This is a genomic window from Promicromonospora thailandica (assembly GCF_024171955.1).
GTDB lineage: Bacteria > Actinomycetota > Actinomycetes > Actinomycetales > Cellulomonadaceae > Promicromonospora > Promicromonospora thailandica.
Genome location: NZ_JAMTCS010000011.1, coordinates 1 through 230686, shown reverse-complemented (window position 1 = coordinate 230686; position 230686 = coordinate 1). Strand labels below are relative to the sequence as shown.

Annotated in this window: 180 protein-coding genes and 1 pseudogene (1 of these 181 cut by a window edge); 57 read left to right on the top strand and 124 right to left on the bottom strand. The window is 73.2% G+C overall.

The window, feature by feature from the left end:
• From APR03_RS18255 to APR03_RS18235, 5 genes are all read right to left on the bottom strand, one after another.
• Window positions 1–203 carry the beginning of a cysteine desulfurase family protein gene (locus APR03_RS18255; RefSeq protein WP_372494943.1) on the bottom strand. 1042 nt of this gene lie to the left of the window's left edge, so the window shows 203 of its 1245 coding nt (coding positions 1–203); its start codon is at window positions 201–203; its stop codon lies beyond the left edge, outside the window.
• A gap of 165 nt (window positions 204–368) precedes the next feature.
• Entirely contained in the window at window positions 369–2540 is a 2172-nt protein-coding gene (locus tag APR03_RS18250) for a PhoX family protein (RefSeq protein ID WP_253837863.1), read from the bottom strand.
• 115 nt (window positions 2541–2655) lie between these two features.
• The gene (locus APR03_RS18245; protein WP_253837862.1) at window positions 2656–3750 is read right to left on the bottom strand and encodes a HesA/MoeB/ThiF family protein; all 1095 of its coding nucleotides are present in this window, start codon (window positions 3748–3750) and stop codon (window positions 2656–2658) included.
• A 35-nt stretch (window positions 3751–3785) separates the two neighbouring features.
• Window positions 3786–4763 carry an electron transfer flavoprotein subunit alpha/FixB family protein gene (locus APR03_RS18240; protein WP_253837861.1) on the bottom strand — a complete coding sequence of 326 codons (978 nt, stop codon included), beginning with the start codon at window positions 4761–4763 and terminating at the stop codon, window positions 3786–3788.
• A gap of 26 nt (window positions 4764–4789) precedes the next feature.
• Window positions 4790–5602 carry an electron transfer flavoprotein subunit beta/FixA family protein gene (locus APR03_RS18235; RefSeq protein WP_253837860.1) on the bottom strand — a complete coding sequence of 271 codons (813 nt, stop codon included), beginning with the start codon at window positions 5600–5602 and terminating at the stop codon, window positions 4790–4792.
• Between the two features lie 71 nt (window positions 5603–5673).
• On the opposite strand from APR03_RS18235, the gene glgX reads away from it, so the two are divergent.
• Entirely contained in the window at window positions 5674–7998 is a 2325-nt protein-coding gene (gene glgX / locus APR03_RS18230) for a glycogen debranching protein GlgX (RefSeq protein ID WP_253837859.1), read from the top strand.
• Window positions 7999–8060: 62 nt separating this feature from the next.
• On the top strand, window positions 8061–9764 hold the full coding sequence (locus tag APR03_RS18225; RefSeq protein WP_253837858.1) for an FAD-binding dehydrogenase: 1704 nt from the start codon (window positions 8061–8063) through the stop codon (window positions 9762–9764).
• Between the two features lie 21 nt (window positions 9765–9785).
• Here APR03_RS18225 and APR03_RS18220 read toward each other — a convergent pair whose 3' ends face one another.
• The 5 genes from APR03_RS18220 to APR03_RS18200 all read right to left on the bottom strand — a co-directional run bounded on the left by APR03_RS18220 (window position 9786) and on the right by APR03_RS18200 (window position 16801).
• Complete coding sequence (locus APR03_RS18220; protein ID WP_253837856.1) at window positions 9786–10793, bottom strand: prephenate dehydrogenase; 1008 nt, start codon at window positions 10791–10793, stop codon at window positions 9786–9788.
• Window positions 10790–11752 carry a prephenate dehydratase gene (locus APR03_RS18215; RefSeq protein ID WP_253837854.1) on the bottom strand — a complete coding sequence of 321 codons (963 nt, stop codon included), beginning with the start codon at window positions 11750–11752 and terminating at the stop codon, window positions 10790–10792. Before APR03_RS18215 ends, APR03_RS18220 begins: the two co-directional genes overlap by 4 nt.
• Window positions 11749–12588, bottom strand: a complete 840-nt coding sequence (locus APR03_RS18210) for a hypothetical protein (protein WP_253837852.1) — start codon at window positions 12586–12588, stop codon at window positions 11749–11751. Before APR03_RS18210 ends, APR03_RS18215 begins: the two co-directional genes overlap by 4 nt.
• Window positions 12589–12607: 19 nt before the next feature.
• Window positions 12608–15940 carry a VanW family protein gene (locus APR03_RS25325; protein WP_253837850.1) on the bottom strand — a complete coding sequence of 1111 codons (3333 nt, stop codon included), beginning with the start codon at window positions 15938–15940 and terminating at the stop codon, window positions 12608–12610.
• Between the two features lie 462 nt (window positions 15941–16402).
• Window positions 16403–16801 (bottom strand): hypothetical protein, encoded by a 399-nt coding sequence (locus APR03_RS18200; RefSeq protein WP_253837848.1) that lies wholly within the window; start codon window positions 16799–16801, stop codon window positions 16403–16405.
• A 58-nt stretch (window positions 16802–16859) separates the two neighbouring features.
• On the opposite strand from APR03_RS18200, the gene APR03_RS18195 reads away from it, so the two are divergent.
• Window positions 16860–17429 carry an LURP-one-related family protein gene (locus APR03_RS18195; RefSeq protein WP_253837847.1) on the top strand — a complete coding sequence of 190 codons (570 nt, stop codon included), beginning with the start codon at window positions 16860–16862 and terminating at the stop codon, window positions 17427–17429.
• 38 nt (window positions 17430–17467) lie between these two features.
• Here APR03_RS18195 and APR03_RS18190 read toward each other — a convergent pair whose 3' ends face one another.
• The 17 genes from APR03_RS18190 to fdxA form a co-directional block, all read right to left on the bottom strand.
• Complete coding sequence (locus APR03_RS18190; protein WP_253837845.1) at window positions 17468–18550, bottom strand: PIG-L family deacetylase; 1083 nt, start codon at window positions 18548–18550, stop codon at window positions 17468–17470.
• A gap of 94 nt (window positions 18551–18644) precedes the next feature.
• Complete coding sequence (gene typA / locus APR03_RS18185) at window positions 18645–20600, bottom strand: translational GTPase TypA (RefSeq protein WP_253837843.1); 1956 nt, start codon at window positions 20598–20600, stop codon at window positions 18645–18647.
• Window positions 20601–20838: 238 nt separating this feature from the next.
• Complete coding sequence (locus tag APR03_RS18180; RefSeq protein WP_253837841.1) at window positions 20839–22584, bottom strand: dipeptide ABC transporter ATP-binding protein; 1746 nt, start codon at window positions 22582–22584, stop codon at window positions 20839–20841.
• The gene (locus APR03_RS18175) at window positions 22581–23540 is read right to left on the bottom strand and encodes an ABC transporter permease (RefSeq protein ID WP_253837839.1); all 960 of its coding nucleotides are present in this window, start codon (window positions 23538–23540) and stop codon (window positions 22581–22583) included. Before APR03_RS18175 ends, APR03_RS18180 begins: the two co-directional genes overlap by 4 nt.
• Window positions 23533–24459: an ABC transporter permease gene (locus APR03_RS18170; RefSeq protein ID WP_253837837.1), complete on the bottom strand. Its 927-nt coding sequence runs from the start codon at window positions 24457–24459 to the stop codon at window positions 23533–23535. The genes APR03_RS18175 and APR03_RS18170 overlap by 8 nt, the downstream gene beginning before the upstream one ends.
• 152 nt (window positions 24460–24611) lie before the next feature.
• Window positions 24612–26300, bottom strand: a complete 1689-nt coding sequence (locus APR03_RS18165; protein ID WP_308216517.1) for a peptide ABC transporter substrate-binding protein — start codon at window positions 26298–26300, stop codon at window positions 24612–24614.
• A 382-nt stretch (window positions 26301–26682) separates the two neighbouring features.
• Entirely contained in the window at window positions 26683–27186 is a 504-nt protein-coding gene (locus APR03_RS18160; RefSeq protein WP_253837835.1) for a hypothetical protein, read from the bottom strand.
• A 120-nt stretch (window positions 27187–27306) separates the two neighbouring features.
• Window positions 27307–29772 (bottom strand): ATP-binding protein, encoded by a 2466-nt coding sequence (locus APR03_RS18155; RefSeq protein WP_308216516.1) that lies wholly within the window; start codon window positions 29770–29772, stop codon window positions 27307–27309.
• Window positions 29773–29926: 154 nt separating this feature from the next.
• The gene (locus APR03_RS18150; RefSeq protein WP_253837831.1) at window positions 29927–30103 is read right to left on the bottom strand and encodes a hypothetical protein; all 177 of its coding nucleotides are present in this window, start codon (window positions 30101–30103) and stop codon (window positions 29927–29929) included.
• 95 nt (window positions 30104–30198) lie between these two features.
• Window positions 30199–30498 (bottom strand): hypothetical protein, encoded by a 300-nt coding sequence (locus tag APR03_RS18145; RefSeq protein WP_253837829.1) that lies wholly within the window; start codon window positions 30496–30498, stop codon window positions 30199–30201.
• A 147-nt stretch (window positions 30499–30645) separates the two neighbouring features.
• Window positions 30646–31353, bottom strand: coding sequence for an ABC transporter ATP-binding protein (locus APR03_RS18140; protein WP_253837823.1), 708 nt, complete (start codon window positions 31351–31353; stop codon window positions 30646–30648).
• Window positions 31350–32303 (bottom strand): ABC transporter ATP-binding protein, encoded by a 954-nt coding sequence (locus APR03_RS18135; RefSeq protein ID WP_253837822.1) that lies wholly within the window; start codon window positions 32301–32303, stop codon window positions 31350–31352. Before APR03_RS18135 ends, APR03_RS18140 begins: the two co-directional genes overlap by 4 nt.
• Window positions 32304–32321: 18 nt before the next feature.
• Window positions 32322–35153 (bottom strand): FtsX-like permease family protein, encoded by a 2832-nt coding sequence (locus APR03_RS18130; protein WP_253837821.1) that lies wholly within the window; start codon window positions 35151–35153, stop codon window positions 32322–32324.
• Window positions 35153–38413 carry an FtsX-like permease family protein gene (locus APR03_RS18125; protein ID WP_253837820.1) on the bottom strand — a complete coding sequence of 1087 codons (3261 nt, stop codon included), beginning with the start codon at window positions 38411–38413 and terminating at the stop codon, window positions 35153–35155. The genes APR03_RS18130 and APR03_RS18125 overlap by 1 nt, the downstream gene beginning before the upstream one ends.
• 158 nt (window positions 38414–38571) lie before the next feature.
• Window positions 38572–39879 carry a citrate synthase gene (locus tag APR03_RS18120; protein ID WP_253837819.1) on the bottom strand — a complete coding sequence of 436 codons (1308 nt, stop codon included), beginning with the start codon at window positions 39877–39879 and terminating at the stop codon, window positions 38572–38574.
• 115 nt (window positions 39880–39994) lie between these two features.
• On the bottom strand, window positions 39995–41107 hold the full coding sequence (gene dapC / locus APR03_RS18115) for a succinyldiaminopimelate transaminase (protein WP_308216515.1): 1113 nt from the start codon (window positions 41105–41107) through the stop codon (window positions 39995–39997).
• Between the two features lies 1 nt (window position 41108).
• A complete protein-coding gene (gene fdxA / locus APR03_RS18110) occupies window positions 41109–41426 on the bottom strand; it encodes a ferredoxin (RefSeq protein WP_253837817.1) in 318 nt (105 codons plus the stop codon).
• Between the two features lie 137 nt (window positions 41427–41563).
• On the opposite strand from fdxA, the gene APR03_RS18105 reads away from it, so the two are divergent.
• On the top strand, window positions 41564–41863 hold the full coding sequence (locus tag APR03_RS18105; RefSeq protein ID WP_253837816.1) for a DUF6725 family protein: 300 nt from the start codon (window positions 41564–41566) through the stop codon (window positions 41861–41863).
• A gap of 134 nt (window positions 41864–41997) precedes the next feature.
• On the opposite strand, the gene APR03_RS18100 is transcribed toward APR03_RS18105, so the two are convergent.
• A complete protein-coding gene (locus APR03_RS18100) occupies window positions 41998–42195 on the bottom strand; it encodes a ferredoxin (RefSeq protein ID WP_253837814.1) in 198 nt (65 codons plus the stop codon).
• A gap of 54 nt (window positions 42196–42249) precedes the next feature.
• Window positions 42250–44832: an alpha-glucan family phosphorylase gene (gene glgP, locus APR03_RS18095; RefSeq protein ID WP_253837812.1), complete on the bottom strand. Its 2583-nt coding sequence runs from the start codon at window positions 44830–44832 to the stop codon at window positions 42250–42252.
• Window positions 44833–44965: 133 nt separating this feature from the next.
• Between glgP and APR03_RS18090 the strand changes: the two genes are divergently transcribed.
• From APR03_RS18090 to glgB, 4 genes are all read left to right on the top strand, one after another.
• Window positions 44966–47071, top strand: coding sequence for an alpha-1,4-glucan--maltose-1-phosphate maltosyltransferase (locus APR03_RS18090; protein ID WP_253837810.1), 2106 nt, complete (start codon window positions 44966–44968; stop codon window positions 47069–47071).
• A gap of 134 nt (window positions 47072–47205) precedes the next feature.
• Window positions 47206–48942, top strand: a complete 1737-nt coding sequence (gene treS, locus APR03_RS18085; protein ID WP_253837905.1) for a maltose alpha-D-glucosyltransferase — start codon at window positions 47206–47208, stop codon at window positions 48940–48942.
• Window positions 48939–50375: a maltokinase N-terminal cap-like domain-containing protein gene (locus APR03_RS18080; protein ID WP_253837808.1), complete on the top strand. Its 1437-nt coding sequence runs from the start codon at window positions 48939–48941 to the stop codon at window positions 50373–50375. The genes treS and APR03_RS18080 overlap by 4 nt, the downstream gene beginning before the upstream one ends.
• Before the next feature lie 56 nt (window positions 50376–50431).
• Complete coding sequence (gene glgB / locus APR03_RS18075; protein ID WP_253837807.1) at window positions 50432–52762, top strand: 1,4-alpha-glucan branching protein GlgB; 2331 nt, start codon at window positions 50432–50434, stop codon at window positions 52760–52762.
• 198 nt (window positions 52763–52960) lie between these two features.
• Here glgB and APR03_RS18070 read toward each other — a convergent pair whose 3' ends face one another.
• Genes APR03_RS18070 through APR03_RS18055 form a run of 4 tightly spaced genes read right to left on the bottom strand, consistent with a single transcriptional unit; the run spans window position 52961 to window position 57483 of the window.
• Window positions 52961–53923, bottom strand: coding sequence for a tetratricopeptide repeat protein (locus APR03_RS18070; RefSeq protein WP_253837806.1), 963 nt, complete (start codon window positions 53921–53923; stop codon window positions 52961–52963).
• Window positions 53924–53978: 55 nt separating this feature from the next.
• Window positions 53979–55019, bottom strand: a complete 1041-nt coding sequence (locus tag APR03_RS18065) for a DUF8094 domain-containing protein (protein WP_253837805.1) — start codon at window positions 55017–55019, stop codon at window positions 53979–53981.
• A 32-nt stretch (window positions 55020–55051) separates the two neighbouring features.
• Window positions 55052–56056: a DUF8094 domain-containing protein gene (locus tag APR03_RS18060; RefSeq protein ID WP_253837804.1), complete on the bottom strand. Its 1005-nt coding sequence runs from the start codon at window positions 56054–56056 to the stop codon at window positions 55052–55054.
• Between the two features lie 5 nt (window positions 56057–56061).
• Window positions 56062–57483 (bottom strand): hypothetical protein, encoded by a 1422-nt coding sequence (locus tag APR03_RS18055; protein ID WP_253837798.1) that lies wholly within the window; start codon window positions 57481–57483, stop codon window positions 56062–56064.
• A gap of 343 nt (window positions 57484–57826) precedes the next feature.
• On the opposite strand from APR03_RS18055, the gene APR03_RS18050 reads away from it, so the two are divergent.
• Entirely contained in the window at window positions 57827–59368 is a 1542-nt protein-coding gene (locus tag APR03_RS18050; protein WP_253837797.1) for a DivIVA domain-containing protein, read from the top strand.
• A gap of 158 nt (window positions 59369–59526) precedes the next feature.
• Here the strand turns inward: APR03_RS18050 and APR03_RS18045 are convergent, their stop codons facing one another.
• From APR03_RS18045 to APR03_RS18035, 3 genes are all read right to left on the bottom strand, one after another.
• Complete coding sequence (locus APR03_RS18045; protein WP_253837796.1) at window positions 59527–60357, bottom strand: alpha/beta fold hydrolase; 831 nt, start codon at window positions 60355–60357, stop codon at window positions 59527–59529.
• Between the two features lie 105 nt (window positions 60358–60462).
• A complete protein-coding gene (locus tag APR03_RS18040) occupies window positions 60463–61230 on the bottom strand; it encodes an alpha/beta hydrolase (RefSeq protein WP_372494936.1) in 768 nt (255 codons plus the stop codon).
• Between the two features lie 37 nt (window positions 61231–61267).
• Window positions 61268–61567: an Rv1322 family protein gene (locus APR03_RS18035; protein WP_253837794.1), complete on the bottom strand. Its 300-nt coding sequence runs from the start codon at window positions 61565–61567 to the stop codon at window positions 61268–61270.
• A gap of 138 nt (window positions 61568–61705) precedes the next feature.
• Between APR03_RS18035 and APR03_RS18030 the strand changes: the two genes are divergently transcribed.
• The gene (locus APR03_RS18030; RefSeq protein WP_253837793.1) at window positions 61706–62677 is read left to right on the top strand and encodes an FKBP-type peptidyl-prolyl cis-trans isomerase; all 972 of its coding nucleotides are present in this window, start codon (window positions 61706–61708) and stop codon (window positions 62675–62677) included.
• A 112-nt stretch (window positions 62678–62789) separates the two neighbouring features.
• Window positions 62790–63317 (top strand): phosphoribosyltransferase, encoded by a 528-nt coding sequence (locus APR03_RS18025; protein ID WP_253837792.1) that lies wholly within the window; start codon window positions 62790–62792, stop codon window positions 63315–63317.
• On the opposite strand, the gene APR03_RS18020 is transcribed toward APR03_RS18025, so the two are convergent.
• Window positions 63259–63972: a phosphatase PAP2 family protein gene (locus APR03_RS18020; RefSeq protein WP_253837791.1), complete on the bottom strand. Its 714-nt coding sequence runs from the start codon at window positions 63970–63972 to the stop codon at window positions 63259–63261. The two genes, APR03_RS18025 and APR03_RS18020, sit on opposite strands and share 59 nt — an antisense overlap.
• Before the next feature lie 142 nt (window positions 63973–64114).
• Here APR03_RS18020 and APR03_RS18015 point away from each other — a divergent pair, with 142 nt between their 5' ends.
• Both APR03_RS18015 and APR03_RS18010 read left to right on the top strand, forming a co-directional pair.
• Window positions 64115–65668: a sensor histidine kinase gene (locus APR03_RS18015; protein WP_253837790.1), complete on the top strand. Its 1554-nt coding sequence runs from the start codon at window positions 64115–64117 to the stop codon at window positions 65666–65668.
• Window positions 65665–66339, top strand: a complete 675-nt coding sequence (locus APR03_RS18010) for a response regulator (protein WP_253837788.1) — start codon at window positions 65665–65667, stop codon at window positions 66337–66339. The genes APR03_RS18015 and APR03_RS18010 overlap by 4 nt, the downstream gene beginning before the upstream one ends.
• 7 nt (window positions 66340–66346) lie before the next feature.
• Here the strand turns inward: APR03_RS18010 and APR03_RS18005 are convergent, their stop codons facing one another.
• The 16 genes from APR03_RS18005 to APR03_RS17930 all read right to left on the bottom strand — a co-directional run bounded on the left by APR03_RS18005 (window position 66347) and on the right by APR03_RS17930 (window position 87268).
• Entirely contained in the window at window positions 66347–67036 is a 690-nt protein-coding gene (locus APR03_RS18005) for a LuxR C-terminal-related transcriptional regulator (protein WP_253837786.1), read from the bottom strand.
• Window positions 67033–68394, bottom strand: a complete 1362-nt coding sequence (locus tag APR03_RS18000) for a sensor histidine kinase (RefSeq protein ID WP_253837784.1) — start codon at window positions 68392–68394, stop codon at window positions 67033–67035. The genes APR03_RS18005 and APR03_RS18000 overlap by 4 nt, the downstream gene beginning before the upstream one ends.
• Before the next feature lie 29 nt (window positions 68395–68423).
• Window positions 68424–69692, bottom strand: a complete 1269-nt coding sequence (locus tag APR03_RS17995) for an FAD-dependent monooxygenase (protein WP_253837782.1) — start codon at window positions 69690–69692, stop codon at window positions 68424–68426.
• Complete coding sequence (locus APR03_RS17990) at window positions 69689–71107, bottom strand: MFS transporter (RefSeq protein WP_253837781.1); 1419 nt, start codon at window positions 71105–71107, stop codon at window positions 69689–69691. Before APR03_RS17990 ends, APR03_RS17995 begins: the two co-directional genes overlap by 4 nt.
• A 173-nt stretch (window positions 71108–71280) precedes the next feature.
• On the bottom strand, window positions 71281–73533 hold the full coding sequence (locus APR03_RS17985; RefSeq protein ID WP_253837779.1) for an FtsX-like permease family protein: 2253 nt from the start codon (window positions 73531–73533) through the stop codon (window positions 71281–71283).
• On the bottom strand, window positions 73533–74321 hold the full coding sequence (locus APR03_RS17980) for an ABC transporter ATP-binding protein (RefSeq protein ID WP_253837777.1): 789 nt from the start codon (window positions 74319–74321) through the stop codon (window positions 73533–73535). The genes APR03_RS17985 and APR03_RS17980 overlap by 1 nt, the downstream gene beginning before the upstream one ends.
• Before the next feature lie 240 nt (window positions 74322–74561).
• A complete protein-coding gene (gene nrdF, locus APR03_RS17975; protein WP_253837775.1) occupies window positions 74562–75542 on the bottom strand; it encodes a class 1b ribonucleoside-diphosphate reductase subunit beta in 981 nt (326 codons plus the stop codon).
• Window positions 75543–75593: 51 nt separating this feature from the next.
• A complete protein-coding gene (nrdE, locus tag APR03_RS17970) occupies window positions 75594–77699 on the bottom strand; it encodes a class 1b ribonucleoside-diphosphate reductase subunit alpha (RefSeq protein WP_253837904.1) in 2106 nt (701 codons plus the stop codon).
• Between the two features lie 38 nt (window positions 77700–77737).
• Complete coding sequence (gene nrdI, locus APR03_RS17965) at window positions 77738–78172, bottom strand: class Ib ribonucleoside-diphosphate reductase assembly flavoprotein NrdI (protein WP_253837773.1); 435 nt, start codon at window positions 78170–78172, stop codon at window positions 77738–77740.
• Window positions 78173–78231: 59 nt separating this feature from the next.
• Window positions 78232–78474 (bottom strand): glutaredoxin-like protein NrdH, encoded by a 243-nt coding sequence (nrdH, locus tag APR03_RS17960; RefSeq protein WP_253837770.1) that lies wholly within the window; start codon window positions 78472–78474, stop codon window positions 78232–78234.
• A gap of 388 nt (window positions 78475–78862) precedes the next feature.
• Entirely contained in the window at window positions 78863–80224 is a 1362-nt protein-coding gene (locus APR03_RS17955) for a serine hydrolase domain-containing protein (protein ID WP_253837768.1), read from the bottom strand.
• 142 nt (window positions 80225–80366) lie between these two features.
• Window positions 80367–81803, bottom strand: a complete 1437-nt coding sequence (locus APR03_RS17950) for a GH1 family beta-glucosidase (protein ID WP_253837767.1) — start codon at window positions 81801–81803, stop codon at window positions 80367–80369.
• A complete protein-coding gene (yicI, locus tag APR03_RS17945; RefSeq protein ID WP_253837766.1) occupies window positions 81800–84076 on the bottom strand; it encodes an alpha-xylosidase in 2277 nt (758 codons plus the stop codon). The genes APR03_RS17950 and yicI overlap by 4 nt, the downstream gene beginning before the upstream one ends.
• A 34-nt stretch (window positions 84077–84110) precedes the next feature.
• Window positions 84111–84995, bottom strand: coding sequence for a carbohydrate ABC transporter permease (locus APR03_RS17940; RefSeq protein ID WP_253837765.1), 885 nt, complete (start codon window positions 84993–84995; stop codon window positions 84111–84113).
• A 1-nt stretch (window position 84996) separates the two neighbouring features.
• Window positions 84997–85971: a carbohydrate ABC transporter permease gene (locus tag APR03_RS17935; RefSeq protein ID WP_253837764.1), complete on the bottom strand. Its 975-nt coding sequence runs from the start codon at window positions 85969–85971 to the stop codon at window positions 84997–84999.
• Window positions 85964–87268, bottom strand: a complete 1305-nt coding sequence (locus tag APR03_RS17930; RefSeq protein ID WP_253837763.1) for an ABC transporter substrate-binding protein — start codon at window positions 87266–87268, stop codon at window positions 85964–85966. The genes APR03_RS17935 and APR03_RS17930 overlap by 8 nt, the downstream gene beginning before the upstream one ends.
• 229 nt (window positions 87269–87497) lie before the next feature.
• On the opposite strand from APR03_RS17930, the gene APR03_RS17925 reads away from it, so the two are divergent.
• Complete coding sequence (locus APR03_RS17925; protein WP_253837762.1) at window positions 87498–88508, top strand: LacI family DNA-binding transcriptional regulator; 1011 nt, start codon at window positions 87498–87500, stop codon at window positions 88506–88508.
• An 18-nt stretch (window positions 88509–88526) separates the two neighbouring features.
• Here the strand turns inward: APR03_RS17925 and APR03_RS17920 are convergent, their stop codons facing one another.
• From APR03_RS17920 to secA, 24 genes are all read right to left on the bottom strand, one after another.
• Window positions 88527–89132: a GNAT family N-acetyltransferase gene (locus APR03_RS17920; protein WP_253837761.1), complete on the bottom strand. Its 606-nt coding sequence runs from the start codon at window positions 89130–89132 to the stop codon at window positions 88527–88529.
• Between the two features lie 76 nt (window positions 89133–89208).
• The gene (locus tag APR03_RS17915; RefSeq protein WP_253837759.1) at window positions 89209–89826 is read right to left on the bottom strand and encodes a ribonuclease FAU-1 family protein; all 618 of its coding nucleotides are present in this window, start codon (window positions 89824–89826) and stop codon (window positions 89209–89211) included.
• A gap of 25 nt (window positions 89827–89851) precedes the next feature.
• Window positions 89852–91144, bottom strand: a complete 1293-nt coding sequence (locus APR03_RS17910; protein WP_253837757.1) for an N-acetylglucosamine-6-phosphate deacetylase — start codon at window positions 91142–91144, stop codon at window positions 89852–89854.
• Window positions 91145–91232: 88 nt separating this feature from the next.
• A complete protein-coding gene (gene nucS / locus APR03_RS17905) occupies window positions 91233–91928 on the bottom strand; it encodes an endonuclease NucS (RefSeq protein ID WP_253837755.1) in 696 nt (231 codons plus the stop codon).
• Window positions 91928–92353, bottom strand: coding sequence for a DUF2550 domain-containing protein (locus tag APR03_RS17900; protein WP_171103360.1), 426 nt, complete (start codon window positions 92351–92353; stop codon window positions 91928–91930). Before APR03_RS17900 ends, nucS begins: the two co-directional genes overlap by 1 nt.
• Before the next feature lie 13 nt (window positions 92354–92366).
• Window positions 92367–92627: a F0F1 ATP synthase subunit epsilon gene (locus APR03_RS17895; protein ID WP_253837753.1), complete on the bottom strand. Its 261-nt coding sequence runs from the start codon at window positions 92625–92627 to the stop codon at window positions 92367–92369.
• Window positions 92628–92730: 103 nt separating this feature from the next.
• Window positions 92731–94212, bottom strand: coding sequence for a F0F1 ATP synthase subunit beta (atpD, locus tag APR03_RS17890; RefSeq protein WP_253837751.1), 1482 nt, complete (start codon window positions 94210–94212; stop codon window positions 92731–92733).
• A gap of 57 nt (window positions 94213–94269) precedes the next feature.
• Window positions 94270–95163: a F0F1 ATP synthase subunit gamma gene (locus tag APR03_RS17885; RefSeq protein ID WP_253837750.1), complete on the bottom strand. Its 894-nt coding sequence runs from the start codon at window positions 95161–95163 to the stop codon at window positions 94270–94272.
• Between the two features lie 2 nt (window positions 95164–95165).
• Window positions 95166–96791, bottom strand: a complete 1626-nt coding sequence (gene atpA / locus APR03_RS17880) for a F0F1 ATP synthase subunit alpha (protein ID WP_253837749.1) — start codon at window positions 96789–96791, stop codon at window positions 95166–95168.
• Between the two features lie 56 nt (window positions 96792–96847).
• Window positions 96848–97660 carry a F0F1 ATP synthase subunit delta gene (locus APR03_RS17875; RefSeq protein WP_253837748.1) on the bottom strand — a complete coding sequence of 271 codons (813 nt, stop codon included), beginning with the start codon at window positions 97658–97660 and terminating at the stop codon, window positions 96848–96850.
• Entirely contained in the window at window positions 97660–98250 is a 591-nt protein-coding gene (locus APR03_RS17870; protein WP_253837747.1) for a F0F1 ATP synthase subunit B, read from the bottom strand. Before APR03_RS17870 ends, APR03_RS17875 begins: the two co-directional genes overlap by 1 nt.
• Window positions 98250–98486: an ATP synthase F0 subunit C gene (locus APR03_RS17865; RefSeq protein WP_119142629.1), complete on the bottom strand. Its 237-nt coding sequence runs from the start codon at window positions 98484–98486 to the stop codon at window positions 98250–98252. The genes APR03_RS17870 and APR03_RS17865 overlap by 1 nt, the downstream gene beginning before the upstream one ends.
• Window positions 98487–98615: 129 nt before the next feature.
• Window positions 98616–99509: a F0F1 ATP synthase subunit A gene (gene atpB, locus APR03_RS17860; protein WP_253837746.1), complete on the bottom strand. Its 894-nt coding sequence runs from the start codon at window positions 99507–99509 to the stop codon at window positions 98616–98618.
• A 136-nt stretch (window positions 99510–99645) separates the two neighbouring features.
• Complete coding sequence (locus tag APR03_RS17855) at window positions 99646–100095, bottom strand: Cg1360 family ATP-synthase-associated protein (protein WP_253837745.1); 450 nt, start codon at window positions 100093–100095, stop codon at window positions 99646–99648.
• Window positions 100092–101303, bottom strand: coding sequence for an MraY family glycosyltransferase (locus APR03_RS17850; protein WP_253837743.1), 1212 nt, complete (start codon window positions 101301–101303; stop codon window positions 100092–100094). The genes APR03_RS17855 and APR03_RS17850 overlap by 4 nt, the downstream gene beginning before the upstream one ends.
• Window positions 101300–102007, bottom strand: coding sequence for an L-threonylcarbamoyladenylate synthase (locus APR03_RS17845; RefSeq protein WP_372494942.1), 708 nt, complete (start codon window positions 102005–102007; stop codon window positions 101300–101302). Before APR03_RS17845 ends, APR03_RS17850 begins: the two co-directional genes overlap by 4 nt.
• Window positions 102008–102026: 19 nt before the next feature.
• Complete coding sequence (gene prmC / locus APR03_RS17840; protein ID WP_253837739.1) at window positions 102027–102986, bottom strand: peptide chain release factor N(5)-glutamine methyltransferase; 960 nt, start codon at window positions 102984–102986, stop codon at window positions 102027–102029.
• A gap of 66 nt (window positions 102987–103052) precedes the next feature.
• Window positions 103053–104141 carry a peptide chain release factor 1 gene (prfA, locus tag APR03_RS17835; RefSeq protein ID WP_253837737.1) on the bottom strand — a complete coding sequence of 363 codons (1089 nt, stop codon included), beginning with the start codon at window positions 104139–104141 and terminating at the stop codon, window positions 103053–103055.
• Between the two features lie 181 nt (window positions 104142–104322).
• Window positions 104323–104541, bottom strand: coding sequence for a 50S ribosomal protein L31 (gene rpmE, locus APR03_RS17830; protein WP_253837736.1), 219 nt, complete (start codon window positions 104539–104541; stop codon window positions 104323–104325).
• Between the two features lie 138 nt (window positions 104542–104679).
• Window positions 104680–106572, bottom strand: a complete 1893-nt coding sequence (gene rho, locus APR03_RS17825; protein ID WP_253837735.1) for a transcription termination factor Rho — start codon at window positions 106570–106572, stop codon at window positions 104680–104682.
• A gap of 342 nt (window positions 106573–106914) precedes the next feature.
• The gene (gene thrB / locus APR03_RS17820; RefSeq protein WP_253837734.1) at window positions 106915–107910 is read right to left on the bottom strand and encodes a homoserine kinase; all 996 of its coding nucleotides are present in this window, start codon (window positions 107908–107910) and stop codon (window positions 106915–106917) included.
• On the bottom strand, window positions 107910–109019 hold the full coding sequence (thrC, locus tag APR03_RS17815; protein WP_253837903.1) for a threonine synthase: 1110 nt from the start codon (window positions 109017–109019) through the stop codon (window positions 107910–107912). Before thrC ends, thrB begins: the two co-directional genes overlap by 1 nt.
• Window positions 109020–109028: 9 nt before the next feature.
• Window positions 109029–110321, bottom strand: coding sequence for a homoserine dehydrogenase (locus tag APR03_RS17810; protein WP_253837733.1), 1293 nt, complete (start codon window positions 110319–110321; stop codon window positions 109029–109031).
• Between the two features lie 249 nt (window positions 110322–110570).
• On the bottom strand, window positions 110571–113534 hold the full coding sequence (gene secA / locus APR03_RS17805) for a preprotein translocase subunit SecA (protein WP_253837732.1): 2964 nt from the start codon (window positions 113532–113534) through the stop codon (window positions 110571–110573).
• 308 nt (window positions 113535–113842) lie between these two features.
• Here secA and APR03_RS17800 point away from each other — a divergent pair, with 308 nt between their 5' ends.
• From APR03_RS17800 to mnhG, 6 genes are read left to right on the top strand one after another with little or no spacing between them, the layout of a single operon-like run.
• A complete protein-coding gene (locus tag APR03_RS17800; protein ID WP_308216514.1) occupies window positions 113843–116845 on the top strand; it encodes a Na+/H+ antiporter subunit A in 3003 nt (1000 codons plus the stop codon).
• On the top strand, window positions 116842–117360 hold the full coding sequence (locus APR03_RS17795; RefSeq protein WP_253837730.1) for a Na(+)/H(+) antiporter subunit C: 519 nt from the start codon (window positions 116842–116844) through the stop codon (window positions 117358–117360). The genes APR03_RS17800 and APR03_RS17795 overlap by 4 nt, the downstream gene beginning before the upstream one ends.
• On the top strand, window positions 117357–119036 hold the full coding sequence (locus APR03_RS17790) for a Na+/H+ antiporter subunit D (protein ID WP_253837728.1): 1680 nt from the start codon (window positions 117357–117359) through the stop codon (window positions 119034–119036). Before APR03_RS17795 ends, APR03_RS17790 begins: the two co-directional genes overlap by 4 nt.
• Window positions 119033–119635: a Na+/H+ antiporter subunit E gene (locus APR03_RS17785; protein WP_253837726.1), complete on the top strand. Its 603-nt coding sequence runs from the start codon at window positions 119033–119035 to the stop codon at window positions 119633–119635. Before APR03_RS17790 ends, APR03_RS17785 begins: the two co-directional genes overlap by 4 nt.
• Window positions 119632–120012 (top strand): MrpF/PhaF family protein, encoded by a 381-nt coding sequence (locus tag APR03_RS17780; RefSeq protein WP_253837724.1) that lies wholly within the window; start codon window positions 119632–119634, stop codon window positions 120010–120012. The genes APR03_RS17785 and APR03_RS17780 overlap by 4 nt, the downstream gene beginning before the upstream one ends.
• A complete protein-coding gene (gene mnhG / locus APR03_RS17775) occupies window positions 120009–120380 on the top strand; it encodes a monovalent cation/H(+) antiporter subunit G (protein ID WP_253837722.1) in 372 nt (123 codons plus the stop codon). Before APR03_RS17780 ends, mnhG begins: the two co-directional genes overlap by 4 nt.
• Before the next feature lie 9 nt (window positions 120381–120389).
• Here mnhG and APR03_RS17770 read toward each other — a convergent pair whose 3' ends face one another.
• Together APR03_RS17770 and APR03_RS17765 are read right to left on the bottom strand one after the other, a co-directional pair.
• Window positions 120390–122078: a cation:proton antiporter domain-containing protein gene (locus APR03_RS17770; RefSeq protein WP_253837721.1), complete on the bottom strand. Its 1689-nt coding sequence runs from the start codon at window positions 122076–122078 to the stop codon at window positions 120390–120392.
• Window positions 122079–122103: 25 nt separating this feature from the next.
• Window positions 122104–123366 (bottom strand): winged helix-turn-helix domain-containing protein, encoded by a 1263-nt coding sequence (locus APR03_RS17765; protein WP_253837720.1) that lies wholly within the window; start codon window positions 123364–123366, stop codon window positions 122104–122106.
• A 110-nt stretch (window positions 123367–123476) separates the two neighbouring features.
• Between APR03_RS17765 and APR03_RS17760 the strand changes: the two genes are divergently transcribed.
• Both APR03_RS17760 and hpf read left to right on the top strand, forming a co-directional pair.
• Window positions 123477–124238 (top strand): ComF family protein, encoded by a 762-nt coding sequence (locus APR03_RS17760; protein WP_253837719.1) that lies wholly within the window; start codon window positions 123477–123479, stop codon window positions 124236–124238.
• Window positions 124239–124479: 241 nt separating this feature from the next.
• Window positions 124480–125148, top strand: a complete 669-nt coding sequence (hpf, locus tag APR03_RS17755; RefSeq protein ID WP_253837718.1) for a ribosome hibernation-promoting factor, HPF/YfiA family — start codon at window positions 124480–124482, stop codon at window positions 125146–125148.
• A 49-nt stretch (window positions 125149–125197) separates the two neighbouring features.
• On the opposite strand, the gene APR03_RS17750 is transcribed toward hpf, so the two are convergent.
• From APR03_RS17750 to mtrA, 3 genes are read right to left on the bottom strand one after another with little or no spacing between them, the layout of a single operon-like run.
• Window positions 125198–126919, bottom strand: coding sequence for an LpqB family beta-propeller domain-containing protein (locus APR03_RS17750; protein WP_253837717.1), 1722 nt, complete (start codon window positions 126917–126919; stop codon window positions 125198–125200).
• Entirely contained in the window at window positions 126919–128649 is a 1731-nt protein-coding gene (mtrB, locus tag APR03_RS17745; protein ID WP_253837716.1) for an MtrAB system histidine kinase MtrB, read from the bottom strand. Before mtrB ends, APR03_RS17750 begins: the two co-directional genes overlap by 1 nt.
• A complete protein-coding gene (gene mtrA / locus APR03_RS17740; RefSeq protein WP_253837714.1) occupies window positions 128649–129329 on the bottom strand; it encodes an MtrAB system response regulator MtrA in 681 nt (226 codons plus the stop codon). The genes mtrB and mtrA overlap by 1 nt, the downstream gene beginning before the upstream one ends.
• A 170-nt stretch (window positions 129330–129499) precedes the next feature.
• Here mtrA and APR03_RS17735 point away from each other — a divergent pair, with 170 nt between their 5' ends.
• Both APR03_RS17735 and APR03_RS17730 read left to right on the top strand, forming a co-directional pair.
• Window positions 129500–130897, top strand: a complete 1398-nt coding sequence (locus APR03_RS17735; RefSeq protein WP_253837712.1) for a sensor histidine kinase — start codon at window positions 129500–129502, stop codon at window positions 130895–130897.
• Entirely contained in the window at window positions 130894–131577 is a 684-nt protein-coding gene (locus APR03_RS17730; RefSeq protein WP_253837710.1) for a response regulator, read from the top strand. The genes APR03_RS17735 and APR03_RS17730 overlap by 4 nt, the downstream gene beginning before the upstream one ends.
• 13 nt (window positions 131578–131590) lie before the next feature.
• Here the strand turns inward: APR03_RS17730 and APR03_RS17725 are convergent, their stop codons facing one another.
• From APR03_RS17725 to APR03_RS17700, 6 genes are all read right to left on the bottom strand, one after another.
• Window positions 131591–132943: a DUF58 domain-containing protein gene (locus APR03_RS17725; RefSeq protein ID WP_253837708.1), complete on the bottom strand. Its 1353-nt coding sequence runs from the start codon at window positions 132941–132943 to the stop codon at window positions 131591–131593.
• 10 nt (window positions 132944–132953) lie between these two features.
• Window positions 132954–133967, bottom strand: coding sequence for an AAA family ATPase (locus tag APR03_RS17720; protein WP_372494929.1), 1014 nt, complete (start codon window positions 133965–133967; stop codon window positions 132954–132956).
• Window positions 133964–135259, bottom strand: a complete 1296-nt coding sequence (locus tag APR03_RS17715) for a DUF4350 domain-containing protein (protein ID WP_253837706.1) — start codon at window positions 135257–135259, stop codon at window positions 133964–133966. The genes APR03_RS17720 and APR03_RS17715 overlap by 4 nt, the downstream gene beginning before the upstream one ends.
• The gene (locus tag APR03_RS17710) at window positions 135256–135879 is read right to left on the bottom strand and encodes a DUF4129 domain-containing protein (protein ID WP_253837704.1); all 624 of its coding nucleotides are present in this window, start codon (window positions 135877–135879) and stop codon (window positions 135256–135258) included. Before APR03_RS17710 ends, APR03_RS17715 begins: the two co-directional genes overlap by 4 nt.
• Before the next feature lies 1 nt (window position 135880).
• Window positions 135881–137095, bottom strand: coding sequence for a DUF7544 domain-containing protein (locus APR03_RS17705; protein ID WP_253837702.1), 1215 nt, complete (start codon window positions 137093–137095; stop codon window positions 135881–135883).
• 99 nt (window positions 137096–137194) lie between these two features.
• Complete coding sequence (locus APR03_RS17700; RefSeq protein WP_253837700.1) at window positions 137195–138184, bottom strand: stage II sporulation protein M; 990 nt, start codon at window positions 138182–138184, stop codon at window positions 137195–137197.
• A 66-nt stretch (window positions 138185–138250) separates the two neighbouring features.
• Here APR03_RS17700 and APR03_RS17695 point away from each other — a divergent pair, with 66 nt between their 5' ends.
• Window positions 138251–139078 carry an RDD family protein gene (locus APR03_RS17695; protein WP_253837697.1) on the top strand — a complete coding sequence of 276 codons (828 nt, stop codon included), beginning with the start codon at window positions 138251–138253 and terminating at the stop codon, window positions 139076–139078.
• Window positions 139079–139090: 12 nt separating this feature from the next.
• On the opposite strand, the gene APR03_RS17690 is transcribed toward APR03_RS17695, so the two are convergent.
• From APR03_RS17690 to APR03_RS17680, 3 genes are read right to left on the bottom strand one after another with little or no spacing between them, the layout of a single operon-like run.
• A complete protein-coding gene (locus tag APR03_RS17690; protein ID WP_253837695.1) occupies window positions 139091–140269 on the bottom strand; it encodes an acyltransferase family protein in 1179 nt (392 codons plus the stop codon).
• A 40-nt stretch (window positions 140270–140309) separates the two neighbouring features.
• Complete coding sequence (locus APR03_RS17685; RefSeq protein ID WP_253837900.1) at window positions 140310–141359, bottom strand: glycosyltransferase family 4 protein; 1050 nt, start codon at window positions 141357–141359, stop codon at window positions 140310–140312.
• 11 nt (window positions 141360–141370) lie between these two features.
• Window positions 141371–142339 (bottom strand): alpha/beta fold hydrolase, encoded by a 969-nt coding sequence (locus APR03_RS17680; RefSeq protein ID WP_253837693.1) that lies wholly within the window; start codon window positions 142337–142339, stop codon window positions 141371–141373.
• A 127-nt stretch (window positions 142340–142466) separates the two neighbouring features.
• Here APR03_RS17680 and APR03_RS17675 point away from each other — a divergent pair, with 127 nt between their 5' ends.
• The gene (locus tag APR03_RS17675) at window positions 142467–143369 is read left to right on the top strand and encodes a DMT family protein (RefSeq protein WP_253837691.1); all 903 of its coding nucleotides are present in this window, start codon (window positions 142467–142469) and stop codon (window positions 143367–143369) included.
• 40 nt (window positions 143370–143409) lie between these two features.
• A complete protein-coding gene (locus APR03_RS17670) occupies window positions 143410–144594 on the top strand; it encodes a glycosyltransferase (protein WP_253837689.1) in 1185 nt (394 codons plus the stop codon).
• 41 nt (window positions 144595–144635) lie between these two features.
• Here the strand turns inward: APR03_RS17670 and APR03_RS17665 are convergent, their stop codons facing one another.
• Entirely contained in the window at window positions 144636–145955 is a 1320-nt protein-coding gene (locus APR03_RS17665; RefSeq protein ID WP_253837688.1) for an Nramp family divalent metal transporter, read from the bottom strand.
• Between the two features lie 160 nt (window positions 145956–146115).
• On the opposite strand from APR03_RS17665, the gene APR03_RS17660 reads away from it, so the two are divergent.
• Both APR03_RS17660 and APR03_RS17655 read left to right on the top strand, forming a co-directional pair.
• Complete coding sequence (locus APR03_RS17660) at window positions 146116–147975, top strand: gamma-glutamyltransferase family protein (protein ID WP_253837687.1); 1860 nt, start codon at window positions 146116–146118, stop codon at window positions 147973–147975.
• Window positions 147959–148738, top strand: coding sequence for a GntR family transcriptional regulator (locus tag APR03_RS17655; RefSeq protein ID WP_253837686.1), 780 nt, complete (start codon window positions 147959–147961; stop codon window positions 148736–148738). Before APR03_RS17660 ends, APR03_RS17655 begins: the two co-directional genes overlap by 17 nt.
• Here the strand turns inward: APR03_RS17655 and APR03_RS17650 are convergent.
• From APR03_RS17650 to APR03_RS17630, 5 genes are all read right to left on the bottom strand, one after another.
• Window positions 148724–150499: a glycosyltransferase family 61 protein gene (locus APR03_RS17650; protein ID WP_253837685.1), complete on the bottom strand. Its 1776-nt coding sequence runs from the start codon at window positions 150497–150499 to the stop codon at window positions 148724–148726. The two genes, APR03_RS17655 and APR03_RS17650, sit on opposite strands and share 15 nt — an antisense overlap.
• 126 nt (window positions 150500–150625) lie before the next feature.
• Complete coding sequence (locus tag APR03_RS17645; protein ID WP_253837684.1) at window positions 150626–150793, bottom strand: hypothetical protein; 168 nt, start codon at window positions 150791–150793, stop codon at window positions 150626–150628.
• Entirely contained in the window at window positions 150790–151053 is a 264-nt protein-coding gene (locus tag APR03_RS17640; protein WP_253837683.1) for a ribbon-helix-helix domain-containing protein, read from the bottom strand. Before APR03_RS17640 ends, APR03_RS17645 begins: the two co-directional genes overlap by 4 nt.
• 37 nt (window positions 151054–151090) lie before the next feature.
• A complete protein-coding gene (locus tag APR03_RS17635) occupies window positions 151091–152569 on the bottom strand; it encodes an amidohydrolase (protein ID WP_253837681.1) in 1479 nt (492 codons plus the stop codon).
• A gap of 200 nt (window positions 152570–152769) precedes the next feature.
• The gene (locus tag APR03_RS17630; protein WP_253837679.1) at window positions 152770–153414 is read right to left on the bottom strand and encodes an FMN-binding negative transcriptional regulator; all 645 of its coding nucleotides are present in this window, start codon (window positions 153412–153414) and stop codon (window positions 152770–152772) included.
• A gap of 112 nt (window positions 153415–153526) precedes the next feature.
• Between APR03_RS17630 and APR03_RS17625 the strand changes: the two genes are divergently transcribed.
• The 4 genes from APR03_RS17625 (at window position 153527) to APR03_RS17610 (ending at window position 159196) form a co-directional block, all read left to right on the top strand.
• Complete coding sequence (locus APR03_RS17625) at window positions 153527–153949, top strand: hypothetical protein (RefSeq protein ID WP_253837678.1); 423 nt, start codon at window positions 153527–153529, stop codon at window positions 153947–153949.
• A 69-nt stretch (window positions 153950–154018) separates the two neighbouring features.
• Window positions 154019–156295 carry an acyltransferase family protein gene (locus APR03_RS25320; protein ID WP_253837677.1) on the top strand — a complete coding sequence of 759 codons (2277 nt, stop codon included), beginning with the start codon at window positions 154019–154021 and terminating at the stop codon, window positions 156293–156295.
• Window positions 156296–156339: 44 nt separating this feature from the next.
• Window positions 156340–157584 carry an acyltransferase family protein gene (locus APR03_RS17615; RefSeq protein ID WP_253837676.1) on the top strand — a complete coding sequence of 415 codons (1245 nt, stop codon included), beginning with the start codon at window positions 156340–156342 and terminating at the stop codon, window positions 157582–157584.
• A gap of 115 nt (window positions 157585–157699) precedes the next feature.
• A complete protein-coding gene (locus APR03_RS17610) occupies window positions 157700–159196 on the top strand; it encodes a S8 family peptidase (RefSeq protein ID WP_253837675.1) in 1497 nt (498 codons plus the stop codon).
• Between the two features lie 74 nt (window positions 159197–159270).
• On the opposite strand, the gene APR03_RS17605 is transcribed toward APR03_RS17610, so the two are convergent.
• The 4 genes and pseudogenes from APR03_RS17605 to APR03_RS17590 form a co-directional block, all read right to left on the bottom strand.
• On the bottom strand, window positions 159271–161481 hold the full coding sequence (locus APR03_RS17605; protein ID WP_253837674.1) for an acyltransferase family protein: 2211 nt from the start codon (window positions 161479–161481) through the stop codon (window positions 159271–159273).
• A gap of 89 nt (window positions 161482–161570) precedes the next feature.
• Complete coding sequence (gene cysN, locus APR03_RS17600; RefSeq protein WP_253837673.1) at window positions 161571–162884, bottom strand: sulfate adenylyltransferase subunit CysN; 1314 nt, start codon at window positions 162882–162884, stop codon at window positions 161571–161573.
• Window positions 162884–163730, bottom strand: a pseudogene (gene cysD / locus APR03_RS17595) (sulfate adenylyltransferase subunit CysD). Before cysD ends, cysN begins: the two are co-directional and overlap by 1 nt.
• 60 nt (window positions 163731–163790) lie before the next feature.
• On the bottom strand, window positions 163791–164666 hold the full coding sequence (locus tag APR03_RS17590; protein WP_253837672.1) for a 3'(2'),5'-bisphosphate nucleotidase CysQ: 876 nt from the start codon (window positions 164664–164666) through the stop codon (window positions 163791–163793).
• A 274-nt stretch (window positions 164667–164940) separates the two neighbouring features.
• On the opposite strand from APR03_RS17590, the gene APR03_RS17585 reads away from it, so the two are divergent.
• Genes APR03_RS17585 through APR03_RS17575 form a run of 3 tightly spaced genes read left to right on the top strand, consistent with a single transcriptional unit; the run spans window position 164941 to window position 168649 of the window.
• Window positions 164941–165942, top strand: a complete 1002-nt coding sequence (locus APR03_RS17585) for a sulfite exporter TauE/SafE family protein (RefSeq protein ID WP_253837670.1) — start codon at window positions 164941–164943, stop codon at window positions 165940–165942.
• Window positions 165939–167222 (top strand): adenylyl-sulfate kinase, encoded by a 1284-nt coding sequence (gene cysC, locus APR03_RS17580; protein WP_253837668.1) that lies wholly within the window; start codon window positions 165939–165941, stop codon window positions 167220–167222. Before APR03_RS17585 ends, cysC begins: the two co-directional genes overlap by 4 nt.
• 41 nt (window positions 167223–167263) lie before the next feature.
• The gene (locus APR03_RS17575; protein WP_253837666.1) at window positions 167264–168649 is read left to right on the top strand and encodes a hypothetical protein; all 1386 of its coding nucleotides are present in this window, start codon (window positions 167264–167266) and stop codon (window positions 168647–168649) included.
• Between the two features lie 86 nt (window positions 168650–168735).
• Here APR03_RS17575 and APR03_RS17570 read toward each other — a convergent pair whose 3' ends face one another.
• Both APR03_RS17570 and APR03_RS17565 read right to left on the bottom strand, forming a co-directional pair.
• Window positions 168736–169647, bottom strand: a complete 912-nt coding sequence (locus APR03_RS17570) for an ABC transporter ATP-binding protein (protein WP_253837664.1) — start codon at window positions 169645–169647, stop codon at window positions 168736–168738.
• Complete coding sequence (locus APR03_RS17565; protein WP_253837663.1) at window positions 169640–170638, bottom strand: ABC transporter permease; 999 nt, start codon at window positions 170636–170638, stop codon at window positions 169640–169642. Before APR03_RS17565 ends, APR03_RS17570 begins: the two co-directional genes overlap by 8 nt.
• Before the next feature lie 324 nt (window positions 170639–170962).
• On the opposite strand from APR03_RS17565, the gene APR03_RS17560 reads away from it, so the two are divergent.
• Complete coding sequence (locus APR03_RS17560) at window positions 170963–172063, top strand: hypothetical protein (RefSeq protein WP_253837661.1); 1101 nt, start codon at window positions 170963–170965, stop codon at window positions 172061–172063.
• Complete coding sequence (locus APR03_RS17555) at window positions 172060–173289, top strand: DUF6716 putative glycosyltransferase (protein ID WP_253837659.1); 1230 nt, start codon at window positions 172060–172062, stop codon at window positions 173287–173289. The genes APR03_RS17560 and APR03_RS17555 overlap by 4 nt, the downstream gene beginning before the upstream one ends.
• Window positions 173290–173340: 51 nt before the next feature.
• Here APR03_RS17555 and APR03_RS17550 read toward each other — a convergent pair whose 3' ends face one another.
• From APR03_RS17550 to APR03_RS17540, 3 genes are all read right to left on the bottom strand, one after another.
• Window positions 173341–174384, bottom strand: coding sequence for a glycosyltransferase family 2 protein (locus APR03_RS17550; protein ID WP_253837657.1), 1044 nt, complete (start codon window positions 174382–174384; stop codon window positions 173341–173343).
• Window positions 174385–174454: 70 nt separating this feature from the next.
• Complete coding sequence (locus APR03_RS17545; protein WP_253837655.1) at window positions 174455–175348, bottom strand: N-acetylneuraminate synthase family protein; 894 nt, start codon at window positions 175346–175348, stop codon at window positions 174455–174457.
• Between the two features lie 57 nt (window positions 175349–175405).
• Window positions 175406–176647 (bottom strand): acylneuraminate cytidylyltransferase, encoded by a 1242-nt coding sequence (locus APR03_RS17540; RefSeq protein ID WP_253837653.1) that lies wholly within the window; start codon window positions 176645–176647, stop codon window positions 175406–175408.
• A gap of 172 nt (window positions 176648–176819) precedes the next feature.
• Here APR03_RS17540 and APR03_RS17535 point away from each other — a divergent pair, with 172 nt between their 5' ends.
• The 3 genes from APR03_RS17535 to APR03_RS17525 all read left to right on the top strand — a co-directional run bounded on the left by APR03_RS17535 (window position 176820) and on the right by APR03_RS17525 (window position 181487).
• Window positions 176820–178955, top strand: a complete 2136-nt coding sequence (locus APR03_RS17535) for an acyltransferase family protein (protein ID WP_253837651.1) — start codon at window positions 176820–176822, stop codon at window positions 178953–178955.
• Window positions 178956–179109: 154 nt separating this feature from the next.
• Entirely contained in the window at window positions 179110–180132 is a 1023-nt protein-coding gene (locus APR03_RS17530) for a glycosyltransferase family 2 protein (RefSeq protein ID WP_253837650.1), read from the top strand.
• Window positions 180129–181487 (top strand): polysialyltransferase family glycosyltransferase, encoded by a 1359-nt coding sequence (locus tag APR03_RS17525; RefSeq protein WP_253837649.1) that lies wholly within the window; start codon window positions 180129–180131, stop codon window positions 181485–181487. The genes APR03_RS17530 and APR03_RS17525 overlap by 4 nt, the downstream gene beginning before the upstream one ends.
• Window positions 181488–181535: 48 nt before the next feature.
• Here APR03_RS17525 and APR03_RS17520 read toward each other — a convergent pair whose 3' ends face one another.
• Entirely contained in the window at window positions 181536–183503 is a 1968-nt protein-coding gene (locus tag APR03_RS17520) for an N-acetylmuramoyl-L-alanine amidase (protein WP_253837648.1), read from the bottom strand.
• Between the two features lie 126 nt (window positions 183504–183629).
• Between APR03_RS17520 and APR03_RS17515 the strand changes: the two genes are divergently transcribed.
• From APR03_RS17515 to APR03_RS17485, 7 genes are all read left to right on the top strand, one after another.
• Entirely contained in the window at window positions 183630–185120 is a 1491-nt protein-coding gene (locus tag APR03_RS17515; protein ID WP_253837647.1) for a phosphomannomutase/phosphoglucomutase, read from the top strand.
• Window positions 185117–185305, top strand: coding sequence for a Trm112 family protein (locus APR03_RS17510; RefSeq protein ID WP_253837646.1), 189 nt, complete (start codon window positions 185117–185119; stop codon window positions 185303–185305). The genes APR03_RS17515 and APR03_RS17510 overlap by 4 nt, the downstream gene beginning before the upstream one ends.
• Entirely contained in the window at window positions 185306–187063 is a 1758-nt protein-coding gene (locus APR03_RS25315) for a glycosyltransferase family 61 protein (RefSeq protein WP_253837645.1), read from the top strand.
• A gap of 16 nt (window positions 187064–187079) precedes the next feature.
• Complete coding sequence (locus APR03_RS17500; RefSeq protein WP_253837644.1) at window positions 187080–188330, top strand: glycosyltransferase family protein; 1251 nt, start codon at window positions 187080–187082, stop codon at window positions 188328–188330.
• A gap of 221 nt (window positions 188331–188551) precedes the next feature.
• Complete coding sequence (locus APR03_RS17495; protein WP_253837643.1) at window positions 188552–189676, top strand: polysaccharide pyruvyl transferase family protein; 1125 nt, start codon at window positions 188552–188554, stop codon at window positions 189674–189676.
• 82 nt (window positions 189677–189758) lie between these two features.
• A complete protein-coding gene (locus APR03_RS17490; protein WP_253837641.1) occupies window positions 189759–191081 on the top strand; it encodes a glycosyltransferase family 29 protein in 1323 nt (440 codons plus the stop codon).
• 14 nt (window positions 191082–191095) lie between these two features.
• Complete coding sequence (locus APR03_RS17485) at window positions 191096–193444, top strand: polysaccharide pyruvyl transferase family protein (RefSeq protein ID WP_253837639.1); 2349 nt, start codon at window positions 191096–191098, stop codon at window positions 193442–193444.
• Between the two features lie 6 nt (window positions 193445–193450).
• Here APR03_RS17485 and APR03_RS17480 read toward each other — a convergent pair whose 3' ends face one another.
• The 6 genes from APR03_RS17480 to APR03_RS17455 all read right to left on the bottom strand — a co-directional run bounded on the left by APR03_RS17480 (window position 193451) and on the right by APR03_RS17455 (window position 204398).
• The gene (locus APR03_RS17480; RefSeq protein WP_253837638.1) at window positions 193451–194632 is read right to left on the bottom strand and encodes a capsular polysaccharide synthesis protein; all 1182 of its coding nucleotides are present in this window, start codon (window positions 194630–194632) and stop codon (window positions 193451–193453) included.
• Window positions 194633–194723: 91 nt separating this feature from the next.
• Complete coding sequence (locus tag APR03_RS17475) at window positions 194724–196043, bottom strand: SpoIID/LytB domain-containing protein (RefSeq protein ID WP_253837637.1); 1320 nt, start codon at window positions 196041–196043, stop codon at window positions 194724–194726.
• Between the two features lie 361 nt (window positions 196044–196404).
• On the bottom strand, window positions 196405–197682 hold the full coding sequence (locus tag APR03_RS17470) for a S1 family peptidase (RefSeq protein WP_253837636.1): 1278 nt from the start codon (window positions 197680–197682) through the stop codon (window positions 196405–196407).
• Entirely contained in the window at window positions 197679–198194 is a 516-nt protein-coding gene (locus APR03_RS17465) for a hypothetical protein (RefSeq protein ID WP_253837635.1), read from the bottom strand. The genes APR03_RS17470 and APR03_RS17465 overlap by 4 nt, the downstream gene beginning before the upstream one ends.
• 565 nt (window positions 198195–198759) lie before the next feature.
• Window positions 198760–202173 (bottom strand): ALF repeat-containing protein, encoded by a 3414-nt coding sequence (locus tag APR03_RS17460; protein WP_253837634.1) that lies wholly within the window; start codon window positions 202171–202173, stop codon window positions 198760–198762.
• Window positions 202174–202211: 38 nt separating this feature from the next.
• A complete protein-coding gene (locus tag APR03_RS17455) occupies window positions 202212–204398 on the bottom strand; it encodes a S1 family peptidase (protein WP_253837633.1) in 2187 nt (728 codons plus the stop codon).
• Between the two features lie 210 nt (window positions 204399–204608).
• Between APR03_RS17455 and APR03_RS17450 the strand changes: the two genes are divergently transcribed.
• The 3 genes from APR03_RS17450 (at window position 204609) to manA (ending at window position 207594) form a co-directional block, all read left to right on the top strand.
• Window positions 204609–204950 (top strand): helix-turn-helix domain-containing protein, encoded by a 342-nt coding sequence (locus tag APR03_RS17450; protein ID WP_253837631.1) that lies wholly within the window; start codon window positions 204609–204611, stop codon window positions 204948–204950.
• Between the two features lie 91 nt (window positions 204951–205041).
• Window positions 205042–206289, top strand: a complete 1248-nt coding sequence (locus tag APR03_RS17445; protein ID WP_253837629.1) for a hypothetical protein — start codon at window positions 205042–205044, stop codon at window positions 206287–206289.
• A 66-nt stretch (window positions 206290–206355) separates the two neighbouring features.
• Window positions 206356–207594: a mannose-6-phosphate isomerase, class I gene (gene manA, locus APR03_RS17440; protein WP_253837627.1), complete on the top strand. Its 1239-nt coding sequence runs from the start codon at window positions 206356–206358 to the stop codon at window positions 207592–207594.
• 73 nt (window positions 207595–207667) lie between these two features.
• On the opposite strand, the gene APR03_RS17435 is transcribed toward manA, so the two are convergent.
• Window positions 207668–208030 (bottom strand): DUF3499 domain-containing protein, encoded by a 363-nt coding sequence (locus tag APR03_RS17435; protein ID WP_253837625.1) that lies wholly within the window; start codon window positions 208028–208030, stop codon window positions 207668–207670.
• 270 nt (window positions 208031–208300) lie between these two features.
• Here APR03_RS17435 and APR03_RS25310 point away from each other — a divergent pair, with 270 nt between their 5' ends.
• Entirely contained in the window at window positions 208301–208906 is a 606-nt protein-coding gene (locus APR03_RS25310) for a metallopeptidase family protein (protein ID WP_308216513.1), read from the top strand.
• A gap of 13 nt (window positions 208907–208919) precedes the next feature.
• Here the strand turns inward: APR03_RS25310 and APR03_RS17425 are convergent, their stop codons facing one another.
• The 3 genes from APR03_RS17425 to APR03_RS17415 form a co-directional block, all read right to left on the bottom strand.
• A complete protein-coding gene (locus APR03_RS17425; RefSeq protein ID WP_253837623.1) occupies window positions 208920–210557 on the bottom strand; it encodes a DUF5719 family protein in 1638 nt (545 codons plus the stop codon).
• Window positions 210554–213910, bottom strand: coding sequence for a glycosyltransferase family 2 protein (locus APR03_RS17420; protein WP_253837621.1), 3357 nt, complete (start codon window positions 213908–213910; stop codon window positions 210554–210556). Before APR03_RS17420 ends, APR03_RS17425 begins: the two co-directional genes overlap by 4 nt.
• A gap of 148 nt (window positions 213911–214058) precedes the next feature.
• Complete coding sequence (locus tag APR03_RS17415; protein WP_253837619.1) at window positions 214059–214400, bottom strand: WhiB family transcriptional regulator; 342 nt, start codon at window positions 214398–214400, stop codon at window positions 214059–214061.
• 266 nt (window positions 214401–214666) lie between these two features.
• Between APR03_RS17415 and APR03_RS17410 the strand changes: the two genes are divergently transcribed.
• The 3 genes from APR03_RS17410 (at window position 214667) to APR03_RS17400 (ending at window position 218364) form a co-directional block, all read left to right on the top strand.
• On the top strand, window positions 214667–215416 hold the full coding sequence (locus APR03_RS17410) for a TIGR03089 family protein (protein ID WP_253837617.1): 750 nt from the start codon (window positions 214667–214669) through the stop codon (window positions 215414–215416).
• Window positions 215417–215497: 81 nt separating this feature from the next.
• Window positions 215498–216799, top strand: a complete 1302-nt coding sequence (locus APR03_RS17405; RefSeq protein WP_253837615.1) for an LCP family protein — start codon at window positions 215498–215500, stop codon at window positions 216797–216799.
• Between the two features lie 2 nt (window positions 216800–216801).
• On the top strand, window positions 216802–218364 hold the full coding sequence (locus APR03_RS17400) for an LCP family protein (protein ID WP_253837613.1): 1563 nt from the start codon (window positions 216802–216804) through the stop codon (window positions 218362–218364).
• Window positions 218365–218467: 103 nt separating this feature from the next.
• Here APR03_RS17400 and purE read toward each other — a convergent pair whose 3' ends face one another.
• Genes purE through APR03_RS17380 form a run of 4 tightly spaced genes read right to left on the bottom strand, consistent with a single transcriptional unit; the run spans window position 218468 to window position 222282 of the window.
• Window positions 218468–218977: a 5-(carboxyamino)imidazole ribonucleotide mutase gene (gene purE / locus APR03_RS17395; protein WP_253837611.1), complete on the bottom strand. Its 510-nt coding sequence runs from the start codon at window positions 218975–218977 to the stop codon at window positions 218468–218470.
• Entirely contained in the window at window positions 218974–220227 is a 1254-nt protein-coding gene (locus APR03_RS17390) for a 5-(carboxyamino)imidazole ribonucleotide synthase (RefSeq protein WP_253837609.1), read from the bottom strand. Before APR03_RS17390 ends, purE begins: the two co-directional genes overlap by 4 nt.
• Window positions 220228–220238: 11 nt before the next feature.
• Window positions 220239–221594: a sensor histidine kinase gene (locus tag APR03_RS17385; protein ID WP_253837607.1), complete on the bottom strand. Its 1356-nt coding sequence runs from the start codon at window positions 221592–221594 to the stop codon at window positions 220239–220241.
• Between the two features lie 4 nt (window positions 221595–221598).
• A complete protein-coding gene (locus APR03_RS17380; RefSeq protein ID WP_026366105.1) occupies window positions 221599–222282 on the bottom strand; it encodes a response regulator transcription factor in 684 nt (227 codons plus the stop codon).
• Window positions 222283–222445: 163 nt separating this feature from the next.
• On the opposite strand from APR03_RS17380, the gene APR03_RS17375 reads away from it, so the two are divergent.
• Both APR03_RS17375 and APR03_RS17370 read left to right on the top strand, forming a co-directional pair.
• Window positions 222446–224158, top strand: coding sequence for a sensor histidine kinase (locus APR03_RS17375; protein ID WP_253837604.1), 1713 nt, complete (start codon window positions 222446–222448; stop codon window positions 224156–224158).
• On the top strand, window positions 224155–224862 hold the full coding sequence (locus APR03_RS17370; RefSeq protein ID WP_253837602.1) for a response regulator: 708 nt from the start codon (window positions 224155–224157) through the stop codon (window positions 224860–224862). Before APR03_RS17375 ends, APR03_RS17370 begins: the two co-directional genes overlap by 4 nt.
• A 13-nt stretch (window positions 224863–224875) precedes the next feature.
• Here the strand turns inward: APR03_RS17370 and APR03_RS17365 are convergent, their stop codons facing one another.
• The 3 genes from APR03_RS17365 to APR03_RS17355 all read right to left on the bottom strand — a co-directional run.
• Window positions 224876–227482: an FtsX-like permease family protein gene (locus APR03_RS17365; protein WP_253837601.1), complete on the bottom strand. Its 2607-nt coding sequence runs from the start codon at window positions 227480–227482 to the stop codon at window positions 224876–224878.
• Window positions 227483–227590: 108 nt separating this feature from the next.
• Window positions 227591–230257, bottom strand: a complete 2667-nt coding sequence (locus tag APR03_RS17360) for an FtsX-like permease family protein (RefSeq protein WP_253837599.1) — start codon at window positions 230255–230257, stop codon at window positions 227591–227593.
• A partial coding sequence (locus APR03_RS17355) for an ABC transporter ATP-binding protein (RefSeq protein ID WP_253837245.1) occupies window positions 230257–230686 on the bottom strand: 430 nt, incomplete at its 5' end. The genes APR03_RS17355 and APR03_RS17360, both read right to left, overlap by 1 nt.

Genomic DNA, 230686 nt, shown 5'->3' with positions numbered 1-230686 from the left:
TGGGCGAGCGTCTCTCGTGCCTCCTCGACGGCACGGCGCGACGTGCGGCCCGCCGAGTGCAGCGACGACGCGTTGCCCGTGCGTTGCGCCTCGGCCACGAACGCCGCGAGCGCCGCGGCGGACATGGGCGTGGTCGCGGCGTGGTCGAGGTAGGCCCCGTCCGGCTCGCGGGGCGCGTCGCCGTGCGCGCCGCTGACCGTCAGGGGCGTGCGCGCGGGCTCGGGAGGCGTGGTCACGGTCATCAAGTCTACGAACGTCGCGGGGTGCGGATCGCATCCCACCCCGCACGGCACGCTGAGTGCGGGATCTTCGCCCTTCTCCGGGTGCCGGAGGGGCGAAGATCCCGCACTCAGCGGGTGTCGGTCGGGTCAGCGGCGCGGGCGGTAGACCTGGACGACCGTCGGGCGGGGGCCGCGGAAGTCACCCGCCTCCGGGCGCACGCCGGGGGCGACGTAGTCCGGGAAGAACGAGTCCGGCGCGTCGTAGGTGCCGTCCTCGCCCGGGTGCTGCACGTTCACGTAGACCATGCCGTCGCGCGAGTCGACCAGCGGGCCGCAGGTCTCGGCACCGGCGGGCACCGAGAGGAACTGCTGCACGTGCCCGCGCTCCCGGCCCGCGACCGGCACCTTGAACAGGCCGTCGCAGCGGGCGATCGCGGACGAGCTCGGCGCCCCGTCGGTCGAGATCCAGAGGTTGCCCTCGGCGTCGAACGCCAGGTTGTCCGGGCACGAGATGGGCGAGACGCGGTCGCGCGGGTAGCCCGCGAAGTACGTGCCCTCGACGGTGGGGTCGCCCGCCACCAGCAGGAGGTTCCACGTGAACCGGGTGGAGGTCTGGTCGCCCACCGGGACGATCTCGACCACGTGGCCGTCCCGGTTGCCGTTGGTGGTCGCGCCGCCGACCACCTTGTGGGTGCGCGGGTTGGCCTCCGTGGCGCCCTCGGTCGCGTTGCCGGGGGTGCGGCCCGAGTTGTTGGTGCAGGCCACGTAGATGCGGCCCGTGACGGGGCTGATCTCGACGTCCTCCGGGCGGTCCATCTTGGTGGCGCCGACCTTGTCCGCGGCCAGGCGCGTCCAGACGAGCACCTCCTCGACCGACATGCCCGGCACCCGGCTGCGTCCGCCCTTGACCAGCGGGATCCACTCGCCGGTGCCGTCGAAGGCGCCGTCGGCCGGGAGCGCGCCCGACCCGTCGATCTGCGCGGCCGGCGAGTCGCCCGTGAACCGCGCGACGAACAGGTCGCCCTCGGACAGCAGCGTCTTGTTGTGGGCGCGTGCCCAGCGCGAGTCGCCCTTGGCCACGCGGTCCTTCGAGACGAACTTGTAGACGTAGTCGAACGCCTGGTCGTCGCCCATGTACGCGACGGCGTGGCCCGCGCGGGACAGCGTGACGTTGGCGCCCTCGTGCTTGAACCGGCCCATCGCCGTGTGCTTCACGGGGGTGGACTCCGGGTCGTACGGGTCCACCTCGACCACCCAGCCGAACCGGTGGGACTCGTTCTCGTACCCCTCCGACTGGGCGAAGCGCGGCTCGTCCTGCTCCCAGCCGTAGCTGGTCGAGGAGCCGAGGCCGTAGCGGGCGTCCGCCGTCGGGTTCGCGCCGGCGGCCACGAAGTAACCGTTGAAGTTCTCCTCGCCCGAGAGCACCGTGCCCCACGGCGTGGTGCCGCCCGCGCAGTTGTTCATGGTGCCCAGCACGCGCCGCCCGGTCGGGTCCGCGGCGGTCTTGAGCAGGTCGGAGCCGGCCGCGGGACCGTCGAGCACGAACTCCGTGCCCAGGTGGATCCGCCGGTTGTAGGGGCTGAGGCGCTGGTGGTCCCACGGCGTGCCCGCGGCCCGGCGCCGCACCTCGACCACGGCCATGCCGTGGGCGGCCCGCTCGATCGCGCGGGTGTAGGCGTTCTTCGTGCGGCTGCCGTCGGGCGCGATGTCCCAGTACTTCTCCGTGGGCGGGAACATGATCTCCGCGTTGGTGTACTCGAGGTTCGACACCAGCAGGCCGCGCGTGCCGCGGCTGGGCGCACCCGGCCGGATCGGGAGGATGTCGAGGTAGTCGCAGTTGTAGCCGAACTGCTTGGCCTGCTGCTCGGGCGACTGGTTGTCCGGGTCGAACGTACGGCCGCCCGGCAGGATCGGGTCGCCCCAGCGGATGATCGGGTCCCACGTGTACCCCTCGGGCACCACCAGCGCGTCGACGTCGACCGGCTGCGGGTCGATCGCGCCGAAGGCGAGGCCCTTGCCGTGCCCGTGCCCATGACCCGGGAACCGGCCCTCGGCCAGCGGCGCGGCGGCCGCCGACGGCGCCGTCGCACCCTGCGCACCGATCACCACGGCGCCCGCGGCCACGGCCAGCGTCCCGAGCATCGCCCGGCGGGACAGCACCGCGCCCACGACGTCCTTGAAGTACTCGTTGGCGCTCTCGTTGGGAGCGGGGTGGAGGCACGCGTCGTTGCACTTCAGACGACAGGTGACGGGGCTGCGCTTGCCGCGCGCGTGCGTGTGCACCGTGAGCAGCTGGCGGTGTTCGGGAGCGATCGTCATCGGAGGGTCTCCGGTCCGGCTGGGGGGCAGGTCGTCGTCAACCTAGGAGCGGGCGGTGTCCCCGCCGCGAAAGCCCCGGTACGCCCAGGTGAACGGGAGATGGCCGGCCGGGGCCTCAGCCCAGGATGGCGTGGCTGGTGACGTCGCGCCAGCCCTCCGCCCGCAGCAGCTGCTCGGCGCCCCGCGAGCGCAGCCCGCGCTCGCACACCACGAGCACCGGACCGTCGAGCGGGTGGTCCAGCAGCTCGTCCGGGAAGCTCCCGGCCGCCAGGTCCTCCAGCCGGGCGAACACCGCCCCCGGCACGGCGCCTGGCCGCAGCCCCACGTCGAGCAGCAGCACACCGGCGGTCGCCTCGACCGGCCCGGCCGACGACGGCGGTGGCGCGGCCGCGTCGTCCGCCACGGCGCTGCCCTGCGGCGCGCCGTCCTGCCCCGGGTCGCCGTCCACCCCCGGGGCCGGCGCCGCCAGCGGGACCGTGTCCCACGCCGAGGTGCGCGCGTCGTACGCGAGCAGCCGACCCAGCGCGGGATCCCCGGTGCCGGTCAGCACCTTGACCGCCTCGACCGCCATGGTCGAACCCACCACGCCGCACGCCGGGCTCAGCACGCCCACCGTCGCGCACGACTCGCCCTCGGGCGGCTGCGGCCCGAACACGTCCGGGTAGGTGATCGCCCGCCCGTCCGGCGCCGCCGACCAGAAGACACTCACCTGGCCGTCCCAGCCCAGCACCGAGCCCCACACCACGGGCAGACCCAGCCCGGCCGCGGCGTCGGACACCGCGTACCGCGTCTCGAACGTGTCCGACCCGTCGACCACCAGGTGGTAGCCGCCCAGGATCGAGGCGGCGTTCTCGCGGGTCAGGCGCTCGCGGTGCGCGATCACCTCGACGCCGGGGGCCAGGGCGCGCAGGGCGTCGGCGGCGGAGTCGGTCTTGCCGCGCCCGACGTCGGCCGCCGTGTGGAGCACCTGGCGCTGCAGGTTGGACAGCTCGACCGCGTCGTCGTCGATGACGCCCAGCGTGCCGACGCCCGCCGCGGCCAGGTACTGCAGCACCGGCGAGCCGAGGCCGCCCGCCCCGACCACGACGACCCGGGACGCGGCGAGCCGCTCCTGCGCGGACAGCCCGAACCCGTCGAGCAGCAGGTGCCGGGCAACCCGGCGCCGCTCGGTGGGCTCCAGCCCACCCTTCCCGGACACGAACGGCTCCATGCCACCCATTCCACCACGCGGCCGGGACCGGCCGGTCAGCCCTTGTGCTTGCGGATCTCCGCCGCAGCCTGCGGGAGCACGTCGGCGAGCTGCCCCACCACCGCGAAGTCGCAGATCTCGAAGATCGGCGCCTCGGGGTCGCTGTTCACCGCCACGATCACCTGGGACGCCTGCATGCCGCCCCGGTGGTGCGGTGCGCCCGAGATACCCGCGCCGATGTAGACGCGCGGCGCCACCGTGACGCCGGTCTGCCCCACGTAGGTGTCCCACCAGCCCTCGAAGGCGGCGTCGCGGGACGCGCCGACGGCGGCGCCCAGGGCGTCCGCGAGGTCCTCGACGGGGCCGAAGTCGCCGTCGGTGCCTCGCCCGCCGGCCACCACGATCGCAGCCTGGTCCAGCGGCGGCCGGCCGCTCGTGTCGGCCTTGACCTCGCGCGACACGAGCGTCACCGGCGACGCCGCCACCTCGACCGCGTAGCCCTCGGTGACCGGCTCCACGGCGACGTCGGCGGGCTGCGCCACCGCCGAGTTGGCGCGGACGGTCACGACGGCCACGTCGGTGGTCAGGGCGCACTCGGTGTCCCAGGCGCCGGCGAACACGCGCTTGCCCGCGACGACGCGGCCGTCCGCCTCGCGCACCGAGGCGGCGTCGATGACGAGGCCCGCCCCGAGCTCGCGGGCCGCGAGCGCCGCGGCCTCCTTCGCGGCGAACGAGGTGGGCAGCAGCACGACGTCGGCGTCGGTCAGGCGGACGGCGGCGGCCAGCGCGGCGCCGACGACGGCGGGCAGGTGCCGCTCGTCGCCGGTCACGCACGAGCCGTCGCGGGAGAGCTCGGCCTGGTGCACGGTCTCGACGCCGTAGGTGCCGAGCTGCGCGAGCACCTCGACGGTGGGCGCCTCGAGCGTGACGGCCTCGACCCGGCCGAGGCCGCGGGCGATGGTGAGCAGCTCGAGGGCGCTGTCGCGGACCTCGGTGGCCGGCTCGAGCAGGACCAGGACGGTGCGGTTGGTCATCGTGTGTCTCCTCGGGGTGCCCGGGCTCAGACCAGGTCGTTGCGGATCAGGAAGTCGGCCAGCGCGACGCCGCCCTCACCCTTGTCGGTGACGATCTCGGGTTCGGCACGCTCGGGGCGCGGGGCGGCGGTCAGCACCTCGGTGCGCGCCCCGGCGGACCCGGCGGTGGCGGGGTCCAGGCCGAGGTCGGCCGGGGTCCAGACCTCGATCTCCTTGGTGCGCGCGGCCATGATCAGCTTGAAGCCCGGAAAGCGCGGCTGGTTGGCGCCGTCCGTCACGGACAGGACGGCGGGCAGCGGCGCGGACAGCACCTCGGTGACGTCGTCCGCCTCACGGGTGATCGTCAGCACGCGGTCGGCCAGCTCGACCTTCTTCGCGAGGTTCAGGGTGGGCAGCCCGAGCTCCGCGCCGAGCAGGGTGGGCACCACCGAGCCGAGGCCGTCGAGCGCCGCCATGCCCGTGACCACGAGGTCCACCGGCGACTCCGCGCCGAGCCGGCGCACGGCGGCGGCGAGCACGGCGGCGGTGCCGAAGTAGTCGGACCCGGCCAGCTCGTCGCCGGACACCCGGATGCCGCGGTCGACGCCGAGCTGGAAGGCCTTGCGCAGCGCCACGTCGCCGTCCGGGCCCGCCATGGTGACCACGACGACCTCGCCCTCGTCGGGGCCGAGGGTGCCGGCCTCGCGCGCGGCCTCGACGAGCCGCAGGGCGGCCTCGATCGCGTTCTCGTCGAGCTCGTTGAGCGTGCCCTCGGCGGCGCTGCGTACGACCCGTCCGCCGGAGAAGCCTCGGTCGGTGTTGATGTCCGGGACGTACTTGGCGGTGACGACGATGCGCATGGGGTTACCGTACGACGCCGGGCGGTCCCGCAGGGACCGTGTCCACAGGTGCGTTTGCAACGATTGGTCACATGGTGCAGTCAGAACGAGCAGTACCGCAGCGGGCTCCGGGCGATCCGGCACCCCGCCCGGTCGTCCGCCCGCTGATCCGTCCGACGGCGCGGCGCAGCCACGTGCCGCCGCTGGGCGTGTACGTGACGCCCGACGGCGGGATCGACGCGGCGGTACTCGCGTCGCACGCGACCGCCGTGGACCTGTGCCTCATCGACGTCACCGACCCGGCGCTGGACGAGCACGACCCCCGGCGGTACACCGAGCGCCGCATCGAGATGGTGGGCCCGGTGTACGGGGTGTGGCACACGCACGTGCCCGACGTCGCGCCCGGGCAGCGCTACGGCTTCCGGGTGCACGGCCCGTGGGACCCTGCCGCGGGGATGCGCCACAACCCGGCCAAGCTGCTGATCGACCCGTACGCGCGCGGGTTCGCGGGCCGGCTGCGGTACGGGCCCGAGGTGATCGGCTCCGTCTCGGTACGGCAGGACGACCGGCCCGGGCCAGGGCTCTGGCTGGGCGACCGCCACGGTGCGGCGGACCCGGCGGACTCCCTGCCGTACGTGCCGCACTCCGTCGTCGTCGGCCCGCTGCCCCCGCCCCCGCCGCTGACGCGGCCCCGCGTGCCGTGGGCGGAGACCGTGATCTACGAGGCGCACGTGCGCGGCCTGACGATGCTCCGGGAGGACCTGCCCGAGGAGCTCCGGGGCACGTACGCGGGCCTGGCGCACCCGGCCGTCGTCGAGCACCTGCAGAGCCTGGGGGTGACGACGCTCGAGCTGCTGCCGATCCACAAGAGCGTGGCCGAGCCGCGGCTCGCGGCGAACGGGCTGACCAACTACTGGGGCTACAACACCCTGGGATTCTTTGCGCCCAACGCCGCCTACGCGACCCGGACGGCGCAGGAGCAGGGCGCGGAGGCGGTGCTCGACGAGGTGCGCGGGATGGTGCACCTGCTGCACGAGGCGGGCATCGAGGTGCTGCTCGACGTGGTCTACAACCACACGTGCGAGGGCGGCGACGACGGGCTGCACCTGGCCTGGCGCGGCCTGGACAACCCGGTCTACTACCTGCACGACGGCGCCTCCCCCGCGGCCCTGGCGGACGTCACCGGCACGGGCAACTCGCTCGACTTCCGGCGGCCGCGCGTCATCCAGATGGCCCTGGACTCGCTGCGCTACTGGGCCGAGACGGTGGGCGTGGACGGTTACCGGTTCGACCTCGCGGTGACGCTGGGCCGCGGCAACGTCGGCTTCGACCCGGACCACCCCTTCCTCGTGGCCCTCCAGACCGACCCGGTGCTGTCCGGCCTCAAGCTCGTGGCCGAACCCTGGGACGTGGGTCCGGGCGGCTGGCAGACGGGCTCGTTCCCGCCGCCCATGGCCGAGTGGAACGACCGGTTCCGCGACGCGGTGCGGGGCTTCTGGCTGGACGCGCCCAGGCAGGGCGCGCGCGGTCAGGAGATGCGCGGCCTGCGCGACCTGGCCACGCGCCTGGCCGGGAGCGCGGACCTGTTCGGACCGGGGGACCCGCCGCTGGTGCGCGGGCCGGTGGCATCCGTGAACTACGTGACGGCGCACGACGGCTTCACCCTCGCCGACCTCGTGGCCTACGACCACAAGCACAACGAGGCCAACGGCGAGGACAACCGCGACGGCACGGACAACAACCTCTCGTGGAACCACGGCATCGAGGGGCACACGTCCTCGGGCGACGACGCCACGACCGAGCCGTGGCAGGCGATCGTGCCGCCGCGGCGCAAGTCGCAGCGCAACCTGCTGGGCACGTTGCTGCTCGCGGCGGGTACGCCCATGCTCACCGCGGGCGACGAGCTGGGCCGCAGCCAGGGCGGCAACAACAACGCCTACGTGCAGGACAACGAGACGTCGTGGCTGCGCTGGGCCGTCGACGAGGCGGCGACCGACCTGCTGGAGACCACGCGGTACCTGCTGCGGCTGCGGCGCGAGCACCCGGCGCTGCGCGCCGACTCGTTCTTCCTGGGGTCCCCACGGCCCCACGAGTCCGACCCGGACCTGCTGTGGTTCGCCGGAGACGGCCGGCTCATGGAGCCCGCGACCTGGAACGATCCCGCCCTGCGCGTGCTGCAGATGCTGCGGCCGGGGCCGGGTTCGGGGGACGCGGACGTGCTGCTCGTGCTCAACGGCGGCTTCGGCGACGCCGAGGTGACGCTCCCGCCCCGGGTGGACGGCGACGCCCCGTGGGAGCTGGTCTGGGACTCCGGCTGGGACTTCCCGCACGTGCCCGAGGACGAGGCGGGCCCCCGCACCACCTCGGTGCTGGACGCCCTCAGCCTCCAGGTGCTGCTCTCCCCGGGCCGTACGTAGTTCACCCCAGACCTGTCCCGGCGACCGCACCGCGACGGCCGTCACGTGGCTACAGTGCGCACATGACTGACTCCGGCCCCAACAACGATGTCGCCGCCGACGTGATAGTCATCGGCGCGGGGCTGTCCGGCCTCGTGACGGCGACCGAGCTGACCGCCGCGGGCAAGCGCGTGCTCCTGCTCGACCAGGAGCCCGCGGCCTCGCTCGGCGGGCAGGCCTGGTGGTCGTTCGGCGGCCTGTTCCTGGTCGGTTCGCCCGAGCAGCGCCGGCTCAAGGTGCGCGACTCCGCCGAGCTCGCGTTCTCCGACTGGCTCGGGTCCGCGCAGTTCGACCCCGGGGCCGAGCGCGGCGAGGGCCCGGACCGCTTCGGCTACCGCTGGGCCGAGGGGTTCGTCGAGTTCGCCGCGGGCGGCATGCGGCCCTGGCTGCACGCGAAGGGCGTGCGCTGGTTCCCGCTCGTGCAGTGGGCGGAGCGCGGCGGCCACCCGGCCGACGGGCACGGCAACTCGGTGCCCCGCTTCCACGTCACGTGGGGCACGGGGCCCGCGATCGTCGAGCCGTTCGTGGTCGCGGCCCACGAGGCGAACCGGGCCGGCCTGCTCGACCTGCGCTTCCGGCACCGCGTCACCTCGCTCGTGGTCACCGACGGCCGCGTCACCGGCGTGCACGCGCAGGTCCTGGCGGACGACGACGCCGGCCGCGGCGAACCGTCCAGCCGCACCGTGACCGGCGAGGTGGAGCTGTCGGCCCAGGCCGTCGTGGTGGCGAGCGGCGGCATCGGGGCCAACCACGACCTCGCGCGGGCCCGCTGGTCCGCCGACGCCGGGCAGCTCCCCGCACGCATGCTCTCCGGGGTCCCCGACTCCACCGACGGCCTCATGCTCGGGGTCGCGGAGGCGTCGGGCGCCGCGCTGGTCCACGAGGACCGCATGTGGCACTATCCCGAGGGCATCGCGAACCACTCCCCGGTGTGGACCGACCACGGCATCCGCATCCTGCCCGGCCCGTCGTCGCTCTGGCTCGACGCGGACGGCAACCGCCTGCCCGGCCCGCTGTACCCCGGCTTCGACGCCCTGGGCGCGCTGCGGCACGTGACCACGCGCGGCGACGACCACTCCTGGTTCGTGCTGAACAAGACGATCATGGAGAAGGAGTTCGCCCTCTCCGGGTCCGAGCAGAACCCCGACCTGACCGGCAAGTCCGTGCCGCTGCTCCTGGAGCGCGTGCGCGGGCGGTCCGTTCCGGTGCGCACCTTCGCCGAGCAGTCGGAGGAGTTCCTCTGGGCCGACACCCCCGCCGAGCTCGCCGCGAGGATGAACGCCCTCACCGACGCGACGCCGGGGTCGCGGGGGCACGTCGACGGCGCCGCCCTGGCCGCGCTGATCACGGCCCGCGACGCGCAGGTGGCCTCCGGGCTGGGCAAGGACCCGCAGGTCGTGGCGACCGCGGCGGCCCGGCACTTCATCGTGGACAAGGCCATCCGGGTGGCACCGCCGCGGGCACTCACCGACCCCCAGGACGGGCCGCTGCTCGCCGTGCGGCTGTCGGTGCTGACCCGCAAGACCCTGGGCGGCCTCTGGTGCGACGAGACCGGCCGGGCGCTCACGCCGTCGGGCGAGGTGCTGGAGGGGCTGTGGGCCGTGGGCGAGGCCGCGGGCTTCGGCGGCGGCGGCGTGCACGGCCACCGCGCGCTGGAGGGCACGTTCCTGGGCGGCTGCCTCTTCACGGGCCGCACGACCGGGCGAGCGCTGGCGGCGTCCCTGTGACGGCGCGCTGAGCAGGCCCGCTCAGCGCAGGAGCACCGCTTCCCGCTCCACCGCGACCACCACCGCGCCCTGGGCGCAGCGCGTCACCAGGCCGGCGGGCCAGTCGCCCGTCAGGGGCACGGTCTCGACGTCGGGGCCGCCCTCGTCGCCGTCGCCGTCGCCCGGCCGCAGGCCCGTCACCCGGGGCGCCCCGGGCCGGATCAGCTCGCGGACCGGGTCCGGCCGGTCGAAGAACCAGTGCGTCGGCGCGTTGGAGTCGAGGTCGTCGGCGAGCCGCTCCAGGTCGCGGGCCGCGAGCCGCAGCACCGGGGCCACCCAGGCGCCGTTCTCGGTGACCATCGCCTCGGTGCGCCGCGGGTCGGTGAGGCCCACGCGGGTGCCGTCCCGGAACGAGCCCGCCGACAGGCCCAGCGCGAGGTCCCGCACCGGCGCCCCCGCCACGGCCCCGAGGAGCTGCGTGGCCAGCACGTGCGGCACGTGCGAGATCAGCGCGACCGCCTCGTCGTGCAGCTCGTCGGTCAGCACCGCCGCCGTCCCGCCGAGCGGCCCGGTGACCAGCGACAGCACCTGGCGGAGCCGTTCCCGACCGGTCTCGGGGGCCACCGTCACCGCCCAGGGCACGCCCTGCATGAGCTCCGCCGTCGACGCCGCGAAACCGCTCTGCTCGGTGCCCGACATCGGGTGCGCGCCCACGTAGCGCGCGCCCAGCCCGGCCTCGGTCACGGCCTCCCGCACCGGGCCCTTGACCGAGCCCACGTCGGTCACCGTCGGGTCCCAGCCCGGCCGGGCGGCGAGCGCGTCGGCCAGCTCGGCGGCCACGGACCGCATGGCGCGCAGGGGCGCGGCCAGCACCACGACGTCCGGCTGGTCGGCGGCCAGGTGCGCCACGTCGTCCGCCACCGCGAGGCCCGCGGCGCGCGCCTCGCCGCCGGAGACGGGGTCGGTCGCGACGACGGGCACCCCGGCGGCCTGCAGGGCGCGGGCGAGCGAGCCGCCGACGAGCCCCAGGCCGACGACGCCGACGCTCACCACAGCAGCCCCTGGTCCAGCACCGCGCCGGGGTCCGCCGCCGTGACCGAGCCGACCGGCACGTGGTCGGGGTCGAGGGCACCGTCCAGGTTCCGGAACCCGGCGCCGGCCGGGAAGAGGCCGAGCGTCTTGAGCGAGTCGCCGGCGGCGAGCAGGTCGCGCAGGAGCTCGCGGGCGCCCGCGCCCCAGGGCGCGTCGTCGAACGTCACGACGAACACGTACCGGCTCTCCTGGGCCTTGAGCGGCCGGGTGATGAGGCTGGACATGTTGACCTGGCGGTCGCCGAACGCCGCGGTGATGCGGGCGAGCACGCCCGGCCCGGTCACCGAGGGGGTGATGGCGAGCATCGTCTTCCAGTCGGTCTCGCCGGCGGCGCGCGACCGCTCCAGGTAGCGGGCGGCGGAACCGCGCGGGGTGAGCGCGAGGAACCGGGTGCGTCCGCCGCGGAAGTCCTCGACGGCCTTGGCGTACGTGTCCAGGCCGTAGAGCTCGCCGCAGATGGTGGGGCCCAGGGCGATGGTGCCGGGTCCGGCGTCGCGGCACGCGGCCGCGTTGGACGACGCCGGGACGCTCGCCAGGCCGGTGCCCGTCACGAACCCGGCGCACTGCGCGAGGCCGTGCGGGTGCGCGGACACCTCGGTGAGCTCGCCGTGGTCGGGCCGCACGAAGGCGTCGAACGAGACGTCGATGGCCACCTCGTCGACAGCCACGACGTCGGCGCTGGACAGCAGGGCGTCCAAGGTCGGCACCACGTAGCCCTCCACGGAGGACTCGACGGCGACGACGCCGACGTCGGCTGCCCCGGAGGCCACCGCGTCGTGCACGGCCCTGACGGTGCCGAGCGGCTCTGCGGTCACGGGGCCGCCGGCCCGGCGGGCCCACTCCAGGGCGGCCTGGTGCGTGAACGTGCCCTCCGGGCCCAGGTACGCGACGCGGGCGCCGGCGGGCGGCGGCGTCATGCCCACCGCGGGGTGAGGGTGTCGGGACCGGGCACGAACGAGTCGCCGGGCAGCACCGCGAGGGTGCGGTGCGCGACGCCCCGCTCGGTGAGCGCGGCGACGAGGTCGTTCAGCACGTCCGACGTGGGGCAGGAGAACGACGCGAAGAACGCGTGCGGACCGCTCGAGGAGGGCTGGCTGCGCAGGTGGACGAGGTCGAGCCCGGCCTCGGCCACGACCGCCAGGGTAGGCTGCAACGAGCCCAGGTGGTCGTCCGCCGGGCCGAACGCGAACCACACCTGTGCCGGCTCGGTGAACGGCGGCCAGTCGTCCCGGGACTCCAGGAGCCCGTACCAGACCGGTCCGCCGTCGGCGAGGGCCGCACTGTCGGGCAGCTCGGCGAAGCCCGCCGGCACGCGCGACCGCTCGATCACGAGCGACCCGCTCTCGCCGGCGAGCGCGATGCGCTCCTCGACCGTGGTGCGCGTGGGCACCAGCCGGAGGCTGGCGCCGAGGCCGCGCAGCACCGGCGCGCAGTCCCGCACCCCCGCCTCGTCGATCACCACCTGGCCGCCCGTGGCGCCGGCGCCCACCCAGACCCACTGGCCGGGCACGGCGACGGCCGCCGTCAGGATGAGCGACGAGTCCCCCTCCAGGAGGGCGCGCTCGAGACCCGGCGCCGGGTGCTCCGGGTGTCCCAGGTGCACCACGGCGGCCAGGGCCTCGATGCTCGCCACGGTCGCCAGCGTGTCCGCCGTCGTGCCGAGGTCGAGCAGCTCCACCGGGTCGGTCCAGCCCGCCATCCGCGCGGCCAGCACCGCGTGCGCGGGGGACTCCCGCTCGCTACGTCCAAGCATGTGCGCAACCTACCGCCGGTCAGCCGTCCGAGCCCTTGGACCCGTCGCAGACCACCGGGTTGTCCGGGTTGTACGAGTGGTTGAAGGAGTTCTCCTTCACCACCTTGCCGTCGTGCAGCACCTTCCGGGAGATCGTGACCGAGAAGCCGTCCTCACCGCCGGGATACGGCTGGCAGCCCGCCGACGAGTCGTGGATGGTCGTCTTCGGCACGATGTTCCGCTTCGGGCTCGTGCTCTCCTGCACCGTGTAGTGCTTGGTGCTCCAGATGCGGACCGTGAGCTGACCGTTCGACACGAACGCCTGCATGACCGCCCCGTACGGGGTGTCGTTGCGGAACTTCATGTCCTTGGCGCCCACGTAGATCGTGGCCTCGCGGCCCGCGGGGTAGCGCGGGAACCAGAACGAGTGCGCGTGGTGCTCGATGTCGTCGAACCCGGCGAAGAAGCCCGCGTTGAACGACGTCGTGGCCATCTGCGACAGACCACCGCCCACCGCCTCGACGTGCTTGCCGTCCTCCACGACGCCCGCGTCGAAGTACCCGTTCTCGAGCGTGATGGGCGCGAGAGCCTCCAGCAGGGAGAAGGTCTCGCCCGGCTTGATGAGGTTGCCGGTGACCATCTGCGCCCCGCGCACCAGGTTCTGGGTCCGGACCGGCTCGTTGGTCAGCGGCGTGCTGAACTCGGAGACGACCTCCTTGACGCCCAGCGCCTGCAGCGACTCGACGGTCTCCTCCGGGCTCTGCTCGACCAGCTCGACCGACGTCTCGCGGTCGTCGCTCGTCGCGGCGATCCGCACGGCCTTGCCCGTCTCCGCGGGGTCCAGCGTGGTACCGGTCTTGCCCTCGACGACCGTCGGCTTGCCGCCCACGAACTCGAAGTGCGCGTCGTCCGGCACCTCCAGCAGGTTGGTGGTGCCGTCCACGATCGCCGCCACGGCCGCCTTGCGGTCCACGATCGTGACCAGCGCGCCCTCCCGCTGCTCGAACCGGACCAGGCCGGCCAGCACGTCGGGCGTGAGCACCGGGTTCTGGCCGCCCACCGCCACGGTGACCGGGCCCGAGACCACCTTCTGCGCCACGGCGAAGCTCTCGTCCGTCTCCTGCTGCGTGACCGCCGGCTCGACGGTCTCGACCGGCAGGTCGAACGGGCCCTCGGAGCGCAGCCAGCGCTCCGTGATGATGCGCGACGTCTCGCTCGCGACGATCCGCGACCCGTCCTTGGCGTCCGTCTTGGCCGGCTGACCGTCGACGAACGAGACGGTCCCGTCCACCGGCTCGACGGCCAGCGACTCCTCGAGGCCCGCCACCGCGGCGTCGAACTTCTCGGTGTCGATGTCCAGCAGCAGCTCCTCGTCGGAACCGCCGAACATGTGCGCCCACATCCGCACCGGGCTCAGCGAGAACCCGGTGAGCTCGGCGGCCGTGCCTTCGGCGTCGACCGCGAGACCGCTCGGCTCCGGGGAGAGCTGTGCCTTGCCCTCGCCCGCGGTGAGCGCGATCGGCTCCGTGACGCGCGGACCGAGCTGCTCCGTCAGGGCGGAGGCCGCCTCGGCCCGGCTCATGCCGCCGACGTCGACGCCCGCCACCGTGGTCTCGCGCGGCACCCGGTCGCTCAGGCCCCACGCCGTCAGCGCGTAGGCGCCGAACAGCACGACGACGGCCAGCACGGCGAACAGCGCGATCTTGGGACCGCGGCTCGGCGCGCCGTCACCGGCGAGGCCGTAGAAACCGGCGTCCGGCGCACCGGGACCGTCCGGACCACCCGCGGGGCCACCGGGACCGGCGGGTCCCTGCGCCGACGCCGCCGGAGCGGCGCCCGGGTTCACCGGCGCCCAGCGCGAGACGCGCTGGATCGCGCCGGTCAGCGGCTTCAGGAACGAGCTGCCGCCCGCCTCGGCCGGGGCGTCCGGGCCGGACGGCGGGACGGCGCCCGGGGCCGTCGGCGGGATGAGCGACCGCGGCGGGACCGACGGCGGAGCCTGCCCGGCCGGGGTCGGTGGAACCTGTCCGGTGGGAGCCTGCGGTGCGGTCGGCGTCCGCCCCGCGACGGGCTCGGGCGGGGTCGGCCCGGCGGCAGGGTTCCCCGGCCCGGGCGGGGTCGAACCGGCGGCAGGGTTCCGCGGCCCGGGCGGGGTCGAACCCGCGGGCTGGGTCGCGGCACCCGGCGCGGGGGCGGACGGGGACGCAGCCGACGCGGCGGCGATACCCGCCGCGGCCGCACCGGCGGCCGACGCCGGCTGCTTCACGGGAGAGGGCGCGTCGGCGGGAGCATCACCGGCCGGCTCGGCGCCCGACGCCGGGGCGGCGCCCTTCTGCGCGGACTGCTGGTCGGCCGGCACCGCGGCAGCGGACGTCGACGCGCTCGCCGGCGCAGCGGGCTTCCGGTCGGCGGGAGCCGGTGCGGCGGGGGTCTGCGCAGCGGGAGCCTGCTCGGCGGGGGGCCGAGCGGCGGGGTTCTGGGCAGCAGGGGGCTGGGCAGCAGGGTTCTGGCCGGGCAGGTTCGCGGCCGGGTTTCCCGCGCCCGTGTTCTCGCCGCCGGTGTTCTCGGCAGTGGTCGACTCGGCGCCGACCTTCTCGGCATCCGTGCTCCCGGCGCCGGCCTTCTCGGCGGCCGGGCTCACGGGGGCGGGTGCCGCGGCAGCCGGCTTCTCCGCAGCCAAATCCTGGGCAGCCGGACTCTGGGCAGCCGGGCCCTGGGCAGCCGGCGTTCCGGCGGCCGGGCTCGGGGCGTTCGGCGTGGCCGAGGACGCGGCGGCGCCCGCCACGGCGGCACCGGCGGCGGCAGCACTCGCGCCCGCACCAGCGGACGCGGCGCCCTTCTCACCGGACGCCGCACCACCGGACACACCAGCGCCGGACGCACCGGCACCCGGCGCACCGGCACCGGTCGCGCCGGACCCAGGCCCACCCGACTCAGCAGCACCCGGCGTTCCGCCGTCCGCCATCTTGGGCGGGCGCTCGAACGCGAAGACGCGCGGCGTGTAGCCGTTCTTCGGCGGCGCGGCCTTCGCCGCGGGCGTCGCGAGCTCGTTCACCACGGTCTGCAGCACGGCCACCGGGTCGGGACCGGTCTGGCTCGGCGTGCTCGGCGGCTCGTCCGCGGACGCCGCCGACGCGGCGGACCGGCCGGGGACCGCCGTCGGCGCATCCCCACCGGGCCGCTTCGAGGCGACAGCGGGCCGTACGGGGGCGGCCGGCGTCGTCGGGGTCGCGGCGGGCTCGTTCGGCGAGGCGGCGGGCGAGGCGCCGTCCGGCCGCTCGGCCTGGGCGCGCGCGGGCTTGGCCGGCCGGATCGACGGCGGGGCGGGCTGGTGCGGGGCCCTCGGGGCCCCGGACTGCTCCGGAGGTGTCACGGGCTGAGCCTTCTCTGGGGGTCGGGAAGCCTGCTGAGCGTTCGGACGACCGGCCTGAGCTGCGGACTGCGCCGCATCCGGGCCGGCAGGACGTGCTGGGGGACGGACCACCTGCGGCGGCACGCCGCTGGGACGCGTCCGGGAGAGGCGGGGAGGGGTCGTCGGGGCGGGTCTCGTCCCGGCGTTCTCGTCTGACGTCGGCTCGAGCGGTTCGTCACGCTCGGTCGGCTCACCCATCGGCACGCTCCGTGCAACTACCCGAGACGCGGGCTCTCCGCGCCCCCACAGGGCGCACCGGACCTGCGGCGGAATCCGCTGGACGGGGCCGCCCTGCCGGGCATCTTATCGAGTGAGAATCCGTCTCAAGGTCGCGTACCGGACGTCCCGAGGTGGAGGTTGTGTATCAATCCTGGCCGGTGCGCCGCCTACCGTCCCGGACCAGGTCGGGCATACCCGCCGAGGTCAGGCGGCGGGCCGCTTCCGACGGGCCGGGACGTCGGCGAACCACCCCGCCGGGAGGAACGCGACGACGGCCAGCAGAGCCACCCCGGCGTACGACCAGACCATGCCCAGCACGCCCGCCGGCACCACGACGTCGCCCCCCGAGCCCGGCAGCGACAACGCCTGCACGATGCCGACCCAGCCGACACCGAAGCCCAGCAGGGTGCCGTACCCGGCCCAGGCACGTGCGAGCACGCCGGCGGCGACGGTCAGGGCCAGCGCCAGCACGAGGCCGGGGTACCAGGGGTCGCCGCCGTACCGGTGCACCACCGTGCCCAGAGCGCCCAGCACGACCCCGAGCAGGACGGCCAGCAGGGTGCGCAGGATCGTTCGTCCCAGGTGACGTCCGGATGAGTTCACCCGAGCATTCTCCCGCATCCCTCTGGGAGGTCGCTGCGCGTGTGGAACACTCCCGCGGGTGAACACCCTCCAGGCACAGACCCGCCTCATCGTCCGCCAGCGCGTCCGCATGCTCGTCAACCAGTACGAGGTGCACGGCGCCCGTCCGGACGGCTCCGAGGGCGACCTCTACGCGTTCGCGCAGCAGAAGCGCATGGCCTTCCGCGAGCAGGTCACGCTCTACACCGACGACAGCAGGACCGAGCCGGTGCTCGGTTTCAAGGCGCGCCAGGTGATCGACCTCGGCGCCACCTACGACATCGTCGACGCGGGCGGCAGCCCCATCGGCTCGTTCCGGAAGGACTTCGCCCGCTCGCTGCTGCGCAGCACCTGGCACCTGGAGCAGCCCGGGTACGCCACGCTGACCGGCGCCGAGCGCAGCACCGCCGTCGCCCTGATCCGCCGGTTCACCGAGATCGACTGGCTCCCGTACCACTTCGACTTCCTGCTCGACGGCCGCCCGGCGTTCTCCGTCGAGAAGAAGTGGGGCCTGCGCGACCGCTACGTCGTCGACATCCACGACCCGCAGCTCGACCGCCGGCTCGTGACGGCGATGGCGATCGCGCTGGACGCGCTGCAGGAGCGCTGACCCGCTCGGGCGCAGGTCGGGGCGCCGGGCCCGCTCCGTCAGCGGGCGCGGCGGCCGACCAGGTACGTCTCCGCGGCCAGGAGCGGGGCCAGCACGTCGTTCGACAGGGCGTACCAGCCCACGACCGGGCCCGCGGCACGCGCAGCCGTCGTCGCGTGCTGCACCTGCGTCGCGTGCGCCCGCAGCGCGGCGACCACGCGGTCCAGCACCGGCCGGACATCCACCCGGACTCCGCCCGCGACGGGCGTCAGCACCTCGCCGTCGGGCGGGCTCGCGTCCAGACCGTGCCGGGCGAGCGGCGGCATCGCCTCGTCCGGGTCCGGGAAGGTGAGGCCCTCGGCGGCGGCGAGGGCACGCGCCGCCGGCAGGGCGGCGAGCTCGGCACGCGCCGCACGTACCTCACCCTCGGGAGCCACGGCCTGCCACAGCTCGGCCCCCGCCCACGGCAGGTCCGGCTGCCCGACGACGGCCGGCTCGCCCCGGTGCACCGCCGCACCGGGGGTCGCGTGAGGCGGGTACCAGCGCGGGTCGGCCGCGAGCTCCAGTGCGCGCACCGTGACCTCGTGGGTGCGCACGTGGTCGGGGTGCCCGTAGCCGCCGCCCGGCTCGTACGTGGCGACGACGGCGGGCCGCCGCGCCCTGATCAGCGCCGCGAGCCGCCCGGCGGGTTCGTCGAGCGGCACGCGGGCGAACGCCGTCGGCGGGGAGTCGGGGGCGGGACCGGCCACGCCCGGCGACACCCACGCCATGCCGGAGTCCTCGTACCGCAGGGTGTCGTCGTCCTGCACGGTGTCGTCGTCCTGCACGGTGCCCGCCCCGTCCGCGGGGGTTCCGGCGGGCGGCAGCCGGTCGAGGAAGGCGTGCTCGATCGCGCCCGCGCCGTCCGGCCCGCCTGCCAGGGCGGCGAGCGCGGCGGCCAGCTCGGTCTCGCGGTAGGCGCCCAGCGCGGGGCCGTCGCCCTCCAGCCCGGCGCGATCCTCCGACGTCGTCCCGGGCAGTGCGAGCACCTCCCCGCGCTCCCCGCGTGTGCAGGTGACCACGCAGGTGGGCAGGCCGGCGGCGGCGAACGTGGCGATCAGGCCGCCGGTCGACAGGGTCTCGTCGTCGGGGTGCGCGTGCACGGCGACCACCCCACCCGACAACGCACTGAGTGCTGGACGTCCGCCCTCGGAACGGCCGTTCATGGGCGGATGTCCAGCACTCAGCGGGGAGCGGTCAGGCGCGCTTGGCGCGGGCCGTGGCCCGGGCGCGGTCCGTCGCGTTCAGGACGACCTTGCGGATGCGCACGACCTCGGGCGTCACCTCGACGCACTCGTCCTCCTGCGCGAACTCGAGCGACTCCTCGAGCGTGAGCTTGCGCGGCGGGATGAGGTTCTCGAAGTTGTCGGCCGTCGAGGACCGCATGTTCGTCAGCTTCTTCTCCTTGGTGATGTTGACGTCCATGTCCTCGTTGCGCGAGTTCTCGCCCACGATCATGCCCTCGTACACCTCCTGCGTGGGGTCCACGAAGAAGGAGCCGCGCTCCTGCAGGTTGATCATGGCGAACGGCGTCACCTTGCCCGCGCGGTCGGCGACCAGCGACCCGGTCATGCGCGACTCGATGGGGCCGTGCCACGGCTCGTAGCCCTCGGAGATCGAGGCCGCGATGCCGGTGCCACGCGTGTCGGTGAGGAACTGCGTGCGGAAGCCGATCAGGCCGCGCGCCGGGACCATGAACTCCATGCGGACCCAGCCGGTGCCGTGGTTGGTCATCGTCTCCATGCGGCCCTTGCGCTGCGCCAGGAGCTGCGTGACCGAGCCGAGGTACTCCTCGGGCACGTCGATCGTCATGCGCTCCATGGGCTCGTGCCGCTTGCCGTCGATCTCCTTGGTGACCACCTGCGGCTTGCCGACGGTGAGCTCGAAGCCCTCGCGGCGCATCTGCTCCACCAGGATGGCCAGGGCCAGCTCGCCTCGGCCCTGCACCTCCCAGGCGTCGGGACGCTCGGTCGGGAGCACCTTGAGCGAGACGTTGCCGATCAGCTCGGAGTCGAGGCGGTCCTTCACCTGGCGTGCCGTGACCTTGTGGCCCTTGCCGCCCTTGCCGGCCAGCGGCGAGGTGTTGATGCCGATGGTCATCGAGATCGCCGGGTCGTCCACCGTGATGAGCGGCAGGGGGCGCGGGTCGTCGAGGTCCGTGAGGGTCTCGCCGATCATGATGTCGGAGATGCCCGCGACGGCGACGATCTCGCCCGGGCCGGCCTGGTCGGTCGGCACGCGGTCGAGCGCCTTGGTCTCGAGCAGCTCGGTGATCTTCACGCTCTGCAGGCTGCCGTCGTGGCGCGCCCACGCGACGTTCTGGCCCTTGCGCAGGGTGCCGTTGTGGATGCGCAGCAGCGCGAGGCGGCCGAGGAACGGCGACGCGTCGAGGTTGGTGACGTGCGCCTGCAGCGGCACGCCCTCCTCGTACGTGGGGGCCGGGATCTTCTCGAGGATCGTGGCGAACAGCGGCTCGAGGTCCTCGTTGTCCGGCAGGCCGCCGTCGGCGGGCTGCTCCGTGGAGGCGCGGCCGGCCTTGGCCGACGCGTAGACCACGGGAACGTCCAGGATCGCGTCCAGGTCGAGGTCCTCGACCTCGTCCGAGAGGTCGCCGGCCAGGCCGAGCAGCAGGTCGGTGGTCTCGGCGACGACCTCGCTGATGCGCGCGTCGGGCCGGTCCACCTTGTTGACAACGACGATGACCGGCAGCTTCGCGGCCAGGGCCTTGCGCAGCACGAACCGCGTCTGGGGCAGCGGGCCCTCGGACGCGTCGACCAGCAGCACGACGCCGTCGACCATCGACAGGCCGCGCTCGACCTCGCCGCCGAAGTCGGCGTGGCCCGGGGTGTCGATCACGTTGATCGTGATGCCGCCCGGCTCGCCGCCGGCGGCGGCCGCGGGGCCGGCGTAGCGGATCGCGGTGTTCTTGGCGAGGATCGTGATGCCCTTCTCACGCTCCAGGTCGCCCGAGTCCATCACGCGGTCGTCCACGTGCTGGTGGGCCGAGAACGCGCCCGCCTGCTTGAGCATGGCGTCCACGAGCGTGGTCTTGCCGTGGTCGACGTGAGCCACGATCGCGACGTTGCGCAGGTCGGATCGGGTCGCGCGGGCCGAGGTCGGCGCGGTTGCAGGCACGGTCACGGAAGCACTCATTTCCAGAAGGGAGGTCAGGGGCGCGGACTCTGGCCCGAAGGGACCGGTCTCGCAGCACCTCCCATCCTACCCGCGAATCGAAATCCCCAGGTGTCGACCGTGTCACTGTCCGGTGAACACCCCCGCGCCGAAGTAGAACTGCAGCGAAGTAGAACGGCAGCACATCCCACGGATGTGCTGCCGTTCTACTTCGCTGCAGTTCTACTTCGCCCTGGTTCTACTTCGGCGGAGAGGGGTGTCAGCCGCCGATCTCCAGGCTCGCGCCCGGGATCGCCGCCAGGAGGTCCTGCGTGTACTCCTGCTGCGGGTTGTCGAACACCTCGTCGGTGGTCGCGTGCTCCACGATGCTGCCGTCCTTCATCACGGCCACCAGGTCGGCGATCTGCCGCACCACGGCCAGGTCGTGCGTGATGAACAGGAAGGACAGCCCCAGCTCGGCCTGCAGGTCGTTGAGCAGCGTCAGGATCTGCGCCTGGACCAGCACGTCGAGCGCCGAGACGGCCTCGTCCAGCACCAGCACCTCGGGCTTGAGCGCCAGCGCACGCGCGATGGCGATGCGCTGCCGCTGTCCGCCCGACAGCTCGTTCGGGAACCGCCGCATGGTCGCCTGGGGCAGCGAGACCATGTCGAGCAGCTCGCGCACCCGCGCCTCGCGCGACCTGCGGTCGCCCACCTTGTGCAGGACCAGCGGCTCCTCGATCGACCGGAAGATCGAGTAGGTCGGGTCCAGCGAACCGTACGGGTTCTGGAACACCGGCTGCACGCGACGGCGCAGCGCGAACTGCTCCTTCGCGGACATCTTGCCGACGTCCTTGCCGTCGAACTGCACGGTGCCGGACGTCGGCTCGAGCAGACCCAGCACCATGTTGGCCGCCGTCGACTTGCCGGACCCCGACTCCCCCACCAGCGCGAGGGTGCGGCCCTTGGGCAGCGTGAAGTCGATGCCGTCCACGGCCGTGAAGTCGGTGTGCGTACCCGGCCGCGAACCACGGATGTGGAACACCTTGGTCAGGTCCTTGGCCACGACGACGTCGGGCGCCTGGGTGGCCGTCTCGTCGGCGTGCTCGGCGAGCAGGTCCTCGGCCTCCTGGCCCCGCTCGTGCGCGGACTGGATGCGGCGGGAGGCCAGCGACGGCGCCGAGGAGACGAGCCGCTTGGTGTACTCGTGCTGCGGGTCCTTCAGGATCTGCAGCGCCGGCCCGGACTCGACGACCTTGCCCTTGTACATCACCACGAGGTGCTCGGCGCGCTCGGCGGCCAGGCCCAGGTCGTGGGTGATGAACAGGACGGCGGTGCCGAGATCGGCGGTGAGCCCCTCGAGGTGGTCCAGGATCTTCTTCTGGACCGTGACGTCGAGCGCCGAGGTGGGCTCGTCCGCGATGAGCAGCTTGGGCCGCGAGGCCAGGCCGATCGCGATGAGCGCGCGCTGACGCATGCCACCGGAGAACTCGTGCGGGAACTGGCGGGCACGGCGGGCGGCGTCCGGCAGGCCCGCCTCGCCGAGCAGCTCGGCGACGCGCGCGGTGCGCTCCGCCTTGCTGCCCTGGAAGCCGTTGGCCACCAGCGCCTCGTCGATCTGCGTGCCGATGCGCCACACCGGGTTGAGGTTCGACATCGGGTCCTGCGGCACGAGGCCGATCTCGCGACCGCGCAGGTCCTCGACCTGCCGGCGCTTGAGGCCGACGAGCTCGCGCCCGCCGAACGAGATGGACCCGCCGGTCACCTTGCCGGTGCCGGGCAGCAGGTCGATGATCGCGTGCGCCGTCGTCGACTTGCCGGATCCCGACTCGCCCACGATCGCCACGGACTGGCCCGGGTAGACCGTGAGGTCCACGCCGCGCACGGCGTCCACCGTGCCGGTGGCCGTGGTGAACGAGATCTTGAGGTCCTTGATCTCCAGCAGCGGCGTGCTGTCGTCACGCTTCTCGGCGGGCACCGGGGCATCCTCGGTGGCACCGTCGGTGAGGGTGATCGTCGTGGTCATCGCTTCCTCGCCTTCGGGTCGAGCGCGTCGCGGACCACGTCACCCATCATGATGAAGCTGAGGACGGTCAGGGCGAGCGCGGTCGCCGGGTAGATCATGATCTCCGGGGCCACCCGGATGGACACCTGCGCCTTGTCGAGGTCGCCGCCCCACGAGACGGTCGACGTCGGCAGACCGATGCCGAGGAAGCTCAGCGTGGCCTCCGCCACGATGAACGTACCGAGGGCGACCGTCGCGTAGACGATGATCGGTGCGGCCGCGTTGGGCAGCACGTGCTTGGCCAGGATCGCCAGCCGCCCCATGCCGAGGGCCTTGGCCGCGGTGATGAACTCGTTGTTCTTCACACCGAGCACGGCACCGCGTGTGATGCGCGCGATCGAGGTCCAGCCGAACGTCGCGAGGACGATGGCCACCACCAGCGCGTTCCGGTTCTGCAGCAGGCTCATGATGACGATCGCCGCGAGGACGAACGGCACCGCGAAGAAGATGTCGGTGAACCGGGACAGGAGGGTGTCGAGCCAGCCGCCGAAGTACCCGGCGATCGAGCCGATGATCGTGCCGACGACGACGACGAACACCGTGGACAGCACACCCACGGTCACCGACGCACGGGCACCGTAGATCGCACGCGCGTAGATGTCGCAGCCCTGCTTGTCGAACCCGAAGATGTGACCGGCCGCGGGACCTGCCAGGGAGCTCTCGAGGTGGCACTCGGTGGGGCTGGTCGACGTGAACAGCGAGGGGATCGTGGCCATGAGGATGACGAGCACGATGAGAGCGGCGGAGGCCCAGAACAGCGGCCGGTGCCGCATGTCGCGCCACGCGTCGCCCCACAGGCTGGACGGCGCCTCGGAGGTGTCGACGGCGTCGACGACACCGACCCGCACGTCCTCCGGGGGCGCGACGAAGTGCTCCTGTCCCGGTCGCGAAGTGTTCTCGTAGCGGTTGTCAGGCATAACGGATCCTCGGGTCCAGGACGGCGTACAGGATGTCGACGATGAGGTTCGCGACGATGTAGACGACGACGAGCACCGTGGCCAGCGACACCACCGTGACGTTCTCGCCGCGGGTGATCGCCTGGTAAAGGGTTCCACCGACGCCGTTGACGTTGAAGATGCCCTCGGTCACGATCGAGCCGGCCATGAGGTTGCCCAGGTCGATACCGATGAACGTGACCACGGGGATGAGCGAGTTGCGCAGCACGTGGCGCGTCATGATCTTGCCGCGCCCCAGCCCCTTGGCCCGGGCGGTCCGCACGAAGTCCGCCGTGATGTTCTCGACCACCGACGTCCGTGTCAGGCGCAAGATGTAGGCGAACGACGTGGTCGCGAGCACGATGGCCGGCATGAGGAGGCTGATGAAATCAGGATCGCGTCCGGCGGTGATCGGCAGCCAGCCGAGCTGCACACCCACGACGGCCTGCAGCACGAAACCGATGACGAACGTGGGCAGCGAGATGAGCAGGAGGCTCCACAGCAGCACCGTCGAGTCGAAGAGCTTGCCCTTGCGCACCCCGGCCCACAGGCCGAAGCCGATGCCGAACACGGTCTCGATGACGATCGCCATGATGGCGAGCTGGAACGTGACCGGGAAGGCCTGAGCGATCACCTCGACCACCGGGCGCCCGGTGAACGTGACCCCCATGTCGAACGTGAAGACGCCCTTGAGGAAGTACAGGTACTGCACGATGAACGGCTGATCGAGGTGGTACGCCTCGCGGATCGCGATCTCGGCAGCCGGCGACAGACCGCGTTCACCACCGAGTGCGGCCACGGGATCGCCAGGGCGCAGGAACACGAGCCCGTACAGCAACAGCGTGGCGCCGAGGAACACGGGGATCACCTGCAACAGCCGGCGTCCGATGTACCAGAGCATTGGTTGGTCTCCTTGTGGGTAGCTGCGGAACATTCTCCCGGACCGCATCCGGTGCTCAGGCTCCGCACAGTGGAGGGCGGGGCGCGCTCCTCACGCGCCCCGCCCGTCACCTGGCGTGATTGGTCACTCCGGCGAACCGGAAGTGATCACAGTCACTCCGACTTGGTCACCTCGTACAGCAGCGGCATGCTGTCCCAGCCGAACTCGACGTTGTCCACGGCCTCCGAGTGGCCGGCGGTCGTCGAGTAGTACCACAGCGGGATGCCCGGCAGGTCCTTGAACAGGATCTCCTGCGCCTTGTTGTAGAGCGTGTTGGCCTCCTCGAGCGAGGGAGCCGCAGCGGCCTCCTTGAGGGCGGCGTCGAACTCGTCGCTCTCGTACCGGCCGTCGTTGGAGCCGGCCAGGGCCGCCTTGCTGTAGAGCGGGCCCAGGTAGTTCTGCAGCGACGGGTAGTCAGCGGACCAGCCGGCACGGAACAGACCGTTGACCTTGCCGTCCGGGCCCTTGTCACGCTCGTTGAGGACCTCGTCGAAGGTCGGGTAACCCGTCATCTCGCACTTGATGTCGAGGTCGTTGATGTACCCGTTGCAGACCGCCTCGACCCACGCCTGGTGGTCGGAGTCCGTGTTGGTGTGGATCGTCAGGACGTAGTCGTCCGGCAGCGGGTCCTCCGAGTTGGCCTCGTCCCACAGGGACTTGGCCTCCTCCGGGTTGTACTCCGTGACCTCGTTGCCCGGGATCTCACCGGTCCAGCCGTCGATGACCGGCGACGTGAAGTCCGTGGCCGGGATACGCGTGCCCGCGAAGATCGTCTCCGTGATCTGCTCACGGTTGATCGCCATGGACAGGGCCTGACGGCGCTTGAGACCGGCCTCGCCCTGGAACTCGGGGAGCCACTCGGGCACCGTCATCGCGGCGAAGCTGGCGGACGGCTCGCTGATGGCGCCGTCACCCAGGTCCTCCTCGAAGGTGCTCATGGCCGACGTCGGCACGTTCTCGAGGATGTCGAGGTTGCCACCCTGCAGGTCGGCGTACGACGTGTTCTCGTCCGTGTAGACGATGAAGTCGAGGCCGCCGTTCTGGGCCTTGCGCGGGCCGTTGTACTCCTCGTTCGGCACGAGGTTGATCTCGGAGTCGTGCTGCCAGTCCTCGAGCACGTACGGGCCGTTCGTGATCGGCTTCTCGCCGAACGCCTCGATGTCGTCGTAGTACGCGTCGGGCAGCGGGAAGTACGCCGAGTAGCCGAGACGGATCGGGAAGTCCGACTCAGGCTGGTTCAGCGTGACCGTGAACTCGGTGTCGCTCACGACCTCGAGCCCGGACAGCGTCTCCGCCGTCGGCTCCTCGGCCATGCCGGACACGTTGCCCTCCTCGTCGAACTCAGGAACGCCCTGCGTCTCGGTGAAGCCCTCGATCGGGTCGAAGAAGCCGGCACCCTTGGCACCGTTCGGGCCGTAGGCGGCCCAGTTCCACGCATCGACGAAGTTGGCCGCGGTGACGTCCGTACCGTCCGACCACTTCCAGCCGTCCTGGATCGTGATCGTCCAGGTCTGGTTGTCGTCCGACTCGATCGACTCCGCGATCTCGTTGTGCACGACACCCTCGGCGTCGTAGTAGACGAGACCCGAGTAGAGCTGCTGAACCACGAGCCCACCCTCGGTCTCGTTGGTCATCGACCCGACGAGCGGGTTCTGGGGCTCACCGTTGCTGATCGTCACGATCCCGGTGCTGGTGCCCTCGCTGCTGTCGTCGCCGCTGTCGCCACCGCCACATGCGGTGAGCACGAGCGACGAGGCGAGCGCGAACGCACCGAGCCCCATCAGTCGCTTTCGAGGTGTCACGTGTCCTCCTGGGTAGCAGTACACCCCGGCTCGGCGGTCGCCGCCCGGAGCATGCGGGCGCTTCGTTGCACCCCGTGGTATCACGACCTAACGTAACCGGTCCGTGCATATGGTGATGACCACCACCCGAGAAACGCCACCGAGTTGTGACCATCTCGGTACGCACAGGTAACCGCGGGTAACAGTTCTGACCAGGCGGTTCTCACACCCGTAACAAACGCACCGTGAGGTCCGGTGTCAGGAAATTCACCCGTTGCCCCAGCATACGGTTCTTCGACCGCCCCAGGCCACGCACACGTGCACGGGCGGCGGGCGCTGCGGTACGGCAGCACGGCGCGGCGCCCGATCGCCGTGACGACCAGGCACCGCGCGAGGTGGCCTCCTAGCGTTCGTAGGCGGCCGTGGTGCTGCCACCGATCAGTGAGTGGGTGATCCTCGGTTCGATCCGGAACATGTGGTCGGTGCTGTTGTTTCGGAAGGTGCGGTTGACGGTGTACGTGCGGCAGTCTCCGCTGTAGTAGGTGCGGTAGACCCAGTCGTCCGTCCAACCGGTCCCGTTGTCGGTGATCACCGGCGAGATCGAGACGGCCACGTGCTCAGGGTCGAACGTCGTGGAGAAGCAGATCCTGAACGTGGTCAGCTTGACCGAGGTGGACGTGTGGCTGGTGAAGGTCGGGATGACGGACACCGTCACCTTGTCATCTCTCGGCGTCATGTAGTTGGTAGTAGTCCAGATCGACGTCTGGCTGCCGACCTTCTTCAGGACGACAGAAGCCGCCGACGCGGGCTGGGTGGCGCCCACGAAGGCGAACAGAGCCAAGATCGCCGCGACGAGCACGCGCAGCCGAGCGCGTCTGCCCGGGATCCGATCGGTGTTGCTTGCCATTGCTCTCTCCTTGCGCAGTCGGGTACGGCCTCGAACGCCAGACCAGTCTCGTGCGCGTGCGGCTCGGGTGACCAGGCGGCGGACCGGCAGATCAGCGGCAGGAGATCTCCCGACCGTCCGTCAGCCGAGCCGCCGCTCGACCTCCTCGGCCTCTGGGACGCCGCATGCCGCGTACGCCTCCGCGGCATGCCGCAGGTGCTGCCTCTCCTGGGCGGTGTCGCCCCGGGCGCGCCAGACGTCGGCGAGGCCGTGCCGGGCCCGCGCGAGCTCATAGCCGTCCTCGTGCGACTCCGCGAGGACGGCCGCCCGCTCCAGGTGCTCGGCGGCCTCGTCCAGCTCGCCGGTGACGAGCCTCGCTCGCCCGAGGTCCACCAGCGCCGTGCGCACCAGTGCCGGGTATCCCAGCTCCTCCGCGTCCTCGAGTGCCTGCGCGACGTAGGCGGCCGCTTCCGCGCCGCGACCCATGAGGGTCAGGTCCGTCCCGAGCTCCACCAGGACGGGACCGAGGCCGGCGCGGAACCCGAGCTGTCTGCAGCGGTCGAGGCAGGCGCTGTGCACCACGGAGGCACCGACCGCGTCGCCCTTCTCACGGGCCAGGGTGCCCCGGTAGCTGTCGATGCGGAGGCGGTTGTACTCGTCCCCCTCCTCCAGCAGCCGCTCGGTCTCGTCGAGGCACCGTTCGGCGTCCGCCAGACGCCCCAGCCGGAGCAGGGGCGCGACCATGTTCGCCCGCACGACCACGCGAGCGAGCGGCTCGCCGGCGGCGTCCGCGACGACGAGCGCCGCGCCGTACACGTCGAGCGCCTGCGCGAACCGTCCGGACTGGCGGTGTGCGATACCCATGGTGCGCAGCGCCATCGCCGCCGCGGCGTCGTCCCCGAGATCGCGGTAGCGGGCGACGGCCTGCTCCAGGCAGGTGATCGCCTCGCCGCACCGGCCCTCCACCAGGAGGTGCCTGCCCCGGTCCGCGAGCGTGACGGCCTCGTAGGCCGTGTTCCCGAGGTCGCGCGAGATCTCCAGCGCGGCGTCGTTGATCCGCAGGTACTCCTCGTAGTCCCGGTCGGCCAGCCGGAACGCGCCGAAGGCGGTGGCCAGGTGCCAGGCCGCCTCGAGGTTGCCCGAGCGCCAGGACGCCGTCACCGCGGCGGCCAGGTTGGCACGCTCGGCGCGGAACCACGCCAGGGCGGCGGCCTTGTCGACGAATCCCGGCAGGCCCAGGTCGTACTTCGCCATCCCCTCGGTCAGGACCCGGACCGTCGTCGCGGAGATCTGGTGGGCGGCGCGGTACGCGAAGTGGAGGTAGACGTCGACGAGCCGGGCGAGGACCCTGTCCCGGTCGGCCTCCGGTTCCTCCGCGGCGGCGAGCTGGGTCGCGTAGACCCGCACGAGGTCGTGCAGCCGGTAGCGGCCGGGCGAGCGGCTCTCCACCAGGTGCACGTCGACGAGGGCCTCGAGGATCCAGGTGGTGCGCTGCTGCTTCAGCTCCGAGAGGGCAGCGGCGGCGAGCGCGTCGACGTCGTCGCCGGGCACCAGACTCATGCGGCGGAAGACGCGCCGGTGGTCGCCGTCGAGCTCGGTGTACGACGCGTTCAGCGCGGCGGCGACACCGCCGTGCCGGAGGTCGAGCTCGGAGAGCAGGTGGTCGTCGTCGGACAGCCGGGCGAGCAGATCCTTCGCGGTCCACTGGGGGCGGCTGCGGAGCCGCGCCGCGGCGAGGCCGAGCGCGAGGGGGAGGCAGCCGCAGCGTTCCGCGACGGCCACCGCGTCCTGGCCGGTGATCCGGTCGCCGACCTCCGCGCGGAGCATGGTGACGGCCTCGGCCAGGTCGAGCGCCCCCAGGGGCACGGAGTATGCGCCGGCGAGGCGCGACAGGTCCCGTCGGCTGGTGGACAGCACGAGGCTGCTCGGTGTCCCCGGCAGCAGGGCCTCGACCTGGTCGGCGTCCTTCGCGTTGTCGAGCACCAGGAGCATGCGGCGGCCGGCGGCCACGCTGCGGTAGCGGGCCCGGAGCTCGTCCAGGTCTGCCGGCAGCTCCTGGCCGTCCGTGCCGAGGCTCCGGAGCAGACGCGTCAGGACGCCGCGCGGGTCCGGCTGCGGATCGTCCGCCTTCCGGACACCGTGCAGGTCGACGAAGATCTGACCGTCCGGGAACCGCGGTGCCAGCCGGTGGGCCAACCAGACCGCCGCGGACGTCTTGCCGACACCGGCCATGCCGTGGAGCGCGACGAGGAGCGACCCGCTCTCGACCGCCGCGACGACGCCGTCGACGACCTCGTCGCGCCCGACGAACACCGTCGGGGCTCGGGGCAGCTCGCGCGGAACGGTCCGGTCCGGCGCGAGCGGCGCGCCGCGGGGCGCGTCCTCCTCAGGCTCCGGCCCGGCGGCGTCTGGGCCCGCGACGTCCAGTCCCAGAGCGTCCAGGAGGAGACGCAGGGTCCGCGCCTGCGGTCGCGATCTGCCGGACTCCAGGTCGCGGATGGTGCGCGCCGCGACACCCGCCCGGGACGCGAGCTCTTCCTGCGTGAGCATCGCCCGGCGCCGGAGGGCCCGCAGATCGAGACGTTGGGCATCACGCTGTCCGGTCACCGATCAAGAGTAAGCAGACAGGCGACTCGCACTCAGGCCGACGCAGGCCACGACTTCGTCGAGGTGAGGACAGGCCCACACGCGTGCATCTGGCCCGACGACCAGGTTCGTCCTGTGCGAAGCGAGCTGTCGCCGGTCGACCGAGCCGGTCAGTTCACTCGATCAGCCCTGCGGCTTCGGCACACTCGTCCTGATCCTTCTCGTAGGCGGCCATCTCACCCGAGGGAAGGATCGGGCCGTAGATGACGCCTTCCCGGGTGGTCACCTCCCAGCCCCGGTCGATGAGGCAGTCGCGCACTCCGACCATCGCGGGGTCGAGCCCGGCCGTCATGTGCGGCACGGAGGACGGCACCCCCCGCGGCTCCGTTCTCAGCGCGCCACACGCGGCGAGAACGAGAACCACGAGGAGCGCTCCCCCGAGCCGGGTCAGGAAGAGACGCAAGATGCGCCCGCCGCCGACACGGTTCCCGTGATCGTCCAGGTCGCCGCGCGCCAGCCTTCCCAGTAGATGTTGTACGTCTTGTACGTGGAGCCGGCGTCCGGGGTCAAGGCAAGTTGCTGACGGCCACCACCCTCCAACTTGTGGCTGGCGATGCCCTTGTTCACCGACGTGGTCTTGATGACCTGGCTGGCCGAGCACGACCGGAACCCGGTAGCCGCGCTTGCTGGCGCCGCCGTGCCCAGCAGCAGCCCCAATGCCGCGACGGTCGCGACGCTGCCGCTCATGATTGCTCGCATGCTCTTCATACCACTCCCGTAGTGAGTCGGTCATGACATCCGAGGTCGCCACCCCAGACAGGTGGCAAATCAGGACAAAAGTAGCACACTCGCCCCTGTTTGAGGCGCCTAGTTAAAGTTCACACTTCGAAAGAGTCATGCTTCGCCACGCACCACCCGACCGTCGCGCAGCTCCACCACCCGGTCCGCCCGGGCCATCAGCTCGGGGTCGTGCGTGGAGACGACGGCGGCCACGCCGCGCTCGTGCACCACACGGGCCAGCAGGTCCATGACCACCGCCGCGGTGCCGGAGTCGAGCTGGCCGGTGGGCTCGTCCGCGAGCAGCACCTCGGGGTCGGCCACGAGCGCCCGCGCGATCCCCACCCGCTGCTGCTGACCGCCGGAGAGCTCGTACGGACGCTGCCGCGCGTGCCCCGTGAGGCCCACGGCCTCCAGCGCGTCCGCGACTCGGCGCGCCCGCTCGGCCGGCGCCGTACGCCGCAGCCGGAGCGGCACCTCGACGTTCTCCGCCGCCGAGAGCACGGGCACGAGCCCGAACGACTGGAACACATAGCCGATCCGGTCGCGACGCGCGGCGAGCACCGCCTTCTCTCCCAGCGCCGTCAGCTCGGCGTCGCCGAGCCACACGCTGCCCGCCGTGGGCCGGTCCAGCCCACCCAGCAGGTTCAGCAGCGTGGTCTTGCCCGAGCCGGACGGCCCGCGCACCACGAGCAGCTCGCCGGCCGCCACCTGCAGCGACGCATCGGTCAGGGCGTGCACCTCGCCGGCACCCGTGCCGAACACCCGGGTGAGGCCCTGCGCGCGCAGCACGGTGGGCGTCCGGGTCCCCGCGGTCGCGGTCATCGGTCCTCCTCGGTCGGGGTGCGTCCCGGCGCCGCGGGCCACACGCCCACGTGGTCCGGTTCCAGGGCGAGGCGCACCCGGTCGCGCAGGTCGAGCGCGTGCACGAACTCCTGCGGGAGCTGCAGGCGGCCCACCCGGTCGACCACCGCGAACTCCTCGGCGACGTGCCGCTCGGCGCCGTGCTCGTCCAGCTCCGTGCGCCGCAGCGTCTCCGTGGAGGTACGGCCGTCCCGGATCTGGACGGTGCGTGCGACGTGCTCGGACACGGTCGGGTCGTGGGTCACGATCAGCGTGGTCACCCCCGTCTCCCGGTTCACGCCGCGCAGCGCCTCCAGGACCTCGACGGACGTCGCCTCGTCGAGCTCGCCCGTCGGCTCGTCCGCGAGCAGCACGCGCGGGTCGTTCGCGACGGCCACCGCGATCGCGGTCCGCTGCTGCTCGCCGCCGGACATCTCGCCCGGCCGGCGTCCGGCCGCGTGGCCCACCTCCAGGAGGTCGAGCAGGTCCTGCACGCGACGGGCGCGCTCCCGCCGCGGCAGCGTGCCGGCGAGCTCGAGCGGCAGCCGCACGTTCTCGCTCGCCGTGAGGTACGGCAGCAGGTTGCGGGACGTCTGCTGCCACACGAATCCGACGGTCGAGCGCTGGTACCGCACGCGTTCGGCCGGGCCCATGGTGAGCAGGTCCGTCCCGGCCACCACCGCGGACCCGCCCGTCGGGGTGTCGAGGCCGGACAGGATGGTCAGCAGCGTGGACTTGCCGGAGCCGGACGCGCCGACCACGGCCACGATCTCGCCCGGGTCGACGGTCAGCGTGAGGCCCTGCAGGGCCTGCACCTCCACGCCGTCCGTGGCGAAGATGCGCACCAGGTCGCCGCAGCGGATCTCGCCGCCGCCCGCCGGACCGGACGACGCGGGCGTGCCGCCGTCCGTGAGCTCGATGGTCGTGCTCATCGCGTGTGCCTCCTCGGTTCAGTCATTGCTCCCCATCCGCAGCTGTGCGGCCACCTCACCGCGACGGCTCAGCGCGGCCGCCACACCGACCGCCGCGAGCACCGCCACCACGAAGCCCGCCGTGGCGGCCCCGAGCAGGAGCGGGTCGTACGCCGGGTCCGGCTGGACGGTCCCGCCGGTCAGGGCCGTCACGTCCACCGCCGTCAGCACGAGCGACGGCACGACCACCCCGAGCACCGCGCCCACCAGCAGCGCGATCCCGGCCCACGGCCCGATCTCCCAGCCCACGAGCCCCCGGCCCTGCCGCGGGGACAGGCCGAGGGTCTGCAGCACGGCGAGCAGCCGGGCCCGCGCGGGGGCGGCGAGCATGAGCGTCATGACGACGGCGACGGCGCACAGCAGGGCGGCGAGCACCACGGCCAGCACGAAGGCGACCACGAGCCCGCCGGAGACCGGGGCCGCGAGCACGGCGTCGGCCTGCTGGTCCGGGTCCTCGACCGCCGACGTCGGCAGCAGCCTGGCCACCTCGCCGCGCACGGCCGACCGGTCGGCGTCGCCGGTCAGGCCGACCAGCGCGAGCCGCGCCCAGGAGGTCTCCCCGGTCGCCTGCTCCAGGAGCGCGGTGTCGGCGAGCACGAGCGCGCGTCCGGCGGGCAGGCCGGGCAGCTCGTCGACGACGTCGACCACGGTGACGGGCACGGTGCCGCTCCCGGTCGCCAGGGTGAGCCCGGTGCTGCCGGGGGCGACGCCCGGCGCGGCGGCGCCCCGGGTGAGGATGACGGGCAGGGCGCCGTCGGGGCCCTCGGCCGTCAGGGACCCGAGCGTCTCGGGCGCACCCGCCACGCCACGCTGCACCCGGGCGAGCCCGCCGGCGTCCACCGTGTACAGGTGCGCCCGCGGCGCGGATCCGGCGGCCTGCAGCACGGCGTCGCCGGCGTCGGCCACGGGCGTGACCGCGTCGACGCCGTCGATGCCGGCGAGCTGCCCGGCGGCCGCCTCGTCGATGACGGGTCCCGACACCCGCAGGTCGGCGCCGGTGGCACGCCACGCCTCACGGACCACGCCGCCCGAGACCGTGGAGTACAGCACCACCGACGTCGCGGCGACCGCGACGGCCAGCACGAGCGCGACCGCGGGCACGGGCCCACCCGCCGGGTCGCGGGTCGCGCGGGCGGCACCCAGGAAGGGAACCAGGTCCCGGCGCGGCGCGAGAGCGCGCTCGACGGCCAGGGCGATCCAGGGATAGGCGCGCACGGCGAGCAGGGTGAGCGCCAAGGAGACCAGCAGCGGAGCCGCGGCGACCAGCGGGTCGACGCCGGACCCCGCGCCCGCCCCGGCGACGACCCCGCGGGACAGCAGCAGCCAGGTGGCGAGCACCGCGGCCGCGACGACGAGCAGCTCCAGCACCCACCGCACGCGGCTGCGCGAGCGCGGCGCGAGGTCCGCCCGGGTGGGCCGCAGCCCGGCGGGCGAAGTCGCGAGAGCGAGGGCGGCCGCCGGGGCCAGACCCGCGGCGAGCGCGAGGGCCACCTGGCCGGCGCTCACGGGGGCATGCACCCCCGTCGCCGCGGTGAGGGCGACGCCGGCGGCGAACCCGAGCGCGGCGGAGCCCAGCCCGACCACGAGGCCCTCGCCGCCCATGAGCAGACGCAGCTGTACCCCGGAGGCGCCGCGGGCGCGGAGCAGCGCGAGCACCGCCCGCCGCCGGTCCACGACCAGCCGCGCGCCCAGGGCCAGCACCACGAGCGTGGCACCCAGGGGCCCCACGGCGAGGACGGCGACGATCGCGTCCACCCCGGTGCGCTGCGCGAGCAGGCGCTCCAGGATCTCGGTCAGGCGGCTGGCGGGGCGCATCTGGAGCGGCGCCGGGTCGTCCGGCCCGGCGGCCACGAGGAAGGTCTGGGCGGACTGGCCCTTGATCTGGGCCAGGAGCTGCGGCACGGCCGAGGCGGTCACGTCGCCGGTGTCCACCGGGTACCAGACCCGGGTCTCGGCCATGCCGAGCGTGAGCGGCGTGATCATGGCGGGGTCGACGTAGACGGCGGCCGTGCCGAGCAGCCCGCGGTTGGGGTCGGCGATCACGGAGGCGCGCGCCGCGAGGGCATGGTGCAGCCAGTAGTCGGCGTCGGGGTCGCCGGTCTCGAAGATGCCCGTCACCACCAGGGACGGGTACCGGTCGCCCAGCGCGACCACGCCCGACCCGGTGAGCGTGTCGTACCGCCCGCCGAGCTCCCAGCCGTAGGTGTCCGCGACGGCCCGCGAGACCGCCACCTCGAACGGCGGGGCCGGCCGTGCGGGCTGGGCGAACGACGCGTCCTCGCCCCCGGAGACCGGTTCCGCCGTGGGCTCCGGCCAGCGGCCTTCCACGAGCTCCGCGTGCCGGTCGAGGTCCGTGGCGGCGCGGAGGAAGACCTTGGCCTCGCTCAGCTGCGAGCTCGGTACGGGGTCGGTGTAGCCGTGGTCGGTCGACGTCACGTGGAACATCGGGGCGCCCATGGCCGAGCGCAGCGGCTCGGGCGTCTCGACGCGCACGGTGTCCAGGTTGGCCACGAAGGGCGCCCAGTCGGGCTCGTCGGGTACGCCGGTGCCGGCCCGGCCCGGGTCGTAGAACATCCCGCCCGCGGGTTGGCCGGGCACGGCGCCGATCACGGAGACGACGTCGCGCGCCGGACCCGACGCCTCCGCGGTCTCGTACGCCACCTGGTCGGCGTGCATCGCGGAGACCGCGCGCGGCGCCGTCGAGAGCACCCCGGCCACGAGGAACGCGATGACACCGAGGGCCGCGGTCGCCCCCCACGAGGTGCGGAGCTGACGCCGGGCGAGCAGCCCCAGGCCGGACAGGGCGCCCATCAGCGGACCTCCTCGCGGTAGGTGGTGTCGCGGGCCTGCGCGGCCACGCGCGCGCCCACCCCGGTCGCGACGAGCACGAGCCCGGCCACGGCCGCCGCCAGCACCAGCCCGGTCCCGGTCGCCTCCAGGACGAAGCGCGCGGGCGGCGCGGCGTCCACGCCCGTGAGCGTCGCGGCTGCCAGCCCGCCCGCGGTGAAGCGGGCCACGGCCCACCCCGCGACGGCGCCCACGGCGAGCGCCACGAGGCCGACGGCGACCAGCTCGGCGGCCCGGGCCCGACCCTGCGCGACCGGGCCGAGCCCGACGGCACGCAGCACGGCGACCTCGCCGCGGCGCTCGCGCAGGGTCGCGACGGCCACCGCGAGGACGCCCGCGAGCGCCAGGACCGTCGCGCCGGCGGCGGCGAGCCAGAAGGAGACGCGGACCGGGACCGCGGCGTCCGCCGTCCCGCTGCCGGGCGTCGCGACGCCGGGTCGCTCGCGGCTCGTGGTCGCGTCGGCCTCGGCCGTGGCGGCTACCTCCTGGGCGAGCCGGGCCGTGGTGGCCGTGTCCGCCGCTGCCCCGGGCGGGCCGGCGGCGAGCCAGACCTCGCTCGTCAGCACCGGGTCGCTCACCTCGCGCACCAGCACCGCCGCGAGGGCGCCGCGGTCCAGCAGGGCGGCGTACGGGTCGAGCGCGCCGGGCACGGTGCCCGCCGACGCCACGGCCTCCACGGGCAGGTGCGTGCCGCCGAGGGTCAGCTCGAACGTGTCCCCCGGCGCGACGCCGAGCTCGCCGGTGAGCGATGTCGAGGCGAGCAGCGGTACCGGGTCGGTGTCGGGCGTGCTCAGCAGCCGCAGGCGGCTGGCGCCGGTCGCCCCGCCCGGGAAGGACATGGTCAGCTCGGCCGTCCCGGCCGGTGCGTCCGCGCCGAGCTCCAGCCCGGCGGGCCCGTCGAGGGTCTCCGACAGCGTCCACGCGGCGCCGTCGAGCTCCTGCCCGCCCGCGGTCAGGCCGTCGACGGTCAGCTCGATCTCGGCGGGCGCCCAGCCGGGGCGGGTGTCCAGGTCCAGCGCGGCGACCCGCCACTCCTGGCCCGCGGGCGGCGGCGGGACCTGGCCGGAGAGCTCGTGCGTGGTCCGCTCGGCGCCGAGGGTGTCGCCCGTGCCGTCGCCCTCGGTGAGCTGCCCGAACGGCACCTGCGCGAGCGTGCCGTCCGCGGTGGCGAGCAGGAGCGACGCGTCGATCTCGTGCTCGGACGCCCCGGGCCACGGCATGACGTCGGTGGTGGGGCGGATGGTGCCGCTCAGGGCGAGGGTGACCTCCGCGGGTGCGTCGGGCAGCGCGGGAGCTGCGGCGAACGCGTCCGTCGCGAGGTCCTCCGCGAGCACGCCGAGGCCGAGCACCCGGGACGGCGCGCGCACGACCTGGGGCACGGACGCGGCGGGCAGCGCGAGGAGCGTGACCGGGAGGCCGTCGGCGTAGGCGGTGGCCGCCAGCGCGGGGGCCGCGGCGACGGCGTCGTCCCCGGGTCCGCCGGAGCCCGGCAGGTAGGGCGCGGGGTCGAGCCGGCCGGCCTCGGGCGCGGTGACGCGCACGTCCGTGCCGACCGCGAGCACGTCGACGTCGGCGCGCAGGCGTTCGGCCGTCCCCGCGTACCCGCCGGCCAGGCTCGCCGCCCCGCCCGCGAGCACGAGGAGCACCACCGGCACCACGTACACGACGATCCGGCGAGCCACCTGCCGTGCCGCGAGCGGCCCCACCACCCCGCGGGCCCGGCCGGCGAGCCCCGCCCACAGCCGCGTGGCCGGGCCGAGCACCGCCATCGCGAGCACGGCGAGCGCGGCCAGGACCAGGGCGGGCGCCGCGGCGGCCGCCGGGTCGGTGCTCGTCCCGCCGGGTGTCGTCACCAGCGGTGAGCCGTACCGCAGGAGCTGGGCCGCGCTCACCACGGCGGCCGCGACGGTGAGCACGACGGTGCCGAGCGCGGCCACCTGGCGTACCCGGCCCGAACGGTCGGTCACCTGCCGCCGGACCGCCGCGTGCGCCTGCAGGGCGGCGACCAGCACGAGCGTCGTCGTGGCGGCCACGGCCACCGCGAGGGCGACGGCCACGGGCGACAGCGGCGCGACGGCCGCGCCCGCCTCGGCCCGGACCACGAGGCCCAGGGCCGCCCAGGCGCCCGCAGCACCTGCCGCGGCGGCGGTCACTGCCAGCAGCGCGCCCTCGACGGCGGCCGCTGCCGTGACCGTGCCGGGTGCGGCGCCGCGCGAGACCAGCAGCGCGACCTCCCCCTCCCGGGTCGCCGCCAGGAGCCGCGCCACCTGCACGAGCGCGACCAGGCCGACGAGGGCCAGGAGGCACAGCGGCACGAGGGCCACGGCGTCCCCGGCGCGCAGGGCCTCCGCCAGGTCGGCGGCGGTGTCCGACAGGCTGCCCGCGACGGTCAGCCCGCGCGGCGCGACGTCGGCGTCCTCGCCGAGCATCCGCTCGACCTCACCGGCGAGCGCCGCGAGGGCGGGCAGGTGCGCCGGGGTGAGCGCGGCGACGTCGGGCACCACGGTCCAGCGCGCGAACGGGTCGGTGTCCAGGACGTCGAGCACGTCCTGGCTGACGACCACGGGGCCGGGCGAGGAGCCGTCCGTGCCGGTCAGCGCGGTGGGGTCGCCGAGCCAGACGGCGTCGTCCGGGTCGGTGACTCGCCAGGTGGCCGTCACGGTCACGACCGCGCCGGTCGTGCCCGGTGCGTCGGGGTCCACGCTGACGCGCAGCGTGTCGCCGACGCCGAGCCCGGCGGCCTGGGCGGCGTCGGCCTGCACCGCCGCCTCGTCCGCGGCGGCGGGCCAGGCGCCGTCGGCCAGGGTGACGCCCTCGGCACCGCCCCCCGCCAGCGCCTCGGCGCGCGAACCCGCCGGCAGCACGGCCAGCGACCAGCGGCCCAGGTCCTCGCCGTCGGCGCCGCGGGTGTACCGCGGCTCCGTGCGCAGGTCGTACGTGACCCGGTGCGGCACGCCCTCGAGCAGCCCGGCGAGCGCCTGCCGCACACGTGCGTCCTGCTGCTCCGCGTCGGCGCCGTCCGCGACGCGGGTCGCGAGCTGCACGGCCCGCTCGGCGGGCTCGGCGGAGGTCAGTCCGTCGCGGGTGCCGGCCGTGGCCGCGACCTGGGTCCAGCCGACCGTCACCCCGAGCGCGCCCGTCAGCACCGCGACGAGCAGCCACACGAGCGCGAGCAGCCCACGGTGCGCCGTCGACCGGCGGGCAAGGAGGGTGACTCGGCTCACGGGGTCAAGGTAGCCGCCGTATGTGACACGGACGACGAAACAGGCACCGCCCGAGGCAACGATCGCATCACGCCGCGCCAGAGCGGACGTCGAGAACGACCTGAGGTACCGGATCCGGGTGGATCCGGTACCTCAGGTCGTTCTCGGAGCGTGCCCGGTCAGCGCGAGGCGACCGGGACGTACGGGCGCTCCGTGGCGCCCGTGTAGACCTGGCGCGGACGGCCGATCTTGGTCTGCGGGTCCTTGATCATCTCGCGCCACTGGGCGATCCAGCCGGGCATGCGGCCCAGCGCGAACAGGGGCGTGAACATGGCCGGCTCGAAGCCCATGGCCTTGTAGATGAGGCCCGTGTAGAAGTCGACGTTCGGGTAGAGCTTGCGCTCCACGAAGTAGTCGTCCGAGAGGGCGATCTCCTCGAGCCCGCGGGCGATGTCGAGCAGCTCGTCCTTGGCGCCCAGCTTGTCGAGCACCTCGTCGGCCGACTTCTTCACGATGGCGGCGCGCGGGTCGTAGGACTTGTACACCCGGTGCCCGAAGCCCATCAGACGCACGCCGTCCTGCTTGTTCTTGACCTTGTTCATGAAGGTCTCGACGGTCTCGCCGCCCGAGCGGATCTTCTCCAGCATGGTCAGCACGGCCTCGTTGGCGCCGCCGTGCGCGGGACCCGACAGGGCGTTGACGCCCGCGGCCACCGACGCGTACAGCGTCGCGTTCGAGGAGCCGACCACGCGAACCGTCGAGGTGGAGCAGTTCTGCTCGTGGTCGGCGTGCAGCACCAGCAGCTTCTCCAGCGCGTCCACGACCACCGGGTCGGCCTCGTAGGCCTCGTACGGCGTCGCGAACGTCATGCGCAGGAAGTCGTCGACGTAGCCGCGCGAGTAGTCCGGGTACAGCAGCGGCTCGCCCACGCGGCGCCGGTGCAGGTAGGACGTGATGGTGCGGGTCTTGGCGAGCAGCAGCACGGTGGCCAGGTCGACCTGCTCGTCGTCCGCCGGGTCGAGCGACTCCGGGTAGAACGTGGACAGCGCGTTCACCGCCGAGGCGAGCACCGCCATCGGGTGGGCGTTGCGCGGGAACGTGCCCATGAACGTGCGGAAGTCCTCGTGGACCAGCGTGTGCCGGTTCACGCGCTCGGTGAAGGAGTCCAGCTCGGCCGCGTTCGGCAGCTCGCCGTAGATGAGGAGGTAGGCCACCTCGAGGAAGGTCGAGCCCGAGGCCAGCTGGTCGATGGGGTACCCGCGGTAGCGCAGGATGCCGGCGTCGCCGTCGATGTAGGTGATCGACGACTCGCACGACGCCGTGTTCATGAAGCCCGGATCGACCGTGACCAGGCCCGTGTCCTTGAGCAGGGACGACACCACGATGCCGTCGTTGCCCTCGCTCGCGGCGACGACAGGCAGGGTGTGGGTGGTTCCGTCGACGGCGAGCTCGACGCGGCTCGAGCCGTCCACCGGTGTGGAGGTCATGTCTTCCTTCCTGGAGGGCGCACGAGGGACGCTGCGGCGAAAGAAAGCTGACGGGGCAGCGTCGACCTGGGGCACGACAGTATCGCGCCCAGCTCTAGTTTTTCCAATCCGTCGGTCAAGCAACTGTGAGGCGCGACACAGCATCGGCAATCTGACCGTCAGACGAGGTCAGCGCCACGCGCGTGTGCCGGTCGTCGCCGTACAGGTGGCCGGGCGCGGTGAGGACGCCGCGCTCCGCGAACCATTGTGCGACCTGGCGGCCGGATCGGCCGTCCGGGGCGGCCACCCACAGGTACAGGCCGGCCTCCGACCCGTCTACCACGAAGCCGGCCTCGCGGACGGCGGCGGCCAGCGCCCCGCGCCGCGCGCCGTACGTGGCACGGATCACCGCCACGTGCTCGTCGTCCGACAGCGCGGCCGTCATCGCCGCCTGCACCGGGGCCGGCACGATGAGGCCGAGGTGCTTGCGGGTCTGCGTGAGGTCCGCGATCAGTGCCGGGTCCCCCGCCAGGAACGCCGCCCGGTAGCCCGCGAGGCTCGACTGCTTCGACAGCGAGTACGCCACGAGCAGGTTCTCGTGCGAGCCGCCGCTCACCCGGGGGTCCAGCACGGAGGGCACGTCGCCCCCCGGCACCTCCCACGCCAGCTCCGCGTAGCACTCGTCGGAGACCACCACGGCGCCGATCGCGCGGGCGGCCTCCACCACGGCGCGCAGGTCCGCGACGTCGAGCACCCGGCCCGTCGGGTTGCCGGGTGAGTTGACCCACACCATGCGGACGTCGTCGCGGCCCGCCCAGTCGGCGACGTCGTCGGTGGCGAGCGGCGTCGCGCCGGCCGCGCGGGCACCGGCCACGTACGTCGGGTAGGCGACGGACGGGTGCACCACCACGTCTCCGAGGCCCAGGTGCAGCAGGGAGGGCAGCAGCCCGACGAGCTCCTTCGAGCCGATCGTCGGCAGCACGGCCGCGGGGTCGAGGTCCGGCACGCCGCGGCGTCGGGCGAACCAGGCGGCCACCGCCTGGCGCAGGGCGGGCGTGCCCGCCGTCATGGGGTAGCCCGGGGCGTCCGAGGCCGCCTCCAGGGCCTGCCGCACGACCTCGGGCGTCGGGTCCACGGGCGTACCCATGGAGAGATCGATCAGACCGCCCGGGTGGGCCCTCGCGGTCGCCGTGATGCCGGCGATCGAGTCCCAGGGGTAGGGCAGGTCGGAGAGGTCGTGCAGACCCACGTCAGGCCTGGGGCGGAAGGGCCGCGATCATCGGGTCGTCCTTCTCGATGACGCCCATCTTCGCGGCGCCGCCGGGCGAGCCCAGGTCGTCGAAGAACTCGACGTTCGCGCGGTAGTAGTCCTTCCACTCGTCGGGGACGTCGTCCTCGTAGTAGATGGCCTCGACCGGGCAGACCGGCTCGCACGCGCCGCAGTCGACGCACTCGTCCGGGTGGATGTAGAGGGAGCGGTTGCCCTCGTAGATGCAGTCCACGGGACACTCCTCGATGCACGCCCGGTCCTTGACGTCGACGCACGGCTGAGCGATCACGTAGGTCACTTCGAGGGTGTCCTTCCACTTCCGGACTGGGGGGGCAGGCACGGCGCGGGCCGCACAGGGCCCTGCCGCGCGATCCTAGTATCTCCCGGGAGAGCCGCAGATCCCGACCGGTCTCACGCAGCGGAAAGAGAACCGACGTGACATTCGCTACACCACCCGCCGAACCCGGCGCCTGGCGCGCCCTCCGCCCGGGCACGCGGGTGGTCGTGCGCCGTCGGCTCGCGCCGGACGGCCCCGTGGTGTCCGACGGCGCTACGGCGCACCGCTGGACCGACGTGATCGGCTTCGTGACCGAGGTGTCCGACGCCGGCCTGCGGCTGCGGACCGACCCGGTGCCCGGACGCGGTGACCCCGCTGACGTCACCGTCCCGGCCGCCGAGATCCAGGCCGCCAAGCCGGTCCCCCCGCGGCCGGTACGACGCCCGGGCACGACCTGACGTCGGTCGCTTGCCCGCAAAGCGGATCGACGTCGGTCCCTTGCCTTGAGATCGGTCCTCTGATCGACCGATCTCAAGGCAAGTGACCGACGTCGAGTCCCGACACCGGGCAACTGACCGAAGCCAAGGCCCCGTCAGGCGTTCTGGTCCACCCAGATGACCCCGGTGGGGCACATGCTCACGGCCTCCTGCACGGCCCGGTCGTGCTCCGGGCCGGGGCGGGCGTCGAGCAGCACGACCAGGTCGTTCTCGTCCTGACCGAAGACTGCGGGCGCGACCAGCGCGCACTGGCCGGAGCCGCAGCAGGCGTCCCGGTCCACGTTGATCATCATGGGTGCACTCTTTCACGGCCGGGCCGGGCCGCCGACCGCGGCCCGGCCACGCCGTCAGGCGTTGGCGACCAGCCCCAGCTCCGCGACGCTCGTCAGGTGCGGGTGCCGCGGCACGATGCGCACCGTGTAGCCGAACGGGCCCGACGTCTCCAGCTCGACCTCGCCGCCGAACGCGTGCCGCCCGGCCTCGTACGACTCGGCGAGGGTGAGCGGCTCGGCCGTGAACTCGTCGATCACGTCGGCCTCCGTCACGCGGCCGTGCACCACCTGCACGTCCACGTCGTCGGGCGAGAGGGCCCCGAGCGACACGTAGGCCCGCACCGTGAGCCGGTCGCCGACCTGCACGGCCTCGCCGATGCCCGCCGACTCCACGTGGTCCACGCGCACCTGCGGCCAGGCACCGCGCACGTGCGCCTTCCAGCCCGCGAGGCCCTTGGCCGCGGCGAACTGGTCCTCGGCGAGCGCCCGGCCCGCCTCGGCCGCCGGGGCGTACAGCCCGTGCACGTACTCCGAGACCATGCGCGTGGCCTGCACCTTCGGGCCGAGGGTCGCCAGGGTGTGCCGCACCATCTCCAGCCAGCGGCCGGGCACGCCGTCGGTGCGCTCGTAGAAGGTGGGCGCCACCTGGGACTCGATGAGGTCGTACAGCGCGGCGGCCTCGAGGTCGTCGCGGCGGTCGGTGTCCTCGACGCCGTCGGCGGTGGGGATACCCCAGCCGTTCTCGCCGTCGTACCACTCGGCCCACCAGCCGTCCTCGATGGAGAGGTTCAGGCCGCCGTTGAGGGCACTCTTCATGCCCGAGGTGCCCGACGCCTCCAGGGGGCGCAGCGGGTTGTTCAGCCACACGTCGCAGCCGGGGTACAGGGACTGCGCCATGCCGATGTCGTAGTTCGGCAGGAACACGATGCGGTGGCGCACCTCGGGGTCGTCCGCGAACCGGACGAGCTGCTGGATGAGCCGCTTGCCGGAGTCGTCGGCGGGGTGCGACTTGCCGGCGACCACGAGCTGCACGGGCCGTTCGGGGTGCAGCAGGAGCGCCTTGAGCCGCTCGGGGTCGCGCAGCATCAGGGTGAGCCGCTTGTAGGTGGGCACACGCCGCGCGAAGCCGATGGTGAGCACGTCGGGCGACAGCACGTCGTCGACCCAGCCGAGCTCGGCGGGCGACGCGCCGCGCTCGCGCCACGACGTGCGCACGCGCCGCCGGGCCTCGGCCACGAGCTCGCCGCGCATCTCGTTGCGCAGGTCCCAGAGCTCGGCGTCCGGCACGCGGCTCGCGTCGAGCCAGCCGGCCGAGGCGTCGGGGGCGGTGATCTCGTCGAGCCCGAGGCGCTCGGCCTCGACGGCGGCCAGCCGGGGCGCGACCCAGGTGGGCGAGTGCACGCCGTTGGTGACCGAGGTGATCGGCACCTCGCGCGCGTCGAACCCGGGCCACAGACCCTCGAACATCTCGCGGGAGACCTGGCCGTGCAGCAGCGAGACGCCGTTCGCCCGGCCGCCCAGGCGCAGGCCCATGACCGCCATGTTGAACACGGTGGGGTCGCCGCCGTCGTAGTCCTCCGAGCCCAGGGCCAGGACGCTCTCCAGCGGCACGCCCGCCATGGCGTTGTCGCCGCCGAAGTAGGCGCTGACCAGCTCCTTCGGGAACCGGTCGATGCCGGCGGGCACCGGCGTGTGCGTGGTGAACACCGTGGCCGCGCGGACCGCCTCGTGCGCCTCGGCGACGGTCAGGCCCGAGGCGACGAGCTCGCGGATGCGCTCCACGCCCAGGAACCCCGCGTGCCCCTCGTTGGTGTGGTAGACCTCGGGCTCCGGCGCCCCGGTGAGGCGCGACCAGGCCCGCAGCGCGCGCACACCGCCGACGCCGAGCAGCAGCTCCTGCTGCAGGCGGTGCTCGCCCCCGCCCCCGTAGAGGCGGTCGGTCACCTTGCGGGCCGCCTCGTCGTTCTCCGGCACGTTCGAGTCGAGCAGCAGCAGCGGCACGCGGCCGACGGCGGCGACCCACACGTGCGCGTGCAGCGTGCGGCCCCCGGGCAGCGCGAGCGAGACGACGGCGGGCGTGCCGTCCTCCTCGCGCAGCACCGCCAGCGGCAGCCCGTCCGGGTCGAGCAGCGGGTAGGTCTCGACCTGCCAGGCGTCGCGCGTGAGCGACTGCCGGAAGTACCCGGCGCCGTACAGCAGGCCCACGCCCACGATGGGTACGCCCATGTCGGAGGCGCTCTTGAGGTGGTCGCCCGCCAGGATGCCGAGGCCGCCGGAGTACTGCGGCAGCACCGAGGTGATGCCGAACTCGGGCGAGAAGTAGGCGACGGCGCGCGGCAGCTCCGCGCCGGAGGCGGACGTCTGCCGCTGGTACCACTGCGGGTCCCGCAGGTAGTGGTGCAGGTCCTCGGACGCGGCGCGGACCCGGCCCGTGAACTCCTCGGAGGCCGCGAGCGCCTCCAGCCGCTCGGAGCCGAGCGCCGCGAGCAGCGCCACGGGGTCGCCTCCGACGCCCGACCAGAGGTCGGGATCGATGCTCGCGAACAGCTCGCGGGTGGGCGCGTGCCAGGACCAGCGGAGGTTCTGGGCCAGCTCGTCGAGCGGCGCGAGCTGCTCGGGCAGGACCGTGCGGACGGTGAATCTGCGGATCGCTCTCACCGGCAGAACACTACGCACATGGCGGGGCGAGCACACCTGTTGCGGAGGGCTTCACCTCCCCGTCCGACGACGTTCACGAGACCTCGGCGCGCCCCGCAGGCGAGTCACCCGGAACCGTCGATAGCGTGGCCGCGTGAGCCCGCACACGCGTCCCGGCCGGATCGGCCGCATCCCTGTCCTCGAGGTCGCCCCCGTGGTGGAGGGGGGTCGCTGGCCTGCGAAGGCGGTGGTCGGTGAGGTGGTCCCGGTCGAGGCGACGGTGTTCCGCGAGGGCCACGACGCCGTGTCCGCGACGGCGGTGCTGGTCGCCCCGGACGGGACCGACCACTCCTGGGCCCCCATGACGGACGTGGCGCCCGGTCTCGACCGGTTCCGCGGCGAGCTGCAGCCCGACGCGGAGGGCGACTGGACCTTCCGGGTGGAGGCGTGGTCGGACCCGTACGCCACCTGGGTGCACGACGCGGGGATCAAGATCCCGGCGGGGATCGACACCGAGCTCATGCTCGCCGAGGGCGTGCGCCTGTTCGACCGGATCTGCGGCCGGGTCCCGGGCGACGCGCTCGTGGCCGGGGGCCGGACGGCGCGGGACGCGCGGGCGCTGACGGCGGCGCGGCGCGCCCTGGCGGACGACTCGCGGCCGGCCCCGGCGCGGTTCGCGGCGGCGACGTCGCCCGAGGTCGTCGACGCGCTGCGGCGGGCGCCCCTGCGCGAGCTGGTCTCGGCGTCGGACGCCTACCCGCTGCGGGTGTCGCGGCAGCTCGCCCTGGCCGGGTCCTGGTACGAGATGTTCCCCCGCTCGGAGGGCGCGTACCAGAAGGAGGACGGCACGTGGGTGTCGGGCACGTTCGCCACCGCGGCGAAGCGTCTGCCGGGCATCGCGGCGATGGGGTTCGACGTCGTCTACCTGACGCCGGTCTCCCCCATCGGCACGACGTTCCGCAAGGGGCGCAACAACACGCTCGAGGCCGCCCCCGGAGACCCGGGCAGCCCGTACGCGATCGGCTCGGCGGACGGCGGGCACGACGCGATCCACCCCGACCTGGGCACGGAGGCCGACTTCCGGGACTTCGTCGCCGCGGCCCGCGCCGAGGGCCTGGAGGTGGCGCTCGACATCGCGCTGCAGTGCTCGCCCGACCACCCGTGGGTGACCGAGCACCCCGAGTGGTTCGTGGTGCGGGCGGACGGGTCGATCGCGTACGCGGAGAACCCGCCCAAGAAGTACCAGGACATCTACCCGCTCAGCTTCGACACGGACCCCGAGGGCCTGTACGAGGCGGTGCTGGACGTGATCCGCACGTGGATCGACCGGGGCGTGACGCTGTTCCGCGTCGACAACCCGCACACGAAGCCGCTCGACTTCTGGGAGTGGCTGCTCGCCGAGGTGCACGCGACGAACCCCGAGGTCATCTTCCTGTCGGAGGCGTTCACCAAGCCGGCGATGATGCTGACGCTGGCCCGGATCGGCTTCCACCAGTCGTACACGTACTTCACCTGGCGCACCACCAAGGAGGAGGTCGCGGAGTACCTGGCCGAGGTCAGCGGGCCGCAGGGCTCCGTGCTGCGCCCGTCCTTCTGGCCCACCACCCACGACATCCTGCCGCCCTACCTCACCCACGGCGGCGTCGCGGCGTTCGCGGTGCGGGCCGTGCTGGCCGCGACCGGTTCACCCACCTGGGGCATCTACTCGGGCTACGAGCTCGTGGAGAGCACGCCGCGGCCCGGCGTCGAGGAGCAGATCGACAACGAGAAGTACGAGTACCGGCCCCGCGACTGGTCGAAGGCCGACGAGCACGGGATCGCCCTGCTGCTCGGCGAGCTGAACGCGATCCGCCGCACCCACCCCGCGCTGCGGCAGCTGCGCAACCTGACCGTGCACCCCACGACGAACGACCAGGTGGTCGCGTACTCGCGCCGGATCTCGGCCGATCACGCGTCGCGCGCGACAGCGACGTCCCCTGGCCGCACCATGAGAGCAGGGGGTAACGATCGACGTGCCCCGCGGCACGACGACGTGATCGTGGTCGTGCTGAACCTGGACCCCCGGAACGCACAGGAGTCAGTAGTGCACCTGGACCTCTCCGCCCTCGGCCTCAGTGCACCCGAGGGCGACGACAGCGCCCCGTTCTTCGTGGCCCACGACCTGCTCTCGGGCGAGACCTACGGGTGGGGCGCCCACCCGTGGGTGCGGCTCGACCCGCAGGTCCGGGTGGCCCACGTACTCCACGTGGGTCCCGCATGACCACGTACGGGCCGGGAGGCCCCGCCGTCGGACCGCCGGAGGGCCCGGGCGCGCCCCCCGGGACGCCGCAGCCCGGCATGCCGCACTCCGGGCGGCCGCAGCCCGAGCGCCCCACGATGCCCAACCCGCCGTCCATGCCGGTGCCCGTCCAGGCGCTGCCGCCGCGCCGGCAGCCGCAGCTCGACGCCCGGCGCAAGGGCCTGGTCGACGACCCCGAGTGGTACAAGAAGGCGGTCTTCTACGAGGTCATGATCCGGTCGTTCTCCGACTCGGGCGACGGCGGGTCGGGCGACCTGCGCGGGCTCGTGGAGCGCCTCGACTACCTCGAGTGGCTGGGGGTCGACTGCCTCTGGCTGCCGCCCTTCTTCCCGTCGCCGCTGCGCGACGGCGGGTACGACGTCGCGGACTTCACGGCGGTGTCCCCGCAGTTCGGCACGATGGCGGACTTCAGCGACCTGATCGCCGCGGCGCACGAGCGCGGCATCCGCGTGGTGATCGACCTGGTCATGAACCACACCAGCGACGCCCACCCCTGGTTCCAGGCGTCGCGCGCCGACCCCGACGGGCCGTACGGCGACTTCTACGTGTGGGGCGACGACCCCACGCGGTACGAGGGCGCGCGGATCATCTTCGTCGACACCGAGACGTCGAACTGGACGTTCGACCCGGTGCGGCGGCAGTACTTCTGGCACCGGTTCTTCAGCCACCAGCCCGACCTGAACTTCGAGAACCCGCACGTGGTCGAGGCCATGCTCGACGTGGCCCGGTTCTGGCTGCGGCTCGGCGTGGACGGGTTCCGGCTCGACGCCGTGCCGTACCTGTTCGAGGCCGAGGGCACCAACTGCGAGAACCTGCCCGAGACGCACGGCTTCCTGCGCACCGTGCGGCGCATGATCGACACCGAGTTCCCCGGCCGCATCATGCTGGCCGAGGCCAACCAGTGGCCGCAGGACGTGGTGGAGTACTTCGGCACGGACGACGAGCCCGAGTGCCACATGTGCTTCCACTTCCCGGTGATGCCGCGCATCTTCTACGCGATCCGGGACCAGCGGGCGCGCCAGCTCCTGGAGATCCTCGCGGACACGCCGGCGATCCCCGCGGCGGGCCAGTGGAGCACGTTCCTGCGCAACCACGACGAGCTCACGCTCGAGATGGTCTCGACCGAGGAGCGGGCCAGCATGTACGGCTGGTACGCCCCGGACCCGCGCATGCGGGCGAACGTGGGCATCCGACGGCGGCTCGCCCCGCTGCTCGACAACTCCCGCAAGGAGATCGAGCTGGCCAACGCGCTGCTGCTGTCCATGCCCGGCACGCCGTGCCTCTACTACGGTGACGAGATCGGCATGGGCGACAACATCTGGCTGCCCGACCGGGACGCCGTGCGCACCCCCATGCAGTGGACGCCGGACCGCAACGCCGGCTTCTCCACCGCCGACCCGGGCAAGCTCTACCTGCCGCTGGTCCAGTCGCTGGTGCACCACTACCAGCACACCAACGTCGAGGCGCAGCTCGCCCAGCCCACGTCGCTGCTGCACTGGATGCACAACATGCTGGCGTTCCGGCGGCTGCACCCCACGTTCGGCACGGGCGACTTCACGGCGCTCGACTGCGCCGACGAGTCGGTCATCGCGTTCACCCGGTCGTCGGCGCAGGAGACGCTGCTCGTCGCGGCGAACCTGTCCGCCACGGCGCGCTCGTCCACGATCAAGCTGCCCGGGTACGCGGGCTGGACCCTGACCGACGTGTTCGGCGGGGCAGGCTTCCCGAGCGTCGGCGAGGACGGCATCCTCACGATCACCTGGGGCGCGCGCGACTTCTACTGGCTCGTGCTGGCGCCGCCGGCACCCACCGGGCCGGACGGGCAGGCGTGAGCGGTGTGAGCCCGGCGCGCACCGTCCACGTCTCCCCGGGCGCCGCGCACCTCCCCCCGGAGGTGCTGGCGCTGCTCGACACATGGCTGCCCGAGCAACGCTGGTACCCGGTGCCCGCCGAGGGCGTGACGCACGAGCCCTGGCTCACGGTCACGTTCGGCGGCGTGGCCGACGTCGTCGTCGCGCTGCTGCGGCTCGCCGGGCCGGGCCTCGCGACGGGCGACGGCGCGCTCGTGATCCAGGTGCCGCTCGTGCTGACGCCCACGGCCGAGCCCGAGGCCGACACCGCGGACACCGAGGCGGCGGGGCTCATCGGCACCGTCACCACGGCGTCGGGCACCGCGACCGTGCACGACGGCGGGGTGCACCCCGCGGCCTGGCACGCCTACTTCACCGCCGCCCTGCCCGCGGCGTGCGAGCCCGAGGACTGCGCCGAGCTGCGGGACGCGCGCCGGATCTCCGGGGAGCAGTCCAACACGTCGGTGGTGCTCCCCGCCCTGCCGCACGCGTCGGGCCGGGGCGGCATGCTCAAGATCCTGCGGACGGTCGCGCTGGGGCCGCACCCCGACGTCGTCATCCCGGAGGCCCTCACCCGCGCCGGGTGGGACGGCGTGCCGCGGTTCCTGGGCGCGGTGCCGCTGCCCGCACCACCGGGCACGGCGACGGGCACGAACGCGGGGCCCGACGTCCTCGCCCACCTCGCCGTGCTCTCCGAGCTCGTGCACGACGCGACCGACGGGTTCGAGCTCGCCTGCGCCTACGCGGCCCGGGGCGAGGACTTCGGCGAGCGGGCGGCCGAGCTCGGCGCCGTCGTGGCGCACCTGCACTCGGCGCTGCGCGACGCCCTCGGGCCGGGGCCCACCCTGGAGGCGGCGGGCTTCATGGGCGTGCTGCGCCGCCGTGCCGCCGAGGCCTTCGCCGACGTCCCGGACCTGGCACCGCAGCGGGCCGGCGTCACCGCGCTGTACGACGCCGTCAGTGCCCGCCTGGCGGCCGCCGGCGAACGCGCCGGGGGCCTGGTGCGGCTGCAGTCCATCCACGGCGACCTGCACCTCGGCCAGGCGCTGCACTCGCCCGACGGGTGGAAGGTGCTCGACTTCGAGGGCGAGCCGCAGCGGCCCGTGGCCGAGCGCACGGCGCCGGACCTGCCGCTGCGCGACGTCGCCGGGATGCTGCGCTCGCTGGACTACGCGGGCGCCGTCGGCAGCGCCACCGACCCGCACTGGGTGTCGCACGCCCAGCTCGCCTTCCTCGAGGGCTACCGGCAGGGCTCGGAGTCCGTGGGCGACACGCTCGACGTCGCCACGGCCGAGCTGCTGCTGCGCGCCCTGACCGTGGACAAGGCCCTGTACGAGGTGGTCTACGAGTTCCGGCACCGGCCTGCGTGGATGCACATCCCGCTGACGGCCGTCGAGCGGGTGCTCGCCTCATGACGGGCCGTGCCGGGCACGTGTCGCACGCCACGCCGGTGCCATGGAAAGGTAACCCCATGGCAGACCTGCCCGACGTCGACCTCGAGGTCCTGACCGCCATCGCGTCCGGGACCCACCACGACCCGCACACCGTGCTCGGCCCGCACCTGCTCGACGGCCCGTGGACCGTCGTGCGCACGTTGCGGCCGCTGGCCGACGAGGTGGTGGTCACGACCGCGGACGGCGAGACGACCGCGACCCACCAGGGCGCGGGCGTGTGGGCGGCCGTGGTGCCGGCCGCCCCGGGCCCGGACGGGACCCGGCACGCCCCGGACTACCGCATCCGCACGCGGTCGGGCACCGAGACGTGGACCGCCGACGACCCGTACCGCTTCCTGCCCACGCTCGGCGAGGTGGACCTCCACCTCATCGGCGAGGGCCGGCACGAGCAGCTCTGGCAGGTGCTCGGCGCCAACCTGCACACCTACCCCAGCGAGTCCGGCGACATCGCGGGCGTCGCGTTCGCGGTGTGGGCGCCCAACGCGCGGGGCGTGCGGCTCGTGGGCGACCACAACGGCTGGGGCGGCACGCACCCCATGCGGTCGCTCGGCTCGACGGGCGTGTGGGAGCTCTTCGTCCCGGACGTCGGCCCGGGGCTGCGCTACAAGTTCGAGATCCTGGGGGCCGACGGCGTCTGGCGCGCCAAGGCGGACCCGCTCGCCAAGGCGACCGAGCAGCCGCCCGCGACGGCGAGCGTCGTGACCGCCTCGACCCACGAGTGGCACGACGACGCGTGGCTCACCGCGCGGGCCGCCACCGACCCGCACTCCGCGCCCCTGAGCGTGTACGAGGTGCACCTCGGCTCGTGGCGGCCCGGCCTCGGGTACCGCGAGCTGGCCGATCAGCTCGCGCAGTACGTCACCGAGCAGGGCTTCACGCACGTCGAGCTCATGCCGGTCGCGGAGCACCCCTACGGCGGGTCGTGGGGCTACCAGGTGACCAGCTACTACGCGCCGACGTCGCGGTTCGGCTCCCCCGACGACTTCCGGTACCTCGTGGACCGGCTGCACCAGGCGGGCATCGGCGTCATCCTCGACTGGGTGCCCGCGCACTTCCCGCGCGACGAGTTCGCCCTGGCCCGGTTCGACGGCGGTCCCCTGTACGAGCACCCGGACCCCCACCGCGGCGAGCAGCAGGACTGGGGCACCCTGATCTTCGACTTCGGCCGGCGCGAGGTGCGCAACTTCCTCGTGGCGAACGCCACCTACTGGTTCGAGGAGTTCCACGCCGACGCGCTGCGCGTGGACGCCGTCGCCTCGATGCTCTACCTCGACTACTCCCGCAAGGAGGGCGAGTGGACGCCCAACGTGCACGGCGGGCGGGAGAACCTGGAGGCCATCGCGTTCCTGCAGGAGGCCAACGCGACCGCGTACCGGCGCACGCCCGGCGTCATGATGATCGCCGAGGAGTCGACGGCGTTCCCCCAGGTCACCGGGCCGACGTCGAGCGGAGGGCTCGGGTTCGGCCTGAAGTGGAATATGGGCTGGATGAACGACACCCTGCGCTACCTGGCGGAGGACCCGTACAACCGGCGCTACCACCACGGCGAGCTCACGTTCTCCCTGGTGTACGCCTATACCGAGCAGTTCGTGCTGCCCATCAGCCATGACGAGGTGGTGCACGGCAAGGGGTCGCTGCTGCGCAAGATGCCGGGCGACCGGTGGCAGCAGCTCGCCGGCGTGCGCGCGTTCCTCGCCTACCAGTGGACCCATCCCGGCAAGCAGCTGCTGTTCATGGGCTGCGAGTTCGCGCAGGACACCGAGTGGGCCGAGTCGGAGGGCCTGCGCTGGGACCTGCTCGGCGACGGCGGTCACGCGGGCGTGCAGCACGTGGTGCGCGACCTCAACGCGCTCTACCGGTCGACGCCCGCGCTGTGGGAGCTCGACTTCGACCCGGCGGGCTTCGAGTGGCTCACGGCCGACGACGCCGACCACAACGTGCTCGCCTACGTGCGCCGGTCACGCTCCGGCGACCCGGTGGTGGTGGTCGTGAACTTCGCGGGCGTGCCGCACGAGGGGTACCGCCTGCCGCTGCCGGACGTGCCGCGGGCGCCGGAGGCGGGGCCTGAGCCGACGTCCGCCGCGGGCGCCGTCGAGGTGCTGCCGCCCGCGGAGCCGGTCGAGACGGCGGTGCGGCAGTCGCCGGCGCCGCTGGGCGACGTGGTCCCGCCGGCCGAGGGTCCGGTGTGGCTCGAGGTGCTCAACACCGACGCGTCGGTCTACGGCGGCTCGGGCGTCGGCAACATGGGCCGCGTCCAGACCGAGCGGGTGCCGCACCACGGCCGCCGCTGGTCGGCGGAGATCCGGGTCCCCCCGCTGGGCGCCCTGATCCTGACCCCGTCCCGCTGAGCTCTGGCGCCGCGCCGCGGAGATCTGGTGCCGCGCCGCTGACGACGCGCGCCGAGATCTGGCATCCCGCCCGCGAGATCTGGTGCCGGCGCCGAGATCTGGTGGCGCACCGCCAGATCTCGGCGCGAACACCAGACCTCAGCAGCACGACGCCAGATCTCGGCGCGAGCGGCTGTCAGGTGCGGGATCAGTGCGGGATCAGTACAGGTACAGCGACAGGCGGCGGCGGGCCTTGTTGACCCGTGGGTCCGTCGTGCCCGCGACCTCGAACAGCTCCAGGAGCCGGACGCGGAGCTTCTCCTTGCCGTCCGCGTCGGCGTCCGGGAGCAGGTCGAGCAGGCGCGCGAAGGCGTCGTCGACCTTGCCGCCCAGCATGTCGACGTCGGCGACGGCGAGCGCCGCGTCGACGTCGGCCGGCGCGTCTGCCGCGGCCTGGCGCACGGCCGCGAGGTCGGCGTCGTGCGTGCGCTGCATCAGGTGCACCTGCGCGAGGCCCGCGGCCGCGTCGGCGTCCTTGGGGTCCTGGCGCAGCGCCTTCTCGTAGGCGGCGGCGGCGGCGCCGAGATCGTCGCGCTCGATCGCGTCGTAGGCCTCCTGGTGCAGCGGCGGGAGCGGCTGCTCGGGCTCGGGCGCCGGTTCGCCGTCCGTGGGCGCGGCGCCGGGCGCGCGGCCCGTGACGCCGTTCTGCTCGGCGGCGGCGAGCACCTGGTCGAGCACGGAGCGGATCTGCTGCTCGTCGGCCGCGCCCTGGAACAGCGGCAGGGGCTGGCCCTGCAGCACCGCGACGACCGTGGGCACGCCCTGGACCTGGAACGCGGCGGCGACCTGCGGCGACGCCTGGGCGTCGACGCGCCCGAGCAGGAACCGACCGCCGTACTCCTGCGCGAGCCGGCCGAGGGTGGCGCCGAGGTCGGCGTTCGCCTTGTCGGTCGGGATCCACAGCAGGATCACCACCGGGTAGGTGGCCGAGTCGCGGACCAGCTGCTCGAAGTTCGCCTCGCTGACGTCCACCACGAAGCCGCCGGCTTCGGGCGCGCCGCCGGGCTCGCCGGGCGGCGGTGCCTGGGGACGGGTCAGTGCGGACAGGTCGACCGCGCCGCGCACGGCGAACTCGGGCTGTGCACTCCGGGCGGGACCGGGCTGAGGGGTGGCACTGCTCATGGGGGCAATCCTAATGACCTGTCGGCGGAGCACCCGCCGACTCCGCTCAGGGCGATCAGCCGGCCGAGACCGCGTACGGCACGCGGTGCACGCCGAGCAGGCTGACCGTCGCCGCGGAGCCCGCGGGCGGCACGTACAGCGCGACGGTGTCGTGGTAGGCGGTGCGCAGCACGTCGGTGCCGTCGCCGTCGTCCCACAGCGCGGCGGCCGACGGCGACGCCGGCGTGAGCTGCCAGCCCTCCTCGGCCCGCAGGGTCTCCTGGCTCCGCAGGGCCAGCACCACCATGGCCCCGCCGTCGACGGTGCGGACCGCCTTGACGCCGCCGTCGGCAGGCTCGTACGCGACCTCGAACCGGCCCTTCCCGTCCTTCTCGGTGGTCGCGGCCACCTGGTCGCGACCGCTCTCCCGCAGCTCCTTGCGCAGGTCGTCGTCGGCCGCGAAGACGGCGGCGTACTGCGACCGGTCGCCCACGGTGAGCACGGACGCGTACTGCTCGGCCAGCGCGCCGGGCGGCACCAGGAGGCTCGCGTCGTCGGCGGCCACGGCCTCGCTGCCCAGCTCCGCCGGCGCGAACTGCGGCATCGTCGCACCCGACACCAGCCAGACGTACGCCCACAGCTTGTACTGGTCCCGTGCGGTCCGCTGGTCCAGCACCGCGAGCAGCGGGGTGACGCGGTCCTCGGGAGGCTCCGTGATGGCGAAGCTGCTCCGCGGCCAGCCCTGCTCCGCGGGCAGGATGAGCTGCTGGGTCTCGAGGGCCAGGTCGGTGAGCACGCTCCGCCCGCCGCCCCCCGAGGCGGCCGCGAGCTCGGCCTCACGCATGGTGAGCGCGGGCCCCGCGAGGCGGGACGCGAGCGGCCCGGCGCCGTCCGCCCCTTCGAGCACCGACACGACGCTGTCCAGGATCTCTCGCTCCTGCGGTGCGCTGACCACCGCGGCAATCACCGGCGCTTCGGCCTCGGGGGCGGGCGGCTCGACCGTGCAGCCGGCGAGCAGCAGCGCGGCCGCGCTCAGCCCCGCGACGACCGCGGGCGGGCGGCGCCGCGCCCGGGGACGTGCTCCGGGACGTGCCAGGGGTGACCTCCGTGGATTCACGGAGGCCACCCTAGCGGCGCAGGTCAGGCCGGTCAGCCGTTCGAGACCGAGCTCGGCACGTGCTCGTACCCGACCAGGCTGATCTGGTCCTCGGACTCCTTCGGCGGCACGTACATCGCCACCATGTCCTGGTAGTTGACCTCGACCACGTTGGTCACGTCGGCGTCGCCCCACAGGGCCTGGGTGGTCTTGGTCGGCGGGCCGATCTCGCAGCCCTCCTCCTTCGCGGTGATCGTCTCCTTGCTGATCATCGCCGCCATCACCAGGGCGCCGCCGTCGGCCGTGCGGACGGCCTTGACCGGGTCCTTCGTGGGCTCGTACGCGACCTCGAAGGCGCCCTTGCACTCCTCCTTGTTGATCGCGTCGACCTGGAGCTTGCCGTAGTCCCGGAAGAACTGGCGCAGGTCGTCGTCCGCGAAGTTGTCCGCGTACTTCGAGTCCTTGTCGACCGTCAGCACGGACGCGTACTGCTTGATCGCGTCGGTGGGCGTGGTCTTGAGGCTCGCGTCGTCCGGCGGGACGGCGGCACTGCCCAGCTCCGCCTCGGCGAACTGGGGCATCGTGACGCCGGGCAGCAGGCGCACCCAGCCCCACAGCTTGTACTGGTCCCGCGCGCTGGCCTGGTCGAACGCCATGAGCACCGGCGTCGTCAGGTCCTTGGGCTGCACCGTGATGGCGTAGCTGCTGCGCGGCCACGTCTCGTCGGACGGCAGGATCACCTGCTGCATCTGCATGGACAGGTCGGTCAGCGGCTCCGAGTCCTTGCGGGCGGCGGCCACCTTGAGCTGCGTCGTGCGGATGTCGAGCGCGGGTCCGGCCAGCCGCGGCGCGAGGTCGTCGGCCTGGCTCTGCTTGGTCACCTTCTCGACGACGCCCGCCACCTTGTCCAGGATCTCGCGCTCCTGCGCCTGGGTCACGACGGCCTCGGCGACCGGCGCCTCGGCCTTCGGGGTGGGCAGCTCCTCGGCACAGCCGGTGAGCAGGCCGACGGTCACCAGGGTGGTGGCGACCACGGCCGTGGGTCGGGTACGTCGCATGCGGATCATCGGTTGCCTCCGTCGTCGGACCCGGTCACTCCCCAGGTCTGGCGCCATGCCGCGGCACGGCTGCTCGGCGTCTGCTGCTCCTCGGGCTCGGGCTCCGGCTCCGGGGCTGACGCGGGCACGGCGGGCATCGCGCCCGTCGCGGCCCGCCGCTGCGCCTGCTCGCGCAGGCGCATCTCGCGACGGGTCATCGGCCTGCCCGACGGCGCCGCGGCCGCCTGGGCGGCGGGCGCCGGCTGAGCGGCGGGTGCCGCGGGGGCCTGCTCCGGGGCGCCGCCGTACGGCGCCGGCCCGGCCGGTGCCGCGACCGGGCCCTGCTGGGCCCGGCGGCTGCGCCGCAGACCACGGACGGACGCCGCGGGGGCGGCCGCAGGTTCCGGGGCGGGCTCCGGCGTGGGAGGTGGCGTGATCGGTGCAGCCCCGCCGGCGCCCCCGAAGGGCGCCGGCGGACCCCATGCCGAGGCCGGCTCGGGCTCCGGGGCGACCGGCTCCGGCGTCCCCCGGCCCGGGCGCAGGCGCGCCGCGGGCAGGAAGACGGCGGTGCCGCTCTCCGCGGGCTCGCCCGCGGGCGGGAAAGCGCCCCCGGCGGGACGGGAGCCGGGCCCGGCCGGCGGCCCGGGCTGCGCGGGCGGGAACCCTGGGCCGTCCGCCTGCGCCTCGGTCTGGTCGCCGTCGACGCCGAAGACGTCGCGGCGGGGCAGCTCGGACTCGGTCCGGCGGGTGCGGACCGTGGACGACGTGCGCGTCGTGGCCTTCTTCTTGCCGCGGCGTGCGCCGATGGCCATGAAGACGCCCAGGATCAGGGCGAAGCCGCCACCCAGCACACCGGGCCACAGGTACGGGGTGGACGCGGGACGCGGCCACGTCAGCTCGAGGGTGGGGGCCTCGGCGCCGTCACCGACGCCCGCGGCCAGCAGCACCACGCGGCCCGGCTCCTCGGTCCAGCGCATCGAGACGGTGGTCTCGCCGCTCACCTCGGAGAGCCACATGTCCGACCCCGAGGGGTCGGGACCCTTGGCCGGCTTCCCGGCGTCGGCGGACTCCTCGCCGGGCTGCTCACCAGACTCTTCGCCGGTCTGCTCCGCCTCGGGCGGTGTACCCGGGGCGACGCTCAGCGTCTCCCAGGTGGACAGGCCGGTGACGGAGTCGTACGGGTCGTCACCCACCCAGCCCAGCACGTCGACCTCGGACCCGAGCGCGAGCGTGACCTTCTGGCCCTCGGGCACCGTGGCCCGGACGGTCACCTGGTCGTCGACGAGGCCGAGCACTCCGGGCTCGGTCACGACCAGGGTTCCGTCGCCGCTGGGGGTCGCGGTCGCGACGACGGTGTCGGACTCGCGCAGGACGGTTGCCGTCGCGATCCCGTAACCGATGCCGCCGAGGCCGGCAATGATCAGGAGGATCGCCAGAAAGCGTTGCACCACCGATTCCCTTCGAATGTGAGGGCGCGTGCCCGTCGATCAGGTGGATGATCCAGCATAGGGACCGATCGCGGAGCACTGTCCAATGACGGTCGTGCTTGTGCGGTTCGGCAGGGATCCTCACCCTTCCTTCACCAGGGAGACGGAACCCGCGGTCACGCCAGGGGGGCCGCGTCGGGCCGCCGAGAGTATTCCATGCAATCCGTACAATGCATCCGGTAGCGGTGTATCCACATCCGCACAAGACACGTATCCTGGGCGCCGGACGGGCCGTACACATCGGCGTCCCACAGGGGGAGCCTGACCCGCGCCTCACCAAGTCCCGACACTGGAGGTCTGCACCGTGTCCGACGAGCGCTCGCTCTTCCCGACTGCCATGCGCGGATACGACCGCGACCAGGTGCACGCGCACCTGGACCGGCTGAATCACGCCCTCGAAGAGGCACGTCGTCAGGTCGAGGCCTCCGACGCCCGCGCGATGCAGCTCACCCAGGACCTCAACGACGCCAAGCGCAACCTGCGTGAGACCGAGAAGCCGTCGTACGCCGGCCTCGGCTCGCGCATCGAGCTGCTGCTGCGCTCCGCCGAGGACCAGTCGACCGACATCATCAACCAGGCCAACCAGCAGGCCGCGGACATCATGGCACGGGCGAAGCTGTCCGCCGGCCAGGTGCGTTCGCGCGCCGAGGCCGAGGTCGCCGAGATGCTCGCCAGCGCCCGCCGCGAGGCCGAGGAGATCCGCACGACGACGGCCGCCGAGGCCGAGGGCCACCTGCTCGCCGCCCAGCGCCGTGCCGAGGAGCTCGTCGGCTCCGCCGAGCGCGAGTCCGCCCAGATCGCGAGCGCCATCAGCGCCGAGGAGAGCGAGCGCCGGGCCAGCCTGGAGCGCGAGCTCGGCACCCTGCGCTCCACGATCGAGCGCGAGACCACGGAGCTGCGCGTCAACACCGAGCGCGAGGCCGCGGCCCTGCGCGCCAAGGTCAACGCCGAGACCGGCGAGCAGCGCGAGACCGCCGAGCGCGACTCGTCCGCCATGCTCGCCAGCGCCCGCGCCGAGGCCGAGCAGATCCTCTCCGAGGCGCGCCGCCAGGCGGCCGAGGCCTCGAACGCCGTCACCACCGAGATGGAGGACCTGCGCGAGCAGGCCCGTGCGGCGCTCGCCCAGGCCGAGCTCGACATCGCCACCCGCAAGGAGGCCGTCGAGAAGGAGCTCGCGGAGCGCCACGAGACCGCGAAGGCCGAGACCGCGAAGCTCGTCGCGACCGCGGAGGAGCACGCCGCCGAGGCCGAGAAGCGGGTGGCCGTCGCGCTCGAGCAGGCCGAGAAGATCCGCTCCGAGTCCGACGTGTACGTCAAGGACCTGGTGGCCGACGCCCGCAAGTCCGCCGACCGCATCGTGGCCGAGGCCCGCGAGTTCGCGGAGCAGACGATCGACGACGCCCGCGCCGAGGCGGAGTCGAGCCGGTCTGCCGCGCAGCATCAGCTCGAGGACCTGACGCGCCAGCACGACTCGATCAACTCCTACCTGGACGAGCTGCGCGGCATGCTGGGCACGCCGAGCGAGGCCGCGCCCGCGAAGCCGGCCGCGCCGGCCAAGCCGAAGGGGCTCTCCGGGGCCACGCCCGCCCAGCAGGCACGGTTCGCGGTGGTCGGTGACGGCACCGAGGCCGAGCCCGAGGTCTCGACCGACACGGGCTCGATGCCGGCGTCCATCCCGCCGAGCAACCCCACGCCCGTGCCCGTCGGCTCCGCGACCGTCGTGATCCCGTCGGTCAAGGGCACCAAGGCGAGCACGAAGGCCGGTCAGAGCGCGGCCGACTCGTCCCCCGCCGAGAGCGAGGACGCCGACGAGCCGGTGGCCGAGAAGGCCGGCGCCTCCAGCTGACTCGCCCCCGCCGAGATAGAACCCTGGCGAGATAGAACTGGGGCGAGATAGAACTGGGGCGCTACGAACCGCACGGTTCGTAGCGCCCCAGTTCTATCTCGCCAGGGTTCTATCTCGCCCCAGTTCTCTCTCGGCGGGGTTTTCTCTCGGCGGGGCGGTCAGTGGTGGGCTACCACCTGGTTGTGCAGGAGGCCGAGGGCCGCGGCGACGGCCTGCGGGTCCTCCACCGGGCTCAGGTGGCCGACGCCGGGCACCACGGTGAGCGCCGCGTTCCCAGCGGCGGTGCCCGGCGCCGATCCGGCCGCGGCGCGGACCATGTGCTCGGCCTCGGCCAGCGGCGTGACGGTGTCCTCGGCGCCGACCACGACGGCGACGGGGGCGCTGAAGCGTTCGAGCACGGCCGTCCGGTCGGGTCGGGCCGCCATCGCCCGCTGCGCCCAGGCCACGCTCGCCGGGGACTGTGCGCGGATCCACGCGTCGAGCGACGGGAAGAGGTGTCGCCGGTGCTCGGTTGACGTGGCGCCCACCAGGGCCGCGGGCATGCCGAGCACGGCGTCCACGGTCTGGCTGTCGTCGGTCGCGGCGGCGACGCGGAGCCGCTTGGCGCGCGCCTCGTCCGTGTCGGCCGTGGACTTCGTGCTCACCAGGCCGAGGCCCGCGACGAAGCCCGGGTGCCGCTCGGCGAGGGCGAGCGCCACGTACCCGCCCATGGAGTGGCCGACGACGACGGCGTTGCCCTCACCCTCCGCCACCATCGCCCGGTAGACGAGGTCGGCCGCGTGCTCGATGCTCGGCGGGGACCCGTCCAGGTCGCTGTGCCCGGCCCCCGGCAGGTCCACGCCGATGGCGCGCGTCCCGGCCGGCAGGTGCTGCGCGCAGGCGGCCCACATACGGTGGTCGAGCGGGAAGCCGTGCAGCAGGACCAGGGGCAGGCCTCCGCCGTCGTGCAGCGGGTAGGTGGCGAGGGTCGCGCGGGGTGGTGAGGTCATCGTCGTCCTCCTCCGGTCGTCGGCATCGCGGTGCGGTGCCGCCCTTCGATGCTGCCCTTCGATGTTGCTATGGTGCGCCGCCGTCGCCGGGTGCGCCCGTCCAGCTCACGCGGTGCCCAGCGGACCGTCCCAGTGCGTGGGCAGCGGGAGCGGGTGCCCGGGCAGCACGTGGGCCACGATCTCGTTGAGCACGCGTGCGACGGCGGGCTCGCCGACCCACAGGTGCTTGGCCCCGTCGACGCCGATCACCTCGGCCTGCGGCACGCGCGCGAACCGGCGGCGGGCCTCCTCGGGCCGGAGGTAGTCGTCGAGCTCGGGCACGAGCACGACGAGCGGCTTGCCGAACGCGGCCCAGCGGTCCAGGTCCTCGTCCGTGGCGCGGTGCAGCGGGGGCGAGAGGAGGACGGCGCCCTCGACGGCCGGATCGGCACCGTGCTTGAGCACCAGCTCCGTGCCGAAGGACCAGCCGACGAGCCACGGCCGGGGCAGACCGCGGAACTCCGCCAGCTCGATCGCCGCGGCGACGTCGTAGCGCTCCGCGTCGCCGCCGTCGAACGTGCCCTCGCTCGTGCCGCGCGGGGACGACGTGCCGCGGGTGTTGAACCGCAGGACCGCCAGGTCGGCCAGCGCAGGCAGGCGCCAGGCCGCCTTGCGGTACACGTGGGAGTCCATGAAGCCGCCATGGGTCGGCAGCGGGTGGAACGTCAGGAGGCTGGCCGCGGGTTCGCTGTCGGCGGGCAGGGCCAGCTCGCCGACGAGCGTGAGCCCGTCGGCGGTGTGCAGCTCGACGTCCTCCCGCTGCGCGGGCAGGACGGTGAGCGAGCGGATCTGGTGGGCCGCACCGGGCGTGGCTTCGGAAGTCATCGCTCCCATTGTCTCCCCCGCCACCGGCCTTTCGCCGCGAGACGCGTCAGCGCAGGTTCCCGCGCCGCTGCCAGCAGCTCGTGTGCCAGTGCCTGCGGGCGTCCAGGCCGGCGTCCGGGCCGCCGAACCCGTCGGTGCGCCACGCCACGACGTGCGCCGTGCCGGGCGTGACCTCCTGCCGACAGGCCGGGCACACGTACGTCTTGTCGGACGACCGGATCCGCTGCACCACCCACTCCCCGTCGGCGGCCGACTCGCTGCGCCTGCCGCCCGTGGCGCGGTCCACGTCCAGAGGAACATGGCCCGCGGCGTACGGACGCTTGCTGGAGCGGCGCTTCGACGGCATGGCATCTATTCTTCCGCAGGGCGGAGCGGTTGGCTCGACCCCTGCCCGAACCTGCCCATTGCCTGAAGGCCGCACTCATCCGAGCCCGCTAGAGTGTGGCGGTCCCCAGCAAGGCGCACACCGACCGAAGGACTACTCGTGAAGCACCGCACCACCGCCGGCCTGGCGGCCGTCGCGCTGGCATCCATCGCGCTGACCGGCTGCGCAAGCGGCGACGACACCGCGGGCGGCACCGCCTCGGACGCGAACGTCTGCGAGGTGGCACCGGCCGCCGAGGCCTCGCCCGCGCCCAGCCCGTCCGCCGCCGACCTCGAGACCGTCGAGGCCATCGAGGTCTCCGGCCCCGTCGGCAAGGCGCCGAAGGTCACCTTCAAGACCCCGCTCGAGGTCTCGAGCCCGGCGTCCCGCATCGTCGCGGAGGGCACCGGGGACGAGCTGACCGAGGGCGCGCAGGCCACCATCGACTACGTGGTCCTGGGCGGCAAGGACGGCAAGCAGACGTACTCCACGTGGGAGACCAAGAAGCCGGAGTCGTTCACGCTCGGCGACCCGCAGTACGACCTGCTCAACGACCGGCTCATCGGCCAGAAGGTCGGCGCACGCATCGCCATGGCGAGCACCGCGATGGACCAGACCGTCCAGGTCACCGTGGTCGAGGTCTCCGGCGTCAAGCAGATCCCGACCCGGGCCGAGGGCACCGAGGTCGAGCCCGAGGCGGGCCTGCCCGCCGTCGAGCTCGCCGAGAACGGTCAGCCGACGGTCACCATCCCGCAGGACTACGAGGCACCCACCGACCTGGTGATCCAGCCCCTCATCGAGGGCGACGGTGCCAAGGTCACCAGGGACCAGACGGTCACCGTCCAGTACGCGGGCTGCCTGCTGGACGGCACGTCGTTCGACTCCTCCTGGAGCCGCGGCACGCCCACCTCGTTCCCGCTCAACGGCGTGATCTCCGGCTGGACCGAGGGCATCGCCGGCCAGAAGGTCGGCAGCCAGGTGCTGCTGGTCGTCCCGGCGGACAAGGGTTACGGCGACCAGGAGAACGGCGCCATCCCCGCGAACTCGACCCTCGTGTTCGTGGTCGACATCCTCGAGGCCAAGGCGGCCTGAGCCGGCCGACCGCTGAGACATCGCGCACGCGAGGTGCGCGTCGCCGCTGGTCATGACCGAGACGTGGCGGGTACCCGGACAGGGTGCCCGCCACGTCTCGTAGTGTCGTCCCATGACGCCGACAGAGCTCCCCTCCGCCGAACCGGCCCCGCTGCCGGAGCGTGAGGTCCTGACCTGGGAGACCTTTCCCGAAGCCGTCCGTGCCCTGGCCCACCAGGTGGTGGACAGCGGGTTCGTGCCCGAGGTCGTGATCGCCGTCGCCCGCGGCGGCCTGGTTCCCGGTGGCGCCATGTCCTACGCGCTCGGGACCAAGGGCGTCGGCACGCTGAACATCGAGTTCTACACCGACATCGGCAAGACGCTGGAGGACCCGCGAGTTCTTCCGCCGCTCATGGACACCTCCGAGCTGCCCGGCGCGAAGGTCCTGGTGGTCGACGACGTGGCCGACTCCGGGCGCACCCTCGCGCTGGTCATGGACCTCCTGGCGAAGCAGGGCGCCGAAGCCCGCTCGGCCGTGCTGTTCACCAAGCCGCGCACGATCATCCGGCCCGACTACTCGTGGAAGGACACCGACCTGTGGATCACGTTCCCGTGGTCCGCCGAGCCACCCGTGACGGGCGCGCGGTCGATCGACGCCTGACCCGCTGAGCGCCGGAGTGCACGGCCAGGCCGACCACGCAGGTGATCAAGACGCCGAGGGCCAGACCTGAGGTGACGTCGTGCACGTAGTGCACGCCTGCCGCGACACGGGCGCCTGCCACGGCCAGCGCCAGCGGCACGACCGCCGGCCAGAGCCGGGGCACAGCCACCAGGCACGCCGTGGCCAGCGCGCCGGCAATGGTCGAGTGGTTGCTCGGCCAGGACCAGTCCCCCGGGACGGGACACGCCAGGACCGTAGCGACGTCGACGACCCGGCACGGCCGCTCCTCGGTGACCACCAGCTTGATCACCTCGCTCGCCGCGTAGGCCGCGAGCGTGCCCGCGCCGGCGGCGGTCAGCAGACCGAACCGCGGCCGGTCGCGGAACCACGCCAGCACCACGAGGCTCGCCGTGATCGCGACCAGCGCCAGCAGACCCTTGTCCGCCACGAGCCCGGCGGCTCCGGCCACCGGAGACCTGGCGGTCCCGCCGGCGACGGCTTCGAAGAGTCCTTCCCGGGCGGGCCATGCCAGGAGGGCGATGGCACACAGGCCCAGGACCGCGCTGAGCGCGACGGGCAGGACGGCCCGTGGGACGGGGCTCCGGCCGCGCCCTGAGCGGCGATCCACTGCTGGTACATGGCGTGATGTGGTCATGCCGGGAACGCTAGGTACGGACGACGGGATCCGGATCTGGCGCAGGTCAGGAGTCGTCTATGACTGTGGTCGTACGAGCACCGATCGAAGATCAGACCGCGGCGGGAAGCGTCCCACGGTACCTGTCGGCGACGATGGTCCGGTGACCCCACCTTCCACCGCCGACACCGAGCCCTCCGCGGACCGCGCCCTCCGCGTGCTCGGCGCCCTCGCGTTCGGCGTGCTCCTGGTGCTCGCCGGTGTCGACCCGTGGTGGATGATCCCGCTGGCCGCGGTCGCCGCGCTGCTCGGCCTGACCACCGGCGGCATGCGGCTCGGCGTCGTCGCCATGGCCGTCGCGGCGGGAGCCGGTGCGGTGGCCGTCCTGGCCAGCTGGACAGACCTGCGCGACGCGCTCGTCACCGTCGCGCGCGACGTGGTCACCGGCGTGCTCCCGTGGTCGGTAGCCGTCGCGTGGCGGGCCCGCCGGGCCGCCGAGGCCGACGCCGCGGCGGCGCTCCTGCGGGCGCAGGACGACCGGCGGCTCCGCGCCGAGACCGATCTTGCCCGGCAGCGCCTGCACCTCGCGGAAAGCCTGCACGACGACCTGGGCCACGCCCTCAGCCTCGTCGCCGTCAACCTGGGCCGCCTTGAGCTCGAGCTGGAGCGCGACACGTCCGTCGGCCTCCGGGTCGACACGGGCGAGCCCGGTGCGACCGGGCCCGCGACCGAGCACGCGACCGAGTCCGTCCGGGAGTCGGTAGCGGTCGCACGGCGCCAGGTCTCCGACGCCGTCGCCCGCCTGGGTGCCTCCGTCCAGACCCTGCGCACCGGCACGGTCACCGACACGTCGTTGCCGAGTGTCCGGGCGGATCTCGACGCGCTCGTGCGCGAGGCGCGTCGTGCGGGCGCCGACGTCGAGCTCACCGGTCCGGCCGGTCCGGCTCACCTGGCGCGGTTCGGCGACGCCGTGCCCCGGGTGGTCCGGAAAGGGCTGACGAACGCGCTGAAGCACGCGCCGGGCCAGCCGGTCCGGGTCGCCCTGGATCCGCAGACCGACCTCCTCGCGGTGTCGGTCCGCAACCCCCTGCCGGAACGGGCGGACGAGCCAGCCACCGGCGATACCCCGGGAGTCGGCGGCGGCACGGGCATCCGGTCCCTGGCCGAGCACGTCCGCGCCGCCGGCGGGTCGGTCGAGGCCGGGCCGGCGGACGGCACCTACGTCCTCCGGGCCGAGCTACGCCCGGTGTCGCCCGGCTCCGCGCCTGATGCGAGCGGCCCGACGCCCGGACCGGAGATCGGCACCACCGCGTCCGTGGACGGAGACCTCGCACCCCGGGACCCGCGAACCGTGACCGACGGACTGTTCCGTGCGCGGCGGCGCGGCGGGGCACTCCTGCTGGCCGCGGTGCTCGTGTCCGCGTTCGCACTCGTCGTGGTCGCGGCGGCCATCCAGCTCTCGGACACGCTCGCCGCCCGCCGCGCGCTGCTGGGTCCGGAGGCATTCGCCCGCATCGCCGTCGGCGACACCCGCTCGGACGTCCGGCCGCTGCTTCCGGACGACGCCCTCGACCCGCCCACCGGCGCAGATGCCTCGTGCGACTACTACGCCGTCACGGCGGACCCGCTCGACGACGCGTCCGGTGACGCCTACCGGATCTGCTGGGCCGCCGGGCGCGTCTCCTCGACGGACCTCGTGGTGGGCGGCGCCCGATGAGTCTGCCCGCTCCCGCGGCCCCGCTCCGTGTGGTGCTCGCCGACGACGAGCCCCTGGTCCGCGCGGGTCTGGCCGGGATTCTCGGCACGGACTCGTCCCTCCAGGTCGTCGCCCAGGGATCCTCCGGGGAGGAGGCCCTGGCCGCCGTCCGCGCGCACCGGCCGGACGTCGTGCTGCTGGACGTACGCATGGGGCCGACGAGCGGCCTCGAGGCGCTGGCGGAGATCCGGCGCGGCGCCGGGCCGCTGCCCTGCCTCATGGTCACCACGTTCGGTGAGGACGAGTACGTCGCGGAGGCGGTCCGTCTGGGTGCGGACGGGTTCGTCCTGAAGTCCGGCGACCCGCGCGAGCTGTTGCTCGCGGTGCACGCCGTAGCGTCGGGCGGCGCCTTCTTCTCCCCCGCCGTCTCGAGACGCCTTCTGCAGAACGGTCTGGGTACGCGGTTCGTCGCACGGCAGGACGCCCGGGAGCGCTTCGAGCGCCTGACCCGACGCGAGCAGGAGGTACTGTCCCTGGTCGGGGGTGGTCTGTCGAACGCCGAGATCGCCGCGAGCCTCCACCTCGCCGAGGGAACGGTCAAGGTGCACGTCACCTCGATCCTGCGGACCACGGGCGCCCGCAACCGCGTGGAGGCCGCGCTCATCGCGGCCCACGCCGACGCCGCCGGCTGACGCCGGCTCAGCTCCCCAGGTACCGCAGCACGGCGAGCACCCGGCGGTTGTCCGCCGCGTCGTACGGCAGGTCCAGCTTCTGGAAGATCGCCGCCACGTTCTTCTCCACGGCGCCTTGGGAGAGGAACAGCTGCTCCGCGATGCCGCCGTTCGAGCGGCCCTGCGCGATGAGGTCGAGCACCTCCCGCTCCCGAGCGGTCAGTCGCGTGCGCGCGGCGTCGCGGTCCGAGGCGCCCATGAGCTGCGAGACCACCTCCGGGTCGAGCACCGTCTCCCCGCGGGCCACGCGGGCGAGCGCCTGGGTGAACTCCCCCACGTCGACCACGCGGTCCTTGAGGAGGTAGCCCACCCCGCGCGCGTCCCCCTGGAGCAGCACCCCCGCGTACCGCGTCTCCACGTACTGCGAGAAGAGGAGCACGGGCAGCCCGGGGAACTGCTCGCGCAGGGCGACGACGGTGCGCAGGCCCTCGTCGGTGAAGGTCGGGGGCATGCGGATGTCCGCGACCACCACGTCGGGCAGCTGCGACACGCTCGCGAGCCGCACTACCTCGCTCTCCAGGCGGTCGCCGTCCGGCACCGCCGTCACCTCGTGTCCCCGGCGCGTCAGCAGGGCCACCAGCCCGTCGCGCAGGATCCCGGAGTCCTCGGCGAGCACCACCCGCAGGCTCTCGGACGGCGTCGTGTCGGGCCCGGTCATGCGTGTCCTCCGGTTCGGCGGGTGGTCGCCGCGGCGGCGCGCACGGCAGGAAGGGTCATGGTGACGACGGTAGGCCCACCGCGCGGGCTGGACAGGTCGAACGTGCCGTCGACCGACCCGACCCGCTCGGCGAGGCCCCTCAGCCCGGACCTCAGCCCGGAACCGTCGGACGGGACGACGGTCGCGCCCCCGGCGCCGTCGTCGCGCACCTCGATCCGTAGGACGCCGCTGCCGCCGTCGGCGACCACCACGACGTCGACCTGGACCGCCGAGGCGCGGGCGTGCTTGGCCGCGTTGGTGACCAGCTCGGCGATCGAGAAGTAGACGATCGACTCGACCGCCGGGGCCAGCCGGCCGCGCGCCTCGACGTCGGGGTCGATGCGCGCCGTGACCGGCAGCGGCGCTCGGGCGGCGAGCGTCTCGAGCGCGACCGCGAGGCCGCTGTCCAGGGCCGGCGGGTGGATGCCGCGGGCCAGCTCACGCAGCTCGGCCAGGGCGTCCTTGGTCGACGCGTGCGCCACCTCGAGGAGCTCGCCCACCGTGTCCGTCCGGCCGGAGACGAGCTGCTCGCGCGCCTCACCGAGCTGCATGCCGACCGCGACCAGGCGGGCCTGCGTGCCGTCGTGCAGGTCGCGCTCGATGCGCCGCAGCCGGGCGTCGGCGTCCTCCACGGTGCCCGCGCGGGAACGTTCCAGCTCGGCGACGCGCAGGCTGGCGGCGGTCGGTCCGAGCAGCACCCTGGTCAGCAGCTGCAGCACGGCCACGAGACCGGACTGGGCCACCGGCCACAGGATCAGCACGGCCAGGCCGCCCACGGCGACGACGGCGAGGCCCGCCGGGTTGTGCCACGCGCTGTCCATGGCCAGGTCGGGCGGCAGCGACCAGAACCAGGACCAGTACGTCATACCACCCAGCCCGAGCACCAGGCAGGCCGTGCTCACGACGAACCCGGCGATCGTCACCGGCAGCGCCGCCACCATGAACAGCAGCGCCCGCCAGCCGGCCACGTCACCGAGCGCCCCACCGAGACGCGACCAGAAGCCGGTCCGCGGGGTGCGGGGCACGGGCGCCGCGACGTGCGTGTCGAGGAGGTCGTCGGCCAGCCGGCGGTAGACGCCGCCCCACCGGCGTCCGCCCACCACGAGCGCGCCGGCGGCGAACAGCCCCACGACCGTCACCGCGGCCGTGACTGTGAACGCCAGCGTGAACAGCACGTACGCGAGCGCGAAGGGCCCCAGGAGCAGCATCAGCCACAGGTAGGCGTACGAGCGCCACGCGACCGAGGAGAGCGGCGCCCCGAGCACACGGCTCCAGCCGGGCTCACGCCCGGACGGGCGTGACGGCGGGTCGAGCGTCATGGTTTTCATCCTCTCAGGCTCCCGCGCCGCTACCTGGTCGGGACAGGGTGTGTTCCTCCGCCCGGGGTAGGGATTTCCTCCGTCGACGTCACGGCGCCACCGCAGGGCTCCGGGAGCACCAGCGCGGAGTGGGCGGGCTGCGGCGTCGTCGCAGGCATGGCCACGAGGTCGCGGAGCATGGTGTTGCGCCGCTCCAGCGCCTCGGCGGTGGTGGGGAAGAGCCGGGCACCGCCCGTGTCGACCAGCGCCTGGTTCATCGTGACGAACTCGCGGGTGTCGCGCTCGTACGCCGCGAAGGCGTCCCCGTGGTCGCGGTGCGTGGCCAGGGACCGGGCGAGCATGTAGCTGCCCACCAGTGCCAGGCTGGAGCCCTGCCCGGTCAGGAACGACGGCGCGTAGGCGGCGTCCCCCACCAGCGCCACCCTGCCGCTCGACCAGCGGGGCATGCGGATCTGGCCCGCCGTGTCGAAGAACAGGTCGTCCGCCTGCTGCATGGCCTTGACGATGGTGCCCACCTCCCAGCCGGCGTCCGCGTACGTGCGGGCCACCAGGTCGCGCTGCGCGTCCGGGTCCCGCAGCACGTGGACCGGCTGCTCCGGCTGGTAGAAGTTGAGGAAGGCGTGCAGCTCGTCGTCGGCGTCCCCGGTGGCGTAGAGCGCGGCGGCCCGGCCCGGGGTGTTCCACATCAGCAGCTCGCGCGTCAGCCCGAGGAAGTTGGGCATGGTGAACACGGCGAAGCCGTACCCGAGGTACCGGTGGAACTGCTCCTCGGGCCCGAACAGCACCTTCCGGGTGCCCGAGTGCATGCCGTCGGCGCCGACCACCACGTCGAACGTGCGCTGCGAGCCGCTCCGGAACGTGACGTCCACGCCGTGCGCGTGCTGGTCCAGGACGTCGACGGAGTCGTCGAACAAGAACTCCACGTCGTCGCGGACCGTCGCGTACAGCGCCGCGGTCAGGTCCCCGCGGCCGACCTCGAGGTCCTGCCCCTCGACGCTCCCGGCCACCGCGTACGGGTGCAGCGCGGCCACCTCGCCGCCGTCTGCGTCGAGGAACGTGAACCGGCCGGTGTCGATGTGCGCAGCGCGCAGCCGGGGCAGGATGCCCATGCGCCGGACCACGTCGACGGCGGTGCCGCGGACGTCGATCGGGTAGCCGCCGCCACGCGGCGCGTGCGCCTTCTCGACGACGGTGACGTCGAACCCGTACCGGTGCAACCAGTAGGCCAGCGTGGGTCCGGCGAGGCTGGCGCCGGCGACGAGGACCGTGCGTCCGGTGGTGTGGGTCTGCGAGCTCATGACTGGACTTCCTTCTTCAGGTGACGGACGACGAACAGGGAGAGCGCGGCCACGAGGGCGGCGACGAGAAAACCGGCGACGAACGCCGACTCGGCAGGTGCGCCGGACGCCGGGCCGTTGCCCGCGTCGAGGATCGAGCCGGCGACCTGACCGCCCGCGACGGCGCCGATCAGGCGGATGACGACGAGCAGGCTGGTGGCGATGCCGGTGTCCTTGGCGGCGACGGCGGTAGCGGTGGCGGCCAGCAGCGCCGTCGTGATCAGGCCACCGACGAAGGCGGCGAGCGCCCGGGCGACGACGAGCTGCCACGCCGTGTCGTGCAGCGCGGCGAGGGCGACGAGGATGCCCGCCGTGGCGACGGCACCGGTGGTGGCGACCGCCCGCGCGCCGTAGCGCTGCACGGCGAGCCCGCCCACGGAGCCCGCCAGCACGCCGGCGATCGAGGCGGGCATCATGAGCAACCCGATGTCGGTGGTGCCGAGCCCGAGGCCGTAGCCGTCGCCCGACACCTGGAACAGCTTGGGGACGAACGTCTGCAGCATCGCGGAGACGGCCGCAACGGCGACGGTGAGCACCGCGGCGCTCCACATGGCGGGCGCCGCCAGCATGCGCAGCTCGACCATCGGCGAGATCGCCCGGCGTTCCACGGCCACCCAGGCCACGGCGAGCAGGGCGACGACCAGCACGATGCCGCCGACGGCCAGCGGCGGGACGCCGCCACCGGTCACCACGAGCAGGCCCAGCATGAGCGCGACCAGCGTGGCACTGAGCAGGGCCACGCCGGGCCAGTCGATCCGGGTGCCCTCCTGGCTCGGCGGGTCGTTCGGCATCAGCCGGAGCACGACCGCCGTCGCCGCGACGATCACGATCGTCGGTGCGGCGAAGATCCAGTGCCAGGACAGGCCCTCCGCGAGCGGGCCGGCGACCAGCGTGCCCACGATGCCGCCGGCGGTGAACAGCGCGCTCACCACGCCGATGGCCACCTGGGTCTGGCCCGTGGGGAAGTTCTTGCGCACCAGGATGAACGACAGGGGCAGCGCGCCCACCATCGCGCCCTGCAGGGTCTGCCCGATCAGCAGCACCGGCAGGTTGGGGGCGAGGCTCGACAGCAGGCCGCCCGCCGAGACCAGCGCCATCAGCACGAGCAGCACCCGCTTGCCGCCGTAGCGGTCGCCGAGCTTGCCCGCGATGGGCGCGACGATCGCGCCGGTGATCAGCAGGGTGCTGGCGATCAGGGCCGCCGCGGCCGTGTCGACGCCGAGCTCGCGCTCGAGGAGCGGACGGGCCGGGTCCACCACGGTCTGCAGGGTGCCGAGGGCAAGGGCGAGGGTGCCGAGGGCGGCGATCGCCGGCTTGCCCATGCGGGCCCGGGCCGGCCGCCCGGCCGGGGCTGGAGGGTTGAGGACGATGGTCATGTCAGGCCCTCCCAGGGGTGGTGAGGTGCGGACTGGTTTCCATACCTCGAACGTAGGTTTCGGGGCATGTGCCCCGGAATGGAGGGATCCGCCGTGGGCACGGAGGATTTCCTCCGCGCCCACGGCGGGCGGTAGCGCCCCCGTCGGGCGCTGCTCGACTGCCCCCTCGGGCGCTACTCGATCGAGACGGCCGCCTCGGCTGCGCGGCCGCGCGTGACCCGCCGCGCCGGGAGCAGCGTGGCGCCGAGCGTCAGCAGTGCGACCAGGCCCACGATCGCCACGTAGGCCAGTGGTGGTCCCGCGGGGATCAGGGAGCCCAGGCGGTCGACGCTGAGGGGCACCAGGATGCCGAGCGCCGCGACGGTGCCCAGGACCACGCCGGTGACGGCCACGATCGCGGCCTCCACACCGACCATCTGCAGCACCTGGCGGCGGGTCGAGCCGACGAGCCGCTGCAGGCCGAACTCCCGCTGCCGCGCCGAGGTGCTGGACACCAGGGTGTTGATCGTGGTGATCGCCGAGTACCCGACGAGCATCAGCACCATGATGTAGATGGCGTAGGACGCCGTCTTCTTCTGCTCCTCGTACTCGTCGAACAGGATCTCCCGGTCGGCGACGGTCAGACCGTCCCGGGTGGCGGCGAGGCCGGTCAGGGTGGCCACCAGCTGCTCGGGGTCGGTGCCGTCCTGCGCGGTGACCAGGGCGCGGGTCGGCACGCCCGCTGTGGTGTGGTCCGCCAGGGTCTGCGCCGGGAGCAGCAGCGTGTCGTAGTCCTCCGCGGCGGAGAACAGCGCGGCGACGCGCACGTCCAGGAGGGAGCTGTCGCCCATCCGGAGCGTGATCGTGTCGCCGACGTCGACACCGAGCCGGCCGGCGTGCCCCTCCTCGATCGCGACGGTCGCACCCTGCAGGTCGGTGAGCGCCCCGGCGGTGACGTCGACCGGCGTGGTCGCCGCGGCGCCCTGCGCCGTGACGCCCTGGAGGTTCCAGCCCTCGCCCATCGGCGACACGTCGTCGGGGCTCTCGACGAAGCCGACGCTGCTGACGTAGGCGGACGCCCCCGCGACGCCGGGCAGCCGACCGATCTCCTCCACCAGCCGCGGGTCGACCCCGCCCTCCGCCGTGACCACCGCGTCGGCGACGATCCCGGCGGCGTAGGCCTCCTTGTCCGCGGCGTCGTTGGTGGTCTGCAGGTACAGCATCCCGGTCGACACACCGGTCAGCAGGATGACGGGACCGAGCACGGCCGCGAGCCGGCTGGTGCGGCCCCGCGCGTTGAGCACGGCCAGGTCGCCCGTGAGCCCGCCGAGGGCACGTACCGGCCACTGGATGGCGACGATCATGACCTTCGCGAGGACGGGTGCGAGCATCGCGAGCCCGATGGTCAGCACGATGACCGCGGGCGCGGCGGTCGCCGGGGCGAGCGGCCCGCTCAGCGCCGTGACGGTGACGATCGTCAGCGCGACCCCGGCCGCGACGAACAGCAGCCCGGCGAGGAACCGCCATCCGCTGATCAGCCGGCCGTCGAGCGACGCCTCGGAGAGCGCCTGGCTCGGCTTGGTGCGCGCCGCCCGCCGTCCGGCGCCCAGGGCACCGCCGAGGGCGGCGAGGACCGCCACGACCGTCGCCGCCACGGACGGTATCCAGCCCTGGTGGAATGCCACGCCCGCGGTGGCGATGCCCTGCTCGGCCAGCAGGTCGAACACGAACCCGCCCAGGAGCTGACCGGGCAGGTAGGCGGCGGCGGTCGCGACGAGCGAGAGCACGAGGGTCTCGCGGAAGATCAGCGTGCGCACCTGCCGGGGCGTCGCCCCGATGGCGCGCAGCAGCGCCAGCTCCTTGTTCCGCTGGGCGATCGAGAGCCCGAGCATCGAGGCCACGCCGAAGATCGACACCAGCAGCGCGAACGCGGTGAAGACGCCGGCGAGCGAGACCACGTTCACGCTGGTGGCCGTGGCACCGCGCAGCTCCGCCCGCCCCCGCTCGTCGCCCACCAGGGTCGACGTCGTCGCGTCCAGCTCGGCGTCGATGCGCGTGCGCAGCTCGGCGACATCGGCACCCGGCTCGGCGGCGACGCCGATCGCGTCGACGGTCCCGGCCGGCGGGGTGCCCTCGAAGACGTAGGTGTCGGTCTCCCGGACGCCGGGCAGCGCCGCGATCACGTGCTCGAGGCTCGCGTCGACGCGGACGCGCTCAGGGAGGACGGCCGGCTCGTCCTCGTCACCGCCGGGTGCGTGGTACGTCTGCTCGCCGGCGACGACGACGTCGGCCGAACCGAGCTGCTGCGGCGGGACCGCCGCCCGGATGCCGGTCTCGATCAGTCCGCCGCAGGCCATCAGGACGATCGCGGCGAAGAACATGGCGATGAAGGCGGCCACGAACGTGCCCGTCCGGAACCGCAGGGTACGGAGCGCGAGCTGCAGCATCAGCGCTGCCCTCCCGCTGCCGGTGCCCGGCGCGCCTCGTCGGAGTAGGCGCCGAGGCGGGTCATCCGCTCGGCCACGGCGTCCGCCGTCGGGGAGTGCAGCTCCCCCACCACGCGCCCGTCGGCCAGGAACAGCACGCGGTCGGCGTAGGAGGCGGCGACCGGGTCGTGGGTCACCATGACGATCGTCTGGCCGGTCTGCCGCACGGAGCTGCGCATCAGGTCGAGCACGTCGCGCGCGGTCCGTGTGTCCAGCGCCCCCGTCGGCTCGTCGGCGAAGATGACGGCGGGCTCCGTGATCAGCGCCCGCGCGATGGCGACCCGCTGCTGCTGTCCGCCGGACAGCTCCGCCGGGCGGTGCCTGCGCCGCTCGCCCAGGCCCACCTGCTCCAGCACGCTCGCGACCCGGCCCCGGGCCGGGCTGCGCCCGGCGAGCCGGAGCGGCAGCGTCACGTTCTGCTCGACGGTCAGCACCGGGAGCAGGTTGAACGCCTGGAAGACGAATCCCACCCGGTCGCGCCGCAGCTCCGTCAGCTCCGTCTCCGTCATGGTGCTCAGCTCGCTGTCCTCGAGCACCACCGAGCCCGACGTCGGCTGGTCGAGCCCCGCCGCGCACTGCAGCAGGGTGCTCTTGCCCGATCCGGACGGTCCCATGATCGCCGTGAACGTACCCCGCCCGAACGCCGTCGTCACGTCGTCGAGCGCGACGACCTCGTTGCCGCGCCGGCCGTAGACCTTGCGGACCGCCGTCAGCCGGACCGCGTCGGTCCCTCCTGTGCCTGTGAACATTCCTCGCCCGTTCCCCCGTGCCGCGCCGTGTTGCGCGGGCACGACTCGACGCTACGAACGCACGGGGGTGGCCCACCATGGTGCCAACCGGTCAGCGGGGGTAAGGAAAACTGCATTGGCCGGCGCCCCCACGAGGCAGACACGAGGTAGACAAACGCCGAGGTAGTCGTCCGGCGGGGCCGTCACGCTGCGTGACGGCCCCGCCGGACGACTACCTCGGCGGTTCGAACCAGGGGTGGGTCAGAAGTCCCAGTCGTCGTCCTCGGTCTCCACTGCCTTGCCGATCACGTACGACGAGCCCGACCCCGAGAAGAAGTCGTGGTTCTCGTCCGCGTTCGGCGACAGCGCCGCGAGGATCGCCGGGTTGACGTCGGTGTCCTCCTTGGGGAACAGCGCCTCGTAGCCCAGGTTCATGAGGGCCTTGTTGGCGTTGTACCGCAGGAACTTCTTGACGTCCTCGGTCAGCCCGAGCTCGCCGTAGAGCGCGTCGGTGTACTCGACCTCGTTCTCGTACAGCTCGAAGAGCAGCTCGAACGTGTAGGCCTTGAGCTCCTCCTGCTCGGCCGGCGACACCTTCGCCAGACCCTTCTGGAACTTGTAGCCGATGTAGTACCCGTGCACGGCCTCGTCGCGGATGATGAGGCGGATCAGGTCGGCCGTGTTCGTGAGCTTCGCCCGCGAGGACCAGTACATCGGCGCGTAGAAGCCCGAGTAGAACAGGAACGACTCGAGCATGGTCGAGGCGACCTTGCGCTTCAGCGGGTCGTCGCCCCGGTAGTAGTCGAGCACGATCTCTGCCTTCTTCTGCAGGTTCTCGTTGTTCTCGGACCACTCGAAGGCGGCGTCGATCTCCGGCGTGGACAGCAGCGTGGAGAAGATCGAGGAGTAGCTCTTGGCGTGCACGCTCTCCATGAACGCGATGTTGGTGTACACCGCCTCCTCGTGCGGGGTGAGCGCGTCGGGGATGAGCGACACCGCGCCGACCGTGCCCTGGATGGTGTCCAGGAGGGTCAGGCCGGTGAAGACCCGCGAGGTCATGGTCTTCTCGTGCTCCGAGAGCGTGTTCCACGACTGGATGTCGTTGGACACCGGCACCTTCTCGGGCAGCCAGAAGTTACCGACCAGGCGGTCCCAGACCTCGAGGTCCTTCTCGTCCTGGAGACGGTTCCAGTTGATCGCCGTCACGCGATCGATGAGCTTGAGCTTGCCAGTGGGCGACATGGGAGTTCCTTCAGGGACGGCAGACAGGGAGGAGCGGTCGGCGAGGACCGGTCAGAGCATGCAGCTGACGCAGTTCTCGATCTCCGTACCCTCCAGGGCCATCTGGCGCAGGCGGATGTAGTAGAGAGTCTTGATGCCCTTGCGCCACGCGTAGATCTGCGCCTTGTTGACGTCGCGCGTCGTCACGGTGTCGGGGAAGAAGAGCGTGAGCGAGAGGCCCTGGTCCACGTGCTGCGTCGCCGCGGCGTACGTGTCGATGATCTTCTCGTACCCGATCTCGTACGCGTCCTGGTAGTAGTCCAGGTTCTCGTTCGTCATGTACGGCGCCGGGTAGTAGACGCGACCGAGCTTGCCTTCCTTGCGGATCTCGATCTTGGCCGGCACCGGGTGGATCGACGACGTCGAGTTGTTGATGTAGCTGATCGAGCCCGTCGGCGGAACCGCCTGCAGGTTCTGGTTGTAGAGGCCGTGCTCCATGACCGAGGCCTTGAGTGCACGCCAGTCGTCCTGCGTCGGGATCGCCACACCGGCGTCCGCGAAGAGCCGCGCGACCCGCTCCGTGGCCGGCTTCCACTCCTGCTCGACGTACTTGTCGAAGTACTCGCCCGTGGCGTACTTCGAGTCCTCGAACCCACCGAACTTCTGCTTGCGCTCGATCGACAGGCGGTTCGACGCCGCGATCGCGTGGTAGGCCACCGTGTAGAAGTAGATGTTCGTGAAGTCGACGCCCTCGTCGGAGCCGTAGTAGATGTGCTCGCGGGCGAGGTAGCCGTGCAGGTTCATCTGGCCCAGGCCGATGGCGTGGCCCTGCTCGTTGGCCAGCTTGATCGACGGGACCGACTCGATCGACGTCTGGTCGCTCACCGCCGTCAGCGCACGGATCGCGGTGTCGATCGTGCGGCCGAAGTCCGGCGAGTCCATCGCCTTGGCGATGTTGAGCGAGCCCAGGTTGCAGGAGATGTCCCGGCCGACCGTGTCGTAGGACAGGTCCTCGCGGAACGTCGACGGCGTCGAGACCTGGAGGATCTCGGAGCACAGGTTCGAGTGCGTGATGCGGCCCTTGATCGGGTTCGCCTTGTTCACGGTGTCCTCGAACATGATGTACGGGTAGCCGGACTCGAACTGCAGCTCCGCGAGCGTCTGGAAGAAGTCGCGGGCGCTGATCGTGGTCTTGCGGATGCGGTCGTCGGCGACGAGCTCGTCGTACTTCTCCGTGACCGAGATGTCCGCGAACGGCTTGCCGTAGACGCGCTCGACGTCGTAGGGGCTGAACAGGTGCATGTCCGCGTTCTTCTTGGCCAGCTCGAACGTGATGTCCGGGATGACCACGCCGAGCGACAGCGTCTTGATGCGGATCTTCTCGTCTGCGTTCTCGCGCTTGGTGTCGAGGAACCGCAGGATGTCCGGGTGGTGCGCGTGCAGGTACACCGCACCGGCGCCCTGGCGCGCGCCGAGCTGGTTCGCGTAGGAGAAGGAGTCCTCCAGCAGCTTCATCACGGGGATGACGCCCGAGGACTGGTTCTCGATGTGCTTGATCGGGGCGCCGTGCTCCCGGATGTTGCTCAGGAGCAGGGCCACGCCGCCACCGCGCTTGGAGAGCTGCAGCGCGGAGTTGATGCCGCGCGCGATGGACTCCATGTTGTCCTCGATGCGCAGCAGGAAGCAGGACACGGGCTCGCCGCGCTGCGCCTTGCCGACGTTGAGGAAGGTCGGGGTGGCCGGCTGGAACCGCCCGGAGATGACCTCCTCGACGATGTCGCGCGCCGTCTGCTCGTCGCCGTCGGCCAGGCCGAGCGCGACCATGGCCACGCGGTCCTCGAAGCGCTCCAGGTACTTCTTGCCGTCGAAGGTCTTGAGCGTGTACGAGGTGTAGTACTTGAACGCGCCCAGGAACGTCTCGAACCGGAAGTTCTTCGAGTACGCGAGCTGGAACAGCTCCTTGACGAACGCGCGCGAGTACTTGGCCAGCACGGTCGGGTCGTAGTACTTGGCCTCGACCAGGTGGTCGAGCTTCTCCTCCAGCGTGGCGAACTCCACGGTGTTCGGGTTCACGTGCTGGAGGAAGTACTGGCGAGCCGCCTCGCGGTCCTTCTCGAACTGGATCTTTCCGTCCGGCCCGTACAGGTTCAGCATCGCGTTGAGCGAGTGGTAGTCCATCTGGATGCTCTCCAGGGGGATCTCGCTCACGCCCTGCGTCAGGCTGACAGGCTCAGTGGTTGTTGCTGCCAAAATCGTCCCAATCCGTTGCGGACGCGCGCGACGTCCTGCGCCGTACCCAGTAGTTCGAAGGCGTAGAGATACGGGACATCACACTTCGCCGCGATGATGTCCCCGGTGATGCAGTACGCAGCCCCGAAGTTGGTGTTCCCCGCGGCGATGACGCCGCGGATGAGCGACCGGTTGTGTTCGTCGTTGAGGAACTTCCTCACCTGGCGCGGGACGGCCCCGCCCTCGTTGCCGCCACCGTAGGTGGGGGCCATGAGGACGTAGGGCTCGTCCACGCGCAGGAAGCCGTCGGCCGGCCGCAGCGGGATCCGGTGCACCGGCATGTCGAGCTCGTCGAGCGCGAGCTTCTGGACGAACCGGTGCGTGTTCTCGGACACGCTGGAGAAGTAGACGAGAGAGCCCACGTCACGCCTCCTTGCCGACAGGGCTGCCGACGCAGCTGTCTACATAGTCGTGGTGCGGGTCAGGCCGACGCGGCCTGCAGCGCGGCGACCGCGCTGATCTGGTCGGGGCGAAAGCCCGACCAGTGGGTGTCGCCGGCCACGACGACCGGCGCCTGGAGGTACCCGAGGCCGCGGATCATCTCGAGCGCCTCGGCGTCCTGCGTGACGTCGACGACCGTGTACTCGACACCCTTGCGATCCAGTGCCCGGTACGTCGCGTCGCACTGCACGCATGCCGGCTTGCTGTAGACCGTGACGCTCATGTCCGCCTCCTCTGACCTCGAAGAACACCCGTGAACTTACGCCGGTGTGCTTTGTTCGCGGGTCTGCGTCTCCCGCTGAACCAAACACTACACCTAGTGTCTGACGCTCGCTCGCTTACGACATGTAGTGGTTGAGGGCGGACGGCGCACTACGCCGGCGAGGCGCAGGAGCCGCCCGGGACGCTCGTGGACCATGCTGCCACGACCCTCTGACACCACGTGGGAGGCCGCGTCCGGCGCTTCCTGGAGCGGTTCCCGGGGCGCCTCCGGAGAGCCCGCGAAGGCGCTCCTGACGGGCCTCCGGACGGGCTCGGAAGCCGTTCGAGACAGCGGCGTGTCGCTGCTCTTCGGCGTGTCGGGCCGGGCACCGGAACACCGGTGCGAAATGTCACAGAACGTGCCAGCCGGCCGGGTCGTGCCCGCCGGGGACGTCCGCGTCCTTCGCGTAGGGGGTCCGCGTCAGGCAGAAGGTGCCGACGTCGAGCGCGACCACCCGCCCCGCGGCCTCGACGGCCCGGAGCGTCTCGCCGTACCAGTACCCCGCGGTCGCGCCGACCCAGGTGCCCGGCTCGTCGCCCGGCACGAACTCGGTACCGCGGCCCCCGCCGGCCCCCGCCAGGACGAGGCGGTCGCCCGCCGCGCGCAGCGTGTACGGCGACGGCCCCCAGTACCAGTCCCCCGTCAGCCGCACGCCCGCGCCGTCCGGAGCGGACCCGACCGGCTCCGGCAGCGGTCCCCGCGCGCTCCGCCACGCGGCCAGCAGACGCGTCCCGTCGCCGAACCCGGCGGTGCTCGACCCGACGACGGCGACGGCGTCCCCCGTCCGGAGGTCGACCCGCAGGTCGGCCGTGAACCCTGGCACCGACCCCGAGTGGCCCACGGTGCGCACCACCTCGCCGTCCAGCAGGTCCTTGCGCACCCGCACGCCCAGGCCGTAGGCGCCCGTCCAGGCGGCGCCGGGCTCGTCCACCACGACGCGCGGCGTCGTCATGAGCCGCCGGGCCGCCGCGGGGAGCACGACGTCACCCAGCGTGTCGTGGCAGGCCAGCCACATCCCGAACCGCACGAGGTCCGACGGCGTGGACCACAGCTCGCCCGCCGGCCCCATGGCCAGGTAGGCGGGCACCGGTTCGGCGTGCACCAGGTCGGCGTGCGGGTGCACGGCGTACCCCGTGACGTGCGGTCCCACGGGCACGCGACCGGTCGAGGTCATGCCGAGCGGCGTCCACACCTCGTCACGGAGCACCTCGTCCCAGGCCCGGCCGCGCACGTCCTCCACCAGGCGGCCGAGCACCGCGTAGCCCACGTTCGAGTAGTGGTACCGGGTGCCGGGGGCGGCGAGCCGGGGCAGGCCCGAGGCCACGATCTGCGCCCAGGTCGAGCCCCCGGCCCGTTCCCACCAGGGGCCCGCGGGCTCGGCGGGCAGGCCGGCGCTGTGGCTGAGCAGCTCGGCGACCGTCGCGTCCGCCGCCGGGGCGTCCGGCACGTGCGCGCCGACCGGGTCGTGCAGCGTGATCTCGCCGTCCTCGACGAGCCGGAGCACCGCCACGGCGACCATCGTCTTGGTGACCGAGCCGATCCGGAACGCGTGCTCCGGAGTCGGCCCGCCGCCCGAGGCCGTGGGCGTCCCGACCGCGTCCGCCCACACCACGTCGCCACCGCGCGCGGCGGCCGCGGACAGCGCGGGCACCCGCCCGGCCGCACGCGTCCGCTCCAGCCAGCCGGTCAGGACGTCACCGAGCTCATTCATGCGCAGAAGGTATCCCGTGCCCGGCGCCGGCAACGCCGCGACCATCCCCGCGCGCGGACGAACGTAGGGATCGTCGGCACATGACCCACGCATACGCCGACGATCCCTACGTTCGGCTCTCCCTGTCCGACGGTGGCAGGCGTCAGGCCGGGGAGACCTCGTCCACGCCCGGCAGGGTGTTCGTCGTGGCCAGGCGGCGGTACCAGTGCGCGGAGTCCTTCCAGGTGCGCTCCAGCGTGTCGTAGTCCACCCGGATGATGCCGAACCGGCGGTCGTAGCCGTAGGCCCACTCGAAGTTGTCGAGCAGGGACCACGCGAAGTACCCGCGCACGTCGACGCCGCGGTCGCGGGCGACGCCCAGGGCCTCGACGTGGTCGTGCAGGTAGCTGACGCGCTCGACGTCGTGCACGCGCGCCACACCGTCCTCGACCACCACGGTGTCGGCGAACGCCGCGCCGTTCTCGGTGACCATGAGGGGCTGGTCGGGGTAGGTCTCGTGCAGCGAGTACAGCAGGTCCGTGAGGCCGGCCGGCTCGATGTTCCAGCCCATGGCGGTGTAGGGGCCGGGCTGGGGCAGGAACTCGACGTCGTCGGCGGCGATCCACGGGGTGCCGGCGGAGTCCTTGTGGCCGTCGGCCTGCTGCCGCTCGCCCTCGCCGGAGTAGTGCCGCACGCGCGCCGTGGAGTAGTAGTTCACGCCGAGCACGTCGAGCGGCTGCTTGGTGATCTCCAGGTCGCCGTCCTGCACGAACGACCAGTCGGTGACCGAGGCCGTGTTCTCCAGCAGGTCGGCGGGGTAGGCGCCGTCCAGGACCGGGCCGAGGAACGCGCGGTTGGCCAGGGCGTCGACCTGGCGGACGGCGCCCTGGTCGGCCTCGGACGACGGGTCGTCGGGCCGGAAGACGTGCAGGTTGAGCGTGATCGACGTCTTGGCGGCGTCGCCGAGCACCTCGCGGATCTGCTGGACCGCGAGCCCGTGGGCGAGGTTCAGGTGGTGCACCGCCTGCAGCGCGGCCAGCGGCTCGGTGCGCCCCGGCGCGTGCACGCCCGAACCGTAGCCCAGGTACGCGGAGCACCAGGGCTCGTTGAGCGTGGTCCAGACGTCGATGCGGTCGCCCAGCTCTTCGGCCATCTTCCGCGCGTACCGCGCGAAGGCGTAGGCGGTCTCGCGGTTGGTCCACCCGCCGGCGTCCTCAAGCTCCTGCGGGAGGTCCCAGTGGTAGAGCGTGACGACGGGCTTGACGCCGGCGGCGATCAGGCCGTCGACGAGGTCGGAGTAGAACCGGATGCCCTCGGCGTTGAACTCGCCCGTGCCGCCCGGCTGGACGCGGGGCCATGCGATCGAGAACCGGTAGGCGCCCAGGCCCAGGTTCTTGATGTGCTCGACGTCCTCCTGCCAGCGGTGGAAGTGGTCGTCGGCGACGTCGCCCGTGTCACCGTTCAGGGTCCGGCCCGGCGTGTGCGAGAACGTGTCCCAGATGGACGGCCCGCGGCCGCCCTCGGTCGCACCGCCCTCGATCTGGTACGACGCGGTCGCCGACCCCCAGAGGAAATCGGCGGGGAACTTGCGTGCACTCACAGTGCCACCTCTCCCGGGCCGGTGGCCCGAACGGACTTGCCTTCGTACTCGACGCCCCATTCACCAGGGGCGTCGTCACTGGTCACCCGCACGACGCCGGACGCGCACCGCACGCGGAACGTCGCGGGGGCGCCGGTGCCACCGGGGACCGTGATCTTCTCGTCGAACCCTTCGGGCAGACGGGTGCAGCGTAACGTCACGCCCTCGGCCCATGCGTAGTCGGGCCGGTCGTCCCGATCACCGACGGGCAGCACCGTGCCGGGCCGCACGAACAGCGGGAGGGTGTCGAAGCCGTGCTCCTCGGTGACCCAGCGCGGTCCGGTGACGGACGGCGCGAGGCCGGGGGCGGCGACGTCCGGCAGGCGCGTCCACTCCCCGTCGGGCACGTAGTACTCGGCGCGCGACTCGTGGAAGACGGGCGCGACCAGCAGCGACGACCCCAGCATGTACTGGGTGTCCACCGCGGCGGCCGTCCGGTCGGCCGGGTGCTCCAGCACCATGGGCCGCATGACGGGCAGGCCCTGCTCCGCCGCCTCCTGGCCCAGCCCGCCGAGGTACGGCATGAGCCGCATCTTCAGCCGGGTGAACTTCCGGGTCACGTCGACGGCCTCCTCGTCGAACGCCCACGGCACGCGGTACGAGCTCGACCCGTGCAGGCGCGAGTGCGAGGAGAGCAGCCCGAACGCCGTCCACCGCTTGAAGACGGCGGGGTCCGGCGTGCCCTCGAAGCCGCCGATGTCGTGGCTCCAGTAGCCGAACCCGGACAGCGACAGCGACAGGCCGCCGCGCAGGGACTCGGCCATGGACACGAACGTCGACTCGCAGTCGCCGCCCCAGTGCACGGGGTACTGCTGGGTGCCCGCGGTCGCCGACCGGGCGAACAGCACGGCCTCGCCGCGCCCGCGCTCGGTCTCGAGCAGCTCGAAGACCGTCTGGTTGTAGAGCGAGGCGTAGTAGTTGTGCATGCGCTGCGGGTCCGACCCGTCGTGCCAGACGACGTCGGTGGGGATGCGCTCGCCGAAGTCCGTCTTGAAGCAGTCGACGCCCTGGTCCAGCAGCACACGGAGCTTGTCCTGGTACCAGGCGGCGGCCTCGGGGTTGGTGAAGTCGACGAGCGCCATGCCCGCCTGCCACCGGTCCCACTGCCAGACGTCGCCCTCGGGCGTCGTGACGAGGTAGCCCAGCTCCTTGCCCTCGCGGAACAGGTGCGACCGCTGCGCGATGTACGGGTTGATCCACACGCAGACCTTCAGGCCGCGCTCGTGCAGCCGGGCGAGCATGCCCTCGGGGTCCGGGAACGTGGCCGGGTCCCACACGAAGTCGCACCAGTGGAACTGCCGCATCCAGAAGCAGTCGAAGTGGAACACCGACAGCGGGATGTCCCGCTCGGCCATCCCGTCGATGAAGCCGGTGACGGTCTCCTCGTCGTAGCTCGTGGTGAACGACGTGGACAGCCACAGCCCGTACGACCACGCGGGCACGACGGGCGGGCGCCCCGTGAGGGCCGTGTACCGCCGCAGGATGTCGGCCGGGGTGGGCCCGTGGATCACGTAGTACTGCAGCGCCTGGCCCGGGACGGAGAACTGGGCACGGCTGACGACCTCGGACCCCACCTCGAACGACACCCGCTCGGGGTGCGCGACGAACACGCCGTAGCCCCGGTCGGTCAGGTAGAACGGGACGTTCTTGTAGGCCTGCTCGCTGGCGGTGCCGCCGTCCTCGTTCCAGATGTCGACGCTCTGCCCGTTCTTGACGAACGCGCCGAACCGCTCCCCCAGCCCGTAGACGTGCTCGCCCACGCCGAGCTCGAGCTGCTCGTGCACGAAGTCGCCCTCGGGCGTCGACGCGAGCCCCACGCTCCGGGCGGACGACGACGTGAGCACCGTGCCGTCGGCCACGAAGTCGACGTGCCACTCGCCGTCGGTGGACACGCGCGCCGTGAGGCCGCCCGAGGTCAGCTCGGCGGGGCCCTCGCCCACGGCGGCGGGCGTCACGACCTTGACCGAGCCCGGCTCCCGGTTGACCGCGAAGTGCGGGCCCGGGTCTCGGCGGCCCTGGTGGTGCTCGATGCGCACGCCGATGACGTCGTCGGCCGGGGCGTCGAACGTGACGGTCACGAGCGGGCGGTTCAGGGTGTCGCCGCGCTTGGTGATCGGCGCCGTGGGCGCGTACACGGTCAGGGTGCCGTCGCCCGCCTCGACGGCGTCGATGTCGCGGGGCCGCAGCATCTCGACGCCGGGGCGCAGGTGCCAGTAGCCGTCGGTGAATCTCATGGGTGGAACCTCGTTGCCTCTCGGTGGGACGTCGTCACTTGACCGCCCCGGCGGTCACGCCCCGGGTCAGGGTGCGCTGGAAGATCAGGAAGAAGATGACGGCCGGCACGAGCGACACGAGCGAGCCCGCGTTGATCGTCGGCGCGTCCATCATGCGGTCGCCCTGCAGCGAGGCCAGGGCGATGGGGATGGTCTGGGTGTCGTTGCTGGTGAGCATGACCAGCGGGATGAAGAACTCGTTCCACGTCCAGATGAAGAAGAAGATCATCAGCACCGAGAGCGTGGGCCGCACGATGGGGAACACGACCTGCCAGAGGATGCGCCACCGGCTTGCGCCGTCGAGGGCCGCGGCCTCCAGGAGCGCGGGCGGGAACGTACCGAGCACGGAGGACAGCAGGTACGTGCCGAACGCCGACTGGATGACGGTGAAGATGATGATCACCGACCACTGCGAGTTCGACAGGCCCACCGACTGCGCCATCGTGAACAGCGGGTAGATCAGCGCCTCCTGCGGCAGCATGTTCGCCAGCAGGAACAGCGCGACGATCCACAGCCGCCCCTTGATGCGGCCGATGCCGATCGCGTACGCGTTGAGCAGTGACAGCAGCGCCCCGCCCACGGCCACGACCGCCGAGATGAACACCGAGTTCCAGAGCTTGACGGGGAACTCGGTGCGCTCCCAGAAGGCGACCACGCCGTCGAGGTACAGCGACGACGGCAGGGACAGCGGGCCGCCCGACGCGTAGTCCTGCGGCGACTTGAAGGCGTTGAGCACCATGATCGCGAACGGTGCCAGGACGGCCAGACCCACCAGGACGGCGGCGGCCAGCACGAGCCAGCGGGCCGCGCCGCGGCGGTACCGGGAGTCGACGGCGGTGGCCCGCAGCTGCGCGGGCCTCGGGTCTGTGGCGACGGCCATGTCAGATCCCCTCCCTCTCACGTCGTTCGGCCCGGTTCTGCAGGCCGAGGATGACCACGGCGACGACGACGATCACGAGCGTGAGCACCGTCGCGATCGCCGAGCCGTAGCCGACCTGGGACTTGTCGAAGAAGTTCAGGTACGAGTAGTAGCTCGGCACGAGCGTCGAGCTCTCGGGCCCGCCGCGCGTGAGCACGTAGATGGGCCCGAACACCTTGAGCGCCGCGACCGTGCAGGTGAGCGTCACCACGAAGGTCTCCGGACGGATCTGCGGCACGGTGATGGCCCGGAACCGGTCCCACCAGCCGGCACCGTCGAGCTCGGCCGCCTCGTAGAGCTCCGGGTCCACGCGCTGCAGCGCCGCCATGAAGATGACCACCGGGTAGCCCATCTGCACCCAGATGAGCACGAGCATCACCGAGGGCAGCGCCGTGTCCGGGTCGCCGAGCCAGTTGGGCGGTGTCCCGACGCCGATGCCCCGCAGGATCACGTTGAGCGCGCCCGTCTGGGAGTTCAGGATCCAGTTCCACAGCACGCCCGCCACGGCGACCGGCAGGATCTGCGGCAGGTAGTAGGTGGCCCGCAGCACGGACGCGACGCGGGGACCGAACCGGCGGCCGAGGTAGTCGAACAGCACGGCCGCGAGCACCAGGCCCAGCAGGGTGGGCACGAGCACCATCGCCACGATCATCGCCAGCGAGTTGCCGAACGACGTCCAGAACCTGTCGTCGCCCAGCAGGTCCACGTAGTTGCCCAGCCCGTACCAGCGCAGCGGGGCCATGCCGCCGCGCCACTTGAACAGGCTGAAGTACACGTTGGTCAGCAGCGGGTAGCCGATCACCACGGCGAACGCGACGGCACCGGGCAGCAGGTAGGGCAGGTAGCCCAGCCACTGCGGGCGACGGCGCGCCCGGCGCGGCGTGCGCGGGCGGAGGTCCGCCCGCGCACGCCGGTCGGCGAGGGCGGTGTCAGCCATCGAGCAGGTCGGCCTTGCCCTCGTCGTACGAGCTCTGCAGCCCGTCGAGCACCTCGTCCGGCGTCTTGGACCGGTTGACCAGCGACTGCAGCTCGCTGACCAGCACGTCGTAGTAGCCGGCGACGGGCCAGTCGGGGTAGTACGCGAGGCCGTCCTCGTCGAGGATCGCCTGGAAGTTCTCGGTCAGCTCGCGGGTGCGCTCGTCCTCGATCACCGAGGCGTCGCCGGCCACGGGCAGGCCGCCCTCGGCCGCGAGCACGTTCTGGACCTCGGGGCGCAGCGTGATGTCGATGAACTCCTCGGCCAGGCTCGGGGAGTCGGCGTTCGCGGGGACCACCCACAGGTTGCCGGACGAGCCGGTGTGCAGCGTGTTGCCCGGGAAGTTGAACTGGCCCCAGTCGGCCTTCGTCTCGGCGGCGAGGCGGCCGAACCACCACGAACCGCTGACCATGAGCGGGTAGGTGCCGTCGATGAACGAGACGCCCATGTCCTCGGCGGTCAGCGCCGCCGAGTCGGATGCGATGTAGCCCTTCTCGATCCACTCGTCGAGCTTCTCGGTGGCCTGCGTGATCGCCTCGTCGTGGAAGTCCACGTCGTTCGCGAAGAGCTGGTAGTCGTCCACGAGGGCGCGGTCGCCGTAGGCGAGCACGAGCTCGTACCAGAGCTGGCCCAGCGGGTACTCGGCGCCGGCCTCGGCCAGGGGCGTGATGCCCTCCTCCTTGAAGGCGGCCAGCACGTCCTCGAGCTCGTCGAGGGTGGTCGGCACCTCCAGGTCGTGCTCGGCGAACATGTCCTTGTTGAAGTACACGCCCACGAACTCGCCGTAGTTCGGCACGCCGTACCACTCGCCCGAGCCCATGAGGCCCTGCTCGTCGTACGTGGCCGTGGTCGCGAGCGAGCCGGGCAGCTTCTCGGCCCAGCCGCGTTCCTCGGCGGCATCGGTGAGCGGGGCGAGCAGACCCTGCGCGGCGAGCTGGCCGGCGGTCGCGTTGCCCTTGTTGAACTCCATGACGTCGGGCACGTCGTCGCCCGTCAGCACGATCTTGGCGTTCTTCTGGATCTGCTCGAACGTCTGCTTCTCGACCTCGACGGTGACGTCCGGGTTCTCCTCCTCGAAGATCTCGATGGCCTTGGCCCAGGCCTGGCCCATCGCCGAGTCCTCGTTCTCGTAGTGCCAGATCGTCAGGGTGCTGTCGTCGGTGTCGCCACCGCCCGCGCTCTGGCCGGTGCAGCCGGTCAGCGCCAGCGCGCCGGCCAGGGCCGCCGCCGCGGCGGTCAGTGTCCGCTTGTGCTTCATCGCATCTCCTTGAGGTGTTCGGTGCCCGACGGCGGCCGGTTCCACGTCGTCTTCCACGTCGCCGCGGACCGCACCCGAACCTCAGCGGTCGGGTTGTCGAAGCGGTTCAACACGCTAGCCCGTTGCTATCGCTCATGTCCAGCCCCTCTCTTGACGGCCTCTTGGGCTACATTGTCGAAGCGCTTGCTCCACGTGAGGCACACTGCTACCAGACCGAGTGAGAGGCACCATGACAACGATCGACGACGTCGCGAAGGCGGCGGGGGTATCCACCTCGACCGTCTCCTACGTGCTGTCCGGCAAGCGGACCATCTCCGCGCCGACGCGCGCCCGCGTGGAGCGGGCCATCGAGAAGCTCGGCTACCGGCCGCACGCGGGCGCACGGGCGCTGGCCTCAGCCCGCACGAACGTGATCGCCCTGATGGCGCCGCTGCGGGTGGGCGTGAACGTGCCCGTCATCATGCAGTTCGTCGCCGGGGTCGTCACCCGGGCGCGCGACTTCGAGCACGACGTGCTGCTCCTGACCCAGGACGACGTCGGCGGCCTCGACCGGGTGACCAGCGGATCCATGGTGGACGCCCTGGTCATGATGGACATCGAGGCCGACGACCCGCGCGTCCCGGTGGTCGCCGCCGCCAGGCAGCCCACCGTGCTGATCGGCCTGCCGCAGGACCCGGAGGGGCTGAGCTGCGTGGACCTCGACTTCGAGGCGGCGGGCCGGGTCGCCGTCCGGCACCTCGTGCGGACGGGGCACACCGACGTCGCGCTCATCGGCTCGCCGCCCGAGGTGCTGCGGCGGCACACGTCCTACGCCGAGCGGCTCATGCGGGGCCTGCGCGACCAGGCGCGGGGCGCCGGGGTGACCGTGACGGTCGAGGCGTGCGACGCGACGCCGGCGGGCGCGGTGCAGGCCGTGGACACGCTGCTGGCGACCGCGCCGGACACCACCGGGATCATCGTGCACAACGAGGCCGCGCTCCCCCACGTGCTGGCGCGCCTGGCCGAACGGGGCGTGACCGTCGGCACCGACATGTCCGTCGTGGCGGTGTGCCCCACGGACGTCGCGCTGGCCCAGCGGATCCCCATGACCAGCATCGACCTGCCCGCTGAGGACATCGGCAAGGTGGCGGTCGACATGGTCATGGCCCGCCTCGGCGGCGACCAGCCGTCGGAGACCAGGCTGCTGGCCCCTGTGCTCACCGAACGGGAGAGCTCGGCCCCGGGCCCCGCGGCGAGCTGAGCGCCGGACGCCGGCCCGCTACACGAGCTCCCGGTCGAGCAGCGCGTACACGACCTCGGTGGACCACACGCCGTCCCGCACGTCGCTCTCCACCAGCCGGGCCTCCTGCCGCATGCCGAGCCGCTGCGCCACCCGGACGGACGCCGTGTTCTCCTCGTCGATGCGCGCGAAGACGCGGTGGAACCCGTACGTGGTGAAGGCCAGCCGGAGGGTCGCGCGCGCGGCCTCGGTGGCCAGGCCCTGGCCCGCGGTGTCGGGCCGCATCGCGTAGCCGAGCTCCGCCTGCCCCGGTCCGGCGGCCCACTTCAGCATCGTCTCGCCGACGACGGCGCCGTCCCGCTCGACGGCCAGCACGATGACGTCGCCCACGTCGTCGAACGGCGCGGCCGACCACGCCCGGAGCTTCTGCTCCGCCGCGGCCCGGTCCCACGGCGGCTGGTACATGTAGCGCACGACCTCGGGGCTCGACCGCCAGGCGAAGAAGGCCTCGGCGTCCTGGGGCACGACGGGACGCAGCCGGAGGCGCTCGGTGGTCAGCGGCCAGACGGGCGACGCACGGTAGGCGGAGCCGGCGGGCGGCGAACCCGGCGCGACAGGTCTGGGGACGGACGCGGGAGAAGGCACGCTCCGACGGTAGCGCCCGGAAACTCGGTTGCCACCGGAAATGTGCGTTCTTTCCGCGCGGTGCCGAAACCCGTGCTCAGCGCACGTCGAACGGCACGGTCTCCCAGCCGTCGGGCAGGGCACGAGGCTGCCAGGACGGGTCGGGCGTCCAGTCGGCCCAGGCCTTGTCCCACCAGGTCTCGCCGGAGTCGAGCAGGCGGGCGATCCGGGCCCCCTCGGCGCGGATCTGGTCCATCCGACCCGGGTAGCGCGCCGGCCCGGTCTCCTCGAACTCCGCCACGTCCTTGAACTCGTACGTCTCGGCGTCGGCGGCCCACCACACGTCCAGCTCGTGGTCGAGCGTGTCGAACCCGATGGGCGTGCGCCGGGGCGCGTCCTCCAGGTTGAAGTACCAGCCCTGGAAGGCCCGCTCCGGACCGTCCCAGAACAGGAAGATCGAGTGCTCGACGCCGGTCCAGTGCAGGTCCAGGCGCCCGTGGCCGCGCCAGGCCGTGCTGCCGGCGAGCTTCCACGGGTGCTCACCCACGGGGAACGTGCCCGACGCGGGGTAGGCCAGCGGGGTGCCGCCGGGCGTGTAGGTGACCAGCAGGTCGCCGTCGTCCTGGACGCAGACCTGCGGGATGGCGATCCACGGCTCGCCGCGCATGATCTCGCGGCGTACCACGGTCTGGCCGGGCTGGAACACAGGGGTCATACCTCCGAACGCTAACAGCGCGGCGTTACGCGCCGACGACGTCGGTGTCAACGACGTCGTCCCGGGAACCGGCCACGCCGGACACCTCCGCGCCGTGCCGGAGCACCCGCAGGGGGCGCAGGTCGGCGTCGGTGACGAGCACGTCCGCGCGGGCACCCGGGACCAGCGCGCCCACCTCGCCCGACAGGCCGAGCACGTGGGCCGGGACCGCGGTCGCGGCCCGCACGGCGTCCACCAGCGGCACGCCCGCCCGCACGGCGAGGCGCACCACGTCCACGAGGTGCGCCGTGCCGCCCGCGATCGCGCCCTCCGCTGCGTCCGCGCCGGACGACGGCTCCGGGACGATCCGCGCCACGCCCTCGCGGACCTCCACCGACATCGGCCCCAGGTCGTAGCGCCCGTCGGCTACGCCCGCCGCCGCCATCGCGTCCGTCACGAGCACCACGTTCGCGGCGCCCACCATGTCGAACACGGACCGCACGGTGGCGGGGTCCAGGTGCACCCCGTCCCCGATGAGCTCCACGGCCATGTCGCCCCGGGCGGCCGCGGCCAGGCAGGCCGCGATCGGGCCCGGGGCGCGGTGGTGCAGGGGGCGCATCCCGTTGAACAGGTGCGTCGCGGTCAGCGGGCCGATCGCCCCGCCCGCCGCGGCCAGCCCCGCCCTCACCTGCGCGATCAGCGTCTCGGCCTGCTCGGTGGTGCCGTCGGTGTGCCCCAGGGAGGGCAGCACGCCCGCCTCGACCAGGGCCTCGGCCACGCCCCCGGGTCCGACGACGCCGGGCACCTCGGGCGCGACGGTCATGGTGCGCAGGTGCCCGCGCGCCGCCCGCACCAGGTCCCGCACCAGTTCCGCACTGCCTTCTTGCAGGTCAGCCGGGTTGTGGGCGCCCCGTCGGCGGTGCGACAGGAACGGGCCCTCGGCGTGCAGGCCCTCGATCTCGCCGGCCTCCGCGAGCTCCGCCAGGACCGCCGCGCGCTCCAGCAGCACGGCCGGCTGGGCGGTCACGAGCGACGCGAGCAGCGTGGTCGTGCCGTGGCGCCGGTGCTCCAGCACACCGGGCAGCGCCTGCTCCGCCGTGGTGACGTCGGGGAACGAGGCGCCGCCGCCGCCGTGGTTGTGCAGGTCCACGAGGCCCGGCAGCAGGTAGGTGCCGGGTGCGGGCGGAACCTGCTCGACGTCGGCACCGAAGCCGGCGGCCACGGCATCGGCCACCGAGCCGGCGACGGCGACCCGGCCGCCCGAGGCGACGACGACGCCGTCGTCCACCACCGACGACTCCCGGACCAACCGCCCCCGCACGACGACCACTTCGCTCATGCGGACATCCTGCCACCCACACACTGAGTGCTGGACACTCGCCCTCTCGAAACGGTACGAGAGGGCGAATGCCCAGCACTCAACGGGGTCAGAAGAGGCGGGTCGTCGGGTCGTCGGCGCCGCGCATCAGGTCGTAGTCCAGCAGAAGGGTCGTGATACCCCGGTCATGGGCCAGGACGCGGGCCTGCGGCTTGATCTCCTGGGCCGCGTAGACGCCGCGCACGGGGGCCAGCAGGGGGTCGCGGTTGAGCAGGTCGAGGTAGCGCGTGAGCTGCTCGACGCCGTCGATGTCACCGCGGCGCTTGATCTCCACCGCGACGGTGGCGCCCGAGGCGTCGCGCGCGAGGATGTCCACCGGGCCGATCGCCGTCGGGTACTCCCGGCGGACCAGCGTGTGGCCCTCGCCCAGCAGGGCGATCTGCTCGGCGAGCAGCTCCTGCAGGTGCGCCTCGACGCCGTCCTTCACCAGGCCCGGGTCGATGCCCAGGTCGTGCGCCGAGTCGTGGTGCACCGTGAACAGCTCGACCTCGAGCCGGTCGTCCGACTTGGCGTGCTGCACGGTCCAGACCTCGGTGACGCCCCGCTCGGCGGCCTCCTCGGACGGCGCACGCACCGTCAGCGTGCAGGGCGGGCTCATCCAGTTCAGCGGCTTGTACGAGCCACCGTCGGAGTGGATGAGCACGCTGCCGTCGGCCTTGACCACGAGCAGGCGGGTGGCCTGCGGCAGCATCGCGGTCAGGCGGCCCGTGTAGAGGGCGGAGCAGTCGGCGACGACCAGCCGCATCAGAGAACCAGATCCTGTCGTCCGGGAGGGGCGGCCTCGAGCCAGGAGGCGAGGCCGAAGTAGTCGCCGGCGGCGAGGTCGAGCTCGAAGTCGAGCCCGTCGTACCGGCACTGGACGAGGTAGTGGTCGCCCTGACCACGCTCGTCGGGGTCCAGCGGGGTGCGGCCCGTCACCGTGAGCCGCTCGCGGTACCACGTGCGGGCCGGACGGGGCGACAGCGACCAGCACCGCCACCACTCGATCCGGCCCACCGCGTACTGCGCGATGCCCGGCGTCCAGGAACCCTCGGGGTTACCGGTCGGCCGGGCGTTGCAGCTGAACGAGCCCACCCTGCGGGAGAGCGCCCGCAACCGGGAGATACCCGCTGCGAGCACGAGCGCGAGCGCGCCGAGCACCGCGATTGCGATCCATATGACGCCCGGCACCCGCGCCCCTCCCTCAGACCAGGGAGATCTCGTCGACCACGAGGGTGACGAGGTTGTCGTCCACGGAGACGAAACCGCCGGTGACCTGGGCCTCCAGGGCCGTCCCCGACGTCGTCTCCACCTTGACCGTGCCCGGGCGCAGCACGGCGAGCAGCGGCGTGTGGTTCGCCAGGATGCCCACCTGACCGTCCGCGGACGGTGCGCTCACCTGGACCGCCGCACCGCTCCAGACCTTACGGTCGCGGGACACGAGGTCCACGCTCAGCTCTGCCACGAGAGCTCCTTCCGATGTAGCGGGCGTGATGCCGCCCCTGCCGGGTCGCCCGATTCTGGCACGTCCAGCGGGGCGGCATCACGCACGGAGGATGTCCGAGGCGTCAGGCCCCGTACTCCTTCTGGATACGGGCCCAGTTCTCCTCGAGCATCTCGAGTCCACCGATGTTGTAGAAGGCCTGCTCGGCGATGTGGTCGAACTCGCCGTCCGCGATCTTCTTGAACGCCTCGATGGTCTCCGACAGAGGCACTGTCGAGCCCACCACACCCGTGAACTTCTCGGCCATGTAGGTGTTCTGGGAGAGGAACTGCTCGATGCGACGCGCACGCGCGACGACCGTCTTGTCCTCCTCCGAGAGCTCGTCCACACCGAGGATGGCGATGATGTCCTGCAGCTCCTTGTTGCGCTGCAGGATCGACTTCACGCGGGTCGCGACGTCGTAGTGCTCCTGGCCCACGTAGCGCGGATCGAGGATGCGGGACGTCGAGGCCAGCGGGTCGATCGCCGGGTACAGACCCTTCGACGCGATCTCGCGCGAGAGCTCGGTCGTGGCGTCCAGGTGGGCGAACGTCGTGGCCGGGGCCGGGTCGGTGTAGTCGTCAGCCGGCACGTAGATGGCCTGCAGCGACGTGATGGAGTGACCACGCGTCGAGGTGATGCGCTCCTGGAGGAGGCCCATCTCGTCGGCGAGGTTCGGCTGGTAGCCCACGGCGGACGGCATGCGGCCGAGCAGCGTGGAGACCTCGGAACCGGCCTGCGTGAAGCGGAAGATGTTGTCGATGAACAGCAGCACGTCCTGCTGCTGCACGTCACGGAAGTACTCCGCCATCGTCAGGGCCGACAGGGCCACGCGCAGACGCGTCCCCGGCGGCTCGTCCATCTGGCCGAACACGAGCGCCGTCTTGTCGAAGACGCCCGCCTCCTCCATCTCACCGATCAGGTCGTTGCCCTCACGGGTGCGCTCGCCGACACCGGCGAACACCGACACACCGCCGTGGTCCTGGGCCACACGCTGGATCATCTCCTGGATGAGGACCGTCTTGCCGACGCCCGCACCACCGAAGAGACCGATCTTGCCACCCTGCACGTACGGGGTCAGCAGGTCGATGGACTTGATGCCCGTCTCGAACATCTGGGTCTTCGACTCGAGCTGGTCGAAGGCCGGCGCCTTGCGGTGGATCGGCCAGCGCTCGGTGACCTCGAACCGCTCGCCCTCGGCGAGGTTCAGGACCTCGCCGGTCACGTTGAAGACCTTGCCCTTGGTGATGTCGCCGACGGGCACGCTGATGGGCTCGCCCGTGTCGGTCACCACGGCGCCGCGGACCAGACCGTCGGTCGGCTTGAGCGCGATGGCGCGCACCAGGGAGTCGCCCAGGTGCTGCTCCACCTCGAGGGTCAGCGTGAACTTGTTCTCGCTCTCGCCCTGGTTCGACAGGTCGATCTCGACGGTGAGCGCGTTGTAGATGTCGGGGATCGCGTCCTCGGGGAACTCGATGTCCACGACGGGGCCGATCACGCGAGCGACCCGGCCGGTCGCCGGCCCGCTCGTGTGCTCGACCGTGGCTTCCACGGTGGTGGCGGTCATACTTGCCTCGCTTCGGTGGGCCGGAGGGTCCTCCGGCGGGGAGTCTGTTCGGTCTGTTCAGGACGCCAGGGCGTCGGCACCGGAGACGATCTCGCTGATCTCCTGGGTGATGTCGGCCTGGCGGGCCTGGTTGGCCAGTCGGGTGTACGTGCGGATCAGGTCCTCGGCGTTGTCCGTCGCCGTGTGCATGGCACGCTGGCGGGCGGCGAGCTCGGAGGCCGCGGCGTCGAGCAGCATCGCGTAGATGCGCTGCTCCACGTACCGCGGCAGCAGCTCGTCGAGGACCGCCTCCGGCGACGGCTCGAAGTCGTAGAGCGGCAGGGCCTCGTGCTCCTCGGCCTCGCTCACGCCCTCGACCACCTCGAGCGGCAGCATGCGCACCACCCGGGTCCGCTGGGTCACCATGTTGACGAACTGCGTGGAGACCACGTGCAGCTCGCTGACGCCGCCTTCCGGCTCGTCCGCGAGGAACACCTCCAGCAGCGTCTCCGCGATGTCCCGCGCGGCCTCCGGCGTCGGCTTCTCCGACCCGTAGGACCAGGTCTTGGTCAGCTCCCGCCCGCGGAAGGCGTAGTACGTGATCGCACGGCGGCCGGCCACGTAGAGCCAGACCTCCTTGCCCTCGGACGTGAGCTGACCGACGAGCTTCTCGGCCTCACGGACGATCGCCATCGGGTAGGACCCGGCCATGCCGGAGTCCGAGGACACCACGAGCACGGCGGCGCGGTTGCCGCCCTCCTCCCGCGTGAGCGGGTGGTCGACGTCGGTGTGCGACGCGACGGCGGACACCGCGCGGGTGATCGCCTGCGCGTACGGTGCCGCCGCCGCGGCCGCGGCCCTGGCCTTGCCGATGCGGGAAGCCGCGATCAGCTCGCGCGCGCGGAAGATCTTCTTCAGCGACTGCGTCGACTTGATCCGCGCCTTGTAGATGCGCTGAGCTCCACCGGCCACGGTCAGGCCTTCTTCTTGACGACGATCTGCTCCTGCTGGACGTCCACGTCACCCTCGACGTCACCGCCGACGAGCGCCGTGCCGTCACCGCGCTGGAAACCGGCCCGGAAGTCGTCGACGGCGGCGCCGAGCGCCTCCTCCGTGTCCGACTCCAGCTTGCCCGTCTCCAGGATGGTCGACAGCACGTCGGTCTTGCGCCGCAGGTGGTCCAGCAGCTCGGACTCGAAACGCCGCACGTCCTCGACGGGGACGTCGTCGAGCTTGCCCTTGGTACCGGCCCACACCATGGCGACCTGGTCCTCGACCGCGTACGGCGTGTACTGCGGCTGCTTGAGCAGCTCGGTCAGCACGGCGCCGCGCTGCAGCTGGGCGCGGGAGGACGCGTCGAGGTCGGACGCGAACATCGCGAACGCCTCGAGCGACCGGAACTGCGCCAGCTCCAGCTTCAGCGTGCCGGAGACCTTCTTCATCGCCTTGATCTGCGCGTCACCGCCGACGCGGGACACCGAGATACCGACGTCCACGGCCGGGCGCTGGTCGGCGTTGAAGAGGTCGGACTGCAGGAAGATCTGACCGTCGGTGATCGAGATGACGTTCGTCGGGATGTACGCCGACACGTCGTTCGCCTTCGTCTCGATGATCGGCAGACCCGTCATCGACCCCGCACCCAGCTCGTCGCTCAGCTTGGCGCAACGCTCCAGCAGGCGGGAGTGCAGGTAGAAGACGTCACCCGGGTAGGCCTCGCGGCCCGGCGGGCGGCGCAGCAGCAGCGACACGGCACGGTAGGCCTCGGCCTGCTTCGACAGGTCGTCGAAGATGATCAGGACGTGCTTGCCCGAGTACATCCAGTGCTGGCCGATGGCCGAGCCGGTGTACGGGGCCAGGTACTTGAAGCCGGCCGGGTCGGACGCGGGAGCCGCGACGATCGTCGTGTACTCCAGGGCGCCGGCCTCCTCGAGCGCGCCACGCACGGAGGCGATGGTCGAGCCCTTCTGACCGACGGCGACGTAGATGCAGCGGACCTGCTTGCTCGGGTCGCCGCTCTCCCAGTTCGCCTTCTGGTTGATGATGGTGTCGACCGCGATCGCCGTCTTGCCGGTCTGGCGGTCGCCGATGATCAGCTGACGCTGACCACGGCCGATCGGGATCATCGAGTCGATCGCCTTGATGCCCGTCTGCAGGGGCTCGTGCACCGACTTGCGCTGCATGACGCCCGGCGCCTGCAGCTCCAGGGCACGGGTGCCCTCCGTCTCGATGGCGCCGAGGCCGTCCACCGGGTTGCCCAGCGGGTCGACGACGCGGCCGAGGTAGCCCTCGCCCACGGGCACCGACAGCACGTCACCGGTGCGGCGGACCTCCTGGCCCTCCTCGATGCCGGTGAACTCGCCGAGGACGACGACACCGATCTCACGGACGTCCAGGTTCTGCGCGAGGCCGAGCGTGCCGTCCTCGAAGCGCAGCAGCTCGTTGGCCATCACGCCCGGGAGGCCCTCGACGCGGGCGATGCCGTCCGCGGCGTACGCGACGCGGCCCACCTCCTCGGTGACCGCTTCCTGGGGCTCGTAGGCCTTCACGAAGCTGTCCAGTGCGGCCCGGACCTCGTCCGGCCGGATCGTCAGCTCAGCCATTGCTCTTCTCCTGTCGTGGCCGCGAGAGCCGCGGCGGAAGGTTCTTGTTCACGTTTTCAGCCGGCCAGACGACGCGAGGCGTCGGCAAGGCGCGACAGGACGGTGGAGTCGACGACGTCCGCGCCGACCTGGATGCGCATGCCCCCGACGACGGCCGGGTCCACGGTGACGTTCAGCTGCACGGCCTTGCCGTACGAGCGCTGGAGGATGGCGCCGAGGCGCGCCTCCTGCTCGCGGGTCAGGACGGTCGCGCTGGTCACGTTGGCGACCAGGCGCGAACGGCGCTCCGCCGCGACCTCGCCGTACCAGCCCAGCGTCTGCACGAACCGCCGGCCGCGCAGCGACGACGTCGCCCGCTGGACCAGGGTCTGCGTGACGGCGTCCACCTTGCCGGCGACCAGCGCGTCCACGAGGGCGACGCGGCGCTCGGGTGCCGTCGTGGCGTCCGAGAGCGCCTGCTTGGCCTCCCGCTGACCGACGAGCGACCGGGTGATCCGGAACAGCTCGTCCTCGACGGCCTCCAGCGTCCCGCGCGCCTCGGCGGACGCCAGCACGGCGTCGACGCCGAGACGCTCGACGGCGTCGGTCAGGTCCGCGTCGTCCGACCAGCGGTCCCGGACCAGGCCGGACACCAGGTCGACGACGCGCTCGTCGAAGCCGCCCAGGAGGCGGGCCACCAGGGCGGCCTTCGCCTCGCCCTCGCGCGACGGGTCGGCGAGCGAGCGGCGCAGCGCGGCCGAGTCGTCCAGCGCCGACACCAGGGTGAGCAGCTGCTCACCCAGCGCCAGCGCGTCCGCACCCGCGGCACGCAGGACCGGCTCGAAGCGCTCCTGCGCCGCCTTCAGCGATGCCCCGCTCGTTCCCCGCATCACGCCTCCTTGCTTGCCGTGCTGCTGTTGGCGACGGCCTGGCTCGCCTCGAGCTCGTCGAGGAACCGGTCCACCACACGCGACTGCCGGGCCGAGTCCTCGAGGGACTCGCCCACGATCTTCGACGCGAGCTCGGTCGCGAGCGACCCGACCTCGGTACGCAGCGAGACGACGGCGGACTGCCGCTCGGCCTCGATCTGGCGGTGCGCCGTCTCGGTGATGCGCTCCGCCTCCTCGTTCGCCTTGGCGCGCAGCTCCTTGACGATGGCGGTGCCCTCGGCACGCGCCTCCTCGCGGACCTGCGCGGCGTCGGCGCGCGCCTCGGCGAGCAGCTGCTGCTGCTGCGCCAGCGCCTCGTCGGCCTGCTTCTGCGCGGCCGCGGCCTTCTCGATGCCGCCCTCGATGAGCGTGGCGCGCTCGTCGAGCACCTTGTTCATCGAGGGGAGCACGACCTTGTAGAACACGGCCGCGATGACCACGAGGATCACGGTCGACCAGAGCAGGTCGTACCCGGCGGGCAGGAACAGCTCGATGCCCGCGGGCTCCTCGTCTGCTGCCAGTACGGCGGCAGCGCCCGGGAGCGCAGCCATCACGCGGCGGGGAAGAGGAAGCCGGCGACCAGGCCGAGAAGCGCGAGCACCTCGACGAAGGCGACACCCAGGAACATGGTGGCGCGGAGCTGGCCGGCGACCTCGGGCTGGCGAGCCATGCCCTCGATGGTCTTGCCGATCAGGATGCCGAGACCGATACCCGGGCCGGTGGCGGCGAGGCCGTAGCCGACAGCGTTCAGGTTACCGGTGACCTCGGCGAGAGTGGTGACGTCCACTTGCGTCTTCCTTCCGTTGGGCGCCGGACCGGTGTGGTCCGGCGTCGCGTGGTGTGCGAAGGCGCTGGTGCGCCCGTCGCGGGTTTTCCAGGTGAAGCTATGCAGCGCCGCCCGGAGGAGCGAGCACCGTCAGTGCCCCTCCTCCAGCGACATGTTGATGTAGACCGCGGCCAGCAGCGCGAAGATGTACGCCTGCAGGAACGCGACCAGGAGCTCGAACAGCGTCACGAAGATGCCGGCCGGGAGCGTGAGCACGCCGAACGCCATCAGGCCGCTGCCGGCCGAGTCGATCAGGAAGAACTGGGTCGCCGCGAAGCAGAGCACGAGCATGATGTGCCCGGCCACCATGTTGGCGACGAGTCGCACCGCGAGCGAGCCCGGCCGGATGATCACCAGCTGGAGCAGCTCGATGGGCGTCAGGATGAAGTAGATCGGCCACGGCACCCCCGGCGGGAACAGGTTCGCCTTGAGGTAGCCGCCCAGACCGTGCTTGCGGATGCCGACGGCCCAGTAGGTGACGAACACCCAGAGCGCGAGCAGCAGCGGCACGCCGATGCGCGAGGTACCGGCCAGGTTCAGGCCCGGTATCACGCTCGTGACGTTGAACGCCAGGATGGTCAGGAAGATAGTGGTGAGCATGGGCACGAACCGCCGGGCGTTCTCCTTGCCCAGGATCTCCTCGCCGATCTGCACCCGGACGAAGTCGAGCAGGTACTCGACACCGGCCTGGAACCGACCCGGCACCACCTTCGCGCGGCGCGCGGCGATCACGAAGACCGACAGCAGCACCAGCGTGGCGACGATGCGGATGATCCAGATGCGGTCGATCTGGAAGATGGTGCCCTCGAAGAGGATGCCGGACGGGAAGAAGTCGGCGATCGACGGCGTGTGGAAGCCGCCCTCACCCTCGTGGCCTTCGGCGGCGGCGAGGATGGCGGACGTCGCATACGTGGACAGAAGGACTCCCAGGTGGTCATTAGGCCCTGCGCGCGTCACCGCATAGGGGCGGAACGGGCGCGCCATCGGGCCTGGCCGTCATGGATTCGTCGTAAGCCTAACCTATGTGAGGCGTGAATCTGGCCGTGGAACGGCATGGCGCAGCCCCTTGTGACTTATTGCGCAACCTCGCGCCCGGCCAGCGCGACGCCATGGTGTGCCGTCAGGCACCCGCGTCCGGGTCGACGTACGTGACACGGGCGTTCTTGACGGCCCGGTAGTCGAGCAGCGCGGAGCCCACGGCACCCAGCAGGAGCACCACGAACAGCACGACGCGGTCGTAGAAGTCGAACTGCGTCAGCACCGCCATGACCACGATGAGCACCACCATCTTGGCGATCCAGCCGCCCATGACCACGGCGCCCATGGTGACGGCGCCCTTGCCCACCGTCCACAGCATCGACAGCACCGTGGCCCCGCAGAAGAACGCGGCCAGGGCCGCGCCGATCAGGGCGCCCCAGAGGCCGGGCACGCCCGCGACGAGGAGACCCACGAGCGAGCCCAGCACGGCGAGACCCGCCACGAGCAGCAGGCTGTCGCGCAGGGCGCTGCGGAGCATCGTCTGCTCGGCGCCGCGCGAGGCGTGGGTGGCGTCGGGTACCTGCTCGGTCATTCGATGGTCTCCTTGATGGGGGTGGCGTCCGCGCTCTGGGCCGTCACGGGCGCGCCGACACCGGCCGGTACCTTCGGCACCTGCCCCGACAGCGCCACGTCGTCGTCCAGGAAGCGGCCGCGGTGACGCAGCGGGCCGAGCGTGGCCAGCAGCGCGACGACGACGAACACGGTGGTCCAGACCAGCACGATCTCCCAGTCCCACAGGACCAGCGCGGCGGCGCTGAACGCGAACACCGCGGTCCAGACGTACAGGATCACGACGGCGCGGCGGTGCGAGTGGCCCAGGTCCATCATGCGGTGGTGCAGGTGCATGCGGTCGGGCGCCATGGGCGACTTGCCGGCCGCGAGCCGCCGGATCACCGCCAGCCCCATGTCGAGCAGCGGGAGCGTGAGCACCGCGACCGGGAGCAGCAGCGTGATGAACGCGGGCAGGGCCTGCGCGCCCGTCATGACGTCGGGCTGGACGTTGCCGGTCACGGTGATCGCGGCGCCGGCCATGACCAGGCCGATCAGCATGGAGCCGGCGTCGCCCATGAAGATGCGCGCGGGGTGGAAGTTGTGCGGCAGGAAGCCGACGCAGACGCCGACCATGACCGCGAGCATGAGCGAGGCCAGGCTGGCGAAGTCGTCCGGCGTGGCCTCGGCCGTCAGCCGGTAGGTGTAGAGGAAGAACGCGGTGCCGCCGATCGCGATGAGCCCGGCCGCGAGGCCGTCGAGGCCGTCCACGAAGTTCACGGCGTTCATCGCGACCACGACCACGAGCACCGTCGCCACGAGCGACATGCGCGACGACGGGATCGTCGTCCCGGCGATCGGCAGCGAGATCAGCTGGACGCCCTGCAGGGCCATGAAGCCGGCCGCCAGCACCTGACCGGCCAGCTTGGTGACCCAGTCCAGGTCCCACTTGTCGTCGGCCCAGCCCAGGCCGCACACGATCGCCGCGCCGCCCACGATCCCCCACACCTGGGAGACCTCGCCGGGCTCGAAGACCCCGGACAGGAACGGCATCCGGGAGGCCAGCAGCACCGCGACGACCATGCCGATCAGCATGGCCAGCCCGCCGAGCCGCGGCGTGGGCACCAGGTGCACGTCACGGGAGCGCACGGCCGAGATCGCCGAGGTCTTCAGGGCCACCCAGCGGGCGAAGGGCGTGGTCAGGAACGTGACCGCGGCGGCCACGAGCATCAGGAGCAGGTACACCCTCACTCGTCGTCCTCCGGGTCACCCGCCGCGGCCTGGTCCGGCCCCGCCTCGGGCAGGTCCTGGAGGCCTTCGACGTCGGCGACGCGGCGCAGCTCGTCCAGCGGCACGGCACCCTCGCGCACGACCCGGAGGGCCGGGCCGGTCGCGTCGACGATCGTCGACGCGACACCGCCGGGCGCCTGGCCGCCGTCGAGGTAGACCGCTACCGACTCGCCGAGCTGGTCGCGGGCGTCCGCGACGTCCTGGGCCGCCGGGCTGCCCGACCTGTTGGCGCTGGACACGGCCAGCGGGCCGGTGCGCTTGAGCAGCGCGAGCGCCGCCGGGTGGTCCGGCATGCGCAGCGCGACGGTGCCACCGGTGTCGCCGAGGTCCCACTGCAGCGACGGCTGCGCGCGCAGGATCACGGTGAACCCACCGGGCCAGAAGGCCTCGACCAGCCGGCGGGCGTCCTCGGGTACGTCGGTGGCCAGGCCGTCGAGGGTCGCCACCTCCCCGACCAGGACCGGCGGCGGCATCTGCCGGCCGCGGCCCTTGGCCGCCAGCAGGGCGGCGACGGCCTCCTTGTCGAACGCGTCGGCGCCGATGCCGTACACGGTGTCGGTGGGCAGCACCACGAGGCCGCCGCGGGAGATCGCATTCACTGCCTCGTCGATCGCGGGGCCCCAGGTCTGGGGGTCGGTGGCGTCGAGCACGGGCTGCACAGGCACACTCACGCGGACCAGTCTTTCACGGTTCGGGGACGACGCGGCGCGCGACGACCATGCGGGGCCGGCCGGTCAGGTCCTTGCGGGTCTCGGGCTCGGCGAACGCCGGCCGGCCGTCGGGGTCCAGCGCCGCGGCCACCATCGCGCGGGCCGCCTCCGCCTGGACCTCGGCGTGCTCCATGACGTACAGCCCGCCGGGCCGCAGCAGGCGGGCGGCGGCCGCCGTGATGCCGCGCGGCACCTCCAGGCCGTCGGGGCCGAGCCCGTACAGCGCGACGGCCGGGTCGTGCCGGGCGACCTCGGGGTCGGTGGGCACGGCGTCCGACGGCACGTACGGCGGGTTGGACACGACGACGTCGGCCGTCCCGTCGATCCCGTACAGGGCGGTGCGGGCATCCCCCTTGACCAGCCGGACGATCCGGGCGGGCGGCTCGCCGTCCGGGCCGGCCGGCTCGGCCGGGTCGCGCCCGGCCGCGAGCGCGCTCAGCGCGTCGACGTTGCGGGCGGCCCAGGCGTGCGCGTCCTTGTCCAGCTCGACGGCGTGCACCCGCGTGCCGGGCACCTCGGTGGCGACGGCCAGCGCGATGGCTCCGGAGCCGGTGCACAGGTCGACGACGACGGCGCCCGCGCCGTCCCGCTCGGCCGTCACCTTCGCGGCCTCGTCGACGGCGACCTGCGCCACCTCCTCGGTCTCGGGCCGCGGCACGAAGACGCCCGGCCCCACGGCCAGCTCGAGGTGGCGGAACGCGGCGCGGCCGGTGAGGTGCTGCAGCGGCTCGCGCGCGGCGCGCCGGGCGACCAGCGCACGGAACTCGCGGGCGGCCGGCTCCGGGACGTCGCGCCCCAGGATCGCCAGCCGGCGCACCTCGGACCGGTCCACGCCGAGCACGTGCGCCAGCAGCGCCTCCGCGTCGGCCCGCGGTGACGGCACCCCCGCGCCGGCCAGCTCGTCCCGCGCCCACCTCGACAGCTCCGCGCTCATCGCGCTCCTCCGGCCACGGCACGAGCCTGCCCGACGGCGGCGCGCGGCGCCAGACCGGCCGTCAGGTCACGCACCGGAGGCCTCGGCGAGGCGCGCGGCCTCGTCGGCGTCGATGGCCGACCGGACGACGGGACCCAGGTCGCCGTCGAGCACCTGGTCGAGGTTGTACGCCTTGTACCCGGTGCGGTGGTCGGCGATGCGGTTCTCGGGGAAGTTGTAGGTGCGGATCCGCTCGGACCGGTCCACGGTGCGCACCTGCGAGCGGCGCAGCTCGGCCGACTCGGCGGCGGCGGCCTCCTGCTGCGCGGCGAGCAGCCGCGCGCGCAGCACGCGCATCGCCTGCTCACGGTTCTGGAGCTGCGACTTCTCGTTCTGCATCGAGACCACGATGCCCGTGGGCAGGTGCGTGATGCGTACCGCGGAGTCGGTGGTGTTGACCGACTGCCCGCCGGGCCCGGAGGAGCGGTAGACGTCGATACGCAGGTCGTTCTGGTCGATCTCGAGCTCGCCCGGGTCGTCCACCTCGGGGAACACCAGCACACCCGCGGCGGACGTGTGGATGCGGCCCTGCGACTCGGTGACCGGGACGCGCTGCACGCGGTGCACGCCGCCCTCGTACTTGAGGCTGTGCCACACGCCGTCCTCGGGTCCCTGGACGTTCTTCGCCTTGATCGCGACCTGCACGTCCTTGTACCCGCCGAGGTCCGACTCGGTGGCCTCCAGGAGCTGCGTGGACCAGCCGCGCTGCTCGGCGTAGCGCAGGTACATGCGCAGCAGGTCGCCCGCGAACAGCGCCGACTCCTCGCCGCCCTCGCCGGCCTTGATCTCGAGGATCACGTCGCGGCCGTCGTCCGGGTCGCGCGGGACCAGCACGCGGCGCAGCTTCTCCTCCGCGACCGCCTCCGCCTCCTGCAGACCCGGCAGCTCCTCGGCGAACCCGGCGTCCTCGGTGGCGAGCTCCGCGGCGGCCGCGGCGTCGTCCCGCGCCTGCTCCCAGGCGCGGTAGGCGCCGACCACCTGGTTCAGCTCGGCGTACCGGCGGCCCAGCGTCCGGGCGCGCCCGGCGTCGGCGTGCACGGCCGGGTCGGCCAGCGCCGCCTCGATCTCGGCGTGCTCGCTCAGCAGCGGCCCGACGCCGGCAAACGCTTCACTCACGGTCTCTCCTCGGTACAGCGGCGTTGAGTGCTGGGTATTCGCCCATTTCAGCGCCTCGGAAGGGCGAATGTCCCGCACTCAGCGGAAGGGGTGGGTCCGGGCAAAGCAACAGCGCCGGTGGTCCCGTTCCCGACTGCCCCTGGAGAGGTTGTCGGGCCGGACCACCGGCGCTGCGAGGTCGCTACTTGTCGGCCGTCTTCTTGCCGTAGCGCGCCTGGAACCGGGCCACGCGGCCACCGGTGTCCATGATCTTCTGCTTGCCCGTGTAGAACGGGTGGCAGGCGCTGCAGACGTCGGCGCTGATCTTGCCGGACGTCTCGGTGCTGCGCGTGGTGAAGGTGTTACCGCAGGTGCAGGTGACCTGGGTGACGACGTACTCGGGGTGGATTCCAGCCCTCATGGTGCTCCTTGGTGTGATGCCGCTGGGTCGCCCTGCAGTACCGCAGGCGCGTGAACCAGCGAGCCAGCCAGTCATTCTGCCACCGTGTCGCCCGGTCGGGCGACACGGCGGGGTGTGACGTGAGTCCGCCGGACGGCGCTAGACGGTCTCGCCGACGTTGTCGTCCTCGGTGAGACCACCCGGCGTCGTCTTCTGCACGTGCAGCAGGAACTCGACGTTGGTCTTGGTCTTCTTGAGCTGCCCGAGCAGGAGCTCGGCGGCCTGCGTCTGGTCGAGCGCGCCCATGACGCGGCGCAGCTTGTAGACGATCGCGAGCTCGTCCTTCGACATGAGGATCTCCTCGCGCCGCGTGCTCGAGCCGTTGACGTCGATCGCCGGGAAGATGCGCTTCTCGGCCAGGGACCGCGACAGGCGCAGCTCCATGTTGCCCGTGCCCTTGAACTCCTCGAAGATCACCTCGTCCATCTTCGAGCCGGTCTCGACCAGGGCCGTCGCGAGGATCGTCAGCGAACCGCCGTCCTCGATGTTGCGGGCGGCACCGAAGAACTTCTTCGGCGGGTAGAGCGCCGCGGCGTCCACACCACCCGACAGGATGCGGCCCGACGCCGGGGCGGCCAGGTTGTAGGCGCGCGACAGGCGGGTGATGCCGTCGAGCAGCACCACGACGTCCTGGCCCAGCTCGACCAGACGCTTTGCCCGCTCGATGGCGAGCTCGGCGACCAGCGTGTGGTCCGAGGCGTGCCGGTCGAACGTCGAGGAGATGACCTCGCCCTTGACCGAGCGCTCGAAGTCGGTGACCTCTTCCGGGCGCTCGTCCACCAGCACGACCATGAGGTGGACCTCAGGGTTGTTGGTGGTGATCGCGTTGGCGATCTGCTGCATCATCAGCGTCTTGCCGGCCTTGGGCGGGGCGACGATCAGGCCGCGCTGGCCCTTGCCGATCGGCGCGACGATGTCGATGACGCGCGGCGTCAGCTTGGTCGCCTCGGGGTTCTCCAGGCGCAGCCGCTCCTGGGGGTACAGGGGCGTGAGCTTGGTGAACTCGGGGCGCTCGCGCGCCTCCTCCGGCGTCATGCCGTTCACGGTGTCCAGGCGCACCAGGGCGTTGAACTTGTTGACCTTGGCGTTGCGGCCGGTCGGCTGCTGCGGCGGCTCCTCGCCCTCGCGGGGCTGGCGCACGGCGCCCACCACGGCGTCGCCGCGGCGCAGGCCGGCCTTCTTGACCTGGTTCAGCGACACGTAGACGTCGTTGTTGCCGGGCAGGTAGCCCGAGGTCCGCACGAACGCGTAGTTGTCGAGGATGTCCAGGATGCCGGCGACGGGCAGCAGCACGTCGTCCTCGCGCACCTCGACGTTCTCGAGGCCCGACACGTCCGGACTCTGGCGGCCGCGGCCGCGCTTGCGGTCCCGGCCCCGGTCACGCCCGCGACGGCGGCGCGAACCGCGCTCGTCGTCCAGGTCGTTGTTCCGGTCGGCGTTGCGGTCGTTGCCACGGTCGGCGTTGCGGTCGGTGTTCCGCTCGCCACCGCGCGCGGCGCGGTCGTTGCGGTCGGCACCGCGCTCGCCGTTGCGCGAGCCCTGCCGGCCGTTGCCGGACTGCCCGTTGCGGGCGTCGGAAGTCTTGTCGCCGTTGGCGTCGGCGGCACCCTGGCCGCGGCGTCGGCCGCCCTGCTCGCGCGGGGCCGCGACGGCGTCGGCGAGCTGGGCCAGGCGCGCGGCCTTCTCGGCCTCGGCGTTGGCGTCGGCGCGCACACCCGAGGTGGCGACCTCGGCGGCGGCGACCGGGGCCTCGGCGCGGGCGGGCTTGTCGGTCACGGGCTGCTCCGCGGTGGCGGTGGCACGGCTCGGACGCTTCGTCGCGCCGCCCGTCCTCTCGCGGATCGTCTCCACGAGGTCGCTCTTACGCATCCTGGAGGTGCCCTTCACGCCCAGGTCTCCGGCGAGTGCCTGGAGCTCGGCGAGGCGCATGCTGCTCAGCGCTCCGGCGGTACGGCCGGCGGCTTCCTGAGCGTTATCGGTGGTGTCTGTCACGAAGGACCCTTCCCCCTCGAACTGCGGCTTGTCGCGTGATCGCGGGCCGCGGGATAGTGGGCGCCCGGCGCGTGACGGCCGAGGCGCGAAAAACCTCGCATCAGTGGTACGACGACGACGGCTGACGGGGGCGTTGTCTGCCTTCTCGTGAGATGCGGTGGCCGTAGATCACGGCCTGCAACGGGCACGGATGAGCGGCCGAGGTTCACTGGATCAGAACTCTGCCGATCAGGCGGTGGGGAACCGAGGAATCCTAGTTCCCGCCACCATGGCTCAGGACGTGCGATCCCGAAGGTTCACTGCATACTACCACCCCGTACTGCCCGTGATCATGGTCCGACGTCATGGTCCGACACGGTGTGTCGCCGGACGACCGGCTGCACCTGACGAGCCGGACGATAGCGCACCTGTGTTTCCGGAAACTCTCCGTGCGCGTGCCCCCGTCATGTCGATCCCCGGACTCAACCGTCGCCAGCCGGCGGTCTCGTCCACCAGGTCGGCCAGGACCTCGTCACGAGCGGCCCGGTGACCCGGCCCGGCGAGCACCAGGACCGTGGGCCCGGCGCCCGACACGGTGGCCGGCACGCCGGCCTCGCGCAGCGCGCGCAGGAGCTCGCTGGAGGCGCCCAGGACCGCCGCCCGGTAGGACTGGTGCAGCCGATCCTCGGTCGCGTCGAACAGCAGCTCCGGACGCCGGGCCAGAGCCTCGACGAGGAGCGCCGCCCGGCCGGCCGTGAACGCGGCGTCGCCGTGCGACACCCGCGCGGGGAGCGCGGCGCGCGCCCGCGCGGTCGCCAGCCGCACGTCCGGGACCAGCACCGTGGCCTCGATCGCGGGGTCCACGTCCAGCCCGACGGCGCGCGGCCCGTCCGGCGTGGACCACGCGACGGTGGCACCGCCCTGGATGGCCGGGGCGGCGTTGTCGGGATGTCCCTCGAACTCCGTGGCCAGCGCGAGCACCGTGGCGGCGTCGATCGCGCGCGGGTCGGCCAGCAGGGCACGGGCCGCGACGATGCCCGCCACCACGGCGGCGGACGACGACCCGAGCCCCCTGCCGTGCGGGATCACGTTGTGGCAGGTCATGTGGATCCCGGTCGGGACGGCCCCGGCAAGGTCCATGGTGCGGCGCAGGGCACGGACCACGAGGTGGTCCTCCCCCAGCGTCACCTCGCCCGCACCTTCGCCCTCGACCTCGACGACCACCTCGTCGCTGGCGACGAGACGTACCTCGACCTCGTCGTACAGCGCGAGGGCCAGGCCCAGCGCGTCGAACCCCGGGCCGAGGTTCGCGCTGGTGGCGGGCACCCTGACCCGCACGTGGTCGGCGCCGAGCTGCATCAGAGCGACAGCGCGTCGGCGATCGAGACGACGTCGGCGGAGACCCGTACGGGCTCCACCTCGCCGCCGTCGGGCGTACGCAGCGCCCAGCCCGGGTCCTTGAGCCCGTGGCCGGTCACCGTGATCGTGATCCGCGCCCCCGCGGGGACCAGGCCGCGCTCGTGCCGCGCCAGGAGACCCGCGACACCGGCCGCGGACGCCGGCTCGACGAACACGCCGACCTCGGCCGAGAGGATCCGGTGCGCCGCGAGGATCTGCTCGTCGGTCACGGCCTCGATGACACCGCCCGACGAGTCCCGGGCCTCCTCGGCGAGCTGCCAGGAGGCGGGGTTGCCGATACGGATCGCGGTGGCGATCGTGTCCGGCTCGTCGACGGGGTGGCCCTTGACGATCGGGGCGGCGCCGGCTGCCTGGAAGCCCCATACCGTGGGGGTCCGGCTCGCCACGCCCGCGTCGGCGTACTCCGTGAAACCCTTCCAGTAGGCCGCGATATTCCCGGCGTTGCCGACGGGCAGCACGTGGATGTCCGGCGCGTCGCCCAGAGCGTCCACGATCTCGAACGCCGCGGTCTTCTGACCCTGGATCCGGTCCGGGTTCACGGAGTTCACGAGCTCGACCGGGTGGGTGTCGGCGAGCTTGCGGGCGGCGACGAGGCAGTCGTCGAAGTTGCCGTCCACCTGCAGCAGGCGTGCGCCGTGCGCGACGGCCTGGCTGAGCTTGCCCATGGCGATCTTGCCGTCCGGCACGAGCACGGCGCAGACCATGCCCGCGCGCGTCGCGTACGCGGCGGCCGACGCCGAGGTGTTGCCCGTCGAGGCGCACACCACGGCCTGGGCACCCCGCCCGGCGGCGGCCGAGATCGCGGTGGTCATCCCCCGGTCCTTGAACGAGCCCGTCGGGTTCATGCCCTCGACCTTGACGTACACGTCGGCCCCCGTGCGCTCCGACAGGGCGGGCGCCGGGACGAGGGGCGTGCCGCCCTCCCCGAGCGTCACGACACGCTCCTGCAGGTGCGCGGGCAGACGGTCGGCGTACTCGGCGATCACGCCGCGCCACAGGCGCGAGGTGGGGCCGGCGGCGGACGGCAGGTTCGGTTCAGCGGGCAGCACGGGCACGGTTCAGCCTTCGACTCTCAGGACGGACGTGATCTCGCGGACCGGTTCGAGCGTGCGGACCGCCGCGATGGTGGCGGCCAGCGACGCCTCACGGGCGGCGTGGGTGGTCAGGACCAGCTCGGCGGTGCCCTCGGAGGGGCCCGTCTGGCGCACGGTGTCGATCGACACGCCGTGGTCGCCGACGACGCCGGCCACCTGGGCGAGGACGCCCGGCAGGTCCGCGACGCGCAGGCGGACCTGGTACCGGGTCACCGCGGCGTCGGGCGGCAGCAGGGGACGGGCCGCGTACGTGGACTCCTGCGGCCCCTTGCCACCGAGCACGCGGTGCCGGGCCGCAGAGACGACGTCACCGACCACGGCGGACGCCGTCGGACGGCCGCCGGCGCCCTGGCCGTAGAACATGAGGGGGCCGGCGCCGTCGGCCTCCACGAAGACCGCGTTGAACGCGCCCTTCACGCCCGCCAGGGGGTGGTCGATCGGCACCAGGGCCGGGTGCACGCGCACGGAGACGCCCTCCCCGGTCTGCTCGGCGATGGCCAGCAGCTTCACGGCGTGACCCGTCCGGGCGGCCCACGCGACGTCGTCCGACGTGATGCCGCGGATGCCCTCGCGGGCCACGTCGTCGGCCGAGACGCGGGTGTGGAAGGCGAGGCTCGCCAGGATCGCGGCCTTGGCCGCGGCGTCGTACCCGTCGACGTCGGCCGTCGGGTCCGCCTCGGCGTAGCCGAGCTCCTGGGCCTGCCGGACCGCGCCGTCCAGGTCGAGGCCACCCGTGGCCATCTGGTCGAGCACGTAGTTGGTGGTGCCGTTGACGATGCCGAGCACGCGCCGCACGTGGTCGCCCGCGAGAGACTCCCGCACGGGCCGCACGATCGGGATGGCGCCCGCGACCGCGGCCTCGTAGTAGATGTCGACGCCGGCCGAGTCCGCGGCCTTGTACAGCGTCGGGCCGTCCACCGCGAGCAGTGCCTTGTTGGCGGTGACGACCGCGGCGCCGCCCTCGATCGCGCGCAGCAGCAGGCCACGCGCCGGCTCGAGGCCGCCCATCACCTCGATCACGATGTCCGCGCCGGCGACGAGCGACTCGGCGTCCTCGGTCAGGAGGGCGCGCGGGATGGCAGCGTCGCGCGGTCGGCTCGCGTCGCGCACGGCGATACCGGCGAGCTCCAACGGGGCGCCGGCGCGCGCGGCGAGATCGGTGCCCTGCTCCAGCAGCATCCGGGCCACCTCGGTGCCCACGACGCCACAGCCCAGCAGTGCGACACGCAGCCCGCGGGCGGGCTCGGGGACAGGCACAGCGATCCTGCTTTCGTCTTCGGGGAACAGTCCGCCCCCGGTGCGGTTCCGCACGGGTCGGGACGTTGCGACCAGGGTAACCGGAGCGTCCGACATGCGGGCGCCCGTCTCACGCCACACTCGCCCCGCCGAAGTAGAACTGCAGCGAGATAGAACGCCCGCCGGCGTTCTATCTCGCTGCCGTTCTATCTCGCCAGGGTTCTATCTCGCTGCAGTTCTATCTCGGCGCGGTGGCGGTGGCGGGGGGGGTCAGGCCTCGTTGACTCCGTGGCAGACCTTGTACTTCTTGCCCGAGCCGCACGGGCACTGCGCGTTGCGCGGGGTGCCCGGGAAGGTCCGGCCGTCGCTCGCGGCGGAGCTCGCCTCACCGTGCAGGGCCGCGCGGCGGCGGGCGCCGTCCGACGTCTGCATGAACGCGGAGCCCGACCCGTCCTCGCTGGGCGCCGAGTACGTCAGCGGCTGCTGCCGGTTCGGCGTGTCCAGGCCCTTGGCCAGCAGGATCGGCTCGGTGGCGGCACCGGCCGCACGCCGCGGGCGCGGCGCGGGCGGCTGCTGCCCCTGCTGGGGCCGCGGTGCCGCGGCGGGCTGCACGGCCGGGATCTGCGTGGTCGGCGGGGCGTCCGGCTGGCCGGTCCCCAGCCGCCCGCGCGGGGGCACCGGGCCGACGGCGGGCAGGTCGGAGCCGCCGTCGCCCGCCTGCTCGGCGTCCGGCTGCTGCACGGTGACCTCGAGGTTGAACAGGAACCCGACCGACTCCTCCTTGATGGCGTCGGTCATCGCCTGGAAGAGCTGGAAGCCCTCGCGCTGGTACTCGACCAGCGGGTCGCGCTGGGCCATGGCCCGCAGCCCGATGCCCTCCTTGAGGTAGTCCATCTCGTAGAGGTGCTCGCGCCACTTGCGGTCCAGCACGGACAGGACGACACGGCGCTCGAGCTGCCGCATCGCGGGGGGCGTGAGCTCCTCCTCGCGCGCCTGGTAGGCGACGCGCGCGTCGGACAGGATCTCCTCCAGCAGCATGTCCGCCGTCAGGCGGTCGAGGCCACCCGCCTCCTCGGCGACCTCCTCGGGCGTCAGCGAGACCGGGTAGACCGCCTTGAGCGCCGTCCACAGGGCGTCCAGGTCCCACTGCTCCGCGGTGCTGCCGTCGGACGTCGCGTTGGTGACGTACTCCGTGACCGTGTCGGTGAGGAAGTGCTGCACCTGCTCGCGCAGGTCCTCGCCCTGGAGCACGCGCAGGCGCTCCGCGTAGATGACGCTGCGCTGGCGCGAGAGCACGTCGTCGTACTTGAGCACGTTCTTGCGGATCTCGAAGTTGCGGGACTCCACCTGGCCCTGCGCCGACATGATGCCGCGCGTGACCATCTTGGACTCCAGCGGCATGTCGTCCGGGAACCCGGCGCGGTTCATCATCGACTCGGCGAGGCCGGAGTTGAACAGGCGCATCAGGTCGTCCTGCATCGACAGGTAGAACCGGGACTCGCCCGGGTCGCCCTGCCGGCCCGAACGGCCGCGGAGCTGGTTGTCGATGCGCCGGGACTCGTGCCGCTCGGTGCCCAGCACGTACAGACCACCGGCGGCCTTGACCTCGTCGTGCTCCTGCGCGACGCGGGCCTTCGCCTTCTCCAGCGCCTCCGGCCAGGCCGCCTCGTACTCCTCGGGCGTCTCGACCGGGTCGAGGCCGCGCTCGGCGAGCTCGGACACCGCCATGTGCTCGGCGTTGCCGCCGAGCATGATGTCCGTACCACGGCCGGCCATGTTCGTGGCGACCGTGACGGCGCCCTTGCGGCCCGCCATCGCGACGACCGCCGCCTCGCGCTCGTGCTCCTTCGCGTTGAGCACGTTGTGGGGCACGCCGGCCTTCTTGAGCTTGGCGCTCAGGAGCTCCGACTTCTCGACGCTCGTGGTGCCGACCAGCACCGGCTGGCCGTACGCGTGCCGCTCCACGATGTCGGCCACGACCGCGTTGAACTTGCCCTCCTCGTTCTTGTAGACGAGGTCGGGCTGGTCGATGCGCTGGGGCGGGTTGTTCGTCGGGATCGGCACCACGCCGAGCTTGTACGTGCCCTGGAACTCGGCGGCCTCGGTCTCGGCCGTACCGGTCATGCCCGAGAGCTTGCCGTACAGGCGGAAGTAGTTCTGGAGGGTGATCGTGGCGAGCGTCTGGTTCTCCGCCTTGATCTCCACCCCTTCCTTGGCCTCGATCGCCTGGTGCATGCCCTCGTTGTAGCGGCGGCCCGCGAGGATACGGCCGGTGTGCTCGTCGACGATCATGACCTCGCCGTTCAGCACGACGTAGTCCTTGTCGCGCTTGAACAGCTCCTTGGCCTTGATCGCGTTGTTGAGGAAGCCGATCAGCGGCGTGTTCAGCGACTCGTACAGGTTGTCGATGCCGAGGTAGTCCTCGATCTTCGCGATGCCGGGCTCCAGCACGCCCACGGTCCGCTTCTTCTCGTCGACCTCGTAGTCGACCGTCGGGACCAGGCGGCGCACCACCTTGGCGAACTCGGTGTACCAGCGGTTCGCGTCGCCGGCCGCGGGGCCGGAGATGATCAGCGGCGTGCGGGCCTCGTCGATGAGGATCGAGTCCACCTCGTCGACGATGGCGAAGTTGTGGCCGCGCTGCACCAGGTCGTCGACCGACCACGCCATGTTGTCGCGCAGGTAGTCGAAGCCGAACTCGTTGTTCGTGCCGTAGGTGATGTCCGCGGCGTACATCTCCCGGCGCTGCGCCGGGGTCTGGCCGGACAGGATCACGCCCGTCGTCATGCCCATGAACCGGAACACGCGGCCCATCAGGTCACCCTGGTACTTGGCCAGGTAGTCGTTGGTGGTGATGACGTGGACGCCCTTGCCCGGCAGCGCGTTGAGGTACGCGGCGGTCGTCGCCACCAGCGTCTTGCCCTCACCGGTGCGCATCTCGGCGATGTTCCCGAGGTGCAGCGCCGCACCACCCATGATCTGTACGTCGAAGTGCCGCTGGCCGAGCGTGCGGTGGGCCGCCTCGCGGATCGCCGCGAACGCCTCCGGCATGAGCTCGTCCAGTGTCGCGCCGTGCTCCAGGCGTTCCCGGAACCGTGCGGTCTCCTCACGCAGCTCGGTGTCGCTCAGCTCGACGAAGCTGGGCTCCAAGCGGTTGACCTGCGCTGCCACGGACTGCAGCTTCTTCAGGACACGTCCTTCGCCGATGCGCAGGACCTTGTCGAGGATGGACACGCGGGTTCTCCCAGGTCGTCGTCAAGTTTCGCCGTCGTCCATCGTAGGCCGTAAACCTGGGCCCGTGGCCCAGAGCCCGCGGACGACCGCCGGGGTTCGCTCTCGGGGTAACGATCACGGGAAGCATGCGGTTCCTGCGCCGTTCATGGGGTACGCGTGACGAACCGGAGACCGGCGCCGGATAGAATGGGTCACATCGCCCACCCGCCCGCGCTCGCGCGGCAAGCCGTTCAGTGCTCGACCCGGGTCCGCACCCGGAATCCCTGGCACGACGTCCTGTCCACGAGCCCCGACAGGACGGAACGGACGTGCTTCCGGTACTCCTCGCTCATGGTGTCCTCGCACTCGCCGCACCTGCCCTCGTGACACGCCTGGGGCGTCGCGCCTTCTGGGTGCTCGCCCTCGGCCCCGCCGGGGCCGCCGCCTACGCCCTCTCCCAGACCTCCGCGGTGCTGGACGGGCGCCCGCCCGCCGAGCACGTGCCGTGGATCGCGCCGCTCGGGCTCGCCGTCGACCTGCGCCTCGACCTGCTGTCCTGGGTCATGCTGCTGGTGGTCGGCGGCGTCGGCGCGGTCGTCATGCTCTACTGCAGCGCCTACTTCTCGCGCGAGGCCCGCGGCCTCGGCCGGTTCGGCGGCTTCCTCGTGGCGTTCGCGGGCTCGATGGCAGGTCTCGTCGTCGCCGACGACATGCTCCTGCTGTTCGTGTTCTGGGAGCTCACCACGGTGTTCTCCTACCTGCTGATCGGCCACTACGCCGACCGCACCTCGTCCCGCCGCGCCGCCATGCAGGCCATCGTCGTCACGACGGCGGGCGGCCTCGCCATGCTGGTCGGCGTCGTCATCCTCGGCGTGACCGTCGGCACGTGGAGCGTCTCGGCCGTCGTCGCCGACCCGCCGTCCGGACCCGTGGTCACCGTCGCCGTCGTCTGCCTGCTCGCCGGGGCCGCGTCGAAGTCCGCGCTCGTGCCCACCCACTTCTGGCTGCCCGCGGCCATGGCCGCCCCCACCCCCGTGTCGGCCTACCTGCACGCGGCCGCCATGGTGAAGGCGGGCATCTACCTCATCGCCCGCTTCGCCCCCGCGTTCTCCGACCTGCCGGCCTGGCGCGTCGTCGTCCTCGTGCTGGGCGGGGCCACGCTCCTGCTCGGCGGCTACCGGGCGCTGCGCCAGCACGACCTCAAGCTGGTGCTCGCGTTCGGCACCGTCTCCCAGCTCGGCCTGCTCACCCTGCTGCTCGGCTACGGCACCCGGGCCACCGCCCTCGCCGGGCTCGCGCTGCTCGGCGCGCACGCGCTGTTCAAGGCGTCGCTGTTCCTCGTGGTCGGCGTGGTCGACGCCGCCACCGGCACCCGCGACCTGCGCAAGCTCGCCGGAGTGGCCCGCCGGCTGCCGGTGACCACGGTCGCCGCCGCCCTCGCGACCGCCTCCATGATCGGCCTGCCGCCGTTCGCCGGCTACGTCGCCAAGGAGGCCGCGCTGGAGGCCTGGGCCCACGACGACGACCTGCTCGGCCGGGTCATGACCGTCGTGGTCGCCGTGGGCTCCGCCCTCACCGTCGCCTACGGCCTGCGCTTCCTGTGGGGCGCCTTCAAGCCACGGCTGCCCGCCTCCGCCGACGACGACGCCCCGACCACCGTGCACCCCCAGCCCTTCTGGATGGTCGCCCCGCCGCTGGTCCTCGCCGTGCTCGGCCTCGTGGTCGCGCTCGTGCCGCAGCTGGGCGAGAACCTGCTGGGCCGGCACGCCGACACCTACCCCGCCGGGGAGCCCGGCCACCTGGTGCTCTGGGCCGGGTTCACCCCGGTCCTCGCGACCACCGTCGGCGTGCTCGTCGTCGGCGCCCTGCTGTTCTGGCAGCGCGACCGCGTCGAGCGGTTCCAGGCCTCCCTCTGGTTCCCCGACGGCGCCGACGCCGTGTACCGCCGCACCATGCGCAAGCTGGACCGGCTGGCGAGCGACGTCACGGCGGGCACCCAGCGCGGTTCCCTCCCCTTCTACCTCGGCGTCATCCTGCTCGTGCTCGCGGTCGGACCCGGCGTCGCGCTCGCCACCGGCCTCGTCGGGTCCACCGGCGACGCGGCGCTCGCGGGGGCCGCGGACGCCGCGGCGCGCGACGACGTGCTCCGGTTCGGGCCGTTCGCGGTCGTGGCGTGGGACCGGCCCGCGCAGCTCGCCGTCGTCCTCGTGGTCGTGGTGGCCGCCGTGCTCGTGGCCCGCGCGCGCCGCCGGCTCAAGGCCGTCTTCCTCGCGGGGGTCGCGGGCTACGGCAACGCGGCACTGTTCCTGCTGCACGGCGCGCCCGACCTCGCCCTCACGCAGGTGCTGTGCGAGACCGTCACCCTCGTGGTCATGGTGCTGGTGCTGCGCCGGCTGCCCCCGTACTTCTCGGACCGGCCCCTGGCGGCGAGCCGCTGGGTGCGGCTCGCGATCGGCGTGCTGACCGGCCTGGTCGTGATGGCCTTCGTCGCGGTGGCGCCGCTGGCCCGCGTGCACGTACCGATCTCGGTCGACTTCCCCGGGGAGGCCGAGACGTTCGGCGGCGGGCACAACGTCGTCAACGTGACGCTCGTCGACATCCGCGCCTGGGACACCGTGGGCGAGATCTCGGTGCTCCTGGTCGCCGCCACGGGCGTCGCCTCGCTCGTCTTCCTGCGGCAGCGCAGCGGCGACGTGCTGCGCCTGGACCCGGCGGGCGACGAGCCGCGCAGCCGGACGGCCCGCGCCGGGTCCCGGCAGGTGCGGCCGGGCACCTGGCTGGTCGCCGGGCCCACCCTCGACGCCGGCGCCCGGTCGGTCATGTTCGAGGTGGTCACGCGGCTGCTGTTCTACCCGATGATCCTGTTCGCGCTGTTCCTCCTGTTCAGCGGGCACAACGCCCCCGGCGGCGGGTTCGCGGCCGGGCTGGTGGCCGGGCTCGCCCTGGTGGTGCGGTACCTGGCGGGCGGGCGGTACGAGCTCGGCGAGGCCGCCCCCGTGCACCCCGGCCTCGTGCTCGGCACCGGCCTGTTCCTCTCGGCGGGCGTGGGCCTGGTCGCTCTGCTCGCCGGCCAGGCAGCGCTCGAGAGCACGATCCTCGACCTCCACCTGCCCGTGCTGGGCGACGTGCACCTGGTCACCAGCCTGTTCTTCGACATCGGAGTGTTTCTCGTGGTCATCGGCCTCGTCATCGACATCCTGCGCACCTTCGGCGCCGAGCTGGACCGGCAGGCGGACCCGTTCGCGGCGCCCGCCCGCGGTGCCCGGGCCAGTGCGCCGTTCGCCACCGCGGGGGGCCGAACCCGCGGACGGTCGGGAGGGGACGGCACATGATCGTTCTCGACAACGTCCCCTCCGCCTCGCTCCTCCTCGCGGTCGGCGCCCTGTTCGCCGCCGGCGTCTACCTGCTCCTGGAACGCTCGCTCACCCGCGTGCTGCTCGGGTTCGTGCTGCTCGGCAACGGCGCCAACCTCGCGCTCCTGATGGCGGGCGGACGCGCGGGCGCCCCGCCCATCACCGGCGTCACCGACGAACCGATGAGCGACCCCCTGGCGCAGGCCATGATCCTCACCTCCATCGTCATCACGCTCGCCCTGGTCGCCTTCGTGCTCGCCATGGCCTACCGCTCGTGGCAGCTCCACGGCCACGACGAGGTCCAGGACGACCTCGAGGACACCCGCATCGCCCGACTCGCCGTGCAGGACGCGCCGTCCTACGCCGACAGCGACGCCGAGGAGCCCGCCGTGACCCTGGACGTCGAGGCGGAGGCCACCCGCGACGAGGTGGCTCTGCCCGACGTGGCCGAGCAGGCCTCCGGCCGGCCGGCCCGAGGGGGTGACGACGCGTGAACCTGTGGACCGTGCAGACCCTCGTGCCGCTCCCGGTGCTGGTGCCGCTGTTCGCGGCCGGCCTCGCGCTGGCGCTGCACCGCCACGAGCGGGCGCAGCGGATCATCTCCGTCGTGGCGCTCTCCGTGGCCGTCGCCGCGGCCGCGGGCCTCGTCGTCGCCGCCCACGACGGCCCCGTCGTGAACGACCTCGGCGGCTGGGCGGCCCCTGTCGGGGTCAACCTGGTGGCCGACCCCCTGGCCGCGATCATGCTGCTCGTCAGCAGCATCATGCTGCTCTGCGTGCTCCTGTACTCGATGGCGCAGGGCATCGCCGACGGCGACGGCCGCACCGCGCCCGCCGCCCGGGGCGCCGAGGAGCTGCGCCGCACGCTGGAGGCACAGGACGCGGACGCCGACGAGTCGGGCCGGCGCGACGTGCTGCCGGTCGCGATCTTCCACCCGACGTTCCTGGTCCTGGCGGCCGGCGTCGCGGACGCCTTCCTCGCCGGCGACCTGTTCAACCTGTACGTCGGTTTCGAGATCCTGCTCGCCGCGTCGTACGTGCTGCTCACGCTCGGTGGCACGAGCGAGCGCATCCGCGCGGGCAGCGTCTACGTGGTCGTCGCACTGCTCAGCTCGATCGTGTTCCTGCTGGCCGTAGGCCTCACCTACGCGGCGACGGGCACGGTGAACATGGCGCAGCTCGCGGAGCGGCTGCCCGACGTCGACCCGGGCGTGCGGCTGGGCATCCAGACGATGCTGCTGCTCGCGTTCGGCATCAAGGCCGCCATCTTCCCGCTGTCGGCCTGGCTCCCGGACTCCTACCCGACGGCGCCCGCGCCGGTGACCGCCGTCTTCGCGGGCCTGCTGACCAAGGTGGGCGTCTACGCGATCCTGCGCACGCAGACGATGCTCTTCCCGCACGACGAGAAGCTGGAGGCGGTGCTGCTGGTGCTGGCGCTCGCCACCATGCTCGTGGGCATCCTGGGCGCGGTGGCGCAGGACGACGTCAAACGCCTGCTCTCGTTCACGCTGGTCAGCCACATCGGCTACATGATCTTCGGCGTCGCGCTGGCGACCCAGGCGAGCACGGCCGCCGCCATCTTCTACGTGGTGCACCACATCACCGTCCAGACGGCGCTGTTCCTGGTGGTCGGCCTCATCGAACGCCGCAGCGGCACCACGTCGCTGGAACGGCTGGGCGGTCTCGCCACCATGGCGCCGGGCCTCGCGGTCCTGTTCTTCGTGCCCGCGATGAACCTCGCGGGCATCCCGCCGCTGTCCGGGTTCCTGGGCAAGGTCGGGCTGCTGGAGGCGGGCGTGCTGGACGGCTCGGTGCTGGCGTGGATCCTGGTGGTCGGCTCGGTGGTCACATCGCTGCTGACCCTGTACGCCGTGATCCGCGCCTGGAACAAGGCGTTCTGGCAGCCGTGCCCGGACAAGGAGAGCCTGCCGGCCCCCGCGCCGCTGCCCGGCGGCATGGTCGGCCCGACGGCGGCGCTGGTCGCCGTCGGCGTGAGCCTCACCGTGCTGGCCGGCCCCCTGTACGAGTACGCGGACCGCGCCGCGGGCATGGTCATGGACGGCAGCACGTACGTCGACGCGGTGTTCCCCGACGGGGCGCGCCGGGGCACGGGCGAGTCCAACGAGGTGCGCGACGAGGTCAGCTCCGACGTCGAGGAGGGCACGCCATGACGGTGACCGACCGCAGGGCCGGGCCGGAGGCCGCGCCCGGCACGGAGGGACCGCGCCGGCGCTGGGTGCGCCGCATCGCCGCGATGCGGCCGACGGCGGTCGTGGGCGCCGTGCTCTGGGTGCTCCTGTGGGGCGACCTGTCCTGGGCGAACGTGCTCTCGGGAGCCCTGCTCGGCGCGCTCGTGGCCCTCGTGCTGCCGCTGCCCGCCGTCGGTACCACCACGACCGTGCGGATCGGCCCGCTGCTGCGGCTGGTCGGCCGGTTCTTCTCCGACCTCGTGCTCGCCTCGTTCCAGGTGGCCTGGCGTGCGGTGACCCCCGGGCCGACGCCCCGCGGCGGCCTGGTGGCGGTCCAGCTCCGTACGACGTCGGACCTGTTCGTCGCCACGACCGCGGGCCTGTCGTCGATGGTGCCCGGCACCGTGGTGGTGGACATGGACCGCCACCGCGGCACCCTGCGGCTGCACGTGCTCGACCTCGAGGGGTCGGGCGGGGCCGACGCGGTGCGTCGGGCGACGCAGGAGCTCGAGGAGCGCCTGCTGCTCGCCTTCGCGTCCGACACCGAGCTGGCCCGGCTGACCTCGGAGGGGAACCGATGATGATCGCCGTCGCGGTGGTGGCCACCGTCCTGCTCGCGGGCGCCGCGCTCCTGGCCGTCGTCCGGCTGGAGCGCGGGCCGTCCATGCTCGACCGCACGGTCGCGTTCGACGTGCTGACCACGGCGCTCGTGGGCGCCATCGCGGTCGAGGCCGCGTTCTCCCGCCGCACCGAGTCCGTGCCGATCCTGGTGGTGCTGTCCATGGTCGGGTTCGTGGGCTCGGTGGCCATCGCCCGCTTCGCCGCCGCCGAGCCGCCCAAGGAGAACAGCGCGGACGGCCCACGGCCCGACCGCGCCGGGCGGGGCCGGCGCGGGCCGGACCGTCCGGACGCCGGGGACTCCCCCGGCGCCGAGGCCGAACGGCAGGAGACGCCATGACCGTCGTGACCGATGCCCTCGCGGCTCTCTGCCTGCTGCTGGGAGCGTTCTTCTCGTTCTCGGCGGGCATGGGCGTCGTGAAGTTCGACAACGTGCTGTCACGCCTGCACGTCGTGGCCAAGCCGCAGGTCCTGGGTCTGCTCCTGCTCCTGACAGGGGTCGCGCTGCGGCTGCAGGACGCGGGTGCGGCGAGCATGCTCGTGCTCGTCGCGATCTTCCAGCTCCTGACGTCGCCGGTAGCCGCGCACATGGTGGGCCGGGCGGCCCTGCGGACGGGGCACGTCGGCCCCGACCTTCCCGGGTTCGACGACGGGGGCCCCGCACGCCGTGCGGCCGCCGCGGACGACGAGGCCGGGCACGGCGGCTGACCGGCGCCGTCAGCTCCCGGTCGTGGTGCCGGTGACCTGCTCGGGGGCCAGCGGCGGCCGGGCCGGGGCACCCGACGTGCGGCGCTCGGCCTGCGCGTCGCGCAGCTCCTCGGCGGCCAGGTAGCCCAGCGCGGCCTCCGCCGCCTCGTCGGCCAGCGCCTGGCCGGCGGTGCCGTACAGGTGGAACACCGCGTCCGCCCCGTGCCGCTCGAGCTCGGCCACGTCGTCGTCGTACCGGGCGACCGCGGCGACCGTGCCGTCGAAGCCGCTCGCGCGCAGCTGCGACAGCGCGATGAGGTTGGCGGCGTGGAACGGCATGGCGAGGATCGCGAGCCGGACGGCGCCCGCGCTGCGGACCCGGCCCCAGAACTCGATGTCCGTGGCGTCCGCCTGGACCACCGTGAAGCCCTCGGTGCGCAGCGCGGTCACGCGCGCCGGGTCGTGCTCGACGCCCACGACGGCCATCCCGTAGTCGTCCCGGAGCTGGCGCACGGCGCCGCGGCCCACCCGGCCCATGCCGAGCACCAGCGCCTCCGCGCCGGAGACGTCGATGAGGCGTTCCTCGTGGTGCAGCCACTCGTTGGGCCTGGACGGGAAGCGCCGGGCCAGCGCGATCGCCAGCTCGTTGCCGCGCGTGTTGACGGCCGACGACAGCACGAAGCTCGCGGCGACGGCCACCGCGAGCACCACGAGCCACTCGTCGTGCAGCAGGCCGGCCTCCGAGCCGACCGCCACGACGATCAGCCCGAACTCGGAGTAGTTGGCCAGCGCCAGACCGGCCAGGATCGCGGTGCGCTTGCGCAGCCGCATGAGCCGCAGCAGCACCGCGGTCACGATCGCCTGCAGCGGCAGCATGAGCAGCAGGAGCAGTCCGATCAGCCCGGCCTGCCACGTCAGCGCGCCGGAGAACCCGATCGACACGAAGAAGCCGACCAGCAGCAGCTCCTTGACCGTGAACAGGGTGCGGGACAGCTCGGTGGCCGCCGGGTGGCCCGCCAGGAGCATGCCCAGGACGAGGGCGCCGAGGTCACCCTTGAGCCCGACGGCGTCGAACAGGGCGTAGCCGGGGCCGAGCGCGACCGCGACCCCGAACAGCGCCTGCAGCTCGCCGTGCCCCACCCGCGACCAGACCTTGCGCAGCAGCCATGCTCCCGGGACGAGCAGCACGAGGGCGAGCGCCCACGGGCTCGGCGGGTGGTCGGACGCCACGGAGAGGAACACCACGGCGATCAGGTCCTGCATGACCAGCACGCCGATGGCGATGCGGCCGTACAGGGCCGACTGGTCCGAGCGCCCGTCGAGCACCTTGACCACGAACACCGTGGACGAGAACGACAGGGCGAGGCCGAGCAGCGCGAGGACCCCCAGCCCCTCGCCCGCGAGCATCGAGAAGCCGATGACGCCCAGCAGGCCGAGGAAGCCGACCGCGATCGCGACACTGACCAGCAGGTGCGCCACGGTGGTGAACCAGACGTCCTTGCGCAGCAGCGTCTTGACGTCCAGCTTGAGCCCGATGCCGAAGAGCAGCAGCGTCACGCCGAGGTCGGCGACCGTCTCCAGGTACGCGGGTTCCTCGAGGCCGGCCGTGTGCAGGGCGAACCCGGCCACCAGGAAACCGACCAGGGGCGGCAGACGGAGCAGCACCGCCCCGAGACCTGCCGCGACCGTGGCCACCAGGAAGATCGCAGCGGTCACCATGGGCCGAGTTTAGTTGTCGTGTGTTTCAGGAAACGGCGACGGCCGCCGCGAGAGCGGGTGAAAGAGTGCCCCTGGCCTCGACCGATACGCCGTCGAGCCCCAGCCACCCGGCCATCGCCCGCAGCTCGTGCGCCAGCCGGTCCGGGGTGGCGTCCGTCAGGGTCGGCTCGGCGTGCGCGGACTGCACCCGCAGCACGCCCGCCGCGCGGTCTGCCTTGAGGTCGACGCGAGCCGTGAGCTGCGCGTCCTCGAGGAACGGCAGCACGTAGTACCCGTCCACCCGCTGGGCCGCCGGGGTGTAGATGCCGATCCGGTACCGCATGCCGAACAGCCGCTCGAGGCGCTGCCGCTCCCACACGAGCGGGTCGAACGGCGCGAGGAGGGCCTGGCCCGCGGCCCGGCGCGGCCGGGCGGCGTCGCGGTGCAGGAACCACCGCTCGGCGCCGCCCCCGACGCGCGCGGGAAGCAGCACGCCCTCCTCGACGAGGTCGGCCAGCGCCTGGTCGGCCACCGGCCCCTTGAGCCGGTAGTAGTCCTTGATCGCACGCGCCGTCCCGATGCCGTGCGCCCGCGCGCCGAGCTCCAGCAGCGTGCGCTTGGCCTCGGCCTCGGGCACCTCGCCGAGCGCCGACGCCGGCAGCACCCGCTCCGGGAGGTCGTACAGCCGCTCGAACTGGGTGTTGCGCCCGGCCGACACGACCTCGCCCGTGAAGAACAGGTGCTCGACGACGCGCTTCTCCGTGCTCCAGTCCCACCACGTGCCCCGCTTGCGGCGGACCGAGCGGCCCTCGGACACGAACCGGTCGTGGATCTGCGACGCTGACAGCGGCCCCTCCGCCGCCACCAGCGCCCGCACCTCCGCGACCTGCGGGGCCTGCGGCAGCGGCACGCCGTCCAGCTCCCGCCAGTCGTACTCCTGCGCGAACCACCGGCGCCGGAACGCCAGCAGCGGCCAGGCGCTCGGCGGCACGTAGGCCGCGACGTGCGCCCAGCTCTCGACGAGCCGCCGGTCGCCGGCGGCGGCCCGGCCGGCCCGGCGGCTGTGCCGCCCCGAGGCCGTCGCCCGGTCCAGCAGGTCGGTGTCGTACGGGCCGAGCCGCGCGAACACGGGCAGCAGGTGCGCCCGGGCGAGCACGTTCACCGAGTCGATCTGGAGCAGGCCGAGCCGGTCGATCACGCCCTGCACGTGCCGCATGGTGCGCGGCCCGTCGGTACGGGCCCGGTGCAGCCCCTGGGCGGCGACGGCGACCCGCCGGGCCTGGTCGAGAGACAACGAGATCGGTTCCACGGGTCCATCCTGCCGCCCACCACTGACACTCCCCTCGGCGGGTGCCGACCGGGGGGCGGACCGGGTGTGGACAAGCAGCGGTGGGCGGCGGTGTCGGGCAGGGTGGCGGGGTGCGTCCCGTCCGTGAGCTCGTCCGCCTGCTGCTGCCCGTCGCCTGCCCCTGCGGCGAGCCCGACGTGCTCTGGTGCGCGCGGTGCGACGGGCTGCTGGCGGGCCCTCCGGTGCGGGTGGAGCACGGCGCGCCGCGGCTCGACCGGCTCGACGGCGTGGCACCGGTGCCCGTCTGGGCGCTGACCGCGTACACCGGGCCCGTGCGGGACGTCGTCGTGCACTGGAAGGACCGCGGGCGGGCCGACCTGGACCGGCTGCTGGCGCCCGCGCTACGCCGCGCGGCCAGGCGGCTCGCTCCGGTGCTGGCCCCCGCCGGGCCCCTCGCGGTCGTCCCCGTGCCGTCGACGGCGGCCGCGCTCCGTATTCGGGGCCGCGACCCCGTGGGCGTGCTGGCGCGCGCGGTCGCCGGCGGCCTGCGCGACGGCGGCGCACCCGCGCGCGTGGTGCCCGCCCTGGCCCGCCGGGGCCGCGCACGCGACCAGGTGGGCCTCGGCGCGCGGGCGCGGGGACGCAATCTCGCGGGCAGCGTCCGCATGACGAGACGGGGGACGCGGGCCCTCGAAAGAACATCCGTATGCATCCTGGTGGACGACGTGCTGACCACGGGCGCCACCCTCGCGGCGGCCGAACGCACGCTGGAGGCTCACGGTCACGACGTGCTCGGGGCAACTGTGCTGGCAGCGACGCCGGCCCCGGACGACCGCCGACGCGCTCGCCCGGCGACCGCGACACCGTCCGGCGAAGACCTGGGCGGAACCTGAAAGTCTGACAGAGAACTGTCAGGTTGTTCACCGATGGTTGGGGCTGTCGTTACCCAGGCGACGGAGTTAGCCTGAACGTTCCACGGCTAGATCCGAGCCCCGGCGATGCCGACGGGGTTCGTGCGACGGGAGGTGGTTCGTGCCCGGCACCGGCAGCAGGGGGTGCCACACCGAGTAGAGACAGGCACGCGTCGCCGGCAAGGGACGACGCGGCCCAGGTTCCCGGAGCGGAGTTACGCACATGGAAATTGTCGTAGTCGGCAGGCACACGGACGTGGCGGACCGCTTCCGCCAGCACGTCGAGGAGAAGCTCGCCAAGGTCGAGCTGCTGTCTCCCTACGTACGTCGCGTCGACGTGGAGATCACGCACGAGAACAACCCGCGACTGTCCGAGAATCGGGAACGAGTAGAGCTGACACTGCGCGCGAAGGGTCCGGTGATCCGCGCGGAGGCCGCAGCGGACGACCGTTTCGGCGCGCTGGACCTCGCCATCGACAAGCTGAACGAGCGGCTGCGCCGCGCCCGGGACCGGCGCAAGGACCACCGCAACAACAAGGTCCTCGCCCCCGTGGACGTGCGCCCGCTCGACGAGATCCTCACCGAGGACGGCGAGGCCGAGGAGCAGGAGCCGCAGATCTCGACGCCGGCCGCACTGTCCGAGCCCGGCGACTCCGTCGAGACGACCATCGGTGACTCGCCCGTGGTGATCCGGCAGAAGCTGCACCACGCCGACCCGATGACCCTGGACGACGCCGTCTACGAGATGGAGATGGTGGGCCACGACTTCTACCTCTTCATCGACAAGGAGACGTCGCGGCCGTCCGTCCTCTACAAGCGCAAGGGCTGGACGTTCGGCGTGATCCAGCTCGACAACCCGTGCGGCGGGGCCCCGGTCACCGACCTGACGTGACGACCGCCGCTGCGGGGCCGGGCCACGGGCCCGGCCCCGCACGCGCGCGTCAGCCCGGGTAGGCCACGAGGTCGACGTCCTCGGCCAGCGGCTGCCAGACCCCGACCTCCTCGTGCTCCAGGTGACCGCCGTCGGTGATCACCAGGATGCCCTGCTCGGTCACGCCGGCGGCGAGGTGCTCGACGTCGGACAGGCCCGTGAGCTGGCGCGCCACGCCGCCCGTCCCGGCCAGCCCGCCGACACCGGCGGTCCAGACGCCGGACGTGCCGCCCGTGTCCCGGGTGAGCAGGGCGAGGGTGGTCATGCCCGACCAGCGGGCCTCCTCGACGTGGTGCACGGGTGCCGCGACCACGAGCGCGCGCGTGAGGCTGACCGGCGAGTCCCCGTCGTCGCGCACGATCCCCGCCACGTGCACCTGCGTGCCGGACGGCGCCTCGCTCACGATCGCGACACGCGCCCCCTCGGGTGCCACCGACACGCTGATCACCCTGCGGCCCGCGAGCCACTCCGGCTTCAGCGTGACCTCGTCCCCGGCGCCGCGCACGCGCAGCGCCCCGGTGCCACCGCTGGTCCAGGTGACACCGAACGTGTCCACGGACGGCGCCGCGAGGTTCGGCCCCTCGAACAGCTCCACGGGTCCGTCGGCGGTCAGGTTCACGATCCGGTCCGTGCCGTCCCGGAACACGATCGGCCCGCCCGCCGGGCTGACGGCGAAGGCCGTCGGGTCGCCGACGGCGGACACGTCCGCGGTCGTCTCGTAGGTCTCGAGCGTGCCGCCGCTGACGAGCTTGAGCTCGCCGTCCTGCACCACCAGGGCCTGGCCCGCCGTGCCGGGCAGGCTGACGTCGGCCGCGGTGACCGCCAGGCGGTTGGTGCCGCTGTACAGGTCCACGGGTACCGTCCGTCCCGCGCCCTCGGAGAACGTCGCCGAGAGCTGCGCCGCGATCACCGCGCGCTGCTGGCCCGTGACCGTGCCGAGCTGCTCGCTGAGCCGCACCGCCACCGTCTCGACGCCGTCCGTCTCGCGCACCGCCGCCGAGCCGAGCTGGGTGCCGTCCGGGAACAGGGTCTGGGTGACGCCCTGCAACCACTCGGGCGGGCCCGCGAGAAGCTGCTGCACCGCGTCGGCCCGCCAGGTGCGCCGCGGGAACCAGCGCAGGTCGGGCACGAGGCTCCGCGAGTCGGTGGCGGCGGAGAAGTACAGGCGCGTGGCCCGGTACTGGTTGGCGAACAGGTTGGCGGGCACGAGCACGCCGTCGTCCAGCGCGGAGATGCGCCACTCGCCGCCCGTCCGGACGAGGGTGAACCGGTAGCCGAGGTCACGCGGGTCGCCCACCTCGGTGTACGAGCCGGCGCTGTCCAGCGTCGCGATCGTGGTCGCGTGCACCACGAGCTCGACCGTGTCGGTGCTCTCGAGGTCGACCTCGGGGTCGAGCTGCCGGGGCAGCGGTGACTCCCGGACCACCCGGACGGCCGCCTCGGGATCCCAGGTACCCGCGACGTCTTCCGTGAGGAACTCGCGCGCGGTCTCGAACTCCTTCGGCGACGTGCTGGCGGCCACGGCGGCACCGAGGAAGCCGATCACGATGCCCCTCGGGTCGGTGCCGAGGATGGGCCCCTGTGGCAGCATGGCGATGTCGACCTGCGTCTCACCGTCCGCGGTGCCCTCACGGACCGGACCCGACATCGGGATCTGGGCGCAGGCCCCGAGGCTGCCGGCCGTGGCCAGCACGACGACGGCGCCGACCACGGCGCGCAGAGCCCGGCGCATCAGCTCACCTCCAGCGGGTGCTCTCCCGGCTCGGACAGGTCCGGGATCGCGGTCGGCGTGGGCCCGTGCGGGTGCACCACCGGGATCTCACCCGTCCGGACGCCCGGCTCGTGCGACGCGGGCGCCAGGGTGATGGGCGGCTCCCCGACCTGGACCCCGGCGCTGCGCGGCAGCGTGAGCCGGAAGCTCGCGCCCTGGCCGGGCCGCCCCCATGCGTCGAGGCGCCCGGCGTGCAGATGGGCGTCCTCCAGCGCGATCGCCAGCCCCAGGCCGGACCCGCCCGTCGTGCGGGCCCGTGCCGGGTCCGCCCGCCAGAACCGGTCGAACACGTGCTCCACCTCCTGCTTGGTCATGCCCACGCCGTAGTCGCGCACCACGACGGCGACCGCGCGGTCGTCCTCGGCCACGGTGACCTCGACGGGCCGCTCCTCGGCGTGCTCGATCGCGTTGACCACGAGGTTGCGCAGGATGCGTTCGATGCGGCGCGGGTCGAAGTCGGCCGCCGCGTCGGCGTCGGGCAGGCGCACCGAGACGCGCACGTCCTTGGAGTCCGCAAGCGGGGCCGCCTGCTCCACCACTGACATGACGAGGTCCCGCAGGTCGCGCCGCTCGGCGTCGAGCACGGCGGCGCCCGCGTCGAACCGGCTGATCTCCAGCAGGTCCGACAGCAGCGACTCGAACCGGTCGATCTGGCCGAGCAGCAGCTCGGCCGAGCGGGCGGTGTCCTCGTCCATCTGGTCGCGGGACTCGTGGATGATCTCGCTCGCCATGCGGATGGTGGTCAGCGGGGTGCGCAGCTCGTGCGACACGTCGGACACGAACCGGCGCTGCATGGCGGACAGCTCCTCCATGCGGCGGATCTGGTCCTGGAGGCTCTCGGCCATCTCGTTGAACGACCGCGCGAGGCTCGCCATCTCGTCGGCCCCGCGGGCGCCGGGCATCCGCTCGGACAGGTGCCCCTCCGCGAGGCGCTCGGCGACGATCGCGGCCCGGGTCACCGGCGTCACCGTCTGCCGGGCCATGGTCCAGGTGACGACGCCCAGCAGGGCCAGCATGCCGAAGCCGCCCGCGAGCAGCACCCGGTGCACGAACGCGAGCGTCTCTCGCTCGGGCTGCAGCGAGTAGAGGTAGTAGATCTCGTAGGACGCGTCCGGCGAGGCCTGGACGGTGGACCCGACGATCACGCCCGGGACCACCACGTCCCGGTCGTTCTGCAGGGGGAAGCCGACGGCCTGGAGCACCTGGCCGCCCTCCGAGGCGACGTTGGCCTCGCGCAGCGCGTCGCTGATCACCACGTCCCGCAGGTCGGGCCGGGACACGGTGTCGTTGACGTTGGACGTGGTGCCCAGCTCGTGCAGCAGGAAGTAACCCTCCGCGGTGGACCCGCTCGTGACGCCGAGCGTCTCGATGGTGTCGAACAGCAGGGTCTGCAGCTCGCCGTCGGACGTCGTCGAGGTGGCCGCGAAGTCCCCCGCGACCCGCTGGGTCAGTGAGGCGGCCTCCCGGTCGATCGCCCGCAGCCGCTGGTCGTAGATGCCGTCCCGCACGGAGGTGGACAGGTACAGGCCGAGCACGACGATCGCCGCGAGCCCGATGGCCAGCGCCGTGGCGACCACGCGCAGCTGCAGCGAGGAGCGCCACTGCGCGACCGCCCGCCGGGTGGCCCGGACCGTGACCACCCGGACCCGTGCGACCACTCGGCGCGCCCGCGTGGCCAGGCCGGACGGCATCAGCGGGTCGCGCCCGCCTTGTAGCCGACGCCGCGCACCGTGAGGACGATCTCCGGGTTCTCCGGGTCACGCTCGATCTTGGAGCGCAGGCGCTGGACGTGGACGTTGACCAGACGCGTGTCCGCGCTGTGCCGGTAGCCCCAGACGCGTTCCAGCAGCACCTCGCGCGTGAACACCTGCCACGGCTTGCGGGCCAGCGCCACGAGCAGGTCGAACTCCAGCGGGGTGAGCGCGATGCGCTCGCCGGCCCGCGTGACGGTGTGGCCGGTGACGTCGATCTCGACGTCGCCCACCACGAGACGCTCCGGACCCGGGTCCTCGCTGCGGCGCAGGCGGGCCTTGATCCGCGCCACGAGCTCCTTGGGCTTGAACGGCTTGGACACGTAGTCGTCGGCGCCCGACTCGAGCCCCACGACGACGTCGAGCGTGTCGGACTTGGCCGTCAGCATGATGATCGGCACACCGGACTCCGCGCGGATCTCGCGGCACACCTGCACGCCGTCCTTGCCCGGCAGCATGAGGTCGAGCAGCACGAGGTCCGGCTGGTGGGTGCGGAACATGCCCAGCGCGGAGTCGCCGTCGGCGCAGAAGATGGCCTCGATGCCCTCGCCCTTGAGGACGATGCCGATCATCTCCGCCAGTGCGGTGTCGTCGTCGACGACAAGAACTCGTACCTTCATGCCCACCAGTGTGCCAGGCCGGTCCAGCAAAGCCGGTCTCGCGGGTCCGGAGGCCGCCAGGGTTCACCCCGGCGGCCCGCCCCGCGCCACCGGGAGGGGGGACAACCCCCCGGCGGGCCGGGCGGCGCGCACCATGTCGCAGGCACCCCCGTGTGGGCGAACCTGGCACCATGACAACCATGACCGTCGACCGGCCCGGGGCCGGCCCCACGACCCGCCCCGCACGGCGGGACCCCGGCTTCCTCACGGCCCCCTTCGCGAGCCGCACCTGGCGCGAGCAGGCCTACCTCGCGCTGGTGCTGCTCCTGGCGCCGTTCGCCTTCACCTACGCCGTCCTCACCGTGAGCCTCGCGGCGGGCATCGCCGTCACCGTGGTCGGGCTGGTCGTCGCGGGAGCCCTGGTGCTCGGCGGGCGCGGCTGGGGCGCGGTCCACCGGGGGCTGGCCCGCGAGCTGCTCGACGTCGACGTCGACGCACCCGCGCCGTACACCCGGCCGCGGGGCTTCTGGCGCACCGTCGGCTCCCTCATCGGCGACCCGGCCGGCTGGCGCGCGCTGCTGTTCATGATCGTCACGTTCCCGCTCACGGTCCTGTCGTTCGTGGTGAGCATCACGTTCCTCGCCACGGGCCTGGGCCTGATCACGTACGGGATCTGGTTCCGGTTCCTGCCCGAGCAGACGGGGGCCGACGGCGAGCTCCACCGCGGGGCCCAGCTCGGTTCCTCGTACTTCCTGGACACGCCGCCGCGGATCCTGCTCGGCATGCTCGCCGGGGTCGTGCTCCTGTACTGCTGGCCCTGGATCACGCGCACGTTCACGCTGCTGTACCGCGTGCTGACGGCCGCGCTCCTCGGCCCCACGCAGGCCGGCCTGCGCGTGGCCGAGCTGGAGCGGTCCCGCACCGGAGCCGTGGACGACGCCGACGCCCGCCTGCGCAGCATCGAGCGCGACCTGCACGACGGCACGCAGGCCCGCCTGGTCGCCGTCGCGATGCAGCTCGGCGAGGCGCGCGAGCACCTGGCCGAGGGCGGCGACGTGGCCCAGGCCGCCGAGCTGCTCGAGACCGCCCACACGTCCACCAAGGACGCGCTCACCGAGCTGCGCGAGCTCGCGCGGGGGATCCACCCGCCCGCGCTGGACAGCGGCCTGGCCGTCGCGCTCGAGACGCTGGCGGCCCGGTCCGCGCTGCCCGTGACCGTCGACGTGGACCCGGCGGTGGAGGCCGGCGGGCGGCTCGCTCCCGCACAGGAGTCGATCGCGTACTTCACCGTCGCCGAGCTCGTCACCAACGCCGCCAAGCACGCCCGCGCGACCGCCGCGTACGTGCTGGTGGAGGCCCTCGGTGAGACCGTCCGCATCCGCGTACGGGACGACGGCCGGGGCGGGGCGCACGTGGTGCCGCCCGACGGGTCGGGCCTGCGCTCCGGGCTGGCCGGCCTCGTCGAGCGGGTGCGGTCGGTCGACGGCACCTTCGACCTGTCCAGCCCGGTCGGCGGGCCCACGGTGGTGACCGTGACGCTGCCGACCACGCTGCCGGGCACCGGCACAGGCGCGGCGGACCCCGCGTGACGGGCCCCACCGCCCCCGCGAGCCTCCGCGTGCTCCTCGCGGAGGACTCGGCGATCCTGCGCGACGGCCTGGCCGCGCTGCTCACGCGGCGCGGCCACGCCGTGACGGCGGTGGGCGACGGCGCGGCGCTGGAGCGGGAGGTCGCGCGCCTGGTCCGCGAGGACGCGCTGCCCGACGTCGTCGTGGCGGACATCCGGATGCCACCCACCTTCACGGACGAGGGCCTGCGCGCCGTGCTCGCCCTCCGGGCCCGGCACCCGGCCCTGCCGGTGCTGCTCTTCTCGCAGTACGTCGAGACCCGCTACGCGAGCCGGCTGCTCGCGGGCGACGCCCGCGGCGTCGGCTACCTGCTCAAGGACCGGGTCGCGGACGTGCGCGACTTCGTCGACGCGCTCGGCCGCGTGGCGGGCGGCGCGACCGTGCTGGACCCCGAGGTGGTCACGCAGCTCATGGGCTCGGCGGCCGCCGACGACGGGCTCGACCGCCTGTCGGCGCGCGAGCGCGAGGTGCTCGGGCTCATGGCGCAGGGCCGCTCCAACGGAGCGATCGCCGAGCTGCTGCACCTGTCCTACGGGGCCGTGGAGAAGAACGTCGCGGCCATCTTCACCAAGCTCGACCTGCCACAGGACGCCGCCGACCACCGGCGCGTCCTCGCGGTGCTGCGCTACCTGGGCGTGTGACGGCGGCCGGGCGTCACAGCCGGCCCGCGGCCTTGAGAGCGAGGTACTCGTCGGCCAGGCGCGGGGCCAGGTCGTCCGGCAGCGCCTCGACGACGTCCGCGCCGTAGCGCCGCAGCATGGTCGTGACCGCGGTGCGCTCCAGGTCGCCGCGGGCGGCTGCCGCGGCGTCGTAGACCTCGGCCACCGTGTCGCGGCCGGCCCGGAGGCGGGCGACCTCCTCGTCCGCGACCGACGCGACGACCACGGTGTGGTCGCGGGCGAGCTGGTCCACCACGGGCAGCAGGCCGTTCTCGACGGCAGCCGGGTCCAGCGTGGTCAGCAGCACCACGAGCGCACGCTGCGTCATCCGGGTCCGGACCTGCGTGACCACGCCGGCCCAGTCCGTCTCGAGCAGCACGGGCTCCACCGTGGCCAGCGACTCGGCGAGGGCGGGCATGAGCCGGGGCCCGGCGGCGCCCGCCACGCGGGCGCGCACGGTCCGGTCGAACGCCAGGAGCTCCACGCGGTCGCCCGCGTGCCCCGCCAGCGCCGCGAGCAGCAGGGCGGCCTCGATGCTGGCGTCCAGCCGCGGCGCGCCCGTGGAGCCGGCCGCGCCCACCCGGGCGGCGGACGTGCGGCCCGTGTCCAGCACGACGAGCACCCGCCGGTCCCGCTCGGGACGCCAGGTGCGCACCACGACCTCCCGGCGCCGCGCCGTGGCACGCCAGTCGATGGAGCGCACGTCGTCACCCACCACGTACTCCCGCAGCGAGTCGAACTCGGTGCCCTCGCCCCGGATCTGCACCGCCGCGCGGCCGTCCATCTCGCGCAGGCGCGCCAGGCGCGACGGCAGGTGCTTGCGGCTGGCGAACTCGGGGAGCACCCGCAGCCGGCCCGGCACGGGGAGCGTCACCTGGCGGCCCGCCAGCCCGAGCGGCCCCAGGCTGCGGACCGTGACCCCGCCCGCCGCGCGGTCGCCGCGGCGGGTGGGCACGAGGGTCGTGGGCAGCCGGGCCGCCTCACCGTCGGGCAGGTCCACGTGGTGCCGGCCGGGACCGCCCGCCGCGGGGCGCACCCGGTCGCCGCTCCCCCGCCCCGGGCCCGCGCCCGACGACGGGCCCCAGGCGTCCCGCACGACGGCGCGCAGCCGGCGGCCCGACACGTTCCGGACCACGAGCTCGCTGGTGACCTCGGCGCGCAACCGGACCGAGGCGGGAACCCGGCGCTGCACCGCGACCCGCCGCGGCGACGCGGCGAGGAGCACGTCGGCCAGGCACGCCAGCACCACGACCGCCGCCCACACCAGGACCGTCCCGTTCGCGGGCAGGAACAGCACGGGGATCACGCCGAGTCCCATGAGGGCGGCGGCCCGCCACGTCACGACCATGCGGGCCGCCTCAGCGCGGCACGGGCACGGAGGCCAGCACCGTGTCCAGCACGCCCTCGGCGGTGACGCCCTCGAGCTCGGCCTCGGCGCGCAGCTGCACGCGGTGCCGCAGCGTCGGGTGGGCGAGCGCCTTGATGTCGTCCGGCGTCACGAAGGAGCGCCCGGACAGCCAGGCCCAGGCCCGCGCCGTGCGCAGCAGCGCCGTGGCACCACGCGGGGAGACGCCGAGCGACAGCGAGGGCGAGAACCGGGTGGCGCGGCACACGTCCACGGCGTACCCGAGCACCTCGCGCGAGACCTGCACCTGGGCCACCTCGGCGCGGGCGCGCTCCAGGACCGCGGCGTCCGCCACGGGCGTGACGCCGGCGGCCGCCAGGTCGCGGGGGTCGAACCCGGCGGCGTGCCGGGCCAGCACCTCGACCTCCTGGTCGCGCTCGGGCAGCGGCAGCACGAGCTTGAGCAGGAACCGGTCGAGCTGTGCCTCCGGCAGCGGGTAGGTGCCCTCGTACTCGACGGGGTTCTGGGTCGCGATGACCATGAAGGGGTCCGGCAGGCGGCGCGGCACGCCGTCCACCGAGACCTGCCGCTCCTCCATCGCCTCCAGGAGCGAGGCCTGGGTCTTCGGGGGCGTGCGGTTGATCTCGTCCGCGAGCACCAGGTTGGTGAACACCGGGCCCTCGCGGAAGGAGAACTCCGCGGTGCGCGCGTCGTAGACGAGCGAACCCGTGACGTCACCCGGCATGAGGTCCGGCGTGAACTGGACCCGCTTCGTGTCCAGCTCGAGCGCGGCGGCGAGCGTGCGGACGAGCAGCGTCTTGGCCACGCCGGGCACGCCCTCCAGGAGCACGTGGCCCTGGCAGAGCAGCGCGATGAGCAGGCTGGTCACGGCGGCGTCCTGCCCGACGACGGCCTTGCCGACCTCCGTGCGGACGGCCGCGAGGGCCGAGCGCAGCTCCTGCGACGGGGCGGGCGGCTGCTCGGCCGGCTGCTGGGTCTGCTGCTGGGGGACTGCTGGTTCGGTCACGGTCGGTGGACCTCGCTCTCCAGGATGTCGAGTCGGCGCGCGAGCTCGGTGAGCGCGGCGTCGTCGGCGGGGGGTGGGCCGTAGAGCAGGTCTGCCACCTGCTGCTTCGGGCGGTCGGTCGCGGTCACGACGGCGTCGACCACGGTGTTGGCGTCGGACGACCGGGCCAGGCCGAGGCGGGTCGCGATCCGGTCGGCCGCCGCCGCACGCAGGCCTGCCGCGGCGTGGCCGCGCGCACGGGCGGCGCGGTACAGGCGGGCCCGGCCGCGCGTGGCCTCGGCCGACCGGACCAGGACCGGCAGGTCCTCGACGACGAGCGGGCCCATCCGGCGGACGCGCCAGAGCGCGAGCAGCACCCCGGCGAGCACGACGACCAGGGCGACGGGCGCCGACCCGGGCGGCATGAGCGCATCGAGCTGGCCGCGGTCGGAGGGCGTGGGCTCGTCGGCGACGGTGCTCGTGTCCATCGGGTCGGGCACGAGCCAGACCAGGTGCTCGTTCTGCCCCAGCATCCACAGCGCGAGCGCGGCGTTGCCGTCCTCGAGCACCGAGTCGTTCCGGATCACGGTCGGGTCGCCGACCACGGTGACCGACCGGTCGGCCAGGTCCAGCCGGGCATAGGCGTAGGCCCCGTTGCCGTCGGGCCAGCACAGCACCGGGCGCGCCTCGCCCGAACCGTCCGAGGAGTCGTACAGGTTGGGCCGGAGCCTCATCGCGCCCGCCGCGCGCGCTGCCGGATCGTCGCACTGCGGTTCCACCGGCTCGGCGGGCTCGCCGTACGTCGAGTCGACGACGCCGCGGGTCAGGCCCGCGAGCATGCTGTAGTCCGGCTGCACGAGCACCAGGTCGGCGCCCGTGCGGTTCAGCGCCGAGATCTGGTCCTCGGCGAAGAACGACGGGTTGGGCGTGATCAGGAGCGTGTCACCCGGGCCGGCGGCGGCCGTGGCCTCGGCCACGGAGGTCACGTGCGTGACCCGGACGCCCTGGTCCCCCAGCACCTCGGCGACGGCCATCGCCCCGCCCGACTCCGGGTTGTCCGGGGCATACGGCGCGGCGGACGTCGCGGGGCGCACCACCGCGAGGAACAGGACGAGCAGCGCGACGGCGGCGAGCACGGTCAGCGGCCAGCGCAGGCGGCGCCACGTGCGGCCGGCCCGCGACCGGCCCGTCGTGTCGTCGCCGACGACCACCGGCGGCTCGGCAGCGGTCGCCGCAGTCGCGGCCGGCCCGCCGGACGGGGACGCGACCGGCGCCGGGTGGGGCGCCGCGGGCGCGGGCAGCGGCGCCGTCATGCGGGTACCTCCGGCCGGGCCGCGGTCACGGCGTCGTCGAGGGCGCGCAGGGCGGCGTCGTCGTCGGCCGTGGCCGTGCGGTCGCCGTACTCGACACCGTCGAACACGTCGGCGCCCGTGTGCAGGGCCTCGGCCTGGGCGGGCAGCCTGCGGCCGGCATCGGCGGCCGCCTCCTGCGCCGTACGACCGGGTCGCGGCTCGATGACCACGCGGTCCTCGAGCGACCGCACGACGGCCCGGAAGCGCTCCACGACCGCCGTGCGCCAGTCGCCCCGCGCGGCCGCGGCGTCGGCCGCCGTGCGCAGCTGCGCGGCCGTGCGGGTGTCCTCGGAACCGAGGACCTCTGCCGACCCCGCGCGCTCGCGGCCGAGCCGTACCGGCCCGGCCACCAGCCACGCGATCCCCAGGACAGCCGCCACGACGATCACGACGACGATGCCGAGCTGCGGACCGGCCAGGGCCGTGACCGGCCAGTCGATCTCGCTCAGCCGCTCCAGGACCCAGTTGATCGCCCGGGCGAGCAGGGACTCGCGCTCCGCGTACTCGGGCTTGCTGAGCTCGCCGGCGAGCCACTCGCGTGCGGTGTCCCGGTCGGGGACGACGGGCAGGTCGGCCCTCATGTCACTTGTCCGCCACGGCCGCCGCGGCCTGCAGCTGCACGTCCAGCCCCTCGCGTCGCATCCGGGTGTCGATGTAGAGCAGGGCGGTGACGCCGCCGAGGAACAGCACGCTCATGCCGCCGGTGACCGCGTACGAGATGCCGTAGCTCACCGCGATGCCGACGTCGTTGGCCGAGGCGAAGAAGATGCCCAGGACCAGGCCGAACGGGATCGACACGATCTGCCCGATGACACCGAGGATGAGCGAGGTCAGCAGGTAGATGCCGAGCACCCGCCAGAACGTGCCGCGCGTGAGCCGCCAGCCGCGCGCGACCGTGGCCCAGAAGCCGCCGCCCTCGACCGCGAGCGCCGGCGGGACGAGCAGCACGCGGGTGAACAGCCAGAAGCCCCCGACCACACCCGCCGCGAGCGCGACCAGGGAGCCGACCACGCCGAGCGTCATGTCGACGGCGAACAGCCCGATGACCACGGCCACGATCGCGGTGTACGCCACGATCGTCGCGACGAGGCTCAGGAGCGAGAACCCGATGAGGTACCAGGCCCGGCGGCCGACCCGCTTCCAGGCCTCGGACACCGACACCTTGCGGCCGATCACGGAGTCGCTCACGGAGACGGCCATGACGCCCATGGCGAGGGGCGTGGCGAGCACGAGCAGCAGGCTGGTGCCGAGCAGGGACCCATAGGTGACGCCCAGGATGTCCTGCGTGAAGCCCAGCTCCTGGAACGCGGGGTCGCCCTCGAGCTCGGCGAAGACGCTGCCGAACAGGTCGCTGAACCAGGTGGTCAGCGGGATGCTGAGCAGGGTGCCGAGCGCGACGGCCACGACCACGACGATCGCGGTGAGGCCGAGCGTGACGCCCGGGTTGTGCCGGACGGCGCCGAACGCGCCGTCGTACAGCTCGCCCAGGCTGAGCGGGCGCAGCGGCACGATGCCCGGCTTGTCGGCCGGCGGCCGGTAGCCGGGGACCTGGGAGGCGTACGGGGAGTACTGCCCGTACTGGCTCTGCCCGTACTGGCCGGTCGCGGGAGCGCCGGGCGACGTGCCGTACTGCGGGCTCCCGGGCTCCGGGTGGCCGGTCTGCGGGGCCGTCGGGTCGTACCCGGGCGCGTACTGCCCGTACCGCGGCGGCTCGCCCCAGCCCGCGGGCTGGGACCCGCCGGACTGCGGGGGCGTCGGCTGCGCCGGCTGGTCGGGTGCGCTCTCGGGCGTCGTCATGGGGCGTGCTCCGGATGTCGTCTCGGGTCTGTCCTGCGCGGCAACCCTAGTACGCGGGACTGACACGGGGCCGCGAAGAGCGTGCTCGCGGCGCGGCTGTCACCCAGCCGTGACCACGGTGGCGCCGGACTCGTGCTCCGCGAGGTCGCCCGTGGCGCCCGCGCGGACGGCGCGGCGGCCGAGCACGTAGACGTACGCCCAGAACGCGGCGAGGACGAGGGCGCCGATCACGATCTTGAGCCACCAGTAGAGCTCCGAGCCGGTGACGAAGCCCTCCACCAGGCCGGAGACGCCGAGCGCGACGGCCAGCCCGATGACGGTGGTGATGAGCGCGCGGCCCTCTGCGGCCAGGGCGACCGACCGCTTGCGGTGACCCGGGTCGATGATGGTCCAGAACAGCCGCAGGCCCGCGGCGCCGGCGACGAAGATGCAGGTGAGCTCCAGCAGGCCGTGCGGCGTGATGAGCGTGAGGAACAGGTCGAGCTCGTCGTGGGCGGCCATCATGCCGCCGATGGCGCCGACGGACGCGGCGTTCTGGTAGAGCACGAACAGGGTGAAGAAGCCGGTGATGCCGCCGGCCACGGACAGGGCCGCGACGCGTGCGTTGTTGGTCCACACCACACCCGCGAACCCGATGCCCGGGTCGTAGTAGGACGCGAACGCCTCGTTCACGTACTCCTCCTGCTCGGCGGGCGTCATGAGGGCGGCGAGGGCCTCGGGCGACGTGGCGACGTGGACGCCCGCGACCAGCGCCACGAGCAGGCAGGCCGCCGTCACGGCGTGCGACCACCAGCGGATCCGGTAGAAGGCGGCGGGCAGCGACACGGTCGCGAACCGCGTGACCTCGCGCCAGGCCGGCTCGTGGGCGCCGGCGATCCGGGTGCGGGCCCGGTTCAGCACGTCGGACAGGCGGGTCACGAGCGCGGGGTCCGGCGCGGCCGACCGGACGGTGGACAGGTGCGTGGCGACCGACTGGTACAGGCGCACGAGCTCGTCCGACTCGGCGCCGTCCAGGCGGCGCCGGGCGGAGAGCTCCCGCAGCCGGTCCCACTCGGCGGCGTGCACGGCGGTGAAGGCGTCGATGTCCACGACGGTAGTCTGCCGCACAGGAGTCAGGTCCCACCTCGGACGCACAGCACACCGACCGGAGGAACCGTGCAGGACGGCATCGTCATCGGCGAGGGCGTGGTGCTGGACGCGCGCCCGGCGTCGTTCATCACCCGCGCCATGGGCGCCATGCTCGACTTCATCGTGCTCGGCGTGGTCATCGGCATCGCCGCCGGTGTGGGCGGGCTGTGGTTCCTGGAGACCGCGTCGGTGAGCGAGGACGCCGCTCTGATCATCTGGGCGGTGGCGAGCGCCGTCGTCGTGGTGGGCGTGCCCGTCACGGTCGAGACGCTGTCCCGCGGCCGTTCGGTGGGCAAGCTCGCGTGCGGTATCCGCGTGGTGCGGGACGACGGCGGTCCGGTCCGGTTCCGGCACGCCCTGGTGCGCGCCCTGATCGGCATCTTCGAGCTGTGGCTGACGTTCGGCGGCATCGCTGCCGTGGTGTCGTTGGCCAACGCGAAGGGCAAGCGGCTGGGCGACCTCGCCGCGGGCACCTACGCGGTGCGGGTGCGCGGCGGCAGGCCGCCGTCGGCACCGGTCGTGATGCCGCAGTCGCTGGCCGCGTGGGCGCACACCGCCGACATGCGGCGCCTGCCGGACGGCCTGGCACTGGCCGCGCGCCAGCTTCTCGGCCGGGCCGCGCGCCTCGCGCCGGAGTCCCGCGCGCAGCTCGCGGACGACCTCGCGGGCCGCATCGAGCCGTACGTCGCGCCGGGGCCGCCCCCGGGGACGCACCCCGAGGCGTTCCTGCACGCCGTGCTCGCCGAGCGCCGCGAGCGCGAGCTCGAGGCGGGCCGGCGGGACCGGCGGCGCGCGCAGGAGCAGGCCGAGCTGCTGCACCGCCTCCCGTTCGCGGTGGCCGACCCGCCGCGCTGAGCCGCCGGCGCCTCACCCCCGCGGCGACGGGACGAGGCCGCGAGAGCGCAGCACGTCGCCGCACCGTAGCAGCCCGGACTGCACCGCCCGGCGCAGCCGGGCCGACGTCGGACGCTCGACGCCGTAGTGGATCGCGACCGCCAGGACCAGGCTGAGCGCGCCCGCCGCGACGAGCGCCACGGTGCGGGTGGTCTCGTGGGCGAGCACGTCGATCACCGCGTAGCCGAACTGCGTGTGCACCAGGTAGACGGGGTACGTCAGCGCGCCGAAGGTGCCGAGCACGGTCGCGACCCGGCGGGACGGCGCGGACCGGCCCGGCAGCGTCGTGGCCCACACGGCGACGACGCACCCCAGCAGCACCAGTACCGTGATCACGGGGTCGACGGGGACGCCCTGCAGGTCGGACGCGCGCCCCGCGGCGTCGAGCACACGCAGCACGCACAGGATCAGCCCGCCGGCGAGCAGCAGGCTCGTGACCACGTCGAACCCGTCGCGGTAGGCGAGGAACAGCAGCATCCCCACGGCGAAGTAGGGGGCGTAGTCGGGTACGAGCCACTCGGTGAGCCACCGCGCGCCGAGCTCCTGGGCGGCCCAGCCCGCGAGCGGCCAGAGCGTCGCGAACGCGAGCACCCGGGTGCGGGTCAGGGGGCCGAGCGCCAGCACCGCGAGCACCAGCAGGTAGAACTTGAGCTCCACGAGCAGGGTCCAGAACACGACCTGCACGCCCGTGACCTCGAACAGGTCCTGGACCATGGTGAGGTTCACGAGGGTCTCGAACGGCGAGGTCTGCCGTCCGCCGGACCAGAACTGCTGCAGGCCGACCGTGAGCACGATGCACGCCCAGTAGGCGGGGAACAGGCGGCCCACGCGCGAGGCGACGAACCCGGCGACGCCGCGGCCGTCGGCGCTGAGCAGGATGACGAACCCCGAGATCATGAAGAACAGCTCGACCCCGAGCCAGCCGTACCGCGTGACCTCGTTGAGCAGCGGGAACGCGTGCACGGGGCTCGCCCCCCAGTAGCTGCTCACCGTCGACGTGGCCGTGAAGTGGTAGAGCAGCACGGCCGCGGCGGCGGCGAAGCGCAGGCCGTCCATGGCCACGAGCCGGCCGGAACCTTTCCGGCGCGCACCGCTCGTGGCCGGGCTCGTCTCGGGAACGGGTGCGGTCAGGCTCTCGTCAGGACGGGTCATCGCCGCCGACCTTAGATCACGGAACGGTAACGGTCAAAAATCACCCTACCAGAAGAGTGAGCAGAGTCTTGGCCGAGATGTCCCAGTCGTATCCCGCGGCGCGCAGGCGTGCGGCGGCCGACCGCTCGGCCCACGTGGCCGGGTCGTCGAGCGCGCGGACGGCACCCGCGAACCCGTCGACGTCGTCCGGGTCGACGTACGTGCCCGCGGCCCCGCCGACCTCCCGGAACACCGGGATGTCGCTGACCACCAGGGGTGTGCCGAGCGCCATCGCCTCCACGAGGGGCAGCCCGAAGCCCTCGTCGCGGGAGCCGGACACGAGCGCCGTGGCACCGCGCAGCACGTCGCGGTAGACCTCGTCCGAGGCGCCGTCGTGGAAGACGAGGGTCCCCTCCCCCGCGAGCGCCTCGAGGCGGGCCCGCTGCTCGGGCGTGACGGGGCTCATCAGGTGCAGCTCCCAGCCGGGCAGCTGCGCCATGGCGCGCGCGGGCAGCTCGACGTTCTTGTACGGCATGAACGAGCCCATGTAGACGAGCGAGCGGGTCCGCTCCCCGCGCGGCAGGTCGGGCGCGGGGTCGGGCGCGTTGGGCACCACGGTGACCGGGCGCCGGGTGAGCCGGTGGCGGGCGATGAGGTCACGCGTGGTCTCCGAGACGGTCACCACCTCGTCGGCGCGGTTCAGCAGCAGGCGCTGCGGCCACCACGCGAGGTGGAACGCCCGCCACAGCAGGCGCACGGGGGCCGGCAGGTTCCGCGGGGGCGTGGGGTGCCGGTAGTAGATGAGGTCGTGCAGCGTGAGCACCACCCGGTAGTCCCGGCCCCAGGTGCCCATGGTCTGCATCGGGCTGAACACCACGTCGGCGCCGGTGCGGCGCACCTGCCGGGCGACGAACGGCTCGCGCCAGCTCGTCGGGGCGCTGACGTGGTGCCACGGCAGCCCGGCCGGCAGGTGCTCGAGCTGACGCTCGTCGCTGACCAGCACCTCGATCGGGTGCAGCCGGGCCAGCGCCGTCACGATGCCGGCGGTGTAGCGGCTGATCCCGTCGTGCCGGCCGACCCGCAGGTAGCGGCAGTCGACGACGATCTTCATCTGCTGTTCCCTCACTGTTCGTCCTCGTCGCGGGCAGCCTCGTCACGGGCAGCCTCGAGCGCGGCCAGGAATCCGGCCGTCTCGCGGGCCACGACGGCGGGCGCCTCGTAGTGCGCCAGGTGCCCGGTCCGCGGGACCACGGCCAGCCGGGCGTCCGCCAGCGCCGCCGCCAGGACCCGCTGGGAGGGCAGCGGGGCGACGTCGTCGTTCTCGGACGCGACCAGCAGGGTCGGCGCGGTGATGCGCCCCGCGTAGGCGGAGACGTCCGTACCCACCGAGGCGTGGAAGGCCTCCAGCAGGGTGCGCCGGTCGGCGAAGCCGGAGAAGTAGCGGTCGTGCTCCGCGTGGATCCAGCGCCGCAGGTCCCGGTCGTCGGAGGTCACCATCGCGAGGCTCGCCACGCGGGTGAACAGCGGGTGACGCAGCAGCCCGGTCCCCGCCCGCTCGGGGAGCGCGGCGGCCAGCCGGTGCACCCCCACCGTGACGGCGCTCATCGCCCGCCGGGGACCGTCCAGCGCGGCCGTCGCGATCGGGTTGACCAGCACCAGGGCGCGCACCACCCGGTCGGCCGCCGTGGCCGCCGCGACGATCGAGCCGAAGGAGTGGCCCGCCAGGACCACGTCGCCCCCGGGCGCCACGGCGGTCAGCAGCTCGGTGGTCCAGGCGGCGTAGCCGGCGACGTCGTGCACCCCGTGCCCCAGGGGCGCCGAAGCCCCGAACCCGGGCAGGTCGGGAACCCATACCTGCAGGTCAGAGCGCTCGGCGAGCAGGTGCGCGACGATCGGCTCCAGGCCGTGGTGGTCGCCGCGCAGCCCGTGCAGGAACACCATCCGGCGCGGTGCGGCGGGATCGCCGTACACCCGGACGTGGGCGCGCGAGCCACGGATCTCGAGGTCGACGTCCCGCGCGGGTGTGGCCGCGACGATCGCCGCGTACGGTGCCTCCGGTGGGGCGGGACGCGGGTGCGTGTCAGTGTTCATCGCGCCGACCCTAGGCACCACGGCGTCGGTCACGGGAGTGGCGCGAGAAAGATGGGGGGAATCCCCCATCCCATTACGGGGGGAAACCTGGTGGCGGAGAAGGGTGTCCTTACGTCACCGTTGTCCCATGCAAGCCACAGCGGTCGCCCTCGCCGTGCTCGGCGCCGCCCTGTTCGCCGGGGCCGCAGTCCTGCAGCACCGCGAGGTGGCCGACCTCTACGGGGAGCCCCACTCCCGCGAACGCGTCGTGTCGCTCCGCCGGCTCGGCCGGATCGCCCGCCGGCCCGGCTGGCTGACCGGGTTCGGGCTCGCGGCCGGCGGCACCACGGTGCACGCCGTGGCCCTCGCGCTCGCCCCGCTCCGGCTCGTCCAGCCCATCGGCGTGCTGGCGGTACCCGTGGCCGTGCTGCTCTCCGCGCTCCGCCTCCGGCGGGCCCCCGGTGCCAGCGTCCTGCTCGGCGTCACCCTGACCATGACGGGCGTCGCCGTGTTCGTGGCCGCGTCCGTGAGCGCCGCCTCCGGCAGCCCACCGCCCGCCGGATCGACCGTGCCCACCATCCTGATCGTCGGCGGTGCCGTCCTCGCCCTGGGCGCGGCCGGCCTGATGATCGGCGGCTGGCTCCGCTGCGTCGCCTGCGCGACGGCCGGGGCCACCGCGTTCGGCCTGGTCTCCGCGCTGATGCGCGTGATCTTCCAGGAGCTCGGCTCCGGCGCCGCCCGCTGGTACGACCTCCAGGTGCTCGGCACCGCGGCGGCCGCCGTCGCCGCGATGGTGCTCGGCGGCTGGCTCGTCCAGCAGGCCTACCCGGCCGGACCGCCCGAGGTCGTGGTCGCATGCCTCACCGTCGTCGACCCGATCGTCGCCGTGCTGCTCGGCGCGGTGCTCCTCGGGGAGGGGTCCGACACACCCGTCGGCACCTGGTTCCTCCTCGGCGGGGCCGCGCTCGCCGCCGTCGTCGGCGTCGTCGTCCTCGCCCGGCTCCACCCCGACGCCGTCGCGGCCCGCGCGACGCGTCCCGCATCCATCTGACCCCCACGAGACTTCCCGAACCATCGAGAGGTACAGCACAGTGAACCTGCCCGGTACTCCCCGCACGATCCTGATCGGTGCCGACACCTACCCGCCCGCCGTGAACGGGGCCGCCCGGTTCGCCGGCAGCCTGGCCACCGGACTGGCCCGGCGCGGGTACGAGGTGCACGTGGTCGCCCCGTCGCCGGTCGGCCGGCCCGTACGGGAGGAGCTCGACGGCGTCGTGCTGCACGGTCTGCGGTCCCACCGCTACCCGTCGCACGACAACCTGCGCATCTGCGCGCCGTGGGAGACCCGGCGCGGCGTCGCGGAGATCCTCGACGAGGTCCGCCCCGACGTGGTGCACACCAACGGCAGCTTCATCGTCGGCCGCGCCCTGGTCGACGCCGCGCACCGCCTCGACCTCCCCGTCGTCGCCACCAACCACCTCATGCCCGAGAACCTGGTCGGCTACCTCCTCGTACCAGGCACCATGCACCGCACGGTCGGCCGCTGGCTCTGGCAGGACATCGGCCGCGTGTACGCCAAGGCCGACGTCGTCACCGCCCCCACCCCGCGCGCCGTCGACCTCCTGGCGCAGCACGCCGGCCTGAGCCACGCCGTGCCCGTCTCCAACGGCATCGACACCGACCGCTTCACCACGTCGCCGCGCGAGGACCGCGCCGAGCCGACCGTCCTCTTCGTCGGCCGCCTCGACCAGGAGAAGCGGGTCGACGAGCTCATCCGCGCCTTCGCCCTGCTCCCCGACAGCCTGCCGGGCCGGCTCGAGATCGTCGGCACCGGTACCAGGGCCGACGAGTGGTCGGCGCTCGCCGCCTCGTCCGGCGCCGCCGGCCGCGTCCGGTTCCGCGGCTTCGTGCCCGACGACGACCTGCTCACCGCCTACCGGGACGCCGACGTGTTCTGCATGCCGGGCGTCGCGGAGCTGCAGAGCCTCGTCACCCTGGAGGCCATGGCGTCCGGCCTGCCCGTGGTGGCCGCCGACGCGATGGCGCTGCCCCACCTGGTGCGGCCCGGCGTCAACGGCTGGCTGTACACGCCGGGCGACGTCCGCGAGCTCGCCAACCGGCTCGGCGACCTGCTCGGCGACGCCGACCTGCGGCACCGGATGGGCTCCGCGAGCCGGGAGCTCGTCGAGGCGCACGCCGTGGACGGCACGCTGGACGCCTTCGAGGGCATCTACGACAAGGCCCGCGCGATGCACCGGACGCCGGCCCACGCCTGACCCGTCAGGCCCCGCCCCGCGTGCGGGGCGGGGCCCGACCGTCAGCCACCGAAGACCGGGGCCACCGCCTTCACCAGCTCGTTGCCGCCGAGCACCAGGAACATCACGGCCACCAGCACCAGCACCACGTTGACCCACCAGCGGTTGCGCCACTGCCGCGGCACCGCGCGCGAGTTCATCAGGAACAGCAGCGTGAGGGCCAGGAACGGCATGAACAGCGAGCCCAGCGCGCCGTAGACCACGACCAGCAGGATCGGCTTGTCGAGGAACAGCAGCGCCATCGGCGGGAACGTGAGCCACAGGATGTACCAGCGGTAGTACGTGCCGCCCGCGCCCCGGCGCCGGTCGCCGGCCGGCAGGTTGCGCATGGTCGCCACGAAGTCGGCGAACATGAGCGACACACCGTGCCAGACGCCGATCACGGACGAGAACGTGGCCGCGAAGAACCCGACCAGGAACAGCGGCGCCATGAACGCGCCGTACCGCTCGGCCAGCACGTCCGCGACGTCGACCAGGCCCTGCTCGCCGTCGGCCACGGCCAGGCCCGCGGAGTACAGCAGCTCCGCGCCGACGATCAGCATCGAGACGACGAAGATGCCGGACATGACGTAGGCCCAGGCGTTGTCGAGCCGCATCACGCGCATCCAGCGCGGCGTGCTCCAGCCCTTCTCGGCGAGCCAGTACCCGTAGGCCGCCAGCGTGATCGTGCCGCCGACGCCGCCCGCCAGGCCCAGCGTGTTCAGCACCGCGCCGTCGGGGATGACGGGCACGAGGCCGGCCACGACCTGGCCGAGGTTCGGCGTGGTCAGCACCGCCGAGCCCACCACCGTCACGAACATGACGCCGATCAGCACGGCCATGACGTTCTCGAACGGCTTGTACTTGCCGAACCAGACGAGCAGCAGCCCCGCGACGCCCGCGAGCATCGCCCACCAGCGCACGTCCAGCCCCGGGAAGAGGCCGTTCAGCGCCAGACCGACTCCGGACATCGCCGCGGCGCCGTAGCTGAAGCCCCACACGACCACGTAGATGCCGAAGTACACGACGGCCCACAGGCCCAGCGACTTCCAGCCGTCGAAGATGGTGCGGCCGGTCGCGAGTGTCCAGCGGCCCGCGCCCTCGACCAGCGCGATCTTCACGACGACGCCGAGGATCACCGCCCACAGCAGCGCGTACCCGTAGTTGCTGCCCGCCACCATGGTGGCCACCAGGTCGCCGGCGCCGATGCCGGTGGCCGCCACGACGAGACCGGGGCCGATGATCCGCCAGCGGGGCCGCTCGGCGGCGCCGTCGTCGACCGCCTCCGGGGTGCCCTCCGGAGCGCCCCCGTGGCGCAAAGTGACCTCATTGTCCTTTTCCATGGCGTGACTCTACCCAGAGGATTCACCCGGCGGCGCGCGCGTCACCGAGGTTTAACAGGGTCGTGACGCAGTGCATGCGCGCGGCTTCACCGGACGCCGATCGTATGCAATCGTTCCTCCGACGCCCCGATTGTCAGACCACAGACCGGAAGCGAGCCGCATGTCGTCCTTCACCCCGCCCGCCGCCCCCACCACCCGCCCCGACCTGCGCGGCACGTTCGGGATGGTGGGCTCCACCCACTGGCTCGCCACCGCGAGCGCCCAGGCCGTGCTCGAACGGGGCGGCAACGCGTTCGACGCGGCCGTCGCGGGCGCGTTCGTGCTGCACGTCGTGGAGCCGCACCTCAACGGCCCGGGCGGCGACATGACCGGCGTGTTCGTGACGGCGGACGAGCCGGGCCGCCCCCGCGTGCTCATGGGTCAGGGCCCGGCCCCGGCGGGTGCGACCGTCGAGCACTACCGGTCGCAGGGGCTCGACCTGGTGCCGGGCTCGGGTGCGCTGGCGGCCGCGGTGCCGGGCAGCGTGGACGCGTGGCTGCTGCTCCTGCGGGACCACGGCACGTGGGACCTGGGTGACGTGCTGTCGTACGCGATCGGGTACGCGCGCGACGGGCACCCGCTGCTCGGCCGGGTCAGCGGCACGATCTCGATGGTGGCGGACCTGTTCCGCGACCACTGGCCCACGTCCGCGGCCCGCTGGCTGCCCGACGGCGAGGTGCCTGCCCCGGGCGCGGTCGTCACCGACCCGGAGTACGCCGACCTGCTCGACGCCGTCGTCGCGGCAGGGGCCGGTGCCCCCGACCGGGCCACGGCGATCGACCTGGCCCGCGCCGCCTGGCGCGAGCGCGTGGGCGCGGCCGTCGAGGAGTTCGTGGCGACGCCGCACCGGCACTCCGACGGCGGCGACCACGCCGGCGTCATGACGGCGGCCGACGTGGCGGGGTTCGCGGCCTCGGTCGAGGAGGCGACCACGGTGACGTTCCGCGGGTACACGGTCGCCAAGACGGGCGCGTGGGGCCAGGGTCCGGCGCTGCTGGCCGCGCTGAAGATCCTGGAGGGGTGCGACGACGCGGCGCTGGACCCGTCCACGGAGCTCGGCGCCCACACGATCCTGGAGGCGCAGAAGCTGGCGCTGGCCGACCGCGACGTGTGGTTCGGCGACCCGGAGGCCGACGACGTGCCCCTGGAGCACCTGCTGAGCGAGGAGTACGCGGCCGCGCGCCGGGCGCTCATCGGCGAGACGGCGAGCCACGAGGTGCGTCCGGGTGACGTGCCGGGGCGGGCGACGCCGCCGGTGCCGGTGCTGCGCACCGAGTACGCGACGACGGCCCCCGCGGGCTCGCTGCCCGGTGCGCCCACGGGCGGTGCGGCGGCGGGCGTGGGCGAGCCGACGGTGCCGGGACCGGACTCCCCCGAGCACACCGGCGCCACCCGCGGCGACACGTGCCACATCGACGTCGTGGACCGCTGGGGCAACATGGTGTCGGCCACGCCGTCGGGCGGGTGGCTGCAGTCGTCGCCCACGGTGCCGGGTCTGGGGTTCTGCCTCGGCACGCGGCTGCAGATGACGTGGCTGGACGAGGCGTCGCCGTCGGCCCTGACGCCCGGGCGACGCCCGCGCACCACGCTCACCCCCACCCTGGTGCTGCGCGACGGCGAGCCGGTGCTCGCGCTCGGCTCCCCGGGCGGCGACCAGCAGGACCAGTGGCAGCTCCTGTTCCTGCTGCGCGTGCTGGTGGGCGGGTACACCCCGCAGGAGGCGATCGACGCGCCCGCGCTGCACACCACGTCGTTCCCCGGGTCGTTCTGGCCGCGCACGTGGACGCCGGGCGGCGCCGTCGTCGAGGACCGGCTGGGCGACGACGTCATCGCGGGCCTGGAGCGGCGCGGCCACGTCGTCACGCGCGCCGGGGACTGGGCGCTCGGGCGCCTGTCCGCGGTCACGCGGGACCCGGCGACCGGCCTGCTGGGCGCCGCGGCCAACCCGCGAGGGGCGCAGGGCTATGCCGCCGGACGCTGAGCCGCCGCGGCACGGCCCGCTCGAGGAGCGGAGGTTCGTCGCCCGCCCGCTCTCCGTCCAGGACGCGATCCGGCGCGACATCATCGCGGGCGTGCTGACGCCGGGCGCGCGTGTCACCGAGGCCTCGCTGGCCCAGCGGTACGACGTGTCGCGGGTGCCGGTGCGCGAGGCGCTGCGCGGGCTGGCGAGCGAGGGGTTCATCGACTCCCGGCCCCACGTGGGCTCGCGGGTGGCCGCCATCCCGGTGCACGACGCCGACGACCTGTTCGCCGTCCGCGAGGCGCTGGAGGTGGCCACCGCGCGCGGTGCGGCACGCCGGGCCGCCGCGCTCTACTCGGGCGACGAGAGCCCCGCGGACTGGTGGCGCCTGCGCCGCGAGATCGCGGCCCTGCTCGACGCCGGGGACGCCCACGTGGCGGACGGCGACCTGGACCCCCTGGTGGCGATCAACGACCAGATCCACATCGCGATCGCCGAGCTCAGCGGCAGCGCGACCCTGACGCGCCTGCTGCGGCAGCTCTCCTGGAAGATCGAGTGGCTCTACGCCGCCGACGTGCAGTCACGCGGCAAGCGGCTGTGGCCCGAGCACCGCGTGCTGGTGGGCGCCATCGACGCGGGCGACGGCGAGCGCGCCGCCGCGCTCATGGCCGCGCACGTGCGCGAGTCACGCATCGGCTACCTGCTGCGGCACGACGTCACCACCCCGAGCGCCGACCCCGCCGTGGCCGCCGAGGTGGCCCGCCGCCGGTCAGCGGACGGCTGACCGGCCGAGCCGGGGCCGCCCGGCCGCGAGCGGCGCCTGGGGCGCGAGCGACCGCAGGAGCGCGTCGAGCGCGGGACCGTCCCGGTCGGTGTCGAAGAGGTGGTCCGCGTGGAAGTCGGGGCCCTCGGACGGCACGGGGTCGCACCAGAAGTAGTGCAGGTCGCCGCCGTACAGGGCCGCGATGTGGTACTCGTTCGTGGCCCAGTAGCTCTTCGACGCCAGGACCACCCGGGTCGCCGGACCGCTCGAGAACACCGTGTTGATCAGCCCCGAGCCGGCGTAGCCCGCGACCACCGGAACCGTCGAGAACAGGCGCACCTGGTCGGGCAGCGCCAGGTCCTCCGGGTACACCACGGTGAAGCCGGCCGCCACGAACCTGCGCTCCACCTCCTCGGCGTTCAGGCAGCGCCGCCGCGCCGCGGACCGGCGGGACACGAAGACACGCTCCGGCAGCGGCTCGTGCCCCGCCCGCGGCAGCAGGCCCGCCACGACCCGCGCCCAGACCTCCCGCGCCACGGGCGCGAGGAACCGCGGCTGCTGGAACGCCTGTGTCGCCGTGACCAGCCGCTCGACCCGTGCCGGCCCGGTCAGCACGTGCACCCGCTCCCGGCCGATGCCGTACGCCGCCAGCAGCTCGTACGTGTACGCGGGCACCTCGCCGGTCTCGGTGTCCGGGCTGACGAGCACCCGGAGGTCGGGGTACTCGGCCAGCGCCGCGTCCCAGGCCCACAGCTTCGACAGGTCGTGGGTGATGACGTGGCCGTAGTGGCCGGGCACCTGGTTGTCCAGGTGGTAGTAGGTGCCGGGCAGGTGCTCCGGCACGGCGTCGGCGTCGCGCAGCGCTGAGAAGTCGGCGCCGTGGTAGCGCATGCCGAACGTCTTGCGGGCCGCCTGCCACGGCAGGAAGTAGCACGTGGGCAGCAGCATGCGCTCCACCACCGCCACGTGCTGCGGGGCCACGAGGACGTCGTCGTAGGCGGCGCAGGTCAGCTCGCCCACCTCGACGGTCCGCGGCAGGCGTGCCGCGCCGAGCTCCGCGTCGCTCGACCAGAGCGTCGACGCCGAGGTGTGCGACCCGGGCGGGACGCGCGCGATCACGCGGGGTTCGACGCCGCGCGCCGCGAGCGCCGTCCGCGTCCCCTCGACGTCGAGCTTGAGCACGTGCTCGCCGCTCTTGCGCAGCACGACGAACGGGCCGTCGATGCGGACGTCGTCCAGCGCCCCACCCAGGCCGAGCTCCAGCGCCGTGCTCAACCTGCGGCGCTCGGGCGGGCGCAGGCTCCGGCGGCGGGCGAGCTCGCGCACCTCGTCGACCAGGTCGCCGTCCGCGGGGCGCAGGTCCGGCTCCTGGCGGGCGACGTACCGGCCGCCGTCGGCCAGGGCGAGGAAGGCCTGGCGAAAGGTGCCGCGCACCTCCGCGGGCCGGTTCCGGCGCAGGTCGAGCACCAGGTCGGCGGCCGGCAGACCCGCGAGCGCGCGCAGGACGTCGTGGTCGTCGTCGAACCGGAGCAGGCCGAACGTCAGGTCCCGGACGTCGGGTCGCCGGCCCTCCGACAGCACCGTGAGGGCGGCGTCGGGGTAGCGGTCTCGGATGCGCCGGCCCAGGACGACGGGGCGGTCGTCGCAGATCACCACGAGGTGGTGGACGTCGGCCGGGCCGGCGAGCCGGACGAGGAGGTCGAGCTCCCCGCGGGTGACCACGGGTGGTGGGTCGCCCTGCCGGTCCGGGTCGTGCTCCGTGCGTGCTCGAGGGTCGCTCATGCGTGCCTTCGGACTGGAGGAGACCGGGCCCCGGTGGCCCGGCCTCGTCCATGGTGCGCCGGTCGGCGGTACGGCGCACGCCGTACCGTGGTCAGACCAGCAGGTCGCGGTACTGGGGACGCGCCTTCATGGCGTGGATGACCAGGGTCCGAACCCGAGCAGGAGCCAGCGGCGCGGGTCGTCCTCGTCGTCCAGCGCTGCCCGGTACGCCGGCTGCTGGGCAGCGCGCAGGACACCGGCCTCGGTCAGCCGATCTCTCCGGAAGTGCTTGCGGGCCGAGTCGTGCAGCCTCACGCGACGTGCGCCCAGGCGCGGACCGCCGCCCGGATCGCCTCGGACCGCGTCGCAAGCCCCTCAGCCTTCGCCTGCCTGTCCAACGCGGCGAGCGTCGCGGCGTCCAGGCGAGCCGGGACGACCTCTCCCGGACCGTCACCGGCGGTCGGCCGCCCGCGTCGGCGCAGCGCGGGCACGTCGTAGCCGGCCTCGGCTTCGTCAGCCCACGCCTGGATCTGGTCCTCGCTCACCGCCTGCCCGCGAATCTTCTCGTCGCTCATATAATTATCGTATACGTAAATCGACGGCGGCGTCCCCTCAGAACGTCCGGTGGGTCCAGCGGCCCGCGAGCAGGGTGCCCGCGACCGGGATCGTGCGCAGGGCGTCGGCCGTGGCGGCCGCGTCGCTCCGGCCCGGGTCGTCCTGGACCGCGGCGAGCGGGTCGCCGTCGAGGACCACCAGGTCGGCCGGCGCTCCCGGCACCGGGACGAGCCCGCGGCCGTCGGTCGAGGCGGCCAGGGCGGCCGCCGGGGTGATCCGCTGCTCGGGGTGCCACGCGGGGCGCCCGTCGCGTGTGCGGCTGACGGCCGCCGCCGCGGCGATCCACGGGTCCAGGGGCGCGACGGGCGCGTCCGAGCCGAGGGTGAGCACCGCCCCGGCGTCGGCCAGGGTGCCGTACGGGAAGGCGCGGCCGGTGCGCCCGGCCCAGTACCGGTCGGCGACGTCGCGGTCGTCGAGGGCGTGCTCGGGCTGGACCGAGGCGACCACGCCCAGTGCGGCGAAGCGGGCGAGGTCGGCGTCGTCGAGGAGCTGCGCGTGCTCGACCGAGCCGCGCGCCCCCGTGGCGGCGAAGGCGTCGAGCGCGAGCGTGTTGGCGCGGTCGCCGATCGCGTGGATGGCGCAGTGCAGCCCGCCGGCGTGGGCGCGGCCCATGAGCGGGACCAGCTCGTCCGGCGGCACGGAGAGGATGCCGTGGGCGTCCGGCCCGTCCAGCCCCGGGTAGGGGGCGTGGCAGTAGGCGGTGCGGGTGTTGAGCGAGCCGTCGGTGACCACCTTGAACGGCCCCTGCTCCAGGAGCCCGCCGGTGTCCGGCAGCACGTCGCCGGTGCGCAGCCCTTCGGCCAGGACGTCGTCGAGCCAGGGCGTCCAGACGCCTGCGCGCACCCGCAGGCCCGTGAACCCCGCCGCGAACCGGCGGCGCCAGGCCGTGAGGTTGTCCGTGATCTCCAGGTCGACGACGCCCACCACGCCCCGTGCGGCGGCCGCTGCCGCGGCGTCGGCCACCCAGGCGTCGGCCAGGTGGTCGGGCGCGCGGTCGACGGCGGCGGACAGCGGCATCCACTCGGCCTCGCGGAGCATGCCCGAGGGGTGCGCGGTCGCCCCCACGAACCGCAGACCCGCCGTGTTCAGCCAGGCGCAGTGCAGGTCGCCCGAGACGAGCACGACAGGCACCTCACCCGCCGCGGCGTCGAGCAGGGCGGCGGTGGGGGCGTCGGGCCACAGCCCGTCCCGGAAGCCGTAGCCGACCAGCGCGGTGCCGGGCTCCGGCAGGCCCGCGTCGAGCCGGGCGCGCACCAGGGCTGCGGCCTCGGCCGCCGACCGCGCCCCCGACAGGTCGAGCCGGCGCCGCACCAGCGCCCACTGCGTCAGGTGCACGTGCGCGTCCCAGAGCCCAGGCATGACCACGCGCCCGCCGAGGTCGACCTGCTCCGGCGCGACGCCGTCCGCCCCGCGCCCCCGCAGCTCACCGGCGGGCGCGACCCGCACCACGACCCGGTCCCGCACCAGCACGTCCACGACCCCGCCGCCGAGCGCCCCGCCGACTGCAGACTTCCCGACATCCCCGCCGACTGCAGAGTTCCTGACAGGTTCGGAGCCCACCGGCGGAACAAAGTCTGCAGTCGGCGGCTCCGGCGTGAGGAACTCTGCAGTCGGCCGAGGTGCCCCCGTCGCAGCCGGGTGGAGCAGGCGGGCGTTCGTCAGGAGCAGGGGGGCGGTCATGGCGCGTCGGCCGGGCGGCGGGCCAGCTCCGCGCGGACCTCGGCCGCGAGCGCCGGCTGCGCGTAGTGCGGGTCGGACTCCAGGGCCGTGACCACGCGCTCGACGACGGCGCGGGGCTTGTCCTGGCTGAGCTTCGCCTTGCCCTGCCAGCGGACCACCCGCAGGCGGAACCCGGCGGCGCCCTTGGCGATGCGGTGGGCGTACTCCTCGACGTCCGGCAGCCGGACGGGCTCGGGCCTGACCGACTCGTACCGGTCCACGGTGTCGGACAGCACCGCGTAGGTGTCCTCGGGGCCGAGCAGCTCGACCGTGCACCACAGGTGCACCGCGAGGTAGTCCCAGGTGGGCACGGCGGGCGTCATCTCGTACCAGCCGGGCGACACGTACCCGTGCGGACCCTGCACGACGAGCAGCGACTCGCGCCCGCTGTCGAGGGAGTGCAGCACCTCGTCGGGGCGGCCGACATGGGTGAGCAGGCTCATGGGCTCACCCTCCGGAGTGTCCTCCAGGAGCACGGGCAGGTGGGAGGCGACGGGGGCGCCGTCGTCGGCCACGGAGACGAGCGTGGCCCAGCCGTGGGTGCGGACCAGGTCGCGCACGCGGGCCTCGTCCTGGATCTCGTAGTCGGTCGTGTGGATCACAGGGACATCGAACCACCGGCGGGGGGCCGGTCGTGTGTGACCCCGGCGGGCGGGGCCGGGCCGCTGCAGCATCCTGCAACCTCGTCCGGGCGGGCCGAGGCACGCTCGGCCCATGAAGAGACGAGGAATCGTAGGCGTCCTGACGCTGCTGACCATGGTCTTCGCCGCACCGGCACAGGCCGCGACAGTCGAGTACAACGTGGCGGTCGACCACTACGTGTCGTGCTCCGAACGCATCGAGAAGTCCTGGGGCTCGGGCTGCTACAAGCCCACCGGGGACTACTTCTGGGTCACCGACGACAGCAGCGACGGGTACAGCACCGGGGTGATCTGGCGCCACCCGAGCACCGGCCGGGAGGGCATCTGCCGCAACAAGGACGGGTTCCTGGGCGGAGGTGTCCGCACCTGCAACAAGGACTTCCCGGAGAACACGAAGATCCGCTTCCGGATCGCGCGCTGCGACGGCGCCGCCCATTCGTGCAAGAGCATCGGCCACTGGGTGAGCAGCTCGGGGACGCTCGAGGTCACCACCTGACGGAAACCACCCGGGCTCCGGTACCTCGCGACCTGTTCGGCGGGGTACCCGGTGCTCTAGCCTGCTCCGGTGGTCTCCACGACAGGCGCGACCCGCCCCCGCGAACCCGTGCGCGGTGGGCGGGTCGCGGCCGTCGACGGGCTGCGCGGGCTCGCCCTGCTGCTGGTGGTCGTCTTCCACCTGTTCGGCCACGGCCGGGTCTCCGGCGGTGTCGACGTGTTCCTCGTGCTCTCCGGCTACTTCGCCACGAGCACGCTGCTGCGCCGCGCCGAGGACGGCACCCTCCGGCTGACGGTGCACTACGCACGCTCGCTGGCCCGGCTCCTGCCCGCGGCGCTCGTGGTGCTGGGCGCGGTCACCGTCGCGCTGCTGGTCGCGCCCCGCGCGGGCCGGTCGGCGGGGCTGCGTGAGGTCGGGGCCGCCGCCACCTCCTGGGAGAACTGGGAGCTGGTCCGCGGCGCCCTCGCCTACGGCGCCGCCGGACCCGCCGCGAGCCCCCTGCAGCACTTCTGGTCGCTGTCGGTGCTGGGCCAGTTCCTCGCCGTGTGGCCCCTCGTGGTGCTGAGCCTGGTCGCCGTCGCCCGGCGCTCCCGGGTCGGCCGTCGACGCCCGGCCCCCGCCCGGCTGGTCGCCGCCGTGACGCTCGCCGCGACCGTCGCGTCGTTCGCCCACGCGGTCCTGCTCGTGGGCGTGGACCAGCCCGTGGCCTACCTCAGCACGTTCGCGCGGTTCTGGGAGCTCGGGGCCGGCGCACTCCTGGCCCTCGCCCCGGGCCTGCCCGGCCGGCTGCCCGGCCGCCTGCGCACCGCGCTGGGCTGGGCCGGCCTCGCCCTGGTCTGCGGCTCGGGCCTCCTGGTCGACGGCGCCACCGCCTTCCCGGGCCACTGGACCCTCCTGCCGGTCACGGGCGCCCTCCTGACCCTGACGGCCCTCCTGCCCACCCCGCTCCCGTCCCCCGTCCCGGCGGGATCGCCTCCGAGAACGACCTCCGGGGCGCCGGAGGCCCCGGATCGGTCCCTCAGGTCGTTCTCGAACGCGACCTCGCCGCGGCGGCACCCGGACCGGTCCGTCCGGGGCGTGCTCGGCAGCGCACCCCTGCGGTGGGGCGGGCGGGTCTCGTACGCCCTGTACCTCTGGCACTGGCCGGTGCTGGTGCTGTGGCTCCTGGCCACCGGAGCCGACGACGCCGGCCCGCTCGCCGCCGCCGGGGTGCTCCTGGTCTCGACGGCGCTCGCGTGGCTCACCACACGCTGGGTCGCCGAACCCGTGCTCGCCCGTGCCACCGGCCGGCCCGCGCCGTCGGCCCGCAGGTCGCCGCCGGTCGCAGACCCGCCGCCGACCGCAGGGGCACCGCCCGCCACCGCCGCGCCGACCGGCGCCGCACCGCCCGCGCGGTGGGTCTCCGCGGCCCTGGCCGGCGGCGCCCTGCTCCTCCTCGGCTGCACCCAGGCGGCGGCCGCCGCGCACGACGCCGCGGCGCGGCACGACGTCGCCGGCCTGCGCGTGCCGTCGCCCGACCACCCCGGCGCGGCAGCCCTCGGGCCGGACGCCGCGCTCGGGGTCACGCCGTCGGCCCCCTTCCGTCCCGCGACCTGGGCGGCCGCCGACGACCGCCCGCCGGCCGCCTGCCCCCAGGACACCGACCGGTCCGAGCTCCTGGACTGCGCGGTCGTGCGACAGGACCACCCCTCCGCCGTCGTCTACCTGGTGGGGGCCTCGCACGAGCTCCAGTACCAGGAGGCGTTCGCGGCGCTCGCCCGCGAGCACGGCTGGGAGCTGCGCGAGATGCTCACGCAGGGCTGCCGGCTGGCGACGTCCGGCGAGGGCGGCCTGCCCTACCCGCCGTCGTGCGCCGCGTGGAACGAGCGGGCGCTGGACGCGCTCGTAGCGGCGCGGCCCGACGCCGTCGTCGTGGTAGGTACGCACACCTTCGAGGACGGGTCGCCCGAACGCGTCCTGCCCGGCCAGGCCGGGGCGTGGCGCGTGCTGGCCGACGCCGGGGTGCGCGTGGTCACCGTCCGGGACAACCCGCGGTTCGAGTGGTTCGTGCCCGTCTGCCTGGAGAGCGAGAACATCCCCGACGCCTGCGGCCGCCCCCGTGCGGAACAGCTCGCCGCCGTCTCACCCCTGACCACGGCGGACGGCGTACCCGCCTCGGCCGTGCACCTCGACCTGACCGACGCGATCTGTGGTCCGGTGACGTGCTCGGCGGTGGTGGGCAACGTGCTCGTCTATCGCGACGACGATCACCTGACCAGCACCTACGTGCGTACACTCACGCCGGTGATCGGCGTGCAGCTCGAGTCGGTCGCACCGTGGCTGTTCACCGGCTCCGCGGTCTCGTGACATCGCATCCAGCTCTCTCATACCGATTTGGTAGGTTTTCGCGCGTGCCCGCCCAGACTGACTCCTCCGCCGCCCGCCCGCCCCGCACGAAGCGCGCCCGGATGGGCGTGCTCGACGGACTGCGGTTCGTCGCCGCCCTGGCGGTGATGCTGTTCCACTACACGGCGCTGGGCAACCCCTCCTGGGGCGAGCCGCCCGCCCGGGTGTTCCCTGGCCTGTCCGACCTGACGGCCTTCGGCGCCTTCGGCGTCGACCTCTTCTTCGTCATCTCGGGCTTCGTCATCCTGCTCACCGCCTGGGGCCGCGACGTGCGCTCCTACGCGATCTCGCGGATCACGCGCCTGTACCCCGCCTACTGGGTGGCGGTGCTGCTCACCGGGTTCCTCCTGATCGTGCTGTGGCCGGACCGCCGCGACAACGTGGACCTCTCCGTCACGGGCGTGAACCTCACGATGCTGCAGACGGCATTCGGCGTGCCGCACGTCGACGGCGTCTACTGGACGCTCTGGGTCGAGCTGCGGTTCTACGTGCTGGTCGGCATCCTGCTCGTGCTCGGCCTCACCGGTGCGCGGGTGCTCGCGTTCGCCGCCCTGTGGCCCGCCCTGGGCGCCATGGCGCACCAGGCCGAGCTGACGCTGGTGGCCGACCTGCTCGTGTGGGACTACGCCCCGCTGTTCGCCGGAGGCATGGCGCTGTTCCTGCTCACGAAGGACCGGCGCTCGCTGGTCGCCTGGCTGGTGCTGGCCGAGAACGTGATCCTGGGCTCCGCCTGGTCGGGCCGGGAGACCGCGGGCATCATCATCGCCAACACCGAGCGTGCGGTGCCGGACCTGCTGTCGACGGCGGCCGTCGTCGGCTCGTTCGCCCTGGTCGGGCTCGCGACGCTCACGCGGCTGCGGAACGTCTCGGCAGCCTGGCTGACGACGGCGGGCGCGCTCACCTACCCGCTCTACCTCGTGCACGAGTACTGGGGCTGGTGGATCATCCACCTGCTGCACGACGCGCTGCCGCGGTACGTGGTGCTCGGTGTCGCGATCGCCGTGGTCCTGGTCATGGCCTGGCTGATCCAGCGGTTCGTGGAGAAGCCGCTGGCGCCCGTGCTGCGGGACGGGCTGCGGCGCGCGTTCGCGCGGCTCGAGCTGCTCGACCCGCCCCTCGTCCGCGGTGGCGGCGCAGCGGCCGGGACGCCGGCCGTGGCGCCCGAGGCGGCCGCGGCCCCGGCCGCGGGTGCCCCGGAGCCTGCGGCGGCCGGGCGGGAGCCCGCGGCGGCCGGGACGGGTGCGCGCTGACGCGTGTTTCACCCCGGTTAACGAATGCGCGGATGGGCTGGCGATCTGCGCGACAGCGCGTAGGTTGCCCTACGGGTCCCACCCGGGGGCCTGCCTTCATCCAGGAGAGTGATCCATGCGCATCTCCCACACCCGGCGCGCCGTCGCCGTCGCCACGGCGGCGACGCTCGCGCTGACCGCGCTCGGCGGCGTCGCCGGAAACGCCGCGGACGAGCCGGTGTCGACCCCCGTCCCCGTCGTCACGCCGGACGGGGCCCTGTTCTCCTACGTGGTCAACACCGACCGGGCCACCGCACGCGACACGGCCCTCGCGGTCAAGGCGATCACGCGGGCCGACGGCGTCGTCGTGCAGACCTGGCCGCAGATCGGCGTGGTCGTGGTGCACTCCGCCAACGGCTCCTTCCGCGAGGACGTGGTCGCCGCCGACCGGTTCGGCGTGGTGGAGTCGGTCGGCGTCACCCGCACGGTCTCCCCCACCGAGGGCACCCCGGGCACCGACGCCCCCGCGGGCACCCAGCGGGGCAAGGCGGTGGTCGGCCAGGCGAAGAAGGACACCGTGGGCGGCACCGTCGACGGCCCGTCCCTGAGCGCCGCCGCCGACGACCCCGGCGAGGTGACGCAGTGGGACATGCAGATGATCAAGGCCGACCAGGCCATCGACGTGAACGACGGCTCGTCCCGCGTCACCGTGGGCGTGCTGGACTCCGGCATCGAGGCGTCGCACCCTGACCTCGCCGGGCAGGTCGACGCCAAGCAGTCCGTGAACTGCACGGACGGCGGCCGGCCCGACCTGTCGCGGACCGGCTGGCTGCCCACGACGTCCGACCACGGCACGCACGTGGCGGGCACCATCGCCGCCGCGCGGAACGGCACCGGCATCGTGGGCGTCGCGCCGGGTGTCCGGCTGGCCTCGGTCAAGGTCGTGAACGACGACGGGTTCATCTACCCCGAGTACGCCGTCTGCGGGTTCGTCTGGGCCGGCCTGCGGCACATGGACGTCACCAACAACTCGTACTACGTGGACCCGTTCATGTACTGGTGCGAGGACCAGCCCGACCAGCGTGCCGCGAAGGAGGCCGTGCGCCGCGCGGTCGAGTTCTCGACCCGCCGGGGCGTGGTGCACGCCGCCGCCGCGGGCAACGCCGCGACCGACCTGGCGAACAACACCACGGACACGAGCAGCCCGAACGACTCGACGCCGATCCAGCGCGTCATCAACTCGGGCTGCGAGGACATCCCCGCGGAGCTCGACGGCGTGGTCACGGTCTCGTCGCTGACCCAGACCACCGCCCTGAGCTCGTTCTCCAACCGCGGACTCGACGTGATCGACGTGGCGGCGCCGGGCAGCTCCATCCTGTCCACCGAGCTGGACGGCACCTGGGGCCTCAAGAGCGGCACCTCGATGGCGTCCCCGCACGTGGCCGGCGTGCTCGCGCTGCTGAAGTCCGCGCACCCGCGGTGGAGCCCGGCCCGCCTGGAGGCGGCGGTCCGCACCCAGGCCGACGACCACGAGTGCACCACCGCCTCGGGTCCGGCCTGCGTGGGCACCCCGGCGAACAACAGCTACTACGGGGAGGGCATCGCCGACGCCCTGGAGGCGGTCACCCCCTGACCCACACCCGCTGAGTGCGGGATCTTCGCCCTCTGCGCGGCTTCGGGAGGGCGAAGATCCCGCACTCAGCGGGCTCAGGGGTGGGTCTGGAGGGGCGGGGTCTGCGGGGTCTGCGGGCGGTCGCGGAACAGCCAGCCGGCCCGGGCACGCAGCGCGGCGTGCAGCGGTTCGGCGAGGGTCGTCGCGTAGGTGGCGGTCATGTGGTCGTCGTCCCGGTAGACGAGCACGTTGCCGACCACGCCCTTGCACAGCACCGGACCGCAGATGTGCGGCGTCAGGTCGAGGTGCGCCGCCGACCGCGGGGCACCCTCGGCCTGGCGCACCGGATTGACCGGCGAGAAGGCGTCCGCGCGGGGCCGCGTGCAGCCCGTGCCGTCCGGGTGCTCCTCCACACAGGCCGGCATGTCGAACTCGAACCGCGGGTTGTCCCGCAGCGTCACCACCCGGATGCCCGCCCGGTCGAGCCGCTTCCAGGCCCGGGTCTCGGCCGGGTTGACCTTGTCGCCCGGCGCGATGGTCGAGGTGCGGGTGCCGACCACCATCACGGCGTCCGGCCGCAGCTGCCGGAGCAGCTTCATCGCGTTGGCCCGCCAGCTCCAGCACATGTCCGTCAGGTCGGCCTGCTCGCCGGCGGGCGGCACCTGGAGCCGGCAGCCGCGCCGGGCCAGGAGCAGCACCCGCCAGCCCTCGTCCGCGCCGATCTCCGTCATCGCGGGCGCCCACTGGATCGTGTGCGAGTCGCCCACCATGACCACCACGCGCCGCGGGTCCGGCGCGTCGCTCAGCGTGCAGAGCAGCGGGGCGTCGGCCCCCGGCGTCTCGTGGTTGTCCTGGATGCAGCCGTCGTCGTCGACCGCGGGCCGGTCCTGCGCCGCGACGGCGGCCGCGGGCTGCACGGCCACGTCCGGGACCGGGTCGGTGTGCCGCGGGTCCAGGGCCAGGGCGCCCGGGTAGTCGGAGGCGCCGTCGTCGTCGCCGACCGCCTCGGCCACGGCCTCCGCCTCGGCGAGGAGCTGCGCGTCCTGCCGCTCGAGCAGGCGCACGCCCGCCACGGCTCCGCCCGCCACGAGCGACACGCACACGGCGGCGGCCACGAGCGCCCGCACCCCGCCGAACGCCTCCCGGAACCGCTGCGCCGGGTCGGCCACCAGCTTCGTGGTGAGCCACGACAGCAGCACCGACGTGCTCAGGATGGCCGCCGCGCCCACCGCGTCGACCCGCTCGAGACCGGTGTGGTGCAGGTAGGCGATGAGCAGGGGCCAGTGCCACAGGTACAGCGCGTAAGAGATGTCGGCCACGAAGCGCAGCGGGGCCAGCTGGAGCAGGCCGCGCGGACCCCAGCCCGCGCTCCCGCCGGAGCCCAGCAGCACCAGCAGCGCGCCGCCCACCGGCCAGAGGGCCCACGCGCCGGGGAACAGGGCGCCGCCGTCGAGCAGGAAGCCGCTCGAGACCACCAGGCCCAGGCCCGCCCAGCCGAGCAGCGGGCGCACGGCGCCGGGCAGCCGGAACCACGGCAGGGCCAGCGCGAGGAAGCCGCCGATCCCCAGCTCCCAGAACCGCGCCCACGAGTGGAAGTACGCGACCGGCTGGTCGGCGGCGTGCAGCTCCTGGGCGAAGACGAACGACGCGACGCTCGCCCCCGCGACCACCACGAGCAGCAGCCCCCGGCCGCTGACGCGGACCAGGCGCGCGAGGGCGACGACCACCAGGACCACGACCGGCCAGGCGAGGAAGAACTGGCCCTGGACCGACATCGACCAGAAGTGCTGCAGCGGGCTGGTCTGCGGCCCGGCCGCGCCGTACGCGAGCTGGCCCGAGATCATCTCCCAGTTCACGAAGTACAGGGCGGAGGCCAGGATCTCCCGGCCGGTCTGCGCCCAGATGCCGCGGGGCATGACCCACCAGGCCAGGGCCGCCGTCGCCACGAGCACCAGGAGCGCGGGCGGCACGAGCCGCGCGAACGTGCGCCCGTAGTGCTCGCCCAGGCGCAGCTCACGGCGCTCGGCGCGGCGCAGCAGGGAGCCGGTCGCCAGGAACCCGGACAGCACGAGGAAGACGTCGACGCCGCCCGAGACGCGGCCGTTGCCGAAGAGGTGGAACGCCACCACGAGGGCGAGCGCGAGCCCGCGCAGGCCGTGCAGCTCGGGGATGTGCCCCGAGCGCCCGCGCGGCGCGGCGTGCGCGGGCGGGCGGGCGGCGTCGTCCGGAACGGGCCGCGCGTCCTGCGGCGTGCCCGGGGACCCCGGTCCGGGCGCGGACCGGGGCGGGTTGGAGACGACGCTCACCTGGGAAACCTCCGGATGGATCTACGTGCTGGGGCGCCGGAAGGCCGCCGACCGAGGGTCGGCGGCCTTCCGGCGCGGCGGCGCGGCGGTCAGTACTGGTGCGCCGTCCCGCCGATCATGCCCGCGGCGACCGTCTTGTTGGTGGCCTCGTCCACGAGGATGAAGGCGCCGGTCTGCCGGTTGGCCTGGTACGGGTCCACGAACAGCGGCTGGGTGACGCGCAGGCGGATGCGGGCGATCTCGTTGAGCTTGATCTCCGTGGCGTCCTCGTCGCGGTGCAGCGTGTTCACGTCGACGCGGTAGTTGATGTTCTTCACCATCGCGCGCGCCCACCGGGTGGTGTGCTTGATCGCGTACTTCTTGCCCTGCACCAGCGAGGCGGACTCGTCCATCCAGCAGATCTGGGCGTCGACGTCCTGCGTCACCGTCGGGGCGTTGTTCGGGCGGCAGATCATGTCGCCGCGCGAGATGTCGATCTCGTCCGCCAGGCGCACCGTCACGGACATCGGCGGGAAGGCCTCGTCGACCGGGCCGTCCGCCGTGTCGATGGACGCGATGGTGGTCTCCAGGCCCGCGGGCAGGGCCAGCACCCGGTCGCCCGGCTTCATGACCCCGGACGCCACGGTGCCCGCGTAGCCGCGGTAGTCGCGCGCGTCGTTCTGCTGCGGCCGGATCACGTACTGCACCGGGAACCGCACGTCGACCAGGTTGCGGTCGGAGGCCACGTGCAGCCGCTCCAGGTGGCTGAGCAGCGGCGAGCCGTCGAACCACTGCATGTTCTCGGAGCGCGTGACCACGTTGTCGCCCGCCAGGGCGGACACGGGGATGAAGGTCAGGTCGGGCACGCGCAGCCGGCTCGCGAACTCCGTGAACTCCTTGCGGATGTTCTCGAACACGGCCTCGTCGTAGTCGACCAGGTCCATCTTGTTCACGCAGACGACGACGTGGGGCACGCCCAGCAGCGTCGCCAGGAACGTGTGCCGGCGCGACTGCTCGACGACGCCCTTGCGCGCGTCCACGAGGATGAGCGCGACGTCCGCCGTCGAGGCGCCCGTGACCATGTTCCGCGTGTACTGGATGTGGCCCGGGGTGTCCGCGATGATGAACTTGCGCTTGGGCGTCGCGAAGTAGCGGTAGGCCACGTCGATGGTGATGCCCTGCTCCCGCTCGGCGCGCAGGCCGTCCGTCAGGAGCGAGAGGTCCGCGTAGTCGTTGCCGCGGTCCTTGCTGACCTGCTCCACCGACTCGAGCTGGTCGGCGAAGATCGACTTGCTGTCGAACAGCAGGCGGCCGATCAGCGTCGACTTGCCGTCGTCGACCGAGCCCGCCGTGGCGAAGCGCAGCAGGTCGCCGCTGACGACCTCGTGGTGGGTCCCGGCGGCGTCGGGAAGAGTCGTCGTCATCAGAAGTAGCCTTCCTTCTTGCGGTCCTCCATGGCGGCCTCGCTGACCCGGTCGTCGCCGCGCGTGGCACCGCGCTCCGTGAGGCGCACGGCGGCGACCTCCTCGACGACGTCGTGCAGCGTGCTCGCCGTGGACTCGACGCAGGCGGTGAGGTTCGCGTCGCCGACGGTGCGGTAGCGCGTGGAGAGGACCTGCGCGCTCTCGCCGTCCTTGAGCGGGGTGAAGTCGTTGACCTCGTAGAGCATGCCGCCGCGCTCCACGACCTCGCGCTCCTTGGCGAGGTAGAGGTCCGGCAGGTCGATGTCCTCGGCCTCGATGTAGGACCAGATGTCCAGCTCGGTCCAGTTGGACAGCGGGAACACCCGGATGGACTCGCCCTGGTGGACGCGGCCGTTGTAGAGGTTCCAGATCTCCGGACGCTGGTTCTTGGGGGTCCCACTGGCCGAAGTCGTCGCGGAAGGAGAACACGCGCTCCTTGGCGCGGGCCTTCTCCTCGTCACGGCGCCCGCCGCCGAACAGCGCGTCGAAGCCGTGCTTCTCGGCGGCCTCCAGCAGCACCGGGGTCTGGATCCGGTTGCGGGAACCGTTGGGCTCCTCCTGCACGAGGCCGCGGTCGATCCCCTCCTGGACGGAGGCGACGACGAGCTGGACGCCCGTGCGCTCCACCCAGCGGTCCCGGCAGTCGAGCACGGTCCGGAAGTTCAGGCCGGTGTCGACGTGCATGATCGGGAACGGCACGCGCGCGGGCGCGAACGCCTTCACGGCGAGGTGCAGCATCACGATGGAGTCCTTGCCGCCGGAGAACAGCAGGCAGGGCCGCTGCATCTCCGCGACCACCTCGCGCATGATGTGGATGCTCTCGGCCTCCAGGCTGCGCAGCTGGCTCAGGACGTGGCTCTTCACTCCTCAAGCACCTTCCTTGCTATCTGCCCCGACCACGGACGCGACACCGACGGTGCCGAGCAGCTCACGCAGGCGCGGAGCCAGTGCCGGGGGGCATACGAACAGGTCGGGGAGCCAGGGGTTCTCCCGGTTGTACTCGAGCTCCGATCCGTCCAGACGGGTGCAGACGAGCCCGCGGGACCTGGCGACGGCGACAGGGGCCGCGGAGTCCCACTCGTACTGGCCGCCCCCGTGGACGTAGGCATCCACTGTACCGTCGGCCACCGCGAGCACCTTGACGCCCGCCGAGCCCATCGGCACGAGCTCCACGTCGCCGCGCTCGGCCAGCGCGGACACGAACGCCGGCGGACGGCTGCGGCTCGCGGCGATGCGCAGCGGGCGCCGCCCCTCGAGCACGGCCGCACTGTCGTCGTCGGGCACGACGCCGTCCGCGGTGGTCGGGACCTGGCCGCGGGCCGGGAGCGCGACGGCTCCGGCGGTGAGGCCGGCCCCCCGCTCCCAGAGCGCGACGTGGACGGCGAAGTCGTCCCGCCACACCCCGGCCGGGGAGTCCGCCTCCGGGCGCTCCGCGAACTCGCGGGTGCCGTCGAGGGGGTCGATGATCCAGACCCGGGCGGCGTCGAGCCGGCCCCGGTCGTCGGCGGCCTCCTCCGAGAGCACGGCGTCCGCGGGGCGGGCGGCGGCGAGCGCGGCGGCGAGCCAGGCCTGCGCCGCGGCGTCCCCGGCGTCCTTGAGCTCGGGGGCGACGAACGTGCCGCCCGCGGCGTCGACCTCGGCCCGGAGCGCGAGGAGCACCTCGGCGGCTCCGGCAGCGAGCGCGTGGGCGAGGGCGGCGTCGTCGAGCGACGCCGGAGGGAGCGTGGGAGAGGGCGAGTCCATCGGTCTCCAGGTCTGCGGGAACGTCTGCTGAGACGTACGGGAACGTCGAGCGCCCGTGCGGACTGCCCTGGCCCGCGTCGGGTGGCCGGCCCGTCCGGGCGGCAGCCGGGTGGAACCCCGGCGAACGCGCCGAGGCTACCATTCGTGCATGCGATCCACTGCCAGGGAGGCCGTTCAGTGCTGATCGGCAACCTACGCACATCATGGGCCATAAAACCGACCGGAGTAGTCGGGATTGGACCCGGCGACGCCGCGACCGACAGGGACAGCATTCGTGACCATTGACCCCGCCCTGATCCTCGGCGGCCTGGTGGTCGGCTTCATCGTGGGGCTCACCGGCATGGGTGGCGGCGCCCTGATGACGCCGATGCTCATCTTCGTGTTCCGTGTGGACCCGCTCGTCGCGGTCTCCAGCGACGTCGTGGCCAGCCTGTTCATGAAGCCGGCCGGCGCCTTCGTGCACCTGCGCCGCAAGACCGTCAACCTGCGCCTCGTGCTGTGGCTGTGCGTCGGCTCCGTACCCGCCGCCTTCTCGGGCGCGCTGATCATCCAGTACCTGCCCTTCGGGGAGTCGCTCGACGCCGCCCTCAAGACCGTGCTGGGCTGCGCCCTGCTGCTGGCGTCGGCCGGCCTCGTGGTGCGCGCCGTGCTCCAGATGGTCCGCAGCCGCTCCGCGCTCGGCGAGGGACCCGCCCGGCCGTCGGCGCCCGAGCTCGTGGTGCGCCCGGTCCCGACGGCGCTCCTCGGCGCGGCCGCCGGGCTCCTGGTGGGCATGACGTCGGTGGGCGCCGGGTCGATCATCATCGTGGTGCTCCTGCTGCTGTACCCGGCCCTGAAGGCCTCGCAGCTCGTGGGCACCGACCTCGTGCAGGCCGTGCCCCTCGTCGCGGCGGCCTCGCTCGGGCACCTCCTGTACGGCGACTTCTCGCTCGGGCTGACCACGTCTCTCCTGGTCGGCGCGATCCCCGGCGCCTGGTTCGGCGCCCACGTGTCCTCGCGCGCGCCGGGCGGCATCATCCGCCGGGCCCTCGCGATCCTGCTGCTCGCCTCGGCGCTGAAGCTGCTCGGCGCGAGCCTGCCCGTGGTGCTCGGCGCCGCCGGCACCGCGCTCGTGGTCGGCAACCTGGTGTGGTTCTGGGTGCGGCGCCGCTTCTCCGGCGGTACCCAGGCGCCGGGGGCACACTCGAAGCGCGACTCCACCAGCGATCCCGGCCACGACTCCACGACGAGCCAGGCCGACGACCAGGCCCCCGCAGAATCGAGCCCGCACCGATGACCGACACCCCCGCCCGCGTCCTGACCGACGACGAGCTGGACCTCCTCGAGCTCGCCCTCGGCGGCGCGCTGGCCCCCGCGGACCTCGCGGCGGCCCTGCCCGGCGTGCCGCCCGAGGTCGTGCTGACCGACGCCGAGAACACCCCGCTCGCCCGCCTCACGAGCGGCCCGTCGGCCGCGGTCGAGCCGCTCAAGCCGCTCGCCGCGGCGATCGGCCCGCAGTGGGACGACGCCGTCCGCCGCCCGGCCCGGGACGTGCGCACGGACCTCGGCGCCGGGGCGGACGAGGTCGGCCTGCTCGTCACCGAGCCGCCCACCCGCGAGGACGTGGAGACGGCGGCGGCCCTGGCCACCGGGCCGGGTGGTGGCACGGTGCTGCTGCTCGTCCCGGTCGCGCGCCGGGCGCCGGAGCCGGGCGCCGTGGGTGCCGCGGGCCTCGTCCGCGCCGCGCAGGCGCTGGCCGGCGACCTCGCCGACCGCACGGGCGCGCGCGTGGTCACGGTCGCCGTGCCCTGGCCGGGCGCCGACCGGACGGCGGTGTCTCTCGCCGACGTCGCGGGCGCCTACGGCGCACGCCGGGCCGAGCCGCTCGCCGCGCGCCGCTCCCCCGCGACCGCCGACGCCGTCGCGGGCCTGGCCCGCGTGCGCGAGGAGGCGGTGGCGGCCCTGTACCCGCCCGCCTCGGCCGCCGAGGTGAACCGTGCGACCCGCAGCGCCCACCGCCGGGGCGCGGTCGTCTTCTTCACGGGCCTGTCGGGCTCGGGCAAGTCGACGGTGGCCCGGGCACTGGCCGCCGAGCTGGACGACGACGGCCTGCGGACCACGCTGCTCGACGGCGACGCCGTGCGCCACCACCTGTCCAAGGGTCTCGGCTTCGACCGGGCGTCCCGCGAGCTGAACGTCGAGCGCATCGGCTACGTCGCGGCGCTCGTGGCCGAGCACGGCGGTATCGCCGTCGCCGCCCCCATCGCGCCGTTCGCCTCGGGCCGGGCGCGCGTGCGGGAGCTGGCCGAGGCCGCGGGGGCGCACTACCTGCTCGTGCACGTGAGCACGCCCCTGGAGGTGTGCGAGGCGCGCGACCGCAAGGGCCTGTACGCCCGCGCGCGGGCGGGCGAGATCCCCGACTTCACCGGGATCTCGTCACCGTACGAGGAGCCGGCCGACGCCGACGTCGTCGTCGACACGTCGCACGTGCCGGTCGAGGAGGCCGTCCGCACCGTCCGCACCGCCCTGGCGGCGCGGCTCGGCGAGGAGGACCTGGGACGACCAGGACACCCGTGACCAGCACCGAAGCAGCACCGACGCATGTGAGGAAGCAGCAGATGAATGACCAGAGCACGGCCGAGCGGCGGCGCGGGTACGGCGAGGGCAAGGGCATCGGCGCCCGGTTCCGCGGCCAGTTCGGGCCCGTCACCGCCTACCGGACCGGCATCGACGAGCTGCAGACCAAGCTCACCGACCTGCTCGTGTCGAACGCCCGCGGCTCCCGTCCCTCGGTGGAGGCCGTCGAGGAGGTGCGGGGCCTGGCGGTGCGCAACCGCACGCACGACTGGGCGGGCGTGTCGCTCGGCGCCGTCGCGACCCTCTGGAAGGAGTTCGGCGACGAGGCCTCCGGCGCGTGGCTGCCCGTGATGCTCGCGGAGGCGGGCCGGTTCGAGGACGCCGCGGCGATCCCTCGCCGGCGGGTGCGCGGCGGCCCGCCGGCGTTCGCCGAGGCCGTCGTCACCACGGCGCTCTGGGCCCTGGGCCGCGAGGACGAGGCCCGGGAGCGGATGACGTCGCTCGTCGAGGCGTTCCCCGACCTGGAGGAGCGGTTCATCAGCGCCTGGGGCACCGACGCGCGGGCCGACGAGTTCCGGGCCCTGCGCCGCCCGGTGGACCCGGAGGTGCTGCCCGTCTTCTTCCACCTGCCGTTCTCCGGCGGCACCAGCATGATCGTCTCGCTCAAGCGGACCATCCCCTGGGCGCGGATGATCGAGATCAACCGGCGGTTCGGGGAGCTCCAGGTCGAGCGTGCCCTGCAGTACTCCGCCGCGGACCTCGCCCCGTTCCAGATGGTGCACCAGCACCACCCGTTCGGCTTCACGCTGCCGGGCCGGCGCCTGTCCTACTTCACGGTGCTGCGCGACCCGGTGTCGCAGATCCGCTCCGGGTACTTCAAGCGACAGGCGTCGGAGCACATCATCGGCACGCGCGACGACTCGCCGACGTTCGACGAGCACATCGCCTACACGGTGGAGAACGGGCTGACCAACATGCTGTCGCGGCAGCTCGTGACGACGCACCCGGAGATCCGGGCGCGGTACGCCACGAGGTACCGCGGGCCCGGCGCCTACCGGCCGATCGCCACCGAGGAGGACATGTACTGGCTCGAGGCGACGGCAGACCTGAGCGAGCGCGACCTCGAGCGCCTGTGCCGGGAGACCCTCGACGAGCAGTTCCACCTGGTCGGCACGATGAAGCACCTCGCGGCCAGCCACCTCGCGGCCGTGGCGGGCGTGGGCGTGCCCGTCGCGGAGCGCGTCGGGCACCAGGGCAAGTCGGGCCAGCCCACCGAGCGGGTCGAGGAGCCGGCGTCGATCGTCCGGCTGCGCACCGCGAACGCCGTCGACCAGCGCCTGTACGAGGAGTACACGGCCCGCTTCGAGGCCGAGCACGGCTCGCTGATCCAGGCCGTCGAGGGCGTCCAGGCGGTCGAGCCGGCCTGACCGGCCGACGCCCGGCCCGACCGGCGAACGCGCGAGGGCCCGGTGACCGACGTCGGTCACCGGGCCCTCGCGCGTGGCGGTCCCGCTCAGCCCTTGCCGGGGCCCTTCCCGGGACCCTTGCCCGCGGGGCGCTGCGCGCGGACGAACTCCTTGTACTCCTCGGTGACCACGTGCGTGGGGCCGTCCATGACGAGCTGCCCCTGGTGGATCCACAGCACGCGGTTGCACATGGCCTCGATCGTGGAGATCGAGTGGCTCACGAGGAACACGGTGCCCGCGTTCTCGCGCACCTGCTCGATGCGCGCCTTCGACTTGGCCTTGAAGGCCGCGTCGCCGGTGGCCAGCGCCTCGTCGATCATCAGGATGTCCGGCTGCGCCGACGACGAGATGGCGAAGCGCAGACGCGCGCCCATGCCCGACGAGTACGTGCGCATCGGCATGTAGACGAAGTCGCCGATGCCGGCGAACTCCACGACGTCGTCGAACCGCTCCTCGACCTGCTTGGGCGTGAGGCCCAGCGCGAGGCCGCCGATCATGATGTTGCGCTCGCCCGAGAGCTGCGGCATCAGCGCGGCGTTCACGCCCAGCAGCGACGGCTCGCCCGACACGTGCACGCTGCCCGACTTCGCGGGCATGAGGCCCGCGATGGCCCGCAGCAGCGTGCTCTTGCCGGAGCCGTTGACGCCGACGATGCCGACCGACTCGCCGTGCCGCACCGTGAAGGAGATGCCACGCACGGCGTGCACCTCGCTGACGGCGCCGACGTGCTGCCGGCCCGAGCTGATCAGGCGACGGACGAACGACTGCTTCTCGTTCACCTCGGTGATGTGGGCGCCGCCGGCGGCCTTCTTGCCCCGGGCGCCGATCACGCGGTAGACGATGTGCAGGTCGTCGACGACGAGGCACGGGTCGCCGAGCTTGGCCTCGGGCGCCTCCTCGTCCAGGTCCTCGGGCTCCAGCTCGAGGTCGAAGTCCATGTGTGCCTCGGCCTCAGTCACGTCCGTACCTCTCCTCGGCGCGCCAGAAGACGATGAAGCCGATCACGAAGAACAGCACCGCCCAGACGCCGCCCATGATCCACATCGTGCCGTCGGGCTGGATGGTCTCCTCGCTCATCAGCGTGGAGCGCACCAGGTACAGGTACACGGAGACCGGCTGGTAGTCGAAGAGCAGCTCGACGGCGGTCTGCCGCCAGCCGCCCAGGTCGAGGTCCTGGTGGACGTAGTTCGTGACCGGGAAGATGACGCCGGACGCGTACATCACCAGGCGCATCACGAAGCTGATCACGTTGTCGAGGTCCGGCGTGGTGGCCACGAGCCGGGCCATGATGAACGCGACGCCCATGTTGAACAGGCACAGCAGGGCGACCGCGGCGGGCAGCAGGAGCCACCACCACGTGACCCGCTCGGGTGAGTAGTCCGCCATGAACCCGCTGAGCAGCACGATCACGCACATCACCAGGATCGCGGGGATCAGCGTGGCGAGCTGCGAGAGCACCGACGAGATGGGCAGCACGGCGCGCGGGAAGTGCAGGGAGCGCAGCAGCTGCGACTTGCCGCTGATCGACTTGGCGCCGCCCGTGACGGACGCCTCGACGAAGCGGAACATGAACACGCCGATCACGATGAACGCGACGGTGTTCTCGACGCCGCGGCTCACGCCCAGGATGATGCCGAAGATCAGCACGTACACGGCGGCGTTCAGGATGGGGTTGAGGACCGCCCAGAGCTGTCCCAGGTAGTTGTTCTGGTTCTTCGCGTAGGCGGTGGACGACGCCATCACCCGGATGAACGGCCAGCGCCGTGCGACGTCCCGGATGTACTCGCCCAGCGCCGGGCGGACGTTCAGGGGCTTGAGGCCGTACTTCTGGGCGAGCGCGAGCCGCTCCGCCGACGTCGTGCTCGGCACGATCGGCGGCGGGGGCTGCTTCTTGCCACCCTTCGCGGGCGGCGACTTGGGCGCAGCCACGTCGGTAGTCGGATTGCTCACGATGCGCAGGGATTCCTGTCTCTGTGGTGTGGCCGGGAGCGCACGGCCACCTCAAATCCTAGTCGGACCAGGGATCGTATCGGTCCGCGGCGAAACCCTACTGCATGTGTCGGAAAACCCTCCAGCCGCCTTCCCGCAGGTGAGGGGCTCGTTCCGACGGCATGCCGGACCGGGCGGGCCGAAGGCGCGCACATGTTCCGCACGCGTGTCGCACGGCTGTCTCACGCGCCGCACACGGCCCCCGGCACCTGCGCCGGGCACGCGGCGGGCCTCCTCCGCAGCGGGGGTGCGCCGCGCGCGCGGGCGCGTGAGAGACTGCACGGCGTGCTGACCGCCCGCCCCGACCCGGCCGACCTGCCTGTCCGGCCGGCGCGGCCCGCCGGCGCACTGGTGGAGTCCCCGCTCCAGCTCCTGTGCACCGTCGAGGCCCACGCCGCGGGGCTCGGTGGCGCCCCGACCCGGATCCACGTGCGCGACGACGTGCCCGCGCTGGACACCGCCCTGGAGGCCGTACGCGGCTTCGGGCTGCCGGACGACCTGGAGACCGACCTCGCCGGACGCCGCGCCGCACTGTCCGCGCGCGACCCCGTCTGGCTCGTGGGCGACGCCTTCTCCGGGCTCTTCCAGGCCACCGCCCTGCTGCGGTGCGGCGTGGAGCGCGTGGTGCTGGTCGACGACGGGCTCGCCACCCTGGACCTGGCCCGCCGGCTGGCCGCCAGCGAGCCGCTGGTCCGGATGCGCGCCGAGACCGGCGGCCCGCGCCGGCAGCTCGGCGCCGCGGCCGCCCGCCGGCTGCGCCGCCTGGCCGCCGACGGCCGCGTCACGCTCTTCACCGCGCTCCCCCTGGAGCCCGCGATCCGCGCGCAGCTCTCGGCCCAGGGCTTCGCCGTCGTGCGCAACGACTTCGCGTGGCTCGCGGGCGCCCCCGTGGGCGACGCCCCGACCGAGCCCACCGTGGTGATCGGCTCCGCGCTCCCCGCGGACGGGCTCGTGGACGCCGACGCCTACGTGACGTGGGTGGGTGGCCTGGCCGCCCAGGGCCCGCTGCGCTACCTGCCGCACCGCCGCCAGACGCCCCGGCTGCTGGCCCGCCTCGGTGCCCTGCCCGGCGTCACGGTCGACTCGGCGCAGGCGCCGGTGGAGCTACGCTTGCGCGGCATGACGGCCCCGCAACGGGTCGTCAGCCTGCCGTCGACGGCGGCCGTGCTGCTCACCTCGATCCTCAGCCCACGCGGTGTGGCGGTGATCCCGCAGGCCGTCGCGGACGACTGGTGGACGTCCCGCGCCACGCCCGGCCTGCGCGCGCACCTCTCGGGCGTGCTCCGCCTCGCCGCGGACGCGGCCGCGCTGCACCGGTCCGAGCCCACGCCGCACGGCGCCACCCGCCCCGTCACCGACCAGAACAACCCGGAGGACCACGGATGACCATCCGCGTGCTCGCCGTCGCGGACAGCGACTCGTACCTCAAGTGGGCCTGCGCCACGCTCGACCGCATCGGCGCACCCGAGGACGAGGGGCTGGCGCGCTCGGCGGTCCTGGTCCGCACCCCGATCATCCCCACGACGAACCAGATCGCGGCCGCCGTGGCCGGGTCGTCCGTGGTGCGGCCGCCGGTGCTGAGCCTGCGCGAGCTCAAGGAGCACGTCCGCGAGACGCGGCCCGACGTCGTCCTCGTGGCCGCCACGGGGCCCGTGGCCGAGATGGTGGCGCGCATCGTCGTGCGGGCCGACCCCGCGAACCGGCCCGCCCTGGTGACGGGCCTGCCGGGCATGGCCCTGCCCGCCACGCCCCGGGGCACGGCCTGGCGCCGCTGGTGCGACGCGTTCATCGTGCACAGCCGCCGCGAGATCGCGGCCTACCGGGACGCGTTCGCGGCCCAGGAGGCACAGCCGCGCATCGTGCTGGGGCATTTGCCGTTCCTGGAGCGGCTCACCGCCATCCCGTCCCGGCCCACCGAGCGCGTCGTCTTCGCCGCGCAGGCGAAGGTGCCGGAGGGCCGCGACGATCGCGTGCGGCTGCTGGACGGCCTCGCGCGCCTGTCGACCGAGGGCTTCGAGGTGATCGTGAAGCTGCGGGCCCGCAAGGGCGAGCGGCAGACGCACAACGAGCTGCACCCCTACGACGAGCTGTGGGACGCGGAGCACGAGCGCCTGGGCCACCGCAGCGACGCGGTGCGGTTCGTGGACGGCCCGATGGCCGAGTGGCTGCAGCCCGGCACGGCCCTGGTGACCGTCAGCTCGACGGCAGCCCTGGAGTCGCTGGCCCTGCACCTGCCGACGGCCCTCGTCGACGACTTCGGCGTGGACGCCACGCTGCTCAACGAGCCCTTCGCGGGCAGCGGCTGCATGGTCTCCCTGGCGGACACGGGCCGGGCGTTCCGCGAGAACGGACCGGTCCCGGACCCGGAGTGGCTCGACGAGAACTACCTGCACGCCACCGAGTCCGAGCTGCCCGGCATCGTGGCCGAGCTCGCCGCGCTGCGCGCCTCGGGCGACCTGACGCCGCTGCCCGACGTCGAGCCGTGGTCGGCCCGCCGGCACGCGAAGGTCGTGGCGCAGTCGATCCTGCCCGCCTCGGTCTACGGCGCCATCCTGGCGACCGGCCGCCCGGTGAAGCGCGCCCTGGACAAGGTCACGGGCACCCCCACCTGACGTGCCGGGACGTACAGGTCGCGCGCGACCTGTACGTCCCGGCACCCGCTGTCAGGAGCCGTCGTCGACGCGGACGCGCTCCGTGAGGCCGCGCAGGAACCCCGCGCCCCACGCCATGTGCATGACGGCGATCGTGGCCGGGAGGCGGACCGCCGACGCCAGGTCGAGCCGCGGGCGGCGCGTGGCGGCGTGCACCGACGCGGCGCACACCCCGAGCACGTAGCCCACGGGCGCCACCAGGCCGAGGCCGAGCAGCCACGGCAGGCCCGCGATCCCCCCGGCGACGGCGGCGGCCACCGAGACGCCGAGCACCACCACGACGGTCGGCGGCGCGAGGTAGCGCACGCTGGCGGTGTCGGGGTTGTTGCGGATCACCTCGCGGCGCCACATGCCGGTGCGCCAGAACTGCTTGGCCACCTCGCGCAGGGTGCGCCGCGGCTTGTAGTCCACCACCAGCGACGGGTCGAACCACAGCAGGCTGCCGCTCGTGCGCAGGCGGAGGCACAGCTCCCAGTCCTGGGCGCGCACGTAGACGGGCGAGTAGCCGCCCACCCGCTCCAGCGCCTCGCGCCGGAACGTACCGAGGTAGACGGTCTCAGCGGGGCCCGCCTCGCCGCCGGTGTGGAACGACGCCGCGCCCAGGCCGGCGGGGTGGCTCATCGCGCGGGCCACGGCCCGCTGCGTGGGGGTGTCACCGACAGGCAGCATCTGCCCGCCCACGCCGTCCGCCCCGGAGGCCAGCAGGGCCTCCACCGCGCGGCGTACGTACGTGGGCTCCACCACGGTGTGGCCGTCCACGCGGACGAAGATCGAGTGGCCCTCGGGCATGAGGGCCAGGCCGGAGTTCAGGCCGATCGGCTTCGACCCGGTCGGGTTGTCCACGACCGTGACGCGGCCGGTCTCGACCGCGAGCTTGTCGGCGATCTCGCGGGTGCGGTCCTTCGACGGCCCCACGGACAGCACCAGGTGCAGCGGGTGCGGGTAGTCCTGGCCCAGGACCGAACGCACCATGGCCTCGAGGTACGGCTCCTCGTCGCGCACGACGGCGACCACGGTCGCCCGCGGCAGGTGGGACGGCTCGTGCTGCTCGCTCACAGCATTCCTCTCCGTACGGCGAAGGCGGGCACCCGGCGTACGGGTGCCCGCCTTCTGCTCGTGCTACCGGTCAGGCGTCGACGCGACGCAGGCGCGACATCGGCGAGAACTCACCGGGCATGACGCGCTTCTGGCCGTCACCGAGCGCCTTCTCGAGGATGCGGATGTCGCGCACCAGGTTCTCGAGGCCCTTGGGCTCGAGCGAGGAGGCGTGGTCCGAGCCCCACATGGCACGGTCGAGCGTGATGTGCCGCTCGACGGCGACAGCGCCCAGCGCCACGGCCGCGAGGGAGATCTGGAGGCCGGTCTCGTGGCCCGAGTAGCCGACGGGCACGCCGTAGCGCTCCTGCAGCGTCGTGATGGTGCGCAGGTTCGCCTCCTCGGGGGGAAGCGGGTAGGTCGACGTGGCGTGCAGGATCACGAGCTTGCTCGAGTCCAGGATCTCCACGGCGGCGTCGATCTGCTCCAGCGTCGACATACCGGTCGACAGGATGATCGGCTTACCGGTCTCCGCCAGCGCGCGCAGCATCTCGTGGTCGGTCACCGAGGCGGAGGCGACCTTGTGGGTCGGCACGTTCATCTTCTCGAGGAACTCGACCGAGGGGGCGTCCCACGGAGAGGCGAACCACTGGATGCCCTTCTCCTTGGCGTACGCGTCGATCTCCGTGTACTCGGGCTCTTCGAACTCGACCTTGTACTTGTACTCGAGGTACGTCATCTCGCCCCAGGGCGTCTGACGGATCTTGTCGCGCTGGTCCTTCGGCGTGCTGATCTCCGGCGTGCGCTTCTGGAACTTCACGGCCTGGCATCCGGCCTCGACCGCGACGTCGATCAGCTTCTTGGCGATCTCGACGTCACCGTTGTGGTTGATGCCGATCTCACCGATCACGTACACGGGCTGGTCGGCGCCGACCTGCAGGTCGCCGATCGTGACCGGCGCGGGCTGCGCGTTCGTCGCGCTCATAACAGGGTCCTTCCGAAGGGGTCGAGCACAGGGTAGTGCTGTTACGTGTCGCCGGACCTAACCGGTGACGACGGGGGTCTGGGCGGCCGTGCTGTCGGAGGTGACTTCACCCGGACGCGCAGCGAGTATACGGTCACAGATCTCCCGAACCGCGCCGTTCCCGCCCTCGCGGGACAGCACGAGGCGGGCCTGGGCCCTGACCTCCGGGCGCGCGTCGGCGACCGCGACGGGCCAGCCGACCACGGCCATGGCGGCCAGGTCGTTCACGTCGTTGCCGACGTAGGCGACGCGCGCCGGGTCGAGGCCCTGCTCGGTGATCCAGGCCCGCAGCGCGGTCGCCTTGTCGTCGATACCGTGCATGACCTGCACCTTCAGCTTGTCAGCACGCGACGCGACCACCTTGTTGGTCTCGGTCGACAGGATGAGGATGGGCAGGCCCGTGCGGCGCAGCCGGGACACGCCCATGCCGTCGCCGCGGCTCACCCGCACCTGCTCGGTGCCGTCCTGGTCCACGTAGGCGTGGTCGTCGGTGTGCACGCCGTCGAAGTCGGTCACGAGCGCGTCCACGTCCAGCGGGGCGGGTACCGCGTCCGTGACCTGGTCGACGAGCTGGCGGGCCAGCCACAGGTCGCGCGGCTCGTCGATCTCGATGGCCCACTCCGGGGCCACGGGCTGGATGCCGACGTCGCCGAAGAAGCGCGTGCTCCCGGCACGGAACCCGTCCGTCCGCATCACGTAGAAGGCACCGGTCTCCCGGTAGTGCGGCGCCCGCTCCTGGCGGCGCGGCCGGTAGTCCGTGGTGTGTCCCACAGGGCTCGCGACGCCGTCGTCGATGCGCCACTGGAAGTCGTGGGTCTCCGAGACGGCCACCACCACGTCCTTCTCGCCGCCGGCGACCCGGCGGATCGCGGTGTCGAGGTCCTCGGGGTCGATGAACGGAGACGTGCACTGCACGAGCACGGTGACCGCCGGGATCTCCTGCGGGGGCAGACCGCCGTCGCCCGCCTCGACACGGTCGAGCACGTGCAGGAGCGCGGACTCGGACGACGCCGTGCCGCCCGCGATCTCCGCCGGACGTGCGACGACGCGCGCCCCGTGCGACCGGGCCTCCGCCGCGATCTCGTCGTGGTCGGTCGAGACGATGACCTGCGCCACCGAGGGCGCGGCGAGCGCCGCCTGGACCGCGCGCCCGACCAGCGTGATGCCGTCGACCCGGGCGAGGTTCTTCAGCGGCACCCCCTGCGAACCACCGCGGGCTGGGATGATGACGATCGCCGACGGGCCGGCATTGACTGACATGTGCTGCGGATTCCTCGTAGTCTCGGGAGAGCGGGTTTCCGGGACCGCCGTGGTCGCGGGCCCTGCTGCCCTCAGGGTAGTGCACTAGCCTTCACCCCCGGCCCACGCGCGCGGCGTTCCCTGCCGCCGTGGCAGACCGCCGGCCACTCACCCCCGCACGATCAGGATGTCTGTGAACACCACCGCGACCGAGACCCGCCCCGGGCACGCGCCCGCACCCGCGCCCACGGGCCGGGCCCGCACGTTCCTCCCCGAGGTGCAGGCGCTCCGCGCCCTCGCCGTGCTGCTGGTCGTCGCGAACCACCTGCGGCCCGACCTCGTGCCGGGCGGCTACGTCGGCGTCGACGTCTTCTTCGTGATCTCGGGCTTCCTCATCACCGGGCACATGGTCAAGGAGGTGCGGGCCACCGGGCGCCTGCGGCTCGGGCACTTCTGGGCCAACCGGGCCCGCCGCATCCTGCCCGCGAGCCTGCTGGCCATCCTGGCGGTCGTGGTCACCGCCCCGTTCGTGCTGCCGCTGACCGAGCTGCGCGCGCTGGGCCGCCAGGCCCTGGGCTCCATCTTCTACGTGCAGAACTGGATCCTCGCGGCCGACTCCGTCGACTACTCGGCCTCCGACAACGCCGCGACGCCGTTCCAGCACTTCTGGTCCCTGGCCGTGGAGGAGCAGTTCTACCTGCTGTGGCCCCTCGTGGTCACGCTCGCCGCCCTCGTCGCGGCCCGCGTGGCCCGACGGCGCGGCGCCGCGCCCCTGGCCGCGTGCCTCACCGTGGCGTTCGCGCTGGTGATCGTGCCGTCCTTCGTGTGGAGCGTGGTCCTGGTCGGGCAGGGCGACCCGTCCGCATACTTCGTCACCACCACGCGGCTGTGGGAGCTGGGCGTGGGCGGCGTGCTGGCCGTGCTGCTGCGGTACACCGACTCGCTGCGCCTGGCCCGCTCGCTGCTGGCGCTGGCCGGCCTGGCCGCCGTCGGGTGGAGCGCCTTCACGCTCACGGCGGCGTCGCCGTTCCCCGGGGCCAACGCCCTCCTGCCCGTGCTCGGCACGGCCGCCGTGATCGCGGCCGGCCGCACGAGCGGCGTCGGCTCGCTCACCTGGCTCGTGGACCTCCGCCCTGTCCAGTGGGTGGGCAACGTGTCCTACTCCCTCTACCTCTGGCACTTCCCCGTCGCCGTGTACTTCGTCGCGTGGGCCGGGCGGAACGCGAACAAGTTCGAGGTGATCGCGCTTCTCGCCGTGATGTTCGCCCTGTCCTGGGCCTCCTACAACGGGGTCGAGCAGCCGTTCCGCAAGGCCGCCTGGGCCCGGAAGAGCGACGCGCGCGCACTGGTGGCGGCGCTTGTCGCCATGCTGCTGGTGGCGGGGACCGCCTCGGTCTTCTGGATCAAGCCGGCCACGCAGGAGCGCACCTGGGAGCAGGGCGCCGCCGCGGTCGAGCAGGCCCGCGCCGCCGGGGACGAGCGGTTCGGCGCGGGCGCGACCCGCGACGGCAGCTACGCGCCGTTCGTCACCGACGAGCCGGCGATCCTGCCCAACCCGGGCGCCCCGGGCAAGCCCCTGTGGCTCGTCGACGGCAAGCGGTGCGACCAGGACCGGCCCGAGGGCGAGACCGCGATGTGCGAGTACGGCCACCGCGACGGCACCACCGTGATCGCCGTCGTCGGCGACTCGCACGCGCGCATGTACGCCCAGCCGATCATCGAGGCGGCCGAGACGGAGGGCTGGCGCGTGGTCACGTTCCTGCGCAACTCGTGCCCGTTCTCGTTCACGCCGCGCACCATCCCCGGCGCAGGCGAGTGCGTCGCCGCCAACGAGCGCACGCTGGAGAAGATCCAGGCGCTGGGTCCGGACGCCGTCGTCTCCGCGTACTACGAGGGTTCCGAGTTCCAGGCCGACGGCGACGGCCGGCCCGGGACCGCCGGCCTGGCCGCGGGGTACGACGCCCTGGCCGGCACCGGCGCCCGGGTCTTCGCGATGAAGGACGCGCCGCTGCCGCGCGAGGACGTCTTCGCCTGCGTGGGCGAGCACTACTCCGACCCCGGCGTCTGCGCGGTCCCCCGGTCCGAGGCGTTCGCGGGCCGCGGGCTGACCGAGGCTGCCGCGGCGGCCGCCCAGGCCGACGTGACGGTCGTGGACCTCACGGACCGGTTCTGCGACGAGACGACCTGCCCGGCCGTCATCGGCGGCGTCGGCGTGTACGCCGACCTCAACCACATCTCCGACGTCTACGGGCCCACCCTCGCGCCAGACTTCGTCCGGGCGCTCGCGCCCGTGGCCGGTTCCGGGGGAACCGGGACCGCGGCCGGGTGAAGATCCTGCGACGGCATGTGGCGGTGACCGCACGGATGCCGTTTGGCCAGGATCGGGGCCGATCCGTGTGCTTGAATGACTGCCGGACGGCGCTTGCCGGATCGTACTCCGCGCGCGTCTCAGCCCGATTCACCCAGACCGAGGGAACCGGTATATGAGCATCACCACGCGGCCACGCGTGTCCGTCATCGTGCCCGGCAAGGACGCAGGCGAGTACATCGGCGACCTGATGACCAGCCTGACGAAGCAGGTCGACGACCCGCGCGAGATGGAGATCGTCGTCATCAGCGACGGGTCCACCGACGACACGGCGGCGATCGCGCGGACCTTCTCGGACCGCCTGCCGAACCTCGAGGTCGTCGAGAACAAGACCCCGGTGGGCGCGGCCAGCGCCCGCAACCAGGGCATCGCCGCGACGTCGGCCCCGTACGTCGTGTTCGCCGACGCCGACGACTGGATGGCCCCGCGCCGCCTGACGCACCTGGTCGACGCGATGGACGCGCTCAAGGTCGACTTCATCCGGACCGACCACACCGCGGTCCGCGCGCGCCGCCGGGACGTCACCTGGGCGCCCCAGGCGCGGCGCGGCGTCGTCCTGGACCCCCGCGACTCGATCCTGCCGGTCAACTACTCGACCATGGTCGACTACCCGTACAGCTGGGCCGGCATCTTCGACCGGTCCATCAGCGAGGACGGCCTGCTCACGTTCCCCGAGGGCCTGCACACGGCCGAGGACCGGCCCTGGATCTGGGACCTGTTCCTCCGCGGGCGTGCCTACGCGACCATCGACGCGCCGACGCTCTGCTACCGCCGCACCGTGACCACGTCGCTCACCGCGACGTTCGACCGGCGCCAGCTCGACATCCTGCCCGCCCTGCGGCAGACGTTCGACATCGTCGAGGCGGACCGCGACGCGGAGCTGTTCCTCCCCAAGCTGACCCGCACCGCCCTCGCGCTGATCGCGCACCACATGAGCCGGCGGGGCAACATGACGCACGACGTGCGCCGGGACCTCAAGCGCGGGTCGCGCGACCTGTTCGCGAGCCTCCGCCAGGACGTGCTCGCCCAGGAGGCCAGCCAGATGTCACGCAAGCGGGAGCGGCTGCTGCACGGGCTGCTGCCCGCCGACCTTCCCCGGGACAAGACCCTCAAGGCACAGCAGGAGGTGCAGGCATGACCCAGCTCGTCGTCGCCTCGACGCTGTTCGGCGCCGCCACCGCGGCCGCGGCCGCCGACGCGGGACTCCTCGGTGAGCCCGACGGCGAGCGCGTGCTGCTCGTGGTGAACAACGCGTTCGCGCCCGAGCTCACGCCCGCCGCGGACGAGATCGAGGGGTCCGCCCCGGTGCTCGCCCGGTTCGACCGCGTGGTGCACCTGACCGATCTCATCGCGCCGATCCACCCGGCCGACTGGAAGCCCGGCCCGCGCGAGCGCCCGCTGCTGGAGCGGCTGCTGCGCTCCTACTGGGGCCTCGGTGACGGCCCCGTCGACATCGTCGCGGAGTCGGTCTGGGTCAACCCGACGCAGACCCTGGCCCGGATCTTCCACGACGGCAGCATCACGGTCTACGCCGACGGCCTCATGAGCTACGGCCCCACGCGCAACGACCTGCCGCTCGACATCATCCAGCGGCTCGAGGGCCTGCTGCACCTGGACCTCGTGCCGGGTCTGCGGCCCGTCCTGCTGAGCGAGTACGGTGTGACACCGACGGTCATCCCGAGCGAGTCGTTCCGCGGGGTGATCGAGGAGATCGCGGCGAAGCCGGCAGCGGCGTCGGACGAGGCCCAGCCGCCGGCGGCGATCGTCGTCGGGCAGTACCTCGCGGCGCTCGGCCTGGTGACCATGCAGGAAGAGGCGGCCATGCACGCCGGCATGATCCGCGCGGCGGCCGAGGCCGGGGCGCGAGTGGTCCGTTTCAAGCCGCACCCGTCCGCTCCGCCCGGGTTCCTCGCCCCGGTGGAGAAGGCCGCCCAGGACGCCGGCGTCACGCTCGAGGTCGTCACCGACCCGTTGCCGGTCGAGGTCATGCTGGCCTCGTCCGACGTCACGGCGATCGTGGGCTGCTTCTCGACGGCGCTCGTCACGGCCAGGTCGATCTTCGGCGTGCGCTCGATCGCGGTCGAGACGTCGAACCTGCTCAAGCGGCTCAAGCCGTTCGAGAACAGCAACCGCATCCCCGTGACGATCGTCGATGCTTTGCACCGCACGGACTCGACGTTCGACACGGCCGAGCAGCTCCAGCAGCTGGTGGACACGGTGTCGTACTGCATGCAGCCCAAGTCCCTCTCGGACCGGCGCGGTACCGCGGTGGGCTGGCTCGCCCAGGCCTCGACGAAGGACCGGACGCGCTACGTCGCCGGGCAGCGGCTCTCGATGCTCGACCTGCCGGGCGCGCCCAGGCAGAACCCCGTGGTCAAGGCGACCCTCGACACGGCACGTACCGCGCTCGCCCACCCGGCCATGAGCTGGGTGGACGAACGGACGCGCCGGTCCAACCTGCGCAAGAAGGTCGTCAGCAGGATCCGCGGCTGATGCGTGGGCCCGGCCTGCGGGCCGGGCCCACGTCGCACGGTCGGGGCATCAGGGGCGGACGACGCCGATCCCGCTGACGCGCACCTCCTTGCCGCTGTCGAGCGCCCGGAGCACGACGCGCCCCGACCTCGCGCCGCCGAGACCCACCGTGAACACCCGCTGCGTGGTGGGCGAGGACGAGGCCAGGTCGATCACGCCGTACCGGGTGCCGCCCACGGAGACGGCCACGCGGCCCCACCCGCGCCCCGTCGGCGCCATGACCCGCACCTGCGTGATGCCCCGGGCGCCGTAGACCTTGATGTCCTGGCCGCTGGTCGTGGTCCGGTAGGCGTGCCCGTTGTAGTAGCCGGAGCGGGTGACCCGCTGCCACCCGAAGACGTCCCAGTCGCCGTGCAGCACGTCCCGGGTCGTCGTGGTGATGACGCGCACGGGGCTGCGCCGCCCGTTGGCCAGCACGGCGCGCACGCCGTAGACGGTGTTCTGTCCCGGCGGCGTGTACACCGTGGTCACGGTGCCGCGGGTGGAGGCGAACTCGTACCAGTAAGGGTCGTAGGGCCGCACCGACGTGAAGTGCCCGCTGCGGCGGAGCACCTCGTAGCGCACCGCACCGCGCACGGGGTCCCAGGCGAACGCCGTCTCGGGGCGCCACTGGACGGGCGAGCGCAGGCTGCTCACCGCGTGGGCCTTCGGCCGCGCCGGGAGCCGGACCGCCCCGTGCCGCCGGTACTCCGCCAGGACACGCTCCCGGACGTTCGTGCGCAGTGCGGGCAGCCGGGCGTGGAGCCGCGCCCCGGGGCAGGCCGTGTTGTTGGTGTCCCGGTGGCCGAGGATCGTCGGCACGGTCACCACCGTGCCGGGCGGGGCCTTCGCCGTGCTGCTCACGTTCCCCGTGCGGAGCCGCGTGGTGTGGGTGGGGTGCACGCCGTACTCGAAGGACTTCCAGGCCAGCACCCGCTCCAGGCTGCGGATCAGCGCCGCGGGCGGCGTCGCCGTCTGAAAGCTGCCCATTGCGGACACGCCGATGGTGCCCGTGTTGTAGCCGCCTGCCTGCGCACCGATCGGGTTGTGCAGCTGTGCCTCGCGGCGTCCCTCGAAGATCCGCCCGTACCGGTCCACGAGGAACTGATAGCCGATGTCCGGCCAGCCCCGCGAGCGTGTGTGGTACGCGAGGATGCCGCGCACGATCGCCGCAGACTGGCCCGACGTGTACGAGTTCGTGCCGGCCGTGTGGTGCACGTAGATCGCCTTGAGCGTGCCCGACGTCTCGGGCCACGGCGAGCCGAGCGACTCGTCCGCGCCCCACCGGGCGCGGGACACCACGGGCGGTTTGGGCTCCCAACCGGTCGCCGCGTCGGCCGACGCCGCCGGCCCGGCGGCCGCATCGACGTTCCGGTCCGCGGGCGAGGTGCCGGGGTCGATCACGTCCACCCGCATGCCCGACGGCGGCCGTCCGCTGGCCGTCTCCGCGCGGGCCTGGACAGCGTCGGCGCCGGACGTCACGAACGGCTCGGTGCCGGCGCGGGCGTCGGGCACCTCCGACTCCTCGATGCCGACCTCCTGCCAGGCACCCCAGCGGCCGGACTCCCGGACCCGGAGGGCCACGGCGGTGACCGTCTCGCGGGACGTGCCGTCCCAGGTGACGCCCGCGACGAGGAAGTCGCGCGTGTCCGTGCGGGGCGTGAGGGCGGCGAGGCGTCCGTGCCCCGCCTCCTGTCCCTCGGCCCGGTGCTCTGCCTTCGATTCGGGCCGGGCGTCGGCGCCCGTGCCGAGACGGGTCTCGGGGCTCTCGCCGTCCTCCGGGTGTGCGTGGCCCAGGGGCGGGTCGTCCGCGCTCGGATCGTCCGTCGCCGCCCGGTCGACCGTGGTCATCCGCACGCTCCCGAGCTCCGGCGAGACCGGGCTCGCCGCCAGGACCGGGAGCGGCACCACCGGCACCACCAGGCCCCCGAGGGTGAGCCCCAGGGTCAGCGTCGTCGAGGTCACATGCCGTCCGAACGTCCGTCCGTCGCCGCTCATGCACTCGAACGTAGCCCCGGCCGGTCCCGGTCGCGCCCTGGCTTCTCATCGCGAACTTCTCATCGTGAAAGTCCCGCCGCGTCACCCCCGCGCCGGCGGGTCGTCGGGCTCGCGTACGCTGTCGACGTGGCTCTCGACCTCAACAGGATCATCAAGGCGTACGACGTCCGCGGGCTGGTTCCCGAGGAGCTCTCCCCCACGGTGGCCCGCGCCATCGGGGCAGCGTTCGCCCGGACCGTCGTGCTCCCCGAGGCGTCGGGCGAGACCCGCCCGGCCGTCGTCGTCGGGCGGGACATGCGGGACTCCGGCCCCGAGCTCGTGGACGCCTTTGCCGCCGGCCTGACCGCCGAGGGCGTCGACGTGGTCCGGATCGGGCTGTGCTCGACCGACGGGCTCTACCACGCCTCCGGCGTGCTGGGGCTGCCCGGTGCCATGTTCACCGCGAGCCACAACCCCGCCGCGTACAACGGGATCAAGCTCTGCCGCGCGGGCGCGCGGCCGGTGGGCGAGGCCACGGGCCTCGCCGAGCTCCGGGACGTCGCCCAGACCCTGCTGGACGCAGGCGACGGCGACACCGTGGCGCCGGACGGCCCCGGGCAGGTGACCGACCGCGAGATGCTGGGCGAGTACGCCACCTTCCTGCGCGGCCTGGTGGACCTGTCGGGCATCCGGCCCCTCAAGGTCGTGGTCGACGCCGGGAACGGCATGGCGGGCCTGACCGCGCCGGCAGTGCTCGGCACCGCGGCGGGCCTGCCCGAGCTGCCGCTGGAGATCGTGCCCCTGTACTTCGAGCTGGACGGCACCTTCCCGAACCACGAGGCCAACCCGCTGGAGCCCGCCAACCTGCTCGACCTGCAGACGGCGGTCGTGGCGAACCGCGCCGACATCGGGCTGGCGTTCGACGGCGACGCCGACCGCTGCTTCGTCGTCGACGAGAAGGGCGTGCCGGTCTCGCCGTCGGCCGTCACGGCCCTGGTGGGCCTCCGCGAGGTCGAGAAGGAGAAGGCCGCCGGGCGCACGCCCGCCGTCATCCACAACCTGATCACCTCGCGCGCCGTGCCCGACCTGCTGTCGGCCGCAGGGGCGCGGGTGGTCCGCACCCGCGTGGGGCACTCGTTCATCAAGGCGGAGATGGCCGGGAACGAGGCCGTGTTCGGCGGCGAGCACAGCGCGCACTACTACTTCCGGGACTTCTTCTTCGCGGACACCGGCATGCTGGCCGCGCTGCACGTGCTGGCGGCCCTGGGCGCGCAGCAGCACCCACTGTCGGAGCTCGGCGAGATGTACGAACCGTACGTGTCGTCGGGCGAGATCAACTCGCGCGTCGCGGACGCCGCCGAGGCGACCCGCCGCGTGCTGGACGCGTACCGCGCCGCCTACCCGGGCATCGACGTCGACACGCTCGACGGTGTGACGGTCTCGAACTGGGACGGGCACCCGCAGTGGTGGTTCAACCTGCGTGCGTCCAACACCGAGCCCCTGCTGCGGCTCAACGTCGAGGCCGCCGACCACGACATCATGGAGAAGGTCCGCGACGACGTGCTGTCGCTGGTGCGCGCCGAGACCGACGAGCCGGCCCCGGGCGAGGGCCCGGACGAGACGGGAGAGACCGCATGAGCATCGAGCTGGAGCCCTGGGTGCGCGAGATCCTGCGCTGCCCCGTGACGGGGGCGACCCTCGTGGACGGGACCGGACCGTCGGGCGAGCCGGAGCTGCACTCCACCGACCCCGAGCAGCCGCTGGCCTACCCTGTCCGGGACGGTATCCCGGTGCTGCTGGAGTCGGACGCGCGGGCGCTCTGAGTGAGATCGTTCCTGGGCCTGACGCGCCGACGGAGCACGGCCCGGTCCGAGGCGCAGCGGATCGCACGGCTCCACGTCGCCGCACGGCGGCTGACCGGGCGGGCTCCGCGCACCGTGCTCCTGATCACCGACCCAGCACCCGCACGTGATCGCACCGAGGTGGAAGGGCTGTTCCCGGACGCCCGGGTCCTCGTGCTCGAAGCCGGCGACCACGACGATCTGTTCGCCTCGGCCGCGGGACAGCCTCAGGCCGACCTGGTGATCGACGCCCGCACCGACCCGGAGGCACAGAAGTACTGGGCGTTCCGGCGACTGTTCCTGGGGATCCGCGACGGCGGGCACTATCTCGTGCTCGGTGTGTCCCGCGAAGACCCGACGACGGATCCCACCCCGCCCCGGCCCGTCATAGACCCCTACCGACGGCCCGTCGAGACCACGCCGGCCGCCGCAGGTCTGGACGAGTGGCTGGACCGGCTGTGGGACGCGCGGGGGTGGGACGCCCCGCGCCGGCGCACCGAACGCCTCACGCGCTTCGAGGTACAGATGATGTCGTCCATCGCCGACGTCCTGCGAGGCGACGACTTCCGCCTCGTCACGAAGTCGGGCGAGCACATGCTGATGCTGGACCCCGGGGCCACCCGGTCCGCGCTCGCCCGCCGGGGAGTACGGACGACGGACATCGACCGCCGTCCGGCACGGACGATCACCACCCCGGTCCGGCTGGTCTCGAACGCCCCGGAGCACTCGGCGGCCCGCTTCCCGGCGACGGAGGACGTCCCCGAGCTCGTGTGCCGCGCCTACGACGACGTCGTGTGCGCGCCCCGACAGGTGGCCACCGTGGCCGGGCTGATGCTGCCCGACTCGTACGTGCAGCCCTGGCGGCGGCCGCTCGGACAGCTGGTCGGGAACGTCACGGCGAGCGAGTACGGCACGGCTCCCGGTCTGCCGAGCGAACCGCGCCTTCTCGAAGGGACCTACTTCCACCTCGACAACGAGGTCGCGGGCCACTACGGGCACTTCCTCACCCACGACCTGGCACGGCTCTGGGCGTGGGACGCGGCGGCGGCGATGTTCCCGGACCTCCGCCTGCTCGTGGGCGGGACAGACGGTGGAGACACCGTGCCGGGCTTCGTGCTCGAGCTGCTCGCCGCCTACGGTATCGGCGCGGACCGCGTGACGGTGCTCACCGGACCGACGCGCGTCGAGCGGCTCGTGACCGCCACCCAGGCCTTCCAGCAGCCGATGTTCCTGGCGCCGGAGGCGGCGTCCGTCTGGTCCCGGATCCGGGACGTCCTCGTCCGCTCCACCGGCGACCTCCCCGTCCCCGCCCGCGTGTTCGTGGCCCGGTCGGACCAGGGCCGGCGGCTGTGCCGGAACGCCGCCGAGGTCGAACGGCGCTTCGCCGACGCCGGGTTCGAGATCGTCCGGCCCGAGCTGCTGCCGCTCGCCGTGCAGGCGAAGATCTTCGCGCAGGCGGACGTGGTGGCGGGCTACGCGGGCTCCGGGATGATCAACGCGGTGTGGTCGCGGGAGCCTGCCACGCGGATGGTGATCTCCTCACGGTCCTACCCTGCCATCAACGAGTACCACCTGGCCCGGCACTTCGGCTCGGAGATCCACTACCTGTGGTGCGAACCCGACGTGCCGGTACCTCCGAGCGGGATGACGAAGAAGGCCTTCCACTCCGACTTCGCGGTGGACCTGGAGCGCGACGGCGCCCGGCTCGACGAGTTCCTGAGCCGCGCCCAGGTGGCCTGAAGGTAGTCTCGCCCCCATGTCGGGAACACCTTTCGCGGGCGGCGACGTCCTGATCACCCAGGGTCGGCTGCGGGGCATGGGCGGGTCGGAGATGATCTCGCTGGAGATGGCCGAGCACTTCGCCGCCGCAGGCTCGCGGGTCGTGGTGGTGGCCCGGTCGATCGACGAGAAGATCGCGGCGCTCTTCACCGCGGTCCCCGGCGTCGAGGTGCGCGAGACCTCGTGGTCGGGGCTGGACGACCGGCTGACGTCGGCCCCCTTCTCCCTCGTGTGGGTACACCACAACCTCGTGCCGGACGCCGTCCTGCGCGGAGCGGTCGACGCTCCTGTCGTCTTCGCGCACCTCTCGGCCTACGCTCCGGCGGAGTCACCCCTGGTCCCGGGACTCGAGGCCGCCCTGGCCTCCGCCGTGGTCTTCAACTCGCCGGAGACGCACGACGCGCAGGTGGCCAGAGGGCTCTTCGACACCGTCGAGAAGGAGCGGCTCCACGTCTTCCCGAACCCTGCGCCCGACCCGTTCGCGGACCTTCCCGAGCGCACGGTGGGCACCCGACCGAAGCTCCTCGTCGTCTCCAACCACATCCCCACCGACCTGCACCGGGCTCTGCGGCTGGTCACGCCTACCTTCGACGTGACCCTCGTCGGACAGCAGACCGAGCTGGGCGCGGCGCCACAGCGGGTCGACCCGGCCCTCGTGGGCGCTCACGACGCGGTGGTCAGCATCGGGAAGACCGTCCAGTACGCCCTCGTCGCAGGCCGAGCCGTCTTCTGCTACGACAGGTTCGGGGGGCCGGGCTGGCTCGACGCGAACAACGTCGACCACGCGGCGTCGAAGAACTTCTCCGGACGGGGCTTCGACAAGCGGGCACCGGAACAGCTCGCGAAAGAGCTCGTCTCCGGCTGGGAGAGCGGCGGCACGTTCGCGCGTGCCTACCGGGACAGCGCGACCCAGAGGTACCGCTTGTCGGAGGCCCTGCAGGACCTCCAGGCCCGGATCGCGCGTACCGGCCCGCCGTCGGGCACCGTCGGGCGGGACGTGGCGGCCACCTCGTCGCTGCTGGACCAGCTCCTGCGCTCGACGACCGTCACCAAGGACAAGGCCGTCGCCGAGCACCGGACGGCGACCACGCAGGTCGAGAAGCTGACCCGGGAGCGGGACGCGCTGCGGGCCGAGCTCGACGCGCTCCGCTCCGGCCGGGTGTACCGCCTGGCGAAGCGCTACCGCCGAGTCCGGCGCGCAGTCCTCGGCCGTGTGCCACGTCGCTGACCCCCTGCGGACCACCCTGCGGACCACCACGGTGTCAGAGCGTGGGCCGAACTTCGGTACGCTCGCGGGTGATCTGGCCAGGGGCACGCGGCCCCCGGCTTCGTGGGCGCTGAGCCCGCTGTGAGAGGAGCGCCCTCGTGGCACGGACGAAGACGTGTGTCCTACGGCTGCACGACCCCCTGACGCGCTCGAACTGGGGAGGTCGGGCGACGAGCCTCGCGATGGGAGGCATCGTCGAGAACAGCGCCGGCCGGCACATCGCCTCGACGATCAGCGAGTGGATCCTCAAGCCGATGTCGCAGATCGACGAGGCGGTCGAGGGTCGGTCCGGGTTCCACGTCGTCGACGAGCTGGCCAAGGCCATCGCGGAGGCGGAGCCTGCGACCCGCGGGCTCCGCGAGGTACGGGCGGCCCTCACGGCCGCCGACGAGCTCGTCGTCAACGGCGAGGGCGACTTCATCCTGACGGAGCGGCTGACGCTCGTCCGGACGATGGCGATGATGCGCGCGGCGAAGCTGCTGGGCAAGCCCGTCCATCTCCTGAACAGCATCCTTTCCTACGCTCCGGTCCGGCCCGAGCACGAGAAGCTCGTCATCGACGAGGTCGGGGAGACGCTCTCGATGTGCGACTCGATCCGGTACCGGGACCCGTCGAGCCTCGAGCTCCACCGGGAGCTGTACCCGCAGCTCCAGGCCGACTGGACCCCTGACGCGCTGTTCGCCTGGGCCGGCGCCACGAGGACCTCGCTCATCGACCGTGCGGCCTTCTCCCCGGAGACGGAGGGGCTCTCGATCACGGTCCAGCGTCTGCTGCACAGCGACCAGCCGTACGTCGTCCTCTCGGGGACGTCCATCTACGACGTCGACCCCGACGAGTTCCGGGCCACCGCTCTCGCCCTGCGGTCCCGACTGAAGAAGGACGGCGTCGAGACGGTCTTCGCGGCCTCGGACGGCCCCGACGAGAAGTACATCAAGGCGCTCAAGGGCTCCGGCACCCTGGTGGTCCAGCCGAAGGTCCCGCTGACCGCGGCCGCGCGCCTGCTGTGGAACGCCTCGGCGATGGTCTCCGGCCGCTACCACCCCAGCATCCTGGCGACCCTTGGTGGTACGCCGTTCGTGCTGATGCACTCCAACTCGCACAAGACGAGGTCGCTCTACGACGTGGTAGCGTCGGGCACCGCGTCCGACGAGCACCCCTTCTTCACCGGTGGCGAGGAGGGTGGCGAACGGCTCGCGGCAGCGATCCGGCCGGTCATCGGAGACCGGAGGACCCGGGCGCGTGTACGGAAGTCCGCAGCCGCGAACGGCCGTGCCGTGACCCGCACGTTCGCGGAGATACTGTCCTGAACCGCACCGATTCCCGCTGGTCCGGTACCAGTGGCTGTGCCGCGCACCTGCCCGGGCACAGGGACCTCACGAAGGACCAAGGATGAAACAGCCTCTGCGGCGGCTCTCGCAAGGAGCGAAGCGGCGGGTGCGCCAGCGCCTCATCGAGTCGCTCAAGGGTGGGCCGCGCACCCAGCGGACCAACCGTGAGTTCACCGCACTGGTGCGGGACCTGGCCGTCTTCGCGGCGGACCTGTCGGCGAGCGCGACGACCCGCCACGAGCTGGTCGTCCAGACCGTCGTCGCGTTCCAGGCCCGGGTCACGGTCGCGGAGGCGCGGGCCGGAGCGGCGCTCGACATGAGCCTCGACCGCCGGGCCTGGCATACCGACGCCCCGGTCGTGGAGTCGCTCACCGACGTCGCCCGGCAGCTCGTCGGGCTGGACGACCAGCTCGCGCTCCGGGCGGCGAGCTGTGTGCTCGAGGCCCGCCCGGGCGACGAGCGGGCGCGCGCCGTCCAGCGCGACGTCGCAGGCTCGACCCGGCCGACCGCCGGGGAGGAACCGTGGCGGGTCACTGCGCGCAAGCGGTCGCAAGACACCCGCATCGCGAGCGCACTGCGAGACCTCGCCGCCGGGTCGGCCGACGAGCTCTCCACGAACGCCGCTGCGGAGCTCGCTGCCGCCTACCACGGCGACGCGGCGGCGTCGAAGCCCTATCTGGCCGTGCTGCGCGGCACGGTCGCACACTCTGTCGCCGTAGGTTCTCCCGTGGCGGTGCTCCGCGGGGTCCTTGACGCCACCGTCGCCGAGATGGGCGCGGGTGTGTGGGAGAGGGGCACCCGCTGGGCGGGCGAACCCCCCGCCGTCAGTACCGCCAACCTGTCCGGGCTGCGCGAGTACTTCGCAGGCAAGCGGATCTGTCTCGTCGGGAACGCCACCGGGTCCCTGGGCGAGCACGGGGCCGAGATCGACGGTTACGACGTGGTGATCCGCTGTGGGTCGTTCGCCCTGGATGCGGCCCGGACGGGCACGCGGACCGACGTCCACGCCACCAGCCTCCAGGACGACGGCGGCTGGGACGTCCCCGTGGACGTCCGGCTCGCCTTCAGCGGCGCGCCCGCTGCGGAGTGGGTCGGCTCGCTGGTCAAGCGGCTGAGGCCGGAGGCGCAGCGGTGGGTGGGCGACGAGTCGGTCCGCTGGCCCCGCAGCACGGTGATGCCGCACGCCCTCCGCGCCGCCCTGCCCGAGCCCACCACCCATCTCACCATGACCGTGCTCCTGGACTACCTGGACGTGAGCACCACGATCGACCTGTTCGGGCTCGACCTTCGCCCGGACGCCGAGGCCCCCTCCCCCACCGCCGAGCGCGACTGGATACTCTCCCGTGCCGTGTCGACCGGGCCGGGCAAGATCTCACTGCGCTGAGGAGAACTGACGGAATGGCCATCACCGACGGCTCCAGGCGCGCCTATGTGAGCTTCGTGGACCACGACAGCCTCGCAGGGTTTCTCGTCCTGCTGAAGAGTCTGATCCTGAACAACCCCGGCTCGACGGCTGACCTCGTGGTCCTGCACGACGGGCTCCCGGGCGACGACGCCGCGCTGATCCGGACGCTCCGTCCCGGAGTCCGGTTCGTCCGCGTGGACCCCGCGCTCTACGAGCGCTTCCGCAGGCCCGGCGGGTCGAGCGGTGCCCCCGGCACCATGTACGCGATCCTCGACGCGTTCCGCCTCCGCGACTACGACCGCGTGATCACGCTGGGCACCGACATGACGGTGCTGGGAGAGATCGAGGGTCTCTTCGACCTCCCCGAGCCCTTCGCCGCCGTGCCACGGTCGTCCCGCGACGACGACCCGGCGTTCGACGGGGGCCTGCTCGTCTTCGGCCGGGAACACATGAGCGACGAGTTCGTCGCACGGCTGGAACGCGTGGGCAGCGACGGCGCGTACGCGCCGGACGAGCACGGCCAGGGCCTCCTCAACGCCGTGCTGGGTTCGGGGTATCACCGGCTCGACCGCACCTACAACTGGACCAAGGAGGCTTCGCAGCCCGGTCGATCGCAACCGGGCGACGTGCGGGTGCTGCACTTCACCGGCCGGTACAAGCCCTGGACAGGCGGTGAGCACGGCTACGCCGAGCTGGAGGCGACCTGGCGCTCCTACGACCTGACGCACCTGGCGTTCTTCGCCCGGTATCTCGCCCTGTCTGACGGTGGCGCACCGACCGACCCCGTGCTCGAGAGCCACTACCGCGATGTGGTCCGGGATGTGCCCGCGGAGCTTCTCGACCGTCTCGTGGCGCGCGACGTGGACAAGGTCGGGCGGCTGGTCGCCGAGGCGACCGCGCTCTCCCAGCAGGGGCGCTACGCGGCGGCGGTCGCCGTCCGCCAGGCCGTGGCCGGGCAGACCGGCCGGATCAGCGATCCCCTTCGCCTTGCCGGGGACCTGCGTGCCCTGTCCCGGTACGACGAGGCCGCGGCGATCGGCCTGCTCGCGGTCAAGGAACCCGAACCGTGGCTGGCCGAGCAGTTCCTGTCCGAGACCGCCTGGGTCACGGGTGACCTGGCGGCCGCACGGGAGCACCTCGACGCCGCCCTGCACCTGAACCCTGTGCATGCCAAGGCTCGCGCCCTGGACGGGCGCCTCCGGGCGGGCTCGGTCGACGCGGGCGTGCAGGCCACGACCACGCCCGGCGGCCTGCGGCTCACGCACGCGGCGTTCTACATGGACGAGCTCGGCAACTACGGCGACGAGCTGCTGCCGGTCGCGGTCCGGGAGAGCGTCGCCGCCGTGCGTCCGGTCGAGTCGTGGAACGGCGTCCACGTGCACCAGGTGTTCGACGCGGCCGCCGTCGAACGCGCGAACGCCACCGATGCGGTGCTGGTCGGTGGTGGCGGACTGTTCCTGCCCGACACGATGCCGAACGGGAACAGCGGCTGGCAGTGGAACGTGCCCGACGACAGCCTCCGGTCGCTCCGGGTGCCGCTGGGTCTGGTCGCCGTGGGGTACAACCTGTTCGAGGGCCAGGAGATCCACGGGTCACGCTTCGGGGAGTCCCTGCGGCTGACGGTCGAGCGTGCCACGCTCGTGGGCCTGCGCAACCACGGGTCGATCGACCGCGTGCGGGACCTGCTGCCCGCCGAGCTGCAGGATCGGGTGCGCTACATGCCGTGCCCGACCACCTTCCTCGGTCTCCTGCCGCACGGTCCGGGCGCCCGGGTCGAGCGAGCCGTCGAGCCCGGCCGCCGACCCGTGGTCCACCTCAACATCGCGTTCGACCGGACCGCCCTGCGCTTCAAGGGTCGTTACGACGGCTTCCTGGCCGAGCTGGACCGGTTCGTCCGTGCCGCAGGCGAGCTGGCCGACATCCGGATCGCGGCGCACACCGTCGGGGACGAGCGGGTCGCCCAGGACCTGTACGCGACGCACGGCACGCGGGTGCCCGTCGACTGCCTCTTCCGGCTCGGTGTGGACGGCGCCCTCCAGCTCTATGCGGACTCCGACCTGGTGATCGGCATGCGCGGGCACGCGGGCATGATCCCGTTCGGAGTGGGCACCCCGATCGTGTCGCTGGTCTCGCACCCCAAGCTCCGCTACTTCCTCGAGGACGTCGGGCACCCCGAGTGGGGTCTGCCGATCTTCGAGGAGCACCTGGGCGACCGGCTGCTCGAGCTGACCCGCGCCGTGCTCGACGACCCAGGGCAGTACCGGAAGGCCGTGGCCGGCGCCCGGGAGTCGCTGCGTGAACAGTACGACGAGTCCCTCGCGGTGCTTCTGCGCGCGGTCTGACGGCGCTCAGGCGGTCGCGAGCGGGTTGCCGCCCGCGGCCGCCTGCGCCGCGTACAACCGGCCGAGCACGCTGCGCGGACCGGTGTTGTCGGCGCCGGCCTTGTACGAGAGCTTGTGGATCGTCGCGCGGGACAGCGCGCGGTCGAACTCCTCGTCGGTCACGTCCCGGCTCATCCAGTGGCGGAGCCGCAGCGACGGCGCGGTCGACAGCCGGGGCGTCGCGGTCCACAGCTCGCCCGACCGCGGGTCCGTGAGCGCCAGCGCCTCGAAGAGGTGGTGGAACGTGAAGTAGTGGGGCAGCGCGCCGTCCCGCCGCCAGTAGGCGTAGAGCGCCTCCAGCGTCATCGTGACGAGGTGGTGGCGCGGCCGGGCGGTGATGTTCCACGTGCCGATCGTCGTCCGCTCCTTGGCCGGGGCGAAGAAGCCGGACGGCCGGGCGTGGTCGGCCATCTCCGCCCCCGCGTCGCCCCGCAGGTAGCAGGTGGCGTCGAACCACGTACCCCCGTACCGCGCGAGCAGCTCCAGGCGCAGCAGGTCGGACCGTGCGGTCCGGTCGGTGACCATCGTGTCGATGTCGTCCGGCAGGGTCACATACGTGCCCACGTTCTCGTCGGTGAGCTCCACGACCGGGCGGGTGAGGTGCCGGGACATGCTCGCGCGGCACATCCGCACCACGTCCGGCGCCTGCTCGAAGCCCTGCGCCCAGTACACCCACACGGTCTCCGACCGGTCCTGGACGACCTCTCGCGCCGCGGCGGCGGCGCGAAGCTCCGGCAGACGCTCGAGCACGAAGCGGACGGCGTCCCGCCGCGGCACGAACTGCTGCACGCCGCGGTCGAGCAGCACGGCGTCCAGGCCGCGGGGCAGCGGCTCGCGGGCGGTCCAGCGCCGGTAGGCGGCGTCGGCGTCCTCGAGCCGGCCCGCGAGCTCCGAGGCGCGGCCGAGCTCGTAGTACCAGCGGCCCGGCGCGTCCTCGCCACGACCGTCGATCGCCCGCGCCAGCGCGTCGGCCGCTCCGGCGTGGTCGTGGGCCCGGCGACGGGCGGTGGCCAGGCGGTGCAGCCAGGCGGGGTCGGCCTCAGGTCCCGCCGTCGCCCGTGCGAGGGCGCGCTCGGCGCGCCCGGGCCGGCCGAGTCGGCCGTACAGGCGGGAGAGGAGGAAGTTGTAGCGCTCGTTCAGCGTGGCCACGTGGTCTGCCGTTCATCTGGAGGAGTTCACGGCAAATTTAAGCCGCTCGCTCGCTCCTGTCGCGATAAACCCCGGGTGATCCGGAGCGAGCTCAGTTCGACCGCACCCGGTCGATCCAGGAGGACGGGACGTTTCCGCCGCGGGTGTGCTTCCCGACGACCGAACGGATGTGGTCGGCCGAGCCGCGCACCGTGGCTGACTTCCCGGACGGCGACTTCGCGACCAGCACGGCTACCTGACCGCTGCGGTACCGGTCGGCGATCTTGATCGAGGCGACCTCGGACAGCCCGAACAGGCGCTGCGCACCCTTCTGCGTGAGCCGACGGCTCCAGCTCGCATGACCGTTGCCCGGCGCCCGGAGGCTGTACGGGTCGGCCACCGACCGCTCGTAGGGCACCTCGGACGCCCAGACGTCCTCCGAGTGCGCGGTGCGCCCGCCGCTCGACGAGAAGTAGTGGGCCTCGACCGGCCGACCGGACCAGGTCAGCACCCGGGCGCGCGTGAGCGAGGTCCGCGTCGCCTTGACCGCGGCGATCCAGTGTCCAGCGGAGGCCCCGCTCTCGTTCTTGAAGCCGGAGAAGTGCTGGTCGCGCACGTCGTCCACCACGTGGCACCGGCACCGCGCCTTCCACTGCCCGCTGCGCAGCAGCGCGAACGACCGCGCCACGATCGCCTGGGCCTCCAGGGCGGCGCGCCCGCCGTGCGCGCCCCACGACGCGGGCATCTCGGCGAGGCCGAACAGGTAGGCACCGTTCAGGGGCACCCGGTTGACCACGTTGGGCACGCCCGCCGACGCCGAGAGCTGCAGCCTGCCCCACCGGTAGGAGCCGTGGGCGCCCCGCACGTGCGCGACCGACGGCGCCGCGTCGGGCCGGTAGTGCGGCGTGCCGGACCAGAGCAGCCACATCCGGTCGTACCGGTGGGTGCGCCCGTCCGTGCGGACGACGAGGCCGCCCCGCCGCACCGAGAGCTCGACGGGCCCGCTGCCGCGCGCGACCGTGCGGCCCTGAGCCTGCAGCGCCCAGGTGCCGCCCTTGACGTCGATGCGGGTGGGCCCGGAGTCGCCGTACCCGTCGACACCGTACGGGTCCGGCCCGTAGACCTGGACGTCGATGTCGCGTGGGGTCCTCACCGCGCCGTTCCGTGCGCCCTGGTAGTAGTGCCCGAGGATCTGTCCCGGCGAGCGCCCCTCCCGCGCCATCTGGTACGCGCCGTACTGCGCCATCCCGACACCGTGGCCGTAGCCGGAGCCGGAGATCGTGAAGGAGTCCGGCACGTCGGCGGCGGTGGCCGGGGCGGACGGCGCGACGGTCAGCCCGAGAGCCAGTGCGGCGGTGGCGCCGGCGGCCGCCAGCAGGCGGAACGCCCCCCGGCCGGACCTGTGGTGACTGGTGACATCCTGGTTCGACATCTTCGTACCCCCGAGTGCCACTGTGCCCCAACGGGCAGCGTCCGGCATCTGCGGGGGGTCGGCTGCCCGGACGGGCGTCAGCCGATGGCGGTCCAGAACACCGCACCAGGAGCCGGCAGTCCGGAGGTACCTGGCACATACGTCACGCCACCGCCACCGGCGACGAGGAGAGCGACCTCGGGTATCACCAGCAAGACCGCCACGGGCCCGGCCACCAGTGTGACCTGCTCGTCTTCGTCGTCATGAGAACCTTCGATCTGCCACCAGCGCATACCCAGGGGAAGCGACGAGATAGCTGCGGAGCACGACCTCTCCCCGACCCGGGTCGGTGATGATGCGCTCGGTCCATGGCGCAACCCACTCATCGGTGGGCTGCCTTCCGATGAAGAGCTGGTATGTCGCCCTCACCCGGTTGCCCACCACGGCGGGGGGTCGTCCACAGATACTCGACGACGGCTTGGCGTCCCTCGGCCTGAACTCGGCCGACCAAGGTGTCGACGGTCGCGTCCGGCGGCGTGCGGCCAGCTATGTCCTCGTAGGCAGCGATGACGAACGCCCGGTTCGTTCCCCCCACGTGCGCGTAGTAGGCGTCCGACCAGATCAAAGCAGGCCGGATCAGATCGAGACTTCTCCCAGCCGCGACCTCGCCGACGAGACGGTCGAGCTGGGTCTCGTTCGGGTCGCGGTCGAGCGTCGTCCGGAAGGCATCGACGATCCGTCGTTCCCGGTACTCCGTCGACGTCTCGACCCAGGTGGCGAGCGGCCGCCCACCCTCGGACAGCACGACCGGCGCCCAGTCGGCGATCTCGTCGGGAGTGGCCGGCCGGCCGAGCAGATCAGCGACGGCCGCCTGCACCACGTTCCGGGCCGTCAGGTAGTCCCCGATCTGGAGCTGGGCCCAGTCCCTGACGTCGTCCACGCGGCTGGCGACCGCACCCGTCCGCGTCTCGGCGGGGTCACCACCAAAGCATCCGCCCTGCCACGACCTGCTGCTGACCGCCACCAGCTCGGGGCTGCCAGCCGTCGCGCGCAGGACCGGCCCGCCGGTGTCTCCGGCACAGACAGCCGCACCGTCGAGGCCGGTGATCGCGACGGCGCCGCCCTCCACGGAGTCCACGGTGAACGTGCCGGCATGCCGTCGCAGCGGCGCCCATTCCGTGGCGGTGCGACCGAAACCGGAAACCTGCACCTGCTCGCTCGCGGTCGGCGAACTCTCCGCGATGGCCACCGGGACCACCCCCGTCACTGCGCCGTCGAGCTGAGCCAGAACGAGGTCTCGCTCGCCGTGGGGCACCAGGGCGACGACGTCGCGTACGTGTCCAGTGTTCGTGGTCAGGTCCGCTCGGCCGATCGTCGCGGTGGTCGACAGGGTGGGCGGCCCAGCGACCAGGTTCAGGCCCTCGGCGGGGTCCTCGACAAAGCAGCTCGCCGCCGTCAGCACCCACTGTGGTGCGACCAGTGCCCCGCTGCAAGCGCGCTGACCGGAACCGACGTCCAGACGAGTCACGAATCCGTTGGTGGTGTCGTCCGGGGCTGCCCCAACTGCCGACGCGGTGGGAGTGACGAGTGGGGCCACGAGGAGGGCCGCCAGCAGGCCCGAGGACCACGCCCAGCGCGACACCCAGTGCGCACGGATCACCGGCTGACCCTGATCTCGAGCAACGCGAACTGCTGTCCACCCGAACCAGGGTCCGCTTCACCAACCGACTGGATGTCGTTGGGACCCACGTCGAACGACTGAGTATCGCCACTGGAGGCCGCGAGCTCAAGATGCGTGCTCTCGTAATCGTTCGTCCGAACGAGGAACGCTCCGGGAAGTTCGAGCGTCAACCAGCCTTCGTTGCCAGTCGCGCGAAAGCAAACGGTCAAACTTGACTGACCGCGAGCGGAGATACGAATCAAGTTAGAACCGCTGCAGTCGGCGAGCACGATGTGTCCGTCACCCCGCTTGAGCTCGATTCCGCGCTCGACGAGGATCTGCTCTGCACCGGGGTAATTGAAGTCCTCTACTGCATACGGCGGCAAATCGGCATCTAGGTCACCTTGCGAAGCCTCCGCGGAGAACGCGGCCCCTGCGGCCCCGGCGCCCACCATCGCGGCTAACAGCGCAGCACCAACCCCTGCACGAAGCACATTCGTCCCGATCTTCATCGTCCGTTCCTTTCTCATCCCAACCTCTGGATTCGATAATGCCCGAGCGCACAGTGGAAATCACTAGATATCGTCCACACCGCGATTCAGCCCCCGTGCTCCGCGGTCGGGCTTGTACGCGTGCGCCGCACGGCCTGCAACCGCTCGTCGACCTCTTCAGGCGCAACGACCTCGTTGGCGTACCGCACCAGCCGCCCAGTCCTGGAGTCGACATAGTCAACGTCCGGCGGCCCGCTCTTGAGAGTCGTATATCCAGCTTTGGCCTCTCTTGCGACTGCCGCCCTTTCCATCGAGTCAGCCGTTCGCTTGACGGCCAGGGCTAGAACACTGACGATGTAGAACGGAAAGGACCACAAGTCCAATCGTGACGCCCACAGGGGCACAGCGACGACAAGGCTGGCAAGGCAGATACCTAGCGCCCATGACTCCGTACGGGCGAGCGAGTGCGCAGATGCCCCCGGTACGGTAGATCGTGATATCGCGGGATTCCACTCAGCATCCATGACGACCCATTCGTGTTTGGGGATCGGGACCTGCGAACGTTCCCGATAGGGCATTCCTGAGATCAATCGAACAACCCGATCACCCAACTCGTCGCGCTGTAGATGCCCTCACCGGCCACGCGACCAAGCGTCTCCTCGACGACCGTGTCACCCGACGGAAGAATCTTCTTGTGCAGTTTAGTAAACCCACTTCCAATACCACCAAGCGCTATGCCTATGAACTGCGAACCCAACGATTCATGGAATTCGCTGCTCCTCCAGCCGTAACCGAAACCGGTGGCGACAACGCTCGCGATGCCAGTGATGGTGGAGACCCCTGACAAGACTCGGTTCGCCGCCAAGAGGAGCGCACCCGGCACCCCTCCGAGCGCTGTGGCTGCGGGCACGCCGATAGCAGTTACGGTGGCGATGATCCCGGTCCACGCGCTGATCTCGTCGAGAGTGCTGGCCCAGTTCCTAGCTGTCGGGCTTCCCGGATCGATCCACGGGCAGTAAAGGTCAGCTTCTCCGTTGACGTCCGGGTCGTCGTCGGCTGGATTTGTTCCGTCCGCTTGATGACGTTGCGTGGTGTCGGCTGCCGCGCGCGCCTGGGCAACAAGTTCTGCTTGCGCACGTTGAACGGCGATGCGGCGAGCATCGCTGGCTGCATCCGCCGCCACTGCCGCGTCCTGGCCAGCCGCGATTGCTGCAGCACGCGCACTGGTAGCGGATGCCTGAGCCTGCCTGCCAAAAGTGACCGCTTCTCGCGCCGACACCATCGCGCGCTTGGCGGAGTAGTTCGCATGCCGACGGGCAGACCGCGCCACAACCGCGGCCTCGCGTGCACGTACTGCGCTCTGGGCCGCCTGGTGTGCGGCGTGGTCGGCCGCGTCCGCATTGTCACGAGCGTCCCCTGCAGCGCGCTCCGCGTCTGTGGCGTACCCGTCCGCACGACCTGCCCATATCGCCGCTTCATCGGCAGCGTCTCTTGCGCGCGCTGCGGCCGCCGACGCGCGCGCTGCGTCGCGGAGTGCCTCAGCGGCGGTTCGCGCCGCTGCCGCGATGGAAGCGCGTATCGCGCTGACATGCGTCGCATAATCGTGGTCGAGCTGAGCGACGTCATACTGCCTATCGCTCACGAACGAACGCCGCATACTGCTCGTGCCCTCGAGAACGACCCTCGCAGCTGCGCGCGTGTACGGTCCACCACTTGCGAGGAGACGCGCGATCTCCACCTCGTCGTCCTCTTGCGTGGCTTGAGGTAGTCCAACCTTGAAGAACTCATGCGCCGCCTCCGCAGTGCCGAGGTCGAGCGCCGCGACGGCCGCAGCTTCTACAGCCGGGCCAGGTCCGCTGGCTAGGATCCGCGCGATGTTGACGGTGTTGTCCTCGTGCGCTGCTTCGACAACACCCCGTTCGATGAATGTCCGCGCTGCGTCGGTGGCATCGCTCTCGAGGGCTTCGGCGGCAGACCTGGCGACGTTCGCCGTCGCAACTCGCGCAACCAAGAGAATTGTCTCTCGTTCGTCCTGCTGCTGAGCAAGCCGTCGGTCGACCTCAAGCCAGTTGACAACGTCTTGATCGCCACCGGCGAGGGCGAACTCGGCGGCGTCACGGGTCCAGCCTCCCGTGGCTTCCAACAGTTTGGCGGCCGCCTGCCTACCTTCACGGACCGCATGTTCCGTCGCTCCGGCTCCCAGATGTGTCTCAGCCGCAGCAATCAAGTCTTTGATCTCGTCAGACATCAGGGCTTCCTGCGTCTGCGATCGAGCGATCCTGTCGGCCAGCACGGCTTCTGACTGGGCACGCCGTCGTGCTTCTGCGATCGCCGCCTCGGTATCCTCGGCGAGTCGGGCGGCTTCCGCGTCCCGGGCCGCAGCCTCGACGGCCCGCGCTTCCCCGACGGCGTCTGCCGCCGCGTTAGCCGCCTGAAGAGCAGAACGAGCAGCGGCCGTAGAGCGATTGGCGTAATCAATTGCTTCTCCGGCGTGGTCCGCTGCCTCGTCAGCTGCGTCGGCCGCGTTTTCGGCATGGCCGGCAGCACTGTTTGCTGCGTCCCGCGCCACGCGGGCAGCGGCAGCCGCTCTTCCGGCGAGCGCTTGGGCCGTGCCTGCGGCCTGGGTGGCCCTCCTTGCGGCGTCGTCCGCCTCTACGGCGGCCTTTCTTGCAGCGGCAGCCTCGGCCTGCGCAACTCCGGCCGCGTCCGCCGCCGCAGCCGACGCAGCCGCGGCCGCAGCAGCGTTGTTTGCGGCACTCGCCGCCGCTGCGCTGGCACTCCCTGCTTCGCCTGCGGCGGTCGCCGCATGGTCAGCCGCCGCAGCCGCGGTCCTGGCACGCGCCGCTGCGTCGCGGGCTCCTTCGGCTGCCGACCGCGCGGCCGATGCCTTGGACGCGTCGTTCGATGCAGCGATCGAAGCGTTATAGGCCGTCGCGGCAGCGCGGCCGGCCGACGCGGCCGCAGAGCCAGCCGCCTGGGAAGCGGTGGCTGCTCGCTGAGCCGCAGACTGCGCTGTTCTGGACGCCGATACGGCAGTCGACGCCGCTGAGGCAGCGTCCTTCGCCGCTCGCGCGGCGCTCTGAGCGGCCCTGGCAGACCTCTCAACGTCGTCCTGCGCCGCTTCCGCCTCGACCTTCGCTTCTTGTGCGGCAGCCTTCGCGTTCGCGGCTGCTTCCACAGCCTGCGCGGAAAGTGTCACGGCACGTTGTGTCTGGACGTCCGCCCGTCGCCCCTCGGACTCGACGATCGCAACCAGTTGCTCGATTGTGGCCGATTCCTCGTCACGAGCTCGAGCGATGTACTGGCCGGATACCAAGAACTGTCTGATCGCTTCGGGTGAGCCGTCCAGCAGTGCGCGCTCGGCGTACTCGCGAACCTGCGGCGATGCTGTTGCATGAATAGCAGCGACCTGAACCTGGTCGTCCTCCTCTTGCGCTACGAACTGGCCGCCTTCGAGAAAGGTTTGCAACGCCTCGAAGCTTCCGTCGTCGAGAGCGGCCGTTGCCTCACGACGGACGGCTGGACCGCCCTTGCCGAGCAGCGTCGCCACCGCGACGTTCAAGTCTTCGTGCACCGCGACGCCGTACCCGCCTCCAAGAAACGCGTCAACGGCGCCCTCACCGCCCGCGACAGCATCGACAATCCCGTCTCGTGTCGCCCGGCCCGCGTACGGGAGCGCTGCCGCCAGCGCGAACAGATTGTCTTCAGCACGAGCGGCGGGGAGAGTGACGTGGAGGAAAGTGCTGATGTCAGTCGCACTCCCCGCGAGAGCGGTGGCCGCACCGGCACGCACCGCCTTGCCCCCGGTCTTGTAAGCCCAGACCGCCTGCCCACGCTCCGTGTCCGGAAGGCCCGAGTCAGCCGGCACGGTGGCTTCGGCGCCGAACGCTGAGCGGGCGCCCAGAGGCGTACAGGTCGGCAGAGCGCCGAGCGCTGCGACACCCGCGAAGAGGGTGAGCGCTTGACGCCGGTTCAGGACGAACGGTGACTCCGATGACATTGCGCTGTCCTCTCAACGAATGGAAGGCCGGGACCTGGCTAGCGGATCGCCGCGCCGAACAGGGCGCCGGAAGCGCCCGGCTCATAGGTGATCAGCGGCGCCGCAGGGCCGCCGGTGACGGACGACCAGGGCAGCGCCCAGGCCCGCCCCTGAGGGAACTGCCCGCGGGGCAGACCGATGTAGAGATACTCGTCGGTCGCGGCTACGACGCTGCCGAGACCGGTGTTGCCCGCCGCGGTCGACCCGGGAAGCAGAGCACTCGGGAAGTAGACGCTCCGTTGGAAGGCGGCCGGCTCATCCTGCGCCGAGAAGACGGCGATGCTTCCGGATGCCTGGTCACTACCGCCGGCGCCGGTAGGTACCACGTCCCCGGGCACACCCACGGCCAGGACGACCTCCGGAGCCGAGCCTGGGCGCTCCGACAGTGCTTGCAGGGCCACGCTCGTGCCGAACCGCTCGTTGCGAGCCGCGTCGCTGTCCACACCTGGCACGTCCTGGTGGTATTCGTGCAGCTGGTTCCAGTCACCTGCTGCGCCGACGCGCAGTGTGACCACCCGGCCTTCAGCGGCCGGCAGAGCTTGCGACGCAGTTCCCACATCCTTACCGGGTACACCGATCGCCACGATCGAGTCGGCATCCGCCAGGGCACCGGACGGGCTGCTCCGTACGACGTCGACGGCCGCGCCGAACCGATCGTCGTCGAGCGCTTCGCCCGATATGCGGGTCGAGTCCTGCGCGAAGGCGGCGACCTCCGTGAAGCCGCCCCCTACCTGGGCCGGATGGTTCACGATGTGCACGAAGCCGGTGTTCGATGCTCCGGAATTAAGGGACTCCCCGGGTGCCCCGATCACGAGATGCCTCGCGTCGGCCGCGACGGCATACCCGAAGGCGTCGTAAGCCTCGCTCGCTCCGAACACCTCCGGCTGACTCTGGGTGATGACGGTCGAGCTCTCGAACCCTCGCACGTAGTAGACAACTCCGGCGTTGACCCCCGCCTCCGTGGTGCCCACGTTCTTACCCGGCGCGCCGATCGCAAGGTAGGCGGTGCCGTCCTGCATACGGCCGGCGGCGAGGGCCCAGCCCACCTGGTCGCCCGACACGTCGGTGGCCTGCGCAAGGGCGCCGGTTCCTGTGCCCTGCTGGAACGTCGCACCCGCAGGGCCACGCAGCAAGCCTTCCGGCGACCCGTACACCACATGGACGATTCCTCGGCCGGCGTTCTCGTACGGCGTCCCGATCGCAAGGTCGGTGCACCCGTCCGCGTTGCGCTCGAAGGTCGCGAGCGTGTACCCGAACCGGTCGTTGGCCTCCGCGTCGTCACTCACCCCGTCGGAGTTCTGGGTGATCGTGACCGTCTGACCTGTCCCGCCATAGGTGACGCGAACGTGTCCGGCCTCTGCCATCCCGCCGACTGTCGCGCCCGGATCACCGATCGCTACGTCACGTACCCCGTCACAGTCGAAGTCGACCCAGCCATCCCGGTTCGCGGTGCCCACCACCCAGGATCGGATGTCGTCGACGCGTGCGGCGACCGCGTCCGTGCGGTCCTCAGCCGGGTCGGCTCCGAAGCAGCCCCCCTGCCAGGACCGACTTACCACGCCGACGAGCTCGCTGCCCGCAGCACCATCAGCCAACACCGGTCCGCCCGCGTCGCCGGCACAGATCGCCGAACCGTCACCGCCGGTGAGCATGAGGTCGCTGTCACCGACCGTTCCCGTCGTGAAGCGGCCGGCGTGCCGAAGCAAAGGGGACCATTCGTCCGCCGTCCGCCCGTAACCCGGCACCACGACCGACTCCGACGCCGGAGCTGAGGACGCTGCGATCGTAGCGGGGCCGATGTTCTTGACAGGCGTCGCGAGCTTAGCCATCAGCAGGTCGCGGTCGTCGTGCGGCACGACCTCGATCACGGCCCGGACCTGACCTGCCGCGGTCGTCAGGTCCGCGCGTCCCACGATGACCTCTGTCGGCAATGCCGGCGGCCCGGTCGCCGGGAGCTCGGTCGCGGGTTGGTCAGCAAAACAGCTTGCCGCGGTCAGGACCCACTGCGGCGCGACCAGCGCTCCCGAACAGACACGCTGCCCGTCACCGATATCGATACGGGCAGTGAAAGCGTAGGTCTCGTCCGCGGGACCGACGACGGCCGCGCCAGGAAGGACAGTCAGAGTCGCCAAGAACACCACGGCTGCAGAGATCGCCGACGTCCGGCCTTGCCAGGAACTGATCACAGCCGCGAGGTTAAGGACCGATCCCACGCTGCCGACACCATCCCGGGGTTGGTACCAACCTCAGGCCGGCCGGGCCAACCTCAGGCTGGTCGACCAGGGTTTCACCCGGGTGGTTGTCCGTTTCACCCGGGTGTTTTCGTCCAGGCCCTCCTTTTCAAAGGTTTGCCCAACTACGGTCATGTTTGCCGTATCCACGCCTCAGGGGGGTTCATGGACACCACCGCGACACCCGGCTTCACCACACCCAACCTGCGTGCCCTGCACGCCATCGAGCGCACGGGGGGCATTACCGCGGCAGCCGCAGCTCTCGGGATCTCCAGCACCGCGATCGACAAGCACCTCGCCAAGCTGCGGATCGCATTCGCGGACGACCTGATCGTCTTCACAGGGCGGGAGACCGTGGTGACTCCTCTGGGTACCAAGGTGCTCGGACTCGTCGACACCCTCCTCGAGACGTACGCGGAGATTGCCTCCCTCACCCCGTCACGGTCCGTACCGGAACCGGTCGTGGCCAGCGCCCACGGCGCCGCGGCGAGCCGACCAGCCCCATGACCGTCAACGGTCTGCAGCAGCGGCGAAGCAGTACCGGACGAGGCACGCTCACGGATCTCAACGGCCCAGCCGCAGTCGTCTGATGGGCTACGTGCACAGGACATCCGCATGGGCACGGCCGCACGCCGCCGGGGAGCGCCGGACCTTCTGGGGCGTGGTCCCGGCGCTGGCGGCACCTCGACCGAGAGATCTCTCGCGACGGCACGGCGACCAGCCCCCGCACCCGCGGGACGTACCGCTCCCAGCGACGTTCGCGGACTGGTACGCGCAAGCGTCGACCTACCTCGGCCACGCGGAGCGCCTCGACCTCGGCCTCTCCCGGCTCGCCGCCGGTGGAGCGCTGGTTGTGGTTCACCTGGTGGGCGCCCTGCCGGGCGCGGCATACCTCGCCTCTCGGATCGGGCTGCCGGTAGAGGGACCGTCCTCCGGCACCGCGCTCACCGGGACTGTGGTGCTGGCCGTGGGCTGGACCGCCTGGGCCTGGTACCGCCGCCGGTGGACGCGGGCGTGGGACCTTCGGAAGGCCTGGTCACTGGCGATCCACGACGAGGCGGTGCTGGCTCTGCCCGTGGGTGGTGACGTGGGCGAGGAACGCGATCTCGACACGGACCCCGAGTCGGTGCACCCGTACCGCGCCGCCGGTATCTTCGAGGTCGCCGAGCGCCCGTTCGTGGACACGGTGTACGCGCGGTACGGCCACACCGACCGTGTCCGTGGCCAGGAGGCGCTGCGCGGCTGGACGTACAGCTTCCTCCTGCTCGGCCTCCTCGTGCTGGTCGCACTCTCGGTGCGCCTGCAGCGCGCTGGTGGGACGCTGCCGCTGCTGGTGTCGCTCGTGCTGCTGCCGCCCGTTGGGGGCGCGTGGTACCGCTACGTGCGTCGCATGCGCTTCGCCCACCGGATGGCACAGACCGAGACCCGGGACCGCCAGCGGTGGGTGGGGCTGCCGCTGCTGCCCCACGTCGCCGCGGACGCCGCGGACGCCGCGCGCGCTCCCGACGAGGAGCCGCTCGCCGTCAAGGTTCGCGTGCTGCCACCGCAGCCGCCCGTCACAGGCAGCACCGTCCTGCCGCCCGGCCGGTGGACGCTCTCGCTGTCATACGACTCCCGCCTCGTGCGGCTGACGCCGTCCGACCCGTCCGGGAGCCGCCACGACCTCGTCGTCACCGGCCTGATCAGCGGCGCCCACCCGGGGCTCGTCGGCGGACGCACCCGGTGGCACTGGCTCGTGCTCGACGACGGCACCCATGTGCCCGTGTCGTGCCGGCAGCCACTCGCGCTCGCGGCCGCGGCAGACTTCGCGCGCATCCCTGTCGTCAGCTCTAATTCGCTGACGTAGCACGCCACCGCGCCGTCCGCCCAGGTCCTTCACGAAGGCTCTGCAGGCCCGGGCTATCCTTGCGCGGTGCTTGCCGTAGCCCAGTTCCACGCCCCTTTGCCGCTGACCAACACCGTCCAGCGGTACGACTGGGGGTCGGTCGACGCGATCCCGCAGCTGCTCGGCACCACGCCGGACGGGCAGCCGCAGGCGGAGCTGTGGCTCGGGGCGCACACCAGTGCGCCGTCGGTCACGGTGATCGAGGACGACGACGTGGCGCTCGACCGCCTGGTCCGCGAGGCGCCGGTGCAGACGCTCGGGCACCGCGTGGCGGAGCAGTTCGGTCCGCGCCTGCCCTACCTGCTGAAGGTGCTGGCCGCGGGCAAGGCGCTGTCGCTCCAGGTGCACCCGTCGCCGCGCCAGGCCCGTGAGGGTTTCGCGCGCGAGAACAAGGCGGGCATGTCGCTGTCGTCGCCGAAGCGCTCGTTCAAGGACGACCAGCACAAGCCCGAGATGATCGTGGCGCTCTCGCAGTTCGAGGGTCTGGCGGGCTTCCGGACGCCGCGCACCATCCTGGACGTGCTCGACGGCCTGGACGGCGACCTCGTCGCGGGCGTCCGCACGGCCCTGCTGAACGACCGCGGGCACGACGGCATGCGGGACGCGTTCAACCACCTGCTGTCCGCGCGCGCGGACGAGGAGTGCGCCGCCGACATCCAGGCCACCCTCGACTCGGTGCGGGCCCGCCTGGCCGCGGGCTCGCCGTTCGAGCGTGCCGACCGCACCGTCATCGACCTGGCGGACCAGCACCCCGGCGACCCGGGCGCCATCGCCTCGCTCATGCTCAACCGCTTCTCGCTGGAGCCGGGCGAGGCGGCGTTCACGCCCGCGGGCGTGGTGCACGCCTACCTGTCCGGGGTGGGCATCGAGATCATGGCCTCGTCCGACAACGTGCTGCGCGCCGGGTTGACCACCAAGCTCGTGGACGAGGAGAACCTCGTCGCCTGCACCACGTTCGCGCCGCAGCAGCCGTTCGCCCCGGAGGTGTCGACGGCGGGCAGCCGCGGGCAGGTGCACACCTACCGCGTGCCGGTCACGGAGTTCGCGCTGACGACGGCGGACGTCGACCCCGCCGAGGCCGTCGCCCTGCCGGCCACGGGCCCGCGCATCCTGCTGTGCCTCGACGGCGAGCTGACCCTCGACGCGGACCGGGCCGAGGACGGGCCGCAGCGCCTCGCCCAGGGCGACTCGGTCTTCGTGCCGCACGACGCCGGCAACCTCACCCTCACGGGCGCCGGCCACGCGGTCTGCGCCTGGGTCCCGTAACCCGTTGAGTGCTGGATGTTCGCCCTCCCGAACCGGTTCGAGAGGGCGAATGTCCAGCACTCAACGTGAGGGGTCAGGCCGAGCTGTCGTCGTCCGCGCGCAGGACGCGCAGGTGGCCGCGGCGGGCGGTCTCGGTGACCGTCGGCGGCTCCGCGGGACGGCGCACCCGGCCGGCCTCGCGCACGGCGTCGGCCAGGGCGGACAGGTCGTCGGGGCTCGGCCCGGCGTCCTCGAACTCGGGCATGAGGCGCACCACCTCCCACCCCCGCGGCGCGGTCAGCCGCTCGGCGTGCTCCGCGCACAGGTCGTAGCTGTGGGGCTCGGCCAGGTGCGCAAGCGGACCCAGAACCGCTGTCGAGTCCGCGTACACGTACGTGAGCGTCGCCACGGCCGCGTTGGTGCAGGCCGAGCGCGAACACTGTCTCACCGATCTCACGCGCCGAGACTACGCCCTGACCGGGCACGACGCGGCGAACACGCCGGACACCGCCGCCCCCTCGCCCCCTGCCTCTGCCGGCCGCTTCGAGAACTGACGCTCCCGCACCCACCCCGAGCGACATCCGGCACCCCGCGCCACCCACCCCGGGCCAGATCTGGTGCCCCGCAGCCCCCACCCCGGCGCCACACCACCACATCTCGGCGCGGCAGCCGGTCCGCGGGCGGGGCGGTGGTCCACCGGCGGCCCGTTCCGACGTATCGTCGGTACGTGCCTCCGTTCTCTCCTCGCGGCCGCAACCGGCGGTCGGGTCGCGGCTCCTCGTCAGGCTCGTCCGGCAGCACCGCCGGCACCGGCAGCACCGCGAACCCCGCCTCCGGCATCCCCAAGGCCTCGCAGGCGGACCTGCTCCGGCTCGCGGCCACCCGCCCGGGCGATGCGGGCGACCAGGCCGACGCACCCCGCCCGCGGCGCCGCGACCGGCGCGGGCGCGGGCTGCGCGGCCCGATGTTCCCGCCCGGCACGCCCGCGCACCGCACCCGCGCGCAGCGGTTCGACGACCTCGTGCTCGACGTCGTCGAGGACCTCGACCGCACCTGGGCCGCCCACCTGCGGGGCACGGAGTTCGCGGTGGAGGACGTGCCGCCGTCGGATCCCGCGCCGTGGGAGGACGGCGGCGTGCTGCTCGGCCGGTTCTTCCCCGCCGAGGCCGGGCGCCCCGGACGCGTGGTGGTCTACCGCCGGCCCGTCGAGGTGCGTGCCTTCGACACGGAGGACCTCGCCGACCTGGTGCGGGACGTCGTCGTGGAGCAGGTGGCGCACATGCTGGCGCGCACCCCCGAGGAGATCGACCCCAACTTCGGCGAGCGGGGCTGACCCGCCGCGTCTCTCAGCCCGCGGCGTCGACGCGCCGCACCCGCACCTCGTCGCCGGCGGCGAGCGGCGGCGTCGGCGCGAGCACCGAGAAGAGCGACGGGTCGTCCCCGTCCGCCAGGGTCACGGACCAGACCACGCCGGGCCCGCCGCTCGGCTGCTCCGCGACCACCGCGACCACCGCGACGGTCTCGCCGAGCTCGGCCAGGTCTGCCACGTCCAGCCGGACGGTGTGGCCCGCGGGCACGTCGACCTCCTGGGTCCAGACCTCCTCGCCGTCCGGCCCGACGCCGCGCAGCTCCACCTGCGTGCTGCCCGTCGCGTCGTCGACGAGGTCCGGGTCGCGCTCGTCCGGCACCCCGGCGAACGTCAGCTCGTAGGACGCCCCGGGCGGCACGGCGACCGCACCGTCGGCCGCGCCGGACGCAGCCGCCCCGGGCACCGCCTGCCCCGGGAGCCACGCGCGGTCGTACGGGTCCTCGTCGATGACGGCGTCCTGCGCGGCCGCGCCGCGCCGGTCGACGGCGGCGCCGGCCACCACGGGCACGTCGGCGTCGACCACCACGGTGTACGCGCCCTCGGGCAGCCCGCCCAGCGGCAGCGTCGTGACCCGCCCGGCCTCCAGCGTCACCTCCTCGCCGCCGCGGAGCCGCACCGGCCCGTCGGTCCCGAGCACGGCGACCCGTGCGGTGCCGGGCCGGTCGCCGGGCGCCAGCAGGTCCAGGCGCGGCGCGTGCGGGTCGTCGACCGCCTCGCCGGTGCTGACGATCCCCGGCACGGCCGTCGTCGTGGCGGGGGCCGCGCCGCCTGCCACGAGGTCGGCGCCCGCGGGCACGAGCCCGTCGATCCGGTGGTGCTGCACGTACGCGCCCACGCGCCCGCCCTCGGCGGTGACGTGCAGGGCGAGGCGGCTCTGGTCGGGCGCGACAGCCTCCAGCGTGGTCACGACCTGCTCCCCCGCCGGCACGACGACGAGCGACTGCCCGCCCAGCGCGACCGGTCCGGACGCCCCCCAGGCCTCCAGGGCCACCGTGGCCGGCGTGCGACCGGGGTTGAGCAGCACCAGACGCCCGCTGGATCCCACGGCGGTGCCACCGCCCACGAGCCAGTGCTCGACGGCGGGCAGCGCGCACGGCCCGGCGACCATGCCGCGCAGGTCGCCGTCGGTCGTCACGGACGCCACCGTCCCGGCCGCGTACGTCGCGGCACCCGGCGTGACCCGCAGCAGGCGCGCGTCCGGCACCTCGCCCGTGCGCACCGCGGCGGTGCCGCCGACGTCGAGCGGCCCGGCGACGTCGCCCGCACCCGCGCCGCCGAGCGTCGTGAGTGCGGGTTCGGTGTCCTCCGCCCCGGCCAGCACGGCGGCGGCCAGCGACGTGCTGGTCTCCACGGGTGTGGCGCTGAACTCGTCGTCGCCCACGTCCGGCTGCTCCAGCTCGGCCGGCGCCGGGCAGACCAGCCCGGTCCCGGCGGCCGCGACCGGCACGGCGCGCACGTCGTCGGCGGGCGCGCCCGGCCCGGGGCCGACGGTCCCGTCGGTGACGGCGAGCGCCGCGACGCCCATGGCGCACAGCAGGGCGCCCACCGCGGCGGCGGCGCGTCGGGCCGCGGGCGGCACGGTCGTCCTCCTGCGCTTCGAGGCCGTGCGGGTCATCGCGTCCTCCTTCGTCCCACCGGCAGCGCGAGCAGGGCGAACACCACCAGCGTGAACGTGGTCAGTACGAGCCAGGCCGTGCGGTGCTGCGCCTCGTAGCGGACCACGAGGTGCCCGTCGTCCGGCCCGAGCACGAACGCCTGCAGCCCGGCGGTCTGCTCCGGCGCGACGGCGTCGAGGCGCCGACCGTCGAGCGTGGCCCGCCAGCCCGGGTCGGCGGCCTCCGCGAGCACGACGACGCGGTCCGCACTGCCCGCGCCGACGTCGGCCCGTACCTGCGTCCCGGCCGACGGCAGCACCTCGCGGGTGGTCCCGTCCTCCTCGACGCGCGCCCACCCGGGTGCGGGCTGGTCGGCGGGCGAGACCCGCCACACGGACACGGCCTGTCCCTCGGTCACGCGGCTGGTGCCGGGCACCATGTCGAGGGTGGCCACCAGGTCGCCGACGGCGGCGTCCTGCCCGGCGGTACCCCCGTCGCGAACCTGCACCGCGCCGATCCCGAGGGCGGCCAGCCGCTCGGGTACACCGTCGGTGGTGCCCGAGACCAGCTCGGCGACGACGGTGTCGAGCGCGCCGGCGGCCGTCCCGTCCCCGCCGGTGACGCGGGCCGCGACGGCGGCGTCGGCGAGCTGGGACCCGTCGGCGCGCAGGAGCGCGTACCGGACGGTGCCGTCCCCGTCCGCGGAGAACCCGATCTCGAGCACGCGGGCCTGGCGCGGCGGCGCCTGCATCTGCTGCCCGACGGCGGGGACGACCGGGGCGGCGGAGACGTGCAGCAGGTCCGCGCGCCCGGCGGCCGCGACGCTGCCGGAGCCGGCGAGCCAGGCCGCCGCCTGCGCGGCGGGGAGCAGCAGCCCGACCGCGACGAGCACGACCGAGCCGGTGCGGACCGCCGTGCGGGCGAACCCGTGCAGCCGGGCGCCGCGCGCGACCACGGCCGCGGCCCCGGCGAGGGCGGCCGCGCCGAGCCCGAGCAGCAGGAGCGAGAGCCCGGGGCCGGCCCAGCGCCCGTCGTCCTGCGCGAGCACCGCCACGGCGATACCCGCCGCCGCGACCAGCCAGCCCACCACGGTGGTCCCGGTCACGCGACGAGCCGTCGCCCCGGCCCGGCGCCTGCCGATACCGAGCAGCGCCGCGAGCAGGCCGAGCAGCGCCAGGGCGACCACCAGCACGCCGACGGCCCACGGTCCCGCGGCGACGAGGGCGCGGACGGCGGTCGGCACGGGTCCGCCGCCGTCGGGGGCGTCGAACCAGGGTTCGGGGGCCGCCGGCAGGCCGAGCAGGAGCTCGAGGCCGGACGCAGGGCCGCCGGCCCCCACGCCGCTCGCTCCGGCCAGGGGCTCGGCGGTGAGCAGACCGCGGTCGCCGTCGCGCACCGCGGTCCACCACAGCGGGGCGCCGACCACGAGGGCGGGCACGAGCGCGAGCACCAGGTGCACGCGCCGGCGCGGGGCCACGAGCGTCGCCGCGACCAGCACCAGGACGGCCGCGGGCAGCAGGGCGGGCGACCCGGCGACCACGCAGGCCAGCAGGAGCCCGCCCGCACCGGCGGCGCCGAGCGAGGCGGTGGGCCGGGCGGCCCGCGGTCCGGGCGCGTACGCGTCGGCGGGGTCGTCCGGGGGTGTGAGCCGGTCGACGGCCTGCGCTCCCACCGCGCGGACGAGCGCGACGGCGGTCCACGGCAGGAGGGCGTGCGCGAGCACCGCACCGAGGAGCCCGCCGTCGAGGGCACCGAGGAACGGCGGGGCGACCGTCCATAGGAACGCCGCGGCGGCGCGCAGCCACACCGAGCGGGTCACCGTCCCCGCCGCCGCCCACGCGCCGACGGCGGCCAGCGGCAGCGCCAGCAGGAGCACGCCGTTCACGGCGGTCTGCAGGGAGCCGCCCGCCAGGACGGACAGGCCCGAGAGCACGAACAGCAGCGGGTCCGCCGGGGCGGCGGTACCCAGCCCGTCGCGCACCCAGCCGGACGTCGCGGACGACCAGGTGGTCGCCGTCGACCCGCCCGCCGCGAGCAGTGCTCCGCCCACGAGCCGCGCGCCCGCGGCGAGCGCACCGAGCGCAGGCCCGAACAGGGCGGCGGCCAGGCCCACGGCACCGGCGACGACCAGGGCGAGCGTTGCGCGGCGCCGTACCGCGAGGGTCCCCAGCTCGGCGCGCTCCAGGTCGGAGAGCGCGTGCTCGACCCGGTGGGCCCCGCCGCGGGCCAGCCGCCGGTCGCGGCGCTCGGCCGCCACCTCGCGCCAGGTGCCCAGCAGCGGGCGCAGCACGCTCCGGGGCACGGTCGAGGTCCGCGCGACCCGACGCCGGGCGCGCAGCAGCGGGCCGAGCCGGAACACGGCCCACAACGGGGCGAGGAGCTCGTCGCGCGCCCGCTCGGGGCGCTTGAGCGCGAGCCGGTAGCCCGCGGCGAAGGGCGCCCACGCCAGCATCGCCAGCATCGCGAAGGGCAGGATCCACGGCGCGACCGAGGTCAGCCGCAGGTAGAGCTGCGCGCGGCGGCGTGCGCCGGAGGCGCCGGGACCGTGCAGGGAGACCTGGGCGTGGCGCACCACGGCGTCGGGCACGACGACGACCCGGTGTCCCGCGAGCCGCACGCGCAGGCAGAAGTCCGTGGAGTCGCCGAGCTGGCCGTAGGCCGGGTCGGTGCCGCCCACCTGGCGCCACACCGCCGAGCGGACGAGGGCGCCCGCGAGCCCCACGGCGAGCACGTCCTCGCGCGCGTCGTGCTGGCCCTGGTCGATCTCCGTGTCGTCGATGCCGGTCATGCGGCGGCCGAGCGGCGACACGGTGTGCCCCACCTCGAGCAGCACGCCGCGGTCGGACAGGTCGGGGTCGAGCGGCGTGCCGTCCGGGTCCCGTTCCCAGCGGCGCTGCTTGCTCCCGGCCACCGCCACGGCGTTGGAGTGCTCCACGGCACGGGTCAGGGCGGCCAGCGCGCCCGGCGCCGGCGCGGAGTCGTCGTGCAGCAGCCAGAGCCAGCCGTGGTCCGGTGCGCCGGTCGCGGACAGCGCCGTCTCGACCGCCTCGCCGAAGGTCCGGGCACCCGCCCCGGCGACGTAGCGCGCGCCGCCGAGCTGCAGGTCCTGGTGCCCCGACGTGGCGGGGGCGGTGTCCACGTCGACCACCACGACGTCGTCCGGCGTGCGGGACTGCGCGCGCAGGGCCGCGAGCGTGGCGCCGAGGTAGGGGCTGCTGCCGCGCGTGACGACGACGGCCGTGACCGTGACGGCCACCGGCGCGGGTGCGGCGAGCCGGGTCGGGACCTTGGCCCACACCGGGCCGGCCGGGGCCTCGTCGGGACCGCGGTCGGGGCTGGGGGCCGACAGGCTGTCGGTGCGTGGAGCGCTCATCTCGCTTCACATCATGCGGCGCGTCGGCGCCGACACGCCGTAGACGCGCCGAGCGCGGGCGACCTCTGCACGGCGCACGCCGAGCGTGCGTCACCACTCCCGCGAGACGGGCGCGGCGACCGCCCCGCCGGTCCGGACCGGCTCCGGGCTAGACGGCGCGGCGCTTCAGCTTGCGACGCTCCCGCTCCGAGAGACCGCCCCAGATACCGAAGCGTTCGTCGTTCTCCAGCGCGTAGTCGAGGCACTCCGCCCGGACCTCGCAGCCGGAGCAGACCTTCTTCGCCTCGCGGGTGGACCCGCCCTTCTCCGGGAAGAAGGCCTCCGGGTCGGTCTGCGCGCACAGCGCGCGCTCCTGCCAGCCGAGCAGCGACTCGTCCGGCTCCGTCAGCTCGAACAGCTCGCCGAACAGCGGGAGCACCGGGGCCACCGGCGCCGGCTCGTTCTCGGCGTCAGTCGGGAACTCCACGTCCGATTCCAGAATGTTCCACATGACGTGCCCCTCCATGCCGTGTTCCGTGCTCCGGGGCCTCGCCGGACCTGCAGCTTCCAGGCCCCGTTGCGTATGCGCTACGAAAACTGCATACATGGAATTACACGCGTGTCGCCTGGAGTCGTCAAGCGGAATTGTGCTAACGCCCCTGGATTCCACCGGTAATTCACGAGTCCTTCCGCAGGTCGTGGCGTACGTCTCACCACCGGCCCGGTTTTTCACCCGCCGGTGCGCCGGCACGCCGGGCCGGCTCGTAGGGTGACGGCATGCAGATCGCGTCCCGTACCGGGGGCCCCGTGCCCGACGTCGCCTCGCTCCTCGCCCGCCTCGCCGCCGACGGCGGCCGTCCGCGCCTCACCTGGTACGGCGACGACGGCGAACGCGTCGAGCTGTCCGGCGCCGTCCTCGCCAACTGGGCGAGCAAGACCGTCAACCTCCTCGTCGAGGAGTTCGACGCCGCCCCCGGCACCCGCGTCGTCGTGGACCTGCCGGCGCACTGGCGCACCGCCGTGTGGGCGCTGGCCGCCTGGCGCACGGGGGCGACGGTGGAGCTGCCGGAGCCCGGCGCGGACGCCGCCCCGGACGTCGTCGTCACCGCCGAGCCCGGCCGCTGGGCCGACGGCGGGGCCGACCTCGTCGTCGTCTCCCTGCCCGCCCTGGCCCGCCGGTACGACGGCGACCTGCCCGCCGGGGCCGTCGACGCCGCCGCCGCCGTCATGACCTACGGCGACGTGATCGGGTGGGTGCCCGAGGTCGACCCGGGCCAGGACGCCCTGGTGAGCGCCGCGGGCGCGGTCGGCCACCGGGACCTCGTGCCCGCGCCGGGGGACGGGGCGCGCGTGCTCGTGGACGGCCGCGAGACCGTGGCCGACGTGCTGCGCGAGCTGCTCGGCATCTGGGCGGGCGGCGGCTCCGCCGTCCTCACGTCCGCGGCCACCGCGGCCGAGCTGGAACAGGACGAACCACGCCGAACCCGCCTTCTGAGCAGCGAACAGGCACAGTGGCGCCGCGGTTAGGAGGCTTCTCCACGAACCCTCTACGGTCCGCCCCCCGGCGGTGCGCCGGCGTGCAACACCCAGCCTCTAGGATCGGTGGCCGTGACATTTCCTGACTTCAGCGCCCCGGGTGCGACGAATCCCACCAAGGGGCCGTCCCATGCCCGGACGCTGGGCTCGTCGGGCGGTGTGGCCCGCACGGTCGGGATGGTGCTGGTGGGCGTGCTCTCGCTCGGCGTCGCGGGCGCCGCGACGGCCGTCACCCAGCTCACCGGGAACATCGACACCGCGCAGATGGCGGTGCTCGGGCCGGACCGCCCGAAGCAGGTGCTCCCCAAGGACCCGAACGCGGGCACGCCGCTCAACATCGTGGTCATGGGCAGCGACTCGCGCGACGGCGACAACGGCGACCTCGCGGGCGGCGGCGAGATGGGCGCCCGCTCGGACACGACGCTCGTCATGCACATATCGGGCGACCGGTCGCGCGTCGAGATGATCTCGGTGCCGCGCGACTCGACCGTGGACGTGCCCAGCTGCACCACGGGGGACGGCACCACGACCGCCCCGCTGTACGGCACCAAGTTCAACGCCGCCTTCTCCCAGGGCGTGCAGGCCGGCGGGAAGGTGTCCGACGGCGCCCTGTGCACGGTCAAGGCGATCGAACAGCTCACCGGCGTGTTCATCAACGGCTTCATCGTGGTCGACTTCGCCGGGTTCTCGTCGATGGTCGACGCCGTGGGTGGCGTCGAGGTCTGCGTCGAGCAGGAGATCTACTCCGAGAAGGCCAACCACCTGGCGCTCTCGCCCGGGATCCATACCCTCAAGGGTGTGAAGGCGCTCGACTACGCCCGCGCCCGGACCGGGGACGGCCTCGGCGACGGGTCCGACCTCGGCCGCATCGGCAGGCAGCAGGAGGTCATGGCCTCCCTCGCCCGCAAGGTGCTCAGCCAGGAGGTGCTGACCAACCCCTCCAAGACCCTCGGGTTCCTCGGCGCGGTGACGGACTCGCTCACCATGAACCAGGAGCTGGCCAGCATCGACGGACTCGCCGGGCTGGCCTACTCGATGCGGAACGTGCGGCCTGACACGATCACGTTCATGACCGTCCCCAACGAGTACGACCCGAACAACCGGGCGAACGTCGTGTGGACGGACGAGGCCACCACGCTGTGGGACGACGTCAAGAACGACCGGCCGGTCGTCGACGCCCCGGAGGGCACGACGCCCTCGTCGTCCCCCTCCGGCTCCGCCGGCGACGGCGACACGAAGAACGACGACACGAAGAACGACGGCACGACGGACGCCGAGACGACCACGCCCGACCCGTCGCCGTCCTCGACGGTGATCAAGCAGGCGGGCGAAGAGGCGTTCACGAGCGCCGACACCACCAAGGTCTGTGGCTGACCATGTCAGATCCCAGGACGTCGAACCGCTCGGCCCGCGAGGCCGACGACGACGTGACGCGCGTCCGGATACCGCCCAGCTTCACGCCGCAGGGCGTCAGCGGGCGGCCGGGCGCGGACGACGCCATCCCGGTGGGTGACACGGGCGAGCGTCCGCGGACCCTCCCGGGCGCGGCGCCGAGCAGGAGCGGGCCGGCCAACGCGGAGACGCCCGGTGTCGGGGTCCCCGGCGTCGGTGGCGCGCACCGCATCGGCCGCCCGGAGGCCTCCGACGGGGGCCGCAGCGAACCACGTATCCGTAGACAGTCCTCCCGGGAGGTACCGGTGTCCGGCCAGCGCAACACTCCCCCGCCCGTCCCGCCACGGCGGTCGGGGATGCCCGCGCGCAACGAGGCCGGGGCGCCGCCGCGGTCCATCCCCCCGCGGTCGATGCCGCCCGGGGGCGGGCAGCCGCCGCAGTCGATCCCGCCGGGCCGGCCGGTCCGGGCGAGCGCGGGGCCGGTGCGGCCCACCCCGGTGCGCACCGCGCCGCGTCCCCCCGCCGGCGGCGGTGGCCGGGGCGGCGGCTCGCTGCCCCCGACCGCGCGCGGCGGCCACGGTGGTGGCGGCAACATCCGCATCCGCAAGGGCCGCGTGGCCGGCGTCATCGCGGTGCTCGTGCTGGTGGCGGTGCTCGCCTGGCCCATCGGCCTGCTGATCTGGGCCAACGGCAAGATCCAGCACGTCGAGGCGCTGTCCGGCGCCTCGAACACCCCGGGCACCACCTACCTGCTCGCGGGCTCCGACGCGCGCGGCAGCGGCGGCATCAACGACTCCACGTCCGGTGCCCGCACCGACTCGATCATGCTGCTGCACAAGCCGCGGTCGGGTCCGGTGGCGCTCATCTCGATCCCCCGCGACACCTACGCGGAGATCCCCGGCGCGGGCGGCAACAAGATCAACGCGGCGTACTCCATCGGCGGAGCGCCGCTGCTGGTCCAGACCGTGGAGCAGCTCAGCGGCCTGACCGTGGACCACTACGTCGAGGTCGGCTTCGGCGGCGTCTCCGGCGTCGTGGACGCCGTCGGCGGGGTGCGGCTGTGCCTGGACTACGACGTGCACGACCCGAAGTCGAAGCTCGACTGGAAGGCCGGCTGCCACGAGGTGGACGGCAAGACCGCGCTCGCGTTCTCGCGCATGCGGTACGCCGACAAGCAGAAGGGCGACATCGGCCGCACCGAGCGCCAGCAGCAGGTCATCGGGCAGATCGGCAAGAAGGTCGCGGACCCCGCGATCCTGCTCAACCCGGCCTCGCAGGTCGGCCTGGCCGACGCCGGCCTGGCCGCCGTGGTGACCGACACCGACTCGGGGATCATCGACATCGCGCGCCTCGCGCTGGCGTTCCGCTCGGCGAACGGCGACGACGGGGTGACCGGCACGCCGCCGATCGCCACGATCAACTACCGGACGCCGTCGGGCGCCTCGGCCGTCCAGCTCGACCCGAACACGGTGGGCGAGTTCTGGGCCAAGATCCGCGACGGCGAGTACCAGCCGGGCGAGAAGGTCGGCGGCATCCCCGGCCTGTGAGCCCGGTCTCGGACGAGAACGACCTGAGGTACCGGATCCGACGCGGATCGGTACCTCAGGTCGTTCTCGTCCGAGACCGTCCGGCTGGCGCAGCCCCCGGGGGTCAGAGCTGGGCGCGGAGGGCCTCGCCCTTGGCGTGGGCCGCCTTGCCCAGATCCTCCTGGAAGGCCTCCATGCGCTGCCGCAGGGCCGCCGCCCCGTCGCCCGTGCCCGAGGCCAGGATCCGCGCCGCGAGCAGCCCCGCGTTGCGCGCCCCGCCGATCGACACCGTCGCGACCGGCACGCCCGCGGGCATCTGCACGATGGACAGCAGCGAGTCCATGCCGTCGAGGTATTTCAGGGGCACCGGCACGCCGACGACCGGGAGCGGCGTCACCGACGCCAGCATGCCCGGCAGGTGCGCCGCGCCGCCCGCTCCGGCGATGATCACCCGGATCCCCCGGCCCGCCGCCTGGCGCCCGTAGTCGATCATCTCGGTGGGCATGCGGTGCGCGGAGACGACGTCGACCTCGACGGGCACGCCGAACTCCGCCAGCGCCTCGGCCGCGCCCTTCATGACGGGCCAGTCGGAGTCGGACCCCATGACGATGCCGACCTGCGGCGTGGTGCTCATACGTTCGCCCTCTCCTCGATGGTGGTGTCCACGATCACGGGCTCCTCGCCCCGCAGCAGCGCCGCGGCGGCGACGGCCCGGCTGCGCACCTCGTCGAGGTCCGTGCCGCTCACGTTCACGTGGCCCAGCTTGCGGCCGGGGCGCACGCCCTTGCCGTACAGGTTGACGCGCGCCTCGGGGTAGGCGGCGAGCACGCCGGGCAGCGCGTCGGTGAGCTCGTCGAGCTCGGAGCCGAGCACGTTCGCCATGACGGTCCAGGGCGCCGTCGGCTCGGTGGAGCCCAGCGGCAGGTCGAGGACGGCGCGCAGGTGCTGCTCGAACTGGCTGGTCACGGCGCCGTCGATGGTCCAGTGGCCGCTGTTGTGCGGGCGCATGGCGAGCTCGTTGACCAGCACCGTGGGCGTCCCGTCCAGGCCCGGCACCTCGAACATCTCGACGGCCAGCACGCCGGTGACGTCGAGGCCCTCGGCCACGGCCGTCGCGATCTCGCGGGCGCGCACGTCGAGCTCGGCGGACAGCCCGGGCGCCGGGGCGATCACCTCGGAGCAGACGCCGTCGCGCTGGATCGACTCGACCACGGGCCACGCCCGCACCTCGCCCGACGGCCGCCGCGCCACCAGCGCGGCCAGCTCCCGCGTGAAGGGCACCTTCTCCTCGACCAGGAGCTGCGGCCCGCCGGCGTCGACGGCCGCGAACCAGTCGGCGACGTCGTCGGGCGACGAGACCACGCGCACGCCCTTGCCGTCGTAGCCGCCGCGCGAGGTCTTGACCACGGTGCTGCCGCCCACCTCGGCGAGGAAGGCCGCCAGGGCCTCCCGCCCCGCCTGCGGGGACGACGACGGCAGCGGCGCCCACCGCGGGCACGGCACCCCGAGCTCGGTGAGCCGCTGCCGCATGACGATCTTGTCCTGGGCCTGGACGAGCGCGTGCGGGCCGGGGCGTACCGGCGTGCCGTGCTCGATGAGGTCGGTGAGCAGGGCGTTCGGCACGTGCTCGTGCTCGAACGTCAGCACGGACGCCGCCGGCCCGGAGTCGGGCGCGATGAGGGACCGGATCGCCGCCTCGTCGGCGGCGGCCCCCACGGGCGCGTCGGTCACCACCTGGGCGGCCGACGACGCCGGGTCCTCGACCAGCACCCGCAGCCGGATGCCGAGCTCCCCGGCGGCCGGGGCCATCATGCGGGCGAGCTGCCCGCCTCCCACGACGGCCACGACGGGCGGCCCGGACTCACGGATCTGTGGTGCACTCACGTCGGTGAAGCCTACCGGCGCCCGCGGCCCTTCTTCTGGCCGAGGGTCGAGATCTTGGACCCGACCGGCAGCACCTGGTGCGGGTCGAGCGTCTTGGGCACGCCCGAGAGGAACACCGAGAACACCGGCGGCGTGCGCTGCGTGAGCTGCAGGTTCCCGCCGTCGGCCGCGACGAGGTCGCGGGCCAGGGCGAGCCCGAGGCCCGTCCCCGCGCCGGACGTGACGCCGCGCTCGAAGATCTTGCCCGCCATGTCCTCCGGCACGCCGTCGCCCTCGTCCGTGACCTCGATGGCCATGGCGCCGCGCTGCCCCTCGCGGATGCGCAGCGTCGTGGTGCCGTCCCCGTGCTTGAGCGAGTTCTCGAGCAGCGTGGACAGCACCTGGGCCAGCGCACCCGGCGTGGCCAGCACGCGGGCGCCCTCCGAGTCCTCGACGTTCAGGTGCCGGCCGGCGCGCTCGAACGACTCGCGCCACTCCTCCTCCTGCTGGAGGAACAGCACCGCGACGTCGACGGACTCCGTGGTGCCGCCCTGCGCGCGGCGGGAGCGGGCGAGCAGGTCGTCGACCACCCCGACCAGCCGTTCCACCTGCTCCAGGGAGATCCGGGCCTCCTCCTGCACCTCGGGCTCGCTGGAGGTGAGCGTGATCTCCTCCAGGCGCATCGTCAGCGCGGTGAGCGGGGTGCGGAGCTGGTGCGAGGCGTCCGACGTGAACTGCCGCTCCACGGCGAGCCGGGCCGCGAGGCGGTCGGAGCTGCGGGCCAGCTCGGCCGCGACGAGGTCGATCTCCTCCACGCCGGACGGGTCGAGCCGCGGGCGCACCTGTCCCGCGCCGAGCTGTTCGGCCGAGGCGGCGAGGTACACGAACGGCTGGGCGAGGCGGTTGGCCTGCCAGGCGGCGGTGACGGCCCCGGCGGCGAACGCCCCGACGCTGCCGAACACGACGAGCACCACGACGTTGATCGCCTTGATGTACGCCGGCCAGGCCGAGACGGAGATGACCACGCCCATGACGGGCTGCTCCTCGGAGGCGAGCCCCCGGTCGATGGTGGCACCGACCACGGGCTCGCCCGAGACGAGCTGCTCGCCGTTCGGCTGGTTGACCGTCACGTACGCGACGATGTCGTTGCCCTGCGGCTGGACCGCCCGGTCCAGCACGGACTGGTCGACGAAGCCGGCCTCGGCGGCCGAGCGGTTGCGCTCGTAGGAGTTGACGGCGGAGGTCAGCAGGTCCTGGGCACGGGTCTCGACCCGCTGGACCTCCTGGTCGTAGATGTACCGGGCGCCGAAGATCGCGAGCGGGATGCCCAGGAGCAGGACGGCGACCGCCACCGCGGCGATCGTCGCCTGCAGTACGCGGGCGCGCATCTGGCTAGCTCGCCCCGATCTCGAAGCGGAACCCGAGACCGCGCACCGTGGAGACGTAGCGCGGGGCGTTCGCGTCGTCGCCGAGCTTGCGGCGCAGCCACGACACGTGCATGTCGAGAGTCTTGGTGGAGCCGACCGGGTCCGAGCCCCAGACGTCGCGCATCAGGGTGTCGCGGACCACGACGGAGCCGGCGTTCTGCACGAGCACGCGCAGGAGGTCGAACTCCTTGGTGGTCAGGTGCAGCTCGCGGTCGCCCTGGAAGGCGCGGTGCGCGGAGACGTCGACGCGGACGTCCTGCGCGTGCAGCTCCTCCTCCTCGCCGGTCTCCCCGTGCGAGCGGCGCAGCAGCGCCCGCACGCGCGCGAGCAGCTCGGCGAGACGGAAGGGCTTGGTGACGTAGTCGTCGGCGCCGGCGTCGAGGCCGACGACGAGGTCGACCTCGTCGGCGCGGGCGGTCAGCACCAGCACGGGCACGGTGAGGCCGTTGGCCCTGATCTCGCGCGCGACATCGAGGCCGTCCATGTCGGGAAGGCCCAGGTCCAGAACGACGATGTCCGCACCGGTCGAGCTCTCGATCGCACCTTTGCCGGTTCCTTGCACGACGACGTCGTAACCCTCACGGGAGAGCGCTCGTGCCAACGGCTCGGCAATGGCCGGGTCGTCCTCGGCTAGGAGTACGTGAGTCATTTCGCCATCGTAGGGCATAACCGACGCTCCGGCGCCACCCGGGCACGATGAAGATGGCCGCCGCGCGGGCCGCTCACCGAATCCTTTCGGCTGAGGGGGCCACGGCGCAAGTGCTACCACGGTATGACGCGCCCGCGCAACGGTTCCACCTACGCTGACCTGCATGGGGTGGTACGAGCGGTGGGCGCAGTGGTCGGAACGGCACAGGTTCCTCATGGACCTCGGCTGGACGGTGCTCGCGGCGCTCGTGCTGATCCCCGGGATGCTGACGATGTCCAGCACCAGCTTCTCCCCCGGGTACGACCTCAGGGCCGGCGTGATCGCCTCGCTCCTCGTGCTCGCCCCGCTGCCCTGGTGCCGCACCCGGCCCTTCGCGTCCGCCGTCGCCGTGTTCGTCGCGAGCATGGTGCAGCTGTGGGTGCTCGACGTCGACCTGGTCGCCGCCGACCTGCTCGTGCTGGTCTCGATCTACTGCATCACGGTCTACGGCACGCGCCGCGCCTACCTGACCTGCGCGGCTCTCGGTGTCGTCGGCGCCGTGGCGTTCGGCCTGGCCGTCAACCTGTCGGTGCACAGCGTGGTCGTCGTGATCCCGACGCTCGCCCTGCTCGCGGCGTCCTTCGCGTTCGGCCTGGTGCGCCGCTCGCGCCGCGCCATGCTCCTGGCGATGCGCGACCGCACCCTGCGGCTGGAGATCGAGCGCGACCAGCAGGCGCAGATCGCCACGGCCGCCGAGCGCTCGCGCATCGCGCGCGAGATGCACGACATCGTGGCCCACTCGCTGTCCGTGATCATCGCGCAGGCCGACGGCGGCCGGTACGCCGCCACCGCCGACCCCGCCGCCGCGCAGCGCTCGCTGGGCACCATCGCCGAGACCGGCCGCGCCGCCCTGGCCGACATGCGCCGCCTGCTCGGGGTGCTGCGGGACGACCAGCCCGCCCCCACCACACCGCTGGGCCTGGTCGCCCCGGACGACGTCCCGCGCGCCCCGGCCGGTACGCGGCCGCGCGGCGCGGGGTCGGGCGCGGCGGGGTCGGGCGCCGCGCACGTCGGCGTCGTCGCCGCCGGAACCCCGCCGGACGCCGCCGACCACGGCGCGCCACCGGGCGGCGGGACCACGCCCGCGTCGGGAGCGGCCCCGCTGCGTCCCCAGCCCGACGCCGCCGACATCGGGCAGCTCGTCGAGCAGGCGCGCGACAGCGGCATGCGGGTCTCCTGGGCGCGCGTCGGGGTCGAGCGGCGGCTGCCGCCCGGCGTCGGGCTCACGCTCTACCGCGTGTGCCAGGAGGCGCTCACCAACGTGCGCAAGCACGCCGGCCCCCGCCCGGCGGTCACCGTCCTGGTGCGCTGGGGCGAGGAGGAGGTGGAGCTGCGCGTCGAGGACGACGGCCGCGGCCTGGCGGCCGACGGCTCCCCGAGCCCCGACGAGCCCGCCCCCGCCCCGGGCTACGGTCTGCTCGGGATGCGCGAGCGCGCCGAGATGTTCGGTGGCACGCTCACCGCGGGACCCCGCCGCGGCGGCGGGTTCTCGGTCCGGTTCGTGGTGCCGATCCCGCGGGCGGCCGCCCGGGTCCCCGCCGTCACCGAGCCGGTCGCGGTCGATGCCGAACAGGCCGCGGTCGACGCCGGGCAGCCCGCGGCCGATGCCGATGCTGATGCCGCTGCGGCCCAGCCCGCTGCGGTGGAGGCCGAGCCTCCGGCCGACGCGCCCCGGCCGGAGGAGGACGGGCCGGCACCAGCCGCGGCGGACCGATCCGGCGCGCCGGGTCCCGCGAGCGCCGAGCGGACCGAGCACACAGAGCTCACAGAGCACACAGAGCACGACGAAGAACACCCCGACCGGACCGACCTGCACGACACCCGAGGAGCACGATGACCCAGGCCCCCGGCCTCCCCGACGGACCCGTGCGCGTCGCGCTCGTCGACGACCAGCCCCTGGTCCGCGCGGGCCTGCGCATGGTGATCGACTCGCAGCCCGACCTCCAGGTGGTGGTCGAGGCCGACGACGGCCGCGAGGCGCTGCGGCTGCTCGGAGCGACGGCGTCCGACGTCGTGCTCATGGACGTGCGCATGCCCGGCATGGACGGGCTGTCCGCGACGCGGGCGCTCCTGGCCGACGGCGGGCGCGCCGCGGCGGGCGACCCCCGCGTCGTGGTGCTGACGACGTTCGACCTCGACGAGTACGTGCTGGACGCGATCCGCGCCGGCGCCAGCGGCTTCCTGCTCAAGGACGCCCAGCCGGAGGAGCTCCTCACCGCCATCCGCACGGTGCACCAGGGTGACGCGGTGATCGCGCCGTCGTCCACGCGGCGGCTCATGGAACGGCTGGTGACCGCGCTGCCCCCGGAGGAGGCCGCCGGGCCGAAGGAGGCGCTGGCGGGGCTCACGAGCCGCGAGCGCGAGGTGCTGGTGCTCATGGCCCGGGGACGGTCGAACACGGAGATCGCCGCGGACCTGTACGTGGCGGAGGCGACGGTCAAGACCCACGTGGGCCGCATCCTGGCCAAGCTCGACGCCCGCGACCGCGTGCAGGCGGTCGTGACGGCCTACGAGACGGGCCTGGTGCGCCCCGGCTCCTGAGCCGGACCGCGGCTCACCGGGCGGCCAGGGCCGTGACCGGGTGGGTGCGGGTGGCGGCCCGGGCCGGCGCCACGGAGGCGACCAGGCCCGCGAGCAGGGCCACGACGGCGACCACGCCGACCTCGGCCCACGGGACCACCAGCGGCACCTCGCCGAGCGCCGACAGCGCCGTCGTCGCGCCCGCCCAGCCGTAGACCAGGCCGAGCACGATGCCGAGCACAGCGCCCACGCCCGCGATGACCATGCCCTCGATGGCGAGCGTGGCCCGCAGCTGGCCCTTGGACAGGCCGATGGCGCGCAGCACCGCGTTCTCCCGGGTGCGTTCCACGACCGACAGCGACAGCGTGTTGGCCACGCCGATCAGCGCGATCACGACGGCCACCGCGAGCAGGCCGACCACGATCGCCAGGATCACGTCGATCATCTGCTGGTAGGAGGCCCGCTCCACGACGATCCCGGCCACGGACACCGCCTCGCTGGTGCCCGACACCGCACGCTGCGCCGCCGCCACGACCGCGGCGGGGTCGCGGGCGTCGTCCACGGCAGCCCAGAGCTCGTTGGGCGCCAGACCCGGGGCCAGGGCCGCGAGGTCCCGCGGCAGCAGGTACGTCCGCGACGACAGCGTGTCGGTGTGCACGACGTCGAGCGTGACCGTGCCACCCGGCCCCGTCAGGGTGACCCGGTCGGCGCCCGCCAGACCGTACGACGTCGCGGCCCGCTCGGGCACCACGAGCGCGCCGGGCCGCATGCGGGCGGCGTCGGCCGGGGTGTTCAGCACGGTCCGGAGGGCCTCCGGTGCGACGGCGGCGACCGGCACCCGGCGTCCGCCCCCGGCCTGCCGCAGCGACACCGCGGTGACCTCCACCGCCGGACCCAGCCCGTCGACGTCCGCGAGCGCCCCGGCGACCGGTGCGGGCACGGCCGCCAGGGCGCCGCCCGCCGTGGGCGCGACGCTCGAGACCTGCAGGTCGACGGGGAACCGGGAGTCGAGCTGGTGGTCCATGGTGAGACGGGCGCTCGCGGCGCCCGTGGTCATCATGGAGACGAGGGTGACGCCGATGAGCAGCGCGGTGGAGGTCGCGGCGGTGCGGCGCGGGTTGCGCAGCGCGTTGGCTGAGGCCAGCCGGGCCGCGGGGCCCGCGACGTCCACGAGGTGGCCGAGCGTCGCCGCGACCCGCGGCAGCCAGAAGACGGACCCGACGATGACGCCGACCAGGGACACGGAACCGCCGAACACCGCGGCGAACAGTCCCACGTCGATACGGCCGGACATGCCGAGGGCGACCCCGGTGGCCAGCAGCGCGAGCCCGCCTGCGCCGGCGATCCAGGCGAACACCGAGCGGGCGCGGCCCGCGCCCCGCAGGTCGGGCGCGACGGCCGGGCTCAGCGCGGCGACCGGCGCCACGCGCGCGGCGGCCCGGGCCGGTGCCAGTGCGGCCAGGAGCGTGACGAGCACGCCCACGCCGAGCGGGATCAGCAGGACGGGCACGCTCAGGGACACGGTCGGCGGCAGCGCGACGCCGAGGTCGAACAGGGGCGCGAGCAGCAGGCCACCCTGCACGAGGGCGGCCCCCGCGAGGACGCCCGCGGCGGAGGCGACGACGCCGACGGCGGCCGCCTCCAGCAGCACGGTGCGGTAGACCTGGCCGGTACCCGCCCCGATGCAGCGCAGCAGGGCCAGGGTGCGCGACCGCTGGGCCACGAGCACCTGGAAGGTGTTCGCGATGACCAGGCCCGCGACCACGAGGGACACCCCGGCCAGGGCCAGGACGAAGACGAGGAAGATGATGTTCTGGCCGTCCGCCAGCCCGGCGACGACGTCCTCGGCGTACGCCTCGGGGGTGGTGATCCCGGTCGCCCGCGGCACGGCCGCGGCGAGCGCGTCCCGTGCGGCGGCCACGGCCGCGGCGTCGGAGCGGTCCAGGGCGACGACCACGGTGCGCAGGCCGGGCAGGGGGCCCGCGGCTTCCGCCGCGAGCCGCTGCTCCAGGGCGGCGGGGGTGACGACGGCGACGCCCCCGCTGGCGGCGTACGCGTGCAGGGGGTCGTCCACGAGGCCGGACACGGTCAGCCGCTCGGTGCCCGCGCGGCCCCCGTCGCGGTCGACGCCGTTCTCGTCCATGACGGGCTTGGCCCCCGGCAGCCACCGCGTCGAGGAGATCGTGTCGCCGACGTCCACCCCGAGCAGCCGCGCGGCGTCCACGGGCAGCGCGATCTGGCCGGCCCGGTCCGGCCACGTCCCGGAGGCGAGGTCGAGCGGCGAGAGCCGCGGGTCGGACGGCGCCCCGAGCAGCGCCTGGTAGACGGTGCGGCCGTCGCGGTTGAGCTCCGCGTAGGTGCCCCGCAGGCCGTCCGCGGCCGAGACGCCGTCGACGGCCCGGATCGTCGCCACGTCCTGGGACGTCAGCGTGCCCGTGCGGTCGAACACCACGAGGTCGCCGTCCGCGTACTGCGCGGCCACCTGGTCGTACGTGGTGCGGGTGACGATGCCGCCCGCCAGGAGCGTCGCGGCGACGAAGGCGGTACCGATGACGACGGCGGTGGCCGCGGCGGCGAGGCGGCCGGCGCTGCGCCGCATCTGGCCGAGGGTGAGCCGGACGGTCGGGTCGATGGTGGCCACGTGCTCTCCTCGCGACGGTGCGGGCTTGTTCCGGGGTGGGACAGGGCTACGGCGGGACACCAGGGGCCGGTGTCGCCGTCGCAGCCCTGCCTCGGCGGCGGAGGGGCTCTACTCCGCCGCGAGCGCCGCCACGGGGCGGGTCCGGACCGCTGCGCGGGCCGGGACCACCGAGGCGACGAGTCCGGCCACCAGGGCGATGCCGAGCATCACCGCGACCTCGACCCACGGGACCACGAAGGGCACGGTGCCCACGCCGCCGAGGGCCGCGGTGGCGCCCGCCCAGCCGTACACGAGGCCCAGCACGATGCCGAGCACCGCGCCGACGCCGGCGATGAGCATCCCCTCGACGGCGAGCGTGCCGCGCAGCTGCCCCGTGGTGAGGCCGATCGCGCGGAGCATGGCGTTCTCGCGGGTGCGTTCGATGACCGACAGCGACAGCGTGTTGGCCACGCCGATGAGCGCGATGACGACGGCGACGGCGAGCAGCCCGACGACGATCCCGAGGATGACGTCGATGACCTGCTGGTAGCCCTGCCGCTCGACGACGGCGCCGCTGACCTCCACGGCCTCCTCCGTCGTGGAGACGGCGTCCTGCACGTCGGTGACGGTGCCTGCGGGGTCCGCGCCGTCGGCGACCGCGCCCCAGAGGGCGTTCGGTCCGGTCTGCGCCGTGAACGCGACCAGGTCGGACGGCGTCAGGTACGCGTCGGTGGTGCGCAGGTCCGTGCCGACCACGTCGAGCGTCACCTCGCCGGCCGGTCCGGTGAGGGTGAGGGTGTCGCGCCCCTCCAGCCCGTAGGTCTCCGCGACCTCCTTCGGCAGGAGGAGGGTGCCGGGCCCGAAGCCCTCGGCCCCCTCGGGCGTGTTGAGCACGGACGTCAGCGCCTCGGGGGTCACGGCGACCACGGGGAGCACCGCCTCGTCCTCGACCACGTCGGCGACGAGGGTGGTCACGTCGGCCACGGCCCGGAGGCCCTCGACGCCGCGCACGGCGTCGGACACGCTGCCGGGCATGACGGCGGCGTTCCCGTTCTCGTCCTGCGACGTGGTGCCGACCTGGAGGTCGACCGGGTACTGCGCGTCGAGCTCCTGGTCGAGGGTGACCCGGGCGCTGGCGGCGCCCGTCGTCATCATGGAGACGAGCGTGACACCGATCAGGAGTGCGGTGGCGGTCGCCGCCGTGCGGCGCGGGTTGCGCTGCGTGTTGGCGGCGGCCAGGCGGGCGGCGGGTCCCGCCGAGCCGACGAGGCGGCCGAACGCGCCGGCGACGCGCGGCAGCCAGAACACGGCACCCAGGATGACGCCGACGAGCGACAGGGAGCCGCCGAGCACGGCCGCCATGATGCCGATGTCGGCCTGGCCGGCCGTCCCGAGCACCATGCCGCCGACGAGGAGCGCGATGCCGCCGACGGTCATCAGACCCGCCAGGACGGCACGCACCTTGCCCGCGCCGCGCAGGGTCGGCGCGTCCGACGGGCGCAGTGCGGCGAGCGGGGCCACGCGGGACGCGGCCCGGGCCGGGGCGACGGCGGCGGCCAGGGTGACGAGGACGCCGACGGCAAGGGGCACGAAGACGACCGGCGCGCTGAGCGTGACGACGCCGGGCAGCGGCACCGCCAGGTCGAAGGCGGGTGCGACCATGAGGCCGGCCTGCACGAGCAGGGCGCCCAGCGCGACACCGCCCACGGAGGCGATCAGGCCGAGGATCGCGGCCTCGAGCAGCACGCTGCGGTAGAGCTGGCCGGTGTCCGCGCCGATGCAGCGCAGCAGGGCCAGCGTGCGCGACCGCTGGGCCACGAGCACCTGGAAGGTGTTCGCGATGACCAGGCCCGCGACCACGAGGGCCACGCCGGCGAAGGCCAGGACGAACACCAGGAAGACGATGTTCTGCCCCCCGGACAGGCTCGCCACGACGCCCTCGGCGTACTCCTGCGTGGTCTTGACGTCGTCGGCCGCGGGCACGGCGGCGGCGAGCGCCTCCCGCGCCTCCTCGACGGCCGCCGGGTCGCCCGGCTCGTCGAGCGCGACGACCATCGCCTCGGACGTCGGGGGGCTGTCGGGTCCGCTGTCGTCGGCGAGCCACTGCTCCATGGTGGCGGCGGAGACCACGCCCATGCCGCCGTTGAGGGCGTAGGCCTGGTAGGGGTCGGCCACCAGACCGGTGACGGTGAGCTTCTCGGTGATCTCCTGGTTGTCGTACCAGGTGCCGCCCTCGTCGTCGACGGTGGGCTCGTCGTCGACGATCCAGCGTGTGGCCGACACGGTGTCGCCCACGGCGATGCCGAGCCGTTCGGCGACGTCACCCGGCAGCGCGATGTCGGTGGCGCCCTCGGGCCACGCACCCTCGGCGAGCTCGAGCGGCGACAGGCGCGGGTCGGAGGCCTGCGGCACGATCGACTGGTAGACGACCTTGCCGCCGCGGGTGAGCTCGGTGTAGAAGCTCCGCTCCAGGTCGGCGGCCGCGACGCCGTCGACGGCGCGCGCGGCCTCGACGTCGGCGGACGTCAGGTTCCAGTCCGCGCCGGACACGACGAGGTCGGCGTCGGCGTAGCGGGCGGCCACCTGGTCGTAGGTCGTGGTCGTGACGATGTTGCCCACCAGCAGGGTCGCCGCCACGAAGGCGGTGCTGATGAGGATGGCGACGCCTGCGGCGGCGAGGCGTCCGGTGCTGCGGCGCATCTGCCCCAGCGTCAGCCGCGCGGTCGGGAAGCGGGACCCACCCGCGGTGGCGGGTGCGCTGCCGGTGGCCGGTGGTGTGAGGGTCGTGGCGGTCATCACGCACCCGTCCGGGTGCTGGTGCCGGTGGTGACGGCCGGTTCCAGGGTGCGCAGGGCGTCCAGGCCGGCCATGGCCGACTCCGGGGTCGGGTCGCTGATGTCCCCGGCGATCCGACCGTCGGCGATCAGCACCACCCGGTCCGCGTACGCGGCAGCCGAGGGGTCATGGGTCACCATGATGATCGTGCGCCCCAGCTCCCGCACCGAGCGGCGCAGGAAGGACAGCACCTCGGCCCCCGAGCGCGAGTCCAGGTTCCCGGTGGGCTCGTCGGCGAAGACCACCTCCGGCTGAGCGATCAACGCCCGCGCGATCGCCACCCGCTGCTGCTGCCCACCGGACAGCTCCCCGGGACGGTGGGTCAACCGGCCCGACAGGCCCAGCGTCTCCACCAGGGTGGCCAGCCAGGCCTGGTCCACCCGCCCGCCG

Excerpts from the sequence above, each read along its gene's own strand:
- APR03_RS18250 (WP_253837863.1), bottom strand. The coding sequence starts at position 2,540 with ATGACGATCGCTCCCGAACACCGCCAGCTGCTCACGGTGCACACGCAC.
- APR03_RS18245 (WP_253837862.1), bottom strand. The coding sequence starts at position 3,750 with ATGGAGCCGTTCGTGTCCGGGAAGGGTGGGCTGGAGCCCACCGAGCGG.
- APR03_RS18240 (WP_253837861.1), bottom strand. The coding sequence starts at position 4,763 with ATGACCAACCGCACCGTCCTGGTCCTGCTCGAGCCGGCCACCGAGGTC.
- APR03_RS18235 (WP_253837860.1), bottom strand. The coding sequence starts at position 5,602 with ATGCGCATCGTCGTCACCGCCAAGTACGTCCCGGACATCAACACCGAC.
- glgX (WP_253837859.1), top strand. The coding sequence starts at position 5,674 with ATGGTGCAGTCAGAACGAGCAGTACCGCAGCGGGCTCCGGGCGATCCG.
- APR03_RS18225 (WP_253837858.1), top strand. The coding sequence starts at position 8,061 with ATGACTGACTCCGGCCCCAACAACGATGTCGCCGCCGACGTGATAGTC.
- APR03_RS18215 (WP_253837854.1), bottom strand. The coding sequence starts at position 11,752 with ATGACGCCGCCGCCCGCCGGCGCCCGCGTCGCGTACCTGGGCCCGGAG.
- APR03_RS18210 (WP_253837852.1), bottom strand. The coding sequence starts at position 12,588 with ATGCTTGGACGTAGCGAGCGGGAGTCCCCCGCGCACGCGGTGCTGGCC.
- typA (WP_253837843.1), bottom strand. The coding sequence starts at position 20,600 with ATGAGTGCTTCCGTGACCGTGCCTGCAACCGCGCCGACCTCGGCCCGC.
- APR03_RS18180 (WP_253837841.1), bottom strand. The coding sequence starts at position 22,584 with ATGACCACGACGATCACCCTCACCGACGGTGCCACCGAGGATGCCCCG.
- APR03_RS18175 (WP_253837839.1), bottom strand. The coding sequence starts at position 23,540 with ATGCCTGACAACCGCTACGAGAACACTTCGCGACCGGGACAGGAGCAC.
- APR03_RS18170 (WP_253837837.1), bottom strand. The coding sequence starts at position 24,459 with ATGCTCTGGTACATCGGACGCCGGCTGTTGCAGGTGATCCCCGTGTTC.
- APR03_RS18160 (WP_253837835.1), bottom strand. The coding sequence starts at position 27,186 with ATGGCAAGCAACACCGATCGGATCCCGGGCAGACGCGCTCGGCTGCGC.
- APR03_RS18150 (WP_253837831.1), bottom strand. The coding sequence starts at position 30,103 with ATGACGGCCGGGCTCGACCCCGCGATGGTCGGAGTGCGCGACTGCCTC.
- APR03_RS18145 (WP_253837829.1), bottom strand. The coding sequence starts at position 30,498 with ATGAGCGGCAGCGTCGCGACCGTCGCGGCATTGGGGCTGCTGCTGGGC.
- APR03_RS18140 (WP_253837823.1), bottom strand. The coding sequence starts at position 31,353 with ATGACCGCGACCGCGGGGACCCGGACGCCCACCGTGCTGCGCGCGCAG.
- APR03_RS18135 (WP_253837822.1), bottom strand. The coding sequence starts at position 32,303 with ATGAGCACGACCATCGAGCTCACGGACGGCGGCACGCCCGCGTCGTCC.
- APR03_RS18130 (WP_253837821.1), bottom strand. The coding sequence starts at position 35,153 with ATGGGCGCCCTGTCCGGCCTGGGGCTGCTCGCCCGGCGTCAGCTCCGC.
- APR03_RS18120 (WP_253837819.1), bottom strand. The coding sequence starts at position 39,879 with ATGACCTCCACACCGGTGGACGGCTCGAGCCGCGTCGAGCTCGCCGTC.
- APR03_RS18100 (WP_253837814.1), bottom strand. The coding sequence starts at position 42,195 with ATGATGATCAACGTGGACCGGGACGCCTGCTGCGGCTCCGGCCAGTGC.
- treS (WP_253837905.1), top strand. The coding sequence starts at position 47,206 with ATGCCGGTGCCCGTCCAGGCGCTGCCGCCGCGCCGGCAGCCGCAGCTC.
- glgB (WP_253837807.1), top strand. The coding sequence starts at position 50,432 with ATGGCAGACCTGCCCGACGTCGACCTCGAGGTCCTGACCGCCATCGCG.
- APR03_RS18070 (WP_253837806.1), bottom strand. The coding sequence starts at position 53,923 with ATGAGCAGTGCCACCCCTCAGCCCGGTCCCGCCCGGAGTGCACAGCCC.
- APR03_RS18060 (WP_253837804.1), bottom strand. The coding sequence starts at position 56,056 with ATGCGACGTACCCGACCCACGGCCGTGGTCGCCACCACCCTGGTGACC.
- APR03_RS18045 (WP_253837796.1), bottom strand. The coding sequence starts at position 60,357 with ATGACCTCACCACCCCGCGCGACCCTCGCCACCTACCCGCTGCACGAC.
- APR03_RS18040 (WP_372494936.1), bottom strand. The coding sequence starts at position 61,230 with ATGGGAGCGATGACTTCCGAAGCCACGCCCGGTGCGGCCCACCAGATC.
- APR03_RS18035 (WP_253837794.1), bottom strand. The coding sequence starts at position 61,567 with ATGCCGTCGAAGCGCCGCTCCAGCAAGCGTCCGTACGCCGCGGGCCAT.
- APR03_RS18025 (WP_253837792.1), top strand. The coding sequence starts at position 62,790 with ATGACGCCGACAGAGCTCCCCTCCGCCGAACCGGCCCCGCTGCCGGAG.
- APR03_RS18020 (WP_253837791.1), bottom strand. The coding sequence starts at position 63,972 with ATGACCACATCACGCCATGTACCAGCAGTGGATCGCCGCTCAGGGCGC.
- APR03_RS18010 (WP_253837788.1), top strand. The coding sequence starts at position 65,665 with ATGAGTCTGCCCGCTCCCGCGGCCCCGCTCCGTGTGGTGCTCGCCGAC.
- APR03_RS18005 (WP_253837786.1), bottom strand. The coding sequence starts at position 67,036 with ATGACCGGGCCCGACACGACGCCGTCCGAGAGCCTGCGGGTGGTGCTC.
- APR03_RS18000 (WP_253837784.1), bottom strand. The coding sequence starts at position 68,394 with ATGACGCTCGACCCGCCGTCACGCCCGTCCGGGCGTGAGCCCGGCTGG.
- APR03_RS17995 (WP_253837782.1), bottom strand. The coding sequence starts at position 69,692 with ATGAGCTCGCAGACCCACACCACCGGACGCACGGTCCTCGTCGCCGGC.
- APR03_RS17990 (WP_253837781.1), bottom strand. The coding sequence starts at position 71,107 with ATGACCATCGTCCTCAACCCTCCAGCCCCGGCCGGGCGGCCGGCCCGG.
- APR03_RS17985 (WP_253837779.1), bottom strand. The coding sequence starts at position 73,533 with ATGCTGCAGCTCGCGCTCCGTACCCTGCGGTTCCGGACGGGCACGTTC.
- APR03_RS17980 (WP_253837777.1), bottom strand. The coding sequence starts at position 74,321 with ATGTTCACAGGCACAGGAGGGACCGACGCGGTCCGGCTGACGGCGGTC.
- nrdF (WP_253837775.1), bottom strand. The coding sequence starts at position 75,542 with ATGTCGCCCACTGGCAAGCTCAAGCTCATCGATCGCGTGACGGCGATC.
- nrdE (WP_253837904.1), bottom strand. The coding sequence starts at position 77,699 with ATGGACTACCACTCGCTCAACGCGATGCTGAACCTGTACGGGCCGGAC.
- nrdH (WP_253837770.1), bottom strand. The coding sequence starts at position 78,474 with ATGAGCGTCACGGTCTACAGCAAGCCGGCATGCGTGCAGTGCGACGCG.
- APR03_RS17955 (WP_253837768.1), bottom strand. The coding sequence starts at position 80,224 with ATGAATGAGCTCGGTGACGTCCTGACCGGCTGGCTGGAGCGGACGCGT.
- yicI (WP_253837766.1), bottom strand. The coding sequence starts at position 84,076 with ATGAGATTCACCGACGGCTACTGGCACCTGCGCCCCGGCGTCGAGATG.
- APR03_RS17940 (WP_253837765.1), bottom strand. The coding sequence starts at position 84,995 with ATGGCCGTCGCCACAGACCCGAGGCCCGCGCAGCTGCGGGCCACCGCC.
- APR03_RS17935 (WP_253837764.1), bottom strand. The coding sequence starts at position 85,971 with ATGGCTGACACCGCCCTCGCCGACCGGCGTGCGCGGGCGGACCTCCGC.
- APR03_RS17930 (WP_253837763.1), bottom strand. The coding sequence starts at position 87,268 with ATGAAGCACAAGCGGACACTGACCGCCGCGGCGGCGGCCCTGGCCGGC.
- APR03_RS17925 (WP_253837762.1), top strand. The coding sequence starts at position 87,498 with ATGACAACGATCGACGACGTCGCGAAGGCGGCGGGGGTATCCACCTCG.
- APR03_RS17915 (WP_253837759.1), bottom strand. The coding sequence starts at position 89,826 with ATGACCCCTGTGTTCCAGCCCGGCCAGACCGTGGTACGCCGCGAGATC.
- APR03_RS17910 (WP_253837757.1), bottom strand. The coding sequence starts at position 91,144 with ATGAGCGAAGTGGTCGTCGTGCGGGGGCGGTTGGTCCGGGAGTCGTCG.
- nucS (WP_253837755.1), bottom strand. The coding sequence starts at position 91,928 with ATGCGGCTGGTCGTCGCCGACTGCTCCGCCCTCTACACGGGCCGCCTG.
- atpD (WP_253837751.1), bottom strand. The coding sequence starts at position 94,212 with ATGACCGCCACCACCGTGGAAGCCACGGTCGAGCACACGAGCGGGCCG.
- atpA (WP_253837749.1), bottom strand. The coding sequence starts at position 96,791 with ATGGCTGAGCTGACGATCCGGCCGGACGAGGTCCGGGCCGCACTGGAC.
- APR03_RS17875 (WP_253837748.1), bottom strand. The coding sequence starts at position 97,660 with ATGCGGGGAACGAGCGGGGCATCGCTGAAGGCGGCGCAGGAGCGCTTC.
- APR03_RS17870 (WP_253837747.1), bottom strand. The coding sequence starts at position 98,250 with ATGGCTGCGCTCCCGGGCGCTGCCGCCGTACTGGCAGCAGACGAGGAG.
- atpB (WP_253837746.1), bottom strand. The coding sequence starts at position 99,509 with ATGGCGCGCCCGTTCCGCCCCTATGCGGTGACGCGCGCAGGGCCTAAT.
- APR03_RS17855 (WP_253837745.1), bottom strand. The coding sequence starts at position 100,095 with ATGACCGAGCAGGTACCCGACGCCACCCACGCCTCGCGCGGCGCCGAG.
- prmC (WP_253837739.1), bottom strand. The coding sequence starts at position 102,986 with ATGAGCGCGGAGCTGTCGAGGTGGGCGCGGGACGAGCTGGCCGGCGCG.
- rpmE (WP_253837736.1), bottom strand. The coding sequence starts at position 104,541 with ATGAGGGCTGGAATCCACCCCGAGTACGTCGTCACCCAGGTCACCTGC.
- thrB (WP_253837734.1), bottom strand. The coding sequence starts at position 107,910 with ATGCAGCTCGGCGCCGACCACGTGCGGGTCAGGGTGCCCGCCACCAGC.
- APR03_RS17795 (WP_253837730.1), top strand. The coding sequence starts at position 116,842 with ATGATCGTTCTCGACAACGTCCCCTCCGCCTCGCTCCTCCTCGCGGTC.
- APR03_RS17785 (WP_253837726.1), top strand. The coding sequence starts at position 119,033 with ATGACGGTGACCGACCGCAGGGCCGGGCCGGAGGCCGCGCCCGGCACG.
- APR03_RS17780 (WP_253837724.1), top strand. The coding sequence starts at position 119,632 with ATGATGATCGCCGTCGCGGTGGTGGCCACCGTCCTGCTCGCGGGCGCC.
- mnhG (WP_253837722.1), top strand. The coding sequence starts at position 120,009 with ATGACCGTCGTGACCGATGCCCTCGCGGCTCTCTGCCTGCTGCTGGGA.
- APR03_RS17770 (WP_253837721.1), bottom strand. The coding sequence starts at position 122,078 with ATGGTGACCGCTGCGATCTTCCTGGTGGCCACGGTCGCGGCAGGTCTC.
- hpf (WP_253837718.1), top strand. The coding sequence starts at position 124,480 with ATGGAAATTGTCGTAGTCGGCAGGCACACGGACGTGGCGGACCGCTTC.
- APR03_RS17750 (WP_253837717.1), bottom strand. The coding sequence starts at position 126,919 with ATGCGCCGGGCTCTGCGCGCCGTGGTCGGCGCCGTCGTCGTGCTGGCC.
- mtrB (WP_253837716.1), bottom strand. The coding sequence starts at position 128,649 with ATGCCGTCCGGCCTGGCCACGCGGGCGCGCCGAGTGGTCGCACGGGTC.
- mtrA (WP_253837714.1), bottom strand. The coding sequence starts at position 129,329 with ATGAAGGTACGAGTTCTTGTCGTCGACGACGACACCGCACTGGCGGAG.
- APR03_RS17735 (WP_253837712.1), top strand. The coding sequence starts at position 129,500 with ATGACAACCATGACCGTCGACCGGCCCGGGGCCGGCCCCACGACCCGC.
- APR03_RS17725 (WP_253837708.1), bottom strand. The coding sequence starts at position 132,943 with ATGGTCGTGACGTGGCGGGCCGCCGCCCTCATGGGACTCGGCGTGATC.
- APR03_RS17715 (WP_253837706.1), bottom strand. The coding sequence starts at position 135,259 with ATGACGGCGCCGCTGCCCGCGCCCGCGGCGCCCCACCCGGCGCCGGTC.
- APR03_RS17710 (WP_253837704.1), bottom strand. The coding sequence starts at position 135,879 with ATGAGGGCCGACCTGCCCGTCGTCCCCGACCGGGACACCGCACGCGAG.
- APR03_RS17705 (WP_253837702.1), bottom strand. The coding sequence starts at position 137,095 with ATGACGACGCCCGAGAGCGCACCCGACCAGCCGGCGCAGCCGACGCCC.
- APR03_RS17690 (WP_253837695.1), bottom strand. The coding sequence starts at position 140,269 with ATGACCCGTCCTGACGAGAGCCTGACCGCACCCGTTCCCGAGACGAGC.
- APR03_RS17685 (WP_253837900.1), bottom strand. The coding sequence starts at position 141,359 with ATGAAGATCGTCGTCGACTGCCGCTACCTGCGGGTCGGCCGGCACGAC.
- APR03_RS17680 (WP_253837693.1), bottom strand. The coding sequence starts at position 142,339 with ATGAACACTGACACGCACCCGCGTCCCGCCCCACCGGAGGCACCGTAC.
- APR03_RS17675 (WP_253837691.1), top strand. The coding sequence starts at position 142,467 with ATGCAAGCCACAGCGGTCGCCCTCGCCGTGCTCGGCGCCGCCCTGTTC.
- APR03_RS17665 (WP_253837688.1), bottom strand. The coding sequence starts at position 145,955 with ATGGAAAAGGACAATGAGGTCACTTTGCGCCACGGGGGCGCTCCGGAG.
- APR03_RS17660 (WP_253837687.1), top strand. The coding sequence starts at position 146,116 with ATGTCGTCCTTCACCCCGCCCGCCGCCCCCACCACCCGCCCCGACCTG.
- APR03_RS17655 (WP_253837686.1), top strand. The coding sequence starts at position 147,959 with ATGCCGCCGGACGCTGAGCCGCCGCGGCACGGCCCGCTCGAGGAGCGG.
- APR03_RS17650 (WP_253837685.1), bottom strand. The coding sequence starts at position 150,499 with ATGAGCGACCCTCGAGCACGCACGGAGCACGACCCGGACCGGCAGGGC.
- APR03_RS17640 (WP_253837683.1), bottom strand. The coding sequence starts at position 151,053 with ATGAGCGACGAGAAGATTCGCGGGCAGGCGGTGAGCGAGGACCAGATC.
- APR03_RS17625 (WP_253837678.1), top strand. The coding sequence starts at position 153,527 with ATGAAGAGACGAGGAATCGTAGGCGTCCTGACGCTGCTGACCATGGTC.
- APR03_RS17610 (WP_253837675.1), top strand. The coding sequence starts at position 157,700 with ATGCGCATCTCCCACACCCGGCGCGCCGTCGCCGTCGCCACGGCGGCG.
- cysN (WP_253837673.1), bottom strand. The coding sequence starts at position 162,884 with ATGACGACGACTCTTCCCGACGCCGCCGGGACCCACCACGAGGTCGTC.
- APR03_RS17590 (WP_253837672.1), bottom strand. The coding sequence starts at position 164,666 with ATGGACTCGCCCTCTCCCACGCTCCCTCCGGCGTCGCTCGACGACGCC.
- cysC (WP_253837668.1), top strand. The coding sequence starts at position 165,939 with ATGACCGACACCCCCGCCCGCGTCCTGACCGACGACGAGCTGGACCTC.
- APR03_RS17575 (WP_253837666.1), top strand. The coding sequence starts at position 167,264 with ATGAATGACCAGAGCACGGCCGAGCGGCGGCGCGGGTACGGCGAGGGC.
- APR03_RS17555 (WP_253837659.1), top strand. The coding sequence starts at position 172,060 with ATGACCATCCGCGTGCTCGCCGTCGCGGACAGCGACTCGTACCTCAAG.
- APR03_RS17545 (WP_253837655.1), bottom strand. The coding sequence starts at position 175,348 with ATGAGCGCGACGAACGCGCAGCCCGCGCCGGTCACGATCGGCGACCTG.
- APR03_RS17540 (WP_253837653.1), bottom strand. The coding sequence starts at position 176,647 with ATGTCAGTCAATGCCGGCCCGTCGGCGATCGTCATCATCCCAGCCCGC.
- APR03_RS17530 (WP_253837650.1), top strand. The coding sequence starts at position 179,110 with ATGAGCATCACCACGCGGCCACGCGTGTCCGTCATCGTGCCCGGCAAG.
- APR03_RS17525 (WP_253837649.1), top strand. The coding sequence starts at position 180,129 with ATGACCCAGCTCGTCGTCGCCTCGACGCTGTTCGGCGCCGCCACCGCG.
- APR03_RS17520 (WP_253837648.1), bottom strand. The coding sequence starts at position 183,503 with ATGAGCGGCGACGGACGGACGTTCGGACGGCATGTGACCTCGACGACG.
- APR03_RS17510 (WP_253837646.1), top strand. The coding sequence starts at position 185,117 with ATGAGCATCGAGCTGGAGCCCTGGGTGCGCGAGATCCTGCGCTGCCCC.
- APR03_RS17500 (WP_253837644.1), top strand. The coding sequence starts at position 187,080 with ATGTCGGGAACACCTTTCGCGGGCGGCGACGTCCTGATCACCCAGGGT.
- APR03_RS17495 (WP_253837643.1), top strand. The coding sequence starts at position 188,552 with ATGGGAGGCATCGTCGAGAACAGCGCCGGCCGGCACATCGCCTCGACG.
- APR03_RS17490 (WP_253837641.1), top strand. The coding sequence starts at position 189,759 with ATGAAACAGCCTCTGCGGCGGCTCTCGCAAGGAGCGAAGCGGCGGGTG.
- APR03_RS17485 (WP_253837639.1), top strand. The coding sequence starts at position 191,096 with ATGGCCATCACCGACGGCTCCAGGCGCGCCTATGTGAGCTTCGTGGAC.
- APR03_RS17475 (WP_253837637.1), bottom strand. The coding sequence starts at position 196,043 with ATGTCGAACCAGGATGTCACCAGTCACCACAGGTCCGGCCGGGGGGCG.
- APR03_RS17465 (WP_253837635.1), bottom strand. The coding sequence starts at position 198,194 with ATGAAGATCGGGACGAATGTGCTTCGTGCAGGGGTTGGTGCTGCGCTG.
- APR03_RS17460 (WP_253837634.1), bottom strand. The coding sequence starts at position 202,173 with ATGTCATCGGAGTCACCGTTCGTCCTGAACCGGCGTCAAGCGCTCACC.
- APR03_RS17450 (WP_253837631.1), top strand. The coding sequence starts at position 204,609 with ATGGACACCACCGCGACACCCGGCTTCACCACACCCAACCTGCGTGCC.
- APR03_RS17425 (WP_253837623.1), bottom strand. The coding sequence starts at position 210,557 with ATGACCCGCACGGCCTCGAAGCGCAGGAGGACGACCGTGCCGCCCGCG.
- APR03_RS17420 (WP_253837621.1), bottom strand. The coding sequence starts at position 213,910 with ATGAGCGCTCCACGCACCGACAGCCTGTCGGCCCCCAGCCCCGACCGC.
- APR03_RS17415 (WP_253837619.1), bottom strand. The coding sequence starts at position 214,400 with ATGTGGAACATTCTGGAATCGGACGTGGAGTTCCCGACTGACGCCGAG.
- APR03_RS17410 (WP_253837617.1), top strand. The coding sequence starts at position 214,667 with ATGCAGATCGCGTCCCGTACCGGGGGCCCCGTGCCCGACGTCGCCTCG.
- APR03_RS17400 (WP_253837613.1), top strand. The coding sequence starts at position 216,802 with ATGTCAGATCCCAGGACGTCGAACCGCTCGGCCCGCGAGGCCGACGAC.
- purE (WP_253837611.1), bottom strand. The coding sequence starts at position 218,977 with ATGAGCACCACGCCGCAGGTCGGCATCGTCATGGGGTCCGACTCCGAC.
- APR03_RS17385 (WP_253837607.1), bottom strand. The coding sequence starts at position 221,594 with ATGCGCGCCCGCGTACTGCAGGCGACGATCGCCGCGGTGGCGGTCGCC.
- APR03_RS17380 (WP_026366105.1), bottom strand. The coding sequence starts at position 222,282 with ATGACTCACGTACTCCTAGCCGAGGACGACCCGGCCATTGCCGAGCCG.
- APR03_RS17375 (WP_253837604.1), top strand. The coding sequence starts at position 222,446 with ATGGGGTGGTACGAGCGGTGGGCGCAGTGGTCGGAACGGCACAGGTTC.
- APR03_RS17370 (WP_253837602.1), top strand. The coding sequence starts at position 224,155 with ATGACCCAGGCCCCCGGCCTCCCCGACGGACCCGTGCGCGTCGCGCTC.
- APR03_RS17360 (WP_253837599.1), bottom strand. The coding sequence starts at position 230,257 with ATGACCGCCACGACCCTCACACCACCGGCCACCGGCAGCGCACCCGCC.